165 protein-coding genes, 2 tRNA genes and 1 pseudogene (1 of these 168 running past the window's edge) are annotated in these 189,542 nt (G+C 65.3%); 56 read left to right on the top strand and 112 right to left on the bottom strand.

Going from position 1 to position 189,542, the window contains the following annotated elements:
* The 55 genes from ASD14_RS09260 to ASD14_RS08990 form a co-directional block, all read right to left on the bottom strand.
* The coding region (locus ASD14_RS09260; RefSeq protein WP_162247692.1) for a chemotaxis protein CheW at positions 1-255 on the bottom strand (255 nt) is incomplete at its 3' end.
* 41 nt (positions 256-296) lie between these two features.
* Positions 297-2,435, bottom strand: a complete 2,139-nt coding sequence (locus tag ASD14_RS16605; protein WP_056132001.1) for a methyl-accepting chemotaxis protein — start codon at positions 2,433-2,435, stop codon at positions 297-299.
* A gap of 17 nt (positions 2,436-2,452) precedes the next feature.
* Positions 2,453-3,544 carry a porin gene (locus tag ASD14_RS09250; protein ID WP_056131998.1) on the bottom strand — a complete coding sequence of 364 codons (1,092 nt, stop codon included), beginning with the start codon at positions 3,542-3,544 and terminating at the stop codon, positions 2,453-2,455.
* A gap of 171 nt (positions 3,545-3,715) precedes the next feature.
* The gene (locus tag ASD14_RS09245; RefSeq protein WP_056131995.1) at positions 3,716-4,186 is read right to left on the bottom strand and encodes a chemotaxis protein CheW; all 471 of its coding nucleotides are present in this window, start codon (positions 4,184-4,186) and stop codon (positions 3,716-3,718) included.
* A 109-nt stretch (positions 4,187-4,295) separates the two neighbouring features.
* Positions 4,296-6,263 carry a chemotaxis protein CheW gene (locus tag ASD14_RS09240; RefSeq protein WP_056131992.1) on the bottom strand — a complete coding sequence of 656 codons (1,968 nt, stop codon included), beginning with the start codon at positions 6,261-6,263 and terminating at the stop codon, positions 4,296-4,298.
* A 95-nt stretch (positions 6,264-6,358) separates the two neighbouring features.
* Positions 6,359-6,724: a response regulator gene (locus tag ASD14_RS09235; protein ID WP_056131990.1), complete on the bottom strand. Its 366-nt coding sequence runs from the start codon at positions 6,722-6,724 to the stop codon at positions 6,359-6,361.
* On the bottom strand, positions 6,721-7,011 hold the full coding sequence (locus tag ASD14_RS09230; protein WP_056131985.1) for an STAS domain-containing protein: 291 nt from the start codon (positions 7,009-7,011) through the stop codon (positions 6,721-6,723). Before ASD14_RS09230 ends, ASD14_RS09235 begins: the two co-directional genes overlap by 4 nt.
* A gap of 69 nt (positions 7,012-7,080) precedes the next feature.
* Complete coding sequence (locus ASD14_RS09225) at positions 7,081-7,782, bottom strand: chemotaxis protein CheW (RefSeq protein ID WP_056131982.1); 702 nt, start codon at positions 7,780-7,782, stop codon at positions 7,081-7,083.
* Positions 7,779-8,552 carry a ParA family protein gene (locus ASD14_RS09220; protein WP_056132440.1) on the bottom strand — a complete coding sequence of 258 codons (774 nt, stop codon included), beginning with the start codon at positions 8,550-8,552 and terminating at the stop codon, positions 7,779-7,781. The genes ASD14_RS09225 and ASD14_RS09220 overlap by 4 nt, the downstream gene beginning before the upstream one ends.
* Before the next feature lies 1 nt (position 8,553).
* On the bottom strand, positions 8,554-9,651 hold the full coding sequence (motD, locus tag ASD14_RS09215) for a flagellar motor protein MotD (protein ID WP_082538843.1): 1,098 nt from the start codon (positions 9,649-9,651) through the stop codon (positions 8,554-8,556).
* A gap of 10 nt (positions 9,652-9,661) precedes the next feature.
* On the bottom strand, positions 9,662-10,399 hold the full coding sequence (locus tag ASD14_RS09210) for a flagellar motor protein (protein WP_056131979.1): 738 nt from the start codon (positions 10,397-10,399) through the stop codon (positions 9,662-9,664).
* A gap of 9 nt (positions 10,400-10,408) precedes the next feature.
* On the bottom strand, positions 10,409-12,229 hold the full coding sequence (locus ASD14_RS09205) for a chemotaxis protein CheA (RefSeq protein WP_082538842.1): 1,821 nt from the start codon (positions 12,227-12,229) through the stop codon (positions 10,409-10,411).
* A 3-nt stretch (positions 12,230-12,232) separates the two neighbouring features.
* Positions 12,233-12,865, bottom strand: a complete 633-nt coding sequence (locus ASD14_RS09200; RefSeq protein WP_056131976.1) for a protein phosphatase CheZ — start codon at positions 12,863-12,865, stop codon at positions 12,233-12,235.
* Positions 12,862-13,254 carry a chemotaxis response regulator CheY gene (gene cheY, locus ASD14_RS09195; protein ID WP_056131973.1) on the bottom strand — a complete coding sequence of 131 codons (393 nt, stop codon included), beginning with the start codon at positions 13,252-13,254 and terminating at the stop codon, positions 12,862-12,864. Before cheY ends, ASD14_RS09200 begins: the two co-directional genes overlap by 4 nt.
* Before the next feature lie 50 nt (positions 13,255-13,304).
* The gene (locus tag ASD14_RS09190; RefSeq protein ID WP_056131969.1) at positions 13,305-14,066 is read right to left on the bottom strand and encodes an RNA polymerase sigma factor FliA; all 762 of its coding nucleotides are present in this window, start codon (positions 14,064-14,066) and stop codon (positions 13,305-13,307) included.
* A complete protein-coding gene (locus tag ASD14_RS09185; protein WP_056131967.1) occupies positions 14,063-14,971 on the bottom strand; it encodes a MinD/ParA family protein in 909 nt (302 codons plus the stop codon). The genes ASD14_RS09190 and ASD14_RS09185 overlap by 4 nt, the downstream gene beginning before the upstream one ends.
* Positions 14,958-16,793, bottom strand: coding sequence for an AAA family ATPase (locus ASD14_RS09180; protein ID WP_056131965.1), 1,836 nt, complete (start codon positions 16,791-16,793; stop codon positions 14,958-14,960). The genes ASD14_RS09185 and ASD14_RS09180 overlap by 14 nt, the downstream gene beginning before the upstream one ends.
* 133 nt (positions 16,794-16,926) lie before the next feature.
* Complete coding sequence (gene flhA, locus ASD14_RS09175; RefSeq protein ID WP_056131963.1) at positions 16,927-18,999, bottom strand: flagellar biosynthesis protein FlhA; 2,073 nt, start codon at positions 18,997-18,999, stop codon at positions 16,927-16,929.
* A complete protein-coding gene (gene flhB / locus ASD14_RS09170) occupies positions 18,996-20,150 on the bottom strand; it encodes a flagellar biosynthesis protein FlhB (protein ID WP_056131961.1) in 1,155 nt (384 codons plus the stop codon). Before flhB ends, flhA begins: the two co-directional genes overlap by 4 nt.
* 7 nt (positions 20,151-20,157) lie before the next feature.
* The gene (fliR, locus tag ASD14_RS09165; protein ID WP_056131959.1) at positions 20,158-20,946 is read right to left on the bottom strand and encodes a flagellar biosynthetic protein FliR; all 789 of its coding nucleotides are present in this window, start codon (positions 20,944-20,946) and stop codon (positions 20,158-20,160) included.
* The gene (locus ASD14_RS16495) at positions 20,946-21,146 is read right to left on the bottom strand and encodes a hypothetical protein (protein ID WP_235565349.1); all 201 of its coding nucleotides are present in this window, start codon (positions 21,144-21,146) and stop codon (positions 20,946-20,948) included. Before ASD14_RS16495 ends, fliR begins: the two co-directional genes overlap by 1 nt.
* 5 nt (positions 21,147-21,151) lie before the next feature.
* Positions 21,152-21,421 carry a flagellar biosynthetic protein FliQ gene (locus ASD14_RS09155; protein WP_056131952.1) on the bottom strand — a complete coding sequence of 90 codons (270 nt, stop codon included), beginning with the start codon at positions 21,419-21,421 and terminating at the stop codon, positions 21,152-21,154.
* A gap of 10 nt (positions 21,422-21,431) precedes the next feature.
* Positions 21,432-22,214: a flagellar type III secretion system pore protein FliP gene (fliP, locus tag ASD14_RS09150; RefSeq protein WP_082538877.1), complete on the bottom strand. Its 783-nt coding sequence runs from the start codon at positions 22,212-22,214 to the stop codon at positions 21,432-21,434.
* Positions 22,215-22,300: 86 nt separating this feature from the next.
* A complete protein-coding gene (gene fliO, locus ASD14_RS16055; protein ID WP_157475199.1) occupies positions 22,301-22,969 on the bottom strand; it encodes a flagellar biosynthetic protein FliO in 669 nt (222 codons plus the stop codon).
* Positions 22,966-23,298 (bottom strand): flagellar motor switch protein FliN, encoded by a 333-nt coding sequence (fliN, locus tag ASD14_RS09140; RefSeq protein ID WP_056131949.1) that lies wholly within the window; start codon positions 23,296-23,298, stop codon positions 22,966-22,968. Before fliN ends, fliO begins: the two co-directional genes overlap by 4 nt.
* Positions 23,295-24,302: a flagellar motor switch protein FliM gene (fliM, locus tag ASD14_RS09135; RefSeq protein WP_157475197.1), complete on the bottom strand. Its 1,008-nt coding sequence runs from the start codon at positions 24,300-24,302 to the stop codon at positions 23,295-23,297. Before fliM ends, fliN begins: the two co-directional genes overlap by 4 nt.
* Positions 24,299-24,778, bottom strand: coding sequence for a flagellar basal body-associated FliL family protein (locus ASD14_RS09130; RefSeq protein ID WP_162247691.1), 480 nt, complete (start codon positions 24,776-24,778; stop codon positions 24,299-24,301). The genes fliM and ASD14_RS09130 overlap by 4 nt, the downstream gene beginning before the upstream one ends.
* A 146-nt stretch (positions 24,779-24,924) precedes the next feature.
* The gene (locus tag ASD14_RS09125) at positions 24,925-26,034 is read right to left on the bottom strand and encodes a flagellar hook-length control protein FliK (RefSeq protein ID WP_157475193.1); all 1,110 of its coding nucleotides are present in this window, start codon (positions 26,032-26,034) and stop codon (positions 24,925-24,927) included.
* Positions 26,031-26,492, bottom strand: a complete 462-nt coding sequence (gene fliJ / locus ASD14_RS09120) for a flagellar export protein FliJ (RefSeq protein WP_056132430.1) — start codon at positions 26,490-26,492, stop codon at positions 26,031-26,033. The genes ASD14_RS09125 and fliJ overlap by 4 nt, the downstream gene beginning before the upstream one ends.
* Positions 26,493-26,532: 40 nt before the next feature.
* Positions 26,533-27,900 carry a flagellar protein export ATPase FliI gene (gene fliI / locus ASD14_RS09115; protein ID WP_056131937.1) on the bottom strand — a complete coding sequence of 456 codons (1,368 nt, stop codon included), beginning with the start codon at positions 27,898-27,900 and terminating at the stop codon, positions 26,533-26,535.
* A gap of 40 nt (positions 27,901-27,940) precedes the next feature.
* The gene (locus ASD14_RS09110) at positions 27,941-28,543 is read right to left on the bottom strand and encodes a FliH/SctL family protein (RefSeq protein ID WP_056131934.1); all 603 of its coding nucleotides are present in this window, start codon (positions 28,541-28,543) and stop codon (positions 27,941-27,943) included.
* Positions 28,540-29,526, bottom strand: coding sequence for a flagellar motor switch protein FliG (fliG, locus tag ASD14_RS09105; RefSeq protein ID WP_056132427.1), 987 nt, complete (start codon positions 29,524-29,526; stop codon positions 28,540-28,542). The genes ASD14_RS09110 and fliG overlap by 4 nt, the downstream gene beginning before the upstream one ends.
* 7 nt (positions 29,527-29,533) lie before the next feature.
* On the bottom strand, positions 29,534-31,222 hold the full coding sequence (gene fliF / locus ASD14_RS09100) for a flagellar basal-body MS-ring/collar protein FliF (protein ID WP_056131931.1): 1,689 nt from the start codon (positions 31,220-31,222) through the stop codon (positions 29,534-29,536).
* Between the two features lie 100 nt (positions 31,223-31,322).
* Complete coding sequence (fliE, locus tag ASD14_RS09095; RefSeq protein ID WP_056131927.1) at positions 31,323-31,688, bottom strand: flagellar hook-basal body complex protein FliE; 366 nt, start codon at positions 31,686-31,688, stop codon at positions 31,323-31,325.
* Between the two features lie 80 nt (positions 31,689-31,768).
* A complete protein-coding gene (locus tag ASD14_RS09090) occupies positions 31,769-33,292 on the bottom strand; it encodes a sigma-54 dependent transcriptional regulator (protein WP_056131925.1) in 1,524 nt (507 codons plus the stop codon).
* The gene (locus tag ASD14_RS09085) at positions 33,289-33,672 is read right to left on the bottom strand and encodes a response regulator transcription factor (protein WP_056132424.1); all 384 of its coding nucleotides are present in this window, start codon (positions 33,670-33,672) and stop codon (positions 33,289-33,291) included. The genes ASD14_RS09090 and ASD14_RS09085 overlap by 4 nt, the downstream gene beginning before the upstream one ends.
* 10 nt (positions 33,673-33,682) lie before the next feature.
* Positions 33,683-35,068 carry an RNA polymerase factor sigma-54 gene (gene rpoN, locus ASD14_RS09080; protein ID WP_056131922.1) on the bottom strand — a complete coding sequence of 462 codons (1,386 nt, stop codon included), beginning with the start codon at positions 35,066-35,068 and terminating at the stop codon, positions 33,683-33,685.
* A 211-nt stretch (positions 35,069-35,279) separates the two neighbouring features.
* Positions 35,280-35,912 carry a response regulator transcription factor gene (locus ASD14_RS09075; protein ID WP_056131919.1) on the bottom strand — a complete coding sequence of 211 codons (633 nt, stop codon included), beginning with the start codon at positions 35,910-35,912 and terminating at the stop codon, positions 35,280-35,282.
* Between the two features lie 78 nt (positions 35,913-35,990).
* Positions 35,991-36,563, bottom strand: a complete 573-nt coding sequence (locus tag ASD14_RS09070; RefSeq protein WP_056131916.1) for a PilZ domain-containing protein — start codon at positions 36,561-36,563, stop codon at positions 35,991-35,993.
* A complete protein-coding gene (locus ASD14_RS09065) occupies positions 36,560-36,841 on the bottom strand; it encodes a hypothetical protein (protein WP_056131915.1) in 282 nt (93 codons plus the stop codon). The genes ASD14_RS09070 and ASD14_RS09065 overlap by 4 nt, the downstream gene beginning before the upstream one ends.
* Entirely contained in the window at positions 36,841-37,230 is a 390-nt protein-coding gene (gene fliS, locus ASD14_RS09060) for a flagellar export chaperone FliS (RefSeq protein ID WP_056131913.1), read from the bottom strand. Before fliS ends, ASD14_RS09065 begins: the two co-directional genes overlap by 1 nt.
* Before the next feature lie 37 nt (positions 37,231-37,267).
* Positions 37,268-38,605, bottom strand: a complete 1,338-nt coding sequence (gene fliD, locus ASD14_RS09055; RefSeq protein WP_056131910.1) for a flagellar filament capping protein FliD — start codon at positions 38,603-38,605, stop codon at positions 37,268-37,270.
* A 281-nt stretch (positions 38,606-38,886) separates the two neighbouring features.
* Positions 38,887-40,050 (bottom strand): flagellin, encoded by a 1,164-nt coding sequence (locus ASD14_RS09050; protein ID WP_056131907.1) that lies wholly within the window; start codon positions 40,048-40,050, stop codon positions 38,887-38,889.
* 212 nt (positions 40,051-40,262) lie between these two features.
* Entirely contained in the window at positions 40,263-41,483 is a 1,221-nt protein-coding gene (flgL, locus tag ASD14_RS09045) for a flagellar hook-associated protein FlgL (protein WP_056131904.1), read from the bottom strand.
* A complete protein-coding gene (gene flgK / locus ASD14_RS09040) occupies positions 41,480-43,360 on the bottom strand; it encodes a flagellar hook-associated protein FlgK (RefSeq protein WP_056131902.1) in 1,881 nt (626 codons plus the stop codon). Before flgK ends, flgL begins: the two co-directional genes overlap by 4 nt.
* Before the next feature lie 3 nt (positions 43,361-43,363).
* Positions 43,364-44,359 (bottom strand): flagellar assembly peptidoglycan hydrolase FlgJ, encoded by a 996-nt coding sequence (gene flgJ / locus ASD14_RS09035; protein WP_056131899.1) that lies wholly within the window; start codon positions 44,357-44,359, stop codon positions 43,364-43,366.
* A 27-nt stretch (positions 44,360-44,386) separates the two neighbouring features.
* Entirely contained in the window at positions 44,387-45,454 is a 1,068-nt protein-coding gene (locus ASD14_RS09030) for a flagellar basal body P-ring protein FlgI (protein WP_235565364.1), read from the bottom strand.
* A 116-nt stretch (positions 45,455-45,570) separates the two neighbouring features.
* Complete coding sequence (flgH, locus tag ASD14_RS09025; protein WP_056132421.1) at positions 45,571-46,299, bottom strand: flagellar basal body L-ring protein FlgH; 729 nt, start codon at positions 46,297-46,299, stop codon at positions 45,571-45,573.
* 209 nt (positions 46,300-46,508) lie between these two features.
* Positions 46,509-47,294 (bottom strand): flagellar basal-body rod protein FlgG, encoded by a 786-nt coding sequence (gene flgG, locus ASD14_RS09020; RefSeq protein ID WP_056131895.1) that lies wholly within the window; start codon positions 47,292-47,294, stop codon positions 46,509-46,511.
* Positions 47,295-47,334: 40 nt separating this feature from the next.
* The gene (flgF, locus tag ASD14_RS09015; RefSeq protein WP_056132419.1) at positions 47,335-48,084 is read right to left on the bottom strand and encodes a flagellar basal body rod protein FlgF; all 750 of its coding nucleotides are present in this window, start codon (positions 48,082-48,084) and stop codon (positions 47,335-47,337) included.
* 160 nt (positions 48,085-48,244) lie between these two features.
* Positions 48,245-49,465, bottom strand: coding sequence for a flagellar hook protein FlgE (gene flgE, locus ASD14_RS09010; protein ID WP_056131892.1), 1,221 nt, complete (start codon positions 49,463-49,465; stop codon positions 48,245-48,247).
* Positions 49,466-49,515: 50 nt separating this feature from the next.
* Positions 49,516-50,181 carry a flagellar hook capping FlgD N-terminal domain-containing protein gene (locus ASD14_RS09005; protein WP_056131889.1) on the bottom strand — a complete coding sequence of 222 codons (666 nt, stop codon included), beginning with the start codon at positions 50,179-50,181 and terminating at the stop codon, positions 49,516-49,518.
* A 29-nt stretch (positions 50,182-50,210) separates the two neighbouring features.
* The gene (flgC, locus tag ASD14_RS09000; RefSeq protein WP_056131886.1) at positions 50,211-50,618 is read right to left on the bottom strand and encodes a flagellar basal body rod protein FlgC; all 408 of its coding nucleotides are present in this window, start codon (positions 50,616-50,618) and stop codon (positions 50,211-50,213) included.
* A 14-nt stretch (positions 50,619-50,632) separates the two neighbouring features.
* Positions 50,633-51,007 carry a flagellar basal body rod protein FlgB gene (gene flgB / locus ASD14_RS08995; protein ID WP_056131885.1) on the bottom strand — a complete coding sequence of 125 codons (375 nt, stop codon included), beginning with the start codon at positions 51,005-51,007 and terminating at the stop codon, positions 50,633-50,635.
* A gap of 281 nt (positions 51,008-51,288) precedes the next feature.
* Positions 51,289-52,206 carry a chemotaxis protein gene (locus tag ASD14_RS08990; RefSeq protein ID WP_056132416.1) on the bottom strand — a complete coding sequence of 306 codons (918 nt, stop codon included), beginning with the start codon at positions 52,204-52,206 and terminating at the stop codon, positions 51,289-51,291.
* 82 nt (positions 52,207-52,288) lie between these two features.
* On the opposite strand from ASD14_RS08990, the gene flgA reads away from it, so the two are divergent.
* The 4 genes from flgA (at position 52,289) to ASD14_RS08970 (ending at position 54,966) form a co-directional block, all read left to right on the top strand.
* Entirely contained in the window at positions 52,289-52,972 is a 684-nt protein-coding gene (flgA, locus tag ASD14_RS08985) for a flagellar basal body P-ring formation chaperone FlgA (RefSeq protein WP_082538876.1), read from the top strand.
* Positions 52,973-53,060: 88 nt separating this feature from the next.
* Positions 53,061-53,369, top strand: coding sequence for a flagellar biosynthesis anti-sigma factor FlgM (gene flgM, locus ASD14_RS08980; RefSeq protein WP_056131881.1), 309 nt, complete (start codon positions 53,061-53,063; stop codon positions 53,367-53,369).
* A 26-nt stretch (positions 53,370-53,395) separates the two neighbouring features.
* Positions 53,396-53,752 (top strand): flagellar protein FlgN, encoded by a 357-nt coding sequence (locus ASD14_RS08975; RefSeq protein WP_056131879.1) that lies wholly within the window; start codon positions 53,396-53,398, stop codon positions 53,750-53,752.
* On the top strand, positions 53,749-54,966 hold the full coding sequence (locus ASD14_RS08970; RefSeq protein ID WP_056131875.1) for an ATP-binding protein: 1,218 nt from the start codon (positions 53,749-53,751) through the stop codon (positions 54,964-54,966). Before ASD14_RS08975 ends, ASD14_RS08970 begins: the two co-directional genes overlap by 4 nt.
* 54 nt (positions 54,967-55,020) lie before the next feature.
* Here ASD14_RS08970 and ASD14_RS08965 read toward each other — a convergent pair whose 3' ends face one another.
* From ASD14_RS08965 to ASD14_RS08940, 6 genes are all read right to left on the bottom strand, one after another.
* Positions 55,021-56,757: an EAL domain-containing protein gene (locus tag ASD14_RS08965; protein WP_056131872.1), complete on the bottom strand. Its 1,737-nt coding sequence runs from the start codon at positions 56,755-56,757 to the stop codon at positions 55,021-55,023.
* Positions 56,758-57,206: 449 nt separating this feature from the next.
* Positions 57,207-57,281: transfer RNA gene (locus ASD14_RS08960), tRNA-Val, on the bottom strand.
* A gap of 164 nt (positions 57,282-57,445) precedes the next feature.
* Positions 57,446-58,402, bottom strand: coding sequence for a spore coat protein U domain-containing protein (locus ASD14_RS08955; protein ID WP_056131870.1), 957 nt, complete (start codon positions 58,400-58,402; stop codon positions 57,446-57,448).
* A 2-nt stretch (positions 58,403-58,404) separates the two neighbouring features.
* Entirely contained in the window at positions 58,405-60,861 is a 2,457-nt protein-coding gene (locus tag ASD14_RS08950) for a fimbria/pilus outer membrane usher protein (RefSeq protein ID WP_056131868.1), read from the bottom strand.
* Positions 60,818-61,531: a molecular chaperone gene (locus ASD14_RS08945; protein ID WP_056131865.1), complete on the bottom strand. Its 714-nt coding sequence runs from the start codon at positions 61,529-61,531 to the stop codon at positions 60,818-60,820. Before ASD14_RS08945 ends, ASD14_RS08950 begins: the two co-directional genes overlap by 44 nt.
* Complete coding sequence (locus tag ASD14_RS08940) at positions 61,531-62,034, bottom strand: spore coat U domain-containing protein (protein WP_056131861.1); 504 nt, start codon at positions 62,032-62,034, stop codon at positions 61,531-61,533. The genes ASD14_RS08945 and ASD14_RS08940 overlap by 1 nt, the downstream gene beginning before the upstream one ends.
* 332 nt (positions 62,035-62,366) lie before the next feature.
* Here ASD14_RS08940 and ASD14_RS08935 point away from each other — a divergent pair, with 332 nt between their 5' ends.
* Complete coding sequence (locus ASD14_RS08935) at positions 62,367-63,764, top strand: mannose-1-phosphate guanylyltransferase/mannose-6-phosphate isomerase (RefSeq protein WP_056131859.1); 1,398 nt, start codon at positions 62,367-62,369, stop codon at positions 63,762-63,764.
* A 286-nt stretch (positions 63,765-64,050) separates the two neighbouring features.
* A complete protein-coding gene (locus tag ASD14_RS08930) occupies positions 64,051-65,442 on the top strand; it encodes a TIGR03013 family XrtA/PEP-CTERM system glycosyltransferase (RefSeq protein ID WP_235565348.1) in 1,392 nt (463 codons plus the stop codon).
* 35 nt (positions 65,443-65,477) lie between these two features.
* On the opposite strand, the gene ASD14_RS08925 is transcribed toward ASD14_RS08930, so the two are convergent.
* Complete coding sequence (locus ASD14_RS08925; protein WP_056131853.1) at positions 65,478-66,404, bottom strand: glycosyltransferase family A protein; 927 nt, start codon at positions 66,402-66,404, stop codon at positions 65,478-65,480.
* Here ASD14_RS08925 and ASD14_RS08920 point away from each other — a divergent pair.
* On the top strand, positions 66,403-67,458 hold the full coding sequence (locus ASD14_RS08920) for a polysaccharide deacetylase family protein (RefSeq protein ID WP_056131849.1): 1,056 nt from the start codon (positions 66,403-66,405) through the stop codon (positions 67,456-67,458). The two genes, ASD14_RS08925 and ASD14_RS08920, sit on opposite strands and share 2 nt — an antisense overlap.
* Here ASD14_RS08920 and ASD14_RS08915 read toward each other — a convergent pair.
* From ASD14_RS08915 to ASD14_RS08900, 4 genes are read right to left on the bottom strand one after another with little or no spacing between them, the layout of a single operon-like run.
* Complete coding sequence (locus ASD14_RS08915; protein ID WP_056131848.1) at positions 67,428-68,483, bottom strand: hypothetical protein; 1,056 nt, start codon at positions 68,481-68,483, stop codon at positions 67,428-67,430. The genes ASD14_RS08920 and ASD14_RS08915 overlap by 31 nt on opposite strands.
* The gene (gene nadE / locus ASD14_RS08910; RefSeq protein ID WP_235565347.1) at positions 68,480-69,490 is read right to left on the bottom strand and encodes an NAD(+) synthase; all 1,011 of its coding nucleotides are present in this window, start codon (positions 69,488-69,490) and stop codon (positions 68,480-68,482) included. Before nadE ends, ASD14_RS08915 begins: the two co-directional genes overlap by 4 nt.
* Entirely contained in the window at positions 69,487-70,977 is a 1,491-nt protein-coding gene (locus tag ASD14_RS08905; protein ID WP_056131845.1) for a class I adenylate-forming enzyme family protein, read from the bottom strand. Before ASD14_RS08905 ends, nadE begins: the two co-directional genes overlap by 4 nt.
* 6 nt (positions 70,978-70,983) lie before the next feature.
* The gene (locus ASD14_RS08900; RefSeq protein WP_056131841.1) at positions 70,984-71,232 is read right to left on the bottom strand and encodes an acyl carrier protein; all 249 of its coding nucleotides are present in this window, start codon (positions 71,230-71,232) and stop codon (positions 70,984-70,986) included.
* A 151-nt stretch (positions 71,233-71,383) separates the two neighbouring features.
* Between ASD14_RS08900 and ASD14_RS08895 the strand changes: the two genes are divergently transcribed.
* Complete coding sequence (locus tag ASD14_RS08895; RefSeq protein ID WP_200947036.1) at positions 71,384-72,589, top strand: PQQ-dependent sugar dehydrogenase; 1,206 nt, start codon at positions 71,384-71,386, stop codon at positions 72,587-72,589.
* On the opposite strand, the gene ASD14_RS08890 is transcribed toward ASD14_RS08895, so the two are convergent.
* The 3 genes from ASD14_RS08890 to ASD14_RS08880 all read right to left on the bottom strand — a co-directional run bounded on the left by ASD14_RS08890 (position 72,579) and on the right by ASD14_RS08880 (position 76,737).
* Positions 72,579-73,508, bottom strand: a complete 930-nt coding sequence (locus ASD14_RS08890) for a class I SAM-dependent methyltransferase (RefSeq protein ID WP_056131840.1) — start codon at positions 73,506-73,508, stop codon at positions 72,579-72,581. The two genes, ASD14_RS08895 and ASD14_RS08890, sit on opposite strands and share 11 nt — an antisense overlap.
* 8 nt (positions 73,509-73,516) lie before the next feature.
* Positions 73,517-75,493, bottom strand: coding sequence for an asparagine synthase (glutamine-hydrolyzing) (gene asnB / locus ASD14_RS08885; RefSeq protein WP_056131837.1), 1,977 nt, complete (start codon positions 75,491-75,493; stop codon positions 73,517-73,519).
* Positions 75,494-75,555: 62 nt separating this feature from the next.
* The gene (locus ASD14_RS08880) at positions 75,556-76,737 is read right to left on the bottom strand and encodes a glycosyltransferase (protein ID WP_056131835.1); all 1,182 of its coding nucleotides are present in this window, start codon (positions 76,735-76,737) and stop codon (positions 75,556-75,558) included.
* 130 nt (positions 76,738-76,867) lie between these two features.
* On the opposite strand from ASD14_RS08880, the gene ASD14_RS08875 reads away from it, so the two are divergent.
* Positions 76,868-77,920 carry an acyltransferase gene (locus tag ASD14_RS08875; protein WP_056131833.1) on the top strand — a complete coding sequence of 351 codons (1,053 nt, stop codon included), beginning with the start codon at positions 76,868-76,870 and terminating at the stop codon, positions 77,918-77,920.
* Between the two features lie 7 nt (positions 77,921-77,927).
* Here ASD14_RS08875 and ASD14_RS08870 read toward each other — a convergent pair whose 3' ends face one another.
* Genes ASD14_RS08870 through ASD14_RS08860 form a run of 3 tightly spaced genes read right to left on the bottom strand, consistent with a single transcriptional unit; the run spans position 77,928 to position 81,830 of the window.
* Positions 77,928-80,021 (bottom strand): NAD-dependent epimerase/dehydratase family protein, encoded by a 2,094-nt coding sequence (locus tag ASD14_RS08870; RefSeq protein ID WP_162247690.1) that lies wholly within the window; start codon positions 80,019-80,021, stop codon positions 77,928-77,930.
* Positions 80,022-80,044: 23 nt separating this feature from the next.
* Positions 80,045-81,250: a glycosyltransferase gene (locus ASD14_RS16225; protein WP_056131827.1), complete on the bottom strand. Its 1,206-nt coding sequence runs from the start codon at positions 81,248-81,250 to the stop codon at positions 80,045-80,047.
* Complete coding sequence (locus ASD14_RS08860) at positions 81,243-81,830, bottom strand: class I SAM-dependent methyltransferase (protein ID WP_162247689.1); 588 nt, start codon at positions 81,828-81,830, stop codon at positions 81,243-81,245. Before ASD14_RS08860 ends, ASD14_RS16225 begins: the two co-directional genes overlap by 8 nt.
* Positions 81,831-82,056: 226 nt before the next feature.
* On the opposite strand from ASD14_RS08860, the gene ASD14_RS08855 reads away from it, so the two are divergent.
* The 8 genes from ASD14_RS08855 to ASD14_RS08820 all read left to right on the top strand — a co-directional run bounded on the left by ASD14_RS08855 (position 82,057) and on the right by ASD14_RS08820 (position 91,251).
* Complete coding sequence (locus ASD14_RS08855) at positions 82,057-83,169, top strand: polysaccharide deacetylase family protein (protein WP_235565346.1); 1,113 nt, start codon at positions 82,057-82,059, stop codon at positions 83,167-83,169.
* Positions 83,170-83,176: 7 nt separating this feature from the next.
* On the top strand, positions 83,177-84,478 hold the full coding sequence (locus tag ASD14_RS08850) for an O-antigen ligase family protein (protein WP_056131820.1): 1,302 nt from the start codon (positions 83,177-83,179) through the stop codon (positions 84,476-84,478).
* On the top strand, positions 84,475-86,037 hold the full coding sequence (locus ASD14_RS08845) for an oligosaccharide flippase family protein (protein ID WP_056131816.1): 1,563 nt from the start codon (positions 84,475-84,477) through the stop codon (positions 86,035-86,037). The genes ASD14_RS08850 and ASD14_RS08845 overlap by 4 nt, the downstream gene beginning before the upstream one ends.
* Positions 86,034-87,374 (top strand): phenylacetate--CoA ligase family protein, encoded by a 1,341-nt coding sequence (locus ASD14_RS08840; RefSeq protein WP_235565345.1) that lies wholly within the window; start codon positions 86,034-86,036, stop codon positions 87,372-87,374. The genes ASD14_RS08845 and ASD14_RS08840 overlap by 4 nt, the downstream gene beginning before the upstream one ends.
* Complete coding sequence (locus tag ASD14_RS08835) at positions 87,371-88,501, top strand: glycosyltransferase (protein ID WP_056131814.1); 1,131 nt, start codon at positions 87,371-87,373, stop codon at positions 88,499-88,501. The genes ASD14_RS08840 and ASD14_RS08835 overlap by 4 nt, the downstream gene beginning before the upstream one ends.
* Before the next feature lie 156 nt (positions 88,502-88,657).
* Positions 88,658-89,275: a polysaccharide deacetylase family protein gene (locus tag ASD14_RS08830; RefSeq protein WP_235565344.1), complete on the top strand. Its 618-nt coding sequence runs from the start codon at positions 88,658-88,660 to the stop codon at positions 89,273-89,275.
* A gap of 27 nt (positions 89,276-89,302) precedes the next feature.
* Positions 89,303-90,526 (top strand): hypothetical protein, encoded by a 1,224-nt coding sequence (locus ASD14_RS08825; protein ID WP_056131810.1) that lies wholly within the window; start codon positions 89,303-89,305, stop codon positions 90,524-90,526.
* The gene (locus ASD14_RS08820; RefSeq protein WP_056131807.1) at positions 90,514-91,251 is read left to right on the top strand and encodes a glycosyltransferase family 2 protein; all 738 of its coding nucleotides are present in this window, start codon (positions 90,514-90,516) and stop codon (positions 91,249-91,251) included. Before ASD14_RS08825 ends, ASD14_RS08820 begins: the two co-directional genes overlap by 13 nt.
* A gap of 14 nt (positions 91,252-91,265) precedes the next feature.
* Here the strand turns inward: ASD14_RS08820 and ASD14_RS08815 are convergent, their stop codons facing one another.
* The 6 genes from ASD14_RS08815 to ASD14_RS08790 are packed head-to-tail and all read right to left on the bottom strand — an operon-like array spanning position 91,266 to position 99,248.
* Positions 91,266-93,278 carry a heparinase II/III family protein gene (locus tag ASD14_RS08815; protein WP_157475189.1) on the bottom strand — a complete coding sequence of 671 codons (2,013 nt, stop codon included), beginning with the start codon at positions 93,276-93,278 and terminating at the stop codon, positions 91,266-91,268.
* Positions 93,178-95,046 carry a hypothetical protein gene (locus tag ASD14_RS08810; protein ID WP_157475187.1) on the bottom strand — a complete coding sequence of 623 codons (1,869 nt, stop codon included), beginning with the start codon at positions 95,044-95,046 and terminating at the stop codon, positions 93,178-93,180. The genes ASD14_RS08815 and ASD14_RS08810 overlap by 101 nt, the downstream gene beginning before the upstream one ends.
* Positions 95,046-96,341, bottom strand: a complete 1,296-nt coding sequence (locus tag ASD14_RS08805) for a hypothetical protein (protein WP_157475185.1) — start codon at positions 96,339-96,341, stop codon at positions 95,046-95,048. The genes ASD14_RS08810 and ASD14_RS08805 overlap by 1 nt, the downstream gene beginning before the upstream one ends.
* 20 nt (positions 96,342-96,361) lie before the next feature.
* Positions 96,362-97,084, bottom strand: a complete 723-nt coding sequence (locus ASD14_RS08800) for a CpsD/CapB family tyrosine-protein kinase (protein WP_056131796.1) — start codon at positions 97,082-97,084, stop codon at positions 96,362-96,364.
* 32 nt (positions 97,085-97,116) lie between these two features.
* Positions 97,117-98,688: an XrtA system polysaccharide chain length determinant gene (locus ASD14_RS08795; protein ID WP_082538834.1), complete on the bottom strand. Its 1,572-nt coding sequence runs from the start codon at positions 98,686-98,688 to the stop codon at positions 97,117-97,119.
* Positions 98,685-99,248, bottom strand: coding sequence for an XrtA/PEP-CTERM system exopolysaccharide export protein (locus ASD14_RS08790; RefSeq protein WP_235565343.1), 564 nt, complete (start codon positions 99,246-99,248; stop codon positions 98,685-98,687). Before ASD14_RS08790 ends, ASD14_RS08795 begins: the two co-directional genes overlap by 4 nt.
* A gap of 180 nt (positions 99,249-99,428) precedes the next feature.
* Between ASD14_RS08790 and galE the strand changes: the two genes are divergently transcribed.
* From galE to ASD14_RS08775, 3 genes are all read left to right on the top strand, one after another.
* On the top strand, positions 99,429-100,589 hold the full coding sequence (galE, locus tag ASD14_RS08785) for a UDP-glucose 4-epimerase GalE (RefSeq protein WP_082538833.1): 1,161 nt from the start codon (positions 99,429-99,431) through the stop codon (positions 100,587-100,589).
* A gap of 71 nt (positions 100,590-100,660) precedes the next feature.
* Positions 100,661-101,938: a Vi polysaccharide biosynthesis UDP-N-acetylglucosamine C-6 dehydrogenase TviB gene (tviB, locus tag ASD14_RS08780; protein ID WP_056131789.1), complete on the top strand. Its 1,278-nt coding sequence runs from the start codon at positions 100,661-100,663 to the stop codon at positions 101,936-101,938.
* Positions 101,939-101,995: 57 nt separating this feature from the next.
* Positions 101,996-103,006 (top strand): NAD-dependent epimerase, encoded by a 1,011-nt coding sequence (locus ASD14_RS08775; RefSeq protein WP_056131786.1) that lies wholly within the window; start codon positions 101,996-101,998, stop codon positions 103,004-103,006.
* Between the two features lies 1 nt (position 103,007).
* On the opposite strand, the gene ASD14_RS08770 is transcribed toward ASD14_RS08775, so the two are convergent.
* The 3 genes from ASD14_RS08770 to ASD14_RS08760 form a co-directional block, all read right to left on the bottom strand.
* Complete coding sequence (locus ASD14_RS08770) at positions 103,008-103,853, bottom strand: hypothetical protein (RefSeq protein ID WP_056131782.1); 846 nt, start codon at positions 103,851-103,853, stop codon at positions 103,008-103,010.
* A gap of 78 nt (positions 103,854-103,931) precedes the next feature.
* A complete protein-coding gene (locus ASD14_RS08765) occupies positions 103,932-104,558 on the bottom strand; it encodes a TetR/AcrR family transcriptional regulator (protein ID WP_056131779.1) in 627 nt (208 codons plus the stop codon).
* 23 nt (positions 104,559-104,581) lie between these two features.
* The gene (locus tag ASD14_RS08760) at positions 104,582-104,839 is read right to left on the bottom strand and encodes an acyl-CoA-binding protein (protein WP_056131777.1); all 258 of its coding nucleotides are present in this window, start codon (positions 104,837-104,839) and stop codon (positions 104,582-104,584) included.
* A 44-nt stretch (positions 104,840-104,883) separates the two neighbouring features.
* Between ASD14_RS08760 and ASD14_RS08755 the strand changes: the two genes are divergently transcribed.
* Positions 104,884-106,989 (top strand): SDR family oxidoreductase, encoded by a 2,106-nt coding sequence (locus ASD14_RS08755; RefSeq protein ID WP_235565342.1) that lies wholly within the window; start codon positions 104,884-104,886, stop codon positions 106,987-106,989.
* Between the two features lie 201 nt (positions 106,990-107,190).
* Here the strand turns inward: ASD14_RS08755 and ASD14_RS08750 are convergent, their stop codons facing one another.
* The 3 genes from ASD14_RS08750 to ASD14_RS08740 all read right to left on the bottom strand — a co-directional run bounded on the left by ASD14_RS08750 (position 107,191) and on the right by ASD14_RS08740 (position 110,184).
* Positions 107,191-108,123, bottom strand: coding sequence for a restriction endonuclease (locus tag ASD14_RS08750; RefSeq protein ID WP_056131775.1), 933 nt, complete (start codon positions 108,121-108,123; stop codon positions 107,191-107,193).
* 191 nt (positions 108,124-108,314) lie between these two features.
* Complete coding sequence (locus tag ASD14_RS08745; protein ID WP_082538832.1) at positions 108,315-108,842, bottom strand: phasin family protein; 528 nt, start codon at positions 108,840-108,842, stop codon at positions 108,315-108,317.
* 97 nt (positions 108,843-108,939) lie between these two features.
* Positions 108,940-110,184 carry a patatin-like phospholipase family protein gene (locus tag ASD14_RS08740; RefSeq protein WP_056131772.1) on the bottom strand — a complete coding sequence of 415 codons (1,245 nt, stop codon included), beginning with the start codon at positions 110,182-110,184 and terminating at the stop codon, positions 108,940-108,942.
* A 109-nt stretch (positions 110,185-110,293) separates the two neighbouring features.
* Between ASD14_RS08740 and ASD14_RS08735 the strand changes: the two genes are divergently transcribed.
* Positions 110,294-111,019, top strand: coding sequence for a hypothetical protein (locus ASD14_RS08735; protein ID WP_056132393.1), 726 nt, complete (start codon positions 110,294-110,296; stop codon positions 111,017-111,019).
* Between the two features lie 19 nt (positions 111,020-111,038).
* On the opposite strand, the gene ASD14_RS16490 is transcribed toward ASD14_RS08735, so the two are convergent.
* Both ASD14_RS16490 and ASD14_RS08725 read right to left on the bottom strand, forming a co-directional pair.
* Complete coding sequence (locus ASD14_RS16490) at positions 111,039-111,431, bottom strand: MliC family protein (protein WP_082538831.1); 393 nt, start codon at positions 111,429-111,431, stop codon at positions 111,039-111,041.
* Between the two features lie 118 nt (positions 111,432-111,549).
* Positions 111,550-113,325: a M14 family metallopeptidase gene (locus ASD14_RS08725; protein WP_056131766.1), complete on the bottom strand. Its 1,776-nt coding sequence runs from the start codon at positions 113,323-113,325 to the stop codon at positions 111,550-111,552.
* A 153-nt stretch (positions 113,326-113,478) separates the two neighbouring features.
* Between ASD14_RS08725 and ASD14_RS08720 the strand changes: the two genes are divergently transcribed.
* The 3 genes from ASD14_RS08720 to ASD14_RS08710 all read left to right on the top strand — a co-directional run bounded on the left by ASD14_RS08720 (position 113,479) and on the right by ASD14_RS08710 (position 116,447).
* Positions 113,479-114,111: a glutathione S-transferase gene (locus ASD14_RS08720; RefSeq protein ID WP_056131763.1), complete on the top strand. Its 633-nt coding sequence runs from the start codon at positions 113,479-113,481 to the stop codon at positions 114,109-114,111.
* A gap of 140 nt (positions 114,112-114,251) precedes the next feature.
* On the top strand, positions 114,252-115,814 hold the full coding sequence (locus tag ASD14_RS08715; protein WP_056131761.1) for an oligopeptide:H+ symporter: 1,563 nt from the start codon (positions 114,252-114,254) through the stop codon (positions 115,812-115,814).
* A gap of 30 nt (positions 115,815-115,844) precedes the next feature.
* Complete coding sequence (locus ASD14_RS08710; protein WP_056131757.1) at positions 115,845-116,447, top strand: rhomboid family intramembrane serine protease; 603 nt, start codon at positions 115,845-115,847, stop codon at positions 116,445-116,447.
* A 14-nt stretch (positions 116,448-116,461) separates the two neighbouring features.
* On the opposite strand, the gene ASD14_RS08705 is transcribed toward ASD14_RS08710, so the two are convergent.
* On the bottom strand, positions 116,462-116,659 hold the full coding sequence (locus ASD14_RS08705) for a hypothetical protein (protein WP_056131754.1): 198 nt from the start codon (positions 116,657-116,659) through the stop codon (positions 116,462-116,464).
* Positions 116,660-116,879: 220 nt separating this feature from the next.
* Between ASD14_RS08705 and ASD14_RS16050 the strand changes: the two genes are divergently transcribed.
* The 8 genes and pseudogenes from ASD14_RS16050 (at position 116,880) to ASD14_RS08660 (ending at position 125,331) form a co-directional block, all read left to right on the top strand.
* Complete coding sequence (locus ASD14_RS16050) at positions 116,880-117,746, top strand: hypothetical protein (RefSeq protein WP_157475183.1); 867 nt, start codon at positions 116,880-116,882, stop codon at positions 117,744-117,746.
* A 4-nt stretch (positions 117,747-117,750) separates the two neighbouring features.
* Positions 117,751-118,074: a GNAT family N-acetyltransferase gene (locus tag ASD14_RS08690; RefSeq protein WP_235565341.1), complete on the top strand. Its 324-nt coding sequence runs from the start codon at positions 117,751-117,753 to the stop codon at positions 118,072-118,074.
* 63 nt (positions 118,075-118,137) lie between these two features.
* Positions 118,138-118,854, top strand: a complete 717-nt coding sequence (locus ASD14_RS08685; RefSeq protein WP_056131746.1) for a pseudouridine synthase — start codon at positions 118,138-118,140, stop codon at positions 118,852-118,854.
* A gap of 92 nt (positions 118,855-118,946) precedes the next feature.
* Positions 118,947-119,789 (top strand): DUF3298 and DUF4163 domain-containing protein, encoded by an 843-nt coding sequence (locus ASD14_RS08680; RefSeq protein WP_056131744.1) that lies wholly within the window; start codon positions 118,947-118,949, stop codon positions 119,787-119,789.
* Positions 119,790-119,821: 32 nt separating this feature from the next.
* A complete protein-coding gene (cfa, locus tag ASD14_RS08675) occupies positions 119,822-120,967 on the top strand; it encodes a cyclopropane fatty acyl phospholipid synthase (RefSeq protein WP_235565340.1) in 1,146 nt (381 codons plus the stop codon).
* A gap of 63 nt (positions 120,968-121,030) precedes the next feature.
* A pseudogene (locus tag ASD14_RS08670) lies at positions 121,031-121,660 on the top strand (UdgX family uracil-DNA binding protein); the annotation flags it as partial.
* Positions 121,661-121,846: 186 nt separating this feature from the next.
* Complete coding sequence (locus tag ASD14_RS08665) at positions 121,847-123,040, top strand: glycerophosphodiester phosphodiesterase family protein (protein WP_056131739.1); 1,194 nt, start codon at positions 121,847-121,849, stop codon at positions 123,038-123,040.
* 194 nt (positions 123,041-123,234) lie between these two features.
* The gene (locus ASD14_RS08660) at positions 123,235-125,331 is read left to right on the top strand and encodes a M13-type metalloendopeptidase (RefSeq protein WP_056131736.1); all 2,097 of its coding nucleotides are present in this window, start codon (positions 123,235-123,237) and stop codon (positions 125,329-125,331) included.
* Between the two features lie 163 nt (positions 125,332-125,494).
* Here the strand turns inward: ASD14_RS08660 and dinB are convergent, their stop codons facing one another.
* Positions 125,495-126,631 (bottom strand): DNA polymerase IV, encoded by a 1,137-nt coding sequence (gene dinB, locus ASD14_RS08655; RefSeq protein ID WP_255355016.1) that lies wholly within the window; start codon positions 126,629-126,631, stop codon positions 125,495-125,497.
* A gap of 374 nt (positions 126,632-127,005) precedes the next feature.
* Between dinB and ASD14_RS08650 the strand changes: the two genes are divergently transcribed.
* The 9 genes from ASD14_RS08650 (at position 127,006) to ASD14_RS08610 (ending at position 133,504) form a co-directional block, all read left to right on the top strand.
* Positions 127,006-127,638: a CDP-alcohol phosphatidyltransferase family protein gene (locus ASD14_RS08650; protein WP_056132382.1), complete on the top strand. Its 633-nt coding sequence runs from the start codon at positions 127,006-127,008 to the stop codon at positions 127,636-127,638.
* Positions 127,639-127,778: 140 nt separating this feature from the next.
* Positions 127,779-128,795 carry a class III poly(R)-hydroxyalkanoic acid synthase subunit PhaE gene (gene phaE, locus ASD14_RS08645; RefSeq protein WP_056131729.1) on the top strand — a complete coding sequence of 339 codons (1,017 nt, stop codon included), beginning with the start codon at positions 127,779-127,781 and terminating at the stop codon, positions 128,793-128,795.
* An 11-nt stretch (positions 128,796-128,806) separates the two neighbouring features.
* Positions 128,807-129,877: a class III poly(R)-hydroxyalkanoic acid synthase subunit PhaC gene (locus tag ASD14_RS08640; RefSeq protein ID WP_255355023.1), complete on the top strand. Its 1,071-nt coding sequence runs from the start codon at positions 128,807-128,809 to the stop codon at positions 129,875-129,877.
* Between the two features lie 18 nt (positions 129,878-129,895).
* Positions 129,896-130,276: a DUF5329 domain-containing protein gene (locus ASD14_RS08635; RefSeq protein ID WP_056131725.1), complete on the top strand. Its 381-nt coding sequence runs from the start codon at positions 129,896-129,898 to the stop codon at positions 130,274-130,276.
* Between the two features lie 31 nt (positions 130,277-130,307).
* Positions 130,308-130,508, top strand: a complete 201-nt coding sequence (locus ASD14_RS08630) for a PspC domain-containing protein (RefSeq protein WP_082538829.1) — start codon at positions 130,308-130,310, stop codon at positions 130,506-130,508.
* A complete protein-coding gene (locus ASD14_RS08625; protein WP_082538828.1) occupies positions 130,505-130,945 on the top strand; it encodes a hypothetical protein in 441 nt (146 codons plus the stop codon). The genes ASD14_RS08630 and ASD14_RS08625 overlap by 4 nt, the downstream gene beginning before the upstream one ends.
* Positions 130,942-131,697: a prolipoprotein diacylglyceryl transferase family protein gene (locus ASD14_RS08620; RefSeq protein ID WP_056132379.1), complete on the top strand. Its 756-nt coding sequence runs from the start codon at positions 130,942-130,944 to the stop codon at positions 131,695-131,697. Before ASD14_RS08625 ends, ASD14_RS08620 begins: the two co-directional genes overlap by 4 nt.
* On the top strand, positions 131,694-133,139 hold the full coding sequence (locus tag ASD14_RS08615) for a radical SAM protein (RefSeq protein ID WP_056131714.1): 1,446 nt from the start codon (positions 131,694-131,696) through the stop codon (positions 133,137-133,139). Before ASD14_RS08620 ends, ASD14_RS08615 begins: the two co-directional genes overlap by 4 nt.
* A 20-nt stretch (positions 133,140-133,159) precedes the next feature.
* Positions 133,160-133,504: a hypothetical protein gene (locus ASD14_RS08610; protein ID WP_157475179.1), complete on the top strand. Its 345-nt coding sequence runs from the start codon at positions 133,160-133,162 to the stop codon at positions 133,502-133,504.
* Between the two features lie 252 nt (positions 133,505-133,756).
* Here the strand turns inward: ASD14_RS08610 and ASD14_RS08605 are convergent, their stop codons facing one another.
* Both ASD14_RS08605 and ASD14_RS08600 read right to left on the bottom strand, forming a co-directional pair.
* Positions 133,757-134,791: a nitronate monooxygenase gene (locus tag ASD14_RS08605; protein ID WP_056131708.1), complete on the bottom strand. Its 1,035-nt coding sequence runs from the start codon at positions 134,789-134,791 to the stop codon at positions 133,757-133,759.
* Between the two features lie 205 nt (positions 134,792-134,996).
* Complete coding sequence (locus ASD14_RS08600; RefSeq protein ID WP_056131705.1) at positions 134,997-135,869, bottom strand: oxidoreductase; 873 nt, start codon at positions 135,867-135,869, stop codon at positions 134,997-134,999.
* Positions 135,870-135,979: 110 nt separating this feature from the next.
* Here ASD14_RS08600 and ASD14_RS08595 point away from each other — a divergent pair, with 110 nt between their 5' ends.
* Entirely contained in the window at positions 135,980-136,888 is a 909-nt protein-coding gene (locus tag ASD14_RS08595; protein WP_056131702.1) for a LysR substrate-binding domain-containing protein, read from the top strand.
* 120 nt (positions 136,889-137,008) lie between these two features.
* Here the strand turns inward: ASD14_RS08595 and ASD14_RS08590 are convergent, their stop codons facing one another.
* Both ASD14_RS08590 and ASD14_RS08585 read right to left on the bottom strand, forming a co-directional pair.
* Positions 137,009-138,229 carry a S1 family peptidase gene (locus tag ASD14_RS08590; protein WP_056131701.1) on the bottom strand — a complete coding sequence of 407 codons (1,221 nt, stop codon included), beginning with the start codon at positions 138,227-138,229 and terminating at the stop codon, positions 137,009-137,011.
* 286 nt (positions 138,230-138,515) lie between these two features.
* A complete protein-coding gene (locus tag ASD14_RS08585; protein ID WP_056131693.1) occupies positions 138,516-138,995 on the bottom strand; it encodes a VOC family protein in 480 nt (159 codons plus the stop codon).
* 381 nt (positions 138,996-139,376) lie between these two features.
* Here ASD14_RS08585 and ASD14_RS08580 point away from each other — a divergent pair, with 381 nt between their 5' ends.
* On the top strand, positions 139,377-140,240 hold the full coding sequence (locus tag ASD14_RS08580) for an LppY/LpqO family protein (protein ID WP_056132376.1): 864 nt from the start codon (positions 139,377-139,379) through the stop codon (positions 140,238-140,240).
* Positions 140,241-140,302: 62 nt separating this feature from the next.
* Here the strand turns inward: ASD14_RS08580 and ASD14_RS08575 are convergent, their stop codons facing one another.
* A complete protein-coding gene (locus ASD14_RS08575) occupies positions 140,303-140,650 on the bottom strand; it encodes a hypothetical protein (protein ID WP_235565339.1) in 348 nt (115 codons plus the stop codon).
* A 379-nt stretch (positions 140,651-141,029) separates the two neighbouring features.
* On the opposite strand from ASD14_RS08575, the gene ASD14_RS16640 reads away from it, so the two are divergent.
* The 3 genes from ASD14_RS16640 (at position 141,030) to ASD14_RS08560 (ending at position 148,034) form a co-directional block, all read left to right on the top strand.
* Positions 141,030-141,275, top strand: a complete 246-nt coding sequence (locus ASD14_RS16640; protein WP_343123458.1) for a VOC family protein — start codon at positions 141,030-141,032, stop codon at positions 141,273-141,275.
* A 909-nt stretch (positions 141,276-142,184) separates the two neighbouring features.
* Positions 142,185-145,175: a hypothetical protein gene (locus ASD14_RS08565; RefSeq protein ID WP_056131684.1), complete on the top strand. Its 2,991-nt coding sequence runs from the start codon at positions 142,185-142,187 to the stop codon at positions 145,173-145,175.
* A 9-nt stretch (positions 145,176-145,184) separates the two neighbouring features.
* Positions 145,185-148,034, top strand: a complete 2,850-nt coding sequence (locus ASD14_RS08560; RefSeq protein ID WP_056131681.1) for a protein-arginine deiminase family protein — start codon at positions 145,185-145,187, stop codon at positions 148,032-148,034.
* Positions 148,035-148,163: 129 nt separating this feature from the next.
* On the opposite strand, the gene ASD14_RS08555 is transcribed toward ASD14_RS08560, so the two are convergent.
* The gene (locus ASD14_RS08555; RefSeq protein ID WP_162247688.1) at positions 148,164-149,753 is read right to left on the bottom strand and encodes a multicopper oxidase family protein; all 1,590 of its coding nucleotides are present in this window, start codon (positions 149,751-149,753) and stop codon (positions 148,164-148,166) included.
* Positions 149,754-150,018: 265 nt separating this feature from the next.
* Here ASD14_RS08555 and ASD14_RS08550 point away from each other — a divergent pair, with 265 nt between their 5' ends.
* From ASD14_RS08550 to ASD14_RS15720, 3 genes are read left to right on the top strand one after another with little or no spacing between them, the layout of a single operon-like run.
* Entirely contained in the window at positions 150,019-158,901 is an 8,883-nt protein-coding gene (locus tag ASD14_RS08550) for a carboxypeptidase regulatory-like domain-containing protein (protein ID WP_162247687.1), read from the top strand.
* 37 nt (positions 158,902-158,938) lie between these two features.
* A complete protein-coding gene (locus ASD14_RS08545) occupies positions 158,939-165,664 on the top strand; it encodes an RHS repeat-associated core domain-containing protein (protein ID WP_056131675.1) in 6,726 nt (2,241 codons plus the stop codon).
* A gap of 11 nt (positions 165,665-165,675) precedes the next feature.
* Positions 165,676-166,143, top strand: coding sequence for a DUF4265 domain-containing protein (locus tag ASD14_RS15720; protein ID WP_157475175.1), 468 nt, complete (start codon positions 165,676-165,678; stop codon positions 166,141-166,143).
* A gap of 630 nt (positions 166,144-166,773) precedes the next feature.
* Here ASD14_RS15720 and ASD14_RS08535 read toward each other — a convergent pair.
* The 14 genes from ASD14_RS08535 to ASD14_RS08470 form a co-directional block, all read right to left on the bottom strand.
* Positions 166,774-166,860 (bottom strand) — tRNA-Leu (locus ASD14_RS08535).
* Between the two features lie 72 nt (positions 166,861-166,932).
* A complete protein-coding gene (locus ASD14_RS08530; RefSeq protein WP_056131669.1) occupies positions 166,933-167,385 on the bottom strand; it encodes a DUF2214 family protein in 453 nt (150 codons plus the stop codon).
* A 102-nt stretch (positions 167,386-167,487) separates the two neighbouring features.
* Positions 167,488-168,108, bottom strand: coding sequence for a cysteine dioxygenase family protein (locus tag ASD14_RS08525; protein WP_235565338.1), 621 nt, complete (start codon positions 168,106-168,108; stop codon positions 167,488-167,490).
* Between the two features lie 254 nt (positions 168,109-168,362).
* Positions 168,363-169,475 carry a homoserine O-acetyltransferase gene (locus tag ASD14_RS08520; RefSeq protein WP_056131663.1) on the bottom strand — a complete coding sequence of 371 codons (1,113 nt, stop codon included), beginning with the start codon at positions 169,473-169,475 and terminating at the stop codon, positions 168,363-168,365.
* A gap of 229 nt (positions 169,476-169,704) precedes the next feature.
* On the bottom strand, positions 169,705-170,709 hold the full coding sequence (locus ASD14_RS08515; RefSeq protein ID WP_056131660.1) for a tetratricopeptide repeat protein: 1,005 nt from the start codon (positions 170,707-170,709) through the stop codon (positions 169,705-169,707).
* A 1-nt stretch (position 170,710) separates the two neighbouring features.
* Complete coding sequence (locus ASD14_RS08510) at positions 170,711-171,163, bottom strand: cytochrome c-type biogenesis protein (protein ID WP_082538870.1); 453 nt, start codon at positions 171,161-171,163, stop codon at positions 170,711-170,713.
* Positions 171,164-171,312: 149 nt separating this feature from the next.
* The gene (locus ASD14_RS08505) at positions 171,313-171,840 is read right to left on the bottom strand and encodes a DsbE family thiol:disulfide interchange protein (protein ID WP_255355022.1); all 528 of its coding nucleotides are present in this window, start codon (positions 171,838-171,840) and stop codon (positions 171,313-171,315) included.
* A 26-nt stretch (positions 171,841-171,866) separates the two neighbouring features.
* Positions 171,867-173,804 (bottom strand): heme lyase CcmF/NrfE family subunit, encoded by a 1,938-nt coding sequence (locus tag ASD14_RS08500; protein WP_056131654.1) that lies wholly within the window; start codon positions 173,802-173,804, stop codon positions 171,867-171,869.
* 3 nt (positions 173,805-173,807) lie between these two features.
* The gene (gene ccmE / locus ASD14_RS08495; protein WP_056131651.1) at positions 173,808-174,305 is read right to left on the bottom strand and encodes a cytochrome c maturation protein CcmE; all 498 of its coding nucleotides are present in this window, start codon (positions 174,303-174,305) and stop codon (positions 173,808-173,810) included.
* A gap of 10 nt (positions 174,306-174,315) precedes the next feature.
* Positions 174,316-174,480: a heme exporter protein CcmD gene (locus ASD14_RS08490; protein WP_056131648.1), complete on the bottom strand. Its 165-nt coding sequence runs from the start codon at positions 174,478-174,480 to the stop codon at positions 174,316-174,318.
* Positions 174,477-175,244 (bottom strand): heme ABC transporter permease, encoded by a 768-nt coding sequence (locus tag ASD14_RS08485; RefSeq protein WP_056131645.1) that lies wholly within the window; start codon positions 175,242-175,244, stop codon positions 174,477-174,479. The genes ASD14_RS08490 and ASD14_RS08485 overlap by 4 nt, the downstream gene beginning before the upstream one ends.
* Positions 175,245-175,354: 110 nt before the next feature.
* Positions 175,355-176,050 (bottom strand): heme exporter protein CcmB, encoded by a 696-nt coding sequence (ccmB, locus tag ASD14_RS08480; protein WP_200947049.1) that lies wholly within the window; start codon positions 176,048-176,050, stop codon positions 175,355-175,357.
* A gap of 11 nt (positions 176,051-176,061) precedes the next feature.
* Positions 176,062-176,712, bottom strand: coding sequence for a heme ABC exporter ATP-binding protein CcmA (gene ccmA / locus ASD14_RS08475; protein ID WP_056132371.1), 651 nt, complete (start codon positions 176,710-176,712; stop codon positions 176,062-176,064).
* Between the two features lie 87 nt (positions 176,713-176,799).
* Positions 176,800-177,294 carry a DUF3293 domain-containing protein gene (locus tag ASD14_RS08470; RefSeq protein WP_056131637.1) on the bottom strand — a complete coding sequence of 165 codons (495 nt, stop codon included), beginning with the start codon at positions 177,292-177,294 and terminating at the stop codon, positions 176,800-176,802.
* A gap of 96 nt (positions 177,295-177,390) precedes the next feature.
* Here ASD14_RS08470 and ASD14_RS08465 point away from each other — a divergent pair, with 96 nt between their 5' ends.
* The 6 genes from ASD14_RS08465 to virB11 all read left to right on the top strand — a co-directional run bounded on the left by ASD14_RS08465 (position 177,391) and on the right by virB11 (position 183,502).
* On the top strand, positions 177,391-178,539 hold the full coding sequence (locus ASD14_RS08465; protein WP_056131634.1) for a pyridoxal phosphate-dependent aminotransferase: 1,149 nt from the start codon (positions 177,391-177,393) through the stop codon (positions 178,537-178,539).
* Positions 178,540-179,006: 467 nt separating this feature from the next.
* Positions 179,007-179,462, top strand: coding sequence for a TcpQ domain-containing protein (locus ASD14_RS08460; RefSeq protein ID WP_235565337.1), 456 nt, complete (start codon positions 179,007-179,009; stop codon positions 179,460-179,462).
* A gap of 41 nt (positions 179,463-179,503) precedes the next feature.
* On the top strand, positions 179,504-180,433 hold the full coding sequence (locus ASD14_RS08455) for a type IV secretion system protein (protein WP_056131631.1): 930 nt from the start codon (positions 179,504-179,506) through the stop codon (positions 180,431-180,433).
* A gap of 41 nt (positions 180,434-180,474) precedes the next feature.
* On the top strand, positions 180,475-181,200 hold the full coding sequence (locus ASD14_RS08450) for a TrbG/VirB9 family P-type conjugative transfer protein (protein WP_235565360.1): 726 nt from the start codon (positions 180,475-180,477) through the stop codon (positions 181,198-181,200).
* Entirely contained in the window at positions 181,197-182,456 is a 1,260-nt protein-coding gene (locus tag ASD14_RS08445) for a TrbI/VirB10 family protein (protein WP_056131625.1), read from the top strand. The genes ASD14_RS08450 and ASD14_RS08445 overlap by 4 nt, the downstream gene beginning before the upstream one ends.
* 11 nt (positions 182,457-182,467) lie before the next feature.
* A complete protein-coding gene (gene virB11, locus ASD14_RS08440) occupies positions 182,468-183,502 on the top strand; it encodes a P-type DNA transfer ATPase VirB11 (protein WP_056131623.1) in 1,035 nt (344 codons plus the stop codon).
* Positions 183,503-183,517: 15 nt separating this feature from the next.
* Here the strand turns inward: virB11 and ASD14_RS08435 are convergent, their stop codons facing one another.
* From ASD14_RS08435 to ASD14_RS08420, 4 genes are all read right to left on the bottom strand, one after another.
* The gene (locus ASD14_RS08435; RefSeq protein WP_056131620.1) at positions 183,518-184,615 is read right to left on the bottom strand and encodes an NAD(P)/FAD-dependent oxidoreductase; all 1,098 of its coding nucleotides are present in this window, start codon (positions 184,613-184,615) and stop codon (positions 183,518-183,520) included.
* A 474-nt stretch (positions 184,616-185,089) separates the two neighbouring features.
* Positions 185,090-186,922: a carboxypeptidase regulatory-like domain-containing protein gene (locus ASD14_RS08430; RefSeq protein ID WP_157475173.1), complete on the bottom strand. Its 1,833-nt coding sequence runs from the start codon at positions 186,920-186,922 to the stop codon at positions 185,090-185,092.
* On the bottom strand, positions 186,919-189,162 hold the full coding sequence (locus tag ASD14_RS08425; RefSeq protein ID WP_056131614.1) for a hypothetical protein: 2,244 nt from the start codon (positions 189,160-189,162) through the stop codon (positions 186,919-186,921). The genes ASD14_RS08430 and ASD14_RS08425 overlap by 4 nt, the downstream gene beginning before the upstream one ends.
* Positions 189,159-189,542: the end of a BatA domain-containing protein gene (locus ASD14_RS08420; protein WP_056131611.1), read on the bottom strand. The gene runs 804 nt beyond the window's last position; 384 of the gene's 1,188 nt are visible here — the last part of the coding sequence; its start codon lies beyond the right edge, outside the window — the gene reads right to left on this strand; its stop codon occupies positions 189,159-189,161. Before ASD14_RS08420 ends, ASD14_RS08425 begins: the two co-directional genes overlap by 4 nt.

Genomic DNA, 189,542 nt, shown 5'->3' with positions numbered 1-189,542 from the left:
GACGTTGAGCACGATCATCACGGTGAGCGCCGTGTACTCGGCGCGCTCCAGGCGGAACTTCAGCCGCATGTCGATCACCGGCACGATCGTGCCGCGCAGGTTGATCACGCCTTTGATGTAGTCGGGTGCGTCAGGCAGGCGGGTCACCGCGTCATAGCCGCGGATCTCCTTCACCTTGAGGATGTCGACGCCGTATTCCTCGCTGCCCAAGGCGAAGGTGAGGAACTCGGCGGTGGGAGCGGTGGCTTGGGACATGGGTGTGCTCGGTAGGTGGTTGCGGACAGGCGGCAGCGACTTCAGCTGTTCGCCGCGTGCCTGATGGCGAGCGGCGTGACCTTGCCCAGCCGGGCGACGTTGCCGTCCTGGCGCAGGCGGAAGGCCGCGACGGTTTCCACCAGCTGCGAGGCCTGCTGCTCCAGGCTGCGTGCGGCCGCGGACGCCTCTTCGACCAGCGCCGCGTTCTGCTGCGTGCCTTCGTCCATCTGCGTGATGGCGTGGTTGACCTGCTCGATGCCCGCGCTCTGTTCCTGCGAAGCGGCCGAGATATCGGCGATGAAATCGGTCATGCGCTGCACGCTGGTCACGATCTCCTGCATGGTCTGACCCGCGCGATCGACCAGGGCCGAACCTTCGCCGACGTGGCTCACCGATTCGGTGATCAGCTGCTTGATCTCCTTGGCGGCGCCGGCCGAACGCTGCGCCAGCGAGCGCACTTCGGAAGCGACGACTGCGAAGCCACGGCCCTGTTCGCCGGCACGCGCGGCTTCAACGGCGGCATTGAGCGCGAGGATATTGGTCTGGAACGCGATGCCGTCGATCACGCCGATGATGTCGGCGACCTTGCGCGAGGAGTCGTGGATTGCGCTCATCGTGGTGACGACCTGGCCGACCACCTGGCCGCCGTGCCGCGCAATCTCCGTCGCGCCGATCGCCAGCTGGTTGGCCTGCCGGGCGTTGTCGGCGTTCTGCTTCACGGTCGAGGTGAGCTCCTCCATCGACGAGGCGGTTTCTTCCAGCGAGGCAGCCTGCTGTTCGGTGCGCTGCGACAGGTCGTCGTTGCCGGCGGAGATTTCCATCGCTGCCGAGTTGATCGCTTCGCTGCCGGTGCGGATGCGATTGACTATTTCGGTGAGCTGGCTGGCAGTGCGGTTCGCATCGCCCGCGAGCCGGCCGAAGCGGCCGGGCAGCTCGGCATCGATGCGGCGCGAGAGATCGCCTTCAGCCATGGCCGACAGCACCGAGCCCACTTCGGCCAGCCCATCGTCCGCGGTGGCCATGAGCGTGTTGAGGCTGTTTATCAGCTCGCGATAGAAGTAGGCGAATCGCGCCGCGTCGCCTCGCTGCGAAAAGTCGCCGGCGACGGCGGCATCGACCAGGTGCTTGATCTCGGCATTGACGGCCTGCATGCCGGCCTTGACCGCTTCGACCGCGGCCGTGGCTTCCGCCTTCTTGCCGGGCATGCGATCGACGTCGCGCGACAGGTCGCCACGTCCGTACGCGGCCACGACATCCAGGATGTGCAGGAGGGCATCGATGTGCGAAGCCACCAGCGCATTGGTCTGTCCGGCCATGCGGGCGTAAGCGCCCGGGAAACGATCGACGGGGATGCGATGGCCGATTTCGCCAAGCTCGTGCTGGTCGAACATTTCACCCTGCGCGGCGGCATAGCTGCGCAGCACGCCCACCATGTCGCGCATGGCGCCGGCGAGGCGCCCGATCTCGCTGTTGTCCGATGCGGGAATGCGTCCTTCCAGTTCGCCGCGCGCAACCGACTGCGCGACCGCCACGACCTGCGTGAGCGGCCTGACGATGGAGCGGGTGATCAGGATTGCCGACATGATCGCCAGGGCGAGCGCGATCGCCAGCATCAGCCCGATGGCCCAGAGGTTGAAACGGTAGCCCGCTTCCTGCGCCGCCACTGCGTTGTTGAGCAGGACGATGTTGTAGTCGAGCAATGCGGCAACGGCATCGGCGGTGGCCTGGCGCAGGTCGCCCGCCTGTTTGGCAGGCGCCAAGTCGCCGGTCTTGAGCGCTTCCACGAGTCGGCGGCTGTTGTCGAAGTAACGGTCCGCCCTGGCCTGCACGTCTTCGTACAGCTCGCGCTCGCGGGCGCCGGCAATCTTTGCCGCGTAGCCGCTGGCCAGCTCATGGAACTGCTTCGCGCCCTCGGTGAGCTCGGCCGCATATTCGGCCGACTTCGCGGGGTCTTCGTGGCTGGCGACGAGACCGCGTTCGCTGACGCGGTATTCGGCGAGCATGGTCGCCAGCCGGCCGAGGTCGCGGATCGAGGGGACCGACTCCTGCGTCACCGCCCGCACGGTGTCCTGGGCGTTGCCCATGCGCTGCGCTGCGAATGCGCCCATGACGACGATGAGCAATGCGAGGGCGGCGAAGCCGAGCGTCAGCCGCCTGCCAATGGTGAGGTTCTGCAACATGGCGTACTCCGAAGAACTCAATAGGTGAGCTGCAGCCGCGCGCCGACGACCAGTGGTTCGTCGTGCACGCCGCGGCGCGCTGCGTCGACGCGAAGGAAGTTCGCGATCAGCCGCACGTTGGAATAGAAGTAGCAGGTAGCCGCAAGGCCGATGCTTTCGGCATGCCCGCCGGCCACGATGTCGTCGTCGAGGTCGATGGCGCTCCAGCGCAAGCCCAGTTCCCAGGCCGTGCCGTCATCCGCCGACGGTGCGGTCGCTATGCCGCGCTTGTAGGTACGGGCGCTTCCGCGCGGTGACCAGGTGAGCAACATGCTGCTGGCATTTCCATGGAAGTCGGCGGCGCCATCGCGGCGCGCGATGACCTGGGCGGCTTCGCCCTGGAGCGACCATGCGCCGCGCATCCACAGGCCCTCCACCGCGGCGCGATCCATTCGATCCACGCCGGCCAGCGAACCGGTGGATGCTGCCTTGAGCGCGGTGAGTGCGGTACCCGGTGCCGCGCTGAAGGAACCGCGTTCGTTCTGTGGCGATTCGCTGGCAATGCTGAAACCGACGTGTGCGGCGCCGTCGTCGTCCTTATGCAGCAGCCAGGTGCCACGCGCGCTCGCACCGGGCGATTCGCTGGTGCCATCCAGGCGCTGGCCGAACACGGCAACGTTGAAGGTGCCGCGCGAGCCGAAGCGCGCGTATTCGGCGCCGATTCTGCGGCTGATCGCGAAGGCGCCGACGAAGGACGCTTCGAGGAATGCGGTCTGCTTGTCGCTGTTGGCGTCCTCGAGCGTGAACGGCTGCTTGAACTGGCCGAGCCGGAACGCGTGTCCCTCGCGCGGCGTGACTTCCAGGTACGCATCTGCGGGCGTGCGGTCCGCGAAGTCATGCTCGGCGACGAATTGCCAGCGCTTGCCGGCATCCTTCAGGCGAAAGCCGATGCGTGCCCGACGGAACCCTTCCTCGCCCTCCGCGCGTGCGAGATCGGAGTCGACCTGCGCCCACTCGTACTGCACGTTTGCGCTGGGCGATACATCGAAAGGCAATGGGGCCGCGGCGGCGGCCAGCGGAAAGCCCGCGCACGCCACGATGCAGGCGCCGCGAAGCAGGTTGAGAGACATTCGGAACTCCGTAAGACGTAGGGACCAGGTTTCGGCCTGACTGCGTCCTGCAAGGTGCCGTGACCACTACATCGGCCGTTTGCCATATTTCTGAAATGTCCCGGCAACGCATGCGCTCAAACGCAAACCGGCCGCATTGCGCGGCCGATGTGGTTTCACGGGAATGGCTCTTCAGGCTGCCTGTGCGGTGACGAGCCCCATCTCGGTACTCGCCATGAGCCGTTCGATGTCGAGCAGGATGAGCATGCGTTCGTCGAGCGTACCGATGCCGGTGAGGAACTGGCGATCGATCGTCGCGCCGATCTCCGGCACCGCGCGGACCTGCTCGCCGCTCAACTGCACGACATCCGACACGCTGTCCACGACCATGCCGACGACGCGGTCGGCGACGTTGAGCACGATCATCACGGTGAGCGCCGTGTACTCGGCGCGCTCCAGGCGGAACTTCAGCCGCATGTCGATCACCGGCACGATCGTGCCGCGCAGGTTGATCACGCCCTTGATGTAGTCGGGGGCATCGGGCAGGCGGGTCACCGCGTCGTAGCCGCGGATCTCCTTCACCTTGAGGATGTCGACGCCGTATTCCTCGCTGCCCAGGGCGAAGGTGAGGAACTCGGCGGTGGGAGCGGTGGCTTGGGACATGGGTGTGCTCGGTAGGTGGTTGCGGACAGGTGGCAGCGACTTCAGTCGTTGCGTGCCTACTTCCGCCTGCGTGATGACGGGTGGCCTGCGTCCGGGAAGCGCATGAGGTTCATGCCGCTGCTGGCAGCCGTACCGGTTGTGCAATGCCGGCCGGATCGACGATCAGCGCGACGCGCCCGTCGCCCAGGATCGTCGCACCCGATACGCCGGGCACGCGGCGGTAGTTCGCTTCGAGGTTCTTCACCACGACCTGGTGCTGGCCGAGCAGGTCGTCCACTTCCAGCGCAAGGCGACGGCCGTCGCTTTCCACGACGACCGCGATCGGGTTGCCGTGTTCGGCATTGCGCGAAGCCGGCAACCCGTATTGTTCGGCAAGGTTGATCAGCGGCAGGTAGTCCTCGCGTACGCGCAGCACGCGGCTTTCCCCGGCAATCGTGCGCACATCCGAGGCCGCAGGCTGCAGCGATTCGATCACGATGTTCAAAGGCACGATGAAGACCTCGTTGCCGACCGCGACGGACATGCCGTCGACGATCGCCAGTGTCAGCGGCAGGCGGATCGAAATGGTCGACCCCGTGCCTTTTCCGCTGCGGATCTCGACCTGCCCGCCCAGCGCCGAGATGTTCTTGCGGACCACGTCCATGCCGACGCCGCGACCCGACAGGTCGGTGAGCTGTTCGGCGGTGGAAAAGCCCGGAGCGAACACGAGGTCCCACACCTGTGCGTCGGTCGGATTCTCGGGCACGTGCAGGCCACGTTCGGCCGCCTTGCGCAGGATGCGTTCGCGATCAAGGCCGCGGCCGTCGTCGCCGATCTCGATGACGATGTGGCCACCCTGGTGCGCGGCAGTGAGGGTGATCGTGCCGGTTTCGTCCTTGCCTGCGGCGCGGCGTTCGGCCGGGAGTTCGAGGCCGTGGTCGATCGCGTTGCGCACCAGGTGCACGAGCGGATCGACGATCTTTTCGATCACGCCCTTGTCGAGTTCGGTCGCTTCGCCCGACGTGCGCAAGTGGACTTTCTTGCCCAGGCGCGCGGCCAGGTCGCGCACCATCCGCGGGAAGCGGCTGAAGGCGAATTCCACCGGCAGCATGCGCACGCCCATCACCGATTCCTGCAGGTCGCGCGTATTGCGCTCGAGCTGCACGAGGCCTGCCATCAGTTCCTCGTGCGCGACAGGGTCGAGCTGCTCGGAACGCTGGCGCAGCATCGCCTGCGTGATCACCAGCTCGCCGACGAGATTGATCAGCGCATCGACCTTGCCGACCGCCACGCGGATGGAGTTGTCATGGTCGCTGGTGCGGCGGTTGGCCGCCACGGCGATATCGGGTTCGGCCGGTTCGCTGCGCGCGCTCACCGGAGCGGTCGCGGCGGAAACCTCACTGCGGTGGGCTTCGATCGACAGTTCGCACTCGTCCTCTACCCACGCGAACGCCTCGTCGATCGCGCTGCGCGGCACGCTGCCGGGCAGGGTGAGATCCCAGGCGAGGTAAGCCTCGTACGGATCCATCTGCTCGAATCGCGGCAGGCGCACGTCGAGGCAGGTCACGCCCAGCTCGCCGTGGCTGGCCAGTTCGCGCAGGATCCGCAGCGGATCGTTGCCGCTCATGAACAGCGATGCGGCCGGCGTGAAGCTGATGCGCCAGTCGCCGTTGTCGGTGTCGACCGTTTTTGGGGGTTCGGGAGCCGGCTTGGCTTCCGCTGCGAGCAGCCGTTCGAGGCCGCTGCGCGCCTGGGCGAGTGCGGCCTGGTCGATCGGATCGCCGTGTTCGCAGCCGGCTAGCAGTCCACGCAATACGTCGACGGACACCAGCAGCGCGCCGGTCGCGTCGCCATCGAGCACGCGCCGCCCGCCGCGCGCTTCATCGAGCAGTGTTTCCAGCAGATGGGTCAGATCGGTGACGGCGGTGAACCCGAACGTCGCCGCGCCGCCCTTGATCGAATGCGCCGCGCGGAAGATGACGTTGATGGTCTCCGCATCGCTGCGGCCGGACTCCATCGCCAGCAGTCCGCTCTCCATCGCGTCCAGTCCTTCGCGGCTTTCTTCGAAGAACGCAGCGTGAAAACGGGTGATATCCATGATGGCGGGCGAACCGGAAAGTGGAGAAGGGCGATGCGGTCGAAACGCGGAGAGGCGCAGCGCGGCATGAGTACCGCGACGCGCCAGTTCCTCGGCTATCCGAGAACCTTGCGGACGGTAGCGACGAGCTGTTCGGGATCGAAGGGCTTCACCAGCCAGCCCGTCGCGCCGGCGGCCTTGCCTTCCTGTTTCTTGTCACCGCCGGATTCGGTGGTGAGCATGAGCAGTGGCGTGAACTTGTAGTTCGGCAACTGGCGCAACTCGCGGATCAGCGTGATGCCGTCCATGCGCGGCATGTTGACGTCGGTGACGACGGCGTCGAATTTCTGGGTGCGGGCCAGTTCCAGTGCCGCCTGGCCGTCTTCGGCTTCGCGAACGGAGTAACCGCCCGAGCTCAGCGCGAAGGCGACCATCTGCCGCATGGAAGTGGAGTCGTCAACGATCAGCAGTTGCGCGCTCAAGCGGGCTCTCCGGTATGTATGTCGACGCCCAGGCTGACCGCGAGTCCGAGTTGGCGAGCGGCGGCTGCGAGGGTCGGTGAGGGCAGGGTGATGGTGGTGTGGTGGCCGCGCGCGGCGCGATCGCGCACGAAGGCATGGAGCAACTGCAGTCCGGCGGCATGCACGCGCTGGACGTGCTCGCCCGCGAGCGCCAGCGGGCTGTCGTCTTCAAGGAGCGGTTGCAGCGCGGCCTGCAGTTCGGCGACGGATTCGATGCCGAGATCGGATTGCAACGTGAGCTGGGTCATGGCGGCGACTACAGCGATGGATTCCTGTGGTTTAACGGCAGCGGACAATCGGACTTGAGTTCGGGGCGTTCACCCGAACAACGCTCCCGCATCCAGCAGCACCGTCGGCGCGGCGCCGACACGCGCGATGCCGACGACCGGTCCGGGCGCGCTGCCGGGCAGCGGAGGTTCGATGCGGTTCTGGGTCAGCGTCACGACGTCCTCGACCAGCGTGACCAGCACGCCGATGAGTTCGTCGCCGCGTTCCACCACGACTATCCGGCTGCGTTCTTCAAGCTCTATGCACGAAATGCCCAGCCAGAGGCCGAGATCGAACACCGGCACGATGCGGCCACGCAGGTTCATCACGCCGAGCACTGCGCGTCCCGCACCACGCATGGCGACGATCGGCGTGACCCGGACCACTTCCTGCACGCACAGCAGTTCCAGCGCATAGCTGCCGTTGCCGACCGCCACGCGCAGCCAGCGGTTGGAGGCCAGCGTCGAGCTGTTCCGTATCGCTGGCGCTGGCGAGAGCGGCTGAAAGGGGGCCGTGGGCATAGCCGGCGAAGCGGCCAACACGCAGGCCTGCGGCGACCTGGCTTCCGCCGGAGCAACCACGGCCGGCGAAGCCGTTTCGGCCGCGGCCGGTGCGACAGGCGCGATCGGTTCCGCAACGGCTTCGCTCACCGTCGGCGCAGGCGCATCCATGGCAACGGGTGTTTCCACCACGCCATCGAGCAATGCGCCGACGTATTCGTCGACCTCGTCGAGTGCGGAGTTCGCGTTCATGCGGCCTGCCGTTGCGAAGCGTCGGGTTGCGCCAGCAGCCACGCCAGTGCGCGCCGGTAGGCGTCTGCGCCGCGTCCCGACGGCGGCGCTGCGGCCGTCAATGCATTCGCGTCGCGAAGACGGGTATCGACCGGTACCGCGGCCGGCCACACGCGGCCTTCGTAGCGATCGTGCAGCAGGTCGAGGTTGTGGATGCCCGAACGCGTGCGCCGGTCGTAGAGCGTCGGCAGCACGAAGCTGGGCAGCGTGCGGCGGCGCGAGCGTTCGACCATTTCCGCCGTGCGGAGCATGTCGGCGAGTCCGTGCAACGCGAGCTGGTCGGTCTGCGTGGGCACGACCAGGCGATCGGCCGCGGCCAGCGCGTTGATCATCAGCAGACCCAGCGTGGGCGGGCAGTCCAGCAGCACGTAGTCGAAGGTCGCGTGCACGCCGTGCAATGCGCGGCCGAGGGCGAGACCCAGGCCAGGCTGCGTGGCGCCGCGCCGTTCCAGTGTTGCGAGCGCGGGTTGCGCGGCGACGAGCCTGAGACCTTCGATATCCGTGCTGCGTGCCAGCGATGCGAGCGAAACACCGCTCGTGCCGAACAGGTCATGCGTGCCGGAAGGCGGCGGATTCGCGGGTACCGCGAACGCGCGCGTCAGCGAAGCGTGCGGGTCCAGGTCGATCAACAGGACGCGATGGCCCGCCTGGGCGAGGCCGCGTCCGAGGAACAGGGTGGTCGTGGTCTTGCCCACGCCGCCCTTCTGGTTCGCAATGGCCCAAACCTGCATGTCAGCCGGCTCCCGGTTGCGGCGTGGCATCGGTCGCGACCGATGCACGGATGTCAGGAAGTACGCCGCTGCGCGCAGCCGGATGGCCGGCAGCGGTGACGGAAGTGGATGCCTGCGCGCCGTGCGTGGCATTGGATGCGGAAGCGTTGTCTTCGCGCATGCCTGGCATGGGCGGCGCAAGCGATGGTTCCGGGTCGGGCGCGGGTTCCAGCGCGATGGTTGGCCCCGCCGAGGGCACGGCATCCGGTCCGGCAGGCGCGGCGAGAATCACCAACAGCACGCGACGGTTCGCATTGCGCCCGGGCTCGGTAGCGTTGTCCGCGATCGGCTGGTATTCGCCGTACCCCACGACGGCGAGCCGGCCAGGACGGATGCCGTCGGCGATCATCGCGTGCACGACACTGGCCGCGCGCGCCGCGGACAGTTCCCAGTTGGAGTGGAACTGCGGGGTGCTGATCGGGCGGTCGTCGGTATAGCCTTCGACGCGCACTGCGTTGGCTTCATCGCGCAGCACGGCGGAGAGCTTGCGGACCGTGGCCATGGCGAAAGGGCTCGGCTCCGCCACGCCGCTGGCGAAGAGGATGTCGCTCTGGATCTCGACTTCCAGGTAGTTGCTGCCGCGGCGCACGGTCACGAGCTTCTGCCGCACCAGTTCGGACAACGCATCGGTGATCTGGCGTCCCAGCGTGTTGAGCTTGCGCTCGCGTTCCATCGCCGTTTCCTTCGCACGCGCTTCGGCGGCCGCCTGGGCGCGCGCCTGGCCGAACGTGGGCATGTCCAGCGACTGGCGGATGCGAACCATGTTCACCGGGCTGGTGGAAGCCGGCCCATTCTTGGCGGCTGCCGTCTGCATCGAAGGCCGGTCGAAGGCAGATCCGCGCAGCTGCGTTTCGCCGAGCTGCACGGGCGAGATGGTGTGCGGGGGGCCGCCGAACGCCGACGACAGCGCATCGGCAAGCACGCGGTACTTGCCTTCGTTGAGCGATGAGATCGCGTACATCACGACGAAGAAGGCGAGCAGCAGCGTGAGCAGATCGCCATACGGAATCGCCCAGGCCTCGTGGTTCGCGTGTTCCTCGTGATGATGCCTGCGTGCCATCCGTGCCGCCTCACAGGTAACCGCTGAGGCGCGCTTCGATGTTGCGCGGGTTCTCACCCTGCGCGATCGCGATGAGGCCTTCCACGATCATCTCGCGTTCTTCGGTCTGCGAATTGACCAGGCCCTTGAGCTTGCTGGCGATCGGCAGGAGGGCGAGGTTGGCCGTGCCGATCCCATAGATCGTGGCGGTGAACGCGGCCGCGATGCCGTGGCCGAGCTTGCTCGGATCGGCGAGATTCTTCATCACCGCCATCAGTCCAAGCACCGCGCCGATGATGCCGAGCGTAGGTGCGTAGATGCCCATGCCTTCGTAGACCTTGGCGGCGGCGAGATCGCGCGAACTCTGCCCATGCATCTCGATCTCGAGCATCTGCCGGATCGATTCGGGCTCCACGCCGTCGACCACCATCTGCAGGCCTTTGCGCAGGAAGGGGTCTTCCAGGTTCTGCACCTGCGCTTCCAGGCCCAGCAGGCCCTGCTTGCGCGCCGTGGTGGACCATTCGACGAGCTGCGCGATCATCGCGCGTCGATCGCTCGGTGGCGGCCGGAACACCCAGCGGACTATCGTCAGTGCGCGCCTGAAGGTGTGGATTGGCGTCTGCACCAGGATCGACGCGACGGTGCCGACGATGACGATCACGAACGCGGCGGGCGACCACAGGCCCGACAGTCCCGCTCCCTTGAGCACGCTGCCGCCGGTGATCGCGGCGATCGCCAGCACGATGCCAATGACGCTGAGTCTGTCCATATGAGGGCGTTATCGGCTTGTGCGCGTGGAACTTGATCCGCGCGATGCCTCCGCGCACTCGCGCAGACCCGTGCGCAGCAGCGCATCGACGTCGAGGATCAGCGCCATGCGGCCATCGCCGACCAGGCTTGCGCCCGCGTAACCGGGGAGACCGCGCAGTGTCGGCGGCAGGGCCTTGATCACGACTTCCTCGCGGCCACGCACGCGATCGACCGCAAGGCAGTAGCGCTGCTCGCCGGACTGCAGCACTACGCCGGTAACGAGAGGCAACGAAGCGGGGGCCATGCCCAGCCACTCGCGCAGGCCGAGCAACGGAATGGGCGCCTGGCGCAGGTCGAGCATCGGTTGCCCGTCGATCGACAGCGCACTGGCCGGTTCGTGCGTGAGTACCTCGACCACGCGTACCAGCGGCAGGGCGTACACGTCGCCTTCGATTTCCACCAGCAACGTCGGCAGGATGGCGAGCGTCAACGGCACGCGGATGCAGAAGCGGCTGCCTTCGCCGACCGTGGAATGGATCTGTACCTGTCCGCTGAGTTCGCGGATCTTCGACTGCACCACGTCCATGCCGACGCCGCGGCCGGAGAGGTCGCTGACTTCGTCGCGCGTGGAGAAGCCGGCCAGGAAGATCAGCTGCAGGCATTCCTCGGGAGACAGGCGCGCGGACGCTTCCCCGGTGATCAGCCCCTTCTCGACGGCGCTGCGCCGGATCTTTTCCGGGTCGATGCCGGCACCGTCGTCGCGCACTTCGATGTTGACGTGGTCGCCTTCCTGCTGCGCGCTCAGGCGCACGCGGCCCAGTTCGGGCTTGCCGGCACGCCGGCGTGCGTCGGGCATCTCGATGCCGTGGTCGATGGCGTTGCGCACCAGGTGCACGAGCGGATCGGCGAGGGCTTCGACGAGGTTGCGGTCGAGTTCGGTATCGGCGCCGATGACTTCCAGTTCGACGTTTTTCTTCAGCTGGCGCGCGACGTCGCGCGCGAGTTTCGGAAAGCGTGCGAACACGCGACCGACCGGCTGCATGCGCGCGGTCATCACCGCCGACTGCAGGCGCGACGTCGCGACGTCGAGCGCGGCGACTGCACGGTCGAGGTCGTCGTCGCGCAAGCGGGGGCGAATGGTCTTGAGCCGGTTGCGGGCGAGCACGAGTTCGCCGACCAGGTTCACCATCGCGTCCAGCCGGCGTACGTCGACGCGCACGGTGGCGTCGGCGTCGTGATGGGCCGGAGCCGGAACCTGGCTGGCTTTCGAAGCTTTGCCGTTGTCGACTGCGGCGGGCTTCGCGGGTTCGGGTACCGGTGCGGGAGGCGGATTGGCAGCCGCCTGCAGGCTGTCGAGCAGCGCCTCGAATTCGAGATCGTCGATGGCGTCGCCGCCCGCCGCGAATTGCGCGATCGCTGCTTCCGCGGCGGCGGCTGCGACAGGCTTGTGTACGTGCGTGCCCGGATTGCCCATGCCCGCGCGCAGCGAAGCGATCAGCGCGTGCGGAGCCGGATCGAGCGAGTGGCCGGCCGACACGGCCTGGAGCATGTCGCCCAGCAGGTCGAGCGCCTGTTGCGCGCCATCGAATGCGATGGCATCGAGCGGAACCTTGCCGCTGCGCGCCGCATCCAGCCGGTCTTCGGCGGCGTGGCAGACCTCCACCATCGGGACGAAGTCGAGGAAGCCGGCGCCGCCCTTGATCGTGTGGAACCCGCGGAACACCGCGTTGAGGCATTCGCGATCGCGCGGATCGTGTTCGAGCACGACCATCTGTTCGCCGAGCTGGTCGAGGATCTCGCGCGCCTCGACCAGGAAGTCGGCGCAGATGTCGGAGGCCATTGCGGACACGCGTTACAACCCCAGCGATGACAGCAACTGGTTCGCGTCGTCCTGCGTCGCCGCGGGCGCATCGATACCGGCCAGGGACGGACCCGAGCCATGGCTGGAAAGATGCAGCGGCTGGTCCGTGAAGCCGGACGGAGACACTTCACCGAGACCCACATGCACGGCGTGCACCAGTTGCACGACACGGCGAATGATCTGCCCGGTGAGATCCTGGTAGCCCTGCGCCGCGGTCATTTCCGAAAGGCGCGCGCGAATGGCGGCGACGGTCGCAGCCACGTCCTCGTCGACGGAGGAAGCGGGCAGGGTGCCGAGCAGCGTGCGGCACTCCTGGATCAGGTCGAGTGTGTGGTGGCTCGCGTCCTCGCTCATGCGCACGACGTGTTCGAGGCGTGCGCAGGCTTCCGGTAGCGAGCCGCCATCGGCCACGCCGGTGCCATTGCCCATCGCCTGGTCGAGTTCGCGCGCGAGTTTCGCCAGGCCCTGCACCAGTGGTTGCGTGCGCCACTGGATCAGCTCGTCGACATGCGTGCGCCATGCGACCGAATTGTCGGCCTCCAGCGCGTCGAGCGCCGCGTGCAGGCAGGCGATCACGGCCTGGCGGTCGCCCAGGCGTCCGTCCAGTGCCGGAATCGCATTCACGCCGCCGCTCCCAGCCGTTCGAAGATCTTGCCGAGCTTGTCGCCGAGCGTCGCTGCGGTGAACGGCTTGATGACGTAGCCGTTAACGCCGGCCTGCGCGGCTTCGATGATCTGCTCGCGCTTGGCTTCGGCGGTGACCATCAGCACCGGGATCTTCGACAGCTGCGCATCGGCGCGGACGGCCTTGAGCAGGTCGATGCCCGCCATGCCGGGCATGTTCCAGTCGGTGATCACCAGGTCGAACGGACCCTTGCGCAATTCGACCAGCGCGCTGTTGCCGTCATCAGCTTCGGCGGTGTTGAAGAAGCCCAGGTCGTTGAGCAGGTTCTTGACGATGCGTCGCATGGTCGAGAAGTCGTCGACGATCAGGATGCGGATGTTCTTGTCCATGCGGGGTCTCGTAGTGCGTGTGATGCGGAAGTAAGAGGAGGGGCGTGCGGTCAGGCGAGGATGTCGTCGTCCTCGTCGTGGTCGCCGCGCCATTCGCCCAGGCGGGCGCGCAGGCGCACCATCGCCTGACCATGGATCTGGCAGACGCGCGACTCGCTGACGTTGAGCACGGCGCCGATCTCGCGCAGGTTGAGTTCCTGCTCGTAGTAGAGCGACAGCACCAGCTGTTCGCGTTCGGGCAGCTGGCCGATCGCACCGCCCAGTGCCTGGCGGAAGGCGTCGCTTTCGAAGGCGCGCGCGGGGGTGGCCTTGCCGGTAACGGCCAGGCGCGGCTCGCCGTCGTGTTCCTCCATGTGCGCGTCGAGGCTCACCAGTTGGCCACGAGCAGCGTCTTCGACCATGTGGTGGTATTCGTCGAGGCTGACGCCCAGTGCGGCGGCGACCTGTTGCGCCGTTGCGGCTTTGCCGGTGCGCTGCTCGATGTCGCGCGTCGCGGCGACGAGGTCGCGATAGCGGCGATGCACCGAACGCGGCACCCAGTCGCCGCGGCGGATCTCGTCGATCATCGCGCCGCGGATGCGGATCGATGCGTACGTCTCGAAGGCAGCGCCCTGGTCGGCCTGGAAATTGCGCGCGGCATCGATGAGACCGAGCATCCCGGCCTGGATCAGGTCGTCGATTTCCACGCTGGCGGGAAGACGTGCGGCAAGATGATGCGCGATGCGCCGCACGAGCTCGCCGTGGCGCTCGACGATGTCGTGCGCGGAGCCCTGCTGTTGCGCGCGGTACTGCGCGGCGGCGCTGGCGTTCATGCGGCGGCGCTCCGTGGACTGTTGGCGGAGGCCTGGCCGAGGATGCGTTCGATGAAGAACTCGACGTGCCCGCGCGGCGCGGCCGGCGACTGCCATTGGCGCGAGCGGCGCGCGATGTCGCGGAAGGCGAGCGCGGCAGGTGCGGACGGGAACGCGTCGACGACGGATTCCTGGCGTTGTATCGCGCGGCGCAGCCATTCGTCGCGCGGAATCGCGCCGAGGTAGCTGAGCGTCACATCGAGGAAACGCGACGTGACGCGTTCGAGTTTCTCGAACAGCTGGCGGCCTTCGACCGCGTGCTGCACCTGGTTGGCGAGCACCTGCACGCGGGTGACGCCGCGTTCGCGGCTCAGCACCTTGATCAGCGCGTAGGCATCGGTCACGGAAGCGGGTTCATCGCAGACCACGACGACCACGTCCTGCGCCGCCTGGCAGAAGGTGAGCACGCCGTCGGCGATGCCTGCTGCGTTGTCGACGACCATCGTGTCGATCGGCACGTCGAGTTCGCTGAAGGCGTGGACCAGGCCCACGTGCTGCTGCGGAGTCAGCTCGGTCATGTGGCGCTTGCCCGACGCGGCGGGAACGATCATCAGGCCGTTCGGGCCTTCGAGCACGGTGTCGCGCAGCTCGCAGCGGCCGGCGAAGACGTCGGCGAGGGTGAAGCGCGGCGAGAGGCCCAGCATCACGTCCACGTTCGCCAGGCCCAGGTCGGTATCGAGCAGCAACGTGCGCTGGCCGGCGTTGACCAGGGCCGCGGCGAGATTGATCGACACCGAGGTCTTGCCGACGCCGCCCTTGCCGCTGGCCACCGCGATCACCCGCGGCGCCGGGGTGCCTGTCGTGCCCGTGGCTGCCGTACCAGTGGCGACCTGCGAGGGGTTCGGGTGCGAATCAGGCGAAGGCATGGCGTTCCTCTATGGCCAAGGGGTTAACGGCAGCACCGGGCGCTTTCTTCAGCTCAGGCTCCAGTGCCAGTTTTTCGGCGGCGCGCCGTTCGCTAGCCTGGGAACCGAGGATGTCGGTGAGGCTTTCGGCGCTTGCGGCTTCCAGGTCCTCGGGGACGAGTTGCCCGCTGCAGGTGTAGGCCAGCGGCAGTTGCTGCTGCGCCAGCACCGACAGCGCGGCGCCGAGGCGGCCGGATTCGTCGAGCTTGGTCAGCACTACGCCCTCGGGCGCGGCCGGGCGGTAACGGCGTGCGATTTCGGTGAGGTCGTGCGGATGCGCATTCGCGGGCAGCACCAGCAGGCTGCGCAGGCGGCTGGACGAACGCAGCCACAAAATCTGGCGGAGCAGGGCGCGATCGCGCACGCCGTAGCCGGCCGTGTCGACCAGAACGAGCGGGTAGTCGCCCAGCTGTTCCAGCGCGCGGCCGAGCGCATCGGCGTTGTCGGCATCGCACACGCTCACCCCGAGCCGCCGGCCGAGCGCGTGCAGCTGCTCACGGGCGCCGGTGCGCTCGCGGTCGATGCTGACCAGCGCCACGTCGCGGGCGCGATGGCGCGCGGCATAGCGTGCGGCGAGCTTGGCCGCGGTCGTTGTCTTGCCCGCGCCGGTCGGGCCGACGAGGGCGATGACGCCACCTTCCTCGATCGGCTCGTTGCGCGTGATGGTGAGCGTGCGCATCAGCCCATCGAGCATGGGCCGCTGGATTTCGGACGGCGCGACGCGCGGATCGAGGTTGGCGGCGACCGTCTGTGCGATAGCGGTGTCGCAACCCAGGCCCAGCAGCGCTTCGAAGGCGGCTGCGCGCGCCGGCGAGCCGCGCAGGCGTTCGAGCGACAACTGTTCCATCTGCCGTTCCATCAGCTGGCGCATGGTGGCCAGCTCGCGGCGCATGGCCGCGATGGTGGGATCGGTGTCGGTGGCTTCATTGGCAACCGCGTGGAGCGGACGCGATGCGGACGCAGGGGCTTCCAGCGATGTCGCTTCGATGAGCGGTGCCGCAGCAGGCACGGGGCGAGTGCCGGTCGCGAGGGAAATCAGGTAGTCGGCGTCGCTCTCGACCGCTTCGCTGGAAGTGTCTGCGGTGATCGCTGGCACCGCTTCGAGCACGACGGGTGCTTCGCTGGTCACGGGAGCAGTAGTGGGCTCCGGATCGCCTGCCGCCTCATCGATATCGGGAGCGGCGTCGGCCGACGGATTGAAGACCGCCATCATTTCCTCGAAGCGCGAGCCGTCTTCCCTGGCCTTCGGCGCAACGGTTGGGAGTTCCACGTCCGACCGGGGAGCCGCGGTGAGCTCGGCCAGCGTCGGTTCCTGGTCGTTCGCCGACGCGTCGCCGATGCGGAAGATGGCGCGTGCACGGGAGATCAGCGATTCGCGAGGCACGGAGTTGGCGTCGCGTGCCGACGGCGTTGCCGCAGTTGCGTGATGGGTGATGCTCGCAGCGAAGGGGGCTGGTTTAGCAAGCGGCTCGGTATCGACGGTCTTCGATGTGGGCACTGCAACCGCGGTCACTACTGGCGCTGCGGTCGCGTCAACCGCAGCAGGCGCAGCCGTTTTCGAACTCAGGTTAACGACCACGGCAGGCGAAGCCGGCGCCATCTCCGGCGCGGCCACGCGCAAGGCCTGCGCGACCAGCGCTTCGTCGTAATCGGTTGCGGCGACGACCTCGATGCCATCGGCCGTGGCGCGATTGGACAGGATCACCGCGTCCGGACCCTGCTCGTCGCGCACCATGCGCAACGCGGTGCGCATGTCGGGAGCGATGAAACGTTTGATTCTCATGGTTGAAGCCCGTGATCCGTAATGGGTGACTCGTGGTTCTTTGAAGCGACTTCCGCTGGAGCGGTGACTCGGCGTCGATGGCGATGTGTCATTGCTGCTGCTCCTTACAGATCACCTTTCGCGAATCCAGCTCTCATCCGATCGATCCCACCAACCGCAACCGCTTGTCTTCCGGCACCTCGCCGTAAGCCAGCACCGAGAGCGACGGGATGCTGTGGCGTACGAGCCGGGCGATCGCCGCACGGATGCCGCCGGGAACCAGCAGCACCGCGGGTTCGCCACGGCCTTCCTGGCGGGTGACGCATTCGCTGAGGTTCTGGTGCAGTCGTTCGGCGAGTCCGGGTTCCAGCGCGGCGCCCTGGCCGTTGACCGACTCCTGCAACACCCGTTCCAGACCGGGTGCCAGGGTGTAGACGGGGAGTTCCGCCGCCATCCCGTTGAGTTCCTGGACGATGAAGCGGCCCAGAGCGGTGCGCACCGCGGCGGTGAGCAGGGCGGGATCCTGCGTGTGCGCACCGTGTTCCAGTAGCGCTTCGACAACCTGCCGCAGCTGCCGCACGGGCACGCGTTCGGCGAGCAGCGACTGCAGCACCTTCACCACCACCGACAGCGGCAGCAGCTTGGGCGTCAAATCTTCGACGAGCTTGGGCGCGCTGCGTCCGAGAGCCGTCAGCAGGTGTTGGACTTCCTCGTGGCCGAGCAGTTCGGCCGCGCGCTCGCGGACCAGGTGCGAGAGGTGCGTGGCGACGACGGTCGCCGCGTCGACCACGGTGTAGCCCAGCGATTCGGCATGCGCGCGCTGGTTCGGCGTGATCCACACCGCATCCAGTCCGAACGCGGGATCCTTGCCGGGAATGCCTTCGACCGGTCCGAACACGCGGCCAGGATCGAGCGCGAGCTCACGATCCGGATGCAGCTCGCCACCGGCGATCGGCACGCCATGCACCAGCACGCGGTACTGGTTCGGTGCGAGCTCGAGGTTGTCGCGCACGTGCACGGCCGGGATCAGGAAGCCAACGTCCTGCGTGAGCTTGCGGCGCACGCCCTTGAGGCGCGCAAGCAGCTGTCCGCCCTGCGCCTTGTCGACGAGCGAGATCAGGCGGTAGCCGACTTCCAGCGCCAGCGGTTCGACAGGACGGATCTCGTCCCAGCTCAGTTCCGCTACGGAAGGGTCCACAGGTTGTGCAACGGCTTCAGCTTCCGCGGCCTGCTCTTCCTGCATCGCGCGGCGCCGCAGCTTCCATGCCGCGAAGCCGAGAATGCCTGCGAGGAGCAGGAACGGAATGTTCGGCATGCCCGGCACCACGCCGATCAGGCCCAGCAACGCCGCGGATACGGTCAGCGCACGCTGGTGTCCGAAGACCTGGCGCGAAACCGCCGAACCCATTTCCTGCTCGCCGGTGGAGCGCGTGACCAGCATCGCGGTGGCCGTGGCGATCAGCAGCGCGGGCAACTGCGCGACGAGGCCATCGCCGATCGCGAGCAGGGTGTAGGTCTGCGCGGCATCGCCGAAGGCGAGATCGTGCTGGAGGATGCCGATCACCAGTCCGCCGACGAGGTTGATCGCGAGGATCAGGATGCCGGCGATGGCGTCGCCGCGGACGAACTTGCTGGCGCCATCCATCGAGCCGTAGAAGTCGGCTTCGTCGCGGACTTCCTGGCGGCGCAGCTTTGCGTCTTCGCGCGTAAGCAGGCCGGCGTTGAGGTCGGCGTCGATCGCCATCTGCTTGCCGGGCAGGGCATCGAGGATGAAGCGCGCCGACACTTCCGAAATGCGGCCCGCGCCCTTGGTGACCACCACGAAATTGACGATGGTGAGGATCGCGAAGACCACGATGCCCACCGCGTAACTGCCGCCGATGACGAACTGGCCGAAGGATTCGATCACGTGGCCCGCCGCGCCGGGACCTTCGTGGCCGTGGAGCAGGACGACGCGCGTGGAAGCGACGTTCAATGCGAGGCGCAGCAGCGTCACCAGCAGCAGCACGCTCGGGAAGATCGAGAATTCCAGCGGCCGCTTCACATAGACGACCGCAAGCATCACCACCAGCGACAAGGCGATGTTGATGGTGAACAGGGCGTCGAGCAGCATCGGCGGCAGCGGCACCACCACCATCGCCAGCATCGCGAGCACGACCAGTGGCGCAGCCGCGCCGTTGCGTAGGCTGGTGGCGAGTCCGCTGGTATTCGCCGTGGTCGAACTCACGGCGCCGGATTCCTGACGTCATCGTCGACTGCGCCGTCGGCGCCAACGTCGATGCCGGCGAGTGTCGGCATGGCGCCACGACCCGGCACCCAGGCACGCAGCTGGTACACGTAGGACAGAACTTGTGCGACGGCGGCGTAGAGCTTCACCGGAATCTCCTGGTCGACCTTGGCCAGGCGATACAAGGCGCGTGCCAGCGGCGGTGCCTCGACCACGGCAATGCGGTGCTTGCCCGCGACGTCGCGGATCGACAGCGCCATCTCGTCCACGCCCTTCGCCACGACCTTGGGCGCGCGCATCGCCCCGGCGCTGTACTTCAGCGCGACCGCGTAGTGGGTCGGATTGGTGATCACCACGTCGGCCGTAGGCACCGCTTCCATCATCCGGCGCCGCGACATCTCGCGTGCAATCTGGCGCACGCGCGCCTTCACTTCCGGATTGCCTTCCGATTCCTTCAGCTCGTCGCGCAGTTCCTGCTTGGTCATCTTCAGCTTGCTGCGATGCTGGAAGTGCTGCCACGGCACGTCGATCGCGGCGAGAAGGCCCAGGCCGGCCACCATCGCGAGCAGGGACGTCGTTGCCAGCCCAACCCCTTCGGACACGGCCACCTCGAGCGAGGCATGCGGAAGCGTGACGAGCGTGTCGAAGGCGCGGTACACCATCCAGCCTCCGATTCCGCCGATCAGTAGCACGCGCAGCAGCGAACGCACGAGTTCGACGAGGCTTTCGCGCCCGTACATGCGCTTCAGCCCGTTCATGGGATTGAGCCGGTTGAGGTCGGGCTGCAGCGCCTTGCCGGCGAAGCGCAGGTTGCCCATCACGATCGGCGCCACCAGGCACGCGCCCAGCGCGGCGGCGAACAGCGGCAGCATCGGCACGAGCAGTCCGGTCAGCAGCGAAGCCGCATGCGGCAGCAGGCGATCGGGTGCATCGATCAGCGCGGGATCGATCGTGAGCGCATCGTGCAGCCACTCGCGCGATGCCCCGCCCATGCTGCCCGCGGTGACCTTCAACGCCAGCACGGCGCAGCCGAGCACCGCCACGTTGCCCAGTTCGCGCGAGCGCGGGACGTCGCCGCGTTCGCGGCCTTCGCGAAGTCGTTTCTCCGATGGCTGTTCGGTGCGGTCTTCCTGGTCGCCGGCTTCGCTCATGGCTGGCTCATCCGGTGAGGCCGCGTGCCGTGGCGAAGGCGTCGTCGAAGAGTTGCTGCACCGGCACCTGCAGTTCGCGGGTGAGCAGCATCAGCAGCACCAGCCCGACCAGTAGCGATACCGGCAGGCCGATCGCCATGGGATTGAGCTGGGAGGCGGCGCGCGCCAGCACGCCGAACGCGATGTTCACCGCGAGCAGCGCCATCATCACCGGCAGCGCAAGCAGCACGCCGGCGCGCAGGGTGGTGGTGAAGAAGGTCGGCACCGCGGCAAGCAAGGCCTGGCGATCGGGCAGGCTCGCGCCGATCGGCAGTCCGTCGTAACTGTTGGCGAGCAGGCGCACCAGCGCGAGATGACCGTCGAGGGTGAAGAACAGCAGCGCGAATACCAGGTAGAACCACTGCGACAGCACGGGTGACGACGCGCCACTGAGCGGGTCGGCCATCGTGGCGAACGACAGGCCCATCCCCTGCGAAACGAGTTCGCCCGCGAGCTGTCCGGCTTCGAAGGCCAGGCGCAGCAGCAGGCCGATCACGATGCCTATCGTCACTTCGCGCAGCACGCCGAGCACAGTCGGCGCATCGACACCCATTGCCGGTGGCGTTGGCAGTACCGACGAGATCGCACCGGCCAGCGCCAGCGTCACCATCATCCGCGCGCGCACCGGCATCCCGCGGCCACCCAGTACCGGCAACACCTGCACGGCCGCGCCAATACGCAATGCGTACCAGAGCACGGTGCCGAGCATGCCGAACAGGTTGACGCCGCTGGCGGTGGTGAGGGTGACGGAGTCCATCAGTCGCGTAGCCCGCAGACTTCTTTCGTGAGCGCCGTCTTTTCGCTCGTCATTCCTGCGAAAGCAGGAATCCAGTGACTTTGCTCTTGAATTTGTGCCTGGTTCGCACAGAAAGAGCAAAGGCACTGGATTCCCGCTTTCGCGGGAATGACGAACAAAAGCAACGGCAGGAGCACAAGCAAGGGCGACGGCAGCGACATCTGCGTCACCCGATCAAATGTGGAATCCGCTGGAACAAATCGGTGGTGAACGACACCAGCCGTCCCAGCAGGAAGTGACCCGTCAGGCCCAGCGTCACCGCGAGGGTGAGCGCCTTGAAGACGAAGGCGATCGTGGGCTCGTTGATCTGTGTGGCGGCCTGCACGATGCCAACCAGCACGCCGACGACGAGCACCGCGATCAGCGGCGGCGCGCCCAGCAGCAGCGCGAGCTGCAGGCCGTTGGCGATCTCGCTCAACGCGGTTTCGGGAGTCATCGGATGCGCCTCAAACCGGATTGAAGCTGGAGGCGAGCGAGCCGACGACCAGCACCCAGCCATCCACCAGCACGAACAGCAAGATCTTGAAGGGCGCGGACACGAGCATCGGCGACAGCATCATCATGCCCATCGACATCAGCACGCTCGCCACGACCAGGTCGATGATCACGAACGGGATGTAGATCAGGAACGCGATCTCGAACGCGGTCTTGAGTTCGCTGGTGAGGAACGACGCGGCGAGCACGCTGAACGGAACGTCCTGCGGCGTCGCGTACGGGCCGGTGTGCGAGAGGCCCGCAAACGTCATCAGGTCGTTCTGCCGCACCTGCGCGAGCATGAAACCGCGGAACGGATCGGATGCCGCGGTCCATGCCGCCTTGAAATCGATCTGGTCGTTGAGGTACGGCGCGATGCCGTTCGCCCAGGACTGGTCGAACACCGGCATCATCACCATCGCGGTGATGAACAGCGCGAGCGCGAGCAACACCTGGTTGCCTGGTGTCTGCCCGGTGCCGAGCGCCTGCCGCAGCAGGCCGAGCACGATGATGATGCGCGTGAATGCAGTGAGGCCCATCAGCGCCGCCGGCAGCAGGGTGATACCGGTCATCAGCGCCAGCACCTGCAGCGGCATGCTCACCGGCTGGTTGCCGATCTGGCCAACGGTTACCGAAGGCAATGGCTTGGACGGCGTCGCGGCAGGCGCGGCGGAAACCGGTGCAGCGGCAGCTTGCGCGGTCGTCGAAGGCTGGGTGCGTGCCTGCGCCGAAGCGATGCCGCTGGTGGTCAGCATCACGCCGAGAAACAGCGCCAGCATCGCGAAGCAGCGCACCAGGCGGCGCGCCGCCACGTGCAGCGAGGAAGGGTGCGTCACGCCGGTCATGCCTTCTTTCCGAAATGTTGCGAGAGCAGCTGCGCGAACGCGGGAGTGCCGGCCGTTTCAGTCACCGGCAGTGGTTCGCTGAGGGTGTGCAGGGTGCGCGTGCCTCCGGCGCCGACGCCGAGCACGAGCTGGGTGTCGCCGACGGCGACCACGACCAGCCGTTCGCGCGGGCTGAGCGCCAGCGAGCCGATCACGCGCAGCGCGGAACTCGCCGAACCGCCGCGGAGTCCCGGCATGCGCTTCGCCAGCCAGGCGAGCGCGAGGATCAGTCCGATCACCATCACCAGCGCAAGCACCGCACTGCCGATGCTGCCTGCCGCCGCGGGCGGCTGTGGCATTGCGGCGGGCTTGCCGATCTGCGCGACCGTCGCCGTCGTTCCGGCAAAGGAAGTTTTCGCTGGCGTAGCGGGCGTAGTCGCGACGGATTGCGTCGCGGCATCGGCGGCAGAAACCGCGAATGCCGGCGCAGGCTTCTTCGTGTCCTTCCCGTGCGCAAATGGCTGGGCTGCTTCGCCGGAAGCGGTTCCACTCCTCGTGCGCGCTGCGACACCTTCCGCTTCCACCGGTGCAAGCAACGCAAGGGAGGTGTCGGTGATCGCAGTGAGCTGCAGCTGTTCGGGCAACGGCGCCAGCAATGCGGCGCTGCGTGATGCGATGAGGCTCATCGCAGCCTCTTGATCCGTTCGGCCGGGCTGACCACGTCGGTCAGGCGCACGCCGAAGCGATCGTTGACGACGACCACTTCGCCCTGCGCGATCAGCGTGCCGTTGACGTACACGTCGAGCGGCTCGCCCGCGGTGCGGTCGAGTTCGACGACGGAGCCCTGGTTGAGCTGCAACAGGTTGCGGATCGGGATGCGCGTACGCCCGACTTCGAGCGACAGCGACACCGGCACGTCGAGAATGACGTCGAGGTTGAGGTCGGTACCACCGGCGCCTGCATCGGCGGTCAGCGGATCGAAGGCGGCACGCGCGGCGGAATCGGAGGTGTTCATGGGATGGCCCTGGAATCGAAGGAGGGAGCGGGCCGCGCGGAATGCACCTGCGTGACCTTGATGGCGTTGCGGCCGTTGTGCACGCCGAATTCGCCGGAGAACAGCGGCATGTGCTCGACGTGCAGCGGCGCCGCCGGCAGCAGGTCGATCGGGATGATGTCGCCGACTTTCATGCGCGACAGTTCGCGCAGGCTGATCTGGCGGCGGGCGATGACGGAACTCAGTTCGACCATCGCTTCCTGCAGCTGCGCGTGCATCGCGCGCGTCCAGCTTTCGTCCTTCTCGATGCGGTCGCTCTGCACGCCGGCATCGAGCTGCTCGCGGATCGGCTCGAGCATCGAGTAGGGCAGGGCGACGTGCACTTCGCCGCCGCCGCCTTCCAGTTCGCAGTGGAACCGGCTGACCACGATGTAGTCGCGCGGACTGATGATGTTGGCGAAATGCGGGTTGACCTCGGAATTGAGGTACTCGAATTCCACCGGCATCACGGGCGCCCATGCATCCACGAGGTCGGCGAAGGTCTGCTTCAGCAGCAGCTGGATCACGCGCATCTCGGTCGGCGTGAATTCGCGGCCCTCGATGCGGGTGTGGAACTTGCCGTTGCCGCCGAAGAAGTTGTCGACGACGGTGTAGACCAGCCGCGGTTCGTAGACGATCAGCGCGGTGCCGCGCAGCGGCTTCATCTTCACCAGGTTGAGGTTGTTGGGCACCTGCAGCGAGTGCATGTACTCGCCGAAGCGGACGAGATCGATGCCGCGCACGGAGAGGTCGGCCGAGCGGCGCAGCAGGTTGAACAGTCCGATGCGCCAGGTGCGCGCGAAGCGTTCGTTGATCATTTCCAGCGTCGGCAGCTTGCCGCGGACGATGCGGTCCTGGCTGGCGAAGTCGTACTGGCGCGCCTCGCCCGGTGCGGGCGGTGGCGTTTCGGTTTCGACGGCGCCGCTGTCGACGCCGTGGAGCAGGGCATCGATCTCGTCCTGCGAGAGCAGGTCGGCGCCCATCACTGCGTCACCAGGCTGGTGAAAATCACGGCTTCGACCTTGTCCGGTGCGGCTTCGTGCTTGAGCACCTGGCGTACTTCGGCGAGCGCCGCGGCCTGAAGGCGTTCCTTGCCGCTGCGCTGCGATAGTTGCGCGACGGATTGCTGTCCGAACAGGAGCAACAGGTGATTGCGGATCGCGGGGGCGTGGGTCTCGACGGCGGCGCGTGTTTCGTTGTCGCGCGTGACCAGCTGCACGTCGGCCTGCAGGTAACGGACGGCGTCGGCATCGACGAGGTTGACGACGAACGCGGGTTCCAGCGCGTAGTACTGCGCCGGCGAGCGCTGCGGCTTGGCAGCCTTGATCGCGGCATGTGCGGCCTGCTGCGATTGCCACCACCACCAGCCGCCGCCGCCCGCGCCGAGTACGACGATGGCCAGGGAGACCCAGAGCCAGGTACGGGATTTCTTCTTGGCGTTGGAATCAGCGGGGGATGGCACGAACGGCACTCCGGAGTCGGGATGCCGGATCAGTGCAAGCGGTGTGCCTGAGGCGCGTCGGGGTTTTGGCGGAAGAATGAATGCGGCGGTGACGGGCGATTGACGATACCGTCAAGACATCGCAACGCGCAAACGCACGCGTCGAATCAGGCGTATTCGTCCAGCAGACCGCGGGTCCGCATGTGGCGCGATGGCAGCTGTGCGTCTATCGGCGAGCCTCCTTGCGAAGGAGTGTCGCCATCCCGTCGTGCCGGAGCGCCCGACCCCGCATGGCGCTGGCCGACGTCGGTCTGGCCAAGCTGCAGCCCCTGCTGGCCGAGCATTTCGCGCAGGCGCGGGAGGCTCGCTTCGATCGCCTGCCGGACGCCGGCGTGGCCGCTCTGGAATTCCGCGCTGACCTGCGTGCCGTCCACTTGCACGCGTACTTCGATCGGCCCCAGGTGTTCCGGATTCAGACGGATCTCGGCATGACCCAAGCGCTGCTCCGCCATCCACACGAGGCGGGCGCCTAAGCCGTCGTCGAAACCGGTCTGGGGATCGACTGGAACGTTGATCGGCGCGGCCATGGTCGCGCGTGCGGCGGGTGTGTTCGACATGGCCGGCGCGAGGGACGGAAAGTTGGAAATCGGAGCGTTTGTGTCGGATGTCGTTGCCGTAGCCAACGCGCCCGCGGACGATGCATCCGTCACGGCGATCTCCGCAGGGGCAGCTGATGCATCGGTTTGCACCGCCAGCTGCAAGACAGTGGGATCAAGCGCCGGGCGGCCGCGATCGGCAGACGCAAGGTTCGACGCAGCTGCGACCTGACTGGTGCCCTGCGCCATCTGCGGTGCCGGTGCGACTGGAGGTTCCGTCTGCAACGACGGCTTCATCCACGAGCCATCGAGCAGCGCGAGAAGCTGATCGGGCAGGCCTCCTGCATCGCTGGCTGCATCCGCACTTTTTTCATCGGGCGGTGCCGCGGCAATAGCGTTTGCGAAGGACGCGATCACCGAGCCGCCGTCCGTACCGGCCAGCAACAACGTGGCGAAATCGTCGGGTCCCGATGTGGAGGCCGCACCGTCCTGCTCTGCTGCTGAGCCTTGCGCGCGAGCAGGCGTCTGCCGTGCGACCTGGCCACTACCGGATGCCGGTGATCCCGCGTCCGGTGCGGCCGTGATGTCGGCCGGCTTCGCTGCAGTTGCCGCATCCGACTGCATCGACGGGGACTGCGACATAGAAGCGGCGGGCATTGCAGCGGCAGTAACCGCGGTCACTTCGAAGGCTCCGGCTCACCGTTGCTCGCCACCTTCGCCGCCAGTGCGCGACGGCCGCCGAGGTCGTCGAGTTCGCGCTGCACGCGTTGTTCGGCGACACGCGTTTCGTTCGCGCGGTAGCTGTCCGCCAGCTTCTCCAGGACCTTGGTCTCGCGACTGGCCAGCAGCAGGCGCGCCCGCTCGACGTCGCTGAGCTGGCGGTTGTGGTCGACGATGCCCGCCTGCTGAACGACCGCGGCATTGAGCCGTTCGCGGAACGCCATGCGGTTCACCAGCAATGCCGGCGCGATGCTCGCATCCGCCGGTGCGGTTGCGTATTCCTCGGCGTAGCGGCGCAGCGCTTCGAGGCGTTCCTGTTGTTCGGCCAGCACGCGGTCGCGCTCGGCGACTTCGCGGGCGGCATTGTCCTGGCGTTGCTGCATGACTTTCAGCAGCGGGTCGAGACGGCGCGAACGCATCGGGTTCATATCTCCGCAGGCCGTTTAAAAGAGGAATTCATCAGATGGATGTTTCGTCGAGCAGGCGCGCGAGCGCCGCCCGGCTGGATTCGACATTGGCGGCCTCGGACACGTCCTGTCCGAGGAACTGCAGGATCGCCGGCCATCGCGCCATCGCTTCATCGACGGTGGGATCGTTGCCTCGCTGGTACGCACCGATGGCGATCAGGTCGCGCTGCGCGTTGTAGGCCGCCATCAGCCGCTTCAGCTTGCGGATCCGCTCGCGCCACGGCGCGTCGGTGATGTCCTGCATCACGCGGCTCACCGAGACTTCCACGTCGATCGCCGGATACTGGCCGGCATCGGCGATGCGGCGCGTCAGCACGATGTGGCCGTCGAGGATCGCGCGCGCGGCATCGGCGATGGGTTCCTGCTGGTCGTCGCCTTCGGTCAGTACCGTATAGAAGGCGGTGATCGAGCCGCGGCCTTCGGCACCGTTGCCCGCGCGTTCGACCAGGGCCGGCAACCGTGCGAAGACCGACGGCGGATAACCGCGCGTCGTCGGCGGTTCGCCCACCGACAGGCCGATTTCGCGCTGCGCCTGCGCAAAGCGCGTCAGCGAATCCATCAGCAACAACACGTGCAGCCCCTGGTCGCGATACCACTCGGCGATCGCGGTCGCGCGCAGTGCACCGTGCAGTCGCGCCAGCGGCGGCCGATCGGCCGGCGCGGCCACGACCACCGAACGACGTAGCCCTTCCTCGCCGAGCGTGGCTTCGACGAAGTCGCGTACTTCGCGGCCGCGTTCGCCGATCAGCCCCACGACGATGACGTCCGCTGCGGTGAAGCGGGTCATCATGCCGAGCAGCGTCGACTTGCCCACGCCCGAACCTGCGAACAGGCCCACGCGCTGCCCGCGGCCGATCGGCAGCAATGCGTTGATCGCGCGCACGCCGACATCCAGCGAACGCGTGATCGGTTCGCGCATCAGCGGATTGATCGCGGCGCCGGTGAGGCCGACCCAGTGTTCCTCGCGGATCGGACCACGGCCGTCGAGCGGCACGCCGTCGCTGTCGATCACGCGGCCGAGCAGGCCTTCGCCCACCGCGACTTCGCCGCGGCGGCGGCTCGGTACCACGCGGGCGTTGGGCAGCAAGCCCGCGATATCCGCCGACGGCATGAGGAAGGTGCGATCACCCGAGAACCCGACGACTTCGGTATCGACCCAGTGACCGCCGGCGGTTTCGACGCGGCAGCGCGAACCCAGCGGAGCACTGCAACCGGATGCTTCGAGCGTGAGCCCGACGGCGCGGCGCAGCACGCCTTCGCGCGCGAGCCCCAGCGAAGGAAAGTTCGGCTGGCAGTTCTGAAGTTGAGCGGCGAGGCGCAGATTGCGCGCTTCGCGCCAGTGTTCTGCGGGAACGCTCATCGTGTAGTTCCCGTGGAGACGGTTGCGGTGGTGGTTTCCATCAGCGTTCGCCCACCGTGCCGGCGGCCACCGCTTCGAGTACCGATTGCAGGCGGGCGGCGATCGTGCCGTCGATGCGCACGCTTTCACTGTGCAACCGCAGTTCACCGCGACCGAGCGTCGCGTCGATCGTCAGGCGCACGCCATCCAGGCCCGCAAGATGCGGCGCGAGCACGCCGAAATCGTCCGGATGCAGGCGCAATTCGATCTCGCGACTGCCGCTGCCGACCGTATCGAGCGCTTCGCGTACCAGGTCGGCGAGCAGGGTGGGATCGGCGCTGTATTCACGGCCAAGCAATGCACCGGCGATGCGCGTCGCGAGCTCCGCGAGTGCGTCGGCGACCTCGCCATCGAGCCGTGCCAGCGGCCGGGTGAAACCGTCGAGGATGCCTTCGATCTGCGCGACCATCCGCCGCACTTCGGCCTGGCCGGCGGCGAAGCCCTCGGCATGGCCGCGTGCGAAACCTTCGGCGTGCGCGGCCTGTTCGAGTGCCTGCAATTCCGCCACCGACGGCGGCGCGGGCAGGTCGGGCAGGTCGACGACAGGGCCGGCCGAAAGGCCTGGCGCGGTCCAGCGCACCGCCTCCAGCGCGGTTGCGCTCATACGAACGCCTCGGCCTTGGCCGACAGCTGGATCTCGCCGCTGTCGGCCATCTTGCGCACGATCGCGAGGATTTCCTTCTGCGCGGCTTCGACTTCAGCCAGGCGCACCGGCCCGCGCGCGTCCATGTCCTCGACCAGGATTTCGGCGGCGCGTTGGGACATGTTGGCGGTGATCTTCTCGCGCACTTTCGCATCGGCGCCGCGCAGCGCGATGGCGAGCCGGTCGCTGCCGATTTCGCGCAGCACGGTCTGGATGGCGCGGTCGTCGAGATCGGCGAGATTGTCGAAGACGAACATCAGGTCGCGGATGCGCCCCCCGAGTTCGTCGTCGACCTGTGCGATCGCGCCGAGGATGGCTTCGTCCTGCCCCGAATCCATGAAGTTGAGGATGTTCGCGGCGACCTTGATGCCACCCACGGACGATGACTTGAGGTTCTGGCTGCCGGCGAACTGCCGCTGCATCACGTCGTTGAGCTCGTTGAGCGCATGCGGCGGGATGCCATCGAGCGTGGCCAGGCGCAGCAGGACGTCGACGCGCACGCGATCGGCCAGGCACTTGAGCACTTCGGCGGCCTGGTCGCTGTCCAGGTGCGCCATCACGATCGCGATGATCTGCGGATGCTCGTTGCGGACCAGCTCGGCGATCGCGCGCGGCTCCATCCACTTGAGCGTGTCCAGGCCCGAGGTGTTGCGGCCCATCAGGATGCGGTCGATCAGGCTGCTGGCGCGTTCCTCGCCCAGCGCCTGGGTGAGCACGGCGCGCACGTATTCGTCGGCTGCCGAACCCAGCACGCCGGGCTGCGCCAGGGTGTCGACGAATTCGTCGAACACGTTCGCGACGGTCTCGCGCGAGATGCCGCCCACCGACGTCATCGCGAGCCCGAGCTTCTGCACTTCCTTGGCGCCCATGTGCTTGAGCACTTCGGCCGCCTGCTGCTCGCCGAGCGAGAGCAGGACGATGGCGGCGCGCTGCACGCCAGACAGGATCTGCTCAGCCATCGGATTCGACCCAGTTGCGAACGACCTGGGCCACGCGCTTGGCGTCGGTGTTGACCGCGGTGCGTGCGACTTCGAGCTTCTCGTCGAAATTCATCACGGCCGGCGACGCGATGCTCGCCTTGGCTGCGCTGGGCGTGGAGAGCGTGACTGGAATTTCGTCGTCGGCTTCCACCAGCGCGACCGACGCTGCGCGCCGCCTGGGGGCGATCAGTTGCCGGAATGCGGGGCGCAGCACGGTGAAGATCAGCACGAGCACGGCAAGACCGCCGAGTGCAATGCGCAGCAGGTCGCGAGCGCGCGGGTTCTGCCAGACCGGCGGCGCCTGCTCCTCGGGGTCGAGAGCGCCACGCGCGAACGGAGCGTTGACCACCGAGACCACGTCGCCGCGTTGGGCGTCGAAGCCGACGGCCTGTTGCACCAGCGTTTCGATGCGCTGCAGTTCCGCCGCGGTGAGTGCGCGCTGCCGGGGCGCCTTTCCGGTTTCGCTCACGCCGGCCGGCACGTTGTCGACCAGCACCGCCGCGGTGACGCGACGGATGCGTCCCGGTGCCTGGCGCGTGTGCGTGAGCGTGCGGTCCATTTCGTAATTGCGCACGGCCGTGCGGCTGCCCGGGCCGGAGACCGAAGAGGTTGCGGTTGCGGCCGTAGCATTCGGCGCTGTAGCTGCGGCATTGGCCGGAGCGGCGGCGTTTGGCGCCGCAGTATTCGCAGCAATTGGGGTATTGCTTGCGCTGCCGGGAATGCCCTGTGGCGGCGGTGCTGCGGATCCGAGATTGCCCGACTCCGACAGTTGTTCGCTGCGCACCAGCCCCGTCTGCGGGCCATAGCGTTCGCTCGCTTCTTCGGTCTGGGCGAAATCCATGTCGACGCTCACCTGCGCGCTCACGCGGCCGGGACCGGTCATCGGTTCAAGCAACTCCTGGATGCGTTGCACGTAGACCGCTTCCTGGCGGCGCTGCTGGTCGAACTGGCGCGCGCCGATCGCGTCGTCGCTGTCGGGATCCGCGTTGGAAAGCATCCGCCCGAACTGGTCGACCACGGTCACGCGTTCCGGTGGCAAGTCGGGAATGCTCGACGCGACCAGGTGCACGATCGCGTTGACCTGGCCCTGTTCGAGCGTGCTGCCGCTGCGCAACTCGAGCACGACCGAGGCACTGGCGGGTTCGTTCTGGCGGGTGAAGGCGCTCGGCTTGGGCATCGCCAGGTGCACGCGCGCTTCGCGCACCGGACGCAGGTTGGCGATGGTGCGGGCGAGTTCGGTCTGCAATGCCTGCTGGTAGCGCGCGTTCTCGATGAACTGGCTGGTGCCGAAACCCTGGTCGCCCTGGATCGCTTCGAAGCCGCGTGCGTTGCTGGACGGCAGGCCGGCGGACGCGAGCGTCATGCGCGCGGCCCCCACCTGATCGGTTGGCACGGACAACGCGCCGCTCGAGGGCTCGATGCGGAATGGGATCTGCGCGCCGCGCAGCAACTCGGAAGCTTCGTCGACCGACTTCGCGTCGAGCCCCGCGTGCACCGGCACGTAGTCCGGCTTCTGCGTCCAGAAGAACAGCCACAGTCCCAAGGCGATCGTGCCCGCCACCAGGACCAGCAGGCCGAGCTGGCGCACCGCAGGAATGTCCTGCAGGTAGCCAAGGTCCTTGAGCCCGGAGGCGGATTTGGGAAGCGCGATGACGCTCATTCGGAAGCCGTGATTCGTGAGTCGGGATGGGTGATCGGAACGTTAATCGGAACGTTGTTCGTTACTCAGGTGCAGCAGGCGCGCGTCGCGCGAACCCGGCTCAGATCGGCATGTTCATCACGTCCTGGTACGCCTGGACAAGGCGGTTACGTACTTCGACGGTCGCGCGGAAAGCGACCTGCGACTGCTGCATCGCCACCATCACGCGGGCGAGGTCGGCGCGCGGATCGCCCATTTCGAAGGCCTGCTGCAGGCTGCTGGCATTGGCCTGGGTCTGGTTGACCTGCTCGACGGCGTTGGCAAGGGTCTGCTGGAAACCCGGCGCGGTCGCGCCATTCACGCCACCTGTTGCGCCGCTCCCCAACGTGCCGATCGCGTTGCTGGCCGGCGCATCGCCCGTCGCGCCGCGGGTGCGCATCTCATGCGCGCGGATCTGCGACAGGATGGAAGAGATGGCGTCGGTCATTGCGGTCGTTGCTTGGGAACGGACTTGCAACGACTAGGCAAGGCGTGTGCCAGAGCCGCGACGGTTCCCCGTCGCCAGCCTCATGCAGCGTTGTCGGATTGGGCGACCTCGGCCTGGTCGCGGAAGATTCCGTACTTGCGCAGCTTTTCGACCAGGGTCGTACGGCGCAGACCGAGCAGCGGCGCGGCGTGGGCGACGACGCCACCGGACTGGTTGAGCGCGGCGCGGATCAGTTCCAGTTCGATGCCGGCCATGTGGCCGCGCAGGTCGATGCCCTGCGGCGGCAGCGTGGCGTTGGGCGAGAACTTGGCGGGATCGAAGGCGTCGCGGCTTTCCGTTGCAGTGGCGCCCATACCCGCGCGGCCCTGCGGCAGAGCGATCTGCGCCGGCGCCGGAGCGGCCGCGAAGGAGGTATCCGACGGAATGTCGGCGCGCTCTTCGATCGCTGGCATGCCAGCGCGGTAGCGCGCTGGCAGGTCGACAGCACGGACAGTGCCCCCCGGGTGCAGCACGGCCAGGCGTTCGAGCAGGTTGCTCAGCTCGCGCACATTGCCGGGCCATGCGTAGTGCTGCAGGGCGCGGATCGCATCGGGCGAGAGCGACACCTGCCCGCGGCCGCCTTCCGACAACTGGCGTGCGATGGCGTTGATGAGGTCGGGAAGATCTTCGGTGCGCTCGCGCAGCGCAGGCATGTCGATCGGGAACACGTTGAGGCGATAGAACAGGTCCTCGCGGAAGTGGCCGTCGGCGATGCGCTCCTCGAGGTTGCGGTGGGTGGCGGCGATCACGCGCACGTTGCACTTGATCGTCTGGTTGCCGCCGACGCGCTCGAAGCAGCGTTCCTGCAGCACGCGCAGCAACTTCACCTGCATGGGCAGGCTCATGTCGCCGATTTCGTCGAGCAGCAGCGTGCCGCCTTCGGCCATTTCGAAGCGGCCCTTGCGCTGGGTCAGGGCGCCGGTGAACGCGCCTTTTTCGTGGCCGAAAAGTTCGCTTTCCAGCAATTCCGGGGGAATCGCGCCGCAGTTGATCGCCACGAACGGCTTGTCGCGACGCGCGGAGCGGTCGTGGATCGCACGCGCGGCTACTTCCTTGCCGGTGCCGGATTCACCCAGCACCAGCACGGTGGTGTCGTGCGGCGCGACCTGGTCGATCATGCGATTGAGCTGCAGTGCGGGCGCGCTGCGTCCCGTCGGCCCGACTCGCGGGGTTTCGCGGCGCGTGTCTTCGTCGATGCGCTTGAGGCTGGCGCGACGCAGCGCTTCCTGCAGCTGGGTACGACGGATCGGATACGCGAGAGGCCATACCGCTTGCGGATGCAGGTGCCTGCGCCAGCGCGCATCCGATTCGTGGCCTGGCAATTCGAGCACCGGAGGGTGCAGCGATTCGCCTGCCAGCCAGCGCGCGAATCCTTCGAAACTCCGGCCATCGCCGATGTCGCCGACGACTACGGCAACCCAGTCGCTGCCGCGTGCGCGGGTGAGGTCGAGATCGTCGGCTTCCGCCGCGATCCGCGGTGTGAAGTCCATGAATTCGAGCAGGTTGGCAACGTGCTCGGCACGCTTCATGTCCTGGTCGATGATGAGGATGCGCGACTCGCTCATGCGTAAATTCCCTTGTCCGCTGCCAGTTTCTGCAGCAGCGGCACGACGTCGTGGATGTAGCTCAACTTGCTGACGAAGGCGTCGGCGCCGGCGCGCAGGGCGTGCGCGCGGTGCTCGCTGTCGTCGAAATGACTGGCGATGACGATGTACGGCGGCGCGTCCTGGGTCTTGATCAGGCGCGTGGCCTGCAATCCGCCCATTTCCGGCATGGCCAGGTCCATCAGCACCGCATCGGGCCGCAGGACTTCGCACTGCGCGATCGCCTCGATACCGTTGCCGGCGGAACCGACCACCTCGATCCATTCGAGCCGGCGCAGGTGGCGCACGGCGGCGTTTATGAAGCCTGAGTGGTCGTCGACCAGGAGAACTTTCAGTTGCATGTCAGTGCCCTCAGGCGCGCGCGGCGAGGCGCTGGCGCGCACGCACCGGGCCGATGGAAAGCTGGTCGCGGTACTTCGCGACCGTGCGGCGGGCGATGCGGACGCCCTGGCGGGCAAGCAGGCCGGCGATCACATCATCTGGAAGCGGTGCGTTGGCGGGCTCGGCATCGATGAGGCGCTTGACCAGCGCACGCACGGCGGTGCCGCCGATCTCGGCGCCTTCCAGCCGCACGGCGAACAGGCGCCTGAGCTCGAAGGTGCCACGCGGCGTCTGGATGTACTTGCCGCTGACGATGCGCGAGACGGTGGATTCGTGCATGCCTATGGCGTCGGCGACTTCGCGCAGCGTGAGCGGAGCGAGCGCCTCGTCGCCGTGCTGGAGGAACCCGCGCTGGCGTTCGACAAGTACCTGCGCAGTGCGCAACAGGGTGTCGTTGCGCATGCCCAGGCCACGCACCAGCCAGCGAGCTTCGTCGAGAAGGCCCTTCAGCACAGCGTGCTCGGCGCCACTGCCGCCCGCGAGGGCGCGCTCGCAATGCGGCGCGATGCGCAGCTGTGGCGTCGTGCGCGAATTGAGCGCAACGCGCCATGCGCCACCTGCATGCCACGCAACGACTTCGGGCACGACGCATGCATCCCCGGCTGTCGACGGCAATTCGATCGGATTGGGACGCAGGCTCAGGATCAGCGCGATCGCAGTGCGCACCTGGGAAGGCCCGGCAGCGAGCGCCTGCGCCAATGCGGCTTCATCGTGCGAGGCGAGCAGGTCCAGGTGGTCGCGCAGGATGCGGTCGGCGAGATTGCGCGGTTCGCTTTCCGGCTGCGCGGCGAGTTGCGCACGCAGGCATTCGCCCGCATCGCGCGCCGCCATGCCGGGCCAGTCGCCGTGGAGCAGGCGCTGGCGGATGATTTCGAGTTCGTCGGCGTGTTGCGGAAAGGCGGAGCGTCCTTCCGACAGCAATTCGTGCAGCGGCTGCTCGAGGTAACCGCGATCGTCGCAGCGATCCAGCCACCAGGCCGCGAGTTCGAGATCGCGTGCATTCCAGTGCACGGCGAGTTCCCGAAGGAGGCGCACGCGCGGATCGCTAGAGGCCGGGTCCGCAATGCGGGCCATCCCGTCGTCGTCGCCCGTACCTGCAGCGGAGAGGCCGGCCAGGAACGAAGGCTCCGGCAGTTCGTCCCATGAGGCCGCTTCGAGCGCGGCGATGTTGGCGTCGGTGGTGGTATCGGACTCTTCGGCCGGTTCTTCCTGCTCGAGCAGGGGATTGCGCTCCAACACCTGCTGCAGTTCCAGTTCCAGCTGTTGCGACGTCAACTGCAGCAGCCGGATCGACTGCAGGAGCTGTGGCGTGAGATTGACGCCCTGCGCCAGACTCGCGCGAATACCCGCCTTCATGATGTTCCCCTGTTCAGCATTGCGCTGATCCCCGGAACCATCGTGAAGTCTGCGTGACGACTAACGAATCAGGGCAAACCTGCGCGCAATTAGGGGAATACCCTTAGCCATGTAGGGGTATCCCCGACATTGCGTCGTGTAACTGACGCGACCAGTCGCTGGAAGACGCGGCGCGGCGAAGACGTGCTGTCGGCTTTCCAGCACGCGTGCGTCAACGGCGGTCATGCAGTCGCATCGCCATCCGCAGCAGTTCGACCGAGTTGCGACAGCCGAGCGTTTCCATCATGCGCGATCGGTGCGTCTCCACCGTCTTGACGCTGAGGCCGAGGTCGGCCGCGATCTGCTTGGTCGTGCGACCCGCGCCCAGTGCATCGAGGATCTCGCGCTGCCTGCGCGACAGGCGGTCGATGTCGCCCAGGGATTTGCGCATTCCCGGCTGCTGCAACTGCGAAGCGAACACCTGCGGGCTGAGGAACGTGCGGCCCGCAGCGGCGGCACGGATCGCGACCTCCAGCTCGGCGGGAGCCGCTTCCTTCACCACGAATCCGCTCGCGCCGCGTTGCATTGCTTCGCGTACGTGCAGCGAGTCGTCGTGCATCGACATGATCACGACGGCGATATCGGGCTGGCTCTGGCGCAACTCGGCCAGCGCGTCGAAGCCGCTCCGGCCGGGCATCGATACGTCGAGCAGCACCACGTCGGGAAGCATCTGCTTCGTGCGCTGCACGGCTTCGTCGGCGCTGCTGGCTTCGCCCACGACTTCGACGCCGTCAAACGAATCCACGAGCCGGCGCAAACCGGCGCGGACCAGCGTGTGATCGTCGCAAATCAGGACTCGGACCAAACCGCCACCCTCTCCGTGTGTGAGGCAGGGATAGCTTACGGAGAGTGATGGATCCGCAAAATCGCTACTTGCGTCGGTTTACTTACCAATGCGTCGACTTTCTGCCACTGCGCGTCGATGTACGCGGAAAAGATGCCGTTCCAGGGCGGCTCCGAGTGCCGGCGGCAGTGGTTCGAAGCGCAGCCATAACGCGTGCAGGCCGCTGCTTCCCTCTGCCTCGAGCGCAATCACGGTCGCCGGAAGAACGAGCGGCGACGGCAGCCATTCGGCCGGTTGCACGCGGAACAGGCCCTGTGTGAGCGGTGGCGCAGCGGCGTCGGTGACCAGGCGTGCGCCGCGTGATGACCATTGCAGCGGGCGCGCGGGATCCGTTGAATGGCCTGCCGCAAGGCCGGCGACCAGCGCAGTGAGCAGGTCGATCTTGGCTTCAAGGCGGCGGAACACGCCTTCGGCATGCGGATCGGATTCGTCGTTGCGTGCGCCGTCCTCGATCACGGCCAGTGCTCGCAGCAACGCTTCGGCCTGGACGGCATGGACTCGCAGGCGCGACGCGTCGAACGGTCCCGGTACGAAGGCCGCGGGGTGGATTTCCGTGCACGCCAGGACGTCACCGAACAACTGTTCGCGTGCGATTTCAGCGGCGGCGCTCATGCCAGCTCCCGCAGCCATGCGCGCGCACGGCGATGGTCTTCCGTAAGACGTTCCATCGCCTCCGCGACGCGGTTGCGTGCGTCGCGCAGTTCAGCCAGCAGTGCGCGCTGCGCGAGCAGCAGGTCGAACCAGGGCTCGCGTGCCACCGCCGAGAGATCGGTAGCCGCCAGTGTCTCGGCGAGCTCGGATTGGTGCATGGCCAGCAGTTCGGTCGCGCGCGGCCAGTCGCCTGCCTCGATGGCGTTGCGGATTCCGGCGGCGGGCAGGTGCGGGACCATTACCGGGCGGGTGCAATCGCGCGCCAGGCGGATTCGACTTCGCCGAGCAGTACGTCGACTTCGCGCAGCGGCTCGGCGTCGTTGTTGGCATTGGCGGCGAGCAGGCGGCGCTGCGCATAGTCGTACAGCGCCTGCAGCCCATCGGCGATTTCGCCTCCGGCCTCGAGGTTCAGTGCACCGTCGAGCCCGCCGATGATCGCGGCGGCGTCGCTGATCGCCTGCGCTTTCCGTGGCATGTCGCCGCGCTCAAGGCAGGCGATGGCGAGACGTGCGCGTTCGCGCGCGCCTGCGAGCATCAACGTGACGAGTTCGTGCGGGCTGGCGTCGAGCACGGCACTGGACACACCGGTCTGCCGGTACTGATTGGCGAAGTTGCGTGCGCTGTACATGGCGGACTCGTGCGAAGGCTTGGGGGGAATCACTTGGTCAGAGGTTGGCGAGCTGCTGTGCGAGGTAGCTGCTCGTGGACTGCATCTTCGACATCAGCTCGTCGAGCGCGACGAACTGCGCGCGGTAACGTTCTTCCAGCTGGCTCATGCGCTCGTCGAGCGCGGTGCGCTGCTCGGTGATGGACTTTGTGCGGCGACTGAGGTTGTCGTCGCGGCTCTTGAGTACGCCGTCGGTGGCAAGCAGGCGGTCCATGCTGGCCTGCAGGTCCGCGGCGAGGCCGTCATCGGAGGCGAACAGCCGCTTCGCCACGGCGGGATCCTTGGCCAGTCCGGCGTCGAACGCGGCGTCATCCATCTTCAGCGTGCCATTCGCTTCGATGGTGATGCCCAACGCCTTGAGGTCGTTGACGGCATTGCCGAGCTGGTTGCGCAGATCCTGGTTGACCCCGCGCATCAGCGCGTCACCGTTGAGCGCCGCCGCGACCTTCGTGGTCGCGTCGTATTTAGTCACCGTGCCGATGGTGTTGATCGAGGCGTTGTAGGCGGTGACGAAACTTTTCGCCGCGGCGCGCAGGACGGACGGATCGGCTGAAACGGTCAGTGTCTTCACGGTGCCCGGTGCGGCTTCGGTCACCGTGATCGTGATGCCCTGGATCATGTCGCTGATGGTGTCGCTGGCGCTGCTGCGTTCGAAGCCATCGACCTTGATGCGCGCGTCGCCCGCGGCCTGCAGCTGCTGCATGGTGCTGGCCGCCGGCTGGTTGTAGGCGAAGGCCGACAGGGCACCGTCGCCGCCGCTGGCGGTGATGCGCAACGCATTCGCCGCGCCGGTCGAGGTCGCGTTGAGGACAAGGTGCGCGCCGTCGTCGGCCTGCACGATGGTGGCGGCGACACCTTGCCCCTGTGCGGCCTTGTTGATGGCGTCGCGCACGCCCTGCAGGGTGGCGTGCTCGGCGTCTACGTCGATTTCGAGCGTCGTGTCGCCGCTGGTGATGGTGAGGTGGCCCGTGCCTATCGTCGTTTCGGCGGAGGCGAATGCCGCGGAGGCGAGCTTGTGCGCACTGGCTCGCGAGAGGACTTCGATGCTGTAGGTGCCGACCGCGGCCTTCGCGGTCGCGGTGGCGGTGAAGCCGGCTTCGGCCTGCACGGTCGCCTTGCGCGCATCCGCGGCATCGCTCGAGCGCAGGCGGGTGAGTGCATTACGCAGGCCGTCGAACGCGCTGCGCAGGCTGCCGAAGGCTGAGATCTCGGCCTTGGTCTTGCGCTCGACCGTGTCGATGCGGTTCGCGGTGGGCGCGCGCTCGGCGGCTACCAGCTGCTGCACGAGCGTGGCGACATCGAGGCCGCTGCCGATGCCGGTGGACGCGATGCTCATCGCGACCACCCATGAAGAGAGCGCGAGACGTCCTGGCGGACCACGGACCTGCGTGTCGTCTGGAATCGGTCGTGGGCCATGGAACACCTCGCGGTAGGAGAAGAATGAAACCGAGTAGCGGGTGGAGCCGGAACGGATGGAGCGGATGCGTTTGTGTTGCGGAGGCTGGGGCCTGGGGGCTGGGGCGTGAAGTCGGACCGACCTTCATTGCCGTCTCCCAACCTCCAGGACCCAGCCTCCGCGGAACGGGACGCGGCCGGTGCCGCGTCCCGCCTCTTTCATCAGCGCAGCAGGCTGAGCACGCCCTGCGGTGCCTGGTTGGCCTGCGCCAGCATCGCGGTGCCGGCCTGGTTCAGGATCTGCGTGCGGGTCAGTTCCGCCGTTTCCTTCGCGAAGTCGGTGTCGCGGATGCGGCTGCGCGAAGCAGTCAGGTTCTCGGCCGTCGTGTTGAGGTTCGCGATGACCGAGGTGAAGCGGTTCTGCACCGCACCCAGGTCGGCGCGGGCGCTGTTGACCGAGTTGAGCGCTGCGTCCATCGCGAGGATCGCGTTGTCCGCACCGCTGACCGTGGAAATGTCGAGGGCGGCGAAACCCGTGTGCGCGGCGCCGGCAACTGCCGTCGCGGTGCCAGCAGTGGTGCCCGCGGTGACGCCACTGACGTTGGTCAGGTTGGCGACGGTCAGGGAGGCGTCGGTCGACGTGATCGCGCCGGTCGCGTCCATGCTCACGTTGGCCAGCGACGTATTGGCGACATTGGCCTTTGCGGTGTCGAATGCAGACTTGATCGCGGCGGTGGCAGCGGCAGCGTCGGCGGCGCCGTCGGCGGTCGTGATCGTCACGCCGTTGATATCCATCGACACGCCGGTGGCGAACGCCGTCGCGGAGGCGGCAGCGGTGGTCTGCGTGTAGGTGGTCGTCGACGGCTCGGTCCAGTTGCCCAGCGAGGCGATGTTCGCGTCGGTGATGCTGTCGACGGTGATCGTCTGGCCCTGGTTGGCGCCGACCTGGAAGGCCTGCGTGGTGAACGAGCCGTCCAGCAGCTTGGTGCCGTTGAACGAGGTCTGGTCGGCGACGCGGTCGATTTCGGCCTTCAGCTGCGCGACTTCCTTCTGCAGGGCGGCGCGGTCATCGGACGAGTTGGTGGCGTTGCGCGACTGCACGGCCAGTTCGCGGATGCGCTGCAGGTTGTTGCCGATTTCGCCCAGCGCGCCTTCGGCGGTCTGCGCCAGCGAGATGCCGTCGTTGGCGTTGCGGGCAGCCTGGTTCATGCCGCGGATCTGGGTCGAGAAGCGCTCGGAAATCGCGAGGCCGGCGGCGTCGTCCTTCGCGCTGTTGATGCGCAGGCCCGACGACAGGCGCTGGATGGTGGTGGCGAGGCTGGCGCTGTTGGTCGCGAGGTTACGCTGCGAGTTCAGCGACATCACGTTGGTGTTGATGATGGACATTGTCTGTATCTCCGGGGTGTCGGTGCCGACGAAGCGTCGGGGTCGGTGGTCCGCAGGGGCTTGCCGTTTCCACCGGCCCTGTCCTCTGCTGGACTAGGTAACGGCACCGTCCGGATTGTCTTTAGTGCGGGCTTTGCACGATTTGTGATAGGGGAGGCGGATGCGGCGCGCCGGACTGCCGTGAACGGCCTTCACGCGCGCCGCGCATCGGTTCAGATCTTGTCGAACAGCGACAGACCCTGGATCCGCAGCATCGATTTCTGCGCAGCTTCCAGTGCGGTCATCTGCAGCGACAGACGGCTGATCGCTTCGGCGTAATCGGTATCGCGCAGTTCCGAGAGCGTGCCGGCGAGCGTGACTTCCTCGCTGCCGCGGCGTTCCGCCGCGCTGTCCAGTTCCTGCAGGCGCATGCCGGTGCCGGCGCGCAGCGTGAGCATGTGGTCCTCGGCGGTGGCGATGTCGCCTATCGCCGAAGCAAGGGCATTGGCGCGCCGTGCCGCGTCGGCTGGCGAAACCGTGGACGCTTCCAGCGCATCGGCGAGCGCATCGAGCGTGGCGAAGACGTCGCGCGTGGGCGCGCGTTCGACAGTGAAACTGTCGCCCGCCGCGGGTGCCCCGGTGATCCGGAACTGCACGCCAAGGCCCGCTGCGGCGTCGGGAATGGCCTGGCCCGGCGTCCAGGTGCCGGCGACCGGTGGGACCAGTGCGGCGCCGCCGCCATCGACGACTTCGTAATCGGTGGCCGAAGTGAAACGCACCGACAGGGCACGTCCGTTCCATGCCAGGGGATCCGTGACATTCGCCGAATCGAGCACGCCGGTGCCGGTGTTGGCGGACGTTGCACTCGCGCGCATGGTGCCGTCCCCGGTACGCACGCGCAGGAAGACGGCGCTACCCGGATCGGTGTCGGCGATGGCGATTTCCGGCGCGATGTCGATGCTGTTCTGGCCATCGTCGCCCGCGTAGCCGACGGTGCCCGCGTTGTCGACGAAGGGCACGACGCCGTCGCGCGTGCCGGCGAAGAGGCGGCGCCCATTACCGTCGTCGCGGTTGGCGATGGCGATCAGCGAGGCGCGCAACTGGCGGACTTCGGTGGCGATCGCCTTGCGGTCGTTGTCGGATAGCGGCGCGTTGTTGCCCTGGATGGCGAGTTCACGCGCGCGCGACAGCGTGCTGCCGGTGTCGGCGAGCGCTTCTTCCTGCAGGCGCAGGCGGTTGTCGACCTGTCCGGCGCTGCGGCCGTATTCGCCCAGCATCGCCAGCACGTGGTCGAGCCGCTGGGCGTTCGAGGCAGCCACCGGATCGTCCTTGGCCTGCGTAATGCGCGTGCCGGTGGTGAGTTGCTGCTGCGTGCGCGCGATCTGGCTCTGGTGGCGCAACAGCGCGGCGAGGCCCTGCGCATGCAGGCCGGAAGTGGATACACGCAAGGTCATCGGCGGATGGCTCCGAGCAGCGACTGGAACACGGTGTCGGCGGTGGCGATCACCTGCGCCGCGGCCTGGTAGGCCTGCTGGAAACGCAGCATGTCGGCGGCTTCCTCGTCGAGGTTCACGCCGGAAATCGATTCGCGCTCGGCTTCGACCTGCGCGTGGATGGCCTGCTGCGCTTCCAGCGTCAGATCGGCATGGCGTGCGGCGCTGCCGACGCGCGCGGTGAGCTGGCTCAGGCCGTTGGTCAGGCTGGTGGTGCCGCCATCGAGCAGGGGCTTGGTGTCCAGCCCGGCGAGCGCGCGCGCATTGCCGTTGTTGGCGGAACGCGGTGGCGTGCGCGAAAGCGCGAAGCGGTCGCCCGCGGCAGGCGTGCCTTCGAGCGTCAACGACCAGCCGTTGCCGGCGATCGGAGTGCCGGCGGTGTAGGCATACGGCCCCGCACCGTCGATCGTGTACTGGTCGGCATCGATGAATTCGATGCTCGCGCCGGCGAAGGCCGCGAATGCCGTCGCATCGGTCACCTGCGCCGCACCGATGCGCGCGGTGCCGAGATTGGACGCGTCCGCGGCGCCCTGCAGCGGTGACGCGGCAGCGATCGCGGCGGGATCCTGCAGCACCACCGCGATGCTGGCCGAGGCACCCGCAGTGGGCGAGACGGCGAAGCGATCTCCGTCCGCAGGCGTGCCGGCTACCACGAGCGAGAGTCCGCCGATGCTCAGTGGATTGGCGGCGGTACCGCTGCCGGACAGCGCGATGGGTTCGCCGTTATCGGCACGCGTCGCGCTCCAGCTACCGGACGCGTAACGCAGCGTGAAGTCCTGTCCGGTAAGTGCGCCGGTATCGGTGACGCTGGCGGAGAGGCTGCCCGTGCCGGTGTTGGATGCATGCGCGTCGACACGCGGCGGCGCGAGGGAGAAAAAGTCCGTGCCTGGCGCGCCGTTGTAGTCGACACCGGCACGTTGTGCCTCGTTGAAGGCGAGAGCGAATGCGGTAGCCGCGCGACCGAGTTCCGCGCGTGCCGGGTCGAGCACGCGGCCGCGGAATTCCAGCAGGCCACCGAGCTCTCCGCCAATCGCCGACGAGGGCAGGCGGATCGGTCCGTTCGCACCTTCCAACGCGATCTGCAGGCGTTCCGGGCGATATGGATCCTGCGTGGTGCCGAGCGGCGTGGCGCGGCCACCCAGTACGAGCGGTTGTCCACCGTTGGTGAATACGTTCATCGCGCCGTCGTCCTGCTCGACGGTTTCGACGCCGACCAGAGTGGCCAGCTGGTCGATGCGCAACGCGCGCGCATCGAGCAGGTCGGGCGATGCGTTGCTCCCCGCGATCGCGATGTCGCGGTTGAGCGAGGCGATCTCGCTCGCGAGGCGATTCGCATCGGCGACCGTGGTGACGAGTTTCTGGTCGGTGTCCTTTTCGATCGTCGCCAGCTGGCTGTCGAGCGAGCGCCAGCGACTGGCGAGCTGCTGCCCCGACGTGACCAGTTGGCTGCGCGCGACCGGCGAAGTCGGATCGGATACCACACCGCGGGCCGCGCCGAAGAATGCCGACCACGGTTGCGACAGGCTGGTCGATTCGCCGGAAAGCAGGGCGTCCACCCGCGTCGACAGCGATGAAAGTTGCTCGAGCCGGCCCATTTCGCCGCTGCTGTCGACCTGTCGCGCGAATACGAGTCCATCGGCGAGACGGCGCAGCCGATCCACGTCGACGCCCTGGCCGATGTAGGTCGCGCTGGTGCCCTGTCCGGGCCGGGCCGCGAATTCGACACGCTGGCGGCTGTAGCCCGGCGTCGCCGCGTTCGCGACGTTGTGGCCGACGGTGCCTAGCGCGCGTTGGAATGCGAGCAGCGCGGAAGTGCCGGTGGAGAGAATGCCGGTCATGCCTTAACCCCGCGGCGTAGTGGCGACGGCGGCGCTGGCCACCATCCGCGTGGCGCCAGGCAGCATCGCCAGGGCGCGGTTGAGAGTGGATCCATTCGCGATCGCGGAGATCTTGTTCGCGTACGAGGGATCGGTGGCGTAACCGGCCTGTTGCAATGCGCTGGCGAAGCGATGCACGTCTTCGCCCGCGCCACGCGCGGACGCATAGCGGTCCTTGCCGAGCAGGCGCGCGTAATCGGCGAAGCTTTCCGCAACCGAGCCGTACGCGCGGAAATCGGCGCGTTCGCTGCGGCGCGTGCCGGCGACGAATTCGTGCGTGGCGGCGTTGACCCGAGAACCGTTCCAGCGTCCGCCCGCCTTGATCCCGAACAGGTTGTGCGAGGTCTCGCCATTCCCGTGCGCGAGACGGCGGCCCCAGCCCGTCTCGAGTGCCGCCTGCGCAACCAGTGCACGTGGCGACACGCCGAGTTCGGCGGCGGTCTTCTGCGCCATCGGCCAGATCGAACGCACGAAGGCTTCGGGGCTGCTGCAGTCGAGCTTCGTTTCCGGATCGCACGCGGCCGCGGGTCCAGCCGACGCAGCCGAAGGAAGCGGCACGTCGAGCGCCTGCATGGAAACGCCGGCACGCGTGGGTGCCAGCGGCAGCAAGCCGTTCGCTGCCGGTAGCGCCATCGGAGCGGGAGGCGTGGACAACGGGAGCGGAACCGGACTCGTGGAGCTCTGCGGCGACGCGCGCTCCAGCTGCCGCATGATCATCGGCGCCAGTCCGAGGCCGCGCCCCTTGCCCAGTTCCTTCGCGAGCTGCTGGTCGTACATCTCGCGATACGTGGTGTTGTCGCCCAGCATCGGATCGCCGCCGATCGATGTACTACGCATCGATTTGATCAGCATGTGCGCGAACTGCGTCTCCAGTTCGCGGGCGGCCTGCTCGATACGCGCATGCGAAGAGCCCGTCGAAGCGGGCTCCAGGGAAATGCCGGTGGCGGATGTCAGGCGCATGTCATGGGCGTGCAAGCGGCGTGCCTGTCAGATCACCTCGAGCTCCGCACGCAGCGCCCCGGCGCGCTTGAGCGCTTCGAGGATCGCGACGATGTCGCCCGGCGCGGCGCCCACGGCATTCACCGCACGCACGATGGCTTCCAGGGAGGTTCCGCCCTGGAACATGAACATGCGTCCGCCTTCCTGCTGCACTTCGATGTTCGATTGCGGAGTCACGACGGTGCCGCCCCGACCGAAGGCTTCGGGCTGGCTGACGTTGATGTTTTCGGTGATCGAAACCGTGAGCGAACCGTGCGAGACCGCGGCAGGCAGCACGGTCACCTGTCCACCCATCACGACGGTGCCGGTGCGCGCACTCACGATCACCTTCGCTGCCGCGGCGCCGGGATTCACTTCCAGCGATTCGAGCTGCGCAAGGAAGGCGATGCGATCGCTGGAAGGCGGAGTCACTTCGATGGTGACGCCATCCAGTGCGTGGGCGTGACCCGCGCCGAAGGCGGCGTCGACGGCGCTGACGATCCGTGCGGCGGTGGTGAAGTCGGCGTCGTGCAGGTTGAGCGTCACCACGTTGCTGCCCTGCGCTGCGTTGGGCACCGAGCGTTCGACGATGGCGCCGTTGGGAATGCTGCCGCCGTTGGGGGCGTTCACCGAGATCTTCGAGCCGTCCTTGCCCGCGGCACCGAAGCCTCCAACGACGAGAGCGCCCTGCGCGATCGCATAGATCTGCCCATCGGCACCGCGCAGCGGCGCCATCAGCAGCGTGCCGCCGCGAAGTGAACCGGCATTGCCGATGGAAGACACGGTGACGTCGATGTTCTGACCCGGCTTGGCGAAGGCGGGCAGTTCGGCCTGGATCGCTACCGCCGCGACGTTCTTCAGCTGCGGATTCACGCCCGGCGGGATCGTTACGCCGAGCTGGTCGAGCATCGTCTTGAGACTCTGCACCGTGAACGGCGTCTGGCTGGTGCGATCGCCGCTGCCATCGAGGCCGACGACCAGCCCGTAACCCACCAACGGGTTGCCGCGCACGCCGGCGACCTGGGCGAGATCCTTGATGCGCTCGGCGTGCGCGGGCGCGATGCTCGCGAACGTCATCAGCAAAGTGATGGCGAATTGCTTTGCGCGCGGCGCGCCACAGCGCACCCTGGCGATGCCGTGTTGCTGACTACGGAGAGCAGCGGCGATGTTCTTCAGGAATCGCATGTCAGCCCTCAGTACGGAAACGCAGCGGAATTGAAGAAGCGCCCGAGCCAGCCCATCGCGTTGGAGCGCGCGATGGTGCCGCGGCCGCCATAGACGATCCGGGCTTCGCCGACGCGGTCCGAGGTGATCCGGTTGTCGGGACCGATATCGGCGGTCCGCACGATTCCTTGAATCTGGACCAGCTCGTCGCCCTGGTTCAGGCGCATGCGCTTTTCGCCGGCGACGCGCAGGTTGCCGTTGCCGAGGTTCTCGACCACCGATACGGTGATGTTTCCGGCCAGCTGGTTGCTTTGAGCGCTGTCGCCGGCGCCCGAAAAGTCGCGCGAGCCTTCGATCTCGGCCTGCAGCAGCGGCTTGCCGTTGTAGGTGACGCCCTGGCCGAAAATCGTCGGTGCCGAGATTCCGACTCCCGCGTCTTTGGTCACGGCGGTTTTCGCATTCGTCTTGGCGCGGGTGTTCTCGACCAGCACGATGGTCAGCAGGTCGCCGACCCCGCGCGCCTTGTTATCTTCGAACAAACGCATGCGCGGCCCGCTCTGATTGCTGCCCGCACTGGCGAAGATCGAACCTCCGCCGTCACCCAGTGCAGCAGCCGCTTCAGCGTGTTGCTGGACGACTTCTGGCCGGCCGGCGGACGAATTGGTTTGCGCAGAGAACGGGCGCACGTCGCCGACGACGGAGGCGCAGCCGGCGAGGGTGAGGAGGGTGGTGCAGGCAAGGACGTGCAAACCGCATATGCGTTGCCCTTGTGTCTGTTTTTGCTCTTGTTGTTGCTCGTCATCCCCGCGAAAGCGGGGATCCAGTGACTTTGTTCTTGCTTTTGCCCATTCCTGGTTCAAGAGCCAAAGGCACTGGATGACCAGCGCTCCACGCTGTGGAAGAGCGCTTCCGGCCTTCGCAGGAATGACGAGCAACGGCAAGAGCGCATTAGCCGACATCACACCACTCACAGGTTGTTATTGAGGTACGCCAGCATCTGATCGGTCGTCGAAATCGCCTTCGCATTGGTCTCGTAGGCGCGTTGCGTTTCGATCATCGACACCAGTTCCTCGACGACGTTGACGTTGGAGCCTTCCAGTGCGCCCTGCACGAGCACGCCGACACCGCTCTGGCCGGGTGCACCGCTCTGCGCGGGTCCGCTCGCGCCGGTTTCGACGAAGAGGTTTTCGCCCTTGGCCTGCAGGCCGGCGGGATTGACGAAGTCGGCGAGCGTCAGCTGGCCGACCTGCACGGATTCGGCCTGCCCGGCGATCTGCACGCTTACCGTGCCGTCGCTGCCCACGGTCACGCTCTGCGTGCCTTCGGGAAACTGCAGGCCCGGCTGCACCGGGTATCCGGAATTGGTGACCAGCTCGCCCTGTGCGTTGAGCTGGAAGCTGCCATCGCGCGTGTACGCGGTGCTGCCGTCGGGCATCAACACTTCGAAGAAGCCGCGGCCATTGATCGCCACGTCCAGCGCGTTGCCGGTCTGCGCGAGGTTGCCCTGGGCGAACTGCTTGGCCGTCGCCGCGACGCGCACGCCGGTGCCGGTCGAAAGGCCCGTCGGCAGCTGCGTCTGCTCGGAAGACGCGCCGCCGGGCTGGCGCACGGTCTGGTAGAGCAGGTCTTCGAAGCTGGCACGATCGCGCTTGAAGCCGGTGGTGTTCGTGTTGGCGAGATTGTTGGAAATCACCGCCATGCGCGTCTGCTGCGCGTCGAGGCCGGTCTTGGCGATCCACAGAGCCTGGGTCATGGCGGATTACTCTTCGAAGAAGGGGTGGTTGTGGTGGAACTCAGCGCGATGACAGCAGCGAATTGGCCGAACGTGCGCTCTCGTCCGCACTGTGCAAGACGCGTACCTGCGTCTCGAACTGGCGCGCGAGCTGGATCATCGACACCAGCATCGCGGTGCCGTCGACATTGCTGTTCTCCAGCACGCCGGCAGTGAGGACGTTGCCGGCCGCGGGCGGCGGCGGGTTCGATCCGGGCGGCGTACGCATCAGTCCGTCTTCGCCTCGCACCAGGTCGCGGGTATTCGTCGCGACGACCTGCAGGCGGCCGGCACTGGCCATCGTCGAAGGGGGCTGGCCCTGTGGCACGATCGAGATCGTGCCGTCGCCACCGATGTGCAGGGCGTCGTTGGGCGGAACCGTCATCGGCGCGCCCGACTGGTCGAGCACCGAAAGGCCGCTCGCCGTGGTGAGCAGGCCGTTCTGGTTGATGCGCAGATCGCCGGCACGCGTGTAGGCGACTCCGCCGTTGCGATCCTGCACCGCGAGCCAGTGTTCCGACTGCAACGCGATGTCGAGCGGATTGCCGGTATTGGTCAATGCGCCCGCTGCCGAGCTCACGCCCATCGTCTGCTGCATTGTCGCCACGCGCGAAGGCAGGCCGGCACCGGCGACTGGCGCCGCCACGGTTCCGGTCAGCGTCGCCTGGAAGCCGACGGTGTCGGTGTTGGCCAGGTTGTGCGCGACCGAAGCCTGGGCGCGCAGCGTGGCGCTGGCGCCGGTCATCGCGATGTATAGGGAGCGGTCGGTCATGGGTTTTTCCTGCACCTGGAACGGCATCGCTTTCGCTCGTCGTTCCCGCGTAGGCGGGAACCCAGCGACTTTGCTTTTCGCCTGCGTCTGAAGCTGAAAGCCAAGGCCAAGTCACTGGATCCCCGCCTTCGCGGGGATGACAAGCAAGAGGGATCGCTCACTAGCGAATGTTGATCACCGTCTGCGTGATCTGGTCCTGTGTCGAAATCATCTGCGCGTTCGCCTGGAAGTTGCGCTGCGCGCTGATCATGTTCACCAGCTGCGCGGTGAGGTCCACGTTGGAGGCTTCCAGCGCGCCCCCCTGCACCAGTCCGAATTCAGACGTTCCCGCGGCACCGCGGCGCGCCTGGCCCGACTCGAACGTCTCCGCCCAGCCGTTGTCGCCCAGCGGCTGCAGACCCTGCGGATTGGTGAAGGTGGTCAGCGCGACCTGGCCGAGCGGCGTCGACACGCCGTTGGTGTAGCGCGCATTGACGATGCCTTCGCTGGAGACCTCGATGTTGATGAGGCGGCCCGTCGCATAACCATCCTGCGTCAGCGACGACACGCCGAATGCATTGCCGTACTGCGTGGAGCCGCTCATCTCGAGCGTGACCGGCATGGGTGCCGCGCCGGTTGCCGGAGTGAAGGCGGGCAGGGCGATGCGGCCGGGCGATGGCGAAACCAGCTGCCCACTCGACGAATACTGCAGCGTCTGCGCCGTGCCCACGTCGGCGCCATCGATCTGCGTCTGCACCTGCCACTCGTTCGGGTTCGCCGTCTTGATGAAGTACATCGACTGCGTGTGCGTCGCGCCGAGCGAGTCGTAGACCGTCACGGAAGTGGTGTGGTTGTACGTGGACGGGTCGTTGGCGTCGAACGGACTGAGCAGCGGCGGCGACGCATCGCCCGGCAGGTTGGTGCCGACTTCGACCGTGGTGGTCGCCAACGGCGGCGAATCGCCGGTAGCCAGCCGCAGGTCGCCCAAGCGGCCCGTATCGAAACCATTGCCGCCTGCATTCGGCAGGAACACCTGCAAGCGCTGGCCCGACGGATTCACGACATAGCCATCGCGATCGGTGCCGAAGTTGCCGGCGCGCGAATACACCATCGACCCATTGGCGGACAGGGTGAAGAAGCCCTGGCCGGACAGCGCGAGATCGAGCGCGCGGCCGGTGAAGTCCACGTTGCCCTGTGCGAACTGCTGCGCGACCTTGTCCAGCCGCACGCCCGCGCCGATCGCGTTGCGCGAGAGGCCGGCGGCCGAGACCGGGAAGACGTCGGCGAACTCCGCACGCGATTCCTTGAAGCCTGTGGTGTTCGCGTTGGCGATGTTGTGCGAGGTGACGTTGAGATCGGCCGAAGCCGCGTTCATGCCACTGAGCGAGATGCGGAAACTCATGTGTGCTCCTGTGCCGTGTGGAGTCGTGCGTCTGGGAACTGCACCGGCGATCAGCCGATGCGGCGGATGGCCGACAGCGGATGGCTGCCCAGGCCTTCGAGGTTGAGGACGAGCCCGCTGGGCTCGATGGAAACGCTGTCGATCTGCGCAGCGACGCTGACGGTGAGGGCTTCGGACTCCTCGCCACTGCCTGCGATTGCGCGGACGGTGTAACGGCCGCCGGTCGTCGCCTGGCCCGCATCGTCGCGTCCGTCCCACTGGAAGGGCACATTGCCGGCGGCATTCGCCTGCACGCTCATGGTGCGTACGCGCGTGCCTGCGGCATCGACGATCTCGACGGTGACCGGACCCGCGCTCGTGGCCGTGATTTCGCCGCGCACAGTGGTGCCGGCCTGCACGTCGAGAGAAGAGGCTTCCACCAGCGCTTCGCGGCCCACCAGTGCGGCCGCGCGCAAGGTCTGGTCGGATTCCATGATGCTCGCGACCGCCTGCATCGCGCCCTGCATCTTGTCGATGCCCTGCACGGTGGAAAACTGCGCGAGCTGGCCAAGGAACTGTGCGTTGTCGAGCGGCTTCAGCGGGTCCTGGTTCTTGAGCTGCTCGGTCATCAGGCGCAGGAAATCGGCCTGGCCGAGCGACGTGCTGCGGTCGTTCGGCTGCGCCGCCAGGCCGAGCGAAGCGAAGGTGTTGTCGGTGCTGCTGGTGACCGTGCTCATATCGAAACGATTTCCTCGGCGGGCGCGCGTCAGCGGCCCAGGTTGAGCGTGGCGACGGCGAGTTCCTTCGCGCTGTTGAACACCTCGACATTGGCCTGGTAGCTGCGCGAGGCGGAGATGAGGTCGACCATCTGCGCGACCGGATCGATGTCCGGCGCGTACACGTAGCCCTGTGCGTCGGCGAGCGGATGGCCGGGTTCGTAGCGCTTCAGCGGTGCAGCGGTGCTTTCGGTGACCTGCGTCACCTGCACGCCGGCGAGCGCCGGGTCGTTGCCGACCGGTTCCGCCGAAAACACCGGCTGTTTGGCGCGGAATACGGCGTCGGGATTTCCGGAAATCGAGTCGGCGTTGGCGAGGTTGGACGCGACGGTGCTCAGCCGCACCGACTGCGCGTTCATCGCCGAACCGGCGACGTCGAAGATGGGCAGGTTGCTCATGGGCCGCGCGCCTCCTATTGGCCGGTGATCGCGGTCAGCATCGAGCGGACCTTCGATTCGATGAAGGAAAGCGAGGCGCGGTATTCAACGACCGCCTGCGCGTAGCTCGCGTTCTCGCGATCGCCATCGACCGTGTTGCCGTCGAGGCTGGGCTGGCTGGCCGGACGCAGGTACTGCGCGCTCGCGGCGGCTTGCTGGATCGCATCCCCGCCGCCGGGGCCCGTCGCGTTGCTGCCGGGCTGCAGCGCACTGCGGAGCGCAGTGGTGAAGTCCAGATCCTGGGCCTGGTAATGCGGTGTGTCCGCGTTGGCGATATTGGCGGCGAGCAGCTGCAAGCGCTTCTCGCGCAATGCGAGCGCGGTGCCGTGGATGCCAAGGAAGTCGGACATGGTGCTCTCCGGGAGCGGATTTCCTCCCGGGTGAGGCAAGCGGCGTGCCAGCGGACGTGATGCTCGCCCGACGTTGTCAGGAAACCCCGACGGATCGGTCCTGTCCGTCATTCCTGCGAAGCGCTCTTTCGCAGCCGAAGGCTGGTCAAGCAGGCGTCTTTTCCACGGACGCATGTCCGTTCATCCAGCGCCTTTCGCGCTCGAGAATCAGAAGCAAGGCACTGGATCCCTGCTTGACCAGCCTTAGGTTGTGAAAGAGCGCTTCGCAGGGATGACGAGCATCAAAACGCCCGAATCCGCGCTGCGATCCGGTCCGCCAGATCCCGCTCCGAGTACTTCGGCACGAAGTCGTCCGCGCCGACGCGTTCCACCATCGCCTGGTTGAACACGCCCGACAGCGAGGTATGCAACAGCACGAAGAGTCCGCGCAGCGCCGGGTCGTGACGGATTTCCGTCGTCAGGGTGTAACCGTCCATCGCCGGCATTTCGATGTCGGAGATGACCATGGCATAGCGTTCGTGCGGCGGCTGCCCCGAGCGGGCCATCAACTGCAGGTGATCGAGTGCCTGACGGCCATCGGACAGCAGCGTCGCTTCCAGCCCGAGCTGGTGCAGCACGGCGCGGATCTGGTTGCGCGCGACGCGCGAGTCGTCGACGACCAGCACTTCGCGCGGACCCGCCGTCATGGGCAGGATCGAGATCGCGCCGCCGTCGCTGCTGCGCGGGGCGGACTCGGCCAGCACGCTTTCCACGTCGATCAGCTGGATCAGCTCGCCCTGGTGGCGGGTAATGCCGGTGAGGTAATGGCTGTCGCCGCCCAGTTCCGGCGGCGGCTGGATCTGTTCCACCGCGATGTTGACGATGCGGTCGACGCCGCCCACGAGGAAGCCCTGCACCGAGCGGTTGAATTCGGTGACGACCAGGTACTTCGGTTCGAATTCGGCGTCACTCGCATGACCGATCGCCCGCGCGAGGTCGAGCACCGGCACGCTGCGTCCGCGCACGTCGGCGGCACCCACGAACGCCGCCGGCAGCGAGGGCAGGGTGAACAGGGCGGGCCGCGGCAGCACTTCCTGCACCTTGAAGACGTTCACGCCAAAAAGCTGACGCGAAGCGAGCCGGAACAACAGCAACGCCAGCCGGTTGTGTCCGGCCAGCCGGGTGCGTTGGTCGATGCGGTCTAGCAGGTCCTGGCTCATGGGCGGTTTGTCGGCTGCAAAGCCCATTCCTTGAGCCTGGCGCTCCGCGATGCGCCGGGCACGCGCCTTGCAACGTGCCGGCATGTTCTCGTTCCGCCCCCGCCTGCCCGCGTCACTGCTGTCCGTCCTGTTCGCGTGCGGCGGCGTCGCCGTTGCGGACGCGGCGGACCGGGGCGCATCGCATCCGCCGGACGCTATACGGGCTGCGGCGATCGCGGCGGTAGGCGCTCCCGCCGACGCCGACGCCACGCTCGACGCGGCTTTGCGGCTTCCGCGCTGCGCGCAGCCGCTACAGGCCGCCGCGTCGGGTCCACGCACGGCACTCGTGCGCTGTCCCGATGCACCGGGTTGGCGTGTGTACGTGCCGGTGCAGGCGCATCGCGAAGCCGACGTCGTTGTCCTCGCCGCGCCTGCCTCGCCAGGCATGCCGATCGCTGCGCAGCAACTCATCGTCCAGCGCCGCGACATGGCCACGTTGACGGGCACGGCTTTCAGCGATCCGGCCGCGCTGGCCGGTCGCGTGCCCCGCCGCCTGCTCGCAGCCGGTACCGTTCCCACCGAAGCGGATTTTGCCGTGGGCGCGACACTGCGACGTGGCGATCCGGTGGTACTGCTGGCACGGTCCGGTGGCGTGGAGGTCCGGATGCAGGGGCGCGCGCTGGGCCCGGCCCAGCCTGGCGGTCGGATCACGGTGGAAAACACCGTGTCCCGCCGTATTCTCCGCGGCCAGCTGGGCGCGGACGGGACCGTGGAGGTCCTGCCGTGACCTGCCGCTTCAATCCATCGCCAGGGCAGGCTCAAGTTCGGCGGAGCGGTGCCGTTACAGTGCTCGACCGAGTCATCAGGAGTGCGTCATGACCCACAAGATCGAAGGATCGCAGCCGCTTGCACGGCCATCCGAGCCCGTGGCCTCGTCGGCTGCCCGTGCCGGCGCGGAACGCGGCCAGCCGGTGTCCGCCGCCAGCACGACCGAAAGCGTGCGCTTCACTGGTGAAGCCGAAAGCCTGCAAGCCCTCGAACGCCAGCTGGGTTCCGCCCCGGCCGGCATCGACGTCGCCCGCGTCAATGCGCTGCGCGCGGCCATTGCCGACGGCAGCTATCGCGTCGATGCGGCAAAGGTCGCCGACCGCATGCTCGATCTCGACCGTGCGCTGACGAAGTAGAAGCTGCAGAGCCACACGCACCGACCATGTCCCCTGTCGTGGATCCGACCACCGCCCCGCATCCGCTCGAAGCGCTGGAACTCGCGCTCAACGCGGAACGGCGCGCGCTGCTCGAACACGACGCCGAAGCGCTGCTCAGCTCGACCGCGGCCAAGCTCACCGCGCTGCGCGAGGCCGAAAGCCTTCCACCGGATGCGGGCAATGTGGACCGCCTGCACGCGTTGCGCGATTTCAACCAGGCCAACGGCATCCTGCTGGCGCGTCGCCGCCGTGAAGTGAGCTGGGCGTTGCGCCATCTCGGCCGCGTGGAATCCACCGGCGTGTACGATGCCACCGGGCAGCCGGGCGCCAGCCCTACGGCGCGCTGCCTCGGGGTGGGATGAGCGAACACGAATCGAATCCGTCGTCCGTCAGCCGCAGCGACGACATGCGCTGGGTCGTCGATACCGTGGGCAGTGCGGCAATGCTGGTCGATGCGCACGGCCTGATCCTCCATGCCAATCCGTCCAGCCATGCGCTGGCCGCGCGGCTCCGTCCCGGCGCCGGTCCCGAATTCCTGTTGGGCCTGGTGTCGCAGGACGAATGGGCGGAGGCGAGGGCGACAGGCCGCTGGACCGGCGAACTCGATGTCCAGGGCACGACGCTGGGCGTGCGCCTCTACACGGGCAAACAGGGCGAGGCGACGCGCAGCCTTCTGACCATTGGCGAAGTGGGTGCTGCAGGCAGCGCAGACGCGCACGCAACCGATGCGCCGCACGACCGGTTCGCTCATACCTTCCGGCGCCTGGGGGGCTCGCACGAACAGCTGCTGCAATCGGAAAAGATGGCGTCGATCGGCCAGCTCGCCGCCGGCGTCGCGCACGAGATCAACAATCCGATCGGTTACGTGCATTCGAACCTGGGCACGCTGCAGGAATACGTCGGCGCGCTGTTCGCATTGGTCGAGTGCTACGACTCGGTCCTCCAGTCGGACGATCCGGTCGCGCGCCGCCACGAAGTGCAGGCCAGGCGCGACAGGCTCGATATCGACTTCATCGCCGGCGACCTGCCCAAGCTGCTCGAGGAATCGCGCGAAGGCATCGAGCGAGTCACCAAGATCGTGCAGGACCTGAAGGATTTCTCGCGAAGCAGCAGCGAACCGATGCGCCCGGCGGACCTGCACAAGGGGCTCGAATCGACGATCAACATCGTCTGGAACGAGCTCAAGTACAAGGTTCACCTGGAGAAGCACTACGGCGAGATGCCGCTGGTGGAATGCCACGCATCGGAAATCAACCAGGTGCTGATGACGCTGCTCATCAACGCGGGCCAGGCGATCGAGAAACGCGGCAGCATCGTCATCGCTACCGGTGCGGAGAATGGCGAAGCATGGATCAGCATCGCGGACACCGGCTGCGGCATCGCCCCCGAAGCCTTGCCGCGCATCTTCGAGCCGTTCTTCACCACCAAGCCGATCGGCCGCGGCACCGGCCTGGGATTGGCGGTCGCCTACAACATCGTTGCCAAGCACCACGGCCGGATCGAAGTCAGCAGCGCGCGCGGCAGCGGCAGCGTATTCCGGCTGGTGCTGCCGGTCGTCCAGCCTGAAGGCGGATAGCGCGGACGCTCATCGCCCGTTGCCACGGCGTTGGAACCGGCGGGCGATGCGCCCTCAGAAGCTCTCTTCGTAAGTTCCCACGCGTTCATGCGCGCGGAACGCATCGCGGATGTGCTCGCGCAGTTCGTCGTCGTTCCACGGCTTGGTCAGGAAGCGGTAGATCGCGCCGCGATTGATCGCATCGGTGATCGTCGCCAGGTCCGTGTAACCGGACAGGACCATGCGCATCGTGTCCGGATAAAGATCGCGGACACGCTCCAGGAACTCGGTGCCGTTCATGTCGGGCATGCGCTGGTCGGACAGGATCACCTGGACGGGATTGTTCGCGAGAAGGTCGAAGGCTTCACGGACGCTGCTCGCCGTCAGCAGGCGATAACCGTCGCGGCGGAACAGGCGCACGAGCGAGCGCAGCACGTTGTTCTCGTCGTCGAGCAGCAGCAGCGTGCGTTCCGGACGCGTGGCCGCGAATGCTTCCGGCAACAGGAAGCGGCGGCGGATCAGTTCGCCCATGTCCCCGGCCGGGCGAGGCGGACTGAAGAGATGCCCGAGGAAGAAATCGCAGTGGTTGCGGCGGAGGAAGTTGACTTCGGCTTCGGTCTCCACGCCCTTCGCCGTGACCTTCATTCCAAGCCGGTGACCCAGCGCGATGATCCCGCGCACGATCGCCGCCGCCCGCGGATCGCTGGCGATGTTGTGGATCAGGCTGCGGTCGATCTTGAGGCGATCCAGCGGGTATTGAGCCAGGGCAGCGAGCCCGAGCCCACCCATGCCGAAGTCCTGCACCGTCATCGTCGCGCCGAGCGCACGCAGGCCGGCCAGGGTGCCTGCAACGTTGCGGGCATCCAGGGCAAGCACGCTTTCGGAGACTTCGAACTCCAACGCGCGGGCCGGAATCTGGTGCTTGTGCAACATCTGCCCGATCAGGTCCGTGCAATCCGGGCGGATCAGCATCGGGTTGGCCAGGTGCACGGAGATGTTGAGGTAATCCAGGCCTTCCGCGCGCCATTTCGCGAGTTGCGAAATGGCGCGGTTCACCACCCAGTAGCCGACGCGCGCGGACAGCCCGCTGCGGTCGATCACGTCGAGGAAATTGCCGGGTCGCAACAGTCCGTGATCGGACGTCTGCCAGCGCAGCAGCACGCTTACTGCGTCGATGCTGCCGTCCTGCGCGTTGACCGTCGGCTGATAGAACAGCTTGAACTCATCGTTCGCCAGGGCATCGACCACGGTGCGCGACAGGTTTTCGTGATTCTGCGGCGAGCCGTTGGGCAACACGGACAGACCGATGCCGTTGTTGCTCTCGCGCTTGGCCAGGCGCACAGCCTCGTCGGCCTGCGCGAGCAGGCCGGCTGCATCCTGCGCGTCGTCGGGATACACGGCGATGCCGATCGCCAGACTCACCTGCAACACGTACGGCGGGACCGACAGGGGGGAATCGAAAGCATCGTGCAGTCGCTCGGCCAGTGCCATGCCATCGGGTTCGTCGCGGCGATAACCGATTCCCGCCACGAACTCGTCGCTTCCGAGCCGCCATAACCAGCCTTCGGCCGGCATGGCCTTGTCGAGCCGTTGCGCGATCGCTGCAAGCACCTGGTCGCCAACGGCATGGCCCATGCTGTCGTTGATCGCACCGAAGCGGTCGATGTCGATATGCAACAGCGCGACGCGCCGTCCCGTCGCACCCGCTGCCGCGAGCCCAGCGGAGAGGCTCGGTCCGCCGGCGCCCAGACGGTAAAGCGACGTGGTCGGATCGACGGGAATGCTGCCGTGCTGGTCGTACCGCGTGCTCATGGACGCGGCGGGATCCGGCGTGCGCGAAGCGGCGGCAACAGGTCCCCGAGTCCGCACTCCGATGACCGGCTACGAACATTCGCGCTGCAATTAACCATTGGTCCTGTCGCCATAGCCGGTCTCGCCTGGCATTCGCGATTCCCTATCGTGTCGGGGAGCAGCGATGCCGTTCGATTTGATGGATGCCAGGCGCCATTCAACGGTGTTTACGATCGGATAGGCAAGTAACGGACGCGGGTTGGCTTCATTGGCCACAAGCCCGGCAGGGACGATGCAGGGACGATGCAGGGACGATGCAGGGACGATGCAGGGACGATGCAGGGACGATGCAGGGACGATGCAGGGACGATGCAGGGACGATGCAGGGACGATGCAGGGACGATGCAGGGACGACGATGGAAAACGAAAAAACCGGCACTGGGCCGGCTTTTTGCAACACCATGAAGGAGTGGTGGGCGGTGCAGGGTTCGAACCTGCGACCCTTGCCGTGTGAAGGCAATGCTCTACCGCTGAGCTAACCGCCCGATGCGTGCGCAGGGCGCCGCTGGGCCGCGCAGTATATAGAGAAGGCGTTTGTTTTCAAAGCCCGCATGGCACGGATTCAGGTGCGTCGGGCAGCTCGCTGTGCGTGATTCAATCCAGCTGCAGTTCGGGCTGCCGCGTATCCGGCTGGACAGAAATGCGGCTCTCAGAACGTCAGGGTAGCGGTGACCGTGTCGCTGTAAGTGCCCTCGGCCTGCGGGCCTTGCGTCGGCACCTGGAGATAGATCGGAATGCTTTGTGGCGTGCCGGCTCCGGTGCCCGTGCGCGTGACGGTGCCCATCGTTCCGTTGCCCCACACGTTGGCCGGACCCGGATCGCGGTAGATCTGGTATTGGACCGTGCCGGGACCGCCTCCGCCCAGGCCCATGCGACGCGATGCATAGGTATTTCCCGGTGTCGATCCTGCGTTCATTGCGAGCGTCCACGGCGCGCCGCTGGTGCAGGTCACCGTCGCATTGGTAATCGCGTTGATCGGGCTTGTGAGCCGGGTGACGGTACCGAAACTGACGTTGGGAATGTCGAGCGTGCAATCGGCGCCTACGCCGGCGTTGACTGGAAAGCTCGACCCCTGGGGAATCAAGCCTGCGGGCGCGCAGCTGCCCGCGGTGAAATTGCCGGCGTCGGTGGCGATGGCGAGTGCAAGACTGTAATTGCCCGATGCGGCTGTCTGCCCCGCGAACAGGCGCCCGGAGATGGGGAAGCTGACGTTCACCGGCGTGCCGCTCGGGGATCCTGAGGTGAAGGCACGCTCCATGACCATGCCCGTGGATTCGCTGGTGGAAGTCGCGATGACCGCTCCGCCGCTACTGTCATAGAGCTGGAAGTTGAGGGTGTTTGCACCCGAAACCAGCCGGCGGGGGTTGGGCACCGGGGCATCCGTCCCCAGCGACAGACAGACACGCCGTGGTTGCCCGTTGCCACCGCCGATGCACGTCAGGACGATGCTGCCGCCGACATCGATCTGTCCGGTGGGAGTCGCCGAGAGGTTGCCGCCAAAACTGATTCCGGAGCTGGAAGCGACCGTGCATGTCTGCGCGCTGGCCGTTGCGGACCATGCGAGCAGGACGACGACCACCAGCAACGGAAAAATCAGACGCGACATCCTCATCGGCTCACCCATCCGATCACTTCGCAGGACAACGGGCTTTCCTGCATCTGGTCCCTCGCGGACTGTGGCAGTCGTGGTGTGAAGCGGCAGCGGTAACCCGGCAACTCGGCCTCGATGGAAGCACCTGCCGGCAGGTCTGGCACCCACGCCTGGCCATCGTATGCGACAAGGATTTCCTGCTTGCCGAGCCATGCGGGAGTACCTGCGGGCAGCGGTTTGCCGTCGCGATCGAGCAGGGTCACCGTGGCCGGATGCAGTCGGTGGATGTCGAAGCGAAGGCGCACCGCACCCTCGTCCGCAGGGGTGGCGAATTGTTCGACATCGGTTATTAGATATTCGTAGCCGAGCACATCGGGATCGATGGCGATGCGGTTGCGCTGCCAGCCGCGCGCTTCGGGGAGGAGCAGGAAGCCATTCCTGTCGGTCACGCCGAACACGCGGTTCTCCACCAGCACGGGCACGCCCGGCGTCCCATTGGCATCGACGAGGACCATCGCATCGCCTACGCGCCGCGTGGCGAACGCATGCTCGCCCATCCAGACCAGGGTGCCGCCCGCCTGCCCGAATATGCCGGTACGGCCATTCGCGTGATCCATGCCGATGAGGCCCTCGCCCAGGGATCCGCGCAGGCTCAACGAAGCCTGGCCGAATTCGCCACCACCACGACGGCCACCCTGCAGATCCCAGCCCCAGCCGCCGGCATACGGCGCGTCGCGGCGAAGGTCGGCGATGAAGTCGGTGTCGCCGCCTTCGGAATGGTTTGCGTAGGTGCTCAGGCTGCGGTCCGCACCCAGGGGAACCGACATCGTGAGGCTCAGGCCATAGCCGGTCGTCGCGCTGTCGAACGCCGAAGCCGACAGCGAGAACTGACGATAACTCTGGGACCAGGACACGCTGTGCAGCCGGTCGTCGCGACCGGTGCTGCTGCGCGAACGCAGCCATGTGTAGCCAAGGCTGCCACGGCTGAACTGCGTCCAGCCGGAGACGCGATCCAGTGCGCGGGGCGCGGAAGCCGGTCCACCCGGATCCAGCGCGTCGCCCAGGTCGCGCAGCTCCTGGCTGCGCCGCTCGCTCTGCAGGTCGATGCCCACGCTGCGGTTGTTCCACTGATAGCCCGCGCGACGCAGGGAACCATCGCTGTCTCCGCTACCTACGGCATACGCAAGGTTGAACACGCCGTAGCGCGCCGCCGGTGACCACACGGCACCGAGGCCGGTAAGCGCCAATCCCGCACCGCCTTCGACATGGCCTTCCAGCGTGAGGCTGTCGGTGATCCCGCGGCGCGCACTCGCACTGCCAAGCCAGTCGTTGCCGTAGCGATCGCTGCCACCGCCGTAGCCTTCGCGCAGGCGGCCGGCTTCGAAACTGAAATCAGTCAGGCCGGGGGCGAGGCGCTGGTAGTCCACGTACAGTGGAACCGTGGTCTGAGTTACGCGGCCGAGCGCATCGGTGAGTACGACGGTGACGTCGCCGGCGCCACTGATGCGGGGAAACTGTTCGATCACGAACGGCCCGTCGTTCACTTCGGTTCCGAACTGGCGAACGTTGTCGACCAGCAACTCGACCGCGGACGGCACCGTGGCCTGTCCGGAAAAACGCGGCACGGGGTAAGTGACCAGATCGGGACGGGTGCCGAAGTTGCGGCGGTACTGCACGCCGCCCAACCGCACCGGACGCGTCCACGCCAGACCGCCACTGGTCAGGTCACCCACGGTGCTGGTCGTCATGCGATTGGAATCGCTGTAGCTCCAGTGCGTGTCCAGGCGTTCCCATGCGGTGTCGTCGTCGCCACCGCGACTCACGCCGCTGACTTCCAGAGCACCGAGACGCCCGAACCACCGCCAGCGGCTTGCAACCGATAGCAGGTCCGAGTCTTCGACATGGCGGCCATAGGCTTCCCAGCCCAGCAGTGCGCCGGTATCGCGCGTAACGGTCACCGGATCCGGAATCCGGTAGCCCAGGTTCTGGCTGGGGCGAAGTGCCGGCGGCACGCTGAGCACGAGTCGTTGCTCGGCGGCGTCGTAACGGTGCTGCAGGCCGGGTATCGAGTCGAGCGGTACCCATCCGTCCGCACCCGGCTGCAAGGGCTGCGGCGGGACCACGTCCAGTGCGGTGAGGCCCTGTGGCGTGATGTAGAGGCGTCCGCCACGCCGGCGCAATTCCACGAGGCGCCCGGCGGGACGTTCGTCGAAATAGACATCGAGATAGAGCGGCGTGCCTCCGTCCGGATCGGCCGCCTCGGCCATTTCGAAATCGTGCGCGCTCGCACCGAACGCGGACAAATCGAGCGCTGCGAGCGAGACGCCCGAGCCACCGTGCTCGCTCTCGGCATCGGCGCCTGCGCTGTCGGCAACGGCGCACCAGCCCGGGGCCGACGCGATCGCCAGCCACACGCCGAGCGTCAGTCGCCTACGGCGCTGAGCGCTCGACCGCGACTTCGAGATCGGAAGCATTGTCGATCTTCGTTCTGAGGCGCAGTCCGTTGCCGAGGGTCGCGAGGCGATCGGCGGAGAGCGTCCAGCGCCGGGTCGAGCGGGGCAGCACGTAACCGAACAGGCCACTGGTGAGTTCCACCGCGTGGCCTGCCGCGTCGACGAGACGGGTCGCGCCGAGCTTGCATGCACGTCCGCCTGCGTTGAGGCAGGTCAGCGTGTCTGTGCCCAGGCGGCAGCTCAGCTGCGCAGGCGCGGCATCGGCAGAGCGATCGAACAACGGCAGTACGAAGCGCATGCGGAAACCCACCGCCACGCTCGCATCCTGTGGAGTGAGCGGTACCTCTTCTGCCACTACGCGGTAGGTGGCATCACGACCGGTCGGCGCTGGTCCCTGCCGCACGATGCGCACGACCTGTTCCTCACCGGGCGCGACGCGCACGATCGGCGGACTGAGCACCATGTCATGGGTCTCATCCAGGCGATCTTCGCCCTCCGGTTGCGACCAGCCATACACGCGCACCTGGGCACCAACGGGAGCATCCCCACTGTTGCGCAGCACCAGCCGCGTGGCACGCGCACCCGCGGACAGCTCGACGCGGGTCGAGCCGACCTGAAGGTGTCCGCCTGCCATCGCAACCGGTGCCACCGCGGCCAGCAGGGCCGCGGAAGCGAACCGGCGTACGTTCATTAGAACGTGGCCGTTGCCGTGATCGTCGAGCTGTAGGTGCCTTCGGGCTTGCCGGTCTGTCCACCGAGCACGCGCGAATAGACCGTAAGCGCATTGGGAGTGCCACCACCCGTGGACGTTCCGACCAGGGCGGGCGCGCCGGCAGAGCCGTCACCCCACACAGTGGTATGAGCAGCATCGCTGTACACGTTGAAGTTCAGCGTATTGACGCCATTGGCCAAGGTGCGCGTGCCGTACGTGCCACCGCCGGTGCCGACATTCAGCGCGATGCTGTAGGTGTCGGCAAAGCTGCAGGTGATGTTGTCGCCGGCGCTGGCCGCATCGTTATTGCTCGCCAGCGTGGTCACGGTGCCGTGGTTGATGTTGTTGAAGGTGATTTCGCAGTCGTTTTCCAGCGTGATCGAGACCTCGAAATCACGCGTCTGCGGACTCGGACCGGCGAACGCCGCGGAACTTGCAAACGCAAGCGCGGCAACAGCAATCGTGTTGCGGACCAGCTTCATGGTTTTCCCCTGTCGCCCATTCGGGCTGTATTTGTTGGGTGTTCGGCAAAAAGGCCGGCCCGTTGCAATGGGCGGGCGCAATGTACCTAAGTGCGCGCACCGTCACAATTAGCAAAATGCGTCATGGGGCGACAAATTGCGCAAAGGCGAGTGACAAAAAACCGTCATTACAAAGATGAATGGTTCACTTTCCGCCCGGAGGCACGCGCGTGGCCGCCCTTCCGGACGTCTGGGGCGGGCGCTATGAGATTCCGGACCGGGTACTTCACAATCAAAGGCGGCCATGTGGCTTGGTTCCGCCGCTCGCCGTCTCCCGTCACCTTGAGCCCCGCATGATCCCAGTCATCCTTTCGGGCGGTTCAGGCACCCGCCTGTGGCCGCTCTCGCGCGAAGCCTTCCCCAAGCAGTTCCTCAGCCTTCTCGGCGAGCACTCCCTGCTGCAGGCGACCTGGGATCGCATCGCGCCGTTGGCGACGTCGGCACCGCTGGTGGTGGCCAATGAGGAACACCGCTTCATGGTCGCCGAGCAGTTGCGTGAAGCGGACTGCACGCCGGCGGGCATCCTGCTCGAACCCGTGGGGCGCAACACCGCACCGGCGATCGCGATTGCCGCACTGGAGGCTCGGCGCGGCGGCAGCGACCCGCTGCTGCTCGTGCTGCCATCCGACCACGTGATCGCCGATGCCGAAGGCTTCCGCCATGCAGTGCGCGCCGCCACGAGCGCTGCGCAGTCCGGCCAGCTGGTTACCTTCGGGATCGTGCCTTCGTCTCCCGAGACGGGCTACGGTTACATCCGCGCGCAGGCAGGCGACGGTGTTCGCCCGGTCGCGCAGTTTGTCGAGAAGCCGGACGCCGAAACCGCATCGCGTTATGTCGCCAGCGGCGACTATTTCTGGAACAGCGGCATGTTCCTGTTCCGCGCGTCGGTGTATCTCGCCGAACTCGAACGGCACCGTCCCGAAATGCTGGCGGCATGCGACGAAGCACTGGCGAAGGCGAAGCGCGATGCCGACTTCATCCGCCTGGACAAGGACGCGTTCGCAGCGTCCCCGTCGGATTCGATCGACTACGCGGTGATGGAAAAGACGGCGCACGCCGCGGTGCTGCCGATCTCGGTCGGCTGGAACGATGTCGGCAGCTGGTCGGCCTTGTGGGAAGTCGCCGAGCAGGACGGCAACGGCAACGCGCATCACGGCGACGTCATTGCGCAGGACTGCCGCGACACCCTGGCGTGGGGTAACGGCCGGCTGGTTGCGCTGCTCGGGCTGGAGAACGTCGTGGTCGTCGACACCGACGACGCAGTGCTGGTCGCGCACAAGGACCACGTGCAGGACGTCAAAGGCATCGTCGCCGAGCTGAAGAAGCGCGAACGCCCCGAACCGACCTGGCACCGCAAGGTCTACCGCCCATGGGGCAGCTATGACTCCATCGACATGGGCGAACGCTTCCAGGTCAAGCGCATCACGGTGAAGCCGGGCGCCGCGCTGAGCCTGCAGATGCACCACCACCGCGCCGAACACTGGATCGTCGTCAGCGGTACCGGCCGCATTACCCGTGGCGACGAAACGATCATCCTTTCGGAAAACCAGAGCACCTACATTCCGCTGGGAGTGAAGCACCGCCTCGAGAATCCCGGTGTCATGCCGCTGGAACTGATCGAGGTGCAGTCGGGGAGCTATCTCGGTGAGGACGACATCGTCCGCTTCGAGGACGTGTACGGGCGCGACTGAGCGTGGCCCGAATGCACTACTGACAGCCGGGCGATTGCAGAACAGCACGCTGGTAGCCGACACCCCCAGGTGGGGGACAGTTGAGTTCTTGGTGGTGCCAGCACGATCAGCTGCGTGGTAATCCAGTCAGTTCCTGCCGCCGCGATGGCCGCCGTCGGTGCACGTTGCCGTTTCCCTTGCTACCAAGGCTTTCAGGCAAATCGACAGGGGGCTGTATGTCGTGCCAATTCCACCCGCTGCAGGCGGGGCTCGCACGCGAGCGCCTGCTATTTGGGCGCACGCGGCCGTGAAGGGGCGATTCGAGCGCCTGCGGCGCCCCATGACGGTGCTGTGGTACGTCGATCTCGCGGTCATCGTGCTGGCGGTAATCGGTGCGGCGAACCTGCGTTTTTCGGGAGATCCCGAGGGACACATGGCTTTCCTGCAGAACGCCACCGGGCGCGCCCTGCTGGTGGGGCTGGCGCTCACTGGCTCGATGGCCATGTTTGGCCTGTACCAGGGGCATCTGCGCCCGCGCACCACCGACCTCGTGTTGCGGATCCTGCTGGCGTTTGCGTTCGGCTCGGGCGCACTGCTGGTGCTGTACTACGCGTTTCCCCCGGCCTATATCGGCCGAGGAGTGCTGGCGATTGCGCTCCTGCTTTCGCTGGTCAGTGCGGTCGTTACCCGGCTTACGGCCGGGCGGCTGTTCGAGGGCGATGCATTCAAGCGGCGTGTCCTCGTGCTCGGGGCGGGTGTTAACGCCGACATCATCAACGACCGCTTGCGCCGCCGCAGCGATCGGGCCGGGTTCACCCTGGTCGGATTCGTGCCCTTGCCCGGGCAGAAAGTATTGGTCGACCACAACATGCTGGTCCAACCGATCAATGGAATCGTTTCCCTGGCCGAAGAACTGAACGTCGCCGAGCTCGTGGTGGCGCTCGACGAACGGCGGGGCGCGCTCCCGATGGAAGAGATGCTCATCTGCGCGCAACGCGGGCTGCGCGTCACCGACCTTTCGTCCTTCTTCGAGCGAGAGGCGGGAATGGTCAGCCTGAGCGTGTCCGATCCTTCGTGGCTGGTGTTTTCAGGCGGCTTCGATCATTCGCTGCCGCGGCGCCTGAGCAAGCGGTTCTTCGACGTGGTCGCCGCGATGTCGCTGCTGTTGCTTTCGTGGCCGGTGATGATGCTCGTGGCGCTGTGCGTGAAGCTGGAATCCCCCGGGCCCGTGCTGTACCGGCAGGTGCGCGTGGGGGAGCTCGGCCAGGAGTTCGAACTGGTGAAGTTTCGCAGCATGCGCGTGGATGCCGAAGCCGATGGCGTTGCACGCTGGGCCAGCATGCAGGACGACCGCAGCACGCGGGTGGGAGGCTTCATCCGCAAGACGCGGCTGGATGAATTACCCCAGCTCTTCAACGTGCTCCGTGGTGAAATGAGTTTCGTCGGCCCCCGCCCGGAACGGCCGCAGTTCGTCGACATGCTTGCGCGACAGGTCCGTTATTACAACGTGCGGCACAGCATCAAGCCGGGGCTGACGGGATGGGCGCAGGTGCGGTATCCGTACGGAGCTTCCGTAGTCGATGCGGAGGAGAAGCTCAAATTCGACCTGTTCTATGTCAAGAACCACGGGCTTCTGCTGGATACGTTGATCCTGTTGCAGACGATCGAAGTCGTGCTGTTCCAGAGAGGCGGACGCTGAGGCGCGAGGTTGCAGTGAGTGGTCATTCGATGTGGTCAACGACGCAGCAATCGGCTGAACGTGCGCCGCGCGGCAAAGGGAAAAAGCGCGGCTACGCCGCGACGGACATCCGGATGGGAGCTCGTGCGCCAGGCTTTCGTGGCCAGTTCCATCGCATCACGCCAGCGCCAGCGGATGAGCATGCCCCGTGCGTTGCGCACGTACGCGGCGCCCAGTGCGTGGAATCGCTCGGAATCGGCCACCGCGCCCTGGGCCTGCTCCACGGCTTGCTCCATCACTGCGACGTAATCGTCATAGGTGGACGACGTTGCCGACAGGCCCTCATGTCCTCGCACGGCACTGGCCAGCACCTCGTCGACTACGCCGATGCGCCAGCGCGCGGCGATGCGCAGGTGATATTCGATGTCCTCGGCCGTGCGCAGGCGCTCATCGAAGCCGCCGACATCCTCGAACACTTCGCGGCGCATCATCGCCGACACCGGCGCCAGGGCAGGGTTGTGCAGGAGCCATCGCAGGACCCACCCATCCGAGGGGAGCACGTCACGGCGATGGAAGACATCGATGCGGCGGAGGGCATCGTCCGTACGCTCGACATCGCACAGGACCATGCCGTGATCGGGATGCCCCGCGAGCCAATCGGCCTGGCGCTGTGTCTTGTCGGGCAGCCATGTGTCATCGCTGTCGAGGAAGGCGAAGAAGTCGCCACGCGCCAGGCGCATGCCGTGATTGCGTGCCGAGGACACTCCGGCGTTGGCTTGCCACGCGTACCGCAGTCTGTCGCCGAAGAGCCCTGCAAAGCGCTCGCGCAACATGTCACCGGTATCGTCGGTGGAACCGTCGTCGATCACGATGACTTCATCCGGCTGGCGCGTTTGCGCGAGCACCGACTCGAGCGCGCGCGACAGGATCGCGCTGCGGTTGTACGTCGGTATGATCGCCGACACCAGGAAGGGTTGCGTCATGCTCGCTGATCTCGCCAAGAGGCTGCTTTACGCCAGTGGTGCACTCGGGTTGTACCACTCAATACGCAATCGCAACCAGCTTACGGTCGTGATGTTCCATCGCGTGCTCGACCCGGCCGATCCACGCTGGAAAAGCTGCGATCCCGACTACACCCTGCCGGTCGATCTCTTCATCCGTTCGCTGGAATTCTTCCGCCGCCACTACAACGTCGTCGCCATGGAGGACGTGCTTGCGGCACGCCGCGGCCTGAAGGGATTGCCCCCACGCCCGTTGCTGATCACCTTCGACGACGGCTGGGCGGACAACGCCGATTTCGCCTTGCCACAGCTGCACAGGCAAGGGCTGCCGGCGTTGATGTTCGTCGTGGCCGATGCGGTCGGCGCCCGCCAGCCCTTCTACCAGGAACGCATTTTTTCGGCATGGCGCCGCGGAACGTTGCGGGTATCCACGCTGCGCGAGGAACTGCGCGCGCTGGGTGCAGATGTCGGTGCGCCCGCCAACGAGGAAGAGGCGGCGTTGCGCAGGCTGATTGGGGCCGTGGAAGAACTGGAGCCTCAGGTCCGTGCAAACTTGCTGGAACGGGTCGCTGGCTGCCTGGACGACGAGCTGCGTCACATGGTCGACAGCAATGACCTTCGCCGCCTGTTGGACCATGGCATAGGGCTGGGCTTGCACGGACGGACGCACACGCCGATGACGCGCGCGCTCGATCTCGACGACGAACTGTCCGGTGCACGCACCACGTTGGCCAAACGGCTGGAGCCGGAGATCCTGGCAGGCGAAACGATGTCGTTTCCGCATGGGGCGCATGACGCCAACATCGCCCGGCGCGCGCGTGAAGCAGGCTACGAGCTCGTGTTCACCAGCGTGCCCGCGCTCAATCCGGTGCGTCCAACCGTGGGATGGTTGCTCGGCCGCACTGGATTCGAGGCGGAGACCATCCGCGATGCGAAAGGCCGGTTCCGGCCCGATTGGCTGGCCCTGTACCTGTTCCGCAAGCCCCGCCTGAGCCTAGCGCCGGATTACTCGTCCTCGTCAGCGGACGTGAGATAGAGGTCTTCCGCGCAGACGGACTCCGCATCGTTGCTGCACAGACCGAACACCGGACGTTTTCCCCGTGCCGAGAAGCCCCTGGATATCCAGCTGTCAATGCGGCTGGGGCGCGCAGCGATTTCGACCGATACGGAGGCGTGGCCCGCGCGGTACGCAGCGTGCACCAGCGCATCGATGTAATGCCTTCCCACGCCGCGGTCTGCATCGTCCGACCAGAAGTCGCGTACGAACAAGGCATCGCCTTCGACTTGCGTGGCGAACCAGGCCAGTAGCGCGTCATCACCGGGGCGTGTGATCAGCAGGTAACGCGTGCGTGCGACAGGCGACTGGTCGAAACGCCAGCGCACGTGCCGTGTGTCGCGGATGGCAGTAAGCCCATCTTCCGGTGCGGAGGTGCCCCATAGCGCGTCCATGCGCTCGTCCGCCACGTCGCTCCACGCCATCCTCGTTGCCGGTTGCATTGCCCGCCGCAGCCTGTCGCGCGTTTGCGTGGCCGCATCGAGCAGCCAGGCGGCAAGGGGTGCCAGCACGGCAGGCAGGCGTCGGCGCACATAGTGGGAATACCGCAACACCCGCGCGTAGCGAACGATGTCGCCCCAGTGCCGGTAGCCGATGCGTTTGAACACGGCCGCTGCCTTGGGGTTGGGGAACCCGTAAAGCACATCCAGTTCGCGGCGCCCGGCATCGACGATGCATTGCTGCAGCATCATGGCCGGCCCCAGCGTGCGGTGCGCCGGCGTTACGGCAAGGTCGACCATGACACCGCCCTGGATGTTCCTGCCATGCAGAAGCATCCGGCGCCGCCCTGCGGCGCAGGCCCCGGCCCACGATCCATCGGGCTCATGGCGCAGCAGCCTGAGCAGCGGCGGCTCGCCGGGCGCGCCGAGATAGAACCAGTCGTACTTCGCACGCATGCGTTCCGACTCGCCCAGGTTGCCGTGCCAGATCGCCAGCACGGTGTCGCGGTCGCGAACCACGTCGCCATCATGGATGGCGTAAACCGGCGGCTGCGCCACCGCACTCATGCGTGCGCCAGTTCTGCTACCGGTTCCACCAGGATCGGCGACGCGTGCAGGTAGCGCGTGGTTCGGCGCTTGTTGGCGATGTCGTCGTAAACGGCCTGTGCCTGTTCCGGCGTGATGTCGAGTTCCTGGGCCAGCCGCCCGGCGGGCACGCCGTGGTTGAGTGCCCATAGCGCCAGGTCCATGTCGCGGAAGGGAAGGGCGAAGTAGAACTCGTCCTGCCCCTGCGCAAGGCTGTAGGTGTCGGTGGTCGGCTCGGCCGCGCACACGCGCTCGGGCAGCCCCAGCCATCGCGCCATTCCGTACACCTGCGATTTGTACAGGTGGGCGATGGGTTTCACGTCCGCGGACCCGTCGCCGTTCTTGACGAAGAAGCCCTGGTCGTACTCCAGGCGATTGGGCGTGCCGACCACGGCGTAGTTGAGGCGGTCGGCGTGGAAATATTCGAGCGTCTTGCGGATGCGTTGCTTGAAATTAGTGGCCGCGACGATGGTGAGGTAGTCATCCAGCGCCAGATCGCGTTCCACCAGTTCGCCGGCAGGCGAGCACGCGATCAGGCGGAAGCGGTTGAAACGCCCCTGGATACCGCCATCGATCACGATCTTGAATTTCCATCCCTCTCCATAGGCAGGCAGCGCGCGACGAACCGAGGCATCGCGCGCGCGGTAGCAGCCGATCGCCTCGAGCGCCGGGGCGATGTCGATCGTTTCCGTGAGCACGCCCAGGTGTTCGGCCAGCAGGCGGGCGCGAACGGCGCTGTCGTCGGACGAATCGCGCTCGGGCAGGATCAGGGTGAACACACGCTCCGGCCCAAGAGCGCGTACCGCGAGCGCGCAGCTGACGGAGCTGTCGATGCCGCCGGAGATTGCCACCACCAGCCCGCGTCGATGCAACTGACGCGCGGTGATTTCGCGCAGGCGTGCGCAGATTCGATCGGCCATGGCTTCGTAGTCGAGATCGAGCACGCTTCGGCCAAACACGGCCTGGGTATTTCCGCTTCCGTCAGTCACGAGGTTTCCGCTTCCGTCAATTGCACGCGCCGGACTTTTCCGGAAGCCGTGCGGGGGAGGGCGCCGATGAACTCAACGTGCTTCGGCACCTTGTAGGGAGCAAGACGCGCGCGGCAATGCGCGCGGATGCGGTCTGCGCCGCGTGGCTGTTCCTGGGCCACGACCACGAATGCTTTGACGACCTGCCCCAGCACGTCGTCGTCGATCCCGACGACCGCGGTCTCGATCACCCACGGCAGCTCGGTGATGGCCTCTTCCACGTCGGCGGGATTCACGCGATGCGCACCGGTCTTGATCATGTCGCTCCGCCGGCCGTCCAGGTACAGGTAACTCTCGGCATCCAGATGGCCGAGGTCGCCGGTATGGAGCCAGCCATCCCGAAGAACAGCGGCCGTTGCTTCAGAATTGTTCCAGTAACCCAGCATGACGTTCGGGCCGCGTGCGCAGACCTCGCCCGTTTCCCCGGGGTTGGCCCAGCTTCCGTCGTCGCGGCAGATGCGGATCTCCACGTCGCGCAACGCGCGCCCGACCGAACCGACCCGTTCGTCGATAAGCTCCGGCGGCAGATAGGTGAGACGCGAGGTCGCTTCGGTCTGGCCGTACATGAGGAACAGGCGAACGTGCGGGAGTGCGTCGCGCAAGCGCCCCACAAGCCTGGCGGGCATCGCACCACCGGCCTGCGTGAGATAGCGCAGCGAAGGCATGGCCTGTTCGGACAACGGCACGTGTTCGAGCAGCAGCGCGTAGGTGGAGGGAACGCCGCAGAAGCCGGTGATGGATTCGGCCTTCAGTGCCTGGGCCACCAGGTGCGGGAACGCCAGGCTGGGCGCGAGCACGATGCGCGCGCCGGTGAGCAGGTGCGTGTGCAGCACCGAAGCGCCGTAGGCGTAGTAGAACGGCAACACGTCGAGCACGCTGTCGTCGGCCGTCAGCTGCAGATAATCGATCACCGCCTCTGCGTTGGCGAGCAGGTTCGCGTGACTGAGCATCACACCCTTTGGTGCCCCCGTCGTACCCGAGGTGTACAGGAGCATGGCGAGCGAATCCGGCGCGGGTTCCTCGCCTTGCGGGAAGCTGGCTTGCGCATAACCGGTGTTGTCATCGAGCGGCAGCGATTGCGTGGCTCCCTCGAAGGCCCGCAGTGCATCCTCGATATCGCCAGGACCGCGCTCATGAACCACGATGCGCGCATCGCAGTGTCGCAGCCATGGCACGAAGTCACGGACACGCGCCTGTGCGTTGAGCGGAACCGCGACACCCCCGGCCAGCCAGATGCCGTAGACCGTAACGGCTGCCTCGAGCCGGTTAGGCAGCACGATCGCTACGCGCTCACCTGGCTGCAGGCCACGCGCGCGCAGTGCCGCGGCGCAGGCCATGGCCTGGGCGAAAAATGCGTCATAGCTAGTGCGGCGTGCACCATCGACCATTGCGATCCGGTGGGGATTCGCCACGGCGACCTGTCGCAGGCGCGATAGCAACGTCGCCATGGATCTTCAGCCCGTGCGTTTGCGCGCGACGAAGCCGTCGACGGCCTGGATCGAATCGAAGTTCGCCGGCGTCATTTCCTCGGGCGCGACCCTGATGGCGAAGCTCTCCTCCAGGAACAGGATCAACTCGTGGATGCCGGTCGAATCGATCACGCCGCCGCGGATCAGCGAATCGGCGTCGCCCAAGGCGCCATGGTCTTCGGAAAAAAGAAAATTCTGCAGAACGAACGTCTTGATCTGATGCCGCTGGTCCATGTCCGGTTGTCCCCTGGATGACGTTGACGCGCGCCGGATGCGCGGCTCCACTGCAAAGAACGTGAAGCCGTGTGGCATCAGGACAGCGTCTGTCCGAGTACCGCGGTGGTCTCCGTTAATATCGGCTGCCGACTACGCATGGGGACGCGTTATGCGCTGGACCTGGATGATCTTGCCCGCGCTCTGGCTTGCCGGTTGCCGTGGCGAGGGCGCGCCGGCCAAGGTTGTTTCCACGCCACGCGTGGTGACTGCGCCGGCGCAGCAGGTGCATTCGCGCTCAGGCACCGTGCTCCTCACCGAAATCGCCACCGGCTTCGATCACCCGTGGGCGATTGCGTTCCTGCCCGATAGCTCGATGCTCGTGACCGAACGCCCGGGCCGCCTGCGCGTCATCCGCGATGGACGTGTATCCGAACCGCTGCGGGGCTTGCCCGACATCTTCGTCGATGGCCAGGCCGGACTGCTCGACGTCGCGATCTCGCCGACGTTCAGCCGCGACCGGCTTGTGTACCTGTCGTTCGCAGAACCAAATTTTCGTGGCAACAAGACCGGTACGGCCGTAATGCGCGGACGCTTGGCCGAGGACGCACTCGAAGCGGTGGAAGTCGTCTACCGGCAGGAACCAAAACTATCCAGCGGCACGCACGTCGGATCGCGACTGGTATTCGATGACTCGGGGCACTTGTGGGTGACACAGGGCGAAAACCGCGTTGCTGAAACCGCGCAGCAACTGGACAAGCTGCAGGGCAAGCTGGTGCGCATCTGGCCGGATGGTTCCATCCCGAACGACAACCCGTTTATCGGCCAGGATGCGCGTCCGGAAATCTGGTCGTACGGACACCGCAACATGCAGGGAGCCGCACTGCATCCGGTCACGCGCCAGCTATGGACGACCGAGCACGGGCCGATGGGGGGCGACGAAATCAACATCCCCCGGGCTGGGCGCAACTATGGCTGGCCGGTCGTGACCAACGGCAAGGACTACAGCGGCAGTCCCGTGCCCGGCTCGGTCGGAGCGAGTGCCGACGGAATGGAGCCGCCACACTATGTGTGGACGGTTTCGCCAGGCGTCAGCGGCATGGTGTTCTACACCGCGGACCTGATCCCGCAATGGAAGGGCAACTTGTTCGTCGGTGCGCTGGCCACGCACGAACTCATCCGCCTGGAACTCGATGGGGACGCGGTCGTTGCCGAGGAACGGCTGTTGACTGATCGCAACGAACGCATACGTGATGTGCGCCAGGGGCCGGACGGGGCGCTCTATCTGCTGGTGGATGCGGATGTGCCCGACGGCAAGCTGCTGCGGATCGGCCCGGCGGGTGCCAGGAACAATGCCGTCGAATCCGCTAAGCCGTGATACGTCCGATGAAGTCGACACTGGTGACGCACAACCGCTCGCGGGGGATGTCGGCAAATTCAGGTGCCACCCGCATCGCGCGAAGGCGTGCGAGGTTCTCTTCGCGCGCCGTCGCCGTATCGAGCACGATCTCGAAGCCAGCGGCCGATGCGTCCTCGACGAAGCGATGCGCGCGCAGCCGATTCTGGTACAGGAAGGCGTTGTTCCAGAACGACCATGCGCGGCTGGAATACTGCAGGTAGTGCAATTGGTGCAGCCGGCGGTCGACGTAGGCGTAATGGTCGCCACAGTTCACCGAATGGAACATCAGTCCACCTGGCGCGAGGATGCGGCGTGATTCGGCGTACAACGCCGTGATGACAGCCGGCGGCACATGCTCGAGCACGCTGTTGGAAAACACCATGTCGATGCTGCCGGCAGGCAACCTGGTACGCGTGGCGTCCGCCGGAGCGCGGTAACGCACCACCCCGGAAGTGGCAGCTTCAAGATCGCATGCCGGTTTCTCATGGGAACTGAGCAACGCATAGCGATGGCGCACCTGTTCGATATCGGCACCCGACGTCCTGGCAATGTGCTCGAGGTGGTCGGCCAACAGAGCGATGCAACGTGCGGTGAGTCCCGGCCGCAGGTGCCGGTTGAGATCGAATGTTTCCACGACGCGCGCACCGGCGAGATAACACGCGAGGGGAAAGGTGGGATACCAGCCGGTTCCGATCTCCACGAGGCGCGCGCCGCCGATCGACTGCCCGGCGTTGCGCAGATGACGGATCATGATCGACCAGTCTTCGACCTTGCAGGCGAATTCGCGTTCGAAATCGCGCAGGCCGCCGAAACGGCGCTGCAGTCCGTAGTGCAGCAAGGTGCCACCAGGCAGCACGCCCAGCACCTTTTGCACCACGCCCTTGATTCTCCAGTGCATAACGGACCTCAGGCGCAGGTGTCGAGCACCGGTTCGATTGCGGGAAGATTGCGGACTTCACGCAGGTTGCGGTGCAGCAGCATGGTGGAAAGCATGCCGACGAAGGCCTGGTTGTCGGCGAAGCCCGTGACACGTCCGCTGCGGCACTTGTCCACCAGCCGGCCGACTGCGAGCGGATCGAAAACGCCTGCTTCCCGCAGGCATTCGGGGCTGAGCAGGTCGGCCACGTAATCCAGTGGCACACCGTCGCGGAAAAAACTCTGGCTGTCGGGCGCGCGATAGGGCTGCTTGGTGCGCGCGAGGATGTCGGACGGAAGCAGGTCGGCCAGCGCACGCCGGAGCAGGTACTTTTCCGTCATTCCGCGGATCTTGTAGCTCGGCGGCAGGCGCGAGGCGAATTCGATCAGTCGATGATCGAGATAGGGGAAGCGGCCCTCGATCGAGTTCGCCATTGCGACACGGTCGCCCTGCGCCGCGAGCAGATAACCGGCGAGGAGCGATTTCGCTTCGACGTACTGGTCGCGCGCCAGCGGACTCCACGACATCGTTTCGGGTGGTAGCCGGTCTTCGAAGGCACCCATCGGCTCCCATGCGCCCAGCGCTTCGCGCATGTCCGATGAGAGCAGCGAAAGCGCCCGCTGCGAGGTCCTCCAGCGCGGCACATGCGCGAAGACGGGACTGTGCAGGTATTCCATTCCCTGGCCGAAGAACGACTGCGCGAAGGCTGCGTTGCGCACAGGCGAGTTCTCCACGTACCCGTAAAGACGCTCCAGCAGGCGAGGGCGCCACGTCGAACCCGGCTGCCGCGCCCAGAAGCGGCGCACCTTGGCTTCCTTGAACAGGTCGTAGCCGCCGAAGACTTCATCGGCGCCTTCCCCGGTGAGTACGACCTTGTAGCCGGCCGCCCGCACGGCGCCCGACAGCAGCATCAACGGCACCGGCGCGGTGCGCAGCACCGGAACCTCCGCGTGCCGCACGAAGCGGGGGAATGCATCGCCGATGTCCTGGCGCGTGCACAGCAGCGTGCTGTGCTCCGTGCCCAGGTGTCGCGCCATCTGTTGCTGGTGTGCGCTCTCGTCGAACTCCGCGTCCTCGAACGCCACTGAAAACGTGCGCACGGGTGTGGAGGTGAAGCCCCGCACCAGTGCCACGATTCCCGATGAATCAAGGCCTCCGCTCAGGTAGGCGCCGACGGGTACGTCGGCGCGCAATTGCAGGCGCACGGCGTCGATGAGCAACTCGCGCAGTTCGCCCGCCGCGTGCTCAATGCTGGCGAACTGGCCGGGGGATGTTTCCGCGGCAGGAGGAAACGTCCAGTCCCAGTAACGGCTCAACTGCTCGCGCCCATTGCTTTCGATCGACAGCAGGCAACCGGGCGGAAGACTGCGCACACCCTCGTAGACCGTATCGGGGTCGGCAGGTGCCCAGTACGTGAGGGTCTGTGCCAGCCCGACCGGGTCGAACGAAGCGCATCGGGGCAGCACGGCCTGCACTGCCTTGACCTCGGAGGCGAACCAGGTGCGCGCGCCTTCGCGCGTGTAGAACAACGGGCGAATCCCCGCACGGTCGCGGGCGAGCACCAGGCGCTGCCGCTCCGCGTCCCACAAGGCGATAGCGAACTGACCGTTGAGGTGTTCGACGAACCCATCGCCGTAGCGATCGTACAGATGCACGATCACCTCGGTGTCCGACTGCGTGTAGAAGCGACGGCCTTCGGCTTCCAGTGTTTGTCGCAGTTCGACGTAATTGAATATCTCGCCGTTGAACACGGTCCAGACCGTGCGGCGCGGGTTATGGATCGGCTGGTCGCCCGTGGCCAGGTCGATGATCGACAGCCGCGCATGCGCCAGGCCAACGCCGGGCGCCGCATGGAAGCCATATCCATCCGGGCCGCGATGGGCCAGGGTCCGGATCATCCGATCCAGCAAGGGTCGCGCGCTCTCCGGCGCTACATCGGGTCCGGTGAACCCAGCGATTCCACACACGTTGATCGGCCCCCCGTGGACTAGGCATCCCTCGCGAGCGATAGCGACGCAAGTGAAGTCGCTCAGGTAAACGTTGCGGGCAGGGCGATACGGCCATCGGCTTCGCTAAAAGCATCCATGCATACCTGCAATGTCTCGCGCGCCACTCCGCTCCAGTCGCGGGAGAAGCGCCGGGCGAGCGCTTCCGGATCCCACCCGCGATCCAGCACCTGCCCGAACGCGACGGACAACGCGCGTGGATCGCGTGGAGCGACCAGCACGCCGCAGGACGCATCGACGACTTCTGGAATACCACCTACATGCGTGGCAACGACGGGGCGTCCGGAGGCGAGTGCCTCGACGAGTACATTGGGATGGCCTTCGGAGTAGCTGGGCAGCGTGACCAGATCGGACGCCGCCATCCAGCGAGCGACGATGGATGCATCCATCGCTCCCGGCAGGTGCACGGGTACACCCGCGATGCGCTGCGCGGACTGATCCAGCTCGCCACGCAACGGTCCGTCACCGATGAGGGCGAGTTCCGCGCGCGGATGCTCCTGCGACAGCATCGCGGTCGCTTCGAGCAGCTCCCGCAATCCCTTTTCCTGAACGAGGCGCCCCACGTACACGACGAGCCTGGCGCCTTCGTCGATCCCGAGCTGGCGCCGCGCTTCCGAACGGCTCGCCGGATGGAAGATCGCGGCGTTGCAGCCGTTCGGAATGGTGATCGTGCGATGGGCGTCGGCGCCGTAGCGTTCGATCGCCACGCGGCGCAGGTCTTCGCTTACCACCAGCAAGCGCCGTGCGCGGCGCACCACCTGGGCCGTCAGCACGCGACTCACGGCATCGCGCACGCGAAGGTCCGAACCGCGGGCCCCGGCCACCCAGGGAATGCCAAGCCGGGACGCCGCCCGCATCGCACCGAATGCGTCGGGGTACAGCCAATAGGAGAGCACCACATCCGGGGCGAAGCGCGCCATGGCCTCAGTGATCGCCATGCCGCACAGATGGCCATTGAACGGACGCGACACCATCGGCAATGCCGGATAGCTCACGTATTCGGTGTCGCAGTCCTGCACCTGCTGTGGGAGCGGCGCACGGAACAGGTAGCTGCGTGGTCTCGCCCATCGCGGATAGGTGGCCACGGGGCTGATCACGCGCACGTCGGCGAGGCGCGCGAGCTCGCGCACCGTCTGCAGGATCGGCCGGCCTCGATTGGGCTCGCCGGCGATCGGGAACTGGGAGGTAACGACGAGGATGCGCATCGCGGCCTATGAAGTGGAGCGGGCAGTGCCCGGTTGCCGAGTCGTTTTGCGTTGCCTCATCACAGACGCGTGATTCCAGCGATCCGAACGGGGGGAGAGTTTGTCCAAGACGGCTTCATCGTCGGAAAGAGTGGTCGAGCTCGACGCCCTTCGCGGGCTTGCGGCTCTGGCTGTGGTTGCCTTCCACTACACCACGCATTACCAGGCCATGATCGGCCACACCCGGCCACTGGGCTTCGGCTTCCCGCCGGGCAATTACGGGGTGCAGCTGTTCTTTCTCATCAGCGGCTTCGTCATCTTCATGACGCTGGAGCGCACGCGCACGGCGATGGATTTTGTCGTTTCCCGGTTCTCGCGATTGTTCCCGGCTTACTGGAGCGCAATGGCCATCACCGCCGCGGTGGTCTACACGCTCGGCATGCCGGAGCAGAAACTGCCGCTGCGCGACCTTCTGCTGGACCTCACGATGGTGCAGGAAGTGCTTGGTGCGGAGCATCTGGACGGTTCGTACTGGACGCTGGGCGTGGAGCTGTTCTTCTACGCGCAGATGCTGGGGTGGTTCATGCTTGGCCTGCTGCCGCGCATCCGCTTCATCATTGTCGGATGGCTGTTGTTGGCAGTGGCCTATGGGTTGGCCCGGAAGGCCGGCCTGCACTTCTCGTACTCGGTGCGCGAGGCGCTGATCCTGCAGCACATCCCGTTCTTCGCGATGGGCATACTCTTCTACCGCATCCACTCCCACGCAGGCTCGCACCGCGCCGATGCGATTCTGATCGGCCTTTGCCTGGCAACGATCGGCATTGCCTATGCGCCGGTGTACCTGGTGGTGGGTTCGGCATGCGTGGCGGTCTTCTGGCTGTTCATCACAGGGCGCCTGGCCTGGTTGCGCGCCGCTCCGCTGGCGTATCTGGGAACGATTTCCTATTCGCTATACCTGCTGCACCAGGCCATTGGTTTCGTGTTGATCCATCGCATGGAACGCAACGGCATCGCGCCGCTGGCGGCCGTCGTCATTGCGATCGGAGCGATCTTCATCCTTGCGACCGCGCTGACCTACCTTGTGGAACGCCCGGCATTGCGCTGGATACGTTCCACCTGGCGCCAGCACATCGTGCCGCACGCGTGGTGGCGCGGCTGGATCCTGCCTGATCGCGTTACGCGGTTCCTGAAGTACTTCGGTTGATTGCCGATCAGGCGTCGGCTTCGCGTATGTCGCCGGTGTGACCCTCGACCAACGATGGATGTTCAGTTGTCTCGAAGCCGAAGGTCGCTGCCATGCCGCGCTCCACGCCGACGCGCGGCTGCCAGCCCAGGACGGTTTGCGCAGCGGTGAGGTCGAAGTTTTCCAGCGGACGTAGCGAACGCACGCGATAACGGGTGAGCGGCACCGGACGCCCGAGCACCGCACCGAGCAGCTCAACTGCCGTCGCGAGCAGCATGAAAGACCAGGTCGGGACATGCAGCAGACGAAGACCATCGCCCAATTTGCGACGGCAGGCTGCCAGGTACTGCTTCTGCGTGACAGACTGCGGATCGACGATGTTGAAAACCTTGCCAACCGCAGCGTCGCTGCCAGCGGCCAACAGCATCGCCTCCACAACATCATCCACGTGTACCAGCGGCAATGTCCGCGAAATGGATCCGACGGCGATCCAGCAGCCCGCGATCGACAGCGTGCCGTTGGGCGTGCTGCGCTCGGCGCCAGGTCCGAAGATCTGGCCGGGCCGGAGGATGACGGCGGGCAGCGCGTTGCGCGCGATCGCATCGCGGACGCAGGCTTCGGCAATTCCTTTGGTCTGCGTGTAGGCGCCCCGGCGCTCCGGATATGGCTCCAGGGTAGAGGCCTCGGTTACCGGGCTCGACGGCCTGCGGCCTGCGTGATCGAGCACGCTGAGCGAACTGACGTGCACGAGCCTGGGCGTGGCGTGCTGCAGGCACGCATCGACGATATTGCGCGTCCCCCAGACGGTGCCCGCTTCGAACTCGCGCGGGCCGCCGCGCATCGCTGCGCCAACGTGGAAAACGGTAGCTACGCCGGCGACGGCGTGCCCGACGATTCCAGGATCGCCCAGGTCGCCGACCACCATCTGCACGCCGGGATCCGCAGCAAACGCGGCGACCGGCCTTCTGACCAGCACACGCACTCGCTCGCCTCGCGCACGCAATGCCGTTACCAGGGCACGGCCGAGAAATCCCGCCGCCCCGGTTACCAGTGCGTCGGCTGGCTCCAGCGGTTGCAGGCGGGCAGAAAGCTGATCGCGGCGGAGCCGATCCGGTTCAGCGCAGGCCGGTTCAAGCAATTGTGCGATTCGAAGCGCAGCCTCGCCGCCGAAGGGCGCCGGCTCGCCACGCTGCACCGCATGGGCGAATGCAGCGGCACCGCTGCGGATACCAGGCGAAGGTTTCAGCCTGCCTGTCGCGAAGCGCATTACATTCCAGGGAACCTTGGCCAGCGTCGTTGCAGCATCCAGCATTGCGCCAACCACGATGCCCACGAACTTCGGGCCGGGCAGTGCGCGCCGGATACGGCAGGTCTGCAGGAAGCGATCAGCCTCGATGAGTCCGCGTGTGCCGCGAACGATCAAACGGTTTTCCATCGGGCGCGCGTTCCATGACAGCAACAGGCGTCCAATGCCGCGTTCGCCCGCCACCACCGCCTGCCACTCGTCGAAATGCAGGTTCGGATCGCGTCCGCTGGACTGGAAGGTGACTTGCGGCGGGGCTAGCGCGCCCAACAAGGCCTCGAGCGTATAAAGCCCGTGCACGCCGAGGTCCCGAAAGGGGTAAGAGCCTTGCGTCACCGACGCGGGCAGAAGTCCACCGGCGTAGGGTGGGTACTCGGAATTGCGGATGATGTCGGCTGAAACAACGTCTCCGATGCGACCGTCGCGAACGGCTTGCAGCGCTTGCTGCACGACAGGATCGAGCAGGTCGGAGTGGTTGACGCCGAGTAGCCGGCCGCATTCGCGTGCCTTGGCGATCATCGCCTCGCATTCGGCGACCGAGTCCGCCATCGGCTTTTCGACCAGCACGTGCGCGCCCATTTCGAGCGCCAGCATCGCGAGCCGCGCATGGCTCGCCGGCGGAGTGAGAACGTGCACGATGTCCGGTTGCAATGCCGCCAGCGCACCCGCGTCCCTGAGCGCCTGCCCGCCATGGCGCTTGGCCAGCGCCTGCGCGGCATCGGCGTTGGTATCGCAGATGGCGATGATCTCTACGAAGTCCAGCGCAGCCAGCGCTGCAAGGTGATGCGATGCCACATAGCCAGCACCGATCACCGCCACGCGCAACTTGTTTCCACCGGCGCTCATGCAGCCTGTCCTGCAATCGCCACGTCCGTCACTTGCGCCAGCCTGTCGGCAACCACGTCGAGGACGGCCTCGACACGACGATCCCAGGTCTGGTCGGCGACAGCCGTCATTCGCCGCGATGCAGCGCCTGGAGGCTCGCCGGCCAGACAACGATCCAGTCCTGCCAGGAACTCCTGGCGGCTTCTGGCAATGGTGATGTATTCGGCGAACTTCTGTATCTCGGGATTGCTGACGCTCACGATGGGCTTTCCGGTGGCGAGGTATTCGCGCAGCTTGAGGGGATTGGCGTTGGCGACTTGACGGTTGAGCCGATACGGAATCATTGCGGCATCGAAGCACCGCGCCCAGTCGGGCAATGTCGCGTAGGGCTGCGGACCGGCAAGATGCACGTTGGGCAGGGCACGCAGCATGCTCACGTCGGTTGCGGCATGGCCGACCAGGAGGAAGGTCCACTGCGGCCGCTGCGCGGCAAGCCAGGCGATCAGTTCGATATCGATCCATTCGTGGATGGAGCCAAAGAAACCCACGATCGGATGAGGCAGCGTGGCTGCGCCGCCAGGCACCGGTGCGTCCGGATCCTGCGCGCGCGCGAAGTGCGCGGCGTCGACACCGTGCGGCGAGTAATGAGTGTGCGGATTGAGTGCAAGCTTGGCGTCCACCAGCCCCGGTGGTGCGACGAAAACCAGGTCGGCGACGCGACTCAGAACGTGGTCATGCCGGGTGATCGCATCGACATCGACCCCAGGATGCGCGGCATAGTCGTCGATGCAGTAATACACGCAGAGTTCTTCGCCCAGATGCTGCGCCATTGCGCTGGGGTGTGGCACCACGAACCACGAAATGCAGCGCTGGATCCCGCTCAGGCGCATCGCACGACGTACGGCCCATCGTGAGAACGCCCGGTTGAGCAGTTCGATGCCCGGGATCCGGCGGAAAGGCAGTTGTGGGACGGTGCAGCGCCAGAGGTGGCCGCCCACATGCTCGGGCGCCCGCAGGGCGGCGGCGAGTTTCCGCAGCGCCTTGCGGACGTCGCGCCCCGAAGCGCCGGGCGAGCGCATGCCGGGGGAGTCGACGTAGAGCGTGCGCATTGACCTTGCCAGGCGGAGCGCCACGTGATGGCTGCTCGTGCGGTTCTCGGCCTGCCAGTCATTGCCGAAGTACACGACGCCGACGTCGCGCAGCACAGCAGCCACGTCAGTCATCGCGCCACCAGCCCACCAGCCATGCCGTGCCGCCATGGTGGAACCAGTCCTTGCGGATGCCGCGGACGCTGTCCACGTGTGCTCCGACGCGGCGTGCGGCCGGCGCGAAGAACGTGACCAGACCGCAACGGCCCAGATGGCGCATGCGCTCCAGTGTCGCGGCCGGGTCGCCCAGGTAATAGAGCACTTCACATGCCGTGACCAGATCGAAACGGCGCGCCTGACCGCCCCAGGGTTGGCCGAAGATGTCGGTGGCCGCGAACTGGGCGGCCGGCACGCGGCGGCGCGCGCGCTCTATCGCCTGCGGGCTGACATCGATGCCGTGCTGCTGATCGCTGAGCCGGGCGAGGAACCCCGTCTGGTGGCCTTCGCCACAGCCGAGTTCGAGTACGGAGCCGACGCGGCCGAATTCGCGTTCGATCAGGCCGTTCGTGGCTTCGAAGCGGGCCCGCTCGAGTTCCGATTCCATGTTCCATGGATCCTGTACGGAATAGGCCAGGTCCAGCCGCGCATGGTTGTCGTTGCCTCCGACACCGCGCAGGGCGTACTTCATCCACAGGCGCCGTTGCGCCTTGGTCATCAGATTGCCGAATGATTGGAGCACGAGCTTCCCTGAGGCCGCAGTCCCGCGGCGCATGCACGCGGGTTGTGTCCCGGATCAACGAAATCCACGGCGCGATCCGGCCGCGTCCTGTGGGAGCGGCGTTTTCCGTTAATCAAGATCGACCGGAGGAGCGTTTTGCTTTATCGAGCCCCGGATCGGGGGCCGGTGCGTCCGGGACAGGGGCTTATCGAACGGACACGCAATGCACGACGACAGATCGGCGGACATGACCATTCCGGGAGGACGCCGGCAAAGGCTGGCGCGTGTAGTCCAACGCATGGGGTTGCTGCAGCCGCTTGCCGCCGCGCTGTCCGTGTTCGGCAGCGGGCAGCTGCGCATCCTTGCCTATCATCGCGTGCTGACCGAACCGGTTGAAGATTTCAGCTTCGACCTCGAACTGGTCAGCGCGTGGGCGGAATGTTTCCGCGAGCAGATGATCCACCTGCGCAAGCACTTCCATCCCATGCGCTTCGATGAGGTGCTGGCGATCCTGCAGGCGAGGCGCCGTCTTCCCGCCAACGCGGTGCTGGTCACTTTCGACGATGGTTATGAAGACAACCACCGCGTGGCTTTTCCCATTCTTCGCGACCTCGACCTGTCGGCCATGTTCTTCGTCGCCACTGGCCACATCGACAGTGGAAGGCCTTATCTCTACGACTGGCTGGTGCACGGGCTGTGCGTGACGAAGGCCGGCCGCGTCGAAATACCCGAGCTCGAACTCGATGTCCCGTTGCCGGCTTCACTTGACGGACGCAGGGCGGTTGCAGCCGGCGTACTCGACCGGGTCAAGGCGCTGCGGGAAAGCACGCAGTCGATCCTGGTGCGGCGCATCGTCGCTCAGCTGGGCGTCCCGGTGCCGGATCGTGATGGCGGATGTCGGCCCATGAGCTGGCAGAACCTGCGCGAGATGCGGGACGGCGGCATGGAGATCGGCTCGCACGGCGTGCATCACCGGATGCTGGCCAAGCTGCCTGCGTCGCTGATGAAAGCGGAGCTCGTCGAGTCGCGGCGCAGGATGGAGGTGGAACTCGGCGCCCCCGCGCGCGTGCTGTCGTATCCGGTCGGCGGTCACGATGCCTTCGACCCGGAGGTAATTGCGGCTGCGCGCGCGGCCGGCTACGAGATGGCGTGCACATACATTGCCGGCACCAGCCGTCCCGGCCCGCATTCGCAATTCGCCTTGCGGCGCCTTCCGGTCGAGCGCTGCATGGACCAGGCCTGGTTCGAAGCGGTTCTTGCATGGCCAGGCTTGTTCATTCACCGCTCCAGGCGACGCGACGCCAGCTGGATCGGCTCGCAGCCGGCGGCAACGTGAGGCAGTGATGTTCGTCTTCACCATCCTCTACCTGCTGCTGGTGCTCATCCGGCCCCAGGATTATCCGGAGCTCCAGCCCGAAGACATGCTGCCGTGGCAGCAGCTGGCGCTGCTGGGAGCGGGCCTGTTCTGGCTCGCCTCGTCGCGAAAGAACCTGTCGACGCCACAGCACATGTTGCTGCTGGGCTTCGTGCCCATCCTGATGCTTTCGAGCATCGCCAATGGCTGGATGGGCGGCGCGCTCGTGCAGCTGGAGAAGTTCGGCCCCGTCGTGCTTGCCTTCTGCGTGCTGTCGGCTGCGCTCACCAGCCCGCAACGGGTCAGGCTCGTCATGGCGACGTTCGCCATATGCGCGGCAGTGCTGTCGCTGCACGGCATCGAGCAGGCCGAGCTCGGCAAGGGCTGGACCGGGGTGGAACTGTCGCAGGGCACACGCATCCAGTACGTGGGCATCTTCAACGATCCCAACGACCTGGGAATGCTGTTCGTCATGTGCGTGCCAATGGCCGTCTACATGGCTTACTCGGGCCGGTCGGGGCTGTCGCGCAGGATTTTCTGGTTCACGGCCGCCGGCGTGCTGGTGTACGGCATTTACCTCACCGATTCGCGTGGCACGCTGCTCGCACTGCTTGCAGCCTTGGGTGGATACGTCTGGCTGCGCCGCGGCATCGTGCCGGCGACGGTGCTCGGTGTCGTGGCACTCGCTGGACTGATGATGCTGCCATCGCGCATGCAGGAGCTGGACGCTTCCGAAGCATCCGCCGCCGGGCGCGTGGACGCCTGGTATGAAGGCCTCCACATGTTCTCGGCAAACCCGATCTTCGGAATCGGTCCGGACAACTTCGCAGACAACAACGCGAACCTGACGGCGCACAACTCCTTCGTGCTGGTGCTGGCGGAAACGGGGATCATCGGTTTCACCATCTGGCTGGCCTTCGTCGGCTATTGCTTCCGGATGATGTATGTCGTTGTCCGGCAACGCGCGCGCGTGCCGGGGGCGCTGCCCGAGGCGCAGCCGGACCCGGCCGTGGAACGGCAGTGGCATGACGACAGGGCGGCGACGACGGCGTTGCTGCTGTCCCTCATCGCCTTCTTCGTGGCGGCTTTTTTCCTGAGCCGCAGTTACGTGATCATTCTCTACCTGCTCGCGGCACTCGTGGTCGGCCATTACCAGGAACTTCGCAAGCGTTGGCCGTCATTGCCGGTATTCCGCCTCGGTCGCGACCTGTGGTTGTGGCCCACGATCGCAGTCGTTGCCGTGGTGTGCCTGTATGTCATGGTCAAGGTGCTGCTGGTGACGTCGGCATGAATGATCGCGCCCGCACCCTGCGCAACACATTCTTCTCTTCGGTGGGCGTGTACACCGAGTACGCGCTGGGCATGCTCACCTCGATCCTCATTGCCAGGCACCTTGGCCCGGACGGGTTCGGTGCCTATGGCGCGGTGATCTGGCTGGTGGGGTTCGGCATCGCGATGACGAACTCGGGGACGGCAAGTGCCGCGATCAAGTTCGTGGCCGAACTGCGCGGTGCTGGCCGTGACACGGACGTGCCATCGCTGCTTGCCTACCTTCGGCGTGCGCAACGCCGTTTCCTCGGATTCGTGCTGCTGGCCGGCGTGGCGTCACTGCATTTTGGCCGCGCGCATTTCGCCCCTGAACTCGACCACTGGCGGCTCATCGCCTTTCTGGTGATCGCAGTTCCCCTGCGTGCCGGCTACATGTTCAACATCGGCGTAGCGAAGGGCTACGAGGACTTCAAGGCGACTGCCACGGTCGCGCTGGTCGCCGCGCCTGCGAACCTGCTGCTGGTGCTGGCAGCGACGTTCTGGCTCGATGGTTCGGAAGAGGTATTGCTTGGCGTCTTCGCCGTGACGAGCGCGATCCTGTACTGCATTTCGCGGCGCCAGCTGGCTACGCTGGTGCCGTCGTCCCCGGTGCCGGCCCATGCATTGACCGGGACGCTGATGGCACGCGTGCGCAGGCACATGCTCTATAGCGCGATGACGGTGACGGTCGGATTCTTCGCGGCGAGCGAGGTCGAGGTGATGTTCCTCAACCTCAATGGTCAACCTGATGCAGCCGGCGTGTTCAAGGTTGCCTACCAGCTCGCGACCGGTGCCGCGCAACTCGTTCCGGGTGTGTTCGCGGCACTCATGCTGCCGATGATGGCGAACGCCTTGAGTCAGGGTCGGGAAGTTGCGGGAAGGCGTTTCGCATCGGCGACGGCGTACCTGCTGATGCTGGCAGCGCCGCTGGTAGCGTTTGGCGTGGTCTTTTCTTCCGACGTGATCGCGACGTTGTACGGTGCGCGTTACACCGATGCAGGCTGGCCCTTTGCGGTATGCCTGGTCGCGTTCTCGCTCGCGGTAGCGACCCAAGGGGCATCCAGTCTCCTCATCAGTGCCGATCGCCAACGGACCGTGCTGATCGTCGTGGCAGCGTGCGCTGCGCTGAAACTCGTTCTGGGCGCGACCCTCGTGTCGCGACTGGGCCTGCAGGGAGCGGTGGCCACGTACGCGACCGTTACGGTCGTCGACGCGGCTGCCCTGATGTGGATGGCGATCCGCAGCGGCGGCGCGTCGCCGGAATGGAGCCGTCTGGCGCGCATCGTCCTGGCCGCGACGCTTGCAGGCGCGATTGCATGGCCGCTTGCCGGACGCCTGGAGCCCTGGGCCGCCGTGCTGGCGGGTGGCGTCACCGTCCTCGCGATCTATCTTCCGCTCTCGCTGTTGTTGTGCTGTTGGAGCAGCGGAGACATCGAACACATGCAGCACCTGCACGCCCGCCTCGGAGCGATACGCTCGCGCCCGGGCGAGCGGGTGCTGGCGTGGGCACTGACGCGAACGGAACGGAGGTCCCAGCCGTGAGCCTGTACGAGCCGTTGTTCCGCACCATCCTGTTTCCCGCCTATGAGGGTGGGTTGCGCCGGCGGGGCACGCTCGGTTACCTGCGCGAATACGAGCGCGCGCAATGGTTTTCCTCCGAGCGTGTCGCGGAACTGCAGTGGTCCAAGCTGCTGGGACTGATCCGGCATTGCTGGGAAGAGGTGCCGTACTACCGCGACTCCTGGAAGAAGCTGGGCATAGGCGATCCGCGCGACATCGTTACGCCCGAAGACTATGCACGCCTCCCGGTACTGACCAAGCGCGATATACGGGAGAACTTCGACCGCCTGATCGCCCCCTCCTTCCGCGATCAGCTCCTGTTCAAGACGACAGGTGGTTCCACCGGCGAACCGCTGCGATTTGGCTACACGCGCGAGAGTTACGAACGGCGCGTTGCCGTGATGTTCCGTGGCTACGAATGGGCCGGTGCCCGCATGGGGCAGCGCACGCTGTATCTGTGGGGCGCCGCGCTGACGCAGCCCATGCTGCCAAGGTGGAAAGACCGCCTGTATCACACCGCCTTCAACCGTTGCTTCCTCAACGCGTTCGCGATGAGTGATGCGCGCATGGAAGAGTACGTGCGTGCATTCAATGCGTTTCGCCCGGAGGTAGTCGTCTCCTACGTTGCGCCGCTGATGAAGCTCCTCCAATGGGCACGCGAGAATGGACGCCCGCTCCATGTGCCGCAGCGGGTACTGACGGCGGCCGAAGCACTTCACGAGCCGCAGCGCAAATTCATCGAGCAGACCCTCGGTTGTCCGGCATACAACACTTATGGCTGCCGTGAATTCATGCTGGTTGCCGCTGAGTGCTCCCATCGCGAAGGTTTGCACGTCTGTGCCGATCACCTCAGGGTCGAACTCGGATCGCCGCAAGGGCCCGGGCCGCAGGACGTGATCGTTACCGACCTGCACAACTACGGCATGCCGTTGCTGCGTTACGCCAATGGCGACCTGGCAAGGCCAGGGCACGGCGCCTGCAGTTGCGGGCGCGGACTTCCCCTGCTGGCCAGCGTCGAAGGGCGCAAGCTCGACGCGTTGCGCAGTGCGGACGGGCACTTCGTCCCTGGCGAGTTCATCGTCTACATCTTCCTCAACGCGAAGGGCATCGAGCGTTACCAGGTCACCCAGCGCAGCCCGGACAAGTTCGATGTCGCCCTGGTGCCCGGCAGGGACTTCGATGAATCCGTGCTGGACATGCTGCGACGCGAACTCGCCAAGGCGGTGGGTGACAGCGTGCAGATGGATTTTCGCCTCGTCGAGGACATTCCACTTACGCCGACGGGAAAGTTGCGAGTCACCGTTTCGGAGCTTGCATGAAGATCACGCACGTGGTGGAAAACCTCGAACGCGGCGGCCTGGAGCGCGTGGTGGTGGATCTCGCTGGCATGCAGCACCAGGCGGGCCACGACTGCAAAGTGGTCTGCCTGTTCGGCGCGGGTGCCCTGGCGCCGGAACTGCGAAGGCAGGGCATTCCCGTACATGCCTGCGGGAAAAGCGGTGGCCTGGATGTGCGCGCATTGCTCCGCTTGAGGTCGCTGCTGCGCACACGCAGGGAAGGTGTGATCCATACGCACAATGCGACGGCTCATTACCACGCTGCGCTCGCGCTGCTCGGACTGGCACCGTGCCGACTGCTCAATACGCGGCATGGCATGGGCGCCGACGACCGGAATAGCCGGCGGGAGCGTCTGTATCGCCTGTCCATGCCGCTGACACACGGCGTGGCGGCGGTGTGCGACGCGGCCCGGGCGCGTTTCCAGGCCCATGGGCTGCATCCGCCCGGCGGCCTCGAGATCGTTCGCAACGGCATTCATGTGGAGCGTTTCAGGCCTTCCTCGGCGGTACTGCGCCGCCATCTCGTTGACGAACTTGGATTCGCACCGGGCACGCGCCTGATCGGAACGGTGGGCCGCCTCAACGTGGTCAAGGATCAGGCCAACCTGGTCCACGCGCTGGCACGTTTGCCTGCGGACGTGGCACTGGTGCTGGTCGGCGATGGTCCCCTGCGCGACGAGCTCGAACGGTGTGCGCGGGAAGCCGGTGTGGCTGCCCGCGTCCGTTTCCTGGGTGATCGGGGGGATGTGCACCGCCTGCTGCCGGGCCTTGATCTGTTCGCCCTTCCTTCGCGAAGCGAGGGCTACTCCATTGCCTTGCTCGAAGCCGCGGCATCGGCTCTGCCCATCGTTGCGACCGACGTGGGTGGAAACGCGGAGATCGTCCGTCATGGCGCAATGGGCGAACTCGTACCCGCGGACGATACGGAAGCACTGGCAGGTGCCTTGTCCCGTGTGCTGGCCGACGAGGCGTCCGCTGAAAGGATGCGCGCCGCCGCACGTGATTGGGCATTGCGCGAGGCCTCCCTGCAATCCATGGCTCGCCGCTACATGGCCTTCTACGAAAGCACGCCGGCCCGCGGCGGCCAGCTCGACGTCCTGTGCGGATGAGTTTCCGCGTTCAAAGAATCGGGTCATGAATGGATTGACGTTCAGGTGCACGAGAGCCGCGGAGAGGCGCAAGGTCGGACCGTCATTGCGACCGAGGCTCTCCGCCGTCATCCGATGCACGGGATGGACCCCGCCATGAATCCCCGATCCCGGAAAATGAAGTTGCTCGCCATGCTGCCGCGGCGCTGGGTGCTGACGAATGCAGGCCGGCGTTCGCGCGCCTTGTACCTCACCTTCGATGATGGCCCGCATCCGGCGCACACGCCGCTGCTGCTCGATCTTCTCGCCGAGTACGGCGCGAAGGCGTCGTTCTTCGTGGTCGGCAGTCGCGTCGAGGACTATCCGGTGCTCGCTCAGCGCATCGTCGACGAAGGACACCTGCTGGGCAATCATTCCTACAGCCACCCGCAATTCGCCCACCTGCGGCTGCCAGAACAGGTGGCGGAGGCCCAGCGCACCGACGAAGTGCTCGCCTCATTCGATGGACACAGGCGCCATCTGTTCCGGCCTCCGCGCGGCCATGTGTCGGCACGCATGCTCTGGTACTTCGCGCGGCACCGGATTCCGCTCGCCTTGTGGTCGTACGACAGCCTCGATTACGCGCGTCCGGACGTTGATGCAATCGTCGCGATGGCGCACCGCCATCCCTCGCGGGCGGGTGACCTGATCCTGATGCACGATGACGATTCGTTGTCGCTGGCGTGGCTTCGGGCCATGTTGCCCGTGTGGAAGGCCAGGGGTTTCTCCTTCGAGGCGCTGCCTTTCAATGCATGACCTACTCGCCATCGCGGATCAAAGGCCATGAGTTCCGTTTCATTGGCATTCTTCGCCGTCGTCTGCGCACTCCTCCTTGCCACCATTGGCGCTTACGTATTGCTGCGCAGCCGCAACGCACATCTGTGGTTTGGCGCCTGGCTGCGCCGGCGCGTACCGGCGCCCGGCGCGGGACCCGTGCACGTGCTGTTCTGTTTTGTCGATCACTTCGAGCCCATGTGGCATGGAGGCGATCTGCCCGCCCAGCGCCGTCGCGTGGACCGTTGGTGCGAGGACTACCGCAACCTTGCTTCACGGCACCTCGATGCCGACGGCCGCCCTCCGCAGCACACGTTTTTCTATCCGGAAGAGGAATACGCGCGCGAACACCTGGACAAGCTGGCGGTCCTGTGCCGCGACGGCTTCGGCGAAATCGAGGTGCACCTGCACCACGACAACGACACGGAGGCGAACTTCCGCGAAACGATGAGCCGATTCTGCAGGACGCTCCATGAGCAGCACGGAGCACTTGCGCGCGATCCGCGTACCGGACAGCCACGCTTTGGCTTCATTCATGGCAACTGGTGCCTGGACAACTCGCGCCCGGACGGTCGCTGGTGCGGCATCAACAACGAACTCGTCCTGCTGCGCGAACTGGGCTGCTATGCCGACTTCACGTTGCCGTCGGCTCCCAGCGACACGCAGACGCGCCGGATCAACTCGATCTACTACGCCAGCGATGATCCGCATCGTCCCAAGTCGCACGATGACGGCGTACCTGTGCGGGTGGGAGGGCAGGCGACAGGCGACCTGATGATCGTGCAAGGAGCATTGGGTCCGGACTGGCGCAACCGCAAGTGGGGCCTGGTGCCGCGCATCGAAAATTCCGACATCCGGCGCAGCTGTCCGCCATCGCCCAGCCGTGTGGATGCATGGGTACGCAGCGCGGTGCATGTGGAGGGCCGGCGCAACTGGGTCTTCGTCAAGATCCACACGCATGGCACGCAGGACGAGGACATGGACACACTGCTGGGGCCTGCGATGGATGCCATGCACGACCATCTCGAGCAGCACTACAACGATGGCGAGCGGCATGTCCTGCACTACGTCACCGCACGCGAGGCCTACAACATCGCGAAGGCCGCCGAGGCAGGGCACGACGGCAATCCGGCGCTGTATCGCGATTTCGACTTGCCACCGCCGGCGTCGTCCTGGGCGGGCGGGCGTACCTCGTCAGCACAGTCCGCGGAACCGGTCCCATGCGACGCGTAAGCGTTGTCATGCCGGTCTACAACGCCGCGTCGACACTTCGGCGTTCGGTGGAGTCCGTGCTTGCACAGACTCACCGCGATCTCGAACTCGTCGCAGTCGACGACGGGTCAAGCGACGCTTCGGCAGAAATGCTTGCCGTGTTCGCCAGGGCCGACCCGCGGGTGAAGGTGATCCGCCAGGACAACGCGGGGGTGGCGGCCGCGCGCAATGCCGGGATCAAGGCGGCTACCGGCACGCACCTCGCATTCCTCGACAGCGATGACTGGTGGCACGCGAGCAAGCTGGAGCTTCAACTCGAGTATCTCAGGACAACCGGTGCGCGTATCGCGTACGCGTGCTACCAGCGCGTGGACGAGACCGGCGCGCTGCTATCGACCGTTCGCCCGCCTGCGCAGGTCGACCACCCGGCCATGTTGCGCAGCAATCGCATCGGCAACCTGACCGGTCTTTACGACCGCGTTCTGGGCGACGCGGAGTTCCAGCGCATCGGGCACGAGGATTACGCGTTCTGGCTCGAGATGGTGCGTCGGGCGGGCCATGCCGTGTGCGTGGGCAGCGAACCGCTGGCCTGGTACTGCGTGCGCGCGACTTCGCTATCGTCGGATAAGGCGAAGGCCGCGCGCTGGCAGTGGAACATCTACCGCAACATCGAACGCCTGTCCGTTCCGCTGGCCGCCTGGTATTTCCTGCATTACGCGGGAAACGCGCTCACCAAACGGCGCTGATCGGGATCGGCTCGTCACGGTTCGCTGTATTGCACCGTGTACCCGGTCGTGCCGCCGCGCACTTCGATCCGGTAGTGACCACCGCCCATGGAGACTGCACTGAGCGTCGCGCCGGCTGGAGAGAGTACGCGCATGCGCATGCGCGCCGTTGTCGCGGTCAGGCCGCTGATCGTGGGAAGCGTGGGCACATGCGTCTGATGGATGGCTGTCGTGCCGGTGGTGAGCTGGAAGGTGTCGGTGACGGTGAGTGCCCGGTTCGAGAAATCGAGCCTGCGCCGCCATGACGTTATCGGCGAGCCACTGCCATAGGCCGGCGTGAGGTTGGCATCCGCGACGAACGCGCCCGCCGTCCCGCGCGTGACGACCATAGAGGATGTCGTGCCCTCACGTTGCGGGACCACCGAGCCGCTGCGTTCGAAGCGGACCAGGTTGTGCATCGTGGTGTCCTGCTCGATGCCACTGCTGCTCCAGATATTGGACGTGACCGCCATCCAGTCGCGGGAGAAGAGCGTGAAAGCCCCCTGATCCTGGTGGGCGTGGCTCTCTACATAGGGGCCCGCTGTAAAGGCGACCCACATCGCCTCGCGATCCCAACCGGTACGCGAGAAAAGATGTCCGGTGCCCGTCGCGGAATAAGTCAGGTTGGCGGGGGGCGTGCCACCTGTGCCCGCGGGCAGCAGGTCGTGCCTGAAGTTGAAGCCGCTGGTCATCTGCCTCACGGAAATGTTGTTGAGCCACCAGGAAGCAATGGCTCGCGCTTCGGGCTTATTCGTGACCGCGCGCGCTTCCAGCATCAGTCGCCGATGGTAGTCGTAGAGTTCGGGTATCGAATTGCGGGACTGATCGCCGAAGGGCGCGAAGCGATCGAGCGTCGGGACGGTTGCGTGTGTCCAGTAAGAGATGGTGTCGGTCAGGTGCGAGTTCGCATTGCCATAGTCGACCCCTGTGGCATCGCGCCAGATGCGGTAGAGCGTGAACAGGCGCATCTGCGCCGTTCCGTAACCGGTGCCTTCGCGGCTGCCGCCACCGGGGAGGTGCGCGTAATAGTCGGCGAGCGGTGGCCACTTCTGGGAGTTGAGGAAGTTGATCCAGGTGGGATGGCGCCCGTTGGTGAGCGCCCAATATGCCGTCGCCGTCAGGAAGCTGTAGTGGTAGTTGTTCCCGGGGTTGTCGACCGACCAGCCGGTCCACGGCGCCGCCCTGTTTCCCCAGCGCGCGTTCGCGTAGTTCCACACATTCCATATGGTCTGCTCGGCGTAGGCGGACCAGCGTTGTTGCTGCTGGAGCGGAATGCGCGATGCGCAGCTGTCCAGGGTTTGCGCCAGGTCGGAGATCATCGGACCGACTTCCAGATAGGAGTCACCGGCCACTTCCGGATTCCGGCCTGCCGCAATCGCGGCCTCCGCTGCCGACACCTGTTGCTCCACCAGGCGTACCGCCAGATCGCAATACGGTCCTGATCCCGTGAGCTGGTACATCATCGCCGCGTCGGTGGCTTCGAAGCCATAACCGATGCTGCCGGCCAGCGCGCTGTCCACCCAGGACTTGAACCGCGTGTACGCAGTGGAATTGCGATCCACATAAATCAGGTCCAGGTCGATGCGGGCGAGCATCGGCTGCGAAAGGCGTTGCGCAGTCGGTCCGGCGACGACCGTCCGACGTGCCTTCCGGACGGGACGCCGGACCTCGGGTTCCCCCCACAATGAAACCATCCGTTGGGCCAAGGGCATCTCCCGCCAGAATCCGAATCGGCGCGGATCGCGAAGGATGGCGGCGCTGGCAAGCGCAGCAAGCAGGAGCAGCACGCCTCCGAACACGAAGGCAAGCCGGAACCGAACGGGGCGGGCTGGAGCAGTCATGGCGATTTCCTGGGCGCCGGCATGGGCGCCGCCAGTCGGGGGACAGGCCTGGGGACCGAGGGTGGACCTATTTCTCGGAGAGTTCCACTTCGTAGCGGGTGTCGCCGCCCGAAAGATCGATCCGCCAGCCCTTGCCGAACTCATCGGGCTCGGCACGGTGGAATTCATGGAACGTGATCACGGGTTGAGCCGGATGCAGCACCCGCATGCGCAGCCTGCCCGCGACGACCTCGCCGCCTTCCATGCGCGGTTCCTCCGGTACGTTGAGCTGGAAGATCGCCCGAGTGCCGGTACCCAGCCGGAAGGTATCGGCCACCTTGAGGCGGCGTCCGAAAAACTCCAGCCGGCGCTCCCACGCGTCGACCGCGGGATTGCCCTTGTAGGCGGGCGTCAGGTCTGCCTGCGCCACGAAACTGCCATCCGAGCCCGGCGTCACGACCATTCGCGACTGCGTTGGTTCGCACTGGTGGACGATCGCATCCTCGCGCGGCGCCTGGCACTGCAGTGCACTGCGGTCGCTGCGTTCAAAGCGCACCACGTTGTGTACCTGCGTGCCCTGGTTGATGCCGCTATGGCTCCAGATGTTGTTGGTCACGGCCAGCCAGTCACGCGCGAAAAGGGTGAAGGCGCCCTGATCCTGGTGCGCATGGCTTTCGTCGTAAGGACCTGCGACGAACGCTACCCACATCGCATCCTCGTCCCAGCCGGTGCGCGCGAACAGATGCCCGGTGCCGGACGAGTAATGGTGCAGCTGGGCAGGGGGCTCGCCGCCATCGCCTGCCGGCAGCAGGTCGTAGGCACTGTTGAAGCCACCCGTCATCCGGGGAACGGAGATGTGATTGAGCCACCATGACGCGGTGCCGCGAGCGCGGGCGTCGGTGGTCAGCTGACGCGCCTCGAGCACGAGACGGCGGTGGTAGTCGTACAACTCCGGAACGGAATTGCGCGACTGGTCGCCGATGGGCGCGAAGCGGTCACGGGTCGGAACCGTCGCATGCACCCAATAATCGATCGAGTCGCGGACATGCGTGTTCGCATTGGCGAGATCGACCCCAGTGGCATCCTTCCACAAGCGGTAGAGCGGGAACAAGCGCATGTATGCAGCGCCATAACCGGTGCCTTCTCGGCTGCCGCCACCCTGGAGCCGCGAGAAGTAGGCCTCCAAAGGCGGCAGCTTCTCGGTGCGCAGGAACTCCAGCCATTCGCGCTTGCCGCTGGCGAGTCCCCAGTACATCGTCGCTTCGAGGAAGCTGTAGTAGTAATTGTTGCCGGGATTGTCGGTGGCCCATCCTGTCCATGGATGCGGGCGTCCACCCCATGAAGCTCGCATGTGATGCCACACGTTCCACACGGCCTGTTCCGCATAGGCACTCCAGCGCTGGCGCTGTTCGGCGGTGATGTCCGGCGCGCAGGAATCCATCGTCAGGGAGAGAGCGGAGATATACGGTCCCACTTCGAGATACGAATCTCCCGAGACGGGGGGGCGCCCGCCAGCGGCAATGGCGGCCTCTGCTTCGCGGACCTGCTCTTCGACCATGCGTACCGCGAGATCGCAGTACTTCTTCGCTCCATCGAGCCGGTGCATGAGTGCCGCATCGCTTGCTGAAAATGCATAACCGGGACGGCCGGCGGCGGCGCTATCCACCCATTCGCGGAAACGCGCGTACGCGTCGGAACGCTTGTCGACGAACGAGAGGTCGATGGGGATGCCCGGATGAGAAGGCATCGCGGATGCATGCACGGGCGCGGCACGTGCTTCCTCGGCGGGGGGCTCAACGGTTGCCGTGGCGGGCGCTGGATTATCCGGTGCACGGCACGACGCGGAAAGCGAAACCACATACAACAGGATCATCACGCCCCAGTGGTGCCGTGAGTGACCGACGCGAGGCAGGGTCGTGTGTGAGCGGGCGTCGCCGGCACGTGTATTCGTCTTCATCAGCGCGTGTACCTGATCACCAGGAAAAGGCTGTTCTGCTCCGCATCGGGGCCGGGCATCGTTTCGCGCTCGATACGCGACAACTCGACGCGGGCCGACCAATGCGGAGTGAAATCGCGATTGAGGTTCACGCCATAGCGGTGGAACCTGTCTTCCCGCTCGAGTTGCGAGTAGCGCACGAAGTCGGCGCCCGCGAATGCGCCGGCCACCAGGCGGGGGGTGAGCATCCACAGCAACGTAGCTCGCGCGCCTCGACCGGTCTGGTCGAACTCGTCGGATTCGACGTAATCCAGCCGGTGGGCGTAAGACTCCATGGCCACGGAAAACCGCGTCGAGGTGTACGTGTAGTCGAGCGTCGCCCGGCGCTCCTTGAAGGGCGATGCATTGATGACGGTGTCGCCCGTGAGGATGCTGCCAGGGGCGGCGACTCCGTCATCGAGCTGTTCCATCGCTTCGGTGGCCGCATCGGAGAATTGCTGCGCCAGGCCAATGCTGAAGCGGTGGGTCTCCGTGGGGTTCCAGGTGATCTCGCCTCGCAGGAGCGGTTCGGAACGGTTGCCCGTTCCGCGGCTGTAGTCGATGGCGGAATATCCGGCATCCAACGCCAGGTCAAAGCGCCTCAGGTGCCGCTCGTAACGGGCGAACAGGTCCGCGCGCCGGTAGTTGCGACCAGTCTCTTCATCGTCGAAGTCGACGGTCTGGCCGCGGAGGTTGAACGCCAGACTGCTCGCGGCGTCGATCCGCCGGATGGTCCGCATCGCCAAGTCGATACGGCTCGAGTTGAATTCGTCCGTAACTTCGGCTTCGGTATCCACGTAGCGCAACTCGACCTCGCCATCCATCGCTTCGCCGACGCGAAAGGAAAGGTTGGGCCCGGCGGAAAACACGTTCACCTGCTGCCGGTTGTCCGGGCTGTCGGCCTCCAGCGTGTCGATGGCTTCCAGTCCCAGCGTGTCTTCGACGGTGAACGTCAGTCGATGGGGAATCGCGTGCCAATCCACACGCCCTGACACTTCGCCGTCCACGCCATTGTCATAAGTACCGTCCACGTAGTGGCGGTACTCGACGCGTCCCGCGACATTGGCGTACACCTTCTCGCTGTCTTCGGTCAGCGAAAAACCCACGCCAGGCCGATAGATGGTGTCCTCCCGCGGGTCGTCGGGGCTGAAGTTCAGGTTGTCGTTTCGCCCGACGCCCAGGTCGAGCGTGTACTCCAGGCGCGCGGCCACCGCATCGTGTCCTGCGAACGCCATCGCCGCGGCCAATGCGGCCAGCGAAGCTCTCTTGTGTTTCATCCGGGCGCTCCCCGTTGCGCTCACGGGCGCTTGTTCAGCACGACGCCCGCCATCCGGGACGGATCGAAGCTGGCGACGGCTCTTTCGATGGCATCCATGGTCACGCGCCCGTAACCGGCGACGAGAACGACCAGGTCGGCGAGATCGGCGAGCATGCGAGCGTCAGGTGACTCAAGCACCGCTGGCGCGTCGAGAATCAGATAACGATCGTGGTAGCGCTCCTGCATCGACCGGACCATTGCGTGCATGCGCTGCGACGCGAATATCTCACCGGTCACTTCACGGCGCTCGCCACTGGGAATCAGCCGCAATCTCGGAATGCCGGTGCGGTAAAGCACCTGGGGAATGTCGACGCTGTCGTCGCGCAGGTAATCGACCAGCCCACCCAGAGTGGCTTCGATACCGAATGCCTGTTCCTGTGAGGGTTTGCGAGCGTCGCAGTCGACAAGAAGCGCGGATTTCGCATCGTCGAAAGCGAATGCCGCGGCGAGATTTCGCGCGACAAAACTGCCGCCGCACCCCTCGCTTACAGGGGCCACCAGGGTGATGAAGTTTTTCCCGCCGCCCAGGCCAAGCAGGCATGTCCGCAGTTCACGGAACGCATTGGCCTGTTCACGCACGGATTCGTTGGGATGGATGATCCGCCGCTCTTCCAGTTTCGCGGGCGGCAGCGGATTGGGCTCGCTCACTCGCGCAAGCGCGCGCGCGGACTCGCGAAGTAGGGCGGTGGCCTGTGCGTTCATATCCAGTCCCGGAGAGTTGTTGGCGCGCGATTTCAGGTCGCGAGCTTGAACAGATAGACGGCGCCGTAGATCGCGAACACGGTGGCGCACAGCCCGGCGCCAAGCATGAGGCGACCGGTCCGCAGCTGTCGGTCTCGCCGCGTGGCGTAGGTCGGCACGACGGTCAGCAACGGAAAATTGGCATTGCCTTCGAATTGCCTTGCGGAGCGCACGCGCGGATCGAGCTTCACGAAGGCGAACAGAAGTCCCATCGGGGCGAACAGGGCAAGCCCCAGCCCGCCTGCGGCGACATGCATCAGGCGCACGCCGCTGGCCTGCACGGGAATGGACGCTGGCTCTTCGATGCGGAAACTCAGGCCTCGCGATTCGGCATCCAGGTTCATCGACACGCGCGCGTTTTCGCGCCGGCGCAGAAGGTCCTGGTACAGGTCGCGATTCACTTCGTAGTCGCGCGTGAGTTCGGCGATCCTGCTTTCGGACGAGGCAATCCAGCGGCTGCGCCCCAGTTCCTGGTCCAGTAGCGCCTGGCCCGAGCGGATGCGTGCGCGGACGGCCGCGGTGCGGCTTCGGGTTTCAGCAAGGCGGCTGCGCAGCTCGCCGTAAAGCGGGTTCATCGCCGCGCTTTCACCGACCTCCCCGGAGGTCGTCGATGCAGGTGCGTGAACGAGAGTCTCGTCGCGGCGAAGTTCGTCCTGCACGTCGGCGATCTGATGCTGCACGCGCACTACATCAGGATGGCGTTCGGTAAACGACACCAGCAGGCGGTCGCGCTCGGCTTCCAGTCCTGCCAACCGCGCGAACAGCTGCCCGGTGTGGCTTTGTATGCGTACTACCTGGTTTTCATCCGACAGTTGCGCCTGCAGCGCTTCTTCCTGCGAGAGCTGGTCGCCGAGTTCCATGCGGGCCGTCTCTACTTGCCGGCGCAGTTCGCCGATGCGCGCGTTGACGTCCGCCTCGACTCCGGTCCGTGCGTCCGGATTGGTCCGGCGGTATTGCTCCAGCTTGTCCTCGGCATCGGTGAGCTTGCCGTGGTACTGGCGGACCTGGGAGTCGATGAACTCGAATGCTTCCCGGCTTTCGCGTTCCTTCGTAGCCAGGCTTTCGCTGATGACCATGTCCGCGAACCGTTTGGTCACCCGGTAGGCGCGACGCGGGTCCGAGTCCGTATAGGTGATCTGGATCAGGTGTTCACCAGGATTGGTGACCCGGGTCTGCGAGATGATGTCCTCGACCAGGTCCGCCTGCTTGATCTTCGAAGGCGACTTTTCCATCCAGCCGCCGACCGTGAGGATCTCCTGCATGACCCGGGAGCTGAAGGCGACCTGCCGCGTGATGGCAGCACGGTTGTTCACTCCAGTGGGAACCGCGCGTCCTTCCATCAACGGGCCGATGATGTTGCTGTCCTCGACGAAGATCACCGTCCTCGACGTGTATTTCTGCGGCAACACCATGCCGATGGCCAGTGCGGCCAATGCGATACCGGCAAATATCCCTATCAGGAACGTGGTGCGCCTGCGGCCCTCCTCGATGACGACCGGAATGACGTGGGCAAGCGGGGAGGCCTGGTCGCCGCCCTGCCATTTGAGCGGAAGATTCATGCTCATAGCACCCGTTCCGGCACGGTGATCACATCGCCGGGAGATACCTGGTAGTTGGTGGTGAGGTCGCCCTTGTCGAGGATGCGGTCAAGCTGCACCCGATAGGTACGTGTGCTGTCGCCGTCCTTGCGATACAGGCCAGCGCGGCCCGGTGCCGCAAACTCGGTCACGCCGCCGGCTGCAAGGACGGCATCCAGCACCGTCATGCCTTGCCGGTGCGGAATCGAAATGGGTTGTCTGACCGCACCGGTGACCCGAATCCGCGACAGGTATTCATGGCTGCGCAGGTCGTTGAGGATGACCGCAACTTGCGGATCGCGAACGTAGTCGGCCAGTTTGGCCTGGATGTCCTGGGCAACCTCGTCCGGCGTGCGTCCACCCGCGCGAACGTCGCCCACGAGTGGCACCGAGATCATGCCGTCGGGCCGGACCGGCACCGTGATGCCCAGTTCGGGATTGCGCCACACGGTGACCTGGACGATGTCGTCCACCCCGATGCGATACGCGCTTACCGAAGCTCCCGTATCGGGGGGCGGCGCTTCGACAGATGCCGTGTTGTTCCCCATGGACGCGCAGGCTGCGAGTAGCAGCGCGAGGCCGGCCGTTAAAAGAAACCGGATAGGACGCATGAACGTGATCTCCCTGTTGCCCGAGAGAACGCCATCACGACAGCAATCCGGCCATCGCGGTGCGGTGCCGGTTTCGTGCCTGTCTTGCGTTAAGCAAGATCGACAAGGGGGATCCAGATGCATCCGCAGTTGCGTAGGCGTTCGGAGGCGGCCTGTTCGCAGGAAGCGCCGTCCATAGTGGTATGCGGTGGTGCCGGCTACATCGGCAGCCACACATGCGTCGTGCTGGCCGAGCGGGGTTACCGCGTGGTGATCGCCGACAACCTGTCGAACTCCTCGGCGAAGGTAATCACCCGGCTGGAGCAACTGACGCGACGCCCGATCGACTTCAGGTGCCTCGACATACGCGATCGTGCGGCCCTGTCGAAGTTGTTCTCGTCGGAACGCTTCGACGCAGTGATCCACTTCGCCGCGCTCAAGGCGGTCGGCGAGTCCTGCGAAAAGCCGCTGGACTATTTCGACAACAACGTGGGAGGCACGATCGCGCTGCTGCAGGAAATGCGTGAAGCTGGCATATCCCGCCTTGTCTTCAGCTCCTCGGCCACGGTCTATGGCGATCCCGAGCGCTTACCGGTCGACGAAGACGCACGCCTGGAAGTCACCAACCCGTACGGCCGCACCAAGCTGATGGTCGAACAGGTGCTCGGCGACGTATGCGTGGCCGAGCCTTCGTTCAAGGTGGCCAACCTGCGCTACTTCAATCCCGTGGGCGCGCATCCCTCCGGCCTGATCGGTGAGGATCCATCCGCCGTTCCCAACAACCTCATGCCATACGTGAGCCAGGTCGCCAGCGGGCGCCTCAAGCGCCTGCGCATTTTTGGCGGCGATTACCCCACTCCTGACGGCACCGGGGTACGCGACTACATCCACGTGATGGATCTGGCCCGCGCCCATGTGGATGCGATCGAGTACCTGCAAGGCGCCGAACGGAGCGTCACCGTGAATCTCGGCAGGGGACGCGGCGTCAGCGTGCTGGAGCTCGTGGCGTCTTTCCGCCGCGCGACCGGTTGCGAGATTCCCTTCGAGATCGTCGCTCGCAGGCCAGGCGACGTCGCCGCGGTATACGCCGACCCCTCGCGGGCCAACCATCTGCTCGGCTGGCGTGCCGAACTCGACATCGATGCGATGTGCAGCGATGCGTGGCGATGGCAATCGCTGAACCCGCACGGCTACCGCGGGCAGTTTCTGGACAGGCGCGACCATGAACGGCGGAGCGACTGGCTGGGGCGGGAACGGCGTCGAGTCCCCTTGCACCAACACGCCGGGACCTTGGCCTAGGAACCATCAGTCCGCGCTGCAGGCCGCCAGTGCCCGCGTCGCCACGTGACAGAATTTCAATGGAGTAACACATGCAGTCTGTGGACAATGTTTGTATCGCAATCGTCGGCCTGGGTTATGTCGGGCTGCCATTGGCGGTGGAGTTCGGAAAGATCTACGACACGGTCGGCTACGACATCAACGCCGCACGCGTCGAAGAGCTCAGGGCCGGACGGGACAACACGCTCGAAGTTTCGGCGGAGGAGCTCTCTCGAGCCCCGCGCCTGAGGTTCAGCGCGGACCTTGAGGGCATTCGTGGGTGCAACGTCTACATCGTCACGGTGCCCACGCCCATCGATGGCGCCAAGCGCCCTGACCTGACTCCACTGGTCAAGGCCAGCGAGTCGCTGGGCCGAGTGCTCAAGAAGGGCGATATCGTCGTCTACGAGTCCACGGTCTATCCCGGCTGTACCGAGGAAGTGTGCGTGCCGATCCTGGAGCGCGTCTCCGGACTGCGGTTCAACGAAGACTTTTATGCGGGCTACAGTCCCGAGCGCATCAATCCCGGCGACAAGGCGCACCGAGTCACCAGCATCCTCAAGGTGACCTCCGGCTCCACGCCGCAGGTCGCAGAGACGGTGGATCGCCTCTACGGGTCGATCATCACGGCCGGCACCCACAAGGTGAGCTGCATCAAGGTAGCCGAAGCCGCCAAGGTGATCGAGAACACCCAGCGTGACCTCAACATCGCACTGGTCAACGACCTTGCCATCCTGTTCAACAAGCTTGGGATCGACACGCTTGAGGTGCTCGAAGCAGCAGGCACCAAATGGAACTTCCTCCCGTTCCGGCCTGGGCTTGTGGGCGGGCACTGCATCGGCGTCGATCCGTATTACCTGACCCACAAGGCGCAGGAAGTAGGGCACCACCCAGACGTGATACTCGCCGGACGCCGCACCAATGACGGCATGGGTGCCTACGTGGCTGAGCAGGTAGTCAAGTTGATGGTGCGCAATGCGATCAACCCGGTGAACGCACGCGTGCTGATACTCGGACTCGCCTTCAAGGAGAACTGTCCGGACCTGCGCAACACGCGGGTGATCGACGTGGTGAAGTCATTGCGCGGCTACAACGCGCAGGTGGATGTGCACGACCCGTGGGTCGACGTGGAGGAAGCGCGGCACGAGTATGGGTTGACCATGACCGGCCAGCTGGATTCCGGCAGTTACGACGCGGTCATCGTGGCGGTGGGGCATGAACAGTTCCGCCGCCTCGGGGCCGAGGGCATCCGTGCGTTCGGCAAACCCCAGTCGATCGTGTACGACGTCAAGTACGTGCTGCCGCGTGAGTCGGTCGACGGTCGCCTGTAATCAGGCTGCGTCAAAATGCATGTCACAGACATTCTGTCCGCAAGAGATCTTCATCCAGTGAAAGTTCTTGTCACCGGTACCGCAGGCTTTATCGGCTCCCATGTCGCCATGCGCCTGCTCGAGCGCGGAGATGAGGTTGTCGGCTTCGACAATCTCAACGACTACTACGACGTTTCCCTCAAACAGGCCCGGCTTGCGCGTTTCCAGGGCCATTCCGGCTACACGCACGTCACTGGGGACCTCGCCGACCGAGCGGCTGTCGAAGAGGTTTTCGCTGCCCACCAGCCCGCGCGCGTGATTCATCTCGCGGCGCAGGCCGGCGTGCGCTATGCGGCCGAGAATCCCCACGTGTACGTGTCCAGCAATGTCACCGGTTTCCTGCATGTTCTCGAAGGGTGCCGGCAGCACGGGGTGCAACACATGGTGTTCGCCTCAACCAGTTCGGTGTACGGCGCCAATACGCGGATGCCGTTTTCCGAACATCAAGGCACCGACCATCCACTCACGCTGTATGCGGCGACGAAGAAGGCCAATGAGGCGATGGCCCACAGCTATGCGCACCTCTATGGCATCCCGAGCACGGGACTGCGCTTCTTCACCGTTTACGGCCCATGGGGCCGGCCGGACATGGCCTTGTTCCTCTTCACCAAGGCCATCATGGAAGGCCGACCCATCCGCGTGTTCAACCATGGGCAGCACAAGCGCAGTTTCACCTACATCGACGATATCGTCGAAGGCGTGATCCGCACGCTGGACCAGCCGCCCGCGCGGAGCGCTGCGTGGAGCGGTGAGAGTCCGGATCCCGCCACCAGCGGCGTAGCGCCGTATCGGCTGTTCAACATCGGCAATGAGCAACCCGTGGAGCTGCTCCGCTACATCCAGGTGCTGGAAGAGTGCCTGGGAGGCAAAGCCGAAATGGAGCTGCTTCCCCTGCAGCCGGGCGATGTGCCTGACACGGAAGCCGATGTTTCCGAGCTAATCGCCGCCGTCGACTACAGCCCCAAGGTCGGGGTCGAGGAAGGCGTGCGCGAATTCGTACGGTGGTATCGCTCCTACCACTCGGTCTGATTCATTCGATCTGCTCGCGCGCATACGCCGCATCCAGCGCTTCCATCGCGTCGGCGGGCTTGATCTTCGCCGCCTTCTCGTAAGCGGCGGCCGCCTCGTCTTCCTTCTTGTCGCCATGGAGCAGCATCAGCACGTTGCCGTGTTCGATGTGGGCGATGGGGGAGTTCGGGGTCAGTTTCAGCGCGGCCTTGATGTGCTTTTCGGCCTCGGCGGGCTTGGCGCCGTAGGTCATTCCGCCGATCAGGGCACCGATCTTGTTGACGATCTCGGCGTGGTACACGGCCATCGCGGTGTGGGCTTCGGCGTGCTTCGGTGCAAGTTCGAGCGTGGCATCGAGGGCGGCGCGGACCTTGGTGGCGATGCCTTCCTTCAATGCCTTCACGATCGACAGGCCCTGGCTGTAGCGGCCCATTGCGAAGGCGAGGCGGTAGTGGCTGTTGGCTTCGCCAGGCAATGCCTTGACCGCGGCTTCGGCGAGCTTGGCCGCCTGTTCGAAGCGTTTGAGCTTTTCGGCATCGCTGTCGACGAGGTAAGTCGCATGGATGCCGATCGCCTTGACTCCGACCGACGCTCCGATCGGGCCGAGTTTCTCGCCTGCTTCGAATGCGGCCTTGAAGTCGCCACCGTGGAATGCGCGCCAGGCGTCCTGCAGTGCCGTCGCCAGCGCATCGGCATCGAGCTTGGGGGCGGCCTTGCCGGCGGCCTTGAGCAGGGCGGCGGCGTGCTTCGCATCGGGGAAGGGCTCACAGTCGCCCGCGTGGAGTTGCGGCCAGGCCTTCTTCAGTGCGTCGCCGGCGAAGGCGAAGCCCTTCATATCGTGCGGAAATGCAGCCCATTTGGTGGCCATGCTGACTCCTGCGTTTCGTAATGGGGCCTTCGCCCGCCGTTGCACACTGGAAAGCCGGAGGACTACATCCTCACGACGTCACTCGATATACGCCCGCGTCAACGTGTTGAGGTGCAGCCGCTCCGCATCGCGCAGGAAGGGAGCCAACAGCATCATCACCTGCACGATGCCGGCGCGGATGGCTTCGTGTTCGTCCTTGTCGCCGCGGGCCGAGGCGTAGTTGAGCCAGAACGTCGCGATGACCAGGACATTCGTGGCGGTCGCGGCCAGTTCGTCGCTGGAGGCGCGCATCACTCCCGCCTGCGAGAGGCCGCGCATGACCGCGTGCGCCTGGTCGTCGGCGCGCTTGAGGATGCGGGCGAAGCGCAGGCGCAGGCGCCGGTTGCGGCTCAGGATCTCGACCAGGTCGCGATAGAGGAAGCGGTAATCCCAGATCGCCTCGAAGACCAGGTGCAGCTGCAGCCAGATGTCCTCGAGACCGGGCAGGCGGCCTTCGGGCGCGGCGAGCGCGGCGTCCATGCGCTCTTCGAAGCGCGCGAACAGCTGCTCGATGATGTCGTCCTTGTTGCGGAAGTGGTAGTACAGGTTGCCCGGGCTGATCTCGAGTTCGTCGGCGATGTGGTTCGTCGTGACGTTGGGTTCGCCCTGCGTGTTGAACATGGCCAGGCTGGCATCGAGGATGCGCTGGCGGGTCTGCCGGGCCATCTATCGCGAACTCGGGCGGGCGCTCACGCGCGCAGTTTCTTGACCAGGTCGACGTACTTCTTCATCGCGTCCTCCTGGCTGGTGCCCTTGAGCTTGGCCCACGCCTCGTACTTCGCGGTGCCGACGAAATCGAAGAAGCCGGGCTTGGTGCCGGACACGTCGCCTTCCGATCCCTGTTTGTACAACGCGTACAGGCGCAGCAACGTGTCGTTGTCGGGGCGCTCGGACAACGCGTGGACGTCCTTCGCGGCCTGTTCGAATTGGGTCTTCAGATCGGCCATGGCCGCGGCTCCGTGCAGGTGAGGCGGCATCACAGCATGGGGTCATGGCACGGTCAATACGGGAGGGCATTGTGGGCTACGGCCACGTCTGGCAACGTAGCCGCAAGACCGGCATCCGCTTCGCGACCACACAGGCCGGCGTCTTGGGAGAGTGGGGCATGAGCTACTTCGTCACCGGCGCGACCGGCTTCATAGGCCGCTACCTCGTCAGCAGGCTGCTGCAGCGCAAGGGCCCCGTCCATGTGCTGGTGCGCAAGGATTCGCAGAAGAAGTTCGATGCCATCGCGAAGAAGATGGGCTGGGACATGAAGCGCGTCCTGGTCGTCAATGGCGACATGACCTCGGGCAAGTGCGGCGTCAGCGCAGCGCAGGTCAAGGCGCTGAACGGCAAGGTGAAGCACTTCTTCCATCTGGCGGCGATCTACGACGTCACCGTGGATGCGGCGAAGCAGCGGGCGGCGAACGTCGACGGCACGCGCAACGCGATCGACCTGGCGGTAGCGATCGGTGCCGGATGCTTCCATCACACCAGTTCGATCGCGGCCGCGGGGCTGTATCCGGGCGTGTTCCGCGAGGACATGTTCGACGAAGCCGAAGGGCTCGACGATCCGTACCTGGCGACGAAGCACGAATCCGAGGGCCTGGTGCGCCAGGAAAAGCGCATCAAGTGGCGCATCTATCGCCCGGGCATGGTCGTCGGTCATTCGCAGACCGGCGAGATCGACAAGATCGACGGTCCGTACTACTTCTTCACCCTGATCAAGAAACTGCGCGAGATGCTGCCGCAGTGGATGCCGACGCTCGGCATCGAAGGCGGGCGCATCAACATCGTGCCCGTCGACTACGTGGTCGACGCGATGGACCACATCGCACACAAGCCGAAGCTCGACGGCCACTGCTTCCACCTGACCGATCCGGAGCCCATGCGCGTCGGCGAGGTACTCAACACCTTCGCACGCGCCGGCCATGCGCCGGAAATGACGATGCGCATCGATGCACGCATGTTCGCCTTCGTGCCCGGCGGCATCCGCGCGGCGGTGGGCAACCTGCCACCCGTCAAGCGCTTCATCGGCATGCTGCTGCGCGACTTCAAGATCCCGAAGGAAACGCTCAAGTTCATCACCTATCCCACGCGCTTCGACAACCGCGAAGCCGAGCGCGCGCTGCGCGGCAGTGGCATCTCTGTACCTCCACTGGAAAGCTATGCATGGCGCCTGTGGGATTATTGGGAGCGGCACCTCGACCCGGACCTGTTCGTCGACCGCTCGCTCAAGGGCAAGGTGAAGGGCAAGGTCGTGGTGATCACCGGCGGTTCGTCGGGAATTGGCCTGTCGACGGCGCAACGCGTAGCCGAAGCGGGAGCGATCACGGTGATCGTGGCGCGTGGCGAAGAGGAACTGTTCAAGGCACGCGACGAGATGAAGAAGCTCGGTGGCAAGGTATTCGCCTATACCGCCGACCTCTCCGACATGGCCGACTGCGACCGGCTGGTGAAGCAGGTGCTCGAAGCGCACGGTCATGTGGACGTGCTGATCAACAACGCGGGCCGTTCGATCCGCCGTTCGATCGAGCTGAGCTATGACCGCTTCCACGATTTCGAACGCACGATGCAGCTGAACTACTTCGGTAGCCTGCGCCTGATCATGGGCTTCATGCCCAGCATGACCCACCGCCGCCGCGGCCACATCATCAACATCTCGTCGATCGGCGTGCTCGCCAATTCGCCGCGGTTCTCCGCCTATGTCGCGTCGAAGGCGGCGCTGGATGCGTTCAGCCGCTGTGCGCAGGGCGAGCTGTCGGGCAAGGGCATCAGCTTCACCACCATCAACATGCCCTTGGTGAAGACGCCGATGATCGCACCGACCAAGATGTACGAAAGCGTGCCGACGCTCACGCCGGACGAAGCGGGGGACCTGGTGGTCAAGGGGATCATCGAGCGCCCGAGCCGGATCGCCACTCGCCTGGGCATCTTCGCCTCGGTGATCAATGCGGTGGCGCCCAAGGCCTACGAAGTGGTGATGAGCACGGCGTTCGAACTGTTCCCGGATTCGGCGGCCGCGCGCGGCGACAAGAAGGCGTTGCGTGGCGAGTCGCAGCCCAGCAACGAGCAGATCGCGTTCGCCGCCTTGATGCGCGGGGTCCACTGGTGAGAAGTGGGGCGCTTGCGTGCTGTCCTATTGGCAGCACGCGAGCTGCCTTCGGTGAGGCGGATTCCTCGAGGCGATGCGCCATGGAGGGCAATTCCGACCAATCGGATTTGTAGGCTGAGCAGGCTCGGCGCTACAGATCGTATTCAATCGAAAGAAAAAACGCGGCATTAGCCGCGTTTTTGTGTGGTTCGCCAGCCCGGGCTAGTACGTCGCGCACTGCAGGAACCGCGCCGGGCGCCCCGCATTGGCCGGCGGTTGCAGGTGCAGGCGCGAGGTGCGCAGTGCGTCGTACCTGGTCATGACATCGCAGATGCCGCGTACCGGGTCTGAGGTTTCATCGGCAAGATAGACGAGGAGGGTCGATTTCGTGCTCCACATTGCGCGCTCGACGCCGGGCAGCGTGGTCACCATGCGAATGACGTCGTCGCGCTGCTCGTCATCGCTCACCGGAGCGGCGGCAATCTCCGGCGCGGCAACGGGCGTGGCGCTGGCCGGCGCGGGAGGCGCGCTTGCTGCAGTGACGGCGGCTTCTGGTGACGCTTCGCCCTTCGGGCCGAGGAAGGCGACAACCAAGCCCAACGTCAGCGCACCGGCCCAGGCGATAGTGGCCTGGCGAGTAACCGCCTGCCGCGACTTGCCCGCCAGCTCATCCTGCACGCTGTGCGCGAGCTGCGGATGCACCAGTGGCCACAGCGTTTCGCCATCGAACAGATCGATCCGGCCGTTGGCGAGTTTGCGCGCCGCCGCATCGGCTACACCTGGGGTGGCGACCACGCCGCCTGCAGCGCCGTGGAAGCGCACGGCATCGGTCATGTCGCCCACTACTGTCGGCGTGATCCGGTAGTTGAGGCCCTGCTTGCAGGCGAGCAGCCAGTTCTGGGTGTCGCGCTTGAGGTGAATGACGGAATCCTGGCCACGTTCGGCTGTCTCTTCGGCGGCTTCGGGTTCGAAACCGCGGCTGTGCAGGCCGTCGGTGACGAGCCTGGAGAATTCCCGCCAGCGCATCGCGGCGAGCAGCTTCAGACCCTCCATGCGTTCCAGGCGTGGGCGTTGCACCAGCCACAGCCAGGCGGTGGCGGCACCACCGATGACGACCGCCGTGGCCAACGCAAGCAGGATCGATGCAACCGTCATGGTGTCCTTCCGTAGAAGCCGAGGGCGAAACTATACGTCAGGGCACCAGCGGCTTGAACGTGAAGAACGTCAGCAGACGGGCAAGAAAAAGCCCGCCAGTCCGAATCGCAGGGGGAGGGAAGTCTGCGGAGAAACTGGCGGGCTGAAGTGCTTGGCCATGGTGTCGAGAGCGCCACGGCATGGTGCGTAACTTACCCGGCGGAAGCGGGGCGAGCTTTGCGTGCAGCGGGCTTCCTGACGGCCTTGGTGGCCTTCGTCGCCTTCGTTGCCTTCTGCGCGATGGGCTTGCCGCCCTGCCTGCGCAATTCGGCCGTGAGCGTGTCGACCTTGCGGGTGAGTTCGGTGAGGTCATCGCGGCCCGGGACGCCGAGCTTGGTGAGTGCGCGCTGCACGCGATCTTCGAAGACCTTTTCCAGGCGGTCCCAGGTGTCGGTCGCGCGTTCACGGGCCTGGCCCACCTTGCTTTCGACCGCGCCGCGCACTGCGTCGGCCTGGCCGCCGGCGAACCTGAGCGCGTTGTTCTCGAGCTTCAGGCCTTCCTTGATCAGGGCCTCGAACAGCTTGGTGCCTTCGGTCTGCGCGCGGCTGAAAGCGCCGACGCCGGCCAGCCACACCTGCTGCGCGGATTCGCTCAGGGTCTTCGACAGTTGCTCGGCCTGCGCTGCATTGGCCTTGGTGGGGCGAGCGGTCTTTTTTGCGGTCTTCTTGAACTTCGCCATGACGAATCCCTGATGGGAGTTGGGTGATGGGGCCAAGATCGCGGTGTTGTCTAGAGTTTTCACACCAAGGAAGCGGCGTTGCCGGAGTACCGAGGTATCAGTGCGTCCGCCGCGACCCCACGATCGCGTCGATGTCGTCCAGGGCACGATGCAGCCGCGCGGTGGTTTCCGTCTTGCGCGGCCGTGGTTGCAGTCCATCCATGATCGAACGCGTGGTATCACCGGCTACTTCCCCGCGCACGCGCAGGCCATGCGCGGCAAGCACGGGTCCAAGCGTGTCCGCTCGCGTGCGCAGGTCGGCCAGCACGTTGCGGTAGGCGATCTCGGCGATGCGCTGGCGATTGGCGAAGCTGAAGGCATTGGTGAAGAACAGTTCGCCGTCCTGCGCGTTGGGCTCGAAGATCAGCTGGTCGATGTCGGGGAACTGCTGCTGGTGCTTGGCCAGTCCGATCTGCATGCGTGATTGCAGCAGCGTGCGAAAGGTCTGCGACAGCACCGCGGGCAGTCCGCCGGCGGCAAGGCGGCCGGGACTGGTGGGCGCGACATCGGCGTCGACACCCGAATTGAAGGCGACCAGCGGGTTCACGCCAAGCATGAGGTCGATGCCGCGTTCCAGCACGACCGACGCATGCATCGTCCTGCGCAGCGCGCCATCGACGAAATGGCGGCCGCGCACTTCCACCGGTGGATACAGGCCAGGCAGGGCGGCGCTGGCCTGGATCGCCTGCGAAATCGGCACGTCATCCCACTTCTCGCCACCGAAGCGCACGGCTTCGCCGCTGTCGAGATCGACGGCGATGACGAACAGGCGCGAGTCGAGCTGGCGGAAATCGTTGGTGCGCCCGCGACGGGTGAAGACGTCGCGCAGGAAGCGCTCGACTTCCGCGTTGTCGAACAATCCGGTCGGCACCAGCCCGCCGAAGCGGGTCAGGAAGTCCGGCCAGTGCAACTCACCCGGCGAGAACAGCAGCTCGCGCCACCAATCCGCGGCCAGTCGCGGCAGGCTCGCGGCGCGGCGCATGTATTCGAACAGCGCGGGACGCATGAAGGTTTCCGGCCGGAACTGCACGTCATCGCTGTCGCCGGTCAGGAAGATGCGGCACATCTCTTCCGTGCCAATGCGATTGGCCAGGCCCGCGGCGAGGAAAGCGCCGCTGCTCACGCCGACATAGCAGTCCAGGCGCGAGAGGTCGAGGCCTTCGACAGCTTCTTCCAGCGCACGCAGGGCACCGAGTTCGTACATGCCACCGATCGGGCCGCCTCCTGCGACGGCCAGGCCGATGCGGGGCGGGGTCTTGTTGCCGGTGCGCGCACGTTGGCGGGCGGTATGGAAGGACAGCATGCGTTCGCGTATGGATCGGGTCGGCCGAGTGTAGCCGACGTCCCAGGTCGGAAACGGGACGCGGTGCCGCCGGTTGCCAGTGTCCCGCGCGCCCGTGATGATCGTGGCGATGTCCCGTACGAGCGAACTTTCCCGCCGCCTCGGCTGCCTGCTGGCCCGCCACCAGGCCCTGCACGATCCCGATCGCGAGCCCCGCAATCGCTTGCGGTGGCTGCCTGAAGTGAGACGCTGGCAGGCATTGCGCCTGGAAGCGAGTTTCGACCACTTCCTCAGCGATCCGCGCCGCCGTCCGGCGGCGCAGTTCTTTCTCAGCGACGTCTACAACGACCGCGACTTCAGCCGGCGCGACGCCGACATCGCGCGCGTTCTGCCGATGATGCAGCGCGTGCTTCCCGGCGCGATGCTGGGAACCCTCGCGGACGCGATCGAGCTGGGCGTGCTCACGCATGCCTTCGACCTTCGCATGGCCAAGGTGTTGGAAACGATCGCGCCCCGCCGCCGCACGCTCGATGCCGCGCTGTATGCACAGGCCTATCGCAGCGCGGGACTGCTGCGCCTGCGTGCCCACCAGATCGACCTGATTGCGCGCGTCGGGATCGGATTGGCGCAGGCGTTGCATACGCCGGGCGTGGGGATGCTGCTCAAGTTGTCGCGCGGTCCGGCACGCGCGGCGGGGTTGGCGGAACTGCAGGGGTTCCTGGAACGCGGGTATTCGGCATTCGCGCAACTCGGCGATGCGCGCGCCTTCATCGGGGAGATCGAAGCGGACGAACGCGACGTGTCGCAACGCCTGTTCGAAGGAACTTCCGATCCTTTCCGTGGCCGTATGCGCTAGCGGTAATTGCAGCTTGTGGTCAGCCGCGATCCTTGGTGCATTCGACCACGGGCTGGCCGACGCGGGTCAGGGTGACCCTGCCAGGCCGGCTCCAGAATTCGTTGCCGGCCGCATCGGCGAAGCGCGCGCCGTCCTCGTTGGCCATCGACTTCAACGTCAGCTCGCGATCGGCTGTCTCCAGGGTGATCGATTCGAGCGACTCGTCATCAAAGTGGGTCGCGACGGCAAGCTCGCCGCAGCGCCAGCGGGTCACCGCAGTGGCGGTCCTGTGTGTTGAAGCCGTAGTGCCGGAAGCAGTTGGCGGAGCTGAAGCATCGGCCACGGTCTTGTCCTGCGATGAAGGCTTGCATGCCGTCAGTGCAAGGACGCATACCGGGATCCCGACCAGCAACGAAAGACGGTAGGAAGCCATGAATATCCCCGGAAACACGATCGGCGCAGGCTACACCTGAGCCGATCGTTGTCATGCATGGCTTGCGTGAGCGAGGTCACATTGCAGCGATGCCGCCGCTGCTCCGTTGCGACTTGCTTCAGGGCAGCACGTCGACGCGCAACACCGGATACTGGTTGTAAGCCTGGTCCCACGACGCATGCAGGCGGGCAAAGAATTCCAGCCGCGCCGCCGGACTCTTGGCGAACTCCGGATCGTCCTTCAGCTTCTGCTCGAAACGAGCCTTCAGCGCCGGATCTTTCGCCAGCATCTCCCGCGCGACTTCCTCGGCGACGTAATCCTCCATGTATTCCTTGCGCTCGAAGGCGTTGTTGAACTCGCCCCAGGCAACCAGCGCGTCCGGCGCGAGCGGTTCCAGCAACGACATCACCAGACGCGCCTTCGGTTGCGCGATCGGAACGAAGAGGGCGCCGGCACCCACTTCGCGACGCTCGGGCTTCCAATCACCAGTGACGGCAAGCGTCTGGTGGCCTTCGAACGATTGCGTTGAGAACTTCGTGGTGTCCGCGCGGAAAACGCCAACATCGGCAGTTGTGAGAGGCGCCTCCAGACGCCGCGACTGGATGCCGTGCTGCTGCAACTTGGCCTGCACCCAGCCAGCATGCGCGGCGGGAACGATGTAGCCGGCACGCGGCGCGATAACGACGTGGTTGGGGACGATTTCATCGCGCAGCGGCAGGTTCCACACCTGCGGCCTGGTCTCGTCGTAGTGGGTCATCAACGCGCCGGAGATTTCCGACGGCATGCGCGTGTACTCGTAGCCTTGGAACGCGATCGTGCGCACCTTGTCCGTGGCTTTGTAATCCAGTGCGACCTGCTGGCCGCCCAGCTTGCTCGCACGCTCGTCCGCGGCACGCTCCTGCCTGAGCCATTCCTTGCCGTTCGCGGCGATCAGTTCGGCCGCGGCGAGCACCGTGTTGCGGGTGACGCGGACGCGGGTCGGATAGTCCTTCCACGAATGCGTTTCCACCAGCATGCCCAGGCGATTGCGCTGCGAGAAATACGCCTGCGAGAACCGCGGCGGCGCGACGCTGTGCTCGAAGCCGGATGCCGGATTGTCGTTCTCCACGAACGAGGGATAGAACGGCAGCGGGATCGATCCCTGCTTCTCCAGGCGAGCGATCACGCCATCCCGCCATGCCTTCCCCATCGCGCGCAACGGCTCGTCGGCGCCGCTGGTAGGCTCGACCATGATCGAGACGTCGTGCTGGAACTTCGCGCCATCGGTGACGTGCAGGTCCATCATCGCGAGCGGATCCCATTCATTCGCCAGCCGCAGCATCGCCTGCATTTCCGGCGCGTCCGCCTTCACGTAATCGCGGTTGAGGTTGTAGTTCTGGGCGGTGGTGCGCCAGCCCATTTCTTCGGGGCCGCGCTGGTTCGGACGATTCCATGCGGCGAAGCGCTCGTGGCCGTCGACGTTGAACACCGGCACGAAGAGGACGACCAGCTTGTCGAGCACGCCCCTGCCGGCCTTGCCTTCGAGCATCTCGCGCAACAGCAGGAAGCCCGCGTCCTTGCCATCGATCTCGCCGGCGTGGATGCCGCCTTGCGCGAGCAGCACCGGCAGGTTCGCCGCGCGTGCGGATTGCGGATCGAGGTGCCCGGTGGTGCTGACCGCCAGCGCCTTCATCGGCCGTCCTTCCGGCGTCGTGCCGAAATTGAAGCAGCGCACCGCCTTCGGATATTCGCGCTGGAAGGCATCGCACAGAGCGATCACTTCGTCATAGCGCCCGGTCCTGGTGAAACCGCTGCGTTCGGAAACCGTGGTGAGGCCCGAAGTCGCGGCGTGTGCAGCGAACGGCGAACCGATGGAGAAGGCGAGGGCGGTGGCGAGCAGGAGATTGCGCGGCATGTTGGGGAGTCGTGTCGGGTCGGAAGGTGGCAACGATAACCGTCGCGCGGACGATGTAGCGAAATTGCGCTGATGCTGCTGCCAGCATGCCGGCAGCAGCGAGCCGGCGAGGGAGCATGCGATCATCCCTGCATAGTCCCAGGAGAGAGCCGCATGTACTCGCTTTACTACGCCCCCGGCGCCGCCAGCATGGTCGTGCATTGGCTACTGATCGAACTTGGCGTGCCGCACGAACTGCGACTGGTCGACACCAAGGCCGGGCAGCAGAAGTCGCCGGAATACCTCAGCCTGAATCCAAACGGCGTCGTGCCGACGCTGGTCGACGAGGGGGCGGCGCGCTTCGAATGCAGCGCGCTCGCGATGTTGCTGGCCGACCGCCACGCGCATGCGGCACTGGCGCCTGCGCCCGATAGCCCGCTGCGTCCGGACTACCTGCAGTGGATGTTCCATCTTGCCAATGCGGTGCAGCCGCTGTTCCGCATCTGGTGGTATCCGCACGAACCTGCGGGCGCCGCGAACGAAGAAGTCGTGCGCGAATGCGTGCGTCCGCGAATCGAAGCCGCTTGGGACCGCCTGGACGCGCACCTCGGCGCGCATGGCCCCTACCTGCTCGGCGACCACGTCAGCGCGGCCGACTTCTACCTGGCCATGCTGATGCGCTGGTCACGCAACATGCCGCAGCCCGCGACGACCTGGCCGCACCTGGCGGCGCTGGCGCAGCGGATGAAGACGCGTCCTTCGTTCGCCACCTTGTACGAACGCGAAGGCCTCACCGAATGGGCCTGATGGCCTGAAGGAACCGGGGCCGGCGCACCCGGCCCGGTTGACTCCCGGTGTTACCCTGCCGCGGGCCGGCGGGGCATGTGCTCCCGCCTTTTTCCTGACGTCCGCCGGAGCATTCCGCCGGCAAGAACCTGCGCGATTCCATGACAGCCAGTATCGAAACCACCAACACCGGAAAGCTGCCGCGGCAGATTCCCTACATCATCGGCAACGAAGCCTGCGAGCGCTTCGGCTTCTACGGGATGCGCAACATCCTGACGCCGTTCCTCGTGTCATCGCTGCTGATGTACATCGCCTCGCAAACCGAGCGCGAGCACATGGCGAAGGAAGTGTTCCACACCTTCGTCATCGGCGTGTACTTCTTCCCGCTGCTGGGCGGCTGGATCTCCGATCGCTTCTTCGGCAAGTACAACACCATCCTCTGGTTGTCGCTGGTGTACGTGCTGGGCTTCGTGTGCCTGGCCCTGTTCGTCGGCAATCCCACCGGCTTCTATGCCGGCATGCTGCTGATAGCGTTGGGATCCGGCGGCATCAAGCCACTGGTATCCGCATTCGTCGGCGACCAGTTCGACCAGACCAACAAGGCGAAGGCCAAAGTGGTCTACGACGCGTTCTACTGGACGATCAATTTCGGCAGCTTCTTCGCGTCGCTGCTGATGCCGGTGGCATTGCGCAACTTCGGTCCTGCTGTCGCGTTCGGCATTCCCGGCGCGCTGATGTTCCTGGCCGTGGTGATCTTCTGGGCCGGGCGCCACAAGTACACGAATGTGCCGGCTGCACCCCCGAATCCGCATTCGTTCCTCAATGTCGTTCGCACGGCATTGACCGCGAAGCAGGATAGGCAGGGGCGAACGGGTCTCGTCATTGCAGTGCTGGGCGCCGTGCTTGCCGCGGGATCGTTCGCAATGTGGCTGGCCGGTTCCCTGGAATTCGTGCCGGCGTTCTGCCTGGCGCTGGTGCTGGTGATGGCATTCGGCGGCATGGGCGCGGCACTGCAGCTGGAACGCGCTCGCGGCGTGCATCCGGACGAAGCCGTCGATGGCGTGCGTGCCGTGTTGCGCATCCTCATCGTGTTCGCGCTGGTCACGCCGTTCTGGTCGCTGTTCGACCAGAAGGCCTCGACCTGGGTGATCCAGGGTGAGCTGATGACCAAGCCAGTGTGGTTCCAGGCCGCGCAGATGCAGGCGCTGAATCCGGCGCTGGTGATGTTGATCATTCCGTTCAACAACCTGGTGCTGTATCCGCTATTGCGCCGCATGGGCATCGAGCCGACGCCACTGCGCCGCATGGGTACCGGCATCGCGTTCTCGGCCGTGGCGTGGATCGTGGCGGGCTCGCTGCAACTGGCCATCGACGGTGGCGATCCGGTGTCGATCGTGTGGCAGGTGCTGCCGTACGCGCTGCTGACGATGGGCGAAGTGCTGGTGTCGGCAACCGGGCTGGAGTTCGCCTACAGCCAGGCGCCCGCGTCGATGAAGGGCACGATCATGAGTTTCTGGCTGTTGTCGGTCACCGTCGGCAACCTGTGGGTGTTGCTGAGCAATGCGGCGGTGCGCAATGAAGCGGTCATCTCGAACATCGCGCACACGGGCCTGAGCGAAACCGCCTTCCTGATGTTCTTCTTCGCGGGGTTCGCCATGCTGGCGGCGCTGGTGTTCGCGCTCTATGCGCGGCGCTATCCGATGCAGGACCATTACCGCGCGTGAGGCCGGACCGGAACGAGGATCGATAGAACCATGGTCACCATCATCCTGATCGTCGTGACGGCCGCGGTTTCGTGGCTGGCCTTCGAGCGTCCCGCCATCGTGCAGCGCCTGATCCTGTGGCCGCCGGCGATCGAGCGCAACAAACAGTTCGACCGCCTGCTCACGCATGGCTTCATCCATGCGGACTTCTCGCATCTGTTGTTCAACATGATCACGCTGTTCTTCTTCGGCCGCGTGGTCGAACGCGTGATGTCGCAGTACATCGGCTCCATCGGCTACGTGCTGTTCTACCTGTCCGCGATAGTCGTAGCGATCCTGCCGACGTACATGCAGCACCGGCATGACGCGCGCTACAGCAGCCTGGGTGCATCCGGCGGCGTATCGGCGGTCCTGTTCGCTTCGATCCTGCTCGATCCGTGGATGTGGATCATGGCGCCGTTGCCGGTGCCCGGATTCCTGTACGGCATCGGCTATGTCGCGTATTCGTTCTGGAAGGACCGGCAGGGCGGCGGCAACGTCAACCACAGCGCCCACCTGGCGGGCGCCGCTTACGGCGTCATGTTCATGCTGCTGATGGAACCCGCCGTGTTGCCGTCGTTCCTGCAGCGATTGATGACGCCGCGGTTCATGTGAACCGATGCGGCCGCTCAGGCCGCGATGCGTATGCGTGGCGACGAGCCGGGAGTTGCAGCGCCGTAGGTGGCGAACAGGCGTGACTGGATCACCGCGTCGATCGCGGCCAGTTCGTCGGCATGTTCTTCCGCGTGTTCGGAAAGCTCGAAGTAGCGGTGCATCAGGGCTTCGTCGCCGTACTGCTCGTAGGCAGCCAAGTTTGCCTGGGCCATGTGGGTCACTCCCCTGGACGGAATCGCAGCTTCCCTGCTGCTTCGTATCTGACGGATGAAGAAGGTTTTTCGGCGCCTTTCGGCACCGTATCCACATCAACGCAAGCCGGGAGGAAGGGCGGTCACGCGATTTGCGCTCACCTAGCATGAATGCCGTGCGTGCTATCCGTTCAGCCGCAAGGCGCGGCAATCGCGCTGCAATCGTGGACACGGAGGCAGCATGGCAACCCGCAAGAAGACGACCGCCCGCAAGGCGGCGAAGAAGGCGACCCCGAGGAAGGCAGCGGCCCGCAAGGCACCGGCCAGGGCCGCGAAAAAGGCGGCCAAAAAGGCCGTGAAGAAGGCCCCGGCGAAGAAGGCCGCGGCCGCCAGAAAGACGACCACCGCCAGAAAAACAACCACTGCCAAGAAGGCCACCAGGCGGACCGCAGCCACCAAGGCTGCCGTCAAGACCACGGCGCGCAAGACAGCCGCAAAAAGGGCGCCGGGCAAGGTCGCAGCAAAAAAGGCCGGAACGGTTTCGGGCCGGACCACCGCTGTCAGGACAGCTACCCCCAGGAAATCGGCCGCCGGTGCACGTGGCGCCCCTCCGGAGACGACGCAGCGCAGCGCCATCCGCAAGGCGACAGAGCGGCCGGCAGGCGCCAGTGGCGTGACGGAGCAGGAAAAATCGCAACGTCGCCGCGCCGCGCGTACCGACGCGCGCTCCACCATCGAACCCGCCGCCGGCGTCACGACGAACTTCGGCCGAACCACCGCGGCCACGCCGCGCGACACCGACCGCGGCACCTCGCGCACCCGCAAGGTGCATCGGATCACGCCGGAGGAGGCGCTCGCGAACACCCGCGAGTTACTCGAGGCGAAGCAGGCGCGTGATCGCGAGCCGCCGCCGTGGCGCGCGCTCGATGCCGAGCACGGCCAGCCCCTGAGGGACAAGGCCATTCCTGCCCGCGACGCGGAACAGGAAGCCGAAGCGAACATGAGCGCAGAAAAACTGCACCGTGCCGAGAGCCGCCTGGATGCGATCCAGGGCAGCGTCAGCCAGCAGGACCGGCATCAGCAGGGCCGTCACGACGCGAAGGACTAGACTGATGCTCGCATCACGTCCTGACATCGGAAGCCATCGCCTGAACGCCATGCAGCAATACGAAATCCACCACGACCCCGTCGCCAGGCGTTTCACCACCGTCGTGGAGGGCGTCGAAGCCGAGGTGAATTACCACTACGACGGCGACATCCTGGTCATCCACCATACCGGCGTGCCGCGTCCCATCGGGGGACGCGGCATTGCCTCGGAGCTCGTGCGCGCTGCCTTCGAATTCGCGCGCGGCGCGGCGCTGAAGGTGCGTCCATCCTGCTCGTACGCCGCCGTCTGGGTGCAAAAGCACAAGCAATACACCGACCTGCTCGCGTAGCAGCCGGAGGCCGACGATGGGGAGGGCGTATCATTCCCCGCCGCTCCACATCCCCCGGGCTTCATGCGTCTCAACAAGCACATCAGCGACACCGGCTTCTGCTCGCGTCGCGAAGCCGATCGCCTCATCGCCGAAGGCCGCGTCACCGTCAACGGGATGCGCGCGCGCGTCGGCGCTGAAGTGGGCGAGGGCGACCAGGTCCTCGTCGACGGCCAGAAACTGCAGGTCCGCACGGCCGCCAAGGGACAGCGCAAGCACGTCTACATCGCGCTGAACAAACCGGTGGGGATCACCTCGACGACCGAATCGGGCGTCAAGGACAACATCGTCGACTTCGTCGGCCACGAGAAGCGCATCTTCCCGATCGGGCGCCTCGACAAGGATTCCGAAGGCCTGATCCTGCTCACCAGCAACGGCGACATCGTCAACGAGATCCTGCGTGCCGAGAACAAGCTCGAGAAGGAATACCTGGTCGCCGTGAACCATGCGGTGACCGATGAATTCCTGCGCGCGATGAGTCGCGGCGGCGTGCCCGTGCACGGCGAGCCCACGTTGCCATGCAAGACCGGAAAACTGGGAAAATTCGGCTTCCGCATCGTGCTGATGCAGGGCCTCAACCGGCAGATCCGCCTGATGGCGGCGCACTTCGGCTATCGCGTGAAGCAGCTCGTCCGCGTGCGCATCGGCAACGTCAAGCTGGCGCACCTCAAGGTCGGCCAGTGGCGCAACCTCACCGATGCCGAACTGCGTGGATTGTTGCCGCAGCGCACTGAGTGGTAATCCCGGTTGCGTAGCCGGTGCAATGCCGGTGCAATGTGAATGCGCAAATCACGCTCCCGGCGATACTGTTACTGGATCACAAGGATCGATCCATGCGCACGACTTTCCCACGCACTTCTTGCCTGAAGCTGTGTGTCCTGGCGTCGCTGCTTGCAATGTCGGCCGCGTGCCGGCGCGAGCAACCGGCTGAGCAGCCCACGGCCCCCGCTGTGCCCGCGTCGATACCAGGTGGCAAGGCGGTGGTGGATTCCTCCCTCAAGGACGTCACCGAGAACACCCCCGATTACGTCATCGGCATCAGCTACCCGCAGGTGGCGGTGCAGTACCCGATGCTTGCGGCGGAACTCAGGCGTTATGCCGAAGCCGCGCGTTCGGACCTCGTCGAAGCGGCGAAGGGCCGCGGGAAAGAGGAGGGTGCCGCGCCATACGAACTGGTGTTGCCGTTCTCCGAACTGCACGTCTCGCCGACGCTCGTTGCCGTCGGCGTGGACGGCAGCAGCTACACAGGCGGGGCGCACGGCGCGCCATTGATTGCCCGTTGGGTCTGGTTGCCGCAGCGGAACCAGCTGCTGCGCGCCACCGATCTGGTGACGGATCCGAAGGGCTGGGAGGCGATTTCCGGACTGGTGCGAGAGCAACTGCATACCGCGCTGTCGCAGCGCGTCGATGCCGACGAATTGCCGCCCGGCGAGCGCGTGGAAGTGCTCAAGAACGCTAACCGCATGATCGATGACGGCACCGTGCCCGATCCGCAGCATTTCAGCCAGTTCGAGCCGCTGGTAGGATCCAGTGGCCGCATTCGTGCCCTGCGTTTCGTCTTTCCGCCCTACCAGGTGGGACCGTATTCCGATGGCACGCAGACGGTGGAGGTGCCGGCGGTGTCGCTGCTTCCGTACATCGCGCCGGCCTACAGGAGTCTGTTCGAGGGAGGTTGATCCCGTGCGTCCAGGCAGTGTGAGTTAGAGCCATGTCCGCTACGCCATCGCCCGCGACCGTGATGCGGATTCCTCATCTCCGCCACCGGCTGGAACGGTTGCTGGCGCACGCCGACGTGCGCGTCGATGGCGATCGCGACTGGGACCTGCAGATGCACGATCCGCGGCTTCCCATGCGCCTGCTGGCACAGGGTTCGCTCGGACTCGGCGAGTCGTACATGGACGGCTGGTGGGATGCTCGCTCGCTCGATGGTCTTCTCTACCATCTGCTCGATGCGCGCATCGACGAACGCGTGCGCGGCATCGCCGCCTACCTCGACGGACTGCGCGCACAGCTGTTCAACCTGCAGACGCGCAGCCGCAGCTTCACCGTCGGCGAGCGCCACTACGACCTCGGCAACGACCTTTACGCCGCGATGCTCGGCAAGCGCCTGGTCTACAGCTGCGGTTACTGGCGCGAAGCCACCACGCTCGACGAGGCGCAGGAAGCCAAGCTCGATCTCGTCTGCCGCAAGCTCGGACTGCAGCCGGGCATGCGCGTGCTGGATATCGGCTGCGGCTGGGGCGAGGCGCTGAAGTTCGCCGCCGAGCGCTACGGCGTGAGCGGAGTCGGCGTCACCATCTCGCGGGAGCAGGCCGATTACGCGCGCAGGCTTTGCGATGGGCTGCCGATCGAGATCCGCGTGCAGGACTACCGGGAACTCGACGAGAAATTCGACCGTGTCTTCTCGATTGGCATGTTCGAACACGTCGGCGTGAAGAACTATCGCCGTTACTTCGAGGTCGCGCGCACGTGCCTGCCCGAGGACGGCTTGTTCCTGCTGCACAGCATCGGCAGCAACCAGTCGCAGCACCACACCGATCCGTGGATCGCACGCTACATCTTTCCCAACTCGATGCTGCCTTCGGCGGCGCAGATCGCACGCGCGGCGGAAGGGCTCTTCGTGATGGAGGACTGGCACGGCTTCGGTCCCGATTACGACCGCACCTTGCAGGCGTGGCGCGACAACGTCGAAGCGGCGTGGCCGCAGCTGCCGTCGTACGACGAGCGATTCCGCCGGATGTGGCGCTTCTATCTCTCCGGCTCCATGGCCAGTTTCCGTGCGCGGCGCATCCAGCTGTGGCAGGTCATGCTCTCGCCTCGCGGTATCCGCGGCGGTTACATCGCTCCGCGCTGACCGCCGGCCGCTTCCCACGCGCCGTGCACGGGACACGACGGACAATGCCGCATGGCCACGAAGAAGCCGCGCAAGCGTGCCGTTCCCGAGGGCAGCGCGCCCGAGCCGGTCGACGACAGCCTCGACGCATTGCGCGGCGCGGCCATGGGTTGCAAACGCTGCGATCTGTGGAAACCGGCGACGCAGACGGTCTTCGGCGAAGGCCCGCCGCGCGCCCGCATCGTGGTGATCGGTGAGCAGCCGGGCGACCAGGAAGACCTGAGCGGCCGGCCTTTCGTCGGCCCTGCGGGAAAGTTGTTCGATCGCGCGCTGGAAGAACTCGGCATCGGGCGCGCCGACATGTACGTGACCAATGCGGTCAAGCATTTCAAATTCGAAATTCGTGGCAAGGTGCGCCTGCATCGCAGTCCGGATCCAGGCCAGCAGAAAGCCTGCCGCGTGTGGCTGGACGGTGAGATCGAGCGCATCCGTCCCGACGTGATCGTGTGCCTGGGGGCGATCGCCGCCAAGGCCATTCTCGGCAACAAGTTCGGGCTGATGAAACAGCGCGGACTGTGGCAGACCCTGCCCAACGGGGCGCGCGTGATTGCCACCGTGCATCCTTCGTATGTGCTGCGACAACGCGATTCGGAATCGCGCCACATGGCCTACGCGGCCTTCGTGCGTGATCTCAAGCCGCTCGCCAGGTTGTGATGCATGTCGCCCGCCGGGCGATGACCTGTGACCATCCCGCTTCCGCGACTGCAGTCATGAGCGTGCACGGCCGGACGAGGGGAGCCAGCATTTCCCGACCCGCAAGGGGTTCATCATGCACGGCAGGTTGCTTGCCAGCATCGCCGCCGGCACGTGCAACGACAGGATTCGTGGAGGACACATGCCGTGACCCAGCGCGCCAATCACCAGGGACTGATCGTGATCGGTCATCGCGGCGCCAGCGGTTATCGTCCCGAACACACCCTCGAGTCGTACCGGCTGGCCATTCGCCAGGGCGCCGACTTCATCGAGCCCGACCTGGTCCTCACGCGCGATGGCGTGCTGGTGGCGCGCCACGAAAACGAGATTTCCGGCACCACCGACGTTGCCAACCATCCCGAGTTCGCCGGGCGCCACACCACCAAGACGGTCGATGGCCGGACACTGACCGGCTGGTTCACCGAAGACTTCACCCTCACCGAGCTCAGGACGCTTCGTGCGAAGGAGCGCATGCCCGGATTGCGTCCGGCGAACACGCGTTACGACGGCATGTTCCAGATCCCGACCTTCGCCGAAGTCGTGCGCCTGGCCAAAGCCGAAAGCCGTGACGATCACGTCATCGGGGTGTATCCGGAAACCAAGTATCCGACGTATTTCGCCCGCGAAGGCTGCCGTCTCGACGGCGGTCCGATCGCCCTCTCCCCCGGCCGCATACTGGTCGACACGCTGGTCGCGGAAGGCTTCACCGATCCGCGTCGCGTCTACATCCAGAGCTTCGAAGTGGCCAATCTCATCGAGCTGAAGACATCGATCATGCCTTCGATCGGCGTCGACTTCCCGCTCGTGCAGTTGTTCGCCGACATCTGGTCGACGGGGCCGTACGACTTCCGCTGGAACGCCGCGCATGGATCCGACCTGGATGCGCTCTACGGCGGGCTGGTCGACGTGGTCGGCGGCATCAATGCCGGCACGCAATACCAGTCGCTGGCGACCGGGCCGGCGCTGCAATGGATGAAGGCGAATTACGCCAGCGGCATCGGCCCATGGAAGGCAAACATCCTCCCGCGCGCGAACCTCTCGGCGACACGAGGTGCCCACGACGACGGCAAAGCCGAACTCGCCACGCGCAACCCCGGCCCGGGGCATCCGTTCCTGTCGCATGCACTGAAGGCGGGCCTGGTGGTGCATCCATACACGTTGCGTGCCGAAGAGAACTATCCGAGTCAGCCGCCGCATGGAATCAACCCATCGGTGATCGCCGAAGCGGTACAGCTGTACGGCCTTGGCGTGCAGGGTTTTTTCATCGACCAGCCCGATCTGGGCGTCATCGCGCGCGAGATCTTCCTCGGCATCCACAAGCCGGCCCGCGGTAATCCTTGAACAGGGCGAACGCACGCGCCGCGGCCGGACGACGCGAGCAGCCATTACCTGCTTCTTGTCCTGTGGGCAGCCGAACCGCCTAGCCCGAATGTCACATGTGTTGGACGCGTGGGAATTGCTACGGTCGACTTGCACCGCAAGCCCGCGACAGAGCCTGCAAACCCCGCGACCGACCCGCCCATCACGGAGAGACCATGTCCGTTCCTTCGATCAAACCGCTGGCCGCAGGCTGGATCCTCGGCGTGCTTGCGCTGACTGCGTGCGATGCAGGCAAGCCCACGGCTTCCCAGGCCCAGGCGTCCACGGGCGCGATGGCTTTCAGGCTCGACGAAAGCAAGCTGCCGCAGGTAGCCGGTTTCAAGGCCAGCGACCTGGACGCCAACACCGGCGCGTGCAGCGACCTGGATGCCTACGTCAATGGCAAATGGAAAGCGGCCAACCCGATTCCTTCGGACCGCACCGACTGGGGCCTGTACGAAATGATGAGCGAGCGCTCGCTCGCCGTGCAGCACCAGTTGGCCGCACATGCCGGTTCGATGGAAGGCAGCGGCGTCGAGAAGATCATTGGAGACCTGTGGGTGACCGGCATGGACGCCGCGAAGCGCGATGCCCAGGGAATCCAGCCGCTACAAAGCCGCCTCGACACCATCGCGGCACTGGACGATGGCGAGTCGATCGCCGAATTCCTGCGCCAGTCACATGCAAAGGGCGAAGGCTTCGTCTTCAGCTTCGGACCGAGTCCCGACTTCAGGGATTCCAACGTCAACATCGCCTACGTCGTGCAGGACGGACTGGGCCTGCCCGATCGTAGCTACTACTTCGACGCCGACAAGAAGGACGCGCGCGACGCCTACCAGGCGCACATCGCCAAGGTGCTGGAAATGTCCGGCACGCCTGCGGCCGATGCAGCCGCGCAGGCGAAGGATGTCATGGCGTTCGAAACACGGCTTGCGAAGGTTTCGAAATCCAGCGAGGAGCTTTCGCGCGACACCGCCCTCTACTACAACCCGGTCTCGGTCGCCGATGCCGACAAGCTCGCGCCACATTTTCCGTGGAGCCGCTTCTTCGCATCACAGGGGTTGGAAGCGCCGAAGATGTTCTCGCTGGCGATGCCGGCGTTCCAGCGGGAATTTGACCGGATGCTTGCCGACGTCCCGGCGCCGACATGGAAGAGTTATCTGCGCTTCCACACGGTCGACAGCGCCGCGCCGTTCCTCAGCGATGCGTTCGCACGCCAGTACTTCGAATTCCACGACAAGGCGCTCAATGGCCAGAAGAAAATGAAGGAACCCTGGAAGCGGGTGCTGGGCACCATCGACGGCCAGGCCGGCGAAGCCATGGGGCAGTTGTACGTGAAGGCCGCATTTCCCGCCGACTCCAAGGCCAAGGTGCTGGAGATGGTGCAGAACATGCGCGAGGTGCTGAAGGCGCGCCTGGAGAAGCTGGAATGGATGGGCGATGCCACGCGGCAGAAGGCGCTGGCGAAGTGGGCGACGTTCACGCCGAAGATCGGCTATCCCGACACGTGGCGCGACTGGTCCGGACTGCGGACCAATCGCGACAGCTACATCGGCAATGTCCTGGCCGCGAACGAATTCAACTACAAGTGGAACCTCGGCAAGATCGGCAAGCCGGTGGATCGCAGCGAGTGGGGCATGAGCCCGCAGACGGTCAATGCCTACTACAACCCCCAACTCAACGAAGTCGTGTTTCCCGCGGCCATCCTGCAGCCGCCGCTGTTCGACCCCAAGGCCGACGACGCGCTCAATTACGGCAACACCGGCGCCACGATCGGGCATGAGCTGATGCACGGTTACGACGACCAGGGCAGCCGTTTCGGGCCGGGTGGCAACTTCGAGAACTGGTGGACCGACGCCGATGCCAAGGGCTTCACCGCGCGCAGCGAGAAGCTGGTGCGGCAGTTCGATGCGTATGAAGCGCTGCCGGGCATGAAGGTTAACGGCCGGCTGACGCTGGGCGAAAACATCGCCGACCTCGGCGGTATCGAGGTCGCCTATGACGCGATGAAGAAGGCGGCCGGCAACACGCCCGACCCGATGGTCGAAGGCATGAGCCGCGACCAGCGCTTCTTCGCCAGCTACGCGCTGAGCTGGCGCAGCACGATGACGCCCGAATCACTGAAGGTGCTCGTCGCCTCCAATCCGCATGCGCCGGCGAATTTCCGCGCGATCGCACCGCCGGCGAACATGCCGGAGTTCGCGGCGGCGTTCCAGTGCAAGGAGGGCGACGCAATGGTGCGTAGCGGTGACAAGCGGGTCGTTATTTGGTGATCTTCGTCGACCAGCGCGGGAGTGAGTTCACCACTCCCTCCGGGAGAAGGTAGCGCGGAGGATGAGAGTTCGACGAAGCAGGGAAGCCGATGCGGGACAGAGAAGTGGAAGCGAGCGTGGCCTGATTGTTGGCGCGTTCGTCATCTCTCCGTTTCGCCGCACCTCACTCCAACGTTTCTCCCGATGGGAGAGCTGCTTCATGGGAGAGGGCTTCGGCAAACAGATCCTCCTGCGCCTTTGCACTATCGGCATCGATAAACCCCGACAACCCCACGCCGACCAGCCGGTAACGCGTACGGCTCGGCAGCTCCACCCGCCAGCGCAGTTCGCAGGCGATGTCCGCCAGCTGTTGCAGCGACGCAGGCCGTGCAGGTGGGGTGACGCTGCGCGTCAGCGTGCGGAAGTCGGAGGTCTTCAGCTTCAGCACCACGGTGCGCGCAAGACGGCTTTCGCGGGACGCGAGCTCCCGCTCGTAACCCGCCCACGCTTTTTCCGCGAGGCGACGGATGTGGGATTCGAGTTCTTCGAGCAGCAGGTCATGCTCGAACGTATCTTCCGCCGAGATCTGCATCGTCGGCCGTTCGCTCTGTACCGCATGGTCGTCGATCCCGAGCGAAAGCTCATGCAGGCGATGACCCCAGCGGCCGAAGCGCTGCTCCAGCTCTTCGACGCGAATCGCGCGCAGATCGCCCACCGTGGTCACGCCCAGTTGCGCGAGCTTGCCTTCCATCACCTTGCCGACGCCAGGCAGGCGGCCCACCGGCAACGGTTCCAGGAAGGCGAGCGCCTGATGTGGGCGGATCACGAACAATCCGTCGGGCTTGTGCCAGTCGCTCGCGATCTTGGCGAGGAACTTGTTCGGCGCGACACCTGCCGAAGCGGTGAGCAGCGTTTCGTCGCGAATCGCATCGCGGATCGCTTCCGCCGTAGCCGTGGCGGTCGGCAATCCGGTCTTCGTCGTGGTGACGTCGAGGTAGGCTTCGTCGAGCGACAGTGGCTCGATCGCGTCGGTGTGGCGCGCGAAGATCTCGCGCACCTGTCGCGACACCGCCTTGTAGCGGGTGAAATCCGGCGGAACGAAGATCGCCTGTGGACACAGGCGCTCGGCGCGGACCGCGGGCATCGCGGAACGCACGCCGAAGCGGCGCGCCTCGTAGCTGGCGGCGCACACCACCGAGCGCGAACCGCGCCATGCGACCACCACCGGCTTGCCGCGCAACGAGGGTTCGTCGCGCTGTTCCACGGACGCATAGAACGCATCCATGTCGACGTGCACGATCTTGCGGGGTAGGGCGGTCACTGCGGAATTGTAGGCGTCTCGCATGGTTGCAGGCAGCGGCCGGCTTGGCGTGAAGGCGCACTCTGGCCACGCTGCGCGCCGATGGGACGTGGAGGCCGATGAAGGACAGGAGGTCCCATGCTGCCGAAGATTCGCTTCCCGCCCGCGTCGTGAGGAAATCTCGGACACGCATGCCCACTGCCTTCGCCGCGACTTCTTCTGGATGAATGCCGCCAGCTGAAGACGTTCCGCGCCTGATGCGTCGGGGGCTGACGTTCAACCTCCACATCTGTCGGAGCACGACACCGGCCGGCCGAGTGACCGATTCGTGAGCGCCACGGGAGGGATGCCGTTCCATGCTTGCCCTCTCGCATCGCAGTTGGCAGCATCGCCCCATGAGCAGCCCAAACCCGCAGCGCCGCCATTTCTCCATGATCCGCGGCTTCCACCTGGCCGACTGGTTCACGCTGGCCAATGCCTTCTGCGGAACGGGTGCGATCTTCGCGGCGATGCGCTTCCTGCAGGATGGCGTCGTCCGCGACCTGCTGATCGGCATGGCGCTGATCCCCGCGGCCTTCATCTTCGATGCGCTCGATGGCCGCGTCGCGCGCTGGCGGCAGTCGTCGTCCACGCTGGGCCGTGAACTGGACTCGCTGGCTGACGTGATTTCCTTCGGCGTCGCGCCTGCGGCGCTGGCCTATGCCTGCGGGCTGCAGGGTGGATGGGACTGGGCCGTGCTCAGTTATTTCGTCGGTTGCGGCGTCAGCCGCCTGGCGCGCTACAACGTCACCGCCGAACAGCTGTCCGGTGGCGGCGACAAGGTGAAGTATTTCGAAGGCACGCCGATTCCGACCAGCCTTGCGCTGGTGATCGTGCTCGCGGTCGCCGCATGGCAGGGCGCACTGGGCGAGAACGTCTGGTTCGGTATGGTGCAACTGGGCCCGTGGCAGTTCCATCCGCTGGTGCTGATGTTCGCGCTCTCAGGTTCGCTAATGATCAGCAAGACCCTGCGCATCCCCAAGCCGTAACGCTCCCGTAGCGCCGCGCCTGCGCGGTGCCCTGCCTTGGGATGAAGAAGCACCGCGCAGGCGCGGCGCCACAAGACGGCCGTACGCGCACGTCCGCAACATCCCCGGCGTTATCATCGCGGCCTCGACGGAGGAAGCCGATGGCCAGTGGATTCGACGACTTTGAACAGCTCGCGCGCCAGTACTGGGGCGCCTGGGGCGAGGCAATGCGGACGAACGCAGCGCCCACCCAGCCCACGATGCCCGGCTGGAACGACGCACTGAGCTGGTGGTCGCAACTGGCGAAGGGAGCTGCGGCCGCCAATCCGGCCAGCGGCGCCGAAGACGCGGTGAATCGTTTCCAGTCGCAGGCGCAGCAGTGGTTCGGACAGATGCAGCAGCTGGCGGCGCAGTTCGCGGGTGGTCCGGCGCAACCGGCCGATATCACGGCGGCGTGGCGACGCATGCTCGGCGCGAATGGCGGCAACGCCTTCGCCGACATGTTCAAGGGCATGTCCGGGCCGGGCCAGCACGGCATGGACGAATGGATGCAGCAGATGAAGCCCTTGCTGGAATCGATGCAGCGCGATGGCCGCAGCTGGCTGGGGCTGCCGGCGTTTGGCTTCGCACGCGAGCACCAGGGGCGCTGGCAGCACCTCACGCAGGCGCAGCTCGACTACCAGGACAAGAGCAACGCCTACAACGCGCTGATGGCCGAAGCCACGCAGCTCGCGTTCGGCCGCTTCGAGGGCAAGCTTGCCGAGCGCAGCGAACCCGGACGCCAGCTCACCAGCGCACGCGCGTTGTTCGACCTGTGGATCGATGCGGCGGAAGATGCCTACGCCGAAGTGGCGTTGTCGCCGCGCTTCCGCCAGGTCTACGGCGAGTTCCTCAATGCGCAGATGAAGGTGCGCGCCGCGCTGCAGCGCGAAGTGGAGCAGTACTGCAACCAGATCGGCATCCCGACCCGCACCGAAATCGACGCCGCGCACCGCAAGATCGTGCAGCTAGAACGCGAACTTCGCCGCATGCGCGACGCGCTGCACGAACGTTCCGAATCCAGCGATTCGCCGCAAGGCGGAGCTTCGGCGCCAAAACCGAAAGCCGCGAAGAAGGCAGAACCCGCCGCGGCCAAGCCGGCCAACAAGACCGCGCCAAAGAAGAGGGCACGCGCATGAGCGCTCCCGATATCCACAGCCCGTTCAATTTCACGCCCGAGTCGCTCGCCAACGAAGCGATGCAGACGCAGGCCAAGCTGCGCGCGGCGCTGGAAACACTGCACGAAGTCGAAGACGTGAATTACGGCGCTACCGCGCGCGAGGAAGTGTGGCGCGACGGCAAGGTCGTGCTGTACCGCTTCCGCGGCGAACGCGCACCAACTGCAAAAATACCGCTGCTGATCTGCTACGCGCTGGTCAACCGTCCGTACATGGTCGACCTGCAGAACGACAAGTCGCTGGTGCGCGGCCTGCTCGAACGCGGTGAAGACGTGTACGTGGTCGACTGGGGCTATCCGGACCGCTCGGATCGCTATCTCGATCTCGAGGACTACATCCAGCGTTTCCTCGGCGGCGCCGTCGACCACCTGCGCCGCACGTATCGCATGGACAACATCAACCTGCTCGGCATCTGCCAGGGCGGCGCATTCTCGCTGTGCTACGCGGCGCTGAATCCGAAGAAGGTGCGCAACCTCATCACCATGGTCACACCCGTGGATTTCCATAGCGACGACAACATGCTGTCGAACTGGGTTCGCTGCCTCGATGTCGATGCCTTCGTCGACACGCTCGGCAACGTGCCGGCCGACCTCATGAACTGGACCTACCTCACGCTGAAGCCGTGGCGGCTGTTCGTGCAGAAGTATGTCGGCATGGTCGACATCCTGGACAACAAGCAGGCGGTGGAAGATTTCCTGCGCATGGAGAAGTGGATCTTCGATTCGCCCGACCAGGCAGGCGAAGCATTCCGCCAGTTCGTCACCCAGTTCTACCAGCGCAATGGTTTCGTCAACGGTGGCATCGAGATTGGCGGACGGCCGGTGGATCTCGGGTACGTCGACATGCCGGTGCTGAACATCTACGCGGAGCAGGACCACCTGGTGCCGCCCGCTGCATCGAAGGCGCTCAAGGACCTGGCGGGTACCGAGGACTACAGCGAGCTCTCGTTCAAGGGCGGCCACATCGGCATCTATGTGTCCAGCCGCGCCCAGCGCGACATCCCGGCGGCGATCCACGACTGGTTGGCTCAACGCGCGCAGTAACGTGCGGGGCATTCCGTGATGCGCTTACTGTTACTGCTGTCGATTGCGCTGCTGGCGTTTCCCGCAGGCGCTGCACCACCGGCCGCCGCAGTACGCGAAATCGAAGGTCTCATCGCGGCGCTCGGTGCTTCCGGCTGCGATTTCCAGCGCAATGGCAGCTGGTATCCGGCGAAGAAGGCGGAGCAGCACCTTCGCCGCAAGTACGACTATCTCCGCGAGCGCGACAAGGTCGCCTCGGCCGAGCAGTTCATCGAGCTCGCCGGCACGCGGAGCAGCATGAGCGGCAGGGCGTACCGCGTGCGCTGCCCGGGCAAGCCGGTCGTGGATTCGGCCGCGTGGCTGCAAGGCCGCTTGCGCGTCCTGCGGGGCTCTGGTCCAACCAGCAGCGAGCCACGCTAGACTCATTCCAGAATGATTCCGGAGCCCGATCGTGAACGTGCAGCCAACCCTTTCCCGCTCCCGTAACGACCGTGTTCTCGCCGGTGTAATGGGCGGAATCGCGCGCCGCTTCGGCTGGAATTCGACGCTGGTCCGCGTGCTCTTCGTGCTGGTCTCGATCCTCTCCGCCGCATTCCCCGGCATCGTGGTCTACCTGATCCTCTGGCTGCTGATGCCGGAAGAGGGCAATTGAATCCAGCCTTGCGCCGCGCCCTCATCGTGCTCGGCCTGGTGTGGGCACTGCCGAACACCGTGCTGGGACTGATCGCGGGGCTCGTCGGACTGGCCTTCGGTGCGCACGTGCATTGGCGGCCGCGCGATCTCGCCGTCGTATTCCACAACTGGCCCTGGGGGCCGGGCGGGGCGCTGACGCTCGGCAACGTGATCCTGCATACCGGCGACACGCTGGATTCGACCTGCGTGACCTACGCGCATCGCGCCGGGCACCGGCACGAAGATCCGATCATGCTCGTCGACCACGAGCGCGCGCATGTCTACCAGTACATGGCGCTCGGATTGCTGTTCCTGCCGCTGTACCTGGTGTGCGGCGGCATCAGCGTGCGCAATCCGTTCGAGCGCGCCGCCGACCGTTACGCACAGACCGGCCGCGGCTGGTGGCCGTGGGCGTGAACCCGGGTTTGTTCGGGAATCTCTTCCAGCAACCCGCCTGGGTGCATTGGGTCTTCGAACTGCTCGCGTACACGATCGGTTTCCGCCTCTACCTGGCGTTGCGAAGGCGGCAACCGGATTACGCGCTCGCCGACCGCGACAGCAACCTCGTCGTGATCGTGTGCGCGGCATTGGGTGCGGCGCTGGGTTCGAAGATCGCGTACTGGCTCTACGATCCGGCCACAGCATTCGCGGATTTTCCCGACTGGCGCGCACTGCTCGGCGGCAAGTCCATCGTCGGCGCATTGCTGGGTGGTCTGATCGGCGTGGAAAGCGGCAAGCGCGCGGTGGGAATCACGCGTTCGACGGGCGACCTGATGTGGCCGGCATTGCTTGCTGCCATGCTGATCGGCCGCGTCGGTTGCCTGCTCACCGCGCTGCACGACGGCACCGCGGGTTCGCCGACCACCTTGCCGTGGGGCGTGGACTTCGGTGATGGCGTGCCGCGCCATCCTTCGCCGTTGTACGAGATCGTTTTCCTCGCGGTGCTCGGTGCAGTGCTGTGGCGGAAACGCGGCGATTTCGTCCGCGAAGGCGATGCGTTCCGCATATTCCTAGCGTCCTATCTCGTATTCCGGCTCGTGCTCGACTTTCTCAAGCCGATGCCGTTGCCGTACTTCGGCCTGTTTTCCGGGCTGCAGCTCCTGTGCCTGGCCGGCCTGCTGTATTACGCTCGCGACATGCCACGCCTGGGGAGGGCGCTTCGGACATGACAGGGAAGGTTCGCCCGTATCTGTTTTACGACAGCGCCGTCTCCATCTGCGCCACGTGCCTGCGCCGCGTCGAAGCGAAGATCCTGATCAAGGGCGACGACGTCTTCCTCGAGAAGTGGTGTCCCGAGCACGGCCGCGAGCGCGTGCTGATCGCCGATGACGCCGCGTATTACCGCAAGTCGCGCGAGGTCTTCATCAAGGCGCCGGAAATGCCGCTGCGTTTCAACACGCCGCAGCACTGGGGTTGTCCCTACGACTGCGGCCTGTGCCCGGAGCATATGCAGCACAGCTGCCTCACGCTGGTCGAGCTCACGGATCACTGCAACCTGAAATGCCCGGTGTGTTACGCCGGCTCTGGGCCGCATCGAACCGGCTTCCGCGATCTCGCCACGATCGAGCGCATGCTCGATGCCGTCGTCGCCAATGAAGGGGAGCCCGACGTTGTGCAGCTCTCCGGCGGCGAACCGACGCTGCATCCGCAGTTCTTCGACGTGCTCGACGCGGCCAAGCGCCGTCCGATCCGCCACCTGATGGTCAACACCAACGGCCTTCGCATCGCGAAGGAACCGGAATTCGCCGCACGCCTTGCGGAATACCAGCCCGGCTTCGAGCTGTACCTGCAGTTCGACTCGCTGCGTGATGAAGTGCACCAGGAGCTGCGCGGGGCGCGCCTGCGCGACATCCGCCTGCGCGCGCTCGAAAACCTCAATCGGCACGACATCTCGACAACGCTCGTGGTCACGGTGAAGAAGGGCCTCAACGACGGCGAACTCGGCGAGATCATCGACTTCGCCCTGCAGCAACCGTGCGTGCGGGGGGTGACGTTCCAGCCGATCCAGGACGCGGGCCGCAACGAGAATTTCGACCCGGCGAAGCATCGCCTCACGCTGAGCGAGGTCCGTCGCCGCATCCTCGAGCAGACGCCGCGTTTCGCACCCGAGGACCTGATCCCGGTGCCATGCAATCCCGACTGCCTGGCGATGGCGTACGCGCTCAAGCTCGGCAACGACGTCGTGCCGCTCACGCGATTCGTCAGTCCGCAGACACTGGTCGAAGCCGGGCGCAACACGATCGTGGTCGAACGCGACGAAGGGCTGCGCGCGAAGGTGTTCGAGCTGTTCGCCACCAACCACTCGCCGGAATCGCAGGCGTGCTCGCTGTCGGACCTGCTGTGCTGCCTGCCGCAGGTGCAGGCGCCGCAGGACTGGACGTACCGCAACGTGTTCCGCGTGCTGATCATGCAGTTCATCGACGCCCACAGCTTCGACCTGCGCGCGGTGAAGAAGAGCTGCGTGCACATCGCGCAACCGGATGGCCGGATCATTCCATTCGATACCTTCAACCTGTTCTACCGCGACGAACAGGCGCAGCGCTTGCAGCAGCTGCGCGATGAAATCCGTCCGGCACCCGTGGCCACGCTCATCGAAGAGGCTGATGCATGAATTCGCCTTACGAACCACCCGTGTCACGACCTTCCAACGGCGGAATCGTCCGTGCGGAAAAGAGTCGGTTATGGTTCGGTTTCGGGTTGGGGTGGGTGGCGATCGCGTTCACCTTCCTCTGGGTTGGCGTCGCGTTTCCGCTCTTCAGCCGGCTGGCGGCCATCGGCAACAACTTCGTCGAGGGCATCGTCTCGCTGGTGCTGCTGTTCGCGCCGACGCTTGCGTTGATGGGCTATTTCGCGCTGCGCGGCGAATGGAAAGGCGTGCTCGGCGTGCTGCTCGCCTGGGCCAGCGCGATTGCCCTTACGCTGCTGCTGGTCGCCGCGTGCCTGGGCATCATGGGCGCGGGTCGCTTCGCAGGATGAATGCCAGCCAGTCCGCGACAAACACGCGGACCTGCGAATACGCGCTTGCACGCGCATCCTCACGTGGTGTGTAAGGTCGTCTTGACCCTGCAATAACAGCCGGGGCAGTAACCTCGCAGGCGTCGGAGAACAAGTAATGAGCCTGAAAACTCATTTGCAACCGCTCCGACACGGAAGGCTCAGCCACTAGAGGGTCAAACCTCGAAGACTGGGCCTTCTCTGTTTCCGGCCTCGCACCTCAATCGAGCGAGCTCAATCGATCCCTGCCAGCCGGCGCGTGACAAGGGCAGCACTGACGCCGAAAAAGCGGTCGTGCCGGGTGCCGGACCACAGCGGCGTGAAGTCGTCCAGGCCGCGTGCTTCGGCTTCATTCCTCAGAGGGGCGAGCGCTTGCGATGCCCACGGAAACTCCGGTGGCAAATCCGATAGCGGGCCCAGCTCGCGCATCAACCGGTTCATCAGTCCACGTGCGGGCCTGCCGCTGAAGAGATTGGTTATCGCGCTTTGGCGCGTGCTTTGGCGCAGGGCAGCCCGGTGCACCGCCGTGGTCGTGGCTTCGGGACATGAGAGGTAAGCCGTGCCCACCTGGACCGCGGCAGCGCCTGCAGCGAGCATCGATTCCACGTCGGACCGTTCGCCGGTTCCACCCGCCGCGATGACGGGCACGGAGAGCGCTTTGGAGAGGGTGTGGACGAGTTCGAAGGTCGATGGCTGACGCGTCATGTCTTCGGAGAGAAAGCAGCCACGATGACCGCCCGCTTCGATGCCTTGTGCGATGACGATGTCCGCGCCGTGCGTTTCGAGCCAGAGGCCTTCTTCGCGGGTCGTTGCTGAAGCCAGAACCGTCGCGCCCCACGCCTTGATCCGCTGGAGCAGCGGCGGTGCCGGCAAACCAAAGTGGAAGCTGACGATCCGCGGCCGATACCGCTCGAGCAAATCCACCGTCGGCGCGTCGATCGGACGACGCGCACCGGCACGCGTCGCCGCTGGCGGCTGGATGCCGAATTCACGGTAATAGGGCGCAAGGGCCTGCTGCCATCGGTGTTCCCGTGCCGGATCGGGATCCGTCATCGAATGACAGAAGAAATTCAGATTGATCGGGCGTGGCAGCGCGGCGAATCTTGCGAGAGCCGTCTCCAGCCGCGCCGGACTCAGTAGCGCACATGGCATCGAGCCGAGTCCGCCGGCTTCCGATACTGCAATGGCGAGTGCTTCGTCCTGCACACCGGCCATCGGTGCCTGGATGATCGGCAGTTCGAGACCGGGCAATGTGCTGACTGAGGCCATGGCAGCCTGCGCTGGTGAACTTCGCCGAGTTTAGGGCGGGTACGCATGATTGCGATGCACGCGCGGTCCGCTTCAATGCCGCGGTGCAATCCGCGATCGAAGCATTGATGAAACGCGCACGACGCAGCCCGCCCAGTCCGGTGTGCAAAACCTCGCGAAGTTGACGTTCGGAGTCCGCCATTGGCGGGCTCCGATTGAAAGCCACTCACACCGTCGCAGTGTCCTCGATACGCGTATCGATCGCGACCGGCGCCCAGCGTTCCAGGTCTGCGAGCAACTGCTGCGCATGCGTCCGCACGGCGTCGACAGCGTCCTGCCCCAGTTGCAGGCGCAACGGCGTGGCTTCGGCCCTGAGCGCGGTGTCGATCGCCCGCGCCGCCTTGTATGGATCGCCGGCCTGCGTGTTGTGCATCGTGTGCACGAACTCGCGCGTGCCGCCGATGATGTCCTGGTAGTCCGCGATCACCGGCATGTGCCGCATCGCGGCGCCGGCAAGGTTGGTCCGGAACTGGCCGGGCTCGACGATCAGCACCTTGATGCCGAACGGCGCGACTTCCTGCGCGAGCGCCTCGGACATGCCTTCCAGCGCGAACTTGCTCGCCGAGTAGGCCGAGAAGCCGGCGAACGAGAGCTGCCCGCCGAGGCTGGAGACATTCACGATCGCACCCGCGTGCTGCCGGCGCAGCAGGGGCAGCACCGCCTGCGTGACCGCGACCGCGCCGAAGAAGTTGGTTTCCATCTGCGCACGCAGTTCGGCTTCGGGTGTTTCCTCGACCGCGCCGACGATGCCGTAGCCGGCGTTGTTGATCGCCACGTCGATACGGCCAAAGCGCGTGACCGCAGCCGCCACCGCGGCTTCGGCTTGGCCACCGCGGGTGACATCGAGCGCGTGCACCAGCACGCGGTCCGGCGCCAGCGCTTCGAGATGGGAGAGCTTGCGGGTATCGCGCGCGGTAGCGACGACGCGGTAGCCCCGATCGAGCGCGTAGCGGGCGAAGGCTTCGCCGAAGCCACTGGAAGCGCCGGTGATGAACCACACCGGGGTGGGGGAATTCGAGTCGTGGGTCGAAACGGTCATGGCCGGGTCCTAGTGGATGGCGCGGTTGCGCCGGTGAGGACAGTGTCAGTCCGTGGACCCGTGTTGATAATCCGGCAATATCCGGATGGGTTATTCGATGGAATCGCACAATGGACCGGGAGATCCTGCTCCACCTGCCCGTTGTCATCGCCGTGGCCAGGCACCGCAACTTCGCGGCGGCGGCAGCCGAGCTCGGGCTCAGTCCTTCGTCGGTCAGCCATTCGGTCCGTCTGGTCGAGCAGCGCCTGCGCGGCCCGTTGTTCGCCCGCACCACGCGTAGCGTGTCGCTGACTGAAGCGGGCGAGGCCTTCGTCCGCCAGGCAGGCGGGGCGCTCGAACAGCTGCGCGACGCGACCGAACAGGTGCGTTCGCTGCAGGGAAGGGTGAGCGGACTGCTGCGGATCAATGCACCGCGGGTATCGCTGCCGATGGTGATGACGCAGTTGCTGATCGAACTCAATGCGCGCCATCCCGAGCTCGAGGTCGAAGTGACCAGCGACGACGCTCTCGTCGACATCGTCGCCCAGGGCTACGACTGCGGAGTGCGACTCGGAGAGATGATCGCCGAGGACATGGTCGCCACGCGGCTGACGCTGCCCTTCAAGGCGATCATGGTTGCGTCGCCCGCATATCTCGCGCTGCACGGCGTCCCCGAATCGCTCGATGCGATGTTCTGGCATCGCTGCATTGGCTATCGCCTGATCAGCAGCGGCAGCCTGTATGCCTGGGACGTGCAGTACGCGGGCCGCGACATGCAACTGGAAGTCACGGGACCTGCGCGCGTCACCGATCCGCTGTTCGCGCTCGAGCTCGCGCTTGCAGGCCTCGGCATCGCCTATGTTTTCGAGCCGCTCGCACGCGAGGCGATCCGCGATGGACGCCTGCAATGGCTATTGCCGGACACCGCCATCGATGAACCAGGTCTGTTCGCCTACTACCCGAGGCGTGCCTCGGAAGTGCCGAAGATGCGCGCGTTCATTGCTGCCGCGCGCGATCTGGTCGGAATGCAGGGTGGGTAGCGAGGATCGTCCGGACGATATCCCTTGCAGGTTTCGGGCAATGCACAATCACTCGCGCAAAACAAAAGAAGACGCCCCGGCAAGCCGGGGCGTTTCGTTATGCAAACACCGGATCGCAAATCAGGCGCCGGTCAGCAGGTTCAGGTTGTAGGCCTGCAGGATCGGCAGGAGCGGCTGGTAGAAGCTGCGGGTGCGGTTGTTCGGTTGCTTGCCCTTGCAGCTGCCACTGCCGCCCGACAGCACGCCTTGCGCCTGGCCGGGGCCGGTGATGAACGAGCCGCCCGAGTCGCCGCCTTCGGAGCAGGCCGTGGTGCGGGTCAGGTTGAGGATCGTCTCGCCGCTGCTGTAGCTGACGGTCTGGTTCTTCGCTTCGATCGTGCCGCAGCGCCAGCCGGAGGTGCGGCCGGAGCGGCAGATGGCGGCGCCAACGGCGGCTTCGGTGCTGCCACGGACGGTGACGTTGCCCTTGCCCCAGCCGTAGACGATCGGTTGCTGCGTATGACCTGCGTCGACACGGACCCAGGAATAGTCGTTGCCGGTCTGACCGGGATTCGGGAACTTGGAAGCGGCGAACGTGCCGATCTTCGGACCCAGCGTCCATTGCGGGGAGAGTTCCAGATACACCGGCTCGCCGGCATCGCCGCAGTGGCCGGCGCTGACATAACCCGGCGTGGTGCCCTGGGTGACGTTGAAGCCGATCGAGCAGGCATAGAGGTAGCCGTCGCCCGGATTGCGCAGATAGCCCAGTCCACCCTGCAGGGTCGCGCGCAGGGTCGGTTGTTCGTCTTCGGTCACCAACCGCACGTTGCGGGCATCCGCACCGCTGGCGGCAACGAAGTCGATACCGGCCTGCTGCTTGCCCTTGCCGACGGCCACCACGACGCTGTTGCTGGGCAGGTCGACGTACCAGCCATACACGCCACTGGGCGCCTTGCCGCGTGCCAGCACGGCGTCGAGCTGGGTCTTGGACGCATCGAGCTCGGCCAGGCTGTGGCGTGCGTTGCGGATCTCCACGCCGGCGGGGCCTGTCTGCGGACGCGCTGAAGTGGACGCGACGACCAGCTGGAAGCTGCCGTTCGGCTGGCGTTCGATCCAGCTACCGGCGAAGTTGCGTCCCTGTGCCTTGGCCAACTGCTTTTCCTGCAACGCCGCGAGGCGTTCGATCTTCAGGTACTGGGACAACTGGGCCGAGGTCAGGCCCAGGTCGCGCTGCATCGCCGCGCGGACCGCGGTAGACAGATTGTCGGAGGGCCCCGCTGCGGATGCCGCCATGGCGGCGGCGAAGGTAAGCGGTGAAAGGACGTACAGGCCACGCTTGGCCCAGGAGTCGAACTTGCGCATCTGGGATTACCCCTTAGCTGGTTAGCTGGATGAAGGTCGAGTTGCAGGACCTGTCCTGGCCACGGTGGCCCAAACCGCGACTGACGAAGCGGCCCCGCCGGCGGATGCTGCTCGCCGGTTTGGAAGGGTTTTGTGAAGGCTGTTTTCGGATCGGTCCCGTCGTGGGCGAGGCCTACAAAAGGCCCGTAGCGACTGGCGCTGTGGATGGGCGCCCGGATTCGCACCTCACAAACACAAACGCGCCGGCATGCCGGCGCGTTGTGAGTGCCTTCCAACGGGAAAGCGGTCAGCCGCGCCGCGCAGCCTCGATCGCGGCGATGTCGATCTTCGTCATTCCCATCATCGCGTCGAACGCACGTTTCGCCGCGGCCGGATCCGGGTCCGTGATCGCATCCATCAAGGCGCGAGGCGTGATCTGCCACGACAATCCCCATTTGTCCTTGCACCAGCCGCATGCGCTTTCCTGACCACCGTTTCCGACGATCGCGCTCCACAGGCGATCCGTCTCGGCCTGGTCATCGGTGGCGACCTGGAACGAGAAAGCCTCGGTATGCCTGAACGCGGGTCCACCATTCAGGCCGATGCACGGAATGCCCATCACCGTGAACTCGACGGTGAGCACATCGCCCTGTTTGCCGGAGGGAAAGTCGCCTGGCGCGTGGTGGACAGCTTTCACTTCGCTGTCGGGGAATGTTTCAGAGTAGAACGTCGCAGCGTCCAGCGCCGCGCCGTCGTACCAGAGGCAAATCGTATTCTTGCTGACCATGTAGTTCTCCTTGTTGGGCTGCTCTTGTTCCCGTCGCGTTCGCGAGCTTACTCCGCCTCGCGTTTTCACCTGGCAGCCATCAGACGCTGTCACTGCCACTTCGCACTATCTGCACACTCCGTGGGCGAATCGTTTCACGCGATCGCGCCCAAGCCGCTGCGCTTGCTTGGCGGGTTCTCCCTGTCGGCTGTGCTCGCCAGGAAAGACCGCTGTTTGGCTGACGAAGACAGCAGCAGAGTGGCACTTCTTTCTTTGGTGCGTCTTCTTAACAACAGATTTTGTTGAATGGGTCGCTTGTCCAAGGAAGCGAGCCCGATGATCAGTCACTTCTGCCGCCAGCATTTCAACCAAATGGCACGCTTCTTGGTGTTGGTATTTTGTATGGCAGCCGTCCCTGTGCACGCTGGAGACATCGATCCCGTCCGGATCCGCGAAGCCAGTGGTGCGGAGGCGAAAAAGCAACCCGATGGCGTCGTACGCATCGGTTGGAGCCGGACCGATGTTCCTGTTGAAGTCGACGGAATGCGCCTGCCGCCCACTGCGGGCCTGGGCTCCTGGGCCGCGTTCGCGCCGATGGGCGATGCGGCGATGGTCATGGGCGACACGGTCGTCTTCGAGGACGAAGTCGACGCCGCGATGGACGCCGCGTTCAAGGCCGGGCTCGATGTGACCGGCCTGCACAACCACTTTTTCTTCGATCAGCCGAAGGCCTGTTTCATGCACATCGGAGGCCACGGTGAGCCGACAAGACTGGCTGCCGGCGTCAAAGCCGTCTGGGACGCCATCAAGGCGGTGCGCAAGTCGCAACCCGAGCCGGCTACGGGATTCGGCGGGCCCGTGCCGGTTGCCGGAAGCGTCGATGCCGATGCCATCGGCAAGATCGTGGGACATGCGGCGGAGGTCAATGCCGGCATCGCGAAGATCACCATCGGCCGCGAAGCAAGGATGCATGGCGAACGCGTCGGTGCATCGATGGGACTCACGACATGGGTTGCATTCAGCGGCTCGGATCAACTCGCCACGGCCGATGGCGACGTCATCATGAGCGCCGGCGAAGTCCAGCTGGTACTCCGCGCATTACGACAGGCGAAATTCCATGTCGTCGCGCTGCACAACCACATGATTGGCGAGCAGCCGGCGTTCTACTTCGTACATTTCTGGGGCAAGGGCCCGGCGCTCGAATTGGCACATGGTTTCCGTCGGGTGCTCGATGCGCAGCAGGCGGCGGCACTAGCCAGGTCGTGAGGCGGAGCTACTGCATCCACCTCGGGACGAACTGCGCAAAGGTGGCTGGCACCCGAAACAGGTCAATGACGCGTGTCGCTGCCCTTGCGGCTCTTCTGTTGGCCCTGCTCGCCGGAGCTGCGGCGATCCGATTGGTCCTTGGTCGGGGCATCTTCGCCGCTTTGCGCAAGATCCCGGCGCTCCTGGTCGGTAATTCCGGCGAGGCCCTGTCCGAGATTCTTGCCCTTGTCCTGAACCTGTTCGCGACTCTTGCTGGTCATGGTTGTCTCCTGCACGCCGGGATGCTCGGCATCTGCAGCGTGCATCCTCCGGCGTGGAACAGGGGTGATCAGCCGTGGGGTGTTCGGCGATTGGATTTGCAAACCATTGCCAGTCGCTTCGGTCAACCAGCTGTTCTTCATCGCATTCACGTCAGCCCGACTCGCCGTGATCCTGCGATAACACGGGAAGCAGTAACCTCGTAGGCGTCGGAGATAAAGCAACGAGGCTGAGGTCTCGTTACAAACGCTCCGGCACGGAAGGCTCAGTTGCTCGGGATTCAATTCGAGTGCTGGGCCTTCTCTATGTCGGACGCCGCACCTGGGACCGAAAACGAAACGCTTCGCGGGTCGGCGTAATGTCCCGCTTGGCTTGTATTTGAGCGAGGCTCCGCATGCATCATTCCCGCCTCTGTGCGCTGCTGGTCGACTGTCGCACGCCTGACGTCGACCAGGCTGCTGAATTCTGGGCCAAGGCGCGCTCGGCCGTCCTGTCGATCGCGTACACCCGGGTACTCGCGGCAACTACCGCATGCTCGAGACTCCTCCGGATGAAGCCATCGTGCAGATTCAACGCGTGGAGCATGAGAGTCGGGTACATGTCGACATTGAGACCGACGATATTCCCGCCGAGGTCTCGCGACTGGAAGCTCTCGGAGCCGAAGTGGTGACCCGGCTGGAGCGTTGGGTGGTGATGCAGGCGCCAACAGGACACCGGTTTTGTGTCGTGAGAGTTCAGCGTCCGGGCTTTCCGAAAAACGCCACGCGCTGGGATTGAGCTGATGCGATATCGGCGACGCTACAAGCGCACTTCAACCGACGTACCCGCTTGACGGGCGACGGAAATGTGCACAGGTTGGGGTCGTCCGCGCCGGATCATTCAGCATTTAATGATGATCGGCGATGAAGCGATCGCATTCGCGCGCGCGCAAAAAACAAAGGGCCAAGCCGTGAGACTCAGGACGTTCTTGGACAACATTGGATCGGTCATGCGAGTTGTGCTTGGCGAATGACTGCAGCTGACCCAAGGCAGACATCAGGCCACGCGTGCGCGTACCTACGTCTCTCACGTGCATAGCCACTCGGTGATCGCCCGACGCAGCGAGTAAACGTGGTATTGAACGTGCTCGCCGAGGAGTAGCTCACCCGATCGGCGCTTTTCGATCACCAGGTCCTGACGATCGAGAATGTCTTTTGCGATCGCCACACGCGAGCAGGTCCTCCATCGGCGGCATGCCGACCGCGCGAGTAAAGCGTCGGGAGGAGGTTGTCCTGGCGTGTCGAGCAGCTTCGCCCTTTTAATACGTCTCCGCCTGCCCAACTGATGACGGGAACTGAAGCCGCACCGCTGCTTGCTACCGCTCAAATTCAAGCACACGATTCAAGTTGCTTCTGACTTGTGGCACTGATGTTCACAGCGTGAACAAAGCTAGCCGAAATGTGCACGCTTCTGGTATCGCTGCAGCCTGTGATGCACGTCAGCACGGTGCTTTTGTGGGTTGAAGTCGATCAGCTAGCCAACGGAAGTCTCTAGCTGCTGCTGAATCTTGTTGTCCGACTTGTCGAGGCGAAAGCCGTTCGAATCAGGCAAGGCGCAGATAACGCACGCTCGACGACGAATGGAACCTTTCTCCGCAGGAGGCTGACCTCCGGCGCAGGGAAGTGTTTGCCCCGATTGGAGAAGACCATGACCCAGGAATACATCTTTCGCTTCCTCAGCGTGCGTCCCGGCAGCCAGCGCAAGAAGACCGAACGCGCGCCGAAGACCGTGCCGGTTTACGAACGCAACAAACCCACGCAATTGGCAACGGCGCTCAAGCGCCTGAATGACTCCGGTGGCTCGGTCGCCGAAGTATTGCGCGTCGTGCGCGCCTTCCAGGCGTCCGATCAACACGTGAAGTCACTCGACGAGTTGCCGTTCGACGTCGCCGCGGGCCTGCAATGGCTGGCTGAGAACGACAACCGCAAGTCCACTGATGTGGATTTCGCGAAAGCGTTGCAGGAGTTGTACGACATGCCGGCGAAAAAGATCATCGCTGCGCCAGACTTCCTGGTCACCAAGGAGCGCGTCTCCGACAGTCTCGTCGCCGAGGCCTTCCATTCGAGCTGGGAGCGTCCGACCGATTCGCTGACTATGGCGAGGAAGTTTATTGCTTTGGTCGAATGGGCCGCCAAGGACAAGGGCCTGGACCCCGGCCTGCCGATGGGCTCCGCTTTCGCCGAGCTCAAGGTCTCGATCCCGGACTTCGCGCGCGTGCCCAACCCGCCGAAGCAGGAGCCGCCCCCCGTGGAGGACAAGCCCGATCCGGAGGCGGCCCGGCGCGACAAGTTGCGTGCCCACCTGCAGGACCTGGAAGCCGTCCACAGCGAACTGTCGAACAAGGCGATCGATGACGATGCCTTGCTTAAGCCCGACCGGGGCAGCGATGAATCGCGCAAGATCGCCGACCTCGAAACGAAGTTGTCCAGCTTCGAGGCGCTGCGGGAGGACGATCTACGCCGGCTAGAGGACGTGCGCCTGGGCAACGAGGCCAAGGTGCATGCCCTGCCGTCGGCTTCAACGCTGGCGGGCATCGGCAGCGCGCGGGTGATGATCAAGCCCGAGGCGATCGCGCGCCTGTCAGGGACAGCGCACCGGGTGCTCAACGACGCCCGCATCGACCTCGCGAAGATCGAACCGACCAGGGCCGTCGAACTCATCGAGGAACAGATGCGCCTGACCTCGAACCAGCTGGCCTCAAGCGAGAAGGCCGATACGGTGCTGTTGTTCGGTGGCGTGATGATGGAAATGAGCAAGGTCAAGGGCTCGATGTTCGGACCGGCCGGCGCAGCAGCGCCGATCCTGAAGGACCATTGCCATTTTCAAGCCGGCATCGGCGATCTGCTGATGGTCAAGCAAACGCTCAAGGCCTACGAAATGGCCGAGTTCGCCCACGTCGAGAACGTCCTGGCTGGTGAGGCGCGGGTGCGTGAGCATCGCCGCCTGAACATCCGCGAAGAGATCTTCGTTTCGGAGGAGGAGCGCGAGACCGAGAAGGAGCGCAACCTGCAGAGCACCGAGCGCAACGAGATGCAGTCCGAGGCCGAGAAGACGGTCAAGAGCCAATTCGAGCTCGATGCCGGGCTGCAGGTCAGTGGCTCGTATGGCCCGACGATAAGTTTCTCAGCCAGCCTCAATGTCGGATTCTCGACCAGCAGCGAGGAAACGCAGCGCAAAGCGGTGTCGTACTCGCGCGAAGTCACCGAGAAGACCTCGGAGCGCGTGCGCGAGCGCGTGAAGAAGGAAGAGCGCCGCCGGATGCTCGAGCAAGTCGAGGAGCTCAACCGGCACTCGATCACCAACGAGCCTGCGAGCAATGGCCATGTCCGCGGGATCTACCGCTGGCTGAACAAGGTCTACGACGCGCAAATACTGAATTACGGCCAGCGCATGATGTTCGAGTTCGTCGTGCCTGAGCCGGCCGCCTACCTGCTGTATGCCCTGGTCGAAAATCCGCCCAAGGACAACGAGCTGGTCAAACCGGTCGCGCCGGCCTACTACGGCGCGCCGCTGAAGCCCTCGCACCTGACCCGCAGCAACTATCTGGATTTCGTCGCCAAATACCAGGTTCGCAACGTATTGGCACCACCGCCCGAGTTCCAGCACGTGGCGACGTTCGACAAGCAGGACAAGGTGCAGGACGGGTCGACGTTCGGCCGCGGCACCAAGGTCGATGTGCCTGCCGGCTACCAGGCCTACGGCGCGACGGTGATGAGCGACTACACCTTCACTGAAGGCAAAAGCCATACCTTCCATGTGATGGTCGGCGGCGCCTCGTTCGACTGCACCACCTACTGGGGCTCGGCCTACAAATCGCTCGGCAACCGCTACAAGGAACTGGGCATCGCCTACCACCTGCACAATGCCTGGAGCTTTGCGATAGCGGTGGAAGTGCATTGCCGGCTCACCTCGGAGGGCTTTGCCAAGTGGCAGCAGGCCGCCTTCGATTCGATCATGGAGGCTTATCTGGTGCAAAAGGCGCAGTACGAGGAGGCGATGGCCGCGCTGGCGATCCAGCAGGGCGTGAAGATCCTCGGGCGCAACCCGCTGGAAAACCGCCGCATCGAGCGGGAGGAACTCAAGAAGCTTGTGCTGATGATGCTTATGCGCAACAACAACATCGCGCGCAACTCAATCCTGCCTGGGTACGAGCCCAATATCGACCTGCAGAAGGCCTGCCTGAATGGCTCGTGGATTCGCTTCTTCGAGAATGCCTTCGAATGGAACAACCTGATGTACGTGCTGTACCCGTACTTCTGGGGTCGTAAGGCGCGCTGGATCTCGGCCCTGCATTTCACCGATCCCGATCCGGAGTTCGCCGCCTTCCTGAAGGCCGGCGCCGGCCGCATCCAGGTGCCGGTGCGCCCAGGCTTCGAGAAAGCCATTGCCTACTTCTGCCAGTTCGGTGTGATCTGGGAAGGCAACGATCCACCGCTGCGTGACGACGACTTGTACGTGCCGATCGTGGACGAGATCGCCGAGAACCTCGGCAAGCTCGACGAGGGCGTCCCCTATCCCGAGGATGCACAACCCTGGGATGTACGTATCCCGACCTCGCTGGTGCTGGTGCAGAACCTGGAGGAGATTCCCGGCATCAAGGACATGTTGACCGGCAACGACGTGGTGATTACGTCCTGAGGCGTGGTCATGGCCGACTACGAACTCCACGCCGACTACAACCGCAACGGCCGGCTCGAGGCCGTGGCCGCTGAGCATGCGCTGCGCGGCGCGACGCCGGGCGTGATCGTCGTCGCCGACCTGGATGCCGACGGTCGGCGACTGCCCGCAAGCGTGCAAGTTGGGTCGCGGGTAATGCTCGACCGCGACCAGGCGGTGATCACGGCAAGCAATGACGAGGCGGTGACCCTACGCCTCGTCGTCAATGCCGCGACGGCGCCGGCGGGCGCGAGGTTTTTCCTACGCCCGATCGGTTTCGCCCGCATCCGTCTCCGCTTGTTCGACAGCGGGGGCCGGCAACTGCCGACCGATACCTCGCGGCCCACCGATATTCCGATCGCGATGCCAACCGCGCCCGGTCATCTCGACGTGCGGTTGACGGCGAAAACCCTGCCGGGTTCACCGACGGGCCACGTCAGCGACCTGGAGACGCGCTTCAGCCTCGATGGTGCAGAGGAGGAATCCGCCTTCCTGATCCGCCTGCTGAGCGTCGATGCCGGCGGCCGGGAAACGCAGCACGACGAGGCACGATTCACCATCGCGCCTTTCGTCATTCTCGACAACGCCAGTGTCGCGGTGCGCACCTATGTCTGCGACAGCCCGGGCAACCAGCCCTCGGTGATCGAGCTCGAGGCGGCGCATCGCGTGCTGGGCGTGCCCTTACTCAAGGTGCCGCTGGATGTCGCGATGGGGGATACCTGGCTGCAGGACCAGTTCCAGCACGCGCTGATGCAGGGGCCTGATGGCTGGCGGCAAGTGATGCTGCACCTGCCGCGCCTGCGTGCGGAAAGTTCGAACGGGACGGCCGAGGCTAATCTGGCCGGCTTCGTGACATCGCATTTCCCTTCACACAACATCGGTGTCTTCGACGACCTGTGGGCCCGGGAGCTGCAGTTCCAGGACTACAACGGCCAGCCCCAACGCATTACGTTCCGCCAATGTGATCGCCTCGCGACGGTAATGCACCTCCCGATCCGCTTGGCGGAGGCCCTGATCGACCTGCTCAAGCGCATCGACCACACTTACGAAGCGCAGTGGCCGCGCAGTGGCGACACCACGACCTGGACCGACGTGCGCGGCTGGCTGCCCAGTCTGGTGCAGGAGTTCCGTCGCCGCGCCCGCGAGGCGGCGGGCAGGGCCTCGCCGGACTGGCGGACAACTCTGGAGCGGCTGGCCGAGGATGCCCAGCTGCGCCTGAACCAGCTGGCGTCGCGCCTACCCTACGACGCCGACCGCGGCATCGTGGGGCTACCGGTCGGCACCGCGCAGATCGAGGTCAGCCCGTCCGAGGCCGATCGCATCTTTCCGCGCGTGCTGCAGATGCACCACTCGTCGAACTACGGCGGCAACATCGAGGCCTCACCGCCGATCGGCGACGCGGCTCTGGGTAAACTGGTGATCGGCAATGGCATCGTCGATGGCGAGCGTGACTTCATGGACCCCGACCTGCTGCGCCTGCTGTACCTGCAGCGCAAGCAACCGGTTGTGCAGTTGAACACGACCTGGCTCGATGTCGGGCACGTCGATGAGATCATGAGCATCGTGCCGGACCGGCGCGGCGCCGGCGTCAACTTCGCCCTGTTGTGCGCGTCGTCAGGCCTGGCCATGCGCCTGCTGCGCGCGGCGCAGGCTTGTTACCTCGGCAGCCTGTCCATGGACCATACGCAGAACGTCGTGCAGCGACCCAGCGGCGTGTTGCCGCGGCTGATGATCAACGGCGACCATCCGGTGACGCGCCTGTTCCGCGGCAAGGTCTGGGAGCACCGGCACCGGCGTGCCGAAGGCGAAGAAACGCCGCAGGTGCTCGAGCCGCCGCGCATTTACCAGGACGTTTCGCAGGCGATGAACGGCGGCGATCCCGCCGATCCAGACAGTGGCGGCATCAATATCCATGGCATCCGCTACTGGCCCGGTGAGGGGCCGGACCGGGTCTATCCGGCCGACATCACCGTGTCCGAGTTGATTTATGGCGAAGAGTCCATGGACGGGGTCAGCACCAATGATTTCATCGAGACACAGTACTTGGCTCCGATGGGCGACGTCCTGCGCACTGCGTTCCCGCAAGTTCGTCAGTTGCCGATGCCGGTGGTTTTCGACCGCGTGTCAGACATCGCCGCATGGATGGAAAGGCCCTCGTCGTTCTCGACCAGCGCCTTCACGCCGGACGTGGTGAATCTGCAGCCGATCAATGGTCGTCTGTTGATTCCGCGGCCGTATGGGCCGCGCATGCGCCTGGCCGATGCCATTGCCGTCATCACCCAGGCCACCTCCGGCCTCGACCTGCCATCCACCCTGATCCGCCGGATCGACGAACGTTTCGTGCGCACCCACCAGCTGCGCACCGGCATCTATTGGCTGCACCGTCAGCCGGCGCAGGCGCGGACGATCGCGGGAGGCTATGTGCGGTCGCTCTACGATGGCCTGGTGGACGAGGAGGACGTCATCGCACAGTTACGCGACAGCTTCCCCGGCGCCAGCGACCGCGACCTGCAACGCAAGATCATCGAGCCGAACCGTCGGCAATTCGACGCCAGCGGACGGCTGCGCGACGGCTGGCGGCGGTTCCAGATCGCCGAGGACATGGTGGATATCTTCGAGACCTATATCCATGCCGTCGCGGCCGAGCTCGACGTACCGCTGACCTGGATCGACTCCTGGCACTACCACGTGCATGCCGGCGGCATCCATTGCGGCACGAATGTCCTGCGCATGCCAGTCCGCAGCGCGGGTTTGCCCAATGTCTGGTCTGTGGATGACCTGCAATACACTCCCACCCCGATGGAGTTCGAAGAGGAAGAAGTGACCGTTCCGGCCGGTTGACTACTGCTTGAGCTCGAGAGGAAGTGGAGTTGCCGGGATTTAGTGGCCGAGAGCGGACTTGAAGCAGGGCATGACAGCATCAATGTGCGGGTAGTGCTCATTGGGCGCTTGGGCGTTGAATGCGACTGCTCAGTCTACGACGGAGAAATGCACCATCATTCCCTGATCTTCGTGCTCCAGGTTGTGGCAGTGGAACATGTAGCGATGCTCGCCTTGGTAGGGCTGGGAGAAGTCGATCTGGATCGACACCGTTTCGCCCGGCCAAACGAGGATCGTGTCCAGCAGTCCCAAGTCCTGGGGCGTGCGACCGCGGTTGTCGGCGGCGGCGTGCTTCATGGCATGAGGGCTGTTCTGCCGCCCTGTCACCAGGAACTGAAATCCATGGACGTGCATGGGATGCGGCATGCTGCGCATCTCGTTGGTGATCTCCCAGATTTCCGTCGCGCCGCGTTTGACCTGGAAAACGCTTTGGCCGTGCGACTGGTGGAAGTTCCAGTTGTTGAGCATCCAACGCCCTGACTCCTGGATCCACAGTCGGAAGGCGCGACGATACGCGCTATCACTGATGCCGGTGGCGAAGGTAGACAACACGGCGGGTAACGACCCGGTCGCCTTGGGCTTGTTGGCGGACAAACGGATCAGCATCAGATCGATCGCATCCCCCATGGGCGTGGCGCCTGGGTGCTCCAGCATCGGATCCTCGGGCATGCCCGTGGTCATGTCGTTTTCCATGGGATCGTAAGGAAGACTGCGCATCATCACCACGTCGCCAGCGCTGAATTTCCCCAGATCGAGCAGGACATCCAGCCGCTGGGCTGGAGCCAGGAATGCGTCGTTCACGGAGATCGGTTTGTTCAACAGTCCTGAGTCCGTGCCCAGCAATTGGAAAGGAATCGGATCGCCACCTTCGCCAACGAACGCGACGCGATACAGGCGCGCATTGGACGCGTTGGCCAATCGCAGACGGACCCAACCAGCGCCGGTTTCCAGTACGGGATCGGGCGTCCAGTTGATCAGGACCTTGTTACCGATCCAGTCATCGGCCGCCAGTTCGTATTCCATCTTGTTGCGCGGGCCGAACTGCTTGTCGCTGATGAGCAGTGCAATGTCGTTCTCGCCCCATTGCGTGCCAAGCGACTTTTGCAGTTGCAGCTCTTCGTCGTCTTCCACGACGACCAGGCCAGCCAAGCCCTTGTGCACCTGCAGGCCGGTCTGCGAGTGCGGATGCGCGTGGTACCAGTACAAACCGGAACGATTACGCACCGGGAATGCATACGTGAACTGCTCCCCGTGCTTGACGGGGTGCAATCCGCCGCCGTCGTTGAGCTCGTCCACCGAAAAGCCGTGCCAATGGATGGTTGTGTCATCGCCCAAGCGGTTATGCAGGGTGACGTTCAACGCCTGTCCGGTCTTTGCAAACAACGTGGGATTGATCTGCACCGTGCCGTCGGCCAAGCGCTGTCCGTAGCCCCATACATCAGAGGCGCTGCCGTCCAACAGTGGGAGCGCAAACACGCCGGTCTGCAAGGAGATGGGATGCGCAATCGAATCAGAAGCTTCGCCCAGCTGCGTGGAGTGGCCCGGGATGCGCAGCTTATTCGTGAAAGTCGCCCAGTTGGCAGCAGACGTGCCACGCTTTTGCCACTTTTTGATTGCAAAGTAGCCGGCTGCGCCAGCAGCGCTTATCACTCCTGCAATCAGGAGTCGACGTCTGCTCAAGCTGATGTTTCCTCGGTCCATGAGTGATGCCGCCTCGCTGCTGTCATTGGGTTGTTACATGCCCCGCTAGCTTGACAGCACGGATTCAGTGGTGGCAACTTGCCGGCGCGCTGAGGTTGGGTCTGTCGCCCTGGGGTGCTCATCTCGAGTTAGGGAAAGACTCAAGTTCGTAGACCGCGAACGTTGCAGGGGAAGGACAATGAGGCAATGGATCTGGCTTGCGGCCCTGTTTGGGGCCGTGTTTGTCGTAGCTGCGCAACAGGTAGTGAGAACCAACGAAGTCGATCGCGGCTTCACCTGGTTGCGGGCGCAGGTGCAGGCCGACGGTTCTGTGGCAGGTGAGAACGCGTCGCTTGCCGTTCCCTTGCAGGTACGCAGCGAAACGCTGCACACGCTTTCGCTCTTCGAATCGCAGCAGGCGAGCCTGGCTGATGTCATCGAGGCCACGCCGCAAAAACACACTGAATTGCAAGCGCGCAAGGCGCTGGCGCTGCGCCTCGCTAATCGCAATGCGCAGCAGGTGATCACCGACCTCGGACTGCAGCAGAACGCCGATGGGGGCTTTGGTTCGCGCCGCACGTACGGCAGCAATGCGCTGGATACGGCGTATGCGCTGCTTGCGTTGTCCTCCGCACCCGATGCCGATCCGGCCAAGGTGGGTACGGCGTTGTCGTACCTGCGCATGACCAAGCTGTCGCAGTCGGGCTGGCCCATTGGCGATCACCCCAGCATTTATGCGACCTCGGCCGTATTGCTCGCCGCGCAGGGCTGGTCGACGCGCTACCAGGTCGGCGACATCATCGCCACGGCGCGCGATTGGCTGCTCTTGCAGCGCGGAACCAATGGCGCCTACGGCACGGTCGTGGACAACGCCAATGCACTGCTCGCACTTACGACGCAGACGTCCGATGGCGATGTGATCCATCCGCTCACCGCGGCACTGGAGCAGAGCCAACTCGAATCGGGCAGTTGGGAAGACGATCCTTTCGTGAGCGCGCTCGCGCTGCGTGCATTGTTCCGCGCCACCGTGGGCTTGCCTCCGGCAACCACAGGTGCGTTGGCGGGCATGATCGTTGAGGCCGGAACACAGACGCCGTTGTCCGGCGTCACGCTTGCCGTTCGCGAGGTGCCTGATGCGCGTGTTGCAACCGCGGCCGACGGCAGCTTCATGCTGCTGGGACTGGCACCAGGCCAATACACCGTGGACGTTCAGGCCATCGGGTATGTGGCCAAGACGCTGGTAGCCACGGTTACCACGGGCACGACGACCAATACCGGCACCATTGCACTGGAAAAGACCGCGCTCACCGCGGAAGTATTCGGCGTGGTGCGCACCTCCTCGGGCGGTGCGATGGCCAACGTCGTGGTTTCGGCCGGCACGGTGTCCTCGTTCACGGCCGCCGATGGTAGCTACACGTTGAAGGGACTCAATGCCGGCGCGGCTACCGTGACGTTCGCGGCATCGGGCTACCGCACGCTCGATGTGCCGTTGACGCTGGAGGCAGGCAAGCGCTACCAACTTTCGCCCACGCTCTACACGAGCGGTCAAACGGTCCCGACCACCGCGACCGTGCGCGGCTCGGTCGTCAACGCCGCGACCGGTGCCGCGTTGTCAGGCGCCACCGTTCGCATCGGCACTGTCCAGGTCACAACGACGGCCACCGGCACCTTCGAGGTGCTCAACTTGCAGGCTGCCAGCTACGCGATCACCGTCTCCGCTACGGGCTACACCACGCTGCAGGGTTCGGTCGGTCTGGTGGCAGGTATCAACAACCTCGGCAAGATCGCCTTGGCCAAGGCGCCCGATACCTCCACGCTCACGGGCCTCGTCACCAACGCCGAAACCCATGCCTCGGTACCGGGCGCGGTGATGGTAGTGCAGGGCCAGGCCGCCACGACTACGTCGGGCCCGGATGGCCGCTACCTGTTGTCGGGTATCGCCGGATCTAGTTTCACCATCGTGGTGAGTGGGCAGGGTTATGCCACCCGCACGATGAGCGTTGCGTTGCCGGCCATCGGCCAAGGCGAACTCAACGTCGAGCTGCTGCCGATCGGCGATAGCCAGGTGATCTTCGAATCGGTCACGACCAACCGGCCCGTGTATCGCCCGAGCGACGAGGTGGAACTGGAAGTCGAAGTCCGTAACGGGGGCGACACTGCCGCCGATCTGGTCATCGACGCGGAAGTGAAGGATCCCACCGGCAACGTCGTGCACGTGTTCAAGGCCAACGCGCGTGGTCTGGGCCAGAACCCGCCCAACATGCCCCTGCGCTTCGAGCCGGGCACCCTCCGTGAAGTTGAACTGGACTGGGTGCTCGCGCGGCAAACCGCGGGTGTTTACACCGTGATCGCGCGTGCGCGCGATGTATCGGGCAACGTGCGCGCCGAAGGCACCACGCGCTTCACCGTGGATGCCATGCCGGTGCTGGCCGGTGCGGTGATTGCCGATCCGCCGTTGACCCAGATCGACAGTGATACGCCGGTCCAACTGAAGGGTGAGCTGGTCAACCTGGGCAACCAGAACATCCCGGCCGGCGCCGTCAACCTCAAGATCCTTCTGGAAGCGGCAGACACCAGCGTAGCCACGGCGGCGCGCAGCACCGTCGAGCCGGTCGTGACCTTCGCAAATGCGTCGATGGCGCATCTGGATCGCGACGCGCAGGGCAACTTCTACACGGCGCAAAGCAACCGGGTGAACAAGATCGCACCCGATGGAACGCTAACCATCCTGGCGACGCTCACCGGGGCTTCGATCACGGACCTGGCCGTGCAGGAAGACGGCACGGTGTGGACTTGTTACGCCCGCGACCTGCGCAAGGTGGTAGCCGACGGTACCGTGACGCGTTATCCGCTCGTCAGCGTGGGCACGTGTTCGGCCATTGACGTCAATGCGGCCGGTGACGTGCTCGTGGGGGGTACCTCCGCGCTCGTCAGCAACGAACAGATCCTCGTGAAATACACCGTCGGCGCGCCCGAGCAAGTGCTGTGGCGCAACGGTCTTTCGCAACCGGTCGGGCTGGCGCGCCTGTCCTCAGGCGGTTTTGCCGTGGCCAACTACGGCGACGGCACCGTGTCGAAAGTGTCTTCCACTGGGGTAGTGACGCCCTTCGCCTCCGGACTCAACCGGCCCTTCGACGTCATCGAACTGGGCAACGGCGATCTAATCGTTGCCAACAGCGGTGCCAACAACCTCATCCGCATCGATGCCAGTGGCGCGACTTCTGTCTTTGCCAACGGGCTCAATCAACCGGTCGGATTGTTGCTGCGCGCCGATGGCTCGCTGCTGGTGAGCAACCAAGGCGACAACACCCTCGTGCAGGTGAGTGCGAGCGGTGGGGTGACGCCGTATGCACAAGGCTTCGCGCACACGCCTTCGGGCATCGGTGTGGAATCCAGCGGGGCGGTCGTGGTCGCCAACAACGGCGACGGCACGCTCAAGGCGTTGAACAACAACACCGTCACGACGCTGGCTACCGGACTTGGCGCGACGGGCCACGTGGTGATCGATAGCCAAGGCAACAAGTACGTGTCGACCACCACCGGCACCGTCAACAAGGTGGCAGCCGACGGCAGCGTCACCCAGGTCGGAACGGGCCTGGGCTCCATTGGCGGCATGGCGTTGCAGGACGACGCCATCCTGCATGTGTCGGATGCGACCAATAACCGCGTGGTGCATCTGGCGCTTGCCTCGGGTCAGAAGACCTACACCGACAGCGTGCTGGTATCGCCCGGTGCGGTGAACGCCGGCCCATCGGGCCAGCTGTACATCGCCAATGGTGCCTTCATCACGATGCGGGGAGCGGATGGATCCATCGGCCGCCTCATCGGCACCAGTCCGACCAGCATGGTCGCCCGCCCCGAAGGCGGGCTCGCCATCGTGCGCGGCTACTACGACGTGCAGCTGGTCGACGACGTAGGTCAGGTCGAGTTCACCGCGCGCAATCCGTATTACATCTACGGGATGGCGGCGCGTGGGAACGGCAAGGTCGCGCTGCTCAAGTACAACGGTGGTCGTTACGACATCGATGAGTTCGATACCACCACCGGGGTCCATCGCATCATCGCCACCTTGCCGCGGTCCCCGGACTATTTCGGATCGGATCTGGCGGGCAACCTGATCTACCGGTTCGGAACCGAGCTGTACCGCATCGACCAGAGCGATGTGGGCACACCGGTCCTGTTCTCGGTCAATGGCGAATCCGTGCAGGCCATGGGCGTGGGCGCCGACGGCAAGGTGCTCATCAACACCTGGTCGAACAACTTCTACGAGATCGACCCGCAAAGCGGCACGTCGACCAAGCTGTACTCGGGCATGGGATGGGTCAACGGTATCACCCGCGACATGGCCGGCCGGATTACGGTGACGTACGCGGGCGAAAACGTCCTGCAGTTGCGTTCCAACACCGGCGCAGTGCTCGAACGCGTCGATGGATTCGGCTCGCCTCGCGGCCTGGCGTGGACGGGCAACAAGCTGCTCCTGGTGGACACGTCGTATCGGCTGTACGACCTGCAGGCGCAAGGCGCACTGCCGACGCGCCTGTCCAGTAGCTTCCATGCGACGGTGCTGGCGTACGACGCCACGCGTGCCGGTACGTTCGGCGTGGGCTACAGCAACTACGTCATGGAGTGGCGCAACGGCGCCGCGACGAACCATGGCTCGGGCCTGCCCAGTGGCACCTACACGGGCATTGCCACGCTGGGCGGCGGCAAGCTGGCGATCGCCGAGTCCGGCACCAGCGCGGTGTACTTCACGCAGTTGGGTGCGGTCGAACGCAAGGTCGGCGGATTGGTCTCGCCCCGTGGCCTGGCATTGGCGCCGGACGGTGGCGTGCTGGTGGCCAATTACACGTCGGGCACCGTGCTCAAGCTCAACGGCGCCGGGGAAGTGGGTGACTTGGTCCGCACGGTGACCTCGCCCCGTTTCCTGCGGATGGATAACGACGGCACGTTGTGGATCACCACCAGCAGCGGCCTGCAGAAGGTGGCTCCCAACGGAACGGTGGCGACGCTTCCCACGACGCTGCCGGGTGGCTCTGCGGCGCAGTTGTACGACCTCGCGTTCGAGGGGACTAGCGTTTTCGCCATCGACTACAACGTGGGCTTGCTCAGGACGGGCGTTAGTGGAACCCCCTCGTTGTTGGCCGGTGGCCTGAGCAGCATCAAGAGCGTGGCTTGGTCCCCGAACGGCATGGCCACCGCTCTGGATGGCAACACGCGTGCGGTCTACGCGGTTACCAACGCCGGGTTGCAGCAAGTACACGAGCGTGCCCCGCGGGCCGAACACATTTCTTACGAAGCCCACGGGGCGCTGTTCACCGCAGGCACCAACGGTACCGCCACGCGATTCCTGAGCGGCAACCTGCAAACGCTCAACATCGGCGCGTTGATTGGTGAACCCACCTTCGGTGGCTTGGTGGCCGCCTCCGACACGCAGGCTTACGCGCTGGCGTATTACTACAACAGTGCGGCGAGGCGCTACGAAAGCACGATCTATAAGATCACCGCGTCCAAGGCGCCCGACGCTGTGGAAGTCGGTCAAGTGGTCTACACCACGTTCGTGCAGATTCCCGGGCTGTCGCCCGAACAGGACCTACTGTCGGTGGACTTTGGCACCTGGGTTCCGCCGTACGCGGGTGACTTCAAGGTGATGGTGTCGATCAATGGCATCGAAGGCGAGCTGACGAACTTCGTGCATGTGGGCTCGGCGGCCTTTGGGACTCTGCAGGCACAGCCGGACGAATTGCCGGCCGGCGACCAGGTCGCCAACGTGCGCCTCGATATCACCGGCGGTGACTTCACCTCGCTCTCGCGCGTGGAAGTGGCCAGGCTGCGCAGGATCGTCGGCATGTACTTCCCGTCGGGCATCACCGCCGACCGTGCCGGCAACATCTACTTCACCTCAACCGACACCCTGTACAAGGTCGGTGTCGATGGCGTGCAGTCCACGCTGGCCACGGGTCTGAGCGTGCGCTTCGGCTTGGCGATCGACGCCAATGAGCGCATCTACTTCCTGCAGCGTAATGCCGCCGGCCGCTACAACCTGGCGCGCATGCCACTGGGCGGACAGGTGGAAACCTTTGCGGCCCTGGATGCCGCTTCCGCTTCGGGCGTCGCGGTGGATGCCCAAGACAATGTGTACGTCGCCATGCCCAACAGGCTGGTGCGCGTGACGCAGGAAGGTGTCGTCTCGACGGTAGCCACCTCCGGATTCCCCAGCCCGCGCGGCATCACCATCGATGGCAAGGGCAATATCTACGTCCAGAACGATAACCATCTGGTGGCGCAAGTCAGTCCCGATGGCAAGGTGTTCCAGCTGTATGCGGGCGCCGATGGCACGGAGAACCCGGTCTTCGAGGGCGATGGTTATCCCAACATCACCGCCGACTGCAGCGACAACCTCTACATCGCTACTTCGCAGTGGAGCAAGATCAATCAAGGGGGCGAGGAGCACACGATCGCGCAGATCGTCTCGCGCACGGGCCACGTCGGACTCCTGGTCGACACCAGTCGCACGGTTCCGCAGCTGACCGATATCGACTATCTCGCCTTCGATCGCTTCAACAACCGCCTGTTGCTGTGGGATCACAGCTCTTCGGCGATCTACGCGATCCCCGTTACCTGCGGCGCGATCAGTGTGGACGCGCATGTGTTCAGCCAGTCTGGACAAGTCCTCAGCGGGTTCACGGTACCGCCGAGCGCCTCCATCGCCCACGCCGACGGCCGTACCGAGTATGTGTGGAGCCTGCGCGACGTGACGGCGCAGGGCGTATCAATCGACTTTGGCGCCCCGCTGAAGGACTTGGTGCTCGGCGAAGACCGCGCGGTGCTGGACTCGGCCTACCTGGCATTCCAGAACACCTTCGTCAACGGCGAATACCGCGTGCCGCTGACCGTGCCGCGCGTGCGCGTGACCAACGTCATTGATCTCTCGGTGACTACCAACAAGCCCGAATACGCCGCCCACGAGAACGTCGGCATCGCCGTCGAGTTGAACAATCCCAACACCGGTCCGGTGCAGGGCACCTTGGTGGTGGACATTCTCGATGCGATAGGCGCGGTGGTGGACGAGGTCTATCGCGAGGAGGTCATGCTCGGCCCGTCGTCCAGCCAGATCGTGCCCACCAGTTACAACGTGGGCACGATCCTGCCGGCCGGATACACAGTGCGTGCGCGGCTGGTGAACAGTTCTTTGAACACGGCCGAGGACATCACGCAGTTCGCCGTCCTGCCCAGCCAGGGCGATGCGTTGGCCGATGCATCGCTGGCGCTGGACAAGGCGGTCTACGATCCGACCGACCGTGTGCGCGTAGCCTCGACCGTTCGCAATCGCTCCAGCAACGTCAACATCGACAACCTGCTGCTCATGGTTCGCGTGTACGACGCGGCCGGCGCACTGCAGTTCACGGCAGGCCACGATGTGGGTTTGCTGCCGCACGGTGCGACGCGTACGTTCCAGACCGATCAGGTGCTGAGCAATGCACCGCCCGGTACCTATACGGTCCGGCAAACGCTGCAGGACTCCAAGGAGCGTGTCTTCGACACCGATGAAGCGTCGTACGAGGTGCGTTCCACCGCGACGACGGGCGCAGGCCTGCTAGGCCAAATCGGTGCCACGCCCAACGTGGCCACCATCGGGGAGCCCATCCGGCTGGACGCATCGGTTCGCAACGCGGGCAATGCGGACCTGACCGCGGGCGAGCTGGTGATCCGCCTGCTCGATGTCGCCGGTGAAACCGTCCTGCAAACGTGGACGACGCCCGCGAACCTGCCCTTGGGCGGAACGCAGCCGTTCGCCGTGGTGTGGGCGTCCAGCAGTGCAACGCCGGGTGTCTACGGCGTGACGCTCACATGGCGCAATCGCGACCAGGAGCGCCAGCTGGCGACCACGACCTTCACCCTCACCGAATTGAAGGTGAAGCTCGACGTGCAGCAGCATCTCGCCGTGGGCGGCAACGTGCTGGTGCTGGTGGCTTGCCAGCCCGCGGACCAGCCCGACGAGGCAGCCTGTCGCGAGCGCAAGGCGCAACATATCGACGCGCTGCTGACGACCTTGGGCGTCCCGCACATGCTGGCTCGCTCCGTGGAGGAATTCGGCTTCCTCATGCGTACCGGTGAGTACGACGCCTACTGGATCTCCGGCGGTACCGATCACCTGGGCCATCTGCTTGCCAACGAACTGCGCGAGGCGGTGATCCGCGGCGACGGCCTGCTCGTCGATGGCGACCACGATTCACGCAACGGCCTGCTCAACGAGGCCTTGGGCCTGAAGTACCAAGGCAAGCTGCCCAACCGCCAGCACACGGTCACGATGGTCGACACCGACGTCTTCGACGCCGGCCAGTTCGACATCACCGATCGCTCCATCCGTTTCACGCCGGTAGGCGCCGTGACCCACGGACGCTTCACCAACGGTGACGGCGCGGTGTTCACGCACCAGTACGGAGTGGGGCGCGCGGCGACGTTTGCCTTCGACTTCGTGTCGACCATCCAGGGCTCTACGTCTGCGCCATTGATGCAGGTCGTGCTCGACGATGCACTCCAGCACGTGTTGCCGGACCAGCGCGATGGCATTGCCGCAGGTCAGTTGGTGGGTGTGCTCACCACCGTCCGCAACCTTGCAGCCGACACTCCCGCGTGGCTGCGCGTGCAGGCACCGGCGCCGTTGAGCCTGGACGACACCACGCCTACGGCCAGCACGTTTGCGCTGCACGAGGCCTCGTGGCTGTTCAACCTGACCGCGACGCAGGAACGTCAGTTCATGAGCTGGGTGCGCGCACCCGATGCGGACGGCGCTTTTGTATTCACTGGCATTGCCGGTCATGGCATGCAGGCCGGCGTGAACCCGCTGGATTCGGTGGACACCACGTTAGCGGTCGTCTCCAGCAGCACGCTGCGCGAGCAACTGTTGAGCGCGCTGACGAACCTGCAGCCGCTACGTGCGCACGAGCGCAATGCCAAGGACCAGGCTGTGGCCGAAGCACTGGCGGCGCAGGGGCTGCTCGCCAGCGGACAGTACGTGGCGGCGATGGAGGCATTGATCCGGGCACGCGATCTGCTGCTGAGCATCACCACCGTGGAGGTATCGGACGCACGCCTGGCGCTGTCGCACTACCTGGGCTTTGTGGAGCGCAGGTCGACGCAGTCGTAATCGTTGGCCTGATCGCGAAGGGAATTGGGGAAATTGCATGAAGCAGCACTTCAATGTGGGTCTTGTTCTGGCGTTGGGCGCACTCGTGGCCGCCGTGGGCATCACGCACGCCGAGCCGGTGTGGGCCGATGCCTTCACCGGCACGACGACGGCGCAGATCGTGACCGCCACGACAGGCGAGACCGGCACCGCGCCGCAGGAAATCGAAGCCGCCCAGCGTCTGGGACGCGTCGCGCGACTGGCGCAAGCCTTCCGTGATGCCGAGGCCCACTCCCAACCCATCGCCGAGCTCGAGCGGCTAGCCGACGAGATCGGCCAGTCCGTAGTGGGCCTGGGCCCGGTGGAATTCCTGTTCGGCACGCCCGACGCGCAAAAGCAGGAAGAACTCGATCGCCTGTCCGATGAGATGCGTAGCCAGTACGAGGCAAGCCAAGCCGAAATGGCACGGCGCCTGTCGGCGTTCCGTGAGCGCGCCAACGCCTTGCACGCGGCGCGCCTGCAGGGCGACAAGGCGGGCATGGTGGTGCTCGCGCGTGCCCTGGCCGACTCGCTCAAGGACCAGGATTTTTCCGGCGCGCACAAGGTGCTCAATCCAGAGAGCGTGAAGCGCGTGGTGGCCAAGCGCATCGAGCGTCAGCCTGCGATGACGCACGACGCGCTCGATGCGGTGGTCAAGTCCGACGCGCCCGAGGTGACACCCACAAGCAGCGTGCAGCGGATGAGCGTGGGCGCGCAGGCCGATGCCGTACCCGTGGTCGGACTCAACCCGAACGAAGCGGCCATCACGCCGCGTATCCTGTCGCTGGCCGAACAGCTGGGCAAGGATCCGATCCGCATCTACAACTGGGTGCACGACAAGATCCGCTTCACGCCTACGTTTGGTTCGTTGCGTGGTGCGGACCAAACCCTGGTCGGGCGCCAGGGCAATGCCTACGACACCAACTCGCTGCTGATCGCGTTGTTGCGCGCCTCCGGCTACCAGGCCCGCTACGTGTACGGGACGGTGCAGGTGCCGATCGACCAGGTGCAGAACTGGGTCGGTAATGCGCGCACGCCCGACGACGCGCTGGAGCTGCTGCTGACCGGGGGCATCCCCACGCGTTACATGACCTCGGGTGGACGCATCTCCGCGGTGCAGTTCGAGCACGTGTGGGTCGAGGCCTTTGTCGACTTTATTCCTTCGCGTGGCGCCATCGAACGCCAGGCCGACACGTGGGTTCCGCTGGACGCCAGTTTCAAGCAGTACCACTACGACGCGCCGCTGAAGATGGTTGAGGGCACCGGCTGGAACGCACAGCAGGTCGTCGAACAGTTCATCTCGACCGCCACCATCGGCCAGGACGGTTCGGTAACAGGCCTGGATCGCGAGTACTACGGCGGCCAGATCAATGCCTACGCTTCCAAGGCCGCCAACTTCCTCGACGCGACCGCTCCCAACGCGGACATCGATGCGGTGTTCGGCCGCCAGACCGTCATTGCCTCCGATGACGAGTGGCTGGCCGGCACGCTGCCGTACAAGGTCGTTGCGCGCGGCAGCAGTTACGACGCGCTGCCCGATTCGCTCAAGAACTTCCTGGTCGTCAATCGTTACAACACGCGCACCGACTACGCGCTCGAATCGCCGGCCATGACCTTGCGCATTCCCACCCATGCCTTGGGCGGGAATTCGGTGTTCGTGGATTACGAGGCCGCAACCCAAGCCCAGCAGGACGCGCTGCGCGGTTACGCCGAGCGCAACGATGCCACGCTGCCGCTGTCGGCTTTCGATGTGCGCCCGGTGCTCTGGATCGGCGATGCGGTCGTGCGCACCGACGCCTTCGTCGACATGGGCACCATGCAGATGTGGACGGCGGGTATCGTCGATCCCCATGGTCGCGGCTCGTTCGGTTTTGAGCCCCATGAGTACGCGGCGGGATCGCGCATCAGCTTCACGCCCAACCTGGGCGGGATTTCGCCGGAGCTGTTCGACGACTTCATCCAGCCGCTGCCCGACACCGCGAACCTGCCGTTGTCCAAGGGCCTGCATTTTGCCGGCTTGCAGTACTGGTACATGAGCGACCTCATGGGCCAGCTCAGCGCGAAGGGCTGGGGTGGCAGCTTCCTGCGGCGGCCCTCGGTCGGTGCCTTTGCCGCACCGTTGCAGGTCACCTATTTCTTTGGCATTCCGCGCTCGGGCTTCTTTGCCGGGTATTCCACCGACATCAAGTCCGACAACATCGCCGTCGCCTTGGGCGATCCGCAAAGGCGCAGCCAGATGCTGCTGCAGTTCGGCACGCAAGCCTCGCTCAACGAAAGCCTCACCTGGGACATCCTGCTCAGCGGCCAGCCCGGCTACAGCATGTCGGCCGCGAGCCTGCTGCTGCGCGCCAACGACCTGAAGGTGCCGATCCACACGATTACCCAGGACAACATCGCCCAGATCATGCCCAAGCTGCAGCTGAGCGAGTTTGCCGAAAGCGAAATCGCGCAGGCGGTGGCCTCTGGGCTCATCGCCGTGGCGCCCGAGCGGGAGATTGTCGATACACGTCAAGCCGGCGCCGGGTACATCCTGCTGGATCCGGTGTCAGGCGGCGGCGTGTTCCGCGTAGACGGTGGTCTCAACGGCGCGATCAACGTCGGCTGCGTGGTGCGCGCCATCTCGTTGAAGCTCCTATGCAATTCCAAGATCGCCAAGATCCTCACGCGACGCTTGATGCGATGGGGCGCGCGCATGCTCGCTGGGCTTACGATCGGCGCAATCCTGGGCCCTGCGGCACTTCCTGCAATTGCGGTCGTCAGTGCGGTGCTCATCACGGTCGAGATCATCATGACCGTCATCGAGGTCGTGCAGTGGTTGCAGGAGGTGATGAACGGCATCCGCGAGCTCACCTCCGACGAGATGGCGGAGCTCGGCATCAACGCACTCAACGAGGCAATTTGCAGCTACACCCCGATGTGTTTTGGCGGGCCTCTGGTCGGCATGGCCATGTCGGGACTGGGAGGCTTGGGCGATGCCGTATCGCAGGCCTTCGGCTCGGGCGCCGGCGGGCCGCCGCAGGGCAATCCGATTGCACCTGATCGCGGCTACAAGTACCAGACCGAAACCGACTACGTGGGCAGCGGTCCGTTCCCGCTGGTCTTCGAGCGCCGCTATGTCAGCTACCTGCCCAACGGTGGACCGCTCGGCCACAAGTGGGCCAGTGCCTACTTTGCGCGCATCAAGTTGGCGCCCGATGCCGCCCCGAATGTTCGACCGGATGCGGTCCTGGCGGCACGCGGTGACGGCGCCCTGTTCCAGTTCGTGTATCGCAACGGCGCCTATGTCATCGGCGGCGATATTCCCGAGAAGCTGGAGCGCACCACTAACCTGTTCGGCCATACGACCGGCTGGATCTACACGTCGGCACGTGATGAAGTCGAAACCTACGATGCGGACGGCAGGCTCATCGAGATCCGCAATCGTGCAGGCCTGACGCAGACGCTCGAGTACAACGCGCAGGGCCAGTTGGTGCGCGTCAGCGACCCCTTCGGTCGCTCGCTCGGGTTCGAGTACGACCTTGTGACCGGCCAGGTCACGAAGATGCGCGATCCGCAGGGGCGCGAATACGGATACGACTACGACGACTACGGCAGCTTGGTGCAGGTGACGTACCCGGGCGGCCTGTCGCGCAAGTACCACTATGAAGTGGAAGGCCGTGGCTCGCTGCTGACGGGTATCACCGACGAGCGCGGCATCCGCTACGTCACCTGGAAGTACGACAGCCAGAATCGCGCGATCGAATCGGTGAAGGCGGGCGGCGTCGAGAGCTTCAAGCTGAGCTTTGGCAACAATCAAACTGCAGTCACTGATCCATACGGCGCCACGCGCACCCTGCAGTTCAAGCAGATCCTCGAATCGATGTACCTGTCGAGCGCGACCGAGCCGTGCAGCAACTGCGGCACTGGCAGCATCAGCTCGGTGGAATACGATGGCAACGGTTACCCCACGTTGGTGAAGGATTTCAAGGGGAACGTCACCACGATGCGCTTTAACGCGCGTGGCCTGCCCATTGGCATCACCCGCGCCTATGGCACGCCGGATGCACAGTCCAGCTCGATCGACTGGCACACGACATGGCGCGTTCCGTCGCGCGTGGTCCAGCCATCGGCCTCGGGCGGATCGGCGGTCACGACGTTTACCTACAACAGCATGGGCTTGCCGGAGACGCGTACCGTCACGGCTGATGGGGTTTCCCGCACCTGGACCTACACCTACAACAGCCAGGGTCAGATCGAAACGGAGAACGGTCCCCGTACCGACGTGCTTGATGTCGCCAGTTACAAGTACGACACCGATGGCAATCTCAGCACGGTCACCGACGCGAACGGCTTGACCACGCGTTACACCGAGTACGATGCCGGCGGCAAGTTGCTGACGATGGTGGATCCCAACGGAACCACCACGCGCTATGGCTACGACGAGCGTGATCGCCTGACCTCGACGACGGTCATTGCTCCTGGTCAGACCACCGGCGAAACCACCATTTACGACTTCGATGGCGCCGGTCACTTGACGGGGCTACGGTTGCCCGATGGCAGCGCGCTGACCTACGGCTACGACGATGCGGGGCGCCTGACCAGCGTGCACGACACACTGGGCAACCACGTCGACTACATCCTCAACAATGCGGGTGACCGCGTTCGCGAGGACAATTTCGATCCCAACAACGTGCTGGCGAAGACGATGTCGCGCACGTTCAACACGCTGGGTCGCATGACCGCCCTAGCCGGCGCGGATCCAGACGACGCGACCCTGTTCGGTTATGACGACAACGGCAACGAAACCAGCGCCAAGGCGCCCTTGCATGCCAAGGCCAGCATCAGTGGCTATGACGCGCTCGATCGCCTCGTCGCCAGCATCGATCCTATGGAAGGGGAGGTGGGTTACCGCTATGACGCGCGAGACAACCTGCGCCAGGTGATCGACCCGCGCGGCTTGTCCACGACGTACGGCTACAACGGCTTCAACGAGCTGACTGCGCTCAGAAGTCCCGACACCGGCGCCACCGACTACGGCTACGACGCCGCGGGCAACCTGGTCCGGCGCAAAGATGCGCGTGGGATCACGGCCAACTATGGCTACGACGCGGCCAACCGACTGACAGGCATCACCTATCCCGACGAGACGCTTTCGTATGTCTACGACGAAGAAAGCGGCGGTGTGGGTGCCAAGGGCCGCCTGACTACATTGACCGATGCAAGTGGTTCGACCCGCTACGCATACGACGCACAGGGACGCGTGATCGGCAAGAGCCAGCAACTGGGCGCAGACACGAACGTGGCCGGTCGCAAGACGCTTGGCCAGGCATGGACCGATGGTTTGCGAACAGGTCTGAGCATGCCATCGGGCGCACAGGTCACCTATCGCTACAACACCGATGGGCGCGTCAAGGAAATTCTAGTCAACGGACGGGTGATCGTCAGCGAGGTTGAGTACTCCCAGTTCGATGGACCGAAGGGCTGGAGCACGCCGGCGGGACGCTATCAGCGCGACTTCGACGCGGATGGTCGCATCGAGGGCTACACACGAGGTGGACAGGCGACTGCACTCCAGTACGACTTGGCGGGTCGCATCACCCAGCAAGGTGATTGGACCTACGGGTATGACGACAACGATCGCCTGACCGCAGCTGCTCGCACCGGCAAGAGCCAGACCTGGAAATACGACGCCACGGGCAACCGCACCGAGCAAACTGATGGTGCGGCTGTTACCGGCTATGCCATCGACGAAGGCAGCAACCGTCTGATGGCGGTGGCAGCCGAAGCCCGCCAGTACGACCTGGCCGGCAATACGACCTTCGCTGCCGGGAAGACATTCGTCTACTCCGGTCGGAATCGGATGGTCGAAGTGAAGCAAGGCGTGCTGACGCTAGCCCGTTACGGCTACAACGGACTGGGCGAACGGGTGTGCGCTGCATCGAGCGGTGGCAGCTGCCCGACGGCAACGACCAGCGGCAGCAACTATCGCCAGTACGTCTATGACGACGAAGGGCATCTCGTCGGCGAGTACGACAGCGCGGGCAATCTGATCACAGAACACCTGTGGTTGGGCGATACGCCGGTGGCGGTGTTGAAATCCGCGAGCATGAGAGCCGCCTTTGGCGGGACACAAGCGGGTGATGTAGCGGTTTACTACGCGCAGCCCGATCACCTGGATACGCCGCGCACTATTCTCAATGCTACAGGCGTAACGGTCTGGGCTTGGAACAGCGACGCGTTCGGAACGACGCCTGCCAGCGAGAACCCAAGTGGGCTGGGTCAGTTCACCTACAACTTGCGCTTCCCGGGACAGCAGTTCGATGCCATAACAGGGTTGCACTACAACTACTTCCGGGACTACGAGGCAGAGGTTGGGGCCTACCTGACAAGCGATCCAGATGGGTTGAATGGTGGGCTGAACACCTACTCCTATGTAGGGGCTTCGCCGATTGACTGGAGCGACCACGATGGTCTGAGACGTAGAGGAGGAGAGTTCCCGCGGAAGATGCTTAATGACCAGTATCGCCGGGATCCCTTCTGCACCTACTGTGGTCGCAAAACCATACGGTGCAAAACCCCCAACCCGCTGCGCTTTAATGGCGACCATTGGGTTTCCCTGAAGAACGGCGGAACTAACGACCCTTCAAATCTTGTCTCGTCATGCCAGCAGTGCAACCTTGAAAAGGGCGCCAAAAATGGCGGTCCATTCATGCTCGGGAAGATGAAGAGAACTAAGCTGTTCGACGCAATCAAAGGTATCTTTTAAGGGATGAGCCAGTGCTGTTCTCTACTCAAGCCGAGGTAAAAGTAACTTTCCCTCTGGAAGAGGATAGTTGGCACGGACATGCCACTGAAACGCTGTGGGCGATACCCATGGGAGGCCACACATACTCGCTTCAAAACGTCCCGTTTTTTGTAGTTGGTGTGAGCCGATTTGATCTGGTGAGCGCGATCAAAAAGGACGAGCAGCTTGTATTTCAGTGCCTCCAAGGGCGTTCTGGACATTCGACGGTGCGTGTCGTAAGCGCCGGGGGGCAGAAGGGGTTTGAGCGATTGCAAACTCCCATAACCACACTTCGAGATATGGGGTGCGAGGTAGAAAGAGGTAACGTCGCCGATGTCTGTGTTTACGCAGTCGATGTGCCTACAAACGTAAATTTTGATGCGGTGATTGGCCTGCTTGACGAGATGGCAAGCCGCGGCGGCATCGATTGGGAGATGGGGAACGATGCGCACCCTGACTGAGACCCGTTCGATACACGCCCAGGGATCCTCGTAGCCGGACGATAAGCGTTCGATCGTGGCGTCTATCAAGAACGCGTCGGGCCGATCGATTGTGCCCAGTTCTTCCCGGTGCATCGGAAGGGCTGCCGGGAAGCCGGGCTCCGCACGCAGCGAGTAGGACGCCACGGCGGTACTACCGCGACCGCTGTGCAGGTAATCGACGAAGATCCGGCCGGGTCGCAGCTTCAATGACGACTTGGCCGTGTACCGGGATGGATCCTTCGCTTCAAAGGCTTGGCAACGGCCTTGGTAAAGGCACGCACGGCGGGCCAAGTGTTGCCAGGGCCCTTGAGTGCCGCGACCACGTGAAAGCCTTTCCTGCCTGACGTGCGCAGAAACGACACGAGTCCCGCGCGTCTGCCAGGAGCGCGCGCATGTTCATTGCCGTTCGCCTCACCGAGGACAGAGCCACGCCATCGCCCGGATCGAGGTCCATCAGCTAAAAGGATGTTTTAGTGGGCGGCGTCGCCGCACTACCGCTTTTGTCGTGTACTGGCGCGTGGCACGTGTGAAGCAGTTGCCGCCACTACGGGCTACGCACAACTCGCAAAACAAAAGGGCCAGGCCGCGAGGCTTAGCCCTTGTTTTTACTGGTGCCGGAAGTGGGACTCGAACCCACACGCTTTTAAGGGCGGCGGATTTTGAGTCCGCTGCGTCTACCGATTCCGCCATTCCGGCGCGGGCGCGCAGTATAGCCGAGGAGGGCGGGGTTGTTCCCTGTTGCCGCCTGTCCGGGCGCTCGGAAAAGGCTCAAAAGCCGCCGAAGCGCGCCATCATCGCCGCGAACACCAGAATCGCAGCGACGAGTATCAGTTCGAAGCGGACGATGCCGGCCATCGTCGCGACTTCGCCTGCAGGCGGGGCGAAGCTGGCATCCGCACGCAGCGCCCTGCGCCAGCGCGCGAAGCGGATCGTCGGCAGGATCGAGAGCAGGCCCACCAGCACGAAACATCCGATCTTGGCGTGGAACCACGGATTGTGCAGATAGAAGTCGTAGCCCTTGATTCCGTAGAACACCCGCGCCAGGCCGGCCGCCAACAGCAGGCCTGCGGCCATGCCGTAGCCGGCGTCGAGCTTCGCCAGTCGTTGCACGGCGGCGGTGTCGACGGTGCCGCGGAGCAGGACGGCTTCGGACACCAGCATCGCGATCAGGCCGAAGAAGAGCAGATGGTGCAACGAGGCGAGCAGCAGGTCGGTCAGCATCGGCGTTTCCTCAAAGGGTTACGTGCGGTGGCCTGATCTTCGACGAACCGTATTCCAAGGCACCAGAAAAGACGATGCCGGGACAGGCCCGGCATCGTGGGATCAGTTCGTCGCGTCGGTACAGAGCGTCTTGTCCTGCCTGACAAACCACTCGCCCTCGCGCGGAGCGAACATCGAGCAGCATTCCATCGGCGCCTTGTAGATGTGCAGCGAGATGGCGATGTCGCGTTCGCTGACGTTGCGGATGGTGTGGTACTCGTGCGGCGGGATCAGGCTGCCGGCGCTACCGGGGCCTGCATGCATGCCGCCGGCGGCGCGGAAATGGAAACGCTCGCCGTCGCGTTCCAGCAGTTCGTACTGGACGATCTCGAGTTCGCCGTCCCACACGCCTTCGACGCACCACAGACCGGAGTGGTCGTGGACCGGGGTGCCCTGGCCGGGCCCCCAGGTCATCGCCACGACGCTGTAGCCGTGTTCGGGGCTGCGGTAGAGCTCGCGGCGGGCGTAGTGGTCCTGGATAGGTTCGTGGACGCAGGCGGGGAGTTCGACGTCGCGGTCGCGGATCATCCGGCATAGCGCATTACGCAGGGCGGCGGTGACGGCGTGCTCGTCGCCGGCGGCAACGGCGGCATCGATCGCGGCGACGAGCTTGTCGTGGCCGGGGAAGTCGAGGTCCGGCAGAGTCTCGGCGGATGCGTTCTGATGAGCTTGCGTCATATCCATATAACCAATTCTAGCCGTGTGGGGCAGTGGCTGCTCGTGACCGAGGGCGGAATCCGGAACCAGGGCGGCTGAGGCGTCATCCCGGCGAAGGCGAGGATCAGGGTCTTTGGTGTTGGGAGAAGGGAGCAAAGACACCGGGTTCCCGTCTTCGCGCAACGATCGCCTGGCAGTTGCGTAGGTGGCTCAAGCTTCCGGCTTCATTACCAACGCGGTTACTCCGAAGGCGGGCTCGAGCCCGCATTACGCGGTCGAACTTAAATGGTCGCGAGGAAACCGGAGACGGCTGGCCCGAAACGGGCGATGTCGACCAGGAACGCGTCGTGTCCCTGCGGCGATTCCAGAGGCAGGAACTCCGCGTCGGCGCCGCCCGCGCGCAGTCCGTCGGCGACCTCCTGCTGCTGCTGCAACGGAAACAGGATGTCCGTGTGCACCCCGATCGCGAGCGCCTTGTCGATGCGGATCTTCGACAGACCCGCGGCCGCGTCGCCGCCGGCGTATTCGCCGATGTCGAACCAGTCCATCGAACGGCTGAGGTAGAGATAGCTGTTGGGGTCGTAGCGGCGCACGAAGCGGCGGGCATGACCCTCAAGGTAGCTCTCGACCTGGAATTCGAGGCCGAACGGATCTTCGTCGGGCCGATCGGATTCGAGGCGTACGCGACCGAAGCGGCCGTCCCATTCGAGCGCGGAGCGGTAAGTGATGACGCCGAGCTTGCGCGCCATGCGCATGCCCGATTCCGGATAGCGCTCGTCGTCGTAGTGGCCGTTGTTCCAGTTGGGATCCAGGCGGATCGCTTCGCGCTGCAGCGAGCGGATCGCGATCGAGAACGGCAGCGCGCGCGCGGCACCGGAAATGTTGATGTGCGAACAGGCGATGCCCGGATGCAGCAGCAGGAACGCGAGTGCGGTCATGCCGCCCATCGAGTTGCCGATCACGCAGGCGAGGCGTTCGATGCCGAGTTCGCGTATCACGTGCGCGGCTGAGTTGGCGACGTCTTCGATCGCAAGGTCCGGGAAGTCCAGGCGATAGAGCTCGCCCGTCGCAGGATTGACCGAAGCCGGACCGGTCGAGCCCTTGCAGCTGCCCAACGAGTTCACGCACACCACGTACCAGCGATCGGTATCGATCGGCTTGCCGGGGCCGAGCATTGCTTCCCACCATCCGGCTTCGGGATTGGCTTCGTTTGCCGCGGCATGCGCATCGGGCGACAGGCCGGTGAGGATCAGGATCGCGTTGTCCTTCGCAGCATTGAGTTCGCCCCAGGTTTCGTAGGCGATGCGCGCGCCGCGCAGTTCGCCACCGCGTTTCATGACAAACGGGGAGGGCAGGTCGAAGTAGCGGGTGCCTGGGGGGATGAATTCGGTCATCGCCGAAGTTTAACAACGTGGCGCGGGACGGCCTTGCTGGACGGCGGAATGGTCGGTCACGTGAGCATGAACTTTTCTTCTCCCCGCCTCGCGGGGAGAAGATGCCCGAAGGGCAGATGAGGGAGCTTTGTTGTTGCTCTGCCAGGTGGGGCGTGACTTCCCCTCACCCTGCGTTGCTTCGCAACGCTGTCCCTCTCCCCGCAAGCGGGGAGAGGGCAGTGGGCGCGCGTTACTCGACGACGTGGTCGACCCGAGTGCTGTATTGCGCACCGGGCTTCGGTTGCGCAGCTACCGGCGCCGATTCGAGATCGCCAGCAGCACGGTTGGCGATGCCCTTGCGCGAGATGCGCGCGAGGATTTCCACCGTGCCGGCCTGCGAGAGCTTCATCGTCGGCATCGGGCCGTCGTTGTCGGACAGTTCGACCGTGACGGGGAACGCGGCGACCGGCAGGCGTTTCGCCGCGATCGGCATCGGCGGACCGTTGGGCTGGCGTGCGAGGACGAAGAGGACATCCGTGGGCTTGAGCGTCGACTTCAGCTCGGGCGCGATGTCGATAGTCACGCGGAGCAGAGCTTGCGATGCCGAAGCCGCAGCGACAGGGGGAAGCGGCTTCATGCCGGCTTCCCCGCGCGCGACGTTGATCTGGGCGCGCAGGCTCTCCACCGTCTTTGGTTCCACTACGGCGAGCAGGGGTTCCCACGTCTTTGCGGCCTCGGCGGGCTGCTGCGCCTGGCGTTGCGCGATGCCGAGGAACCAGCGCGCGCGCTGGTGCATCGGCTGCCGCTCCAGTGCGTGGTTCAGCATCGCGATGGCCGCCTCGTCGAAGCGGTGATCGGTATTGGCGAGGGCGCGTGCTTCCGCGGCTTCGGCGAGCAGGTCAGGTTCGTCGGGCGCGAGCTTCACTGCTTCGGCATAGGCGTCGCGCGCCTGTTGTGGACGGCCTTGCGCGGCCTGTGCGCGGGCAAGCAGACGCCAGCCTTCGGGCTGGTTGGGGTCGCGCTTGAGTTCGGTTTCCAGCTGGGTGACGGCATCGGCCAGAGTTTCCGGTGCGCGACGCTGCGCGGGATCGAGGGCGCGCGGCGTGCCGACGAGCAGGTAGAGCAATCCTGCGACGATCGCCACGGAAGTCGTCATCGCGAACCCGATACTGCGGTTGTCGCGCCACAACGGCCGCAGCGCAACGCCGAGCGCCAGCACCGCGATCAACAGTGCTGCAATCACAAAAACGGTCACGTCACCACTCCTGCTCGTCGTCGTTCGTGGTCGTGGCGATGGACGAACGCCTGCGCACCAGGCCTGCGACGATGAAGCCGCCGGCGAGCAGCACCAATGCGGGACCGAACCACAGCAGCCACGTCTTCGATTCGACCTGCGGGCGATAGAGCACGAATTCGCCATAGCGCGCGACGAGGAAGTCCTTGATCTGCGCGTCCGACTTGCCCTGGCGCATCAATTCCAGCACTTCGTTGCGCAGGTCGCGGGCGATCTGCGCGTTGGAATCGGCCAGGGACTGGTTCTGGCACATCACGCATCGCAGTTCGGAGACAAGCGCGTGGAAGCGCTTTTCTTCCGCGACGTTGGTGAATTGCGGTGGGGCTTCGGGTTTGGCGGGCTGGGCGGAGACGAAGCCCGTACCGAGAGCCAGCAGAAAAGGCAACGTTGCCGTCGCGATGCTTTTGCTCGTCATTCCCGCGAAAGCGCGCGTCTTTTTCACGGACGCACGTCCGATCATCCAGTGTCTTCGCTTTTTCATTGCCGCTGCGGAAGAGCAAAGTCGCTGGATTCCCGCTTTCGCGGGAATGACGATCGATTTGATCGCAGCCGATACAGCAAAGGTCATGGCTGGCTCTCGATCCCAGCCAGCTTCGGCATCAGCTGCCTGGCGATGACTTCATCCGTGAGCGGGCCAACGTACTTCCAGCGCACGATGCCCTTGCCATCGACCAGGAAGGTTTCCGGCGCGCCGTAGATGCCCCAGTCGATCGCTGCTTTTCCTTCGCGATCGGCCACCACGATCCAGTACGGATTGCCGAACTCCTCCAGCCACCGGAGCGCATCGGCGTGCTCGTCGTTCCAGTTGAAGCCGACGACGCGCACGCGCTTGGTTTCGGCGAAACGCGTCAGCACCGGATGCTCGTCACGGCACGCGGGGCACCAGCTTCCCCACACGTTGAGGATGTACGGCGCGCCGCGAAGGTCCTTCGTGCCGAACAGGCGGCCGGCTTCGTGCAGCACGGGCAGTTCGAACGCAGGCGCAGCCTTGCCAATCAGCGGGGAGGGCAGCGCTTCGCGATTTGGATTGCGGCTCATCCACACGCCGGCGGCGAGCAGAACGCCCAGCACGCCGACCACCAGCAACGGCATCCAGCGCATGATCGGTTTGCGCTCGCTCATGCGTTTGCCTCCGCGATTTTTCGTTGTTCGGTGCGGGCGAAGCGGCGATCGGTCGCCGCGACCAGTCCGCCGAGCATCATCAGCAGCGCACCAGCCCAGATCCAGCGCACGAAAGGCTTCACGTGCACGCGCAGCGCCCATGAGCCGCCCCCGAGCGGTTCGCCCATCGCGACGTAAAGATCGCGGGTGAAGCCGGGATCGATCGCGGCCTCGGTCATCACCTGTCCGCCGCTCGCGTAGGCGCGCTTTTCGGGATGCAGCACGGTGAGCGGGGCATCGTCGTGGAACACCGTCACCGTGCCGCGATCGCCGATGTAGTTCGGTCCCTGGTAGCGTTCGGCGCCATCGAAACGGAATGCATAGCGGCCCAGTTCGACACGCTGTCCCTGCATCACCGCGACTTCCCGCTGCTGGCTCAGGCCTTCGGTGAGCAATGCACCGATGACGAAGACAGCGATGCCGAGGTGCGCCAGCGTCATGCCAAGCATTTCGGCGGTGAACTGCCTGCCCGTCTGTTCGAAACGCGACCAGACGAAACGCGCCGTGCCCACCGCAATCCACATGGCGGCGAGCACGCCTGCCAGCACCTTCCACGACGACTGCGGGGTGAAGAAGTAGGCGGCAACACCTGCGAGCACGGCGAGCGCCGCCCATGGCAACAACATGGCCAACGGCTTCGACGCCTGCTCGCGTTGCCAGCGCGTGATCGGGCCGAACGGCACCAGCAGGAGCAAAGGGGCCATCAGCACCATGAACATCAGCGCGAAGTAGGGTGGGCCGACGGAAATCTTGCCGAGGTCCAGCGCATCGGCCAGCAGCGGATACAACGTACCCAGCAGCACCATCGCACACGCGCTCGAGAGCAGCAGGTTGTTGACCAGCAGCAGGGTTTCGCGCGAGGCCATGCTGAAAGGCGCGCCGCCTTCATCCGAAGGCGCGCGCAGTGCGTACAGCACGAGCGAGCCACCGATCACGATGCCGAGGAAGATCAGGATGAAGACGCCGCGCGTGGGATCCGCCGCGAAGGCATGCACCGACGTCAGCACGCCCGAACGCACCAGGAAGGTGCCCAGCAACGACAGCGAGAACGTCGCGATCGCCAGCAGCAGCGTCCAGCCGCGGAAGCTGCCGCGCTTTTCCGTCACCGCCTGCGAATGCAGCAGTGCTGCGCCCGCGAGCCACGGCATGAACGATGCATTCTCGACCGGATCCCAGAACCACCAGCCGCCCCAGCCGAGTTCGTAATACGCCCACCACGAACCCAGTGCGATGCCCAGCGTGAGGAACGCCCAGGCGATGTTCGTCCACGGGCGCGTCCAGCGCAGCCAGCGCGCGTCGATGTGGCCATCGAGCAATGCGGCGATCGCGAATGCGAACGGCACCGAGAAACCCACGTAGCCGAGATACAGCATCGGCGGATGGATGATCATCCCGGGATCCTGCAGCAGCGGATTGAGGTCGCGGCCTTCGGCAACCGCCGGCAGCAGGCGTTCAAACGGGTTGCTGGTGAAGATCAGGAAAGCGAGGAAGCCGAATGCCACCGCGCCCATCACGCCGAGCACGCGCGCGATGACTTCCGCGGGCAGGCGCTGCGAGAAGCGCGCGACGGCCGCGGTCCATACCGCGAGGATCAGCGCCCACAGCAGCAGCGAGCCCTCGTGCGATCCCCACACCGCGGTGTAGCGGTACACCATCGGCAGCAGTGAGTTGCTGTTGGTCGCGACGTACTTGATCGAGAAATCCTGGCTGACGAAGCCGTAGGTCAGCACGCCAAACGCGAATGCCACCAGTGCGAACTGCGCGAATGCCGCAGGGCGCGCGACCGCCATCCAGGCGCCGATGCCACGCTGCGCGCCGACCAGCGGCAGGACGGCCTGCAAGGCCGCAACCAGGAGCGCGAGGACTAGTGCGATCTGGCCGAGTTCTGGCAACACGGCTTACTTCGTTTCCGTGGCGGGCGCCGGCGCCGCGCCCTTGATCGGAGCGACGTCGTGCTTCTTGTGCGCCATGCCCATCTTGTCCGCGACTTCCTTGGGCATGTAGGTCTCGTCGTGCTTGGCGAGCACCTGCTCGGCGACGAAGTGGTCGCCTTCCATGCGGCCCGTCGCGATCACGGCCTGCTTCTCGCGGAACAGGTCGGGAAGGATGCCGGTGTAGATCACGGGCATTTCTGCATCGCCGTCGGTGACGCGGAAGTGGGCTTCGAGCGAACCCTGCGCGCGCTTGAACGAGTCCGCGGCGACCATGCCGCCGAGGCGGAAGCGCGCGTGCGAGCTGCCAGCTTTCATCGGCACGTCGCCGCGCAGCACTTCGCTGGGCGTGTAGAGATAAGTGACGTTGCGCTGGATCGCGTAGGTGATCATCGCGGCGGCAATGCCTGCAGCGGCGACGAGCGCAGCGATCCAGAGAAGACGGTTACGGCGTACGGGATTCATTGCAGCTCGGTCATCGGGTCAATTCATTGCGGGAAATGCGCGCGGCTTCGCGCGAAGCGCGCAGGCGTGCATTGCGAAGCTGCCGGCGGATCTGCAGTTGCGTGGCGAAGAAGTCCCAAGCCAGCACGATCACGAATACCGCATACGCGGCGATCAGGTAACCGAGATAGCTCATGCGCGCGGACCTTCGGTGCGTTTGCCCTGCGCGAGCGCGGCTACCCATCCCTTGCCAGCCTCGCGGCGCAGGTTGTCGGCGCGTGCGCGGGCGAGCAGGGCGCCAATGAACCACAGCTTCGTGCCGACGATCATCAGGATCAGCGGCGGAATCATGCTCGAATCCATCGACGACTCGCCCATCAGGCGGATCGTCTGGCCCTGGTGCAGCGAATTCCACCACACCACCGAATAACGGATCACCGGCAGCAACGCGACGCCGACGATGGCGAGGAAACCGGCGGCCCGCGCAGCGGCGCGGCGATCGTCGATCGCGTTGTAGAGACCGATCACGCCCAGGTACATGAAGAGCAGGATGAGTTCGGTGGTCAGGCGCGGATCCCAGTCCCACCACGTGCCCCACATCGGCTTGCCCCAGACCGAACCGGTCAGCAGCGTGATCAGGGTGAAGGCGGCGCCGATCGGTGCGCAGGCCATCGCCAGGATCTCGCACAGCTTGATCCGCCACACCTGCGCGATCACCGCGTACACGGCCATCAGCGCGTACACGGCCATGCTCATCCACGCGCTCGGCACGTGGATGTAGAGGATGCGGAAGCTGTCGCCCTGCTGGTAATCGGCGGGTGTGTGGAACAGGCCCCAGTACGCGCCCACCGCCATCATCAGCAGGCCCAGGCCATAACCCCACGGCGCCCATCGCGCGGCGAAGCGGTCGAAGTAGGGCGGCGAACCAAGTTGGTGGAACCAGCGCAGGATCGGATTCATCGTTTCTCGTGCAGCTCCGCTGCAAGCGGGCGGCGGCATTGTCGCGGAGTCCGTTGCTCCGCAGCTTGATCGAGCTCAACCGGCCGCACGGGAGTGCAGCCGGCTTGGTGTCAGTTCAGTGCGATGCGGATCGCGGCGGCGGCGGCCAGCGGTGCGAGCACCAGCGCCAGGACCAGTCCGGCCCCCAGCATCAGCAGCGCCCCGGTGACGTCCAGTCCCTGCGCCGCCTGGACGACGCTGCCGGCCCCGAACACCAGAACGGGCACGTAAAGCGGCAGCGCCAGCAAGGCGACAAGTATACCGGAGCGTCGCATTCCGACCGTCAGCGCAGCCACCACCGCACCGAGCAGACTGAGCAAAGGCGTGCCCAGCGCGAGCGAGGCCAACAGCACGCCCAACTGGTCGTGCGGGAGATGCAGCAGTTCAGCCAGCAGCGGCGCGGCGAGCAACAGCGGCAGCGCCGTCGTCGCCCAGTGCATGAACGTGCGCACCAGCACCAGCCAGGCGAGCGGCACCGGGGCCAGCATCCATTGTTCGAGCGATCCGTCTTCCGCATCGCCGCGGAACAGCGTGTCCAGGGCGAGCAGGCCTGCCAGCAGCGACGCGAGCCACAGCACCGCGCCGGCGGACTTCGCCAAGGTCGCGCGATCGTTACCCAGTGCCAGCGCGAACAGCGTCACCACCAGCAGCGCGAACAGCGCCGGCTGCAATGCATCGCCGCGTCGCCGCCACAACAGGCGCAGGTCGCGCACGAACAGTGCGCGCGCCGAAGCCATCAATCCGGGCTGCAAGGCATCGGTCTGCACGGCCAGGCGCGTCATGCCGGCTTCCTCATCACCAGCATCCGTGTCCGTACCGGCGGTGCCGCGTAGGCGCCGTGGGTCGTCACCAGGGTGGCGCCGCCGTCCTGCAGGTGCGCCTGCACCATGCGGTTCACCAGTTCGATGCCTTCCAGGTCGAGGTTGGCGTAGGGCTCATCCAGCAACCACAGCGGAGCGGGCGACAGCCACAGCCGTGCCAGCGACAAGCGCTTCTTCTGTCCGGCCGAGAGTTGCCGCGCGAGCGCGTCCTCGTGCCCGGCCAGGCCCACCATCGCCATTGCCTGTTCCGGCAGCAGTTGCGTGCGGCGACCGTGCAGGCCGCAGAGGAAATCGAGGTTCTCCAGCGCGCTGAGGTCCGCCTTCAATGCGGGCAGGTGGCCGAGATAGGCGATCGCGTGCGAGCGCTGGTAGGCATCCGCGGTGCGACCTTCAATGAGGATCTCGCCTTCGTCGAGCTTCAGCAGCCCGGCCAGCACGCGCAGCAGCGTTGTCTTTCCCGCGCCGTTGTCGCCCTGCACCAGCAGCGCCTCGTTCGCATCGACCGCGAAATCCAGCGGCCCGAACACCGGCTCGTCATTGCGCGCGAACCGCAAACCACGGGCTTCGAGCAACGGGGGCGGGGCGGTCTTGGGCGGCGTCGTGTCCAGAAGAAGGGCGACCGGCAACAGCGGCCACGGCCGCGAAGCGGCAATTTTAAGCGATTAGCCCTTTAACCGATGGCCCCGGCGTGATGCTCAGGGCTCGATCCAGTCCACATGCGCGACATCTGCGCCCAGGGGCCGCGACATCAGCATCCGCAGCCGCACCGGTTCGCCGAACGCCCACGCCAGCACGCCGGCCTGGCCGAATTCGCGACCCAGCAGGTCGAGCAGGCCAGGGTCGACGTCCGCCACCAGCCAGCCAGCCTCGCGCCACTGGCCCTCCCTGTCGAAGGCGTGCGCCGGCTGGCGTATCGCGCCGATGGCATCGAGCCGCGCGACCAGTGCTGCGTTGGCGGTTTCGTTCGCCGCATCCGACTGCGGCACCGAGCGCGGATTCCACGCGGTGATGAAGCCGTATCGTTCCGCGAGCCAGTAGGCCTCGAGGTCGTCGGCGCACTGGCCGACAGTCAGGCGCAGCGCGTCGCCATCGAGTACCACGGCGTATTCGGCCTGGGCGTAGGCCGTTGCCAATCCGGCTGCGTCGAGTATCCGCAGCTCGCGCGTGCCGCTCATCTCCATCGTCCCCATGGTTCGATCCCTCGACAGTACTCCCCCGGATGCCATTAGGCCGCACGGACCCGATTCCTTACACTCCGGGGTTTCACCTATACGCCATTGCCCTCGATGACCCCGGAAACCAAGCTGCCCAAGGTCGGTACGACCATCTTCACCGTGATGTCGCAGCTCGCCGCCGAGCACGGCGCGGTCAACCTGGGCCAGGGCTTCCCCGATTTCAACGTCCCCGAGCGCCTGATCGAAGCCCTGGACCGCGCCATGCGCGAGGGCAGGAACCAGTACGCCCCGATGACCGGCATCCCGGCCCTGCGCCAGGCCATCGCCGCCAAGACCGAACGCTGCTACGGCTATCGCCCCGATGCCGATGCCGAGATTACCGTCGCCTCCGGTGCGTCCGAAGCCATCTTCGACGCCGTCCTCGCCGTCGTCCGCCCGGGCGATGAAGTGATCGTCCTCGACCCCTGCTACGACTGCTACGAGCCCGCCATCGATCTCGCCGGCGGCCGCGCCGTGCACGTGCCGCTGGACCCGGCCGACTTTTCCGTGCCGTGGGGCAAGGTCAAGGCGGCAATAAACAGGAAGACGCGGATGCTGATGATCAACAGCCCGCACAACCCGTCCGGCGCGATGTTCAGCGCCGAAGACATCGCCCAGCTCACCGATGTGTTGCGCGGCACCGGCATTTACCTGCTTTCGGACGAGGTGTACGAACACATCATCTTCGACGGCGCCCGCCACGAATCGATCCTGCGTTATCCGGAACTGCGCGAGCGCGCCTTCGTCGTGTCCAGCTTCGGCAAGACCTATCACTGCACGGGCTGGAAACTCGGCTACTGCGTCGCACCACCCGCGCTGTCGGCCGAGTTCCGCAAGGTCCACCAGTACAACACCTTCTGCACCTTCGCTCCCGCGCAGTGGGCGTTCGCGGAAATGATCGAGGCCGAGCCGGCGCATTACGACGGACTCGGCGCGTTCTACCAGGCCAAGCGCGACCGCTTCCGCGAGCAGCTGCTGACGACGAAGCTCAAGCCGTTGCCGGTGCCGGGCGGCTATTTCCAGTTGGTCGATTACGCCGCGGTGAGCGACCTCGACGATGCGGCATTCTGCCGCTGGCTCACGATCGAGAAGGGCGTCGCCGCGATTCCGCTGTCGCCGTTCTACGAGACCGCGCCGCAAGGCCAGCGCCTGGCGCGCCTGTGCTTCGCCAAGAACGAAGCGACGCTGGATGCCGCGATCGAGCGGTTGCAGAAGCTTTAGTCGCAACTGCGGGCTGGCATGAGCGCCGGAGCTTTACGCCGACAACAATAAGCATCCAGGTTTCCAGACCCTCGCCCGCTCAGCGGGGAGAGGGACAGCGTTGCGAAACAACGCAGGGTGAGGGCGTCTCACAAGCCCCCACTTGCCCACCACGCAAACTTCGTTCTACTCTCCGCGCCGGGCGTCCATGACGCCCTCGAGTAGCATGCCGACGCTGGAAGGGAGAGTTCAGGGATAGAACGATCACCGCTTGCTTGAACACGGATCGCCGGTTGCGATCGTGAAGCGGTGTTGTACAGGGAGCGTACGCGCGAGCCGTCCAGAGCGGCCGCCGGGCTTTGCGCCCTGGCATTGCTTTATCCACTTGTCTCACCCCACGGCGAAAGCCGCACGGTATTGCATGGCCACGCCATGCGATCGGCGGCTTCGGCGCATGCGCGTTCAATTCAACGCAGATCGGGGACAGCGTGAGTACTAAGACTGCAGTTGCGTTCGATGCCAGGGCCATCCTGATGCTGGTGGTCATGGCGGCCATCACGGCTTGCGCCTCGGCGGCGCCGGAATACGGCGGCCGCTGGAAGTCCGTCAACCGTTACGCGGACATCCCGCAGGAAATTCCGCTCTACCAGGCGTACGCGTTCTATCCGTCGCCGATGGACAGAACGCTCAAGACGATGCTCGCGCGATGGGCGCGCGATTCGAAGATGACGTTGTCGTATCAGCATCCTTCGGACTTCACCCTGCATTCGGCCGTGGCGGACATTCGCACCAACGACCTGCAGGAAGCGGTTTCGCAGCTGACCACCGCCTTCGCGCAGCAAGGTGTGTCCATCACCACCAAAGGCAACCAGATCGTCGTCCGCGGTGTGACGCCGGCAACGGCTGCAATTCCAACGGATACCACGTCAACAGCTGCGCCCTGACCGGCGCAGGTTGAACGTTCCATTCGACAAGGAAGAAACGAATGTTCGGGAAAAAAACAGACACGCCCGGTATCCAGGCAGCGGTAGCCAAGGCCGCGAACTTCGAAAACACCATCGCGGACATGGCGCGGCGCAGCGAACGCCGTGCATGGATGGTGGCGTGGTCCGCGATCGTGATGGCGCTGATCCTTGCGGGCGGTTACTTCGTGTTCCTGCCGCTCAAGGAGAAGGTGCCGTACCTGGTCATGGCCGATGCATACACCGGCACCAGCACGGTGGCGCGGCTTACCGGCAACCTGGGTGAGCGCGGCATCGCGGCGAGCGAGGCGATCAACAAGAGCAACATCGCCCATTTCGTAATGGCACGCGAATCGTACGACTACTCGCAGTTCGGCCAGCAGGACTGGAACACGGTCCACGCGATGGCCACGCCCCTGGTGACCGCCGGTTACGCAAAGCTCTACACGAAGATCAACCCCGCCAATCCGCAAACACTGTTCGGCAAGAACAGGTCGATCCGGGTAAAGATCCTCAGCCTGCAGCTGCACGATCCGGCGGAAGTCGGAAGCGTGCCGAAGTCGGCCACCGTGCGTTTCCAGCGCAGCCTGTACGACAAGGCCGCGGGCACCAGCACGCCGCTGGACAGCAAGATCGCGTCCCTCGAATTCAGCTACAACGAGCACCTGAAAATGGACGAGCCGAACCGGATCCTCAATCCGCTGGGCTTCCAGGTGACGAGTTATCGCGTCGACAACGACTACGCCGCGTCGCCGCCGATCGAGAGCGAGTTCCCGACGCCGGTGCATTCCGAACCAGCGAGCGACAACGCGTCGCCTGATGCATCAGGCCAGGCATTCGATCAAGAACCCGGAATGCCCGAGTCCGCTACGCCGGTGGATGGTACGGAACAGCGAACAGCGGACGCGATTGAACCGGCGGCCCGCAGTGCGAATGGAGTCAGCACCCAATGAACCCCTTGCGTAAACATCACCTCACTGCCGTGTTGCTGTTCATGGCGATCTTCAGTGCCGCATTGCCGGCGGCCGCGCAGGTCATCCAGGAATACGAATACGAGCCCAACCGCATCTACCAGGTGCGCACTGGCCTGGGCATCACCACCCAGATCGAACTCAGCCCCAACGAGGAGATCCTCGATTACAGCACCGGCTTCAGCAATGGCTGGGACATGAGCCGGCGCGACAAAGTCTTCTATCTCAAGCCGAAGAACGTCGACGTCGACACCAACATGATGGTGCGCACCGCCACGCATTCGTACATCTTCGAGTTGAAGGTCGTCGCCACCGACTGGCGCGCGCTGGAGCAGGCGAAGAATGCCGGCGTGCAATACAAGATCCGCTTCGTGTATCCAAGCGACACCGAGTTCGCGACGAATAGGGGCGAGGAGAGCGCACCGCAACCGGAGCTCAGCACGCAGCTCGACAAGAGCCGCCAGTACAACTTCGATTACCAGTACGCCACGCGCACCAGACAAGCCTGGCTGATTCCCGCCAACGTCTACGACGATGGCCGTTTCACCTACGTCCGCATGAGCGATCTGAAGAGCATTCCTACCGGCAACTTCCCGGCGGTGTTCGCACGCGAGCGCGAGGACAGCGAGGACTTCGTGGTCAACACCACGGTCGAAGGCAACACGCTCATCGTCCACGGCACCTATCCCTATTTGGTCATCCGCCACGGCAAGAACGTCGTCGGCCTGCGCAGGAACTCCCGGAAATGAACCAGAACACGCCTAATCAGCAGGGTCGTGCCGATGCCTATGGGTCCGCGCAGGACGTGAGCCACGAACACGGACATGCACGCGCGAATCCAAACCCATATTTCGCGCAGCACCAGGCGGCGCAATCGCCAGATCTGGATGCAAACACTCCATTGCTGCGATCCAGCGATGTGCAGCGCCTCAATCGCAAGGCGCTGGTCTTCCTCGCCGGTATCGTCGCGTTGCTGATTGCCGCCGCGATCTGGATGGTCAACAGCGCGACGGCGGGCAGCGACGACCGCAAGCCCAAGGTCACCGAAGAGGAAGTGAACATACCGGAGCTTCCCAAGGCAGCAACCGAAGAGCAGGCGCCGATTCCCGCATCCGAATTGCCGCCTCTGCCGGTGGAAGACATGGCGGAAATGCAACCGATGCCCGAGCCGCCAACGATGCCGGCTTATCCCGGTTCGATCGATGGCATGCCTCACGAACCCAGCCTGATGGAGCGGCGCATGGCCAACCTCGCCGGCGGAGAAAGCCTGCAGGCTTCGGCCAGCGGTGGCGCGCCCGGCATGATGTCGCCGGAAGCCTATGCGCGGGCAATGATGACCGCGACGGGACAGGAAGGCGCGCAACAACCCGCCGCCGCGCCCACGCGCGTGATGCCCAGCAGCGCGCAACCGCTCACCAATCCGGACACGTTGCTGCTGCGCGGCACCTACATCCGCTGCGTGATGGAGACCCGCATCGTGACCGATGTAGCCGGTTTCACGTCCTGTGTTGTCACCGAACCGGTGTATTCCGTCAACGGTCGCCGCCTGTTGCTGCCGAAGGGCTCGAAGATTTCGGGCACCTACGAAAACGCCAACATCACCGGTCCGCGCGTGGCCGTCATCTGGGATCGCATCACCACGCCTAACGGCATCGACATCAACATGGCGAGCCCAGGCGTCGACAACCTCGGTGGAGCGGGGCATCCGGGCGATTACAACGCGCATTGGGGCAGCCGTATCGCCTCCGCCATGCTGATCAGCCTGATCAGCGATGCCTTCAAGTACGCCGCGGCGAAGAACGGACCCGAGTCGACCGTCGTCACCAACTCCGGCACCGAGGTGGTGCAGCCCTACGAAAGCAACACGGCACGCGCGATGGAGCGCCTGGCCAACCAGGCCGTCGATCGCAGCATGAACCGACCGGCGACCGTGACGATCAACCAGGGCACGGTGGTGAACGTCTACGTCGCCAAGGACGTGGATTTCTCTTCGGTCCTGCGCTGATCGCGACGCAAATGGAAACCGAAAGCTCGCCCGTCGCTCGCATCTCCAACGACTTCCTGGACTACCAGTACCAGGTGCTGGGCATCCAGGATTTCATGAATTCGCCGGAAGTCACCGAGATCTGCATCAATCGTCCCGGTGAGCTTTACCTCGAAACACATGCGGGCTGGAAGCGGACCGAGGTGCCCGGACTGACCTTCGAACGCGTGCGCCAGTTCTGTACCGCGGTGGTGAACGAATCGAACACCGGCCAGCGCATCACCGACGCGGACCCGGTGGTCTCGCTGACGTTTCCCACCGGGCAGCGCGCGCAGTTCGTGATTCCGCCTGCCTGCGATGCGGGGAAGGTGTCGATCACGATCCGGCTTCCTTCCAAGCACAGCAAGACGCTCCAGCAGTACCAGGACGATGGCTTCTTCGACCAAGTGCTCGAGCAGGAACACGCACTGGGCGACCACGACCGCGAGCTGCTCGACCTGTGTTCCTCGCGCCGCTACGCGGATTTCTTCAGGAAGGCGGTGCAGTACAAGAAAAACATCGTCGTCGCGGGCGCTACCGGCAGCGGCAAGACGACCTTCATGAAGTCCCTGGTCAACCACATTCCGGACAACGAGCGTCTGGTCACCATCGAAGACGCCCGCGAACTCTTCATCGGCCAGCCCAACGTCGTCCACCTGCTGTATTCCAAGGGAGGACAGAGCACCAGCAACGTGAGCGCCAAGAGCTGCATGGAAGCGTGCCTGCGCATGAAGCCGGACCGCATCATCCTTGCCGAGCTGCGCGGCGACGAATCCTTTTACTTCATCCGCAACTGTGCGTCCGGTCATCCAGGTTCGATCACCAGCTGCCACGCCGGCAGCACGGCGCAGACGTGGGACCAGCTCGCCCTGATGGTCAAGGCCTCGGCTGAGGGCTCCGGGTTGGAATTCGCCGTGATCAAGCGCCTGCTGATGATGACCATCGACATCGTGGTGCACATCAAGGCGCATGCGGGCAAGCGCTTCATCACCGGCATCGACTTCGATCCGGCGCGGGCGAACGCCTGACGGCATGGTTCGCCGCTAGGAACGGCGCTTGTGGAAATACACCTGCTCCGCCGCCCAGCGCAGGGGCGGTGAGTAGAGGAACAGGTCGAAGGGCCAGTCGAACTGCAGCTTGTCGTAAGCCCAACGCAGGGCGCGCTTGGTTCGAAAACGGGGCGCCGCTTCGATGGCGACCTGTTCCGGTTGTCGGCCGGCTTCGCGGATATGCGATGCGATGGCGCAGCCGACCGTCCAGCCATGTTCCCATGCCGAGTGGATGCCGCCCGCAGTGACGGGGGAAACGATTCCCGCGGCGTCGCCGGTGAGAATGACGCGGTCGCGCGCCATGTCGATGACGGGGCCGCTGCAGGGAATCAGTCCCGCACGCGTGTGGCCGGGTATTAGGCGCCTCGGCAGACCGCCCGCCATGCCGACGCGCAGCAGGAAGCCTTCGATGTCCGGCACGCGGGCGTTCTCCGGATCATGGCGCAGCGCGAGGCCGGCCTGCACGCCGGTCGGATTTTGCGCGATCCAGCCGATGTAACCGGGCGCGTAGCGCTTGCTGATGAAGCAGTGAAGGGCACTGTCTTCAACGAGCCGCGCGCCCGGAAATTCGTATTCGACCCCGTAAAGGAACTGACGCACCTGGCCGAGTCCGCAACGCTGCGCGACGCGCGATCGCGCGCCGTCCGCGCCGACGAGATAGCGCGTGGTACCCGCGCCCTCCACCTGCCAGCCTCCGTCGACGCGAGCACACTGCGTGAAGGCGCCGCCGAGCCGCAGGTCGACGCCGTGGGCACGTAGCTGTTCCGCCAGCCAGCGCATCACCCGCGGTGTGTCGGTCGTCAGGAAGTAGTAGCCCGGCGCGGCGAGCGCGATCTGGCGGAGGCTGGGTGCGTACAGGCGCACCTGCTCGACGCGGCGCGTCATCGAAGCGGGAAGCTGGTTTAGCAGCGTCTGCTCGGCGGCTTCCTTGACGATGATGCCGGTGGTGCGGAGCTTGTCGCCGGGGTCGCGCTTGCGTTCGAGTACGCACACGCGCAGGCCGCGTTGCGCGGCGGCGAGTGCACAGGCGGCGCCGGCGAAGCTCGCGCCGACGATGATGATGTCGAAGTCGTAGGGGTGTGGTGTCGCCATCGCTGTGTTCGCTTGGTACGAAGACAGGATGGCGGCGTGCTGCGAAGCAATTGCGGTGTGATTGTGAAGTGGGTGCGAAGTCGGCGGCTGGTTTCATCTACCTCGCGTGTCGGAAGCAGTTATCTCTCGCTTGCGCGCAGCTTCGGTTGCATTCGGAAGCAGTTACCTCTCGTTTGCGCGTAATCTCGCGGTTGATTTGGAAGCAGTTCACCCTCCCTTGCGCGCAGCGCAGGGGAGGGCCGGGGAGGGGTGCTCTTGCTCTTGCTTGTGTGTCCTTTATCGAGGGACAAAGTCAAAGGGCACCCCTCCCCAGCCCTCCCCTTCACCTGCGGCGAAAGGGAGGGAGCAGGGTGCGGATGCCGAAGAAGTTCATCGCATCGCTAGGAACAACCAATCGCATCGTCAGGAAACGAATCGCTTCGCCAGGCGACAACGAAGCGCATCGTCAGACGACAACGAAGCGCCATCCCCATTTCAATGCGCCGCCGCCGCGCGGCCCAGGCGCGAACGCTCAAGCCACCACAACACCGCTGAAACCAGCAGCCATGCGAGAAACCATGGCCAGCGCGAACCGAGTGCCGTGGCGCTCGTGGCTGCAACCTGGCCCGGAGCCAGCGTCAACAACGACGTGGCCTCGCGCATCTCGCGGGCAGCAATGCCAGGCAGTTCGTTCTTGCCCCGCACATAGAACGAAGCGCTCGCTTCGCCACTGCTCAACACGTGCCAGCCGGGCGCGGTCGGCCACAAACCCGCGCAGCGGGCGATGCCGGTGGCAGGATCGATTAGCAACGGTTTCGGTTGGCCGCCTGCCGGAGTTACTGTCGCGCCATCGGCCAATCCGCACAGCGCGGTGCGCGTGCCTGCGCGTGCGTCGGCAGGCACAGGCAGCTCGTTCGCCGCGCGTGCGCGTGCGACGGCGGCGATTGCGTCGCTCCATAGCGTGGAGTGAAGGTCGTCGCGACCCACAAGCACGAGCTGGAACGTATCCATCGGTAACCATGTGCCAATGCGGCCGCGCCCAAGCGCGCGCCACGCGGCAAGCGGCCGGCCTTCGCTGTCGCGCAACCAAGAAGTTGCGTTCGGGTCATCGATGCGCAGCGGTTGCCGTGTCAGTTCCGGCAAAGCGGTGACGGCGGCCGTCTTCGCGGTGGGCGCATCTGAGGTGCCTGGACCAAGGCGTGTGGCAGCGAATTCATCGTCTTCTTTCGAGACCGGCAGCTTGAATGCAGCAGGCAGGTTCGCCGCGTTGAGACGAAGTCCCAAGGCTGCAAGAGCGTTGCGGCTCGCTGGCGAGAGCGGACCATCGATTCGCACGAGCAATCCCAGTCCGCTGCGCACCGCATCAGCCAGTGCATTGCGTCGCGCCGCACCCGTGCCTCCCCATGTGCGCTCGTCGACGACGACGACATCGAAGTTCTTCAGCGTCGCTGCGTTGAGCGCCACCGGCGCATCGCCGAGCTGCATGCCGCCGCCCAGTTCGATCTGCGCATGCATGCGCACGCCCGCGTCGACGGCCCAGCGGCGCAGGTATTTCAGTTCGCCGTCGGGTGCGCCGGCCAGCATGAGAACGCGAACGGTGGCCGGCGAATACACGCTGAGCGGGATCGTTGCGGTGTCGGCCTGTCGGCCACTGGGATCGTTGAGGCGAATACGAAACTCCACCAGTCCTGGCGTCCGCACCGCGCCGAGCAAATCAAAGCGGCCGTTCCTGTCGAGAGGCTGGCGATCAACGCGCTGCCCGGCCGGATCCAGCAGTTCCACCTGGGCGCGAGCCATGCCGTTTACCCGTCCGGACACGTGGAAGTCGGTGCCGGCCTGCAGGCGGGATGGCGCAGAGAGATCGATCAATCCACGCGGCAGCGGTGTTGGCTGATACGTTGCGGACATGCCACGCAGATGATCGCGATCGCGAGCGACCAGGCCGTCACCGATGATGCGGATGCGCGCGGTCTCGGGATGGCGGCGCAATGCGGTGCCGAGGTCGGGCACAGGTTCCGCTTCACTGATCGCAGGAGCTTCGGGCAATGCGACGAGCTTCTCATGCGAAGTCAGGGTGCGAGCAATGTCACGTGGCGCATTCGCCGTCGCAACCACGAGTGCATCGATGCCAGTCGCCACAGGTGGTGGCAACAACGTGTGATACAGCAGCACCGCGGACGCCAGCTGCAAAAGAGCAAGCAACACAACGCGCCATCCACGCGGACGCGTTTCGGGTGCGCCGCGCCACGCGAACCACAGCAAGCGCGCCGTCGCCGTGATGACCGCGAATGCGAGAAGCCCCAGGAGAATCCGCTGCGTATCCATCATGGCTTCGCCGCCTGCAACGCGTCGAGGTAAGCCTGCCCGCTGCGGTCAGGTTTTGTGCGTGGGGCGGGATGTGCGGGCGGCCGCGGCAGTAGAGGCCAGAGGCGGTTGCGCAGGAGTTGCCGGCAGGAGTCACAAGCAGGTTCGTTGCGAACGCTATCGATCGCAGCGATGACGCCGAGTGCGTCAGGAACGTGGCGCTCGTTTGCACGCAGCCAGCGTTCGACGCCGTCCAGATCGAGTGGCTTTGCGTTCGCGCCCCGTGGTGTTTCGAGTGCACGCCACAGGTTCGACAGCAAAGGAGATGTCTGCGTCGCCGGAGACAGCAGGTCGGCGCGTGGTGCAAGGTTCTCGCGTTCGCCGCTGAGCCGGCGGCTCTCGTCGATCGGCGGCAATTCCGAGCCCACGCGTGCGAGATACACGCGGTCCGCCTGCTGCACCTGCTTGATGAAGTCGAGCGCCTTGTATTCGTAGGGCAGGGCGAGGTCCGGTTTGCCCTGGCGTAGATGCAGTTCGGCCTGCCACATCTGGTCCAGCGCCGACTTCAGGATGCGGCGCGTTTCCGGATCGAGCAGCGTGGCGGCTTCCGCGTCGTCGTGGGTGTGGCCGTATTCGGAAAGCACGTCGACCTCCTGACCGAAAACAGCAGGGGACTGGGTGGGGTGATCGTGCGTGTCCTGGGTTGCCGCCGACGGCGCTTCCGGGTGATCGGCGTGTTCGTCGCCAGCATGATTGCCGGCATCCGTCTCTGCTTCGGCTTCTGCGTCCGCAGTAGGTAGCAGCTTTCGCGGCGGCGCCTGTTCCTCGTCCGCGTCGGCAATGGGAAGCGGACGCTGCGGCGCGCCTTCGCTTTCCTCGCCGAGGAACTGGCCGTAGCGAAGGCGCAGGAGGCGCTGGTCCACGCCGATGGCATCGGAACGCTGTAGGTAAGTTTCCGCGGGCAGCTTGCTGCGTTGCGCGAGGAGCGCCTCGCTGTCGATGATGATCTGGCGCTGGCTGCGGAAGTAAGCGGGCAGTGCCTTCTTCACGACGCCATCGAGGCCGGTCGCCTCGGTGGTTGCTTCCGGTGGCCAGCGCAGGATGTAACTCGGACCACGCGTGGTCTGCGGGCCGTTAGCGCGATTGTCGGTGATGCTCAGTTGTACGACGAAGTCGCTACCGGGCGTCAGGCCAAGCGAGGCCAGATCGAACGTGTGCGCGTAACGCTTGCGAGTGGTGTCGCCTCGTCCCTGCAAGGTCATCGTCCGCTCGGAGAACTGGATGTTCTCGCCTTCGCCTTGCGCCAGCGTGAGGCGCAGCGGTGCGGAAGCGACGAGTCCGTAGTCATCGGTTCCTTCGAAAACTACAGTCCAGCTGCGCTGGCCCGCGCTCCGGATGGTCAGTGTTTCTTCCGGCGAGATCGCCTTGATCTGCGGCGGCTGGTCGGCCACGACGTCGATGCGATGCAGGCGATCGGGGCGCAGCGGCGGCGCCTGCTCCAACACGATGCGGTAGAGCAGCGGCTTGTCGATGCGGCGCGATGCGATCCAGTTGTCGCCATCGCGCGTCAGGGGGACGCTCCTGCCGTCGTGGAAGGCGAGCGATGCGCGCCGGGGTACCGGCGAAAAGCGAAGTGTCCAGCGAACCGTGGCGCCTTCGGGAACCTTCGCTTCGAATTCGTTCTCGGTGCGTGCGGGCAGCCGCGTGTAGCCCGGCGGGGTGATGTCCAGCCGGTGCTCGGTGATCCGTGTTTCGGTCGGTGCCGCCGCCGTCGAAGCGGAGGACGGCATCGCTTGTGGCGGTGCCGAGTGCGTTGCTTCGGGCCAGGCGAGCACGATCGTTGCGATTGCGACGGCGGCAATGAAGCAGGCAAGCAGCGGTCGTGCCGGCCAGGCAGGACGCAAGTCCGGAGGCGGCGCGGCCTGCAGGCGCTGCTGTAGCCGCTGTCGCTGCAGTTTTTGCAGTGGCGCCAGCGAGGCTGCGTCGGTGAACAACAGCGATGCGCTGTCTTCCATGCGTGGATCGCGTTCGTCCAGTCGGCGGGCCAGCCAGCGCGTATCGATCCGGCGCATCGCCAGCCACGCGATGGACATCGCTGCGAGCACGCCGATAGCGACGGTGGCCAATGCCCAAGACACGCCGGCAAAGCGCCATGCCAGCGTCGCGAGCACGAGCAGCAACGCTGCCGCGAACGCCGCGATGTGCGCTGCGACGCGCAGGCGCGAAACACGGCGTGCCAGGTTGAGCGTGCGTTCGACGCTCATGGCGCAACCGCCTCGCGCCGGCCGCTGGCCATCCACCGCTCGATCACGAACAACCCTACGATCAGCAGCAACAACCACGGTTGCAGGTCGGTGGGCTGCTCAGGCCATGCGCGCGCGCCTGTTGCCGGCGCGTAATCGCGTGCGGCGATGCGCGAGGGAGGCGGCGGAGCAGGGGCGAACAGAGCCCACAGCTGTTCGGGGAATGCTGCGTCGAGCAGGATCGGCATTGCGTCCGGTGTCAGCGGCTTCGTCAGTTGCAGTAGCCGCCCACGGCCGAGTGGCACGCCACTCGCCAGCACGTTGCCTTGTTCGTCGCGCCAGAGAGGAACGAAGCTTTGGCCGTTCACCGGAAATGTGGCTGCGACATCGACCAGCGCCGT

This window comes from Lysobacter sp. Root494 (assembly GCF_001427225.1).
Lineage (GTDB): Bacteria > Pseudomonadota > Gammaproteobacteria > Xanthomonadales > Xanthomonadaceae > Agrilutibacter.
Note: the sequence above shows the minus strand (reverse complement) of the source record. Positions and strands in the feature narration are given on the sequence as shown.

What these genes read in the sequence shown, in the direction of transcription:
- fliP (WP_082538877.1), bottom strand. Translation starts at nt 22,214, where the DNA reads ATGCTGACCACCAGCGGCATCGCTTCGGCGCAGGCACGCACCCAGCCT.
- ASD14_RS08735 (WP_056132393.1), top strand. Translation starts at nt 110,294, where the DNA reads ATGTCCCGTACGAGCGAACTTTCCCGCCGCCTCGGCTGCCTGCTGGCC.
- ASD14_RS08750 (WP_056131775.1), bottom strand. Translation starts at nt 108,123, where the DNA reads ATGACGGTTGCATCGATCCTGCTTGCGTTGGCCACGGCGGTCGTCATC.
- ASD14_RS08660 (WP_056131736.1), top strand. Translation starts at nt 123,235, where the DNA reads ATGTCCGTTCCTTCGATCAAACCGCTGGCCGCAGGCTGGATCCTCGGC.
- flgK (WP_056131902.1), bottom strand. Translation starts at nt 43,360, where the DNA reads ATGACCGGCATTCTCTCCACCGGCACTTCCGCGCTGCTCGCATTCCAA.
- ASD14_RS08830 (WP_235565344.1), top strand. Translation starts at nt 88,658, where the DNA reads ATGAAGTTGCTCGCCATGCTGCCGCGGCGCTGGGTGCTGACGAATGCA.
- ASD14_RS08825 (WP_056131810.1), top strand. Translation starts at nt 89,303, where the DNA reads ATGAGTTCCGTTTCATTGGCATTCTTCGCCGTCGTCTGCGCACTCCTC.
- ASD14_RS08615 (WP_056131714.1), top strand. Translation starts at nt 131,694, where the DNA reads ATGACAGGGAAGGTTCGCCCGTATCTGTTTTACGACAGCGCCGTCTCC.
- ASD14_RS16495 (WP_235565349.1), bottom strand. Translation starts at nt 21,146, where the DNA reads ATGTCGCTGCCGTCGCCCTTGCTTGTGCTCCTGCCGTTGCTTTTGTTC.
- ASD14_RS08485 (WP_056131645.1), bottom strand. Translation starts at nt 175,244, where the DNA reads ATGAATCCGATCCTGCGCTGGTTCCACCAACTTGGTTCGCCGCCCTAC.
- ASD14_RS08450 (WP_235565360.1), top strand. Translation starts at nt 180,475, where the DNA reads ATGGCGATCTTCAGTGCCGCATTGCCGGCGGCCGCGCAGGTCATCCAG.
- ASD14_RS08725 (WP_056131766.1), bottom strand. Translation starts at nt 113,325, where the DNA reads ATGCCGCGCAATCTCCTGCTCGCCACCGCCCTCGCCTTCTCCATCGGT.
- ASD14_RS08680 (WP_056131744.1), top strand. Translation starts at nt 118,947, where the DNA reads ATGCGCACGACTTTCCCACGCACTTCTTGCCTGAAGCTGTGTGTCCTG.
- ASD14_RS09240 (WP_056131992.1), bottom strand. Translation starts at nt 6,263, where the DNA reads ATGGATATCACCCGTTTTCACGCTGCGTTCTTCGAAGAAAGCCGCGAA.
- cheY (WP_056131973.1), bottom strand. Translation starts at nt 13,254, where the DNA reads ATGGACAAGAACATCCGCATCCTGATCGTCGACGACTTCTCGACCATG.
- tviB (WP_056131789.1), top strand. Translation starts at nt 100,661, where the DNA reads ATGCAGTCTGTGGACAATGTTTGTATCGCAATCGTCGGCCTGGGTTAT.
- fliR (WP_056131959.1), bottom strand. Translation starts at nt 20,946, where the DNA reads ATGGACTCCGTCACCCTCACCACCGCCAGCGGCGTCAACCTGTTCGGC.
- ASD14_RS09005 (WP_056131889.1), bottom strand. Translation starts at nt 50,181, where the DNA reads ATGAGCACGGTCACCAGCAGCACCGACAACACCTTCGCTTCGCTCGGC.
- motD (WP_082538843.1), bottom strand. Translation starts at nt 9,651, where the DNA reads ATGGCACGCAGGCATCATCACGAGGAACACGCGAACCACGAGGCCTGG.
- ASD14_RS16640 (WP_343123458.1), top strand. Translation starts at nt 141,030, where the DNA reads ATGCTCGAGACTCCTCCGGATGAAGCCATCGTGCAGATTCAACGCGTG.
- ASD14_RS08715 (WP_056131761.1), top strand. Translation starts at nt 114,252, where the DNA reads ATGACAGCCAGTATCGAAACCACCAACACCGGAAAGCTGCCGCGGCAG.
- ASD14_RS09090 (WP_056131925.1), bottom strand. Translation starts at nt 33,292, where the DNA reads ATGAGCGAGTCGCGCATCCTCATCATCGACCAGGACATGAAGCGTGCC.
- ASD14_RS08990 (WP_056132416.1), bottom strand. Translation starts at nt 52,206, where the DNA reads ATGAGCCAGGACCTGCTAGACCGCATCGACCAACGCACCCGGCTGGCC.
- ASD14_RS08465 (WP_056131634.1), top strand. Translation starts at nt 177,391, where the DNA reads ATGACCCCGGAAACCAAGCTGCCCAAGGTCGGTACGACCATCTTCACC.
- ASD14_RS09030 (WP_235565364.1), bottom strand. Translation starts at nt 45,454, where the DNA reads ATGACGTTCGCGAGCATCGCGCCCGCGCACGCCGAGCGCATCAAGGAT.
- ASD14_RS08720 (WP_056131763.1), top strand. Translation starts at nt 113,479, where the DNA reads ATGTACTCGCTTTACTACGCCCCCGGCGCCGCCAGCATGGTCGTGCAT.
- ASD14_RS08565 (WP_056131684.1), top strand. Translation starts at nt 142,185, where the DNA reads ATGACCCAGGAATACATCTTTCGCTTCCTCAGCGTGCGTCCCGGCAGC.
- ASD14_RS08585 (WP_056131693.1), bottom strand. Translation starts at nt 138,995, where the DNA reads ATGGTCAGCAAGAATACGATTTGCCTCTGGTACGACGGCGCGGCGCTG.
- ASD14_RS16605 (WP_056132001.1), bottom strand. Translation starts at nt 2,435, where the DNA reads ATGTTGCAGAACCTCACCATTGGCAGGCGGCTGACGCTCGGCTTCGCC.
- ASD14_RS08600 (WP_056131705.1), bottom strand. Translation starts at nt 135,869, where the DNA reads ATGACCGTTTCGACCCACGACTCGAATTCCCCCACCCCGGTGTGGTTC.
- ASD14_RS08580 (WP_056132376.1), top strand. Translation starts at nt 139,377, where the DNA reads ATGGCAGCCGTCCCTGTGCACGCTGGAGACATCGATCCCGTCCGGATC.
- ASD14_RS09225 (WP_056131982.1), bottom strand. Translation starts at nt 7,782, where the DNA reads ATGAACGCGAACTCCGCACTCGACGAGGTCGACGAATACGTCGGCGCA.
- fliJ (WP_056132430.1), bottom strand. Translation starts at nt 26,492, where the DNA reads ATGCGTTCGCGCCGTCTCGACCCGCTGCTGAAAGTCATGCAGCAACGC.
- ASD14_RS08855 (WP_235565346.1), top strand. Translation starts at nt 82,057, where the DNA reads ATGCACGACGACAGATCGGCGGACATGACCATTCCGGGAGGACGCCGG.
- ASD14_RS08975 (WP_056131879.1), top strand. Translation starts at nt 53,396, where the DNA reads ATGTCCCCTGTCGTGGATCCGACCACCGCCCCGCATCCGCTCGAAGCG.
- ASD14_RS08445 (WP_056131625.1), top strand. Translation starts at nt 181,197, where the DNA reads ATGAACCAGAACACGCCTAATCAGCAGGGTCGTGCCGATGCCTATGGG.
- ASD14_RS08850 (WP_056131820.1), top strand. Translation starts at nt 83,177, where the DNA reads ATGTTCGTCTTCACCATCCTCTACCTGCTGCTGGTGCTCATCCGGCCC.
- ASD14_RS09065 (WP_056131915.1), bottom strand. Translation starts at nt 36,841, where the DNA reads ATGGTCCCGCACCTGCCCGCCGCCGGAATCCGCAACGCCATCGAGGCA.
- flgJ (WP_056131899.1), bottom strand. Translation starts at nt 44,359, where the DNA reads ATGCGCCTGACATCCGCCACCGGCATTTCCCTGGAGCCCGCTTCGACG.
- ASD14_RS08805 (WP_157475185.1), bottom strand. Translation starts at nt 96,341, where the DNA reads ATGAAACACAAGAGAGCTTCGCTGGCCGCATTGGCCGCGGCGATGGCG.
- ASD14_RS09210 (WP_056131979.1), bottom strand. Translation starts at nt 10,399, where the DNA reads ATGGACAGACTCAGCGTCATTGGCATCGTGCTGGCGATCGCCGCGATC.
- ASD14_RS09110 (WP_056131934.1), bottom strand. Translation starts at nt 28,543, where the DNA reads ATGAGCGCAACCGCGCTGGAGGCGGTGCGCTGGACCGCGCCAGGCCTT.
- ASD14_RS08545 (WP_056131675.1), top strand. Translation starts at nt 158,939, where the DNA reads ATGAAGCAGCACTTCAATGTGGGTCTTGTTCTGGCGTTGGGCGCACTC.
- ASD14_RS08835 (WP_056131814.1), top strand. Translation starts at nt 87,371, where the DNA reads ATGAAGATCACGCACGTGGTGGAAAACCTCGAACGCGGCGGCCTGGAG.
- ASD14_RS08820 (WP_056131807.1), top strand. Translation starts at nt 90,514, where the DNA reads ATGCGACGCGTAAGCGTTGTCATGCCGGTCTACAACGCCGCGTCGACA.
- ASD14_RS08765 (WP_056131779.1), bottom strand. Translation starts at nt 104,558, where the DNA reads ATGGCCCGGCAGACCCGCCAGCGCATCCTCGATGCCAGCCTGGCCATG.
- ASD14_RS08470 (WP_056131637.1), bottom strand. Translation starts at nt 177,294, where the DNA reads ATGGGGACGATGGAGATGAGCGGCACGCGCGAGCTGCGGATACTCGAC.
- ASD14_RS08895 (WP_200947036.1), top strand. Translation starts at nt 71,384, where the DNA reads ATGCGCTGGACCTGGATGATCTTGCCCGCGCTCTGGCTTGCCGGTTGC.
- ASD14_RS08890 (WP_056131840.1), bottom strand. Translation starts at nt 73,508, where the DNA reads ATGCACTGGAGAATCAAGGGCGTGGTGCAAAAGGTGCTGGGCGTGCTG.
- ASD14_RS08605 (WP_056131708.1), bottom strand. Translation starts at nt 134,791, where the DNA reads ATGGCCTCAGTCAGCACATTGCCCGGTCTCGAACTGCCGATCATCCAG.
- ASD14_RS09070 (WP_056131916.1), bottom strand. Translation starts at nt 36,563, where the DNA reads ATGAGCGCCGCCGCTGAAATCGCACGCGAACAGTTGTTCGGTGACGTC.
- ASD14_RS08920 (WP_056131849.1), top strand. Translation starts at nt 66,403, where the DNA reads ATGCTCGCTGATCTCGCCAAGAGGCTGCTTTACGCCAGTGGTGCACTC.
- ASD14_RS08955 (WP_056131870.1), bottom strand. Translation starts at nt 58,402, where the DNA reads ATGTCGCGTCTGATTTTTCCGTTGCTGGTGGTCGTCGTCCTGCTCGCA.
- ASD14_RS08560 (WP_056131681.1), top strand. Translation starts at nt 145,185, where the DNA reads ATGGCCGACTACGAACTCCACGCCGACTACAACCGCAACGGCCGGCTC.
- ASD14_RS08505 (WP_255355022.1), bottom strand. Translation starts at nt 171,840, where the DNA reads ATGCCGTTGCTGGTGGTCGGCGTGCTGGGCGTTCTGCTCGCCGCCGGC.
- ASD14_RS08755 (WP_235565342.1), top strand. Translation starts at nt 104,884, where the DNA reads ATGGCACGGTCAATACGGGAGGGCATTGTGGGCTACGGCCACGTCTGG.
- flgE (WP_056131892.1), bottom strand. Translation starts at nt 49,465, where the DNA reads ATGAGTTTCCGCATCTCGCTCAGTGGCATGAACGCGGCTTCGGCCGAT.
- ASD14_RS08745 (WP_082538832.1), bottom strand. Translation starts at nt 108,842, where the DNA reads ATGGCGAAGTTCAAGAAGACCGCAAAAAAGACCGCTCGCCCCACCAAG.
- ASD14_RS09245 (WP_056131995.1), bottom strand. Translation starts at nt 4,186, where the DNA reads ATGTCCCAAGCCACCGCTCCCACCGCCGAGTTCCTCACCTTCGCCCTG.
- ASD14_RS08710 (WP_056131757.1), top strand. Translation starts at nt 115,845, where the DNA reads ATGGTCACCATCATCCTGATCGTCGTGACGGCCGCGGTTTCGTGGCTG.
- fliO (WP_157475199.1), bottom strand. Translation starts at nt 22,969, where the DNA reads ATGAGCCTCATCGCATCACGCAGCGCCGCATTGCTGGCGCCGTTGCCC.
- ASD14_RS08760 (WP_056131777.1), bottom strand. Translation starts at nt 104,839, where the DNA reads ATGGCCGATCTGAAGACCCAATTCGAACAGGCCGCGAAGGACGTCCAC.
- ASD14_RS08795 (WP_082538834.1), bottom strand. Translation starts at nt 98,688, where the DNA reads ATGAGCATGAATCTTCCGCTCAAATGGCAGGGCGGCGACCAGGCCTCC.
- ASD14_RS08810 (WP_157475187.1), bottom strand. Translation starts at nt 95,046, where the DNA reads ATGAAGACGAATACACGTGCCGGCGACGCCCGCTCACACACGACCCTG.
- ASD14_RS09155 (WP_056131952.1), bottom strand. Translation starts at nt 21,421, where the DNA reads ATGACTCCCGAAACCGCGTTGAGCGAGATCGCCAACGGCCTGCAGCTC.
- ASD14_RS08510 (WP_082538870.1), bottom strand. Translation starts at nt 171,163, where the DNA reads ATGACGAGCAAAAGCATCGCGACGGCAACGTTGCCTTTTCTGCTGGCT.
- flgG (WP_056131895.1), bottom strand. Translation starts at nt 47,294, where the DNA reads ATGACCCAGGCTCTGTGGATCGCCAAGACCGGCCTCGACGCGCAGCAG.
- ASD14_RS08845 (WP_056131816.1), top strand. Translation starts at nt 84,475, where the DNA reads ATGAATGATCGCGCCCGCACCCTGCGCAACACATTCTTCTCTTCGGTG.
- ASD14_RS08425 (WP_056131614.1), bottom strand. Translation starts at nt 189,162, where the DNA reads ATGAGCGTCGAACGCACGCTCAACCTGGCACGCCGTGTTTCGCGCCTG.
- fliN (WP_056131949.1), bottom strand. Translation starts at nt 23,298, where the DNA reads ATGAACACCTCCGATTCCGCCGCGCGTGCCGCCTTCGATCCGCTGACC.
- ASD14_RS08860 (WP_162247689.1), bottom strand. Translation starts at nt 81,830, where the DNA reads ATGACCAAGGCGCAACGGCGCCTGTGGATGAAGTACGCCCTGCGCGGT.
- flgF (WP_056132419.1), bottom strand. Translation starts at nt 48,084, where the DNA reads ATGACCGACCGCTCCCTATACATCGCGATGACCGGCGCCAGCGCCACG.
- ASD14_RS08905 (WP_056131845.1), bottom strand. Translation starts at nt 70,977, where the DNA reads ATGGCGACGTTGCTATCGCGCCTGCGACAGGTCGCCGTGGCGAATCCC.
- ASD14_RS09250 (WP_056131998.1), bottom strand. Translation starts at nt 3,544, where the DNA reads ATGTCTCTCAACCTGCTTCGCGGCGCCTGCATCGTGGCGTGCGCGGGC.
- ASD14_RS08430 (WP_157475173.1), bottom strand. Translation starts at nt 186,922, where the DNA reads ATGATGGATACGCAGCGGATTCTCCTGGGGCTTCTCGCATTCGCGGTC.
- ASD14_RS08595 (WP_056131702.1), top strand. Translation starts at nt 135,980, where the DNA reads ATGGACCGGGAGATCCTGCTCCACCTGCCCGTTGTCATCGCCGTGGCC.
- ASD14_RS09180 (WP_056131965.1), bottom strand. Translation starts at nt 16,793, where the DNA reads ATGAGAATCAAACGTTTCATCGCTCCCGACATGCGCACCGCGTTGCGC.
- ASD14_RS09230 (WP_056131985.1), bottom strand. Translation starts at nt 7,011, where the DNA reads ATGACCCAGCTCACGTTGCAATCCGATCTCGGCATCGAATCCGTCGCC.
- fliE (WP_056131927.1), bottom strand. Translation starts at nt 31,688, where the DNA reads ATGACCGACGCCATCTCTTCCATCCTGTCGCAGATCCGCGCGCATGAG.
- ASD14_RS08790 (WP_235565343.1), bottom strand. Translation starts at nt 99,248, where the DNA reads ATGGGGAACAACACGGCATCTGTCGAAGCGCCGCCCCCCGATACGGGA.
- ASD14_RS09185 (WP_056131967.1), bottom strand. Translation starts at nt 14,971, where the DNA reads ATGCCTTCGCCTGATTCGCACCCGAACCCCTCGCAGGTCGCCACTGGT.
- galE (WP_082538833.1), top strand. Translation starts at nt 99,429, where the DNA reads ATGCATCCGCAGTTGCGTAGGCGTTCGGAGGCGGCCTGTTCGCAGGAA.
- ASD14_RS08945 (WP_056131865.1), bottom strand. Translation starts at nt 61,531, where the DNA reads ATGAACGTACGCCGGTTCGCTTCCGCGGCCCTGCTGGCCGCGGTGGCA.
- ASD14_RS08705 (WP_056131754.1), bottom strand. Translation starts at nt 116,659, where the DNA reads ATGGCCCAGGCAAACTTGGCTGCCTACGAGCAGTACGGCGACGAAGCC.
- ASD14_RS08635 (WP_056131725.1), top strand. Translation starts at nt 129,896, where the DNA reads ATGCGCTTACTGTTACTGCTGTCGATTGCGCTGCTGGCGTTTCCCGCA.
- ASD14_RS08915 (WP_056131848.1), bottom strand. Translation starts at nt 68,483, where the DNA reads ATGAGTGCGGTGGCGCAGCCGCCGGTTTACGCCATCCATGATGGCGAC.
- ASD14_RS08525 (WP_235565338.1), bottom strand. Translation starts at nt 168,108, where the DNA reads ATGGATATGACGCAAGCTCATCAGAACGCATCCGCCGAGACTCTGCCG.
- ASD14_RS08530 (WP_056131669.1), bottom strand. Translation starts at nt 167,385, where the DNA reads ATGCTGACCGACCTGCTGCTCGCCTCGTTGCACCATCTGCTCTTCTTC.
- flgM (WP_056131881.1), top strand. Translation starts at nt 53,061, where the DNA reads ATGACCCACAAGATCGAAGGATCGCAGCCGCTTGCACGGCCATCCGAG.
- flgL (WP_056131904.1), bottom strand. Translation starts at nt 41,483, where the DNA reads ATGACCTTGCGTGTATCCACTTCCGGCCTGCATGCGCAGGGCCTCGCC.
- fliD (WP_056131910.1), bottom strand. Translation starts at nt 38,605, where the DNA reads ATGAGCATCGCGTCCACCGGCATCGGCAGCGGCCTCGATGTCGCCACG.
- ASD14_RS08970 (WP_056131875.1), top strand. Translation starts at nt 53,749, where the DNA reads ATGAGCGAACACGAATCGAATCCGTCGTCCGTCAGCCGCAGCGACGAC.
- ASD14_RS08690 (WP_235565341.1), top strand. Translation starts at nt 117,751, where the DNA reads ATGCTCGCATCACGTCCTGACATCGGAAGCCATCGCCTGAACGCCATG.
- ASD14_RS16050 (WP_157475183.1), top strand. Translation starts at nt 116,880, where the DNA reads ATGGCAACCCGCAAGAAGACGACCGCCCGCAAGGCGGCGAAGAAGGCG.
- ASD14_RS08770 (WP_056131782.1), bottom strand. Translation starts at nt 103,853, where the DNA reads ATGGCCACCAAATGGGCTGCATTTCCGCACGATATGAAGGGCTTCGCC.
- ASD14_RS08490 (WP_056131648.1), bottom strand. Translation starts at nt 174,480, where the DNA reads ATGAGCTATCTCGGTTACCTGATCGCCGCGTATGCGGTATTCGTGATC.
- fliI (WP_056131937.1), bottom strand. Translation starts at nt 27,900, where the DNA reads ATGAGCGTTCCCGCAGAACACTGGCGCGAAGCGCGCAATCTGCGCCTC.
- rpoN (WP_056131922.1), bottom strand. Translation starts at nt 35,068, where the DNA reads ATGAAGGCGGGTATTCGCGCGAGTCTGGCGCAGGGCGTCAATCTCACG.
- flgC (WP_056131886.1), bottom strand. Translation starts at nt 50,618, where the DNA reads ATGAGCAACCTGCCCATCTTCGACGTCGCCGGTTCGGCGATGAACGCG.
- virB11 (WP_056131623.1), top strand. Translation starts at nt 182,468, where the DNA reads ATGGAAACCGAAAGCTCGCCCGTCGCTCGCATCTCCAACGACTTCCTG.
- ASD14_RS09050 (WP_056131907.1), bottom strand. Translation starts at nt 40,050, where the DNA reads ATGTCCATCATCAACACCAACGTGATGTCGCTGAACTCGCAGCGTAAC.
- ASD14_RS08900 (WP_056131841.1), bottom strand. Translation starts at nt 71,232, where the DNA reads ATGGACCAGCGGCATCAGATCAAGACGTTCGTTCTGCAGAATTTTCTT.
- ASD14_RS08965 (WP_056131872.1), bottom strand. Translation starts at nt 56,757, where the DNA reads ATGAGCACGCGGTACGACCAGCACGGCAGCATTCCCGTCGATCCGACC.
- flgA (WP_082538876.1), top strand. Translation starts at nt 52,289, where the DNA reads ATGTTCTCGTTCCGCCCCCGCCTGCCCGCGTCACTGCTGTCCGTCCTG.
- ccmE (WP_056131651.1), bottom strand. Translation starts at nt 174,305, where the DNA reads ATGAATCCCGTACGCCGTAACCGTCTTCTCTGGATCGCTGCGCTCGTC.
- ASD14_RS08590 (WP_056131701.1), bottom strand. Translation starts at nt 138,229, where the DNA reads ATGCGCAAGTTCGACTCCTGGGCCAAGCGTGGCCTGTACGTCCTTTCA.
- ASD14_RS08880 (WP_056131835.1), bottom strand. Translation starts at nt 76,737, where the DNA reads ATGCGCATCCTCGTCGTTACCTCCCAGTTCCCGATCGCCGGCGAGCCC.
- ASD14_RS16225 (WP_056131827.1), bottom strand. Translation starts at nt 81,250, where the DNA reads ATGACTGACGTGGCTGCTGTGCTGCGCGACGTCGGCGTCGTGTACTTC.
- ASD14_RS08520 (WP_056131663.1), bottom strand. Translation starts at nt 169,475, where the DNA reads ATGACCGAATTCATCCCCCCAGGCACCCGCTACTTCGACCTGCCCTCC.
- ASD14_RS08435 (WP_056131620.1), bottom strand. Translation starts at nt 184,615, where the DNA reads ATGGCGACACCACACCCCTACGACTTCGACATCATCATCGTCGGCGCG.
- ASD14_RS08925 (WP_056131853.1), bottom strand. Translation starts at nt 66,404, where the DNA reads ATGACGCAACCCTTCCTGGTGTCGGCGATCATACCGACGTACAACCGC.
- ASD14_RS08935 (WP_056131859.1), top strand. Translation starts at nt 62,367, where the DNA reads ATGATCCCAGTCATCCTTTCGGGCGGTTCAGGCACCCGCCTGTGGCCG.
- ASD14_RS08455 (WP_056131631.1), top strand. Translation starts at nt 179,504, where the DNA reads ATGTTCGGGAAAAAAACAGACACGCCCGGTATCCAGGCAGCGGTAGCC.
- ASD14_RS08650 (WP_056132382.1), top strand. Translation starts at nt 127,006, where the DNA reads ATGAGCAGCCCAAACCCGCAGCGCCGCCATTTCTCCATGATCCGCGGC.
- flgB (WP_056131885.1), bottom strand. Translation starts at nt 51,007, where the DNA reads ATGTCCGACTTCCTTGGCATCCACGGCACCGCGCTCGCATTGCGCGAG.
- cfa (WP_235565340.1), top strand. Translation starts at nt 119,822, where the DNA reads ATGTCCGCTACGCCATCGCCCGCGACCGTGATGCGGATTCCTCATCTC.
- ASD14_RS08950 (WP_056131868.1), bottom strand. Translation starts at nt 60,861, where the DNA reads ATGCTTCCGATCTCGAAGTCGCGGTCGAGCGCTCAGCGCCGTAGGCGA.
- ASD14_RS09085 (WP_056132424.1), bottom strand. Translation starts at nt 33,672, where the DNA reads ATGCAACTGAAAGTTCTCCTGGTCGACGACCACTCAGGCTTCATAAAC.
- ASD14_RS08815 (WP_157475189.1), bottom strand. Translation starts at nt 93,278, where the DNA reads ATGAATTCCACCGTGCCGAGCCCGATGAGTTCGGCAAGGGCTGGCGGA.
- ASD14_RS08740 (WP_056131772.1), bottom strand. Translation starts at nt 110,184, where the DNA reads ATGCTGTCCTTCCATACCGCCCGCCAACGTGCGCGCACCGGCAACAAG.
- flhB (WP_056131961.1), bottom strand. Translation starts at nt 20,150, where the DNA reads ATGAGCGAAGCCGGCGACCAGGAAGACCGCACCGAACAGCCATCGGAG.
- ASD14_RS08800 (WP_056131796.1), bottom strand. Translation starts at nt 97,084, where the DNA reads ATGAACGCACAGGCCACCGCCCTACTTCGCGAGTCCGCGCGCGCGCTT.
- ASD14_RS16490 (WP_082538831.1), bottom strand. Translation starts at nt 111,431, where the DNA reads ATGGCTTCCTACCGTCTTTCGTTGCTGGTCGGGATCCCGGTATGCGTC.
- fliF (WP_056131931.1), bottom strand. Translation starts at nt 31,222, where the DNA reads ATGAGCGTCATCGCGCTTCCCAAATCCGCCTCCGGGCTCAAGGACCTT.
- ASD14_RS08685 (WP_056131746.1), top strand. Translation starts at nt 118,138, where the DNA reads ATGCGTCTCAACAAGCACATCAGCGACACCGGCTTCTGCTCGCGTCGC.
- ASD14_RS08940 (WP_056131861.1), bottom strand. Translation starts at nt 62,034, where the DNA reads ATGAAGCTGGTCCGCAACACGATTGCTGTTGCCGCGCTTGCGTTTGCA.
- ASD14_RS09190 (WP_056131969.1), bottom strand. Translation starts at nt 14,066, where the DNA reads ATGAACGCCAGCGCCGCCGCGCAGTACCGCGCGCAACAGCAGGGCTCC.
- ASD14_RS09220 (WP_056132440.1), bottom strand. Translation starts at nt 8,552, where the DNA reads ATGCAGGTTTGGGCCATTGCGAACCAGAAGGGCGGCGTGGGCAAGACC.
- phaE (WP_056131729.1), top strand. Translation starts at nt 127,779, where the DNA reads ATGGCCAGTGGATTCGACGACTTTGAACAGCTCGCGCGCCAGTACTGG.
- fliS (WP_056131913.1), bottom strand. Translation starts at nt 37,230, where the DNA reads ATGTACAGCGCACGCAACTTCGCCAATCAGTACCGGCAGACCGGTGTG.